200 protein-coding genes, 5 tRNA genes and 1 pseudogene are annotated in these 228024 nt (G+C 71.5%); 123 read left to right on the top strand and 83 right to left on the bottom strand.

Going from position 1 to position 228024, the window contains the following annotated elements:
• Window positions 1-150: 150 nt before the first annotated feature.
• Window positions 151-1365, top strand: a complete 1215-nt coding sequence (locus ACFY0P_RS14250) for a glycosyltransferase family 2 protein (protein ID WP_388911419.1) — start codon at window positions 151-153, stop codon at window positions 1363-1365.
• A 46-nt stretch (window positions 1366-1411) separates the two neighbouring features.
• Here ACFY0P_RS14250 and ACFY0P_RS14245 read toward each other — a convergent pair whose 3' ends face one another.
• Window positions 1412-2812: a polysaccharide pyruvyl transferase family protein gene (locus ACFY0P_RS14245; protein ID WP_388911416.1), complete on the bottom strand. Its 1401-nt coding sequence runs from the start codon at window positions 2810-2812 to the stop codon at window positions 1412-1414.
• Between the two features lie 247 nt (window positions 2813-3059).
• On the opposite strand from ACFY0P_RS14245, the gene proB reads away from it, so the two are divergent.
• The 5 genes from proB (at window position 3060) to ACFY0P_RS14220 (ending at window position 8024) form a co-directional block, all read left to right on the top strand.
• The gene (gene proB, locus ACFY0P_RS14240; protein ID WP_388911414.1) at window positions 3060-4187 is read left to right on the top strand and encodes a glutamate 5-kinase; all 1128 of its coding nucleotides are present in this window, start codon (window positions 3060-3062) and stop codon (window positions 4185-4187) included.
• A gap of 123 nt (window positions 4188-4310) precedes the next feature.
• The gene (locus ACFY0P_RS14235) at window positions 4311-4739 is read left to right on the top strand and encodes a hypothetical protein (protein ID WP_046733220.1); all 429 of its coding nucleotides are present in this window, start codon (window positions 4311-4313) and stop codon (window positions 4737-4739) included.
• 97 nt (window positions 4740-4836) lie between these two features.
• Window positions 4837-6123 carry a glutamate-5-semialdehyde dehydrogenase gene (locus ACFY0P_RS14230; protein WP_388911411.1) on the top strand — a complete coding sequence of 429 codons (1287 nt, stop codon included), beginning with the start codon at window positions 4837-4839 and terminating at the stop codon, window positions 6121-6123.
• A gap of 151 nt (window positions 6124-6274) precedes the next feature.
• Window positions 6275-6853, top strand: a complete 579-nt coding sequence (locus ACFY0P_RS14225; protein ID WP_388911408.1) for a hypothetical protein — start codon at window positions 6275-6277, stop codon at window positions 6851-6853.
• Window positions 6854-6953: 100 nt separating this feature from the next.
• On the top strand, window positions 6954-8024 hold the full coding sequence (locus ACFY0P_RS14220) for a hypothetical protein (protein ID WP_388911405.1): 1071 nt from the start codon (window positions 6954-6956) through the stop codon (window positions 8022-8024).
• A 34-nt stretch (window positions 8025-8058) separates the two neighbouring features.
• Here the strand turns inward: ACFY0P_RS14220 and ACFY0P_RS14215 are convergent, their stop codons facing one another.
• Window positions 8059-9159 carry a M48 family metallopeptidase gene (locus tag ACFY0P_RS14215; RefSeq protein ID WP_388911489.1) on the bottom strand — a complete coding sequence of 367 codons (1101 nt, stop codon included), beginning with the start codon at window positions 9157-9159 and terminating at the stop codon, window positions 8059-8061.
• Between the two features lie 98 nt (window positions 9160-9257).
• Here ACFY0P_RS14215 and ACFY0P_RS14210 point away from each other — a divergent pair, with 98 nt between their 5' ends.
• From ACFY0P_RS14210 to ACFY0P_RS14180, 7 genes are all read left to right on the top strand, one after another.
• Entirely contained in the window at window positions 9258-9419 is a 162-nt protein-coding gene (locus tag ACFY0P_RS14210) for a hypothetical protein (protein WP_217549548.1), read from the top strand.
• Window positions 9420-9529: 110 nt separating this feature from the next.
• A complete protein-coding gene (locus ACFY0P_RS14205; RefSeq protein WP_177232770.1) occupies window positions 9530-9697 on the top strand; it encodes a hypothetical protein in 168 nt (55 codons plus the stop codon).
• A 69-nt stretch (window positions 9698-9766) separates the two neighbouring features.
• A complete protein-coding gene (gene nadD / locus ACFY0P_RS14200; RefSeq protein ID WP_388911402.1) occupies window positions 9767-10450 on the top strand; it encodes a nicotinate-nucleotide adenylyltransferase in 684 nt (227 codons plus the stop codon).
• A gap of 16 nt (window positions 10451-10466) precedes the next feature.
• Window positions 10467-12161: an LCP family protein gene (locus ACFY0P_RS14195; protein ID WP_388911399.1), complete on the top strand. Its 1695-nt coding sequence runs from the start codon at window positions 10467-10469 to the stop codon at window positions 12159-12161.
• A gap of 103 nt (window positions 12162-12264) precedes the next feature.
• On the top strand, window positions 12265-12708 hold the full coding sequence (gene rsfS / locus ACFY0P_RS14190) for a ribosome silencing factor (protein WP_388911397.1): 444 nt from the start codon (window positions 12265-12267) through the stop codon (window positions 12706-12708).
• A complete protein-coding gene (locus ACFY0P_RS14185) occupies window positions 12708-13376 on the top strand; it encodes a histidine phosphatase family protein (protein WP_388911394.1) in 669 nt (222 codons plus the stop codon). The genes rsfS and ACFY0P_RS14185 overlap by 1 nt, the downstream gene beginning before the upstream one ends.
• A gap of 111 nt (window positions 13377-13487) precedes the next feature.
• A tRNA-Ala gene (locus ACFY0P_RS14180) sits at window positions 13488-13560 on the top strand.
• A gap of 61 nt (window positions 13561-13621) precedes the next feature.
• Here ACFY0P_RS14180 and ACFY0P_RS14175 read toward each other — a convergent pair.
• On the bottom strand, window positions 13622-14533 hold the full coding sequence (locus ACFY0P_RS14175) for a helix-turn-helix transcriptional regulator (RefSeq protein WP_388911486.1): 912 nt from the start codon (window positions 14531-14533) through the stop codon (window positions 13622-13624).
• 123 nt (window positions 14534-14656) lie between these two features.
• On the opposite strand from ACFY0P_RS14175, the gene ACFY0P_RS14170 reads away from it, so the two are divergent.
• From ACFY0P_RS14170 to ACFY0P_RS14160, 3 genes are all read left to right on the top strand, one after another.
• On the top strand, window positions 14657-16126 hold the full coding sequence (locus ACFY0P_RS14170) for an MFS transporter (protein WP_388911391.1): 1470 nt from the start codon (window positions 14657-14659) through the stop codon (window positions 16124-16126).
• 68 nt (window positions 16127-16194) lie between these two features.
• A complete protein-coding gene (locus tag ACFY0P_RS14165; RefSeq protein ID WP_107483215.1) occupies window positions 16195-16368 on the top strand; it encodes a hypothetical protein in 174 nt (57 codons plus the stop codon).
• A 3-nt stretch (window positions 16369-16371) separates the two neighbouring features.
• Window positions 16372-16605 carry a hypothetical protein gene (locus tag ACFY0P_RS14160; RefSeq protein ID WP_006136074.1) on the top strand — a complete coding sequence of 78 codons (234 nt, stop codon included), beginning with the start codon at window positions 16372-16374 and terminating at the stop codon, window positions 16603-16605.
• Here the strand turns inward: ACFY0P_RS14160 and ACFY0P_RS14155 are convergent.
• The gene (locus tag ACFY0P_RS14155) at window positions 16584-17795 is read right to left on the bottom strand and encodes a glycosyltransferase 87 family protein (RefSeq protein ID WP_388911388.1); all 1212 of its coding nucleotides are present in this window, start codon (window positions 17793-17795) and stop codon (window positions 16584-16586) included. The genes ACFY0P_RS14160 and ACFY0P_RS14155 overlap by 22 nt on opposite strands.
• Before the next feature lie 113 nt (window positions 17796-17908).
• Here ACFY0P_RS14155 and ACFY0P_RS14150 point away from each other — a divergent pair.
• A tRNA-Ala gene (locus ACFY0P_RS14150) sits at window positions 17909-17981 on the top strand.
• Window positions 17982-18152: 171 nt separating this feature from the next.
• Here ACFY0P_RS14150 and ACFY0P_RS14145 read toward each other — a convergent pair.
• Both ACFY0P_RS14145 and ACFY0P_RS14140 read right to left on the bottom strand, forming a co-directional pair.
• Window positions 18153-19766, bottom strand: coding sequence for an NADH-quinone oxidoreductase subunit NuoF family protein (locus ACFY0P_RS14145; protein ID WP_181801638.1), 1614 nt, complete (start codon window positions 19764-19766; stop codon window positions 18153-18155).
• Complete coding sequence (locus ACFY0P_RS14140; protein WP_388911386.1) at window positions 19763-21031, bottom strand: cytochrome b/b6 domain-containing protein; 1269 nt, start codon at window positions 21029-21031, stop codon at window positions 19763-19765. Before ACFY0P_RS14140 ends, ACFY0P_RS14145 begins: the two co-directional genes overlap by 4 nt.
• Before the next feature lie 427 nt (window positions 21032-21458).
• Here ACFY0P_RS14140 and leuS point away from each other — a divergent pair, with 427 nt between their 5' ends.
• The 9 genes from leuS to holA all read left to right on the top strand — a co-directional run bounded on the left by leuS (window position 21459) and on the right by holA (window position 33325).
• Complete coding sequence (gene leuS / locus ACFY0P_RS14135) at window positions 21459-24338, top strand: leucine--tRNA ligase (RefSeq protein WP_388911383.1); 2880 nt, start codon at window positions 21459-21461, stop codon at window positions 24336-24338.
• Between the two features lie 151 nt (window positions 24339-24489).
• Window positions 24490-25218 (top strand): hypothetical protein, encoded by a 729-nt coding sequence (locus ACFY0P_RS14130; RefSeq protein ID WP_388911380.1) that lies wholly within the window; start codon window positions 24490-24492, stop codon window positions 25216-25218.
• 72 nt (window positions 25219-25290) lie between these two features.
• Window positions 25291-26136 carry a DegV family protein gene (locus ACFY0P_RS14125; protein ID WP_388911377.1) on the top strand — a complete coding sequence of 282 codons (846 nt, stop codon included), beginning with the start codon at window positions 25291-25293 and terminating at the stop codon, window positions 26134-26136.
• Between the two features lie 131 nt (window positions 26137-26267).
• Window positions 26268-27443 carry a helix-hairpin-helix domain-containing protein gene (locus ACFY0P_RS14120; protein WP_388911374.1) on the top strand — a complete coding sequence of 392 codons (1176 nt, stop codon included), beginning with the start codon at window positions 26268-26270 and terminating at the stop codon, window positions 27441-27443.
• Window positions 27440-30028, top strand: a complete 2589-nt coding sequence (locus tag ACFY0P_RS14115; RefSeq protein WP_388911371.1) for a ComEC/Rec2 family competence protein — start codon at window positions 27440-27442, stop codon at window positions 30026-30028. Before ACFY0P_RS14120 ends, ACFY0P_RS14115 begins: the two co-directional genes overlap by 4 nt.
• A gap of 13 nt (window positions 30029-30041) precedes the next feature.
• The gene (locus ACFY0P_RS14110; protein WP_388911483.1) at window positions 30042-30899 is read left to right on the top strand and encodes an arylamine N-acetyltransferase; all 858 of its coding nucleotides are present in this window, start codon (window positions 30042-30044) and stop codon (window positions 30897-30899) included.
• A gap of 174 nt (window positions 30900-31073) precedes the next feature.
• Complete coding sequence (locus tag ACFY0P_RS14105; protein ID WP_388911368.1) at window positions 31074-31955, top strand: YceI family protein; 882 nt, start codon at window positions 31074-31076, stop codon at window positions 31953-31955.
• Between the two features lie 61 nt (window positions 31956-32016).
• A complete protein-coding gene (locus ACFY0P_RS14100; protein WP_388911365.1) occupies window positions 32017-32262 on the top strand; it encodes a hypothetical protein in 246 nt (81 codons plus the stop codon).
• Between the two features lie 70 nt (window positions 32263-32332).
• Window positions 32333-33325 (top strand): DNA polymerase III subunit delta, encoded by a 993-nt coding sequence (gene holA, locus ACFY0P_RS14095; protein ID WP_388911363.1) that lies wholly within the window; start codon window positions 32333-32335, stop codon window positions 33323-33325.
• A gap of 228 nt (window positions 33326-33553) precedes the next feature.
• Here the strand turns inward: holA and rpsT are convergent, their stop codons facing one another.
• Window positions 33554-33820 carry a 30S ribosomal protein S20 gene (gene rpsT / locus ACFY0P_RS14090; RefSeq protein WP_089106790.1) on the bottom strand — a complete coding sequence of 89 codons (267 nt, stop codon included), beginning with the start codon at window positions 33818-33820 and terminating at the stop codon, window positions 33554-33556.
• 221 nt (window positions 33821-34041) lie between these two features.
• On the opposite strand from rpsT, the gene lepA reads away from it, so the two are divergent.
• Both lepA and ACFY0P_RS14080 read left to right on the top strand, forming a co-directional pair.
• Window positions 34042-35916 (top strand): translation elongation factor 4, encoded by a 1875-nt coding sequence (gene lepA, locus ACFY0P_RS14085; RefSeq protein ID WP_388911360.1) that lies wholly within the window; start codon window positions 34042-34044, stop codon window positions 35914-35916.
• A 273-nt stretch (window positions 35917-36189) separates the two neighbouring features.
• Window positions 36190-38064, top strand: a complete 1875-nt coding sequence (locus tag ACFY0P_RS14080) for an AMP-dependent synthetase/ligase (RefSeq protein ID WP_388911357.1) — start codon at window positions 36190-36192, stop codon at window positions 38062-38064.
• Between the two features lie 69 nt (window positions 38065-38133).
• Here ACFY0P_RS14080 and ACFY0P_RS14075 read toward each other — a convergent pair whose 3' ends face one another.
• Together ACFY0P_RS14075 and ACFY0P_RS14070 are read right to left on the bottom strand one after the other, a co-directional pair.
• The gene (locus tag ACFY0P_RS14075) at window positions 38134-38697 is read right to left on the bottom strand and encodes a two-component system response regulator (RefSeq protein ID WP_388911354.1); all 564 of its coding nucleotides are present in this window, start codon (window positions 38695-38697) and stop codon (window positions 38134-38136) included.
• Complete coding sequence (locus ACFY0P_RS14070; protein WP_388911351.1) at window positions 38694-42815, bottom strand: HAMP domain-containing protein; 4122 nt, start codon at window positions 42813-42815, stop codon at window positions 38694-38696. Before ACFY0P_RS14070 ends, ACFY0P_RS14075 begins: the two co-directional genes overlap by 4 nt.
• A 102-nt stretch (window positions 42816-42917) precedes the next feature.
• Here ACFY0P_RS14070 and ACFY0P_RS14065 point away from each other — a divergent pair, with 102 nt between their 5' ends.
• The 3 genes from ACFY0P_RS14065 (at window position 42918) to ACFY0P_RS14055 (ending at window position 46872) form a co-directional block, all read left to right on the top strand.
• A complete protein-coding gene (locus tag ACFY0P_RS14065) occupies window positions 42918-44897 on the top strand; it encodes a SpoIIE family protein phosphatase (RefSeq protein WP_388911348.1) in 1980 nt (659 codons plus the stop codon).
• A gap of 64 nt (window positions 44898-44961) precedes the next feature.
• Entirely contained in the window at window positions 44962-46194 is a 1233-nt protein-coding gene (gene hemW, locus ACFY0P_RS14060; RefSeq protein WP_388911345.1) for a radical SAM family heme chaperone HemW, read from the top strand.
• 99 nt (window positions 46195-46293) lie between these two features.
• A complete protein-coding gene (locus ACFY0P_RS14055) occupies window positions 46294-46872 on the top strand; it encodes a Uma2 family endonuclease (RefSeq protein ID WP_388911342.1) in 579 nt (192 codons plus the stop codon).
• Here ACFY0P_RS14055 and ACFY0P_RS14050 read toward each other — a convergent pair.
• Window positions 46850-47665, bottom strand: coding sequence for a DUF3097 domain-containing protein (locus ACFY0P_RS14050; protein WP_388911339.1), 816 nt, complete (start codon window positions 47663-47665; stop codon window positions 46850-46852). The two genes, ACFY0P_RS14055 and ACFY0P_RS14050, sit on opposite strands and share 23 nt — an antisense overlap.
• Window positions 47666-47699: 34 nt before the next feature.
• Window positions 47700-48422 carry an MBL fold metallo-hydrolase gene (locus tag ACFY0P_RS14045; RefSeq protein ID WP_388911336.1) on the bottom strand — a complete coding sequence of 241 codons (723 nt, stop codon included), beginning with the start codon at window positions 48420-48422 and terminating at the stop codon, window positions 47700-47702.
• Window positions 48423-48593: 171 nt separating this feature from the next.
• Between ACFY0P_RS14045 and hrcA the strand changes: the two genes are divergently transcribed.
• From hrcA to ACFY0P_RS13995, 10 genes are all read left to right on the top strand, one after another.
• Window positions 48594-49610 (top strand): heat-inducible transcriptional repressor HrcA, encoded by a 1017-nt coding sequence (hrcA, locus tag ACFY0P_RS14040; protein WP_388911333.1) that lies wholly within the window; start codon window positions 48594-48596, stop codon window positions 49608-49610.
• Window positions 49611-50747, top strand: coding sequence for a molecular chaperone DnaJ (dnaJ, locus tag ACFY0P_RS14035; protein ID WP_093503154.1), 1137 nt, complete (start codon window positions 49611-49613; stop codon window positions 50745-50747).
• Between the two features lie 397 nt (window positions 50748-51144).
• The gene (locus tag ACFY0P_RS14030; RefSeq protein WP_388911330.1) at window positions 51145-52227 is read left to right on the top strand and encodes a nitronate monooxygenase; all 1083 of its coding nucleotides are present in this window, start codon (window positions 51145-51147) and stop codon (window positions 52225-52227) included.
• Window positions 52224-52982, top strand: coding sequence for a 16S rRNA (uracil(1498)-N(3))-methyltransferase (locus ACFY0P_RS14025; RefSeq protein WP_388911327.1), 759 nt, complete (start codon window positions 52224-52226; stop codon window positions 52980-52982). Before ACFY0P_RS14030 ends, ACFY0P_RS14025 begins: the two co-directional genes overlap by 4 nt.
• A 31-nt stretch (window positions 52983-53013) precedes the next feature.
• On the top strand, window positions 53014-53406 hold the full coding sequence (locus ACFY0P_RS14020) for a VOC family protein (protein WP_388911326.1): 393 nt from the start codon (window positions 53014-53016) through the stop codon (window positions 53404-53406).
• 103 nt (window positions 53407-53509) lie between these two features.
• Window positions 53510-54073, top strand: coding sequence for a hypothetical protein (locus ACFY0P_RS14015; RefSeq protein ID WP_388911323.1), 564 nt, complete (start codon window positions 53510-53512; stop codon window positions 54071-54073).
• A gap of 46 nt (window positions 54074-54119) precedes the next feature.
• Entirely contained in the window at window positions 54120-57368 is a 3249-nt protein-coding gene (locus tag ACFY0P_RS14010) for a S41 family peptidase (RefSeq protein WP_388911320.1), read from the top strand.
• A gap of 116 nt (window positions 57369-57484) precedes the next feature.
• Window positions 57485-57838, top strand: coding sequence for a histidine triad nucleotide-binding protein (locus tag ACFY0P_RS14005; RefSeq protein ID WP_388911318.1), 354 nt, complete (start codon window positions 57485-57487; stop codon window positions 57836-57838).
• Window positions 57839-57844: 6 nt separating this feature from the next.
• Window positions 57845-58750: a ribonuclease Z gene (locus tag ACFY0P_RS14000; RefSeq protein WP_388911316.1), complete on the top strand. Its 906-nt coding sequence runs from the start codon at window positions 57845-57847 to the stop codon at window positions 58748-58750.
• Between the two features lie 20 nt (window positions 58751-58770).
• Window positions 58771-59775 (top strand): adenosine deaminase, encoded by a 1005-nt coding sequence (locus ACFY0P_RS13995; RefSeq protein WP_388911314.1) that lies wholly within the window; start codon window positions 58771-58773, stop codon window positions 59773-59775.
• Here ACFY0P_RS13995 and ACFY0P_RS13990 read toward each other — a convergent pair.
• Together ACFY0P_RS13990 and ACFY0P_RS13985 are read right to left on the bottom strand one after the other, a co-directional pair.
• Window positions 59772-60995: an MFS transporter gene (locus ACFY0P_RS13990; protein WP_388911311.1), complete on the bottom strand. Its 1224-nt coding sequence runs from the start codon at window positions 60993-60995 to the stop codon at window positions 59772-59774. The two genes, ACFY0P_RS13995 and ACFY0P_RS13990, sit on opposite strands and share 4 nt — an antisense overlap.
• A 271-nt stretch (window positions 60996-61266) precedes the next feature.
• Window positions 61267-62043, bottom strand: coding sequence for an IclR family transcriptional regulator (locus ACFY0P_RS13985; RefSeq protein ID WP_388911308.1), 777 nt, complete (start codon window positions 62041-62043; stop codon window positions 61267-61269).
• A 110-nt stretch (window positions 62044-62153) separates the two neighbouring features.
• Here ACFY0P_RS13985 and ACFY0P_RS13980 point away from each other — a divergent pair, with 110 nt between their 5' ends.
• A complete protein-coding gene (locus ACFY0P_RS13980) occupies window positions 62154-63095 on the top strand; it encodes a 5-dehydro-4-deoxyglucarate dehydratase (protein WP_388911305.1) in 942 nt (313 codons plus the stop codon).
• A 296-nt stretch (window positions 63096-63391) separates the two neighbouring features.
• Window positions 63392-64567: a carbohydrate kinase family protein gene (locus ACFY0P_RS13975; protein WP_388911303.1), complete on the top strand. Its 1176-nt coding sequence runs from the start codon at window positions 63392-63394 to the stop codon at window positions 64565-64567.
• 277 nt (window positions 64568-64844) lie between these two features.
• On the opposite strand, the gene ACFY0P_RS13970 is transcribed toward ACFY0P_RS13975, so the two are convergent.
• Window positions 64845-65534: an FAD binding domain-containing protein gene (locus tag ACFY0P_RS13970; RefSeq protein WP_388911300.1), complete on the bottom strand. Its 690-nt coding sequence runs from the start codon at window positions 65532-65534 to the stop codon at window positions 64845-64847.
• 255 nt (window positions 65535-65789) lie between these two features.
• On the opposite strand from ACFY0P_RS13970, the gene ACFY0P_RS13965 reads away from it, so the two are divergent.
• The 8 genes from ACFY0P_RS13965 to ACFY0P_RS13930 all read left to right on the top strand — a co-directional run bounded on the left by ACFY0P_RS13965 (window position 65790) and on the right by ACFY0P_RS13930 (window position 73250).
• Window positions 65790-66857 (top strand): PhoH family protein, encoded by a 1068-nt coding sequence (locus ACFY0P_RS13965; protein ID WP_388911297.1) that lies wholly within the window; start codon window positions 65790-65792, stop codon window positions 66855-66857.
• Between the two features lie 14 nt (window positions 66858-66871).
• Window positions 66872-67369 carry an rRNA maturation RNase YbeY gene (gene ybeY / locus ACFY0P_RS13960; RefSeq protein WP_234539372.1) on the top strand — a complete coding sequence of 166 codons (498 nt, stop codon included), beginning with the start codon at window positions 66872-66874 and terminating at the stop codon, window positions 67367-67369.
• A gap of 15 nt (window positions 67370-67384) precedes the next feature.
• Complete coding sequence (locus tag ACFY0P_RS13955; RefSeq protein ID WP_388911294.1) at window positions 67385-68686, top strand: hemolysin family protein; 1302 nt, start codon at window positions 67385-67387, stop codon at window positions 68684-68686.
• Complete coding sequence (locus ACFY0P_RS13950) at window positions 68683-69042, top strand: MmcQ/YjbR family DNA-binding protein (protein WP_388911291.1); 360 nt, start codon at window positions 68683-68685, stop codon at window positions 69040-69042. Before ACFY0P_RS13955 ends, ACFY0P_RS13950 begins: the two co-directional genes overlap by 4 nt.
• Window positions 69043-69160: 118 nt before the next feature.
• Complete coding sequence (locus ACFY0P_RS13945; protein ID WP_388911288.1) at window positions 69161-69511, top strand: cytidine deaminase; 351 nt, start codon at window positions 69161-69163, stop codon at window positions 69509-69511.
• Between the two features lie 632 nt (window positions 69512-70143).
• Window positions 70144-70611, top strand: coding sequence for a hypothetical protein (locus ACFY0P_RS13940; RefSeq protein WP_388911285.1), 468 nt, complete (start codon window positions 70144-70146; stop codon window positions 70609-70611).
• Window positions 70612-70765: 154 nt separating this feature from the next.
• Window positions 70766-72100, top strand: coding sequence for a beta-xylosidase (locus tag ACFY0P_RS13935; protein ID WP_388911282.1), 1335 nt, complete (start codon window positions 70766-70768; stop codon window positions 72098-72100).
• 85 nt (window positions 72101-72185) lie between these two features.
• Complete coding sequence (locus ACFY0P_RS13930; protein ID WP_388911279.1) at window positions 72186-73250, top strand: WxL protein peptidoglycan domain-containing protein; 1065 nt, start codon at window positions 72186-72188, stop codon at window positions 73248-73250.
• On the opposite strand, the gene ACFY0P_RS13925 is transcribed toward ACFY0P_RS13930, so the two are convergent.
• Window positions 73144-73482, bottom strand: coding sequence for a P-II family nitrogen regulator (locus ACFY0P_RS13925; protein WP_351490554.1), 339 nt, complete (start codon window positions 73480-73482; stop codon window positions 73144-73146). The two genes, ACFY0P_RS13930 and ACFY0P_RS13925, sit on opposite strands and share 107 nt — an antisense overlap.
• Window positions 73479-74789: an ammonium transporter gene (locus ACFY0P_RS13920; RefSeq protein WP_388911276.1), complete on the bottom strand. Its 1311-nt coding sequence runs from the start codon at window positions 74787-74789 to the stop codon at window positions 73479-73481. The genes ACFY0P_RS13925 and ACFY0P_RS13920 overlap by 4 nt, the downstream gene beginning before the upstream one ends.
• Window positions 74790-74932: 143 nt before the next feature.
• On the opposite strand from ACFY0P_RS13920, the gene era reads away from it, so the two are divergent.
• The gene (era, locus tag ACFY0P_RS13915; RefSeq protein WP_388911273.1) at window positions 74933-75901 is read left to right on the top strand and encodes a GTPase Era; all 969 of its coding nucleotides are present in this window, start codon (window positions 74933-74935) and stop codon (window positions 75899-75901) included.
• 29 nt (window positions 75902-75930) lie between these two features.
• Here the strand turns inward: era and ACFY0P_RS13910 are convergent, their stop codons facing one another.
• Window positions 75931-76779 (bottom strand): helix-turn-helix transcriptional regulator, encoded by an 849-nt coding sequence (locus ACFY0P_RS13910; RefSeq protein ID WP_388911270.1) that lies wholly within the window; start codon window positions 76777-76779, stop codon window positions 75931-75933.
• A gap of 123 nt (window positions 76780-76902) precedes the next feature.
• Between ACFY0P_RS13910 and ACFY0P_RS13905 the strand changes: the two genes are divergently transcribed.
• The gene (locus tag ACFY0P_RS13905) at window positions 76903-77760 is read left to right on the top strand and encodes an NAD-dependent epimerase/dehydratase family protein (protein WP_388911267.1); all 858 of its coding nucleotides are present in this window, start codon (window positions 76903-76905) and stop codon (window positions 77758-77760) included.
• 184 nt (window positions 77761-77944) lie between these two features.
• Here the strand turns inward: ACFY0P_RS13905 and ACFY0P_RS13900 are convergent, their stop codons facing one another.
• The 4 genes from ACFY0P_RS13900 to ACFY0P_RS13885 all read right to left on the bottom strand — a co-directional run bounded on the left by ACFY0P_RS13900 (window position 77945) and on the right by ACFY0P_RS13885 (window position 82008).
• Entirely contained in the window at window positions 77945-79201 is a 1257-nt protein-coding gene (locus ACFY0P_RS13900; protein WP_388911264.1) for an MFS transporter, read from the bottom strand.
• Window positions 79198-80532, bottom strand: a complete 1335-nt coding sequence (locus ACFY0P_RS13895) for a GH1 family beta-glucosidase (RefSeq protein ID WP_388911261.1) — start codon at window positions 80530-80532, stop codon at window positions 79198-79200. Before ACFY0P_RS13895 ends, ACFY0P_RS13900 begins: the two co-directional genes overlap by 4 nt.
• 71 nt (window positions 80533-80603) lie before the next feature.
• On the bottom strand, window positions 80604-80870 hold the full coding sequence (locus ACFY0P_RS13890; RefSeq protein ID WP_388911259.1) for a protealysin inhibitor emfourin: 267 nt from the start codon (window positions 80868-80870) through the stop codon (window positions 80604-80606).
• Between the two features lie 52 nt (window positions 80871-80922).
• Window positions 80923-82008 (bottom strand): M4 family metallopeptidase, encoded by a 1086-nt coding sequence (locus ACFY0P_RS13885; protein WP_388911256.1) that lies wholly within the window; start codon window positions 82006-82008, stop codon window positions 80923-80925.
• A gap of 320 nt (window positions 82009-82328) precedes the next feature.
• On the opposite strand from ACFY0P_RS13885, the gene leuA reads away from it, so the two are divergent.
• The 5 genes from leuA to ACFY0P_RS13860 all read left to right on the top strand — a co-directional run bounded on the left by leuA (window position 82329) and on the right by ACFY0P_RS13860 (window position 87963).
• Entirely contained in the window at window positions 82329-84050 is a 1722-nt protein-coding gene (leuA, locus tag ACFY0P_RS13880; RefSeq protein ID WP_388911253.1) for a 2-isopropylmalate synthase, read from the top strand.
• 185 nt (window positions 84051-84235) lie between these two features.
• Window positions 84236-84931, top strand: a complete 696-nt coding sequence (locus ACFY0P_RS13875) for a TerB family tellurite resistance protein (RefSeq protein WP_388911249.1) — start codon at window positions 84236-84238, stop codon at window positions 84929-84931.
• Window positions 84932-85178: 247 nt separating this feature from the next.
• Entirely contained in the window at window positions 85179-86354 is a 1176-nt protein-coding gene (locus ACFY0P_RS13870; RefSeq protein WP_388911480.1) for an exo-alpha-sialidase, read from the top strand.
• Window positions 86355-86425: 71 nt separating this feature from the next.
• The gene (locus ACFY0P_RS13865) at window positions 86426-86959 is read left to right on the top strand and encodes a SigE family RNA polymerase sigma factor (RefSeq protein WP_388911246.1); all 534 of its coding nucleotides are present in this window, start codon (window positions 86426-86428) and stop codon (window positions 86957-86959) included.
• Window positions 86956-87963, top strand: coding sequence for a hypothetical protein (locus ACFY0P_RS13860; RefSeq protein WP_388911243.1), 1008 nt, complete (start codon window positions 86956-86958; stop codon window positions 87961-87963). The genes ACFY0P_RS13865 and ACFY0P_RS13860 overlap by 4 nt, the downstream gene beginning before the upstream one ends.
• Before the next feature lie 8 nt (window positions 87964-87971).
• Here ACFY0P_RS13860 and ACFY0P_RS13855 read toward each other — a convergent pair whose 3' ends face one another.
• The gene (locus ACFY0P_RS13855) at window positions 87972-88580 is read right to left on the bottom strand and encodes a TetR/AcrR family transcriptional regulator C-terminal ligand-binding domain-containing protein (protein ID WP_388911241.1); all 609 of its coding nucleotides are present in this window, start codon (window positions 88578-88580) and stop codon (window positions 87972-87974) included.
• A gap of 659 nt (window positions 88581-89239) precedes the next feature.
• On the opposite strand from ACFY0P_RS13855, the gene ACFY0P_RS13850 reads away from it, so the two are divergent.
• The 9 genes from ACFY0P_RS13850 to ACFY0P_RS13810 all read left to right on the top strand — a co-directional run bounded on the left by ACFY0P_RS13850 (window position 89240) and on the right by ACFY0P_RS13810 (window position 98636).
• On the top strand, window positions 89240-90844 hold the full coding sequence (locus tag ACFY0P_RS13850; RefSeq protein WP_388911238.1) for an ABC transporter substrate-binding protein: 1605 nt from the start codon (window positions 89240-89242) through the stop codon (window positions 90842-90844).
• A 4-nt stretch (window positions 90845-90848) separates the two neighbouring features.
• Window positions 90849-91808 carry an ABC transporter permease gene (locus ACFY0P_RS13845; protein WP_388911235.1) on the top strand — a complete coding sequence of 320 codons (960 nt, stop codon included), beginning with the start codon at window positions 90849-90851 and terminating at the stop codon, window positions 91806-91808.
• Window positions 91805-93823, top strand: coding sequence for a dipeptide/oligopeptide/nickel ABC transporter permease/ATP-binding protein (locus ACFY0P_RS13840; protein WP_388911232.1), 2019 nt, complete (start codon window positions 91805-91807; stop codon window positions 93821-93823). Before ACFY0P_RS13845 ends, ACFY0P_RS13840 begins: the two co-directional genes overlap by 4 nt.
• Complete coding sequence (locus tag ACFY0P_RS13835) at window positions 93820-94827, top strand: oligopeptide/dipeptide ABC transporter ATP-binding protein (RefSeq protein WP_388911229.1); 1008 nt, start codon at window positions 93820-93822, stop codon at window positions 94825-94827. The genes ACFY0P_RS13840 and ACFY0P_RS13835 overlap by 4 nt, the downstream gene beginning before the upstream one ends.
• Complete coding sequence (locus ACFY0P_RS13830; protein ID WP_388911226.1) at window positions 94827-95753, top strand: dihydrodipicolinate synthase family protein; 927 nt, start codon at window positions 94827-94829, stop codon at window positions 95751-95753. The genes ACFY0P_RS13835 and ACFY0P_RS13830 overlap by 1 nt, the downstream gene beginning before the upstream one ends.
• Before the next feature lie 139 nt (window positions 95754-95892).
• A complete protein-coding gene (locus tag ACFY0P_RS13825; RefSeq protein ID WP_351700527.1) occupies window positions 95893-96108 on the top strand; it encodes a hypothetical protein in 216 nt (71 codons plus the stop codon).
• Window positions 96109-96157: 49 nt separating this feature from the next.
• Window positions 96158-96907 carry a DNA repair protein RecO gene (recO, locus tag ACFY0P_RS13820; RefSeq protein WP_388911223.1) on the top strand — a complete coding sequence of 250 codons (750 nt, stop codon included), beginning with the start codon at window positions 96158-96160 and terminating at the stop codon, window positions 96905-96907.
• Window positions 96908-96937: 30 nt separating this feature from the next.
• Entirely contained in the window at window positions 96938-97777 is an 840-nt protein-coding gene (locus ACFY0P_RS13815) for an isoprenyl transferase (protein WP_388911220.1), read from the top strand.
• 322 nt (window positions 97778-98099) lie between these two features.
• Window positions 98100-98636 carry a YcxB family protein gene (locus ACFY0P_RS13810; RefSeq protein WP_388911217.1) on the top strand — a complete coding sequence of 179 codons (537 nt, stop codon included), beginning with the start codon at window positions 98100-98102 and terminating at the stop codon, window positions 98634-98636.
• Between the two features lies 1 nt (window position 98637).
• On the opposite strand, the gene ACFY0P_RS13805 is transcribed toward ACFY0P_RS13810, so the two are convergent.
• The 4 genes from ACFY0P_RS13805 to ACFY0P_RS13790 form a co-directional block, all read right to left on the bottom strand.
• A complete protein-coding gene (locus ACFY0P_RS13805; protein ID WP_388911214.1) occupies window positions 98638-99063 on the bottom strand; it encodes a Fur family transcriptional regulator in 426 nt (141 codons plus the stop codon).
• Window positions 99064-99124: 61 nt separating this feature from the next.
• The gene (locus ACFY0P_RS13800; RefSeq protein WP_388911211.1) at window positions 99125-100027 is read right to left on the bottom strand and encodes a metal ABC transporter permease; all 903 of its coding nucleotides are present in this window, start codon (window positions 100025-100027) and stop codon (window positions 99125-99127) included.
• A complete protein-coding gene (locus ACFY0P_RS13795) occupies window positions 100027-100791 on the bottom strand; it encodes a metal ABC transporter ATP-binding protein (RefSeq protein WP_388911208.1) in 765 nt (254 codons plus the stop codon). The genes ACFY0P_RS13800 and ACFY0P_RS13795 overlap by 1 nt, the downstream gene beginning before the upstream one ends.
• Before the next feature lie 26 nt (window positions 100792-100817).
• A complete protein-coding gene (locus tag ACFY0P_RS13790; protein ID WP_388911205.1) occupies window positions 100818-101774 on the bottom strand; it encodes a metal ABC transporter substrate-binding protein in 957 nt (318 codons plus the stop codon).
• 151 nt (window positions 101775-101925) lie between these two features.
• Between ACFY0P_RS13790 and ACFY0P_RS13785 the strand changes: the two genes are divergently transcribed.
• Window positions 101926-103308 (top strand): glycine--tRNA ligase, encoded by a 1383-nt coding sequence (locus tag ACFY0P_RS13785; protein WP_388911202.1) that lies wholly within the window; start codon window positions 101926-101928, stop codon window positions 103306-103308.
• Window positions 103309-103890: 582 nt separating this feature from the next.
• Here the strand turns inward: ACFY0P_RS13785 and ACFY0P_RS13780 are convergent.
• On the bottom strand, window positions 103891-105018 hold the full coding sequence (locus tag ACFY0P_RS13780; protein ID WP_388911200.1) for an endonuclease/exonuclease/phosphatase family protein: 1128 nt from the start codon (window positions 105016-105018) through the stop codon (window positions 103891-103893).
• Between the two features lie 171 nt (window positions 105019-105189).
• A complete protein-coding gene (locus tag ACFY0P_RS13775; protein WP_388911197.1) occupies window positions 105190-106242 on the bottom strand; it encodes a chitinase in 1053 nt (350 codons plus the stop codon).
• 155 nt (window positions 106243-106397) lie between these two features.
• On the opposite strand from ACFY0P_RS13775, the gene ACFY0P_RS13770 reads away from it, so the two are divergent.
• Together ACFY0P_RS13770 and ACFY0P_RS13765 are read left to right on the top strand one after the other, a co-directional pair.
• Window positions 106398-107408 carry an aldo/keto reductase gene (locus ACFY0P_RS13770; protein ID WP_388911194.1) on the top strand — a complete coding sequence of 337 codons (1011 nt, stop codon included), beginning with the start codon at window positions 106398-106400 and terminating at the stop codon, window positions 107406-107408.
• A 26-nt stretch (window positions 107409-107434) separates the two neighbouring features.
• Window positions 107435-108037, top strand: coding sequence for a TetR family transcriptional regulator (locus tag ACFY0P_RS13765; protein WP_388911191.1), 603 nt, complete (start codon window positions 107435-107437; stop codon window positions 108035-108037).
• On the opposite strand, the gene ACFY0P_RS13760 is transcribed toward ACFY0P_RS13765, so the two are convergent.
• From ACFY0P_RS13760 to ACFY0P_RS13750, 3 genes are all read right to left on the bottom strand, one after another.
• Window positions 108024-108434, bottom strand: coding sequence for a hypothetical protein (locus tag ACFY0P_RS13760; RefSeq protein ID WP_388911189.1), 411 nt, complete (start codon window positions 108432-108434; stop codon window positions 108024-108026). The two genes, ACFY0P_RS13765 and ACFY0P_RS13760, sit on opposite strands and share 14 nt — an antisense overlap.
• 187 nt (window positions 108435-108621) lie before the next feature.
• Window positions 108622-109770, bottom strand: a complete 1149-nt coding sequence (locus tag ACFY0P_RS13755; RefSeq protein ID WP_388911186.1) for a serine hydrolase domain-containing protein — start codon at window positions 109768-109770, stop codon at window positions 108622-108624.
• 55 nt (window positions 109771-109825) lie between these two features.
• Complete coding sequence (locus ACFY0P_RS13750) at window positions 109826-110044, bottom strand: hypothetical protein (protein WP_388911183.1); 219 nt, start codon at window positions 110042-110044, stop codon at window positions 109826-109828.
• A gap of 330 nt (window positions 110045-110374) precedes the next feature.
• Between ACFY0P_RS13750 and ACFY0P_RS13745 the strand changes: the two genes are divergently transcribed.
• Window positions 110375-112627: a SpoIIE family protein phosphatase gene (locus ACFY0P_RS13745; RefSeq protein WP_388911180.1), complete on the top strand. Its 2253-nt coding sequence runs from the start codon at window positions 110375-110377 to the stop codon at window positions 112625-112627.
• A gap of 108 nt (window positions 112628-112735) precedes the next feature.
• Here ACFY0P_RS13745 and ACFY0P_RS13740 read toward each other — a convergent pair whose 3' ends face one another.
• Window positions 112736-114163 (bottom strand): MFS transporter, encoded by a 1428-nt coding sequence (locus ACFY0P_RS13740; RefSeq protein ID WP_388911177.1) that lies wholly within the window; start codon window positions 114161-114163, stop codon window positions 112736-112738.
• Window positions 114164-114264: 101 nt separating this feature from the next.
• On the opposite strand from ACFY0P_RS13740, the gene ACFY0P_RS13735 reads away from it, so the two are divergent.
• Together ACFY0P_RS13735 and ACFY0P_RS13730 are read left to right on the top strand one after the other, a co-directional pair.
• Window positions 114265-115152, top strand: a complete 888-nt coding sequence (locus tag ACFY0P_RS13735; RefSeq protein ID WP_388911174.1) for a helix-turn-helix transcriptional regulator — start codon at window positions 114265-114267, stop codon at window positions 115150-115152.
• A gap of 125 nt (window positions 115153-115277) precedes the next feature.
• Window positions 115278-115619: an SCO4225 family membrane protein gene (locus tag ACFY0P_RS13730; protein ID WP_388911172.1), complete on the top strand. Its 342-nt coding sequence runs from the start codon at window positions 115278-115280 to the stop codon at window positions 115617-115619.
• A 9-nt stretch (window positions 115620-115628) separates the two neighbouring features.
• Here ACFY0P_RS13730 and ACFY0P_RS13725 read toward each other — a convergent pair whose 3' ends face one another.
• Window positions 115629-117080: an MFS transporter gene (locus ACFY0P_RS13725; protein ID WP_388911169.1), complete on the bottom strand. Its 1452-nt coding sequence runs from the start codon at window positions 117078-117080 to the stop codon at window positions 115629-115631.
• A gap of 143 nt (window positions 117081-117223) precedes the next feature.
• Here ACFY0P_RS13725 and dusB point away from each other — a divergent pair, with 143 nt between their 5' ends.
• Window positions 117224-118366, top strand: a complete 1143-nt coding sequence (gene dusB / locus ACFY0P_RS13720) for a tRNA dihydrouridine synthase DusB (protein WP_388911166.1) — start codon at window positions 117224-117226, stop codon at window positions 118364-118366.
• Window positions 118367-118398: 32 nt separating this feature from the next.
• Here the strand turns inward: dusB and ACFY0P_RS13715 are convergent, their stop codons facing one another.
• From ACFY0P_RS13715 to ACFY0P_RS13705, 3 genes are all read right to left on the bottom strand, one after another.
• Entirely contained in the window at window positions 118399-119970 is a 1572-nt protein-coding gene (locus ACFY0P_RS13715) for a sulfatase-like hydrolase/transferase (protein ID WP_388911477.1), read from the bottom strand.
• A gap of 882 nt (window positions 119971-120852) precedes the next feature.
• Window positions 120853-122790 (bottom strand): glycogen debranching N-terminal domain-containing protein, encoded by a 1938-nt coding sequence (locus ACFY0P_RS13710; RefSeq protein ID WP_388911164.1) that lies wholly within the window; start codon window positions 122788-122790, stop codon window positions 120853-120855.
• A gap of 64 nt (window positions 122791-122854) precedes the next feature.
• Complete coding sequence (locus ACFY0P_RS13705; protein ID WP_388911161.1) at window positions 122855-124318, bottom strand: hypothetical protein; 1464 nt, start codon at window positions 124316-124318, stop codon at window positions 122855-122857.
• A 120-nt stretch (window positions 124319-124438) separates the two neighbouring features.
• Here ACFY0P_RS13705 and ACFY0P_RS13700 point away from each other — a divergent pair, with 120 nt between their 5' ends.
• The 3 genes and pseudogenes from ACFY0P_RS13700 to ACFY0P_RS13690 form a co-directional block, all read left to right on the top strand.
• On the top strand, window positions 124439-125659 hold the full coding sequence (locus tag ACFY0P_RS13700; protein ID WP_388911158.1) for an ROK family protein: 1221 nt from the start codon (window positions 124439-124441) through the stop codon (window positions 125657-125659).
• 509 nt (window positions 125660-126168) lie between these two features.
• Window positions 126169-128889 (top strand): pyruvate, phosphate dikinase, encoded by a 2721-nt coding sequence (gene ppdK, locus ACFY0P_RS13695; protein ID WP_388911155.1) that lies wholly within the window; start codon window positions 126169-126171, stop codon window positions 128887-128889.
• Window positions 128890-129055: 166 nt separating this feature from the next.
• Window positions 129056-129211, top strand: a pseudogene (locus tag ACFY0P_RS13690) (GNAT family N-acetyltransferase); the annotation flags it as partial.
• Window positions 129212-129331: 120 nt separating this feature from the next.
• Here the strand turns inward: ACFY0P_RS13690 and ACFY0P_RS13685 are convergent.
• From ACFY0P_RS13685 to ACFY0P_RS13675, 3 genes are all read right to left on the bottom strand, one after another.
• Window positions 129332-129670: a hypothetical protein gene (locus ACFY0P_RS13685; protein ID WP_388911492.1), complete on the bottom strand. Its 339-nt coding sequence runs from the start codon at window positions 129668-129670 to the stop codon at window positions 129332-129334.
• Between the two features lie 28 nt (window positions 129671-129698).
• Complete coding sequence (locus tag ACFY0P_RS13680) at window positions 129699-130436, bottom strand: rhomboid family intramembrane serine protease (RefSeq protein WP_388911152.1); 738 nt, start codon at window positions 130434-130436, stop codon at window positions 129699-129701.
• 80 nt (window positions 130437-130516) lie between these two features.
• Window positions 130517-131620, bottom strand: coding sequence for an Lrp/AsnC family transcriptional regulator (locus ACFY0P_RS13675; RefSeq protein ID WP_388911149.1), 1104 nt, complete (start codon window positions 131618-131620; stop codon window positions 130517-130519).
• A 64-nt stretch (window positions 131621-131684) separates the two neighbouring features.
• On the opposite strand from ACFY0P_RS13675, the gene ACFY0P_RS13670 reads away from it, so the two are divergent.
• On the top strand, window positions 131685-132845 hold the full coding sequence (locus ACFY0P_RS13670; protein WP_388911146.1) for an alpha-hydroxy-acid oxidizing protein: 1161 nt from the start codon (window positions 131685-131687) through the stop codon (window positions 132843-132845).
• A 108-nt stretch (window positions 132846-132953) separates the two neighbouring features.
• Window positions 132954-133520, top strand: a complete 567-nt coding sequence (locus ACFY0P_RS13665) for a TetR/AcrR family transcriptional regulator (protein WP_388911144.1) — start codon at window positions 132954-132956, stop codon at window positions 133518-133520.
• Between the two features lie 52 nt (window positions 133521-133572).
• Here the strand turns inward: ACFY0P_RS13665 and ACFY0P_RS13660 are convergent, their stop codons facing one another.
• Entirely contained in the window at window positions 133573-134535 is a 963-nt protein-coding gene (locus ACFY0P_RS13660; protein ID WP_388911141.1) for an SDR family NAD(P)-dependent oxidoreductase, read from the bottom strand.
• Window positions 134536-134701: 166 nt separating this feature from the next.
• Between ACFY0P_RS13660 and ACFY0P_RS13655 the strand changes: the two genes are divergently transcribed.
• Both ACFY0P_RS13655 and ACFY0P_RS13650 read left to right on the top strand, forming a co-directional pair.
• Window positions 134702-135316, top strand: a complete 615-nt coding sequence (locus ACFY0P_RS13655) for a TetR/AcrR family transcriptional regulator (RefSeq protein ID WP_388911140.1) — start codon at window positions 134702-134704, stop codon at window positions 135314-135316.
• Window positions 135317-135350: 34 nt separating this feature from the next.
• Window positions 135351-135911 (top strand): YciI family protein, encoded by a 561-nt coding sequence (locus ACFY0P_RS13650; protein WP_388911138.1) that lies wholly within the window; start codon window positions 135351-135353, stop codon window positions 135909-135911.
• 8 nt (window positions 135912-135919) lie between these two features.
• On the opposite strand, the gene ACFY0P_RS13645 is transcribed toward ACFY0P_RS13650, so the two are convergent.
• The 9 genes from ACFY0P_RS13645 to ACFY0P_RS13605 form a co-directional block, all read right to left on the bottom strand.
• Complete coding sequence (locus ACFY0P_RS13645) at window positions 135920-136312, bottom strand: VOC family protein (RefSeq protein WP_388911136.1); 393 nt, start codon at window positions 136310-136312, stop codon at window positions 135920-135922.
• A 24-nt stretch (window positions 136313-136336) separates the two neighbouring features.
• On the bottom strand, window positions 136337-137269 hold the full coding sequence (locus ACFY0P_RS13640) for an aminoglycoside phosphotransferase family protein (RefSeq protein ID WP_388911134.1): 933 nt from the start codon (window positions 137267-137269) through the stop codon (window positions 136337-136339).
• Window positions 137270-137327: 58 nt separating this feature from the next.
• Entirely contained in the window at window positions 137328-137678 is a 351-nt protein-coding gene (nirD, locus tag ACFY0P_RS13635; RefSeq protein ID WP_388911132.1) for a nitrite reductase small subunit NirD, read from the bottom strand.
• Window positions 137675-140302 (bottom strand): nitrite reductase large subunit NirB, encoded by a 2628-nt coding sequence (gene nirB, locus ACFY0P_RS13630; protein WP_388911131.1) that lies wholly within the window; start codon window positions 140300-140302, stop codon window positions 137675-137677. The genes nirD and nirB overlap by 4 nt, the downstream gene beginning before the upstream one ends.
• Window positions 140302-140691, bottom strand: coding sequence for a hypothetical protein (locus ACFY0P_RS13625; protein ID WP_388911129.1), 390 nt, complete (start codon window positions 140689-140691; stop codon window positions 140302-140304). The genes nirB and ACFY0P_RS13625 overlap by 1 nt, the downstream gene beginning before the upstream one ends.
• A 306-nt stretch (window positions 140692-140997) precedes the next feature.
• Window positions 140998-141621 carry a class F sortase gene (locus tag ACFY0P_RS13620; RefSeq protein WP_388911126.1) on the bottom strand — a complete coding sequence of 208 codons (624 nt, stop codon included), beginning with the start codon at window positions 141619-141621 and terminating at the stop codon, window positions 140998-141000.
• Window positions 141622-141788: 167 nt separating this feature from the next.
• Window positions 141789-142310, bottom strand: coding sequence for a hypothetical protein (locus tag ACFY0P_RS13615; RefSeq protein ID WP_388911123.1), 522 nt, complete (start codon window positions 142308-142310; stop codon window positions 141789-141791).
• Between the two features lie 459 nt (window positions 142311-142769).
• Window positions 142770-143435, bottom strand: a complete 666-nt coding sequence (locus ACFY0P_RS13610) for a YceI family protein (RefSeq protein ID WP_388911120.1) — start codon at window positions 143433-143435, stop codon at window positions 142770-142772.
• 253 nt (window positions 143436-143688) lie between these two features.
• Window positions 143689-145332, bottom strand: coding sequence for a M4 family metallopeptidase (locus ACFY0P_RS13605; RefSeq protein WP_388911117.1), 1644 nt, complete (start codon window positions 145330-145332; stop codon window positions 143689-143691).
• Window positions 145333-145469: 137 nt separating this feature from the next.
• Here ACFY0P_RS13605 and ACFY0P_RS13600 point away from each other — a divergent pair, with 137 nt between their 5' ends.
• Together ACFY0P_RS13600 and ACFY0P_RS13595 are read left to right on the top strand one after the other, a co-directional pair.
• Window positions 145470-145904 (top strand): gamma-glutamylcyclotransferase family protein, encoded by a 435-nt coding sequence (locus tag ACFY0P_RS13600; RefSeq protein WP_388911114.1) that lies wholly within the window; start codon window positions 145470-145472, stop codon window positions 145902-145904.
• Between the two features lie 600 nt (window positions 145905-146504).
• Window positions 146505-147815, top strand: coding sequence for an AMP-binding protein (locus ACFY0P_RS13595; RefSeq protein ID WP_388911111.1), 1311 nt, complete (start codon window positions 146505-146507; stop codon window positions 147813-147815).
• Window positions 147816-147834: 19 nt separating this feature from the next.
• Here ACFY0P_RS13595 and ACFY0P_RS13590 read toward each other — a convergent pair whose 3' ends face one another.
• Window positions 147835-148515: a vancomycin high temperature exclusion protein gene (locus ACFY0P_RS13590; RefSeq protein WP_388911108.1), complete on the bottom strand. Its 681-nt coding sequence runs from the start codon at window positions 148513-148515 to the stop codon at window positions 147835-147837.
• A gap of 165 nt (window positions 148516-148680) precedes the next feature.
• On the opposite strand from ACFY0P_RS13590, the gene ACFY0P_RS13585 reads away from it, so the two are divergent.
• From ACFY0P_RS13585 to ACFY0P_RS13565, 5 genes are all read left to right on the top strand, one after another.
• Entirely contained in the window at window positions 148681-149415 is a 735-nt protein-coding gene (locus tag ACFY0P_RS13585) for a sirohydrochlorin chelatase (protein WP_388911105.1), read from the top strand.
• A gap of 239 nt (window positions 149416-149654) precedes the next feature.
• Window positions 149655-150935, top strand: a complete 1281-nt coding sequence (locus ACFY0P_RS13580) for a deoxyguanosinetriphosphate triphosphohydrolase (RefSeq protein WP_388911102.1) — start codon at window positions 149655-149657, stop codon at window positions 150933-150935.
• 158 nt (window positions 150936-151093) lie between these two features.
• Window positions 151094-152356 carry an NAD(P)/FAD-dependent oxidoreductase gene (locus tag ACFY0P_RS13575; protein ID WP_388911099.1) on the top strand — a complete coding sequence of 421 codons (1263 nt, stop codon included), beginning with the start codon at window positions 151094-151096 and terminating at the stop codon, window positions 152354-152356.
• Window positions 152357-152481: 125 nt separating this feature from the next.
• Window positions 152482-154401 carry a DNA primase gene (gene dnaG / locus ACFY0P_RS13570; protein WP_388911095.1) on the top strand — a complete coding sequence of 640 codons (1920 nt, stop codon included), beginning with the start codon at window positions 152482-152484 and terminating at the stop codon, window positions 154399-154401.
• Between the two features lie 104 nt (window positions 154402-154505).
• A complete protein-coding gene (locus ACFY0P_RS13565; RefSeq protein WP_388911092.1) occupies window positions 154506-155795 on the top strand; it encodes an RNA polymerase sigma factor in 1290 nt (429 codons plus the stop codon).
• Window positions 155796-156000: 205 nt separating this feature from the next.
• Here the strand turns inward: ACFY0P_RS13565 and ACFY0P_RS13560 are convergent, their stop codons facing one another.
• The 4 genes from ACFY0P_RS13560 to ACFY0P_RS13545 all read right to left on the bottom strand — a co-directional run bounded on the left by ACFY0P_RS13560 (window position 156001) and on the right by ACFY0P_RS13545 (window position 161753).
• Window positions 156001-157929, bottom strand: coding sequence for an ABC transporter ATP-binding protein (locus ACFY0P_RS13560; protein WP_388911089.1), 1929 nt, complete (start codon window positions 157927-157929; stop codon window positions 156001-156003).
• Window positions 157929-159662, bottom strand: a complete 1734-nt coding sequence (locus tag ACFY0P_RS13555) for an ABC transporter ATP-binding protein (RefSeq protein ID WP_388911086.1) — start codon at window positions 159660-159662, stop codon at window positions 157929-157931. Before ACFY0P_RS13555 ends, ACFY0P_RS13560 begins: the two co-directional genes overlap by 1 nt.
• 154 nt (window positions 159663-159816) lie before the next feature.
• Window positions 159817-161271 (bottom strand): FGGY family carbohydrate kinase, encoded by a 1455-nt coding sequence (locus ACFY0P_RS13550; RefSeq protein ID WP_388911082.1) that lies wholly within the window; start codon window positions 161269-161271, stop codon window positions 159817-159819.
• Window positions 161272-161447: 176 nt separating this feature from the next.
• On the bottom strand, window positions 161448-161753 hold the full coding sequence (locus ACFY0P_RS13545; RefSeq protein ID WP_388911078.1) for a YtxH domain-containing protein: 306 nt from the start codon (window positions 161751-161753) through the stop codon (window positions 161448-161450).
• A 132-nt stretch (window positions 161754-161885) separates the two neighbouring features.
• On the opposite strand from ACFY0P_RS13545, the gene ACFY0P_RS13540 reads away from it, so the two are divergent.
• The 3 genes from ACFY0P_RS13540 (at window position 161886) to ACFY0P_RS13530 (ending at window position 162302) form a co-directional block, all read left to right on the top strand.
• Window positions 161886-161958 (top strand) — tRNA-Asn (locus ACFY0P_RS13540).
• 5 nt (window positions 161959-161963) lie between these two features.
• Window positions 161964-162036 (top strand) — tRNA-Asn (locus tag ACFY0P_RS13535).
• A 189-nt stretch (window positions 162037-162225) separates the two neighbouring features.
• Window positions 162226-162302: transfer RNA gene (locus ACFY0P_RS13530), tRNA-Ile, on the top strand.
• A 354-nt stretch (window positions 162303-162656) separates the two neighbouring features.
• On the opposite strand, the gene ACFY0P_RS13525 is transcribed toward ACFY0P_RS13530, so the two are convergent.
• From ACFY0P_RS13525 to ACFY0P_RS13505, 5 genes are all read right to left on the bottom strand, one after another.
• On the bottom strand, window positions 162657-163541 hold the full coding sequence (locus ACFY0P_RS13525) for a helix-turn-helix domain-containing protein (protein WP_388911075.1): 885 nt from the start codon (window positions 163539-163541) through the stop codon (window positions 162657-162659).
• A 108-nt stretch (window positions 163542-163649) separates the two neighbouring features.
• Window positions 163650-164513, bottom strand: a complete 864-nt coding sequence (locus tag ACFY0P_RS13520; RefSeq protein WP_388911072.1) for a CocE/NonD family hydrolase — start codon at window positions 164511-164513, stop codon at window positions 163650-163652.
• A 46-nt stretch (window positions 164514-164559) separates the two neighbouring features.
• On the bottom strand, window positions 164560-165513 hold the full coding sequence (locus tag ACFY0P_RS13515) for an alpha/beta hydrolase (protein ID WP_388911069.1): 954 nt from the start codon (window positions 165511-165513) through the stop codon (window positions 164560-164562).
• Window positions 165514-165568: 55 nt separating this feature from the next.
• A complete protein-coding gene (locus ACFY0P_RS13510) occupies window positions 165569-166030 on the bottom strand; it encodes a cupin domain-containing protein (protein ID WP_388911474.1) in 462 nt (153 codons plus the stop codon).
• 2 nt (window positions 166031-166032) lie between these two features.
• Window positions 166033-166491 carry a nitroreductase family deazaflavin-dependent oxidoreductase gene (locus tag ACFY0P_RS13505; RefSeq protein WP_388911066.1) on the bottom strand — a complete coding sequence of 153 codons (459 nt, stop codon included), beginning with the start codon at window positions 166489-166491 and terminating at the stop codon, window positions 166033-166035.
• 1155 nt (window positions 166492-167646) lie between these two features.
• Here ACFY0P_RS13505 and ACFY0P_RS13500 point away from each other — a divergent pair.
• Entirely contained in the window at window positions 167647-167985 is a 339-nt protein-coding gene (locus ACFY0P_RS13500) for a hypothetical protein (RefSeq protein ID WP_388911063.1), read from the top strand.
• Between the two features lie 137 nt (window positions 167986-168122).
• On the opposite strand, the gene ACFY0P_RS13495 is transcribed toward ACFY0P_RS13500, so the two are convergent.
• Window positions 168123-168620: a MarR family winged helix-turn-helix transcriptional regulator gene (locus tag ACFY0P_RS13495; protein ID WP_388911061.1), complete on the bottom strand. Its 498-nt coding sequence runs from the start codon at window positions 168618-168620 to the stop codon at window positions 168123-168125.
• A gap of 98 nt (window positions 168621-168718) precedes the next feature.
• Between ACFY0P_RS13495 and ACFY0P_RS13490 the strand changes: the two genes are divergently transcribed.
• From ACFY0P_RS13490 to ACFY0P_RS13470, 5 genes are all read left to right on the top strand, one after another.
• Window positions 168719-169684: a zinc-binding alcohol dehydrogenase family protein gene (locus tag ACFY0P_RS13490; protein WP_388911058.1), complete on the top strand. Its 966-nt coding sequence runs from the start codon at window positions 168719-168721 to the stop codon at window positions 169682-169684.
• Between the two features lie 160 nt (window positions 169685-169844).
• Window positions 169845-171287, top strand: a complete 1443-nt coding sequence (locus ACFY0P_RS13485; protein WP_388911055.1) for an FAD-dependent monooxygenase — start codon at window positions 169845-169847, stop codon at window positions 171285-171287.
• Between the two features lie 46 nt (window positions 171288-171333).
• Window positions 171334-171495, top strand: coding sequence for a hypothetical protein (locus ACFY0P_RS13480; protein WP_388911052.1), 162 nt, complete (start codon window positions 171334-171336; stop codon window positions 171493-171495).
• Between the two features lie 188 nt (window positions 171496-171683).
• On the top strand, window positions 171684-171917 hold the full coding sequence (locus ACFY0P_RS13475) for a type II toxin-antitoxin system VapB family antitoxin (protein ID WP_020136336.1): 234 nt from the start codon (window positions 171684-171686) through the stop codon (window positions 171915-171917).
• On the top strand, window positions 171914-172321 hold the full coding sequence (locus ACFY0P_RS13470; protein ID WP_388911049.1) for a PIN domain nuclease: 408 nt from the start codon (window positions 171914-171916) through the stop codon (window positions 172319-172321). Before ACFY0P_RS13475 ends, ACFY0P_RS13470 begins: the two co-directional genes overlap by 4 nt.
• A gap of 468 nt (window positions 172322-172789) precedes the next feature.
• Here ACFY0P_RS13470 and ACFY0P_RS13465 read toward each other — a convergent pair whose 3' ends face one another.
• Together ACFY0P_RS13465 and ACFY0P_RS13460 are read right to left on the bottom strand one after the other, a co-directional pair.
• Window positions 172790-173143 (bottom strand): transposase, encoded by a 354-nt coding sequence (locus ACFY0P_RS13465; protein WP_388911472.1) that lies wholly within the window; start codon window positions 173141-173143, stop codon window positions 172790-172792.
• A 111-nt stretch (window positions 173144-173254) separates the two neighbouring features.
• Entirely contained in the window at window positions 173255-174166 is a 912-nt protein-coding gene (locus tag ACFY0P_RS13460; protein ID WP_388911047.1) for a LysR family transcriptional regulator, read from the bottom strand.
• A 217-nt stretch (window positions 174167-174383) separates the two neighbouring features.
• Here ACFY0P_RS13460 and ACFY0P_RS13455 point away from each other — a divergent pair, with 217 nt between their 5' ends.
• The 6 genes from ACFY0P_RS13455 to ACFY0P_RS13430 all read left to right on the top strand — a co-directional run bounded on the left by ACFY0P_RS13455 (window position 174384) and on the right by ACFY0P_RS13430 (window position 179740).
• Window positions 174384-175118, top strand: a complete 735-nt coding sequence (locus tag ACFY0P_RS13455) for an SDR family NAD(P)-dependent oxidoreductase (protein ID WP_388911044.1) — start codon at window positions 174384-174386, stop codon at window positions 175116-175118.
• Between the two features lie 225 nt (window positions 175119-175343).
• A complete protein-coding gene (locus ACFY0P_RS13450) occupies window positions 175344-175967 on the top strand; it encodes an NADPH-dependent F420 reductase (protein ID WP_388911042.1) in 624 nt (207 codons plus the stop codon).
• Between the two features lie 96 nt (window positions 175968-176063).
• Window positions 176064-176999 (top strand): SDR family oxidoreductase, encoded by a 936-nt coding sequence (locus ACFY0P_RS13445; RefSeq protein ID WP_388911039.1) that lies wholly within the window; start codon window positions 176064-176066, stop codon window positions 176997-176999.
• A gap of 81 nt (window positions 177000-177080) precedes the next feature.
• Window positions 177081-177740, top strand: a complete 660-nt coding sequence (locus ACFY0P_RS13440; protein ID WP_388911469.1) for an NADPH-dependent F420 reductase — start codon at window positions 177081-177083, stop codon at window positions 177738-177740.
• 1287 nt (window positions 177741-179027) lie between these two features.
• Window positions 179028-179405, top strand: coding sequence for a type II toxin-antitoxin system RelE/ParE family toxin (locus ACFY0P_RS13435; protein ID WP_388911036.1), 378 nt, complete (start codon window positions 179028-179030; stop codon window positions 179403-179405).
• On the top strand, window positions 179402-179740 hold the full coding sequence (locus tag ACFY0P_RS13430) for a helix-turn-helix domain-containing protein (RefSeq protein ID WP_388911033.1): 339 nt from the start codon (window positions 179402-179404) through the stop codon (window positions 179738-179740). Before ACFY0P_RS13435 ends, ACFY0P_RS13430 begins: the two co-directional genes overlap by 4 nt.
• Window positions 179741-180252: 512 nt before the next feature.
• Here the strand turns inward: ACFY0P_RS13430 and ACFY0P_RS13425 are convergent.
• The 7 genes from ACFY0P_RS13425 to ACFY0P_RS13395 form a co-directional block, all read right to left on the bottom strand.
• On the bottom strand, window positions 180253-180867 hold the full coding sequence (locus ACFY0P_RS13425; RefSeq protein WP_388911031.1) for a nucleoside deaminase: 615 nt from the start codon (window positions 180865-180867) through the stop codon (window positions 180253-180255).
• Window positions 180868-180899: 32 nt separating this feature from the next.
• The gene (locus ACFY0P_RS13420) at window positions 180900-181745 is read right to left on the bottom strand and encodes an ABC transporter permease (RefSeq protein WP_388911028.1); all 846 of its coding nucleotides are present in this window, start codon (window positions 181743-181745) and stop codon (window positions 180900-180902) included.
• Window positions 181742-182521: an ABC transporter permease gene (locus ACFY0P_RS13415; RefSeq protein ID WP_388911025.1), complete on the bottom strand. Its 780-nt coding sequence runs from the start codon at window positions 182519-182521 to the stop codon at window positions 181742-181744. The genes ACFY0P_RS13420 and ACFY0P_RS13415 overlap by 4 nt, the downstream gene beginning before the upstream one ends.
• Complete coding sequence (locus ACFY0P_RS13410; RefSeq protein ID WP_388911022.1) at window positions 182518-183390, bottom strand: ABC transporter ATP-binding protein; 873 nt, start codon at window positions 183388-183390, stop codon at window positions 182518-182520. Before ACFY0P_RS13410 ends, ACFY0P_RS13415 begins: the two co-directional genes overlap by 4 nt.
• A gap of 81 nt (window positions 183391-183471) precedes the next feature.
• Complete coding sequence (locus ACFY0P_RS13405; RefSeq protein ID WP_388911019.1) at window positions 183472-184578, bottom strand: ABC transporter substrate-binding protein; 1107 nt, start codon at window positions 184576-184578, stop codon at window positions 183472-183474.
• 132 nt (window positions 184579-184710) lie between these two features.
• Entirely contained in the window at window positions 184711-185712 is a 1002-nt protein-coding gene (locus ACFY0P_RS13400; protein WP_388911016.1) for a PDR/VanB family oxidoreductase, read from the bottom strand.
• 9 nt (window positions 185713-185721) lie between these two features.
• Window positions 185722-186762 carry a Rieske 2Fe-2S domain-containing protein gene (locus tag ACFY0P_RS13395; RefSeq protein ID WP_388911009.1) on the bottom strand — a complete coding sequence of 347 codons (1041 nt, stop codon included), beginning with the start codon at window positions 186760-186762 and terminating at the stop codon, window positions 185722-185724.
• Between the two features lie 830 nt (window positions 186763-187592).
• On the opposite strand from ACFY0P_RS13395, the gene ACFY0P_RS13390 reads away from it, so the two are divergent.
• Window positions 187593-188198, top strand: coding sequence for a TetR family transcriptional regulator (locus tag ACFY0P_RS13390; protein WP_388911006.1), 606 nt, complete (start codon window positions 187593-187595; stop codon window positions 188196-188198).
• 43 nt (window positions 188199-188241) lie between these two features.
• On the opposite strand, the gene ACFY0P_RS13385 is transcribed toward ACFY0P_RS13390, so the two are convergent.
• The 5 genes from ACFY0P_RS13385 to ACFY0P_RS13365 all read right to left on the bottom strand — a co-directional run bounded on the left by ACFY0P_RS13385 (window position 188242) and on the right by ACFY0P_RS13365 (window position 194648).
• Window positions 188242-189081 carry a TauD/TfdA family dioxygenase gene (locus ACFY0P_RS13385; protein ID WP_388911003.1) on the bottom strand — a complete coding sequence of 280 codons (840 nt, stop codon included), beginning with the start codon at window positions 189079-189081 and terminating at the stop codon, window positions 188242-188244.
• Window positions 189082-189263: 182 nt separating this feature from the next.
• Window positions 189264-190349: a 2Fe-2S iron-sulfur cluster-binding protein gene (locus ACFY0P_RS13380; RefSeq protein WP_388911000.1), complete on the bottom strand. Its 1086-nt coding sequence runs from the start codon at window positions 190347-190349 to the stop codon at window positions 189264-189266.
• Window positions 190346-191590 (bottom strand): SRPBCC family protein, encoded by a 1245-nt coding sequence (locus ACFY0P_RS13375; protein ID WP_388910997.1) that lies wholly within the window; start codon window positions 191588-191590, stop codon window positions 190346-190348. The genes ACFY0P_RS13380 and ACFY0P_RS13375 overlap by 4 nt, the downstream gene beginning before the upstream one ends.
• A 46-nt stretch (window positions 191591-191636) precedes the next feature.
• Window positions 191637-193685 (bottom strand): FAD-dependent oxidoreductase, encoded by a 2049-nt coding sequence (locus tag ACFY0P_RS13370; protein WP_388910994.1) that lies wholly within the window; start codon window positions 193683-193685, stop codon window positions 191637-191639.
• A 168-nt stretch (window positions 193686-193853) separates the two neighbouring features.
• Entirely contained in the window at window positions 193854-194648 is a 795-nt protein-coding gene (locus ACFY0P_RS13365) for an IclR family transcriptional regulator (RefSeq protein ID WP_388910991.1), read from the bottom strand.
• Between the two features lie 186 nt (window positions 194649-194834).
• Between ACFY0P_RS13365 and ACFY0P_RS13360 the strand changes: the two genes are divergently transcribed.
• The 7 genes from ACFY0P_RS13360 (at window position 194835) to ACFY0P_RS13330 (ending at window position 203330) form a co-directional block, all read left to right on the top strand.
• Entirely contained in the window at window positions 194835-196418 is a 1584-nt protein-coding gene (locus ACFY0P_RS13360; RefSeq protein ID WP_388910989.1) for an ABC transporter substrate-binding protein, read from the top strand.
• Window positions 196419-196420: 2 nt separating this feature from the next.
• Window positions 196421-197374, top strand: coding sequence for an ABC transporter permease (locus ACFY0P_RS13355; protein WP_388910986.1), 954 nt, complete (start codon window positions 196421-196423; stop codon window positions 197372-197374).
• A complete protein-coding gene (locus tag ACFY0P_RS13350; RefSeq protein WP_388910983.1) occupies window positions 197374-198264 on the top strand; it encodes an ABC transporter permease in 891 nt (296 codons plus the stop codon). Before ACFY0P_RS13355 ends, ACFY0P_RS13350 begins: the two co-directional genes overlap by 1 nt.
• Complete coding sequence (locus ACFY0P_RS13345) at window positions 198264-200006, top strand: dipeptide ABC transporter ATP-binding protein (RefSeq protein WP_388910980.1); 1743 nt, start codon at window positions 198264-198266, stop codon at window positions 200004-200006. The genes ACFY0P_RS13350 and ACFY0P_RS13345 overlap by 1 nt, the downstream gene beginning before the upstream one ends.
• Complete coding sequence (locus ACFY0P_RS13340) at window positions 200003-202021, top strand: CocE/NonD family hydrolase (protein ID WP_388910977.1); 2019 nt, start codon at window positions 200003-200005, stop codon at window positions 202019-202021. Before ACFY0P_RS13345 ends, ACFY0P_RS13340 begins: the two co-directional genes overlap by 4 nt.
• The gene (locus tag ACFY0P_RS13335) at window positions 202018-202665 is read left to right on the top strand and encodes a TetR/AcrR family transcriptional regulator (protein WP_388910974.1); all 648 of its coding nucleotides are present in this window, start codon (window positions 202018-202020) and stop codon (window positions 202663-202665) included. The genes ACFY0P_RS13340 and ACFY0P_RS13335 overlap by 4 nt, the downstream gene beginning before the upstream one ends.
• Window positions 202666-203087: 422 nt before the next feature.
• The gene (locus tag ACFY0P_RS13330) at window positions 203088-203330 is read left to right on the top strand and encodes a DUF5302 domain-containing protein (RefSeq protein ID WP_388910971.1); all 243 of its coding nucleotides are present in this window, start codon (window positions 203088-203090) and stop codon (window positions 203328-203330) included.
• A gap of 411 nt (window positions 203331-203741) precedes the next feature.
• Here the strand turns inward: ACFY0P_RS13330 and ACFY0P_RS13325 are convergent, their stop codons facing one another.
• The 3 genes from ACFY0P_RS13325 to ACFY0P_RS13315 all read right to left on the bottom strand — a co-directional run bounded on the left by ACFY0P_RS13325 (window position 203742) and on the right by ACFY0P_RS13315 (window position 207957).
• Entirely contained in the window at window positions 203742-204068 is a 327-nt protein-coding gene (locus tag ACFY0P_RS13325) for a hypothetical protein (RefSeq protein ID WP_388910968.1), read from the bottom strand.
• Between the two features lie 85 nt (window positions 204069-204153).
• On the bottom strand, window positions 204154-204987 hold the full coding sequence (locus ACFY0P_RS13320; RefSeq protein WP_388910965.1) for an alpha/beta hydrolase: 834 nt from the start codon (window positions 204985-204987) through the stop codon (window positions 204154-204156).
• 39 nt (window positions 204988-205026) lie between these two features.
• Window positions 205027-207957: an AAA family ATPase gene (locus ACFY0P_RS13315; protein WP_388910963.1), complete on the bottom strand. Its 2931-nt coding sequence runs from the start codon at window positions 207955-207957 to the stop codon at window positions 205027-205029.
• Between the two features lie 157 nt (window positions 207958-208114).
• On the opposite strand from ACFY0P_RS13315, the gene ACFY0P_RS13310 reads away from it, so the two are divergent.
• Window positions 208115-208543, top strand: a complete 429-nt coding sequence (locus ACFY0P_RS13310) for an ester cyclase (protein WP_388910960.1) — start codon at window positions 208115-208117, stop codon at window positions 208541-208543.
• A 73-nt stretch (window positions 208544-208616) separates the two neighbouring features.
• Here the strand turns inward: ACFY0P_RS13310 and ACFY0P_RS13305 are convergent, their stop codons facing one another.
• Complete coding sequence (locus ACFY0P_RS13305) at window positions 208617-211520, bottom strand: AAA family ATPase (RefSeq protein ID WP_388910957.1); 2904 nt, start codon at window positions 211518-211520, stop codon at window positions 208617-208619.
• A gap of 26 nt (window positions 211521-211546) precedes the next feature.
• Entirely contained in the window at window positions 211547-212521 is a 975-nt protein-coding gene (locus tag ACFY0P_RS13300; RefSeq protein ID WP_388910954.1) for a helix-turn-helix domain-containing protein, read from the bottom strand.
• A gap of 217 nt (window positions 212522-212738) precedes the next feature.
• Here ACFY0P_RS13300 and ACFY0P_RS13295 point away from each other — a divergent pair, with 217 nt between their 5' ends.
• The 7 genes from ACFY0P_RS13295 (at window position 212739) to ACFY0P_RS13265 (ending at window position 220116) form a co-directional block, all read left to right on the top strand.
• Window positions 212739-213698 carry a helix-turn-helix domain-containing protein gene (locus tag ACFY0P_RS13295; RefSeq protein WP_388910951.1) on the top strand — a complete coding sequence of 320 codons (960 nt, stop codon included), beginning with the start codon at window positions 212739-212741 and terminating at the stop codon, window positions 213696-213698.
• A gap of 328 nt (window positions 213699-214026) precedes the next feature.
• The gene (locus ACFY0P_RS13290; protein WP_388910949.1) at window positions 214027-214989 is read left to right on the top strand and encodes a catalase; all 963 of its coding nucleotides are present in this window, start codon (window positions 214027-214029) and stop codon (window positions 214987-214989) included.
• A 73-nt stretch (window positions 214990-215062) separates the two neighbouring features.
• Complete coding sequence (locus ACFY0P_RS13285; protein WP_388910946.1) at window positions 215063-215590, top strand: hypothetical protein; 528 nt, start codon at window positions 215063-215065, stop codon at window positions 215588-215590.
• Window positions 215577-216908 carry a Dyp-type peroxidase gene (locus ACFY0P_RS13280; protein WP_388910945.1) on the top strand — a complete coding sequence of 444 codons (1332 nt, stop codon included), beginning with the start codon at window positions 215577-215579 and terminating at the stop codon, window positions 216906-216908. Before ACFY0P_RS13285 ends, ACFY0P_RS13280 begins: the two co-directional genes overlap by 14 nt.
• A gap of 76 nt (window positions 216909-216984) precedes the next feature.
• Window positions 216985-217539 carry an HdeD family acid-resistance protein gene (locus tag ACFY0P_RS13275; RefSeq protein ID WP_388910942.1) on the top strand — a complete coding sequence of 185 codons (555 nt, stop codon included), beginning with the start codon at window positions 216985-216987 and terminating at the stop codon, window positions 217537-217539.
• Window positions 217530-218282 carry an SDR family NAD(P)-dependent oxidoreductase gene (locus ACFY0P_RS13270; RefSeq protein WP_388910940.1) on the top strand — a complete coding sequence of 251 codons (753 nt, stop codon included), beginning with the start codon at window positions 217530-217532 and terminating at the stop codon, window positions 218280-218282. The genes ACFY0P_RS13275 and ACFY0P_RS13270 overlap by 10 nt, the downstream gene beginning before the upstream one ends.
• 589 nt (window positions 218283-218871) lie before the next feature.
• Window positions 218872-220116 (top strand): sialidase family protein, encoded by a 1245-nt coding sequence (locus ACFY0P_RS13265; RefSeq protein WP_388910937.1) that lies wholly within the window; start codon window positions 218872-218874, stop codon window positions 220114-220116.
• A 176-nt stretch (window positions 220117-220292) separates the two neighbouring features.
• Here ACFY0P_RS13265 and ACFY0P_RS13260 read toward each other — a convergent pair whose 3' ends face one another.
• Together ACFY0P_RS13260 and ACFY0P_RS13255 are read right to left on the bottom strand one after the other, a co-directional pair.
• Entirely contained in the window at window positions 220293-220985 is a 693-nt protein-coding gene (locus ACFY0P_RS13260; protein WP_388910934.1) for a response regulator, read from the bottom strand.
• Window positions 220982-222253, bottom strand: a complete 1272-nt coding sequence (locus ACFY0P_RS13255; RefSeq protein WP_388910931.1) for a sensor histidine kinase — start codon at window positions 222251-222253, stop codon at window positions 220982-220984. Before ACFY0P_RS13255 ends, ACFY0P_RS13260 begins: the two co-directional genes overlap by 4 nt.
• A gap of 132 nt (window positions 222254-222385) precedes the next feature.
• Between ACFY0P_RS13255 and ACFY0P_RS13250 the strand changes: the two genes are divergently transcribed.
• From ACFY0P_RS13250 to ACFY0P_RS13240, 3 genes are all read left to right on the top strand, one after another.
• Window positions 222386-222952, top strand: a complete 567-nt coding sequence (locus ACFY0P_RS13250; RefSeq protein ID WP_388910928.1) for a class I SAM-dependent methyltransferase — start codon at window positions 222386-222388, stop codon at window positions 222950-222952.
• A 311-nt stretch (window positions 222953-223263) separates the two neighbouring features.
• Window positions 223264-224175 carry a M56 family metallopeptidase gene (locus tag ACFY0P_RS13245; RefSeq protein ID WP_388910925.1) on the top strand — a complete coding sequence of 304 codons (912 nt, stop codon included), beginning with the start codon at window positions 223264-223266 and terminating at the stop codon, window positions 224173-224175.
• A gap of 346 nt (window positions 224176-224521) precedes the next feature.
• Window positions 224522-225073 carry a hypothetical protein gene (locus tag ACFY0P_RS13240; protein ID WP_388910922.1) on the top strand — a complete coding sequence of 184 codons (552 nt, stop codon included), beginning with the start codon at window positions 224522-224524 and terminating at the stop codon, window positions 225071-225073.
• A 265-nt stretch (window positions 225074-225338) separates the two neighbouring features.
• Here ACFY0P_RS13240 and ACFY0P_RS13235 read toward each other — a convergent pair whose 3' ends face one another.
• Both ACFY0P_RS13235 and ACFY0P_RS13230 read right to left on the bottom strand, forming a co-directional pair.
• The gene (locus ACFY0P_RS13235) at window positions 225339-225710 is read right to left on the bottom strand and encodes a BlaI/MecI/CopY family transcriptional regulator (protein WP_388911466.1); all 372 of its coding nucleotides are present in this window, start codon (window positions 225708-225710) and stop codon (window positions 225339-225341) included.
• 374 nt (window positions 225711-226084) lie between these two features.
• Window positions 226085-226627, bottom strand: coding sequence for an NUDIX domain-containing protein (locus ACFY0P_RS13230; protein ID WP_388910919.1), 543 nt, complete (start codon window positions 226625-226627; stop codon window positions 226085-226087).
• A gap of 144 nt (window positions 226628-226771) precedes the next feature.
• Here ACFY0P_RS13230 and ACFY0P_RS13225 point away from each other — a divergent pair, with 144 nt between their 5' ends.
• Window positions 226772-227965: a BTAD domain-containing putative transcriptional regulator gene (locus ACFY0P_RS13225; RefSeq protein ID WP_388910917.1), complete on the top strand. Its 1194-nt coding sequence runs from the start codon at window positions 226772-226774 to the stop codon at window positions 227963-227965.
• The last annotated feature ends 59 nt before the right edge of the window (window positions 227966-228024 follow it).

The raw sequence follows: 228024 nt of genomic DNA, 5'->3' as shown, positions 1-228024 counted from the left end.
CCCGCTGGAACAGTTCCCACAACTCGTCCGGCACCATGCGCTCAACCATCACCACACAGTGCAGACTACCCAGCACGCCAAATGAGACGGCGTCTAAGACGTTGCGTACGGGGTGACGCAGGGGGAACGCATCATTGACTAGGGGGAAACGTGACGGTCGTTGCGCAGCCTGATGTGACCGTGATCATCGGGGCGTACGAAGCGATGCCGTACCTGGTCGAGTGCCTGGCCTCCGTCGAGCGCCAGACCCTCGACCCGGCCCGCATGGAGGTCATCGCCGTCGACGACGGATCGACCGACGGTACGGGGGAGTACCTCGAGGAGTTCGCGGCCCGCGCCGCCATGCCGGTGACCGTGATCCGCCAGGAGAACTCCGGCGGCCCCAGCGGCCCGCGCAACGTCGGCCTCGCCAAGGCCGCCGGCCGCTACGTGTTCTTCCTGGACGCCGACGACCGGCTCGGGGACGAGGCCCTGGAGCGCATGGTCGCCATGGCCGACAAGAACGGCACCGACGTCGTCCTCGGCAAGGTCGAGGGGATCAACCGCAAACCCCCACAGTCGATGTGGGGAAAGACGCTGGGCCGTACCGACGTCTTCTCCTCCAACATCAAGTTCACGCTCAGCGCCCAGAAACTCTTCCGTCGCGCGCTGCTGGAACGGCACGGCATGCGGTTCGACGAGTCCCTGTGGACCGGCGAGGACGCGCTGTTCACCATGGAGGCCTACCTGCGCGCCGACGGCGTCTCCGTCGTCGCCGACTACCCCTGCTACTACCTCGTCGGCCGTGAGGACGGCAAGCACGTCACCAAGAGCGGCAGTTACACCCTCCGCTTCGACTCCGCGCGCGCCCTGATGAACCTGATCGCCGAGATGGTCCCGGCAGGACCGCGACGCGACAGCCTCATGGTCCGGCCGTTCAAGGTGACGCTGCTCCCGCAGTTCGGCCCCCGGTTCCTCAAGGACAGCGAGGAGGTGCGGCAGCACAAACTGGAACTCGCCGAGCCGCTGATGGACGCCCACTGGAACCCCGAGGTGGCCCGCCGCCTCAAGGTCCACGAGCGGCTCCAGCTGCACCTGGTCGCCGTCCGCCGCACCGAGCTCCTCCCGGACGTCGTCGAGTTCGTACGGGCGAAGAAGCAGCCCACCCCGGTCCTGGAGAAGCGCGGCACCTGCGTCTACCTCGGCTACCCGCACTTCCGTTCCAAGGCGGCCGGCGTCCCCGACTGGATCTACCTCGCCGAACCCCGCGAGGCCCGCGCCGTCAACGGCTACCGCGAGGAGGCCGCCAACACCATCCTGCGGCGTGCGCTGCGCAAGCTGCGGCGGTCACTGCCCACCCGGGACGTGAAGGCCGCGGCCGCCTGACCCTGCCCTCGGGCGGCTGTCCGCCCGACCCTGGCCCCCTGGGCGACTACCCGCCCGACCCCAGGGCCCGCCGGATCGGCCTGCCCACGGCACGCCGCGCCCGCCGGTAGACCGAGGCCGGCTGCTGCGCGGCGGTCGCCTTGGCGGCGCGCGCCCCGGCACGTGCCAGTTCCCTCTCCAGCCGGGCGTTGTCCAGCGACAGTTCGTCGATGCGGCTGTGCAGCCAGCCGAACCGCGAGGTGAGCGAGGCCACGTCCGCGTCGTTCCAGGGGCGGATCCCCGCCGGGAACTCCAGTGTCCGCATCCGCTCCTCGAAGGCGGCCCCGCCGTCGCCGTGCGTGAAGGTGTTCTCCAGCCCGTTCTTGTCGAGGAACCCGGTGAACCGCTCGAAGCGCTCCCGGTGACCGCCGACCAGTCCGCCGAAGTCGGCCTCCGCGTACAGCTTCGCCGGGTCCGCCGACTCGGGATCCTTCGCCGCTCGGTCCAGCCGCCGGTGCGGAATCTCGAAGTAACGGCACAGTTCCAGTGTTCGCGAGTCACCGCACAGCACGGTGGCCGGCGTACCGGCCAGCAGCGCCGCGATGTTGCCGTGGATGCGCGAGCCGAAGGAGAAGTCGAAGGAGCGCAGGTCGTCGATCCAGGTGACCGGGTCGATGTAGACCCGCACCTTGTCCTCGCGGTACATCGGATGGTCCGGGTGGGTCGGCATCCCGGCCCCCGCGGCGTTGGGATCCGACAGGTCACGCCAGTGCAACTGCCGTGCGTCGCTGAGGTTCTGGCCGACGAAACGCAGGTTCGGATAGCGCTCGTGGGTGCGCGTGATGATCCGGTCCAGGCCCTGTGCGCGTACGGCACTGTGCGAGCCGTTGATCGCGATCCGCGACTGAGGCGTCAACTCCAGTGCCTTCTTGTGCACCGAAAGCCGCTCGCCGTACATGAACAGGGACGGACAGCCGATGACCTCGACGTCCTTGAACCCCATGCTCCGCAGGTACTGCTCGGTGAACTCGCCCCGCACGCCGATCGACGCGCTGCGCTCGAGCACCGCCGCGCAGAACTCCCGCACCGTCGGCTCCATCCGCTTGAGCCGATCCGGGTTGTAGCTCACTCCGGTCTGCGCACCGACGCCGAGCACGACCACCGGGATGCTCAGTTTCGAGATCAGCCGGGTCATCCGCTTCAACGCGCTCTCGAAGGACGGCCGGAAGGCGTTGGCGAGCGGGACGACGAAGGCGTCGTACTCCTCGTTGATGCGGGCGGCGGCGGAGACGTCGGAGGGCATGCCGTTCGAGACGACCTCGGTCCCCGGCGTCTCGAGGATCTTGTGGGCGGCGTCGCTGAAGATCAGGTTGCCCGAATTGGTGGCGATGACGTCCCGGTGCAGGGCCTCCTCGACGGTGACGACGTCGTAGGGACTCTTTCCCGACCTGAGGAGGATGCGCTTCACGCGGCGATCTTTAGATGACACAGACTTCAAATTAACTTTGAGTTCGTTTCGATTTCTATAGACAGTCAACACAACCTTTTTGCCGTGCGCGGCACGTGAGTGAGTCGTCACGGACCGTTCGGCTCATCCGCGGTGCGCCACCCGGTCCGTCCCTGGTCCGTCGCCTGTCCGGGGGCTGGACGGTCGGGTCTGGCGCCGGTCCACTTCGCGTAGATTGCTGCCACGCGCAAGGAAGTGGGGACAGGACGTGGCAAGGGCTAGGCAGGCCGTCGGCGAGGCCCGCAGGATCGTCGTCAAGGTGGGCTCCTCCTCGCTGACCACCGCCTCCGGCGGTCTGGACGCGGACCGGGTGGACGCGCTCGTCGACGTCCTCGCCAAGAGCCGCAGCGGCGGGGAGAAGGAGATCGTCCTGGTCTCCTCCGGCGCCATCGCCGCCGGACTCGCCCCGCTCGGCCTTCGCCGCCGCCCCCGGGACCTGGCCCGCCAGCAGGCCGCCGCCAGCGTCGGCCAGGGCCTGCTCGTCGCCCGCTACACCGCCTCCTTCGCCCGCTACGCCGTCCGCGTCGGGCAGGTCCTGCTCACCTCCGACGACATGAGCCGCCGCGCCCACCACCGCAACGCCTCCCGCACCCTCGACAAGCTGCTCGCGATGGGCGCGCTGCCGGTCGTCAACGAGAACGACACCGTCGCCACCGACGAGATCCGCTTCGGCGACAACGACCGCCTCGCCGCCCTCGTCGCCCACCTCGTCCACGCCGACCTGCTGGTCCTCCTCTCCGACGTCGACGGCGTCTACGACGGCGACCCCGGCAGGCCCGGCACCTCGCGGATAGCGGAGGTGAAGGGGCCCGAGGACCTCGCGGGCGTCGAGATCGGCAGCGCCGGGAAGGCGGGCGTCGGCACCGGCGGGATGGTCACCAAGGTCGAGGCCGCCCGGATCGCCGCCGCGGCGGGCATCCCGGTGGTCCTCACGAGCGCCGTGCACGCCGCCGACGCGCTCTCGGGCGGCGACACCGGCACCTACTTCCACCCCACCGGCAAACGGTCCGCAGACCGCCTCCTGTGGCTCCAGCACGCATCCACCCCGCAGGGCTCGCTGACCCTCGACGACGGCGCCGTCCGCGCGGTCGTCGACGGCCGCAAGTCGCTGCTGCCGGCCGGGATCGCCGCGGTGGAGGGCGAGTTCGCCGCCGGCGACCCGGTCGAACTGCGCGACACCGAAGGCCGTGCGGTGGCCCGCGGACTCGTCAGTTTCGACGCCAAGGAGATCCCGCAGCTGATCGGGCGTTCGACCAGGGAGCTGGCACGCGAGCTGGGCGCGGCGTACGAACGCGAGGTCGTACACAGGGACGACCTGGTGATCCTGCACCGGTAAAACGGGACGTAACGACGGACCCCGGTGGGGGACGTTCCGTAAAACCGCCACACGAACCCTTGCGGCCTGCTCAACTTTGTCTCAGGTCCACGTTCCGCACGAGCACAGCTGAAGGAGGCCGTCGTGAGACGAGTGCGCCCTGGGGCTGCGGCCTCCCGCGGTGCTCTGACGAGCGTCGCGGCCGGGGACACCTACGAGGAGCCGAAGGACCTGCCCCGCCTGTGGCACGTCACCCTCAGCGTCTGCGGTGCCGAGGTCCCCCTGCCGGAACTGCGCCGCGGACTCGAACAGCTGGCCCACGACCACCCCTTCCTCCTCACCAGCCGCTACGCCTGCGACCACGCCGAGATCCGCTACTGGGAAGAGGCCCGCGACCTCCACGACGCCGCCGCGGTCGCCCTGCGCCTGTGGGGCGAGCACCGGCAGACCGCCGGTCTGCCGGCCTGGGAGATCGTCGGTCTCGAGGTCATCGACCGCGCCACCTACCACCAGCGGATCGCCGAGGGCTACGGTCCGCCGCCCGCGACGCCGGTCGGCATCCACCCGTTCTGACCCCGTAGGTCCCCGGCGGGTATTGCCCCTGTTTGATCCCGTCTCGCGCTGTGGGATGACGCGTGGACGGCCCGCCGGGGCGCACTACCCTTCCCTCATGACCACGCTCTCGCCGTACGACGCCATGTCCCCGGTCACCCAGGCCGCCTACCGCGCCAAGGCCGCCGCCGCCGACCTCGCGCCGCTGCCGCGGGCCGTGAAGGACGACGCGCTGCTCGCCGTCGCGGACGCCCTGGAAGTCCGTACGAGCGAGATCGTCGAAGCCAACGCCAAGGACATCGCCAAGGCGCGCGAGAACGGCACCAGCGAGGCGATCGTCGACCGCCTGACCCTCACCCCGGAGCGGGTCCGGGCCATCGCCTCCGACGTCCGCGACGTGGCCAAGCTGCCCGACCCGGTCGGCGAGGTCGTCCGCGGATCCACCCTCCCGAACGGCATCGACCTGCGCCAGGTCCGTGTCCCGCTCGGCGTCGTCGGCATCATCTACGAGGCCCGCCCCAACGTCACCGTCGACGCCGCCGCCCTCTGCCTGAAGTCCGGCAACGCCGTCCTGCTGCGCGGTTCCGCCTCCGCCCACGCGTCCAACACCGCCCTCGTCCGCGTGCTGCGCGACGCCGTCGGCGGCGCCGGGCTGCCCGCCGACGCCGTCCAGCTGGTGCCCGGCGAGGGCCGCGAGTCCGTCCACGAGCTGATGCGCGCCCGCGGCCTCGTCGACGTCCTCATCCCGCGCGGCGGCGCCTCCCTCATCCAGACCGTCGTCATGGAGTCCAAGGTCCCCGTCATCGAGACCGGCACCGGCAACTGCCACGTCTACGTCGACGCCCACGCCGACATCGACATGGCCATCGACATCCTGGTCAACTCCAAGGCGCAGCGGGTCAGCGTCTGCAACGCCGCCGAGACCCTCCTCGTCCACCAGGACATCGCCCCCGAGTTCCTGCCGCGCGCCCTGGACGCCCTCGCCGAGGCCGGCGTCACCGTGCACGCCGACGAACGAGTCCTGGCCTACGCCAAGGGCTCCAAGGCGACCGTCGTCGAGGCCGTGCCGGAGGACTGGGAGACCGAGTACCTGTCGTACGACATCGCCGCCGCCGTCGTCGACTCCCTCGACAAGGCCGTCGAGCACATCCGGCTGTGGACCTCCGGGCACACCGAGGCCATCGTCACCACCTCGCAGCAGGCCGCCCGCCGCTTCACCCAGCTGGTCGACTCCACCACCGTCGCCGTGAACGCCTCCACCCGTTTCACCGACGGCGGCCAGTTCGGCTTCGGTGCCGAGATCGGCATCTCCACCCAGAAGCTGCACGCCCGCGGCCCGATGGGCCTGCCGGAGCTGACCAGCACCAAGTACATCGTCACAGGCGACGGCCACATCCGCCGCTGACCCCCGTACGGCCCAACCCGCGCTCTTCGTACGGCGTGCTGGCGCGCGGCAGGGCGTGCGCGACCCCGGGCCGGCGTGAGAGGCGTCTCACCGGGCCCATGAATTTCCATACCGTCTGCCCAAATTGACCCCCCAGGTCTACTCTGGATCCGTGCCGGAGGACGTGGGGGGCACGCCGTTCCCTGACGGCTGGGAGCCCGACGACGACCATGACCACGGAATGTCGGACGAAGAGTTCGACTCCGTGGTCTTCGACGAGGCCTTCGTGAAGGCGGCCGTGGTCCACGAGCCGACCGCCGTCGAACGCCTCCTTGCCGCCGCCCAGGCCAGAGCCGAGGCCTCCGAGGCCGAGGCCCGCCGCGCCCACGCCAGGGGCGAGCGCTACGACGACCGCTACAGCCCGGACGGCACCGACCTCGCCGGCGAGCTCGACGACCTGGACGACACCGACGTACTCGAGGACCGGTACGGCGCCGCCGGGACGTACGGCAAGCACATCCGCTGGCACCGTCCCGTCGCCTGGGTGCTCGCCCTCGTCATGGGCATCGGCATGGTCGCGCTCGCCTTCGCGGCGGTCTACCGCAGCGCCTCCTCGGGCAGCAGCCGCGACCAGGTGCCCAGGCCCCCCTCCACCGGCCAGGAACAGGGCACCGCGGCGGCGCCCTCCGTGTCCGCCGACTACTCGCAGTCCGCCAAGCCGGCGGCCTCCGCGATCCCGCACACCCCCTGAGCGGCCGCGGCCGCCCTGGTGGCAGTCCTGGTGAGAACCTGTCAGAACTTGTCGCGTAGCAGGGCGTTTACCTGAGGCTCCCGAGACCTACTCTGAAAGTATGGGCGGGCCAGGAGACCCACCTGAGGGGACACCCGAGGGCGGCCCCGTGGGTGGAGAGGACGAGTACCGATCCGTCGTCTTCGACGAATCGTTTGTCCGCGCTGCCCGCCTCCAGGAGTCCTCCGCGCGCGAACGCATGACCGACCACGCGCCCGCCGTACGCCGTCGCCCGCCCCTGCGCCGGGGCCTCACCCGGCAGGCCCTGATCCTCGTCGTGCTGATACTCGTGGCCTTCGGCACCGCGATCTACATGGGCGTCCGCCACCCCTACGGCACCGACGAGGCCCAGCAGCCCGTCGAGGCCCTGCGGATGACCGTCATCCCGCTCTCCCCGCAGGGCAAGGTGCCCGGCGCAGCCGACGCCGAGACGCTGTTCGCGCACAGCCCGGCCAAGCTGTACGAGGTCGGCGCCGAGGGAATACCGCTGCCGGCCGCCCGGAGCACCGCGCACTTCTCCGACAGCCAGGTCGTCACCGCCCTGACCACGGCCAAGGACTACCTCGTCCGCTCCTCGCTCTACCCCGAGGTCCTCGACAGCAGCGAGGTGCGGCCCGCGCGGGCGCTGCTCGACCCCGGTCAGCTCGACCAGTTCGACCAGAGCGTCGACCACCCCGCGGCGGACGGCCGGCACGCCCCCACCGGATGGCTGGTCCGCTTCGACCCCACCAGCGCCGAACTCGCCGACCCGAAGATCCGCGTCCAGGGCAACCTGACGGCCGCCGAGACCGACCCGGCCACCCTGGAGGTCACCGCCGACCACACCTTCGTCTACGCGCTGCGGCCCACCGGCGCCCCGGCCGGCGCCCAGGTGTCCCTGTTCACCGTGCGCCGTGAGCTGACCTTCCGCTTCGACCGCGACGACCTGCGCCTGCACCAGGCCCAGCTGGTCGTCTCCTACGTCCAGGCGGGCCCCCTGTCCTGCGCCGAGGACGCCGCCGACCATCTGCACCCCCTGCTGGCGGGCCAGACGGCCAAGGCGGGCGGCCCCGCGGGCACGAACCCGTACGCCACGGACAGCGCCACCGCCCTGTGCGGGACGCTGGCCACCGCGGCCGAACCGAAGGTCTGAGCGGCCGAACCCGCGATGCGGCGCAGCCGGCCCGCTACGCCTCGTCGCCCTCCGGGGGAGTGTCCCTGGGCGGTGCGTCCTTCGGCGGGGGCGCGCTCGTGAACCCGTCGAAGCCGCGCTTCACCCGGCCGCCCAGGCCCCCGGCCCCGCCCGCGATGTCCGTGACCAGCTTCATCAGCGGGTCCTTGGAGGCCTTCACGTCACTGGCGTAGCTGGCCGCCGACTCCTTGAACGAGTCGCTGACCGAGGTGTCCTTGTCCTCGGTGCGCCGCGGGTAGTGACCGTCCATGATCCGCTGGTAGTCGCGGGACTCGCCCCACTTCTTCAGCTCGGCCGCGCGGACCGTGGTGAAGGGGTGCGAGCGCGGCAGCACGTTCAGGATCTTCAGGACCGAGTCGCGCAGGTCGCCGCCCGCCTCGTACTCCTCGGCCTGCTGCAGGAACGCGTCCACGTTCATCTCGTGCAGGTGGTTGCCGCCCGCTATCTTCATCAGCCCGCGCATCGAGGCCCGCAGGTCCTGGCCCACCAGCAGCCCGGCCCGGTCGGCGGACAGCTCCGACTTGCGGAACCACTCCCGCAGGGCCGTCACGATCGCCAGGATCGCCAGGTTGCCCAGCGGGATCCAGGCGACCTTGAGCGCGAGGCTGGTCAGGAACAGCAGGATCGTCCGGTACACCGAGTGCCCGGACAGCGCGTGTCCCACCTCGTGGCCGACGACCGCCCGCATCTCCTCCTCGTCGAGGAGTTCCACCAGACCCGTGGTCACCACGATGATCGGCTCGTCCAGGCCGATGCACATGGCGTTCGGCTGCGGATCCTGCGTCACGTACATCGGCGGGACCTTCTCCAGGTCCAGGATGTAACAGGCGTCCCGCAGCATGTCGTTCAGGTGTGCGAACTGCTGGTCGGACACCCGGACCGAGTCGGAGAGGAACAGCAGCCTGAGACTCCGCTCCGGAAGCAGCCCGCTGAGCGCCTTGAAGACCGTGTCGAAGCCGCTGAGCTTGCGCAGGGCCACCAGCGCCGACCGGTCCGCCGGATGCTCGTACGCACGCGAGGAGATCCCCGGGAACCGCCTGCGCTGCCTGCTCGGCACGCGCTCGTGCCCGTTCTGCTCGTGGCCGTCGTCGGACATGTCATCCCCCATGTGCGTGAGTGTCTGCCGTGCCCCCGGGGCAGGGCCCAGCCTAGGCGGCGATACCGTGGACGGGCAGTACAGCCGAAGGAGTCCTCATGGAGCACCACCCCCCGGCCGCCTGGCTCACCCAGGCCGCGAGCGCCGCCCAGCACCAGGGCTCGGGCGATCTGCTCCGGGTCGTCATCGTCGTCATGTTCGTCGGCTGCGCACTGACCGCCTGGTTCCTGCTGCGCGGGTACAAACAGAAGGACGACTGAGCCGCCGGGAACGTTCCCCAACGGAGGAGTCGGCGTGATCGCCGCCGGGGCGCCCGCATACGATGAGCCGACATCTTTATCCCGTCCACACGCGATAGGTCCTGCCGCAGATGATGAATCTCCACAGCGCCGCTGCCCAGTTGGTCACCCTCGCCGCCGAGGGCGAGGAGCACGGCGGCAACCACAACAGCCTCAACCCGGCCGTCACCGGCGGCAGCGCCCTCGTCATCCTGCTGCTCCTGCTGTGGATCACCACCCGCTTCAACCGCGACCGCTGAGCCGGACGCCGAGCCCGGCTCCGGTCCTCCGGGCAGGGCCCACGGACCGGGCCGGTAGGGTCTGCACGCATGGGAGAGCAGGACATGCCTACCGGTCCGGCAGATGACGAGGCCGACGACATGGCGACACGGCCGCGGTACACGCCGGCGGGCCCCGCGCACACCGGCAAGCGCCGCCTCGGTGTCATGGGCGGAACGTTCGACCCGATCCACCACGGGCACCTCGTGGCGGCCAGCGAGGTCGCGGCCCAGTTCCACCTCGACGAGGTGGTCTTCGTGCCCACCGGACAGCCGTGGCAGAAGACCTCCCGCGCCGTCTCACCGGCCGAGGACCGCTATCTGATGACGGTCATCGCGACCGCGGAGAACCCGCAGTTCTCCGTCAGCCGTATCGACATCGACCGCGGCGGCCCCACCTACACCGTCGACACCCTGCGGGACCTGCGGGCCCTCAACCCCGACACCGACCTGTTCTTCATCACCGGCGCCGACGCGCTCGGCCAGATCCTCACCTGGCGGGACTCGGAGGAACTCTTCTCCCTGGCCCACTTCATCGGATGCACCCGGCCGGGCCACCATCTGACCGACCGCGGTCTCCCCGAGGGCGGCGTCTCGCTGGTGGAGGTTCCCGCGCTCGCCATCTCCTCCACAGACTGCCGTGCGAGAGTCGCCAAGGGCGACCCCATCTGGTACATGGTGCCGGACGGAGTCGTGCGCTACATCGACAAGCGCGAGCTGTACCGCGGCGAGTGAGCCGAGAGGGGCACCGGTGAACGACCGATACGACGCGGGCTACGGAAGCGACGGTTACGAACTCGTCGGCTACGACGAGTACGGCCGGCCGGTGTACCGCCAGATCCCGGCGCAACAGCAGCAGACGTACGACCCGTACGCCGGGCAGGGGCAGGGGCAGGGCTACGGCTACGACCCCTACGCCGGGGGCGGGCAGCAGGCCGCGCCGTCGTACGACACCGGGCAGCAGGCCCCCGTCCACGACACCGGCCGGCAGCCGGTCACGCCCGCGTACGACCCGTACGGCACCGGCGGCCACGCCGCCTACGACCCCTACGGGCAGGCGGCCACGAGCGGCCGGCAGCCCCGGGTCGCCGAGCAGACCGCGCACATCCCGCAGCAGGCCGGGCCGGCCGACCAGTCCGTCGGCCCCCGGCAGGCCGAGGGCGAACGGGACTACCACACCGGGCAGTTCGCGTTCGTCGAGCAGCCGGACGGCGACTCCGAGGACGTCATCGACTGGCTGAACTTCACCGAGAACCGCACCGAGCGCCGTGAGGAGGCCAAGCGCCGCGCCCGCAGCCGGATGATCGCCCTGGTCGTCGTCCTCGCCCTGGTCGCCGTCGGCGGCGTCGGCTACCTCTGGTACGCCGGAAAGATCCCCGGTCTGTCCTCCTCCGCCACCAAGGGCGGCACGACGACCCCGGTGGCCGCCCAGAAACGCGACGTGATCGTCGTCCACCTGCACAACACCGGTGGCGGCGGCACCTCGACCGTGCTGCTCGTCGACAACACCACCACCAAGCAGGGCAGCACCGTCCTGCTGCCCAACTCCCTCGCCCTCACCGACGACGACGGCACCACCACGACCCTCGCCAAGTCCGTCGACGACGACGGCTCCTCCGGCACCCGCGACCAGCTCGACACCGTCCTCGGCACCAACATCGAGGGCACCTGGCGGCTCGACACCCCCTACCTCCAGAACCTCGTCGATCTCGTCGGCAACATCGACATCGACACCAACGCCGACGTCCCCGACCCGGACGCCAAGAAGAAGGGCGAGGAACCCCTGGTCAACCAGGGCAAGGACCAGACCCTCGGGGGCAAGGCCGCCGTCGCCTACGCCACCTACCGCGCCTCGGGCGAGGCCCAGAACGCCCAGCTGGAACGGTTCGGGCAGGTCATGCAGGGTGTGCTGCGCAAGCTGTCCTCCGACGCCTCCGCGGCGACGACCACCGTGCAGACCCTCGCGCAGATCCTCGACCCGTCCCTCACCGACAAGGACCTCGGCACCTTCCTCGCCAAGCTCTCCAACCTCGCCAAGGACGGCGACTACAAGACCGCGCTGCTGCCCGTCCAGAGCGACGGCACGCTCAGCGCCGAGACCAGCTCGAGCGTCGTCAAGGACATCCTCGGCGGCACCGCCAAGAGCCCGTCGGCCGGATCCGCGGTGCGCGTCTCCGTCCAGAACGCCACCGGCGTCAAGGACGACACAGAAAAGGCCCGCGTGGTCCTCGTCAACGGCGGCTACACCTTCCTGGAAGGCGGCACCGCCTCCGGCACCCAGGCCACCTCCAAGGTGCTGTACTCCGACGCCGCCGACAAGGCGAACGCGACCGAGGTCGCCAAGACCCTCGGCCTCGGCACCGGCGCCGTCCAGAAGGGCACGGTCGGCTCGGGCGCCGACGTCTCGGTCGTCCTCGGCCAGGACTACAAGCCGTCCTCCTCCTGAGCGGCGGCCCACCGCACCCCACGTGACCCGGTAATCACGTGGGGTGCGCCCGGCGGTCCGTGAGACCCTTGTGGTCAAACGACCGCCTACGGAAAGCCACGCAGTGACCGCAACCGACCGTTCCCTCGAGCTCATCACCGCCGCCGCCCAGGCGGCCGCCGACAAGCTCGCCCACGACGTCATCGCCTACGACGTCAGCGACGTCCTGTCGATCACGGACGCCTTCCTGCTGGCCTCCGCACCCAACGACCGCCAGGTCAAGTCGATCGTCGACGAGATCGAGGAACGTCTCCAGAAAGAACTCGGCGCCAAGCCGGTGCGGCGCGAGGGCGACCGCGAGTCCCGCTGGATCCTGCTCGACTACGTCGACATCGTCGTCCACGTCCAGCACAGCGAGGAGCGCGTCTTCTACGCCCTGGAACGGCTGTGGAAGGACTGCCCCGAGATCGAGCTGCCCGCCGACGCCAAGGCCACCCGCGGCAAGGCGGCGGAGCACGCCAAGCTCCAGGCCGCCGAGGACGCCGGCGAGCCGGGCGGGGACTGGTGATGAGCGCCACGGGCGAGGTGACCGACCGCAGGGGCCGCGGCCGCCGCATCATCCTGTGGCGGCACGGCCAGACCGCCTGGAACGTGGAGCGCCGCTTCCAGGGCTCCACCGACGTCGAACTCACCGAGACCGGCATCGGCCAGGCCCGCCGTGCGGCCCGCCTGCTCGCCTCCCTCGGCCCGGACACGATCGTCTCCTCCGACCTGCGGCGGGCCGCCGGCACGGCCGCCCAGCTCGCCGCCCTCACCGGCCTCGACGTGATCCGCGACGAGGGACTGCGGGAGACCTACGCGGGCGTGTGGCAGGGCCTCACCCACGAGGAGATCATCGCCCGCCACGGCGACGAGTACGCCGCCTGGAAGCGCGGCGAGCCGGTCCGCCGCGGCGGCGGTGAACTGGAGACCGAGGTCGCCGACCGGGCCGCCCCCGTCGTGCTCCGGCATGCCGAGAAGCTCCCCGAGGACGGCACGCTCGTGGTCGTCAGCCACGGCGGCACCATCCGCACCACCATCGGCCGTCTCCTCGGCCTGGAGTCCCAGCACTGGGAGAGCCTCGGCGGTCTCACCAACTGCTGCTGGTCCGTGCTCGGCGAAGGCGCCCGGGGCTGGCGGCTCCTGGAACACAACGCCGGCACCCTCCCGGAGCCCGTCCTCGGCGACGACGACTGAGGATCCGGCGGCCACCCGGCCTCGCCGGGACCCGGATTTCACTTTCCGGCAGGTCGCAGGCTAAAGTTCTTCTTGTTCGCCCCGCCGAGCGGAAAGACGGGAAGAACGCAAGGGGCTATAGCTCAGTTGGTAGAGCGCCTGCATGGCATGCAGGAGGTCAGGAGTTCAATTCTCCTTAGCTCCACAGATCGACACTCCGCACACTGTCGAGTTGTCAAAGATCGGTGATGGGAATCCCGTCCTCCTCAGAGGGCGGGATTTCTTGTGTTCCACTCCCGGAGGAGCTCGGCGGCCTCCTCCTCCGTCACCGGCCACAGCCGCTGCCTGCGCTCCCGCAGCAACGCCACCCGCTCCCGCGTCCGTTCGCCCTCCGGGGTGTAGACCACGATCCGCGCCTCCGGCATCCCGTCGATCGACAGCGACTGCGACGTCATCCGCAACTCGCCCACCGCCTCATGACGGAACGTCTTCACCCGCGGCCCCGGCTGCGCCACCGCCCCGCTCGCCCACAACCGGGCGAAGTACCCACTGGCCTGGGACAGCGCCCGTATGAAGTCCTCCCAGGCCGGCTCACCCACGTGCCTGCCGTAGGACGAACGCAGGGTCGCCACCATCATCGGGAGTTCACGCTGCAGATGCACCACCGGGCTGGTCTCCTCGGGGACCGTGAACAGCGTCCACAGCACGTTCGGCACGCCGATCCGCACCGTCTCCGGCACCAGGAACAGGTCCCGGTAGGCGGCGTTGGTGGCCAGCACGTCGTAGCGCGAGGTGTACACCACCGCCATCAGCGGGTCCAGCGCGTCGATGATGCCCTGCACCTCCGCCCCGACCGTCCGGGACAGCCCCTCCGGCACCGGGGCGAACGGCACCTCCGCCAGCCGGTACAGATGCTCCCGCTCCGGCGGGTCCAGCATCAGGGTCCGCGCCACCGCGTCCAGCACCTGCGCCGACGCGTTGATCGGCCGGCCCTGCTCCAGCCACGTGTACCAGGTCACGCCCACGCCGGAGAGCTGGGCGACCTCCTCCCGGCGCAGCCCCGGCGTGCGCCGCCGCAGCCCCGGCGGCATCCCGACGTCCGCCGGCTGCACCCGGGCCCGCCTGCTGCGCAGGAACGCGGCCAGCTCCGGCCTGCGGCGGTGTGCTGTCGTCGCCATCGTCACGTCCCCCGTCGTCACGTCTCCATCCTGGGCGCAGCCCCCGCCCCCTGCCAGGTGCTGCCAGTACCAGCATCGGCGGGCTCTCGGCACCCGTACCGGCCCGCCGCCACGCTCGGTCGCATGACGACGACACCCCGGACGGGACCAGGTCCCGCACCCGCCGCGACCCCTGCGAAAAGTGAAGCACCCGGCACTGACAACCGGCCCCGGCTGCTCCTCGCGGTCGTCCTCGCGGCCCTGTTCATGGCAGTGCTGGACGTCTTCATCGTGAACGTCGCGGCCCCCACCATGGGTTCCGAACTCCACGCCTCGGGCGCCGACTTGCAGCTGGTCGTGGCCGGTTACGCCATCACCTACTCGGTGCTGCTGATCACCGGTGCCCGGCTCGGCGACCGGCTCGGCCACGGCCGGGTCCACCTCGCCGGCCTCGCCGTGTTCACCACCGCGTCGCTCGCCTGCGGCCTGGCCCAGGGCGCCACCGAGCTGATCGTGTTCCGGCTGGTGCAGGGCGCCGGATCGGCGGTGATGATCCCGCAGGTCCTCAGCATCATCCAGCGTGCCTTCACCGGCGAGGCCCGCATACGGGCGCTCGGAGCCTACTCCGCGGTCCTCGCGGTCGGCGCCGCCGCCGGTCAGATCATCGGCGGCGTCCTGGTCAGCGCCGACCTGTTCGGCACCGGCTGGCGGCCGGTGTTCCTCGTCAACGTGCCGGTCGGCGCCGTACTCCTCGTCCTCGGCCGGCGTGTCCTGCCGCCCGGCGCCGGATCCGGTCCCGAGCGGGCACGCGGCCTGGACCTGCCAGGCCTGGTCCTGCTGGGGGCCGCGGTGTCGCTGCTGACGGTTCCGCTGGTGCTCGGCCAGGAGGAGGACTGGCCGCTGTGGTCCTGGCTGTCCCTGGCCGCCGCCGTGCTCCTGTTCGCGCTGTTCTCCGGGTACGAGGCGAGGCTGGCCCGGCGCGGCGGCGCCCCGATCGTCGCTCCCCGGGTGCTGCGCCACCCCGGCATGGCCCTGGCCGTCCTGCGCATCCTCGCCGTGATGGCCGTCAACGCCGGATTCCTCTTCACCCTCACCCTGCACGTCCAGAGCGGCCTCGGCTACAGCGCGTTGCGCGCCGGTCTCACCTTCGCGCCGACCGCCGTCGTCTTCGGTGTGGTCGCCCTCACCTGGCGCAGGTGGCCGGCCGCCTGGCAGCGGGCGCTGACACCGGCCGGCTTCGTGCTCACCGCGCTGGGCGTGGCCGGCGTCGGATCGGCCTTCCGCGGGGGCGGCGACGGGGGCGCGCAGCTCTATGTGGCGTACGCCGGCGTGGGCGTGGGGCTCGCGCTCGCGTTCAGCCCCACGCTCACCGGCGCGCTCGCAACCGTGCGCCCCGAGGACGCCGCGGACGCCAGCGGACTCCTCGCGACCGTCACCCAGCTCGGCCAGCTCGTCGGCGTCGCCGCGTTCGGCACACTGTTCTTGAACCGGCTTGAGTCAGTTGGGGGCCCGCAGGCGTATACCTCTGCGGAGGCGCTGTCAGCCTGCGCATGGGCGCTCGCCGCGACGGCGGCCGCGGGTGCCGTGTCCGGACTGGTACTGAGGCGTCGCTGACCGTATTGGTCCGGCCGTGGCAGAATCAAACGGCCGGAAGGGGGCGCGGCCCGACGGGAGGAGTAGCGATGCCTGCGAGCATCCTTGAGGAGGGCGGCCACCTCCTCGGTGCGGCGTTGATACGGGACACGATCACCCGGCTGCTCTGCCCTTCCTGCGGTTCCGTGCATGTCGCCCAAGTACTCGGCGACAACGGCGGGATCTCCTACGTGTGCACGGCCTGCGGCCACAGCTGGAGCTGATCGATGGGTGCACACAGGCGGAAGTGCGACTGGTGCGGGAGTGGTACCCCCATCGTCCGCGACATGGAGCCGATCAACCCCGACTACCAGTACTGGTGCGAGGAATGCGCGCGGGCGCTGATCATAAAAGGCGACCCGATCGAGACCTACCGTGAGCTGGAGGGCGAGCCGATCTACGGCCGGCTCCTCGAAGAGCACTGCACGCTCAAGCGGTTCTACTCGTTCGTCACGGCTTGAGCGGGGCCCGGCCTCGGCAACGATGTCCGGGCGAGCGCGAGGAACAGCACCCCGGTGACCGTGTAGAGCGCCGACAGCGTCAAGGCGACGGCGTTCTGGTGCAGTTCGGGCCGCCCGTGCCCGTGTGGCACCCACCACAGGGCGTACGAGCAGAAGACCAGCAGCGCGCCCGCGGCCACCGTCCGGTGCCCGCGGGTCCACAGCAGCAGCACCACCGGCACGCACCACACCCAGTGGTGCGACCAGGACACCGGGCTGATCAGCAGCGCGGTCACCGCGCACACGGCCACCGCCCAGGCCCGTCGGCCGCGCAACTCCGCCGTCACCGCCACCGCGAGCCCCAGGACGGCCGTCAGGGCGGCTGCGGCGGCCCAGAGGGCTCCCGGGTCGGGAGTGTGCAGCAGACGCGCCAGAACGCCGCGCAGGGCCTGATTCGCGGTCTCCTCGGCCCGCCCCACCCGTCCGGTCCGGAACACCATCCCGGTCCAGAACCGCCACGAGTCGTACGGCAGGACGGCCGCCGCCAGCAGGGTCGCTCCCGTGAAGGCGGCGGCCGCCCCGCGCGCGTGCCGCAGCCACGGGCCGCCGTCCCGTCCCGCGAGGCGTGCGGCCAGGCCGGTGGCGAGCAGGAACACCGCGAACAGGGCGGGGGTCAGCTTGACCGCCGCCGCGAGCCCGACCCCCACCCCCGCCCAGCGGTCCGGACGTTCGGCGGGACGACGTGACAGATCCCACAGCACCAGTACGGCCAGCAGCAGATTGACCTGCCCGTAGCGCACCGTCGTCCACACCGGCTCGCACCACACCGCCGCTGCCGTGACCCACAGGACGTGCTCCACGCGCGCGTGCCCGACGAGCCGCATCGACAGCCCGACGAACACCAGGAGCAGGACCAGGTTCCCGGCCGTCGCCAGGGTGCGCATGCCCGTGACGTCCAGCAGCGTCAGCGGGACGAACAGCAGCGCCGCGAACGGAGGGTAGGTGGACGGCAGATGAGCCGCCGTCGTACGCAGCGCGTAGAGATCGCCGCCCGCGCGGACGGTCGCCCCCTCCGCCCGGTAGACCATCAGGTCGATCATCGACACGTGCGCGGCCCGCTGGGCCACCCAGAACGCCGTGAACGACAGGAGACACGCCCCGAGGGCCACCGGCATCCGGCGCCGGGTCTCGGAGAAGGCGATCACGGTCACGAAGTCCGACACTAGCCTCCGTATCCGTACAGAACGGAAACGATTTGGTGGTGCACCCCCGCGACCGTGTAATGTTGGCGTCGCCGCCGGGGAAACCGGGCGGACCAAAACACGGGGCTATAGCTCAGTTGGTAGAGCGCCTGCATGGCATGCAGGAGGTCAGGAGTTCAATTCTCCTTAGCTCCACAGAAGTCGAAGGCGGATCATCCGAACGGATGGTCCGCCTTTGGCGTTGTTCGGTACCGAAGACATTCGGGAGAGTTGTCCGCAGGAACTTCGCTCCGGGGTTCTTCTCAACCCGGTGGGGCGGGCCACCCGGCCAGGGTGGCCCGCCCCACACGTGCGTGAAAGGTGCGATCAGCGTCCCAGGGCCCGGCGGCCACGGCCCTGCGAGAGGACCGGCAGGTTCTTGGCCGGCGCCTGCGAGCGCGTGTCCTCCTCCAGGCGCAGGGCGAGCGCCGGGCAGCGGCGCACCGCGCGCAGCGCCTTGGCCTCCGCGAACCGGGGCACCTTCGCCTGCGCGACCGTCGGGAACCCGTCCGCGCCCAGCTCGAAGACCTCCGGGAGGATGTCCGCGCACAGGCCGTGGCCCCGGCACAGCGTCCAGTCGACGTAGATCTTCTGGCGGCTGCCGCCGCCGTTGTCCTCGGGCTCTCCGCCGCCGGGGATGCCCGTAGGCATCTTGCCGTCCTCGAAGAGCGGCAGAACGCCCTCCACGGGCCGTCCGCAGCCGTTTCCGAGAACGTGCGCGGCGAGGTCGTCGGTGAACGCCTTGATCGTCGACTCGAGGAACATCGCGGAGCCGTCCGGGTGCGAGCACGCCCCGCGCCGCTTCACGTTCTTCGCGACCTGCTTGAGTGCCTCCAGGGCGGCCGGTCCGCCGCCGTTGAGGATGTCCTCCATGCCGCGCGCGGCCGCCGGCAGACCCAGGTAGCAGGGACCGCACTGTCCCGCGCTCTCCTCCGCCAGCCACTGGGCCACCCGCAGCGACTCGCCCAGCGGGCAGGTCTCCTGCGTGATCGGCAGGATGGCACCGGCGCCCAGCGCACCGCCCACCGCGTCGAGCGAGTTGCGGGAGACGATCGCCTCGTTGACCGTGGCCGCGTCGATCCACTTGCCGTGGTAGCCGCCGGTCAGCACACCCTGCGGCACCGGCGGGGCGCCGGCCAGCTGCAGGACGTAGCGCAGCGGCACCCCCGTGGGGACCTCGATCACCATGGGGCGGGCGACCGCGCCGGAGACCGTCAGCATGACGGTGCCCGGCTCGTCGTACAGACCGGTGTTGCCGTAGCGCTCCGGGCCGATCCGGGCGGCGATCGCCAGCTGCGCGAACGTCTCCGCGTTCGACAGCAGCGTGGGCGCGCCGCCGACGCCGTTCTGCGAGGCACTGGTCTTGCGGCCGGGCGGGATCGCCGGGCCGCCGTCGATCGAGCGGATCAGCGACGCGGCCGCGCCGGTGACCATACGGACCGGGTTGCGCTGGACGAACGCCTTCAGCGCCGATCGCCGGCCGTTGCTCAGACCGCGCTCGGCGAGCGCCTGCTCCATCGAGCGCTGTGTGGACTCCCGGGTGACCCCCACCACGAGCGTGCGGGCACCCAGCGCCTCGGCGCACAGCAGGGCGCCGTCCAGGATCAGATGCGGGGCACGGTTGATCAGCACCGTGTCCTTGCGGCAGGCCGGCTCGTCCTCACTGCCGTTGACGACGACGACCGGCCGTACACCGCGCTTGATCGCGGCTTCGGCGACCGAGCGCAGCTTCTTGTGGAAGGGGAAGCCCGCGCCGCCGCGGCCTTTCAGGTTGATGCGTTCGGAGAGCTGCGCGAGCTGCTCTCCGCCCAGGGGTTCGAGCGGCCCGTGCACCTTGAGGTGCATGGGCAGATCGAGTCTTTCGACAAGGTCGAAGCCCGACGTGAGCTGCGGAAGGCCGACCACGCGGACTTCTGGGACGTCGGGCAGGGCCTCGTTCACCTATAGCCTCCGGAAGGCGTGTTCCAAGGTTCGCCCGAACCCGGGGCGTCGAAGGACGCACCGGGCGGTGGTTCGTTGGCGGGACCACTGTTGTACGTGTCATTCGAGTTGTACGTCCCGTACCGGGCATTCGTCTCACCCGTGTCGTACACATCACGTCCGCCCACGCCGCCGGCGCCCGGATTGCCATAGGCCGGGATGTTGTATCCGGTGTCCTGCATCGGGTCGTACGCCGACCGGGGCGCCTCGCCGACCGGCGGCGGCGACGGGATCGGCCAGCTGCCCGAGGTGCTGGACGGGCCGTCCATGCGCTCCATGCGCGCGGTCTGACCGGCCGCGAACGGCGACTGGGCCTGGCCGGGGGTCGACGTGGCCCGGTAGGCGGCGGCGAAGCCGGAGGCAGGGTCGGGACCGGGTGCGGCGGCCGCACCGGACGGGAACAGCGGGTTGGACTGCGAGGTCGCCGTGTCGGCGCGCGACGGCCTCGGCTCGCGCTCTCGCGTGACCTCGTAGCCCGGCAGCCCGGACTCGCCCACCCGGGCGCGGCTGGCGTCCAGATCGTCCAGCTCCGGCCGCTCCGGACTGCCCAGGACGGAGACGAGACGGTCGGCGAACCTTCGCTTGAACGGGCGCGGGGCGGCGCGCAGCGCCAGCGCCGCCATGACACCGACCAGGCACAGGTCGTACGAGATCATGAAGAACGGCTTCGCCGCGCGGCCCGCGTACAGGCCGTGGATCAGTGCGGCGCACCAGGCCGGGTAGGCCAGCATGTGCATGGCCCGCCAGCGGGCCGCGACGACGGCCGGGGCGGCGAAGTTGCTGCGCAGGGCGCCGGTGACGCCCACGAAGATCATCAGCAGTCCGGCCAGCGAACCGAGCCCGATCAGGCCGGCGCTTCCGGTGACGCCGAGCGAGAACGGGATGATCGCCGCGATCACCACGGTGTGATCCAGCGCGATCTTCGTGACGATGTGCACCAGCAGGAACGCGATCGAGGCGACCGCGGTCGTCCGGTGCACCGCCTGGCCGACGATCCGCTGGCGGGTGTTGAGAAAGATGCGGTCCTGTGCGATCAGACCCCAGATCACCGAGCAGCTCAGCGAGACGAGCGAGAGCACGCCCGCGCCGAAGTTCAGGAACGACTGGAACTGGCTGCCTCCGGTCAGCACGACCACGGGTATGAGCAGCAGAACGACAGCGGACGCCACCCCCCAGGCCGAACGGCCTGGCTTGGGAAGCGTGCTGTTACTACGACGAGGGTTCATGGGGGCAACTCCGAGCAGTTCGGGAAAGCGGTCCCGGTGCCGCAGCCTAAGTGGCGCCATACCGATCAGTACGAGGTTTGAGTTATTGCGTTGTTACCAAAGAGCGGTGCAGCCCTTGTGGTGTCCCTTAGCGGACGTTACGCGAAGTAATTTTTGAACCTGGTTCAACTCTCGTCCCGATGGTCGCCTCAGACACACGTGTCAACCATTGATACGCAAGCGCGTCGCAGCTTGCTCAAGCGCTGCGGTACCCTGACGCCATGCGTGCCGTACGCCTTCTGCTTAGCGGGCCGCGCTGATCAGTCCCGACCGCCGGACGAAACGGCTGGTCGGCATCGGCGCGGCGTCCCCTCCTGTGCGAGGGGATTTTTCGTTTCTAGAACGTTCGCAGCCGCTGGCAGAGACGACCGATGGAGCTTTGAGGATCATGAGCGAGACGAACCCCGCTGCCGCCGCCACGTCGGCGGAGGCCGCGCCGCACCGCTACACGGCTGCCCTGGCGGCCGAGATCGAGGCACGCTGGCAGGACTTCTGGGACGCCGACGGCACCTACGCGGCGCCGAACCCCACGGGCGACCTGGCCGGCGACTCCGAGGTGGTCGCCAGGCCCAAGAAATTCATCATGGACATGTTCCCGTACCCGTCCGGTGCGGGCCTGCACGTCGGCCACCCCCTGGGCTACATCGCCACCGACGTCTTCGCCCGCTTCCAGCGGATGAACGGCCACAACGTCCTGCACACCCTGGGCTTCGACGCCTTCGGCCTGCCCGCCGAGCAGTACGCGGTGCAGACCGGCACGCACCCGCGCGTGTCCACCGAGGCCAACATCGAGAACATGAAGGTCCAGCTGCGCCGGCTGGGCCTGGGCCACGACAAGCGCCGGTCGTTCGCCACGATCGACCCGGACTACTACAAGTGGACCCAGTGGATCTTCCTGCAGATCTTCAACTCCTGGTACGACGACGAGGCGGACAAGGCCCGCCCGATCTCCGAGCTGATCGCCCAGTTCGAGTCCGGTGAACGTGCCGTACCGGGCCACACGCGCGCGTGGAACGAGCTGACCGCTGCCGAGCGCGGCGACGTCCTGGGCGAGTTCCGCCTGGCCTACGCCTCCGACGCGCCGGTCAACTGGTGCCCCGGCCTGGGCACCGTGCTGGCCAACGAGGAGGTCACCGCCGACGGCCGCTCCGAGCGCGGCAACTTCCCCGTCTTCAAGGCCAAGCTGCGCCAGTGGAACATGCGCATCACCGCCTACGCCGACCGGCTGCTGGACGATCTGAACGAGCTGGACTGGCCGGAGGCCATCAAGCTGCAGCAGCGCAACTGGATCGGCCGCAGCGAGGGCGCCCGCGTCGACTTCCCGATCGACGGCGAGAAGATCACCGTCTTCACGACGCGCCCGGACACCCTGTTCGGCGCGACCTACATGGTGCTGGCTCCCGAGCATCCGCTGGTCGACCGGTTCGTCCCGGCCGCCTGGCCCGAGGGCACCCACGACGTGTGGACCGGCGGCCACGCCACCCCCGCCGACGCCGTCGCCGCGTACCGCGCGCAGGCCGGCGCCAAGTCCGACGTCGAGCGGCAGGCCGAGGCCAAGGACAAGACCGGTGTGTTCACCGGCGCGTACGCGACCAACCCGGTCAACGGCGACAAGATCCCGGTGTTCATCGCCGACTACGTGCTGATGGGCTACGGCACCGGCGCGATCATGGCCGTACCGGCGGGCGACCAGCGCGACTTCGAGTTCGCGCGCGCCTTCGAGCTGCCCATCGTCTGCATCGTCGAGCCGACCGACGACCGCGGCACCGACACGTCGACGTGGGAGGACGCCTTCGGCTCGTACGACGCGAAGATCATCAACTCCTCCAACGACGACATCAGGCTGGACGGCCTGCCGGTCGCCGAGGCCAAGGCCCGGATCACCGAGTGGCTGGCCCGCAAGGGCATCGGCGAGGGCACCGTCAACTTCCGGCTGCGTGACTGGCTGTTCAGCCGTCAGCGCTACTGGGGCGAGCCCTTCCCGATCGTCTACGACGAGGACGGCGTCGCCCACGCGCTGCCCGACTCGATGCTGCCGCTGGAACTGCCGGAGGTCGACGACTACTCGCCGCGCACCTTCGACCCGGAGGACGCCGACACCCAGCCCGAGACGCCGCTGTCGCGCAACGAGGACTGGGTCAACGTCACCCTGGACCTGGGCGACGGACCGAAGAAGTACCGCCGCGAGACCAACACCATGCCCAACTGGGCCGGTTCCTGCTGGTACGAACTGCGCTACCTGGACCCGCACAACAGCGAGCAGCTGGTCGACCCGCAGATCGAGCAGTACTGGATGGGCCCGCGCGAGGGCATGCCGCACGGCGGTGTCGACCTGTACGTCGGCGGTGCCGAGCATGCCGTGCTGCACCTGCTGTACGCCCGTTTCTGGTCGAAGGTCCTGTACGACCTGGGGCACGTCTCGTCCGCCGAGCCGTTCCACAAGCTGTTCAACCAGGGCATGATCCAGGCCTACGTCTACCGCGACGGCCGCGGCTTCCCGGTGCCCGCCGCCGAGGTCGAGGAGCGGGACGGCGCCTATTACTACGGGGGCGAAAAGGTCACCCGCCTGCTGGGCAAGATGGGCAAGTCCCTGAAGAACGCGGTGACTCCGGACGAGATCTGTGCCGAGTACGGTGCCGACACCCTGCGCCTGTACGAGATGGCGATGGGCCCGCTGGACGTGTCCCGGCCGTGGGACACGCGCGCGGTGGTCGGCCAGTTCCGGCTGCTGCAGCGGCTGTGGCGCAACATCGTCGACGAGGCCACCGGCGAGGTCACCGTGACCGACGCCGAGGCGGACGAGGAGACGCTGCGCGCCCTGCACAAGGCGATCGACGGCGTCCGCCAGGACCTGGAGGGGCTGCGCTTCAACACGGCCATCGCCAAGGTCACCGAGCTGAACAACCACCTGACGAAGGCGGGTGGCGCGGTGCCGCGTCCGGTCGCCGAGCCGCTGGTGCTGATGATCGCACCGCTGGCCCCGCACATCGCCGAGGAGCTGTGGCGCAAGCTGGGCCACACCGACTCGGTCGTGCACCGGGACTTCCCGGTCGCCGACCCGAACTACGTCGTCGACGAGACCGTGACCTGCGTCGTGCAGATCAAGGGCAAGGTCAAGGCCCGCCTGGAGGTGCCGCCGGCCATCTCCGAGGAGGAACTGGAGAAGGTGGCGCTGGCCGACGAGACGGTCGTGAAGGCGCTGGGCGGCGCCGGGATCCGCAAGGTGATCGTGCGCGCGCCGAAGCTGGTGAACATCGTCACGGCGTGACACCGCCGGCCGTCTCCGGGTGGTCCCCTACGGGCAGGTTCGGGGTTTTTCCGGAACTCCGGGCCTGCCCTTTGCGTTTACCGTTGAGGGGCACGGCCACCCACGCCGTGCCCGGAAACGGCCGGGATGGTGGGCAGCGAGGAGGAGCACCGTGGAAGCAGTGATCGCCGTATTCGCCGTGCTCTTCCTGCTCTTCGTCGCCGGTGGGGCGTACGTCACCTTCAAGGCGGTCGGCGCGGCAAAGCGTGGCGTGGACCGCACGATCACCCAGGCCCGGCGCACCGTCGAGGAGCACACGCTGCGCGCCAGGTCCATGGTCCAGATCGGCCCGGCGGGCGAGATCGCCCAGCTCCGGCTCGCCCTGCGCACCTCGATGCGGGCCACCCAGGACGCGTTGCACGCGGGCGTCGCCGAGGACGAGTCGCTGAAGGAGTCCCTCGGCCTCTTCCAGCGCCTCAGCGCGCACGGGCAGGAACTGGACGGCGAACTCAGGCGCCTGGAGGCCGAACCGGACCGGGCCACGCTCGCCACCCGCCTGCCCGAGCTGCGCCGCCGCACCGAGCGCATCACCGAGTCCGCGGACGCGCTGCGCTGGGCGGCCCGCGACCGGGCCCGCCGCTTCGCGGCCGACGATCTGGACACCTTGAGCACCCAGATCGGCGTCGAGGCGGACGCCCTGCGGCACTGGACCCGGCCGGAGCCGGGCGTACAGACCCCGCCGTGGCCCGAGGCCGCCGCCGGCCCCGACGACCGTCAGACCTGGCCCGGACAACCCCGGTCCGCCGCGGCGGACGAGCCGGTCCAGCCCGCGATCACCCCGCTCGGCCGGCCTCGCGCCTACCCGTGGCAGAAGAAGCCCCGGCCGGAGAGCACCACTTGACAGGGCCGGTCCCGGTCCGGGCCGCCGGGGGCGGGCTGCCGCGCCCGGGCTACGCCAGGTAACCTCCAGCTCATGTCCCGCCATGTCGCGATCGTCACCGATTCAACGGCCTACCTGCCGCCGCGGACGGTGGAGCGCCACGGCATCACCGCGGTGCCCCTGACCGTGGTCCTCGGCGACCGCGCGCTCGAAGAGGGCACCGAGATCTCGACCCGTTCACTGGCCCAGGCTTTGCAGAAGCGGCGCCCCGTCACCACCTCCCGGCCCAGCCCGGAGGTGTTCGCCGAGACCTACCGCAGGGTAGCCGGGTCCGGGGCCACCGGAATCGTCTCGCTCCACCTGTCCGCCGAACTGTCGGGCACCTACGACGCGGCGGTCGTCGCCGCCCGCGAGGCACCCGTCCCGGTGCGGGTGGTGGACACCGGGATGGTCGCGATGGCCCTCGGTTTCTGCGCGGTCGCGGCGGCCGAGGCGGCCGAGGCGGGCGGCACCGTCGACGAGGCCGTCACGGCGGCGGAGAAGCGGGCCGCCGGCACCTCCGCGTACTTCTACGTCGACACCCTCGACTATCTGCGCCGCGGCGGCCGCATCGGAGCCGCCCAGGCCCTGCTCGGCTCGGCGCTCGCCGTGAAGCCACTGCTCCAGCTGGACGGCGGCCGGATCGAGCTCCTGGAGAAGGTACGGACGGCGTCCCGGGCCATCGCCCGCCTCGAGGAGCTCACCGCCGAGCGCGCGGGCGGCGCCGAGGTGGACATCGCCGTCCACCATCTCGCCGCGCCCGACCGGGCCTCGGCCCTCGCCGACCGGCTGCGGGCGCGGGTGCCCGGGCTGGCCGACCTGCATGTGAGCGAGGTCGGCGCGGTCATCGGCGCGCACACCGGACCGGGGCTGCTCGGGGCTGTCGTCTCGCTGCGGTGACCCGGGGATCCGAGGGCTCGCGCCTCGGCACGATCACTCGTGCGGGTGGCGAAGTTGTCCACAACCCCGCGGCGGTCCACGGAAACTGAGCAAGATCATCGCGGATCGGCGGGAAGCCCGATCCTCGTCGCATGGCACTTCGATCACGCTCACACGAGACACCCGCGACCAGTGGCCCCGGCCGGGGCCCCACCTCCGACGGCCGCACCCGGCACCGGCGTTCCCCGGTCCGGGCCCGTGTCCGCCACCGCCCCGCCCCGGCGGACGAACTGCGCCGCCGGGCGGAACTCCTCTTCGGCGAACGGGCCGTCGCCAGGCCCGTGCCGGGACAAGGACCGCCCGGCGCGGAGACGGTGTCCGGCACCGGCGCGGCGACCGGACTGACTGCGGCCACGACCGCGGTGCGCACGGCCACGACCGCGGTGCGCACGGCCACGGCCGGGGTGCGCACCGCCGCGGCGGCGCTGTCCACGGCGGCGGCCGTGGTGTCGTCGGCCCGTGCGCTGGCCGGTGAGGCCACGGCGCGCCGCGAGCCGCCGCTGCCCGGGCTGCGGTCCCGGGTCGGGCTCGCGGTACGGGAGCGGATGCCGGTGTGGCTCCAGACGCGCTGCGGGCTGGAGCGCCGCGGTGCGGTCGCCCTCGGGATGGTCCTCGTCGTGGCCGCGGCGCTGGCCGTGCAGCACTTCTGGACCGGGCGGTCAGAGTCCGTGAGTGCACCGGAGGTGGTGCGCGCGCAGGCGCCGTACGAGAAGAACGCGGAGCAGGCCCCGGCCGCCGGAGCCGACGCCGGTACCGCCGCGACGACCGGTGCGATCGACGGGCCCGCCGGGTCCGGCGGGAGCGGTGGCTTCGGTGGAACCGGCAGGCCCGGTGGGGAGATTGTGGTGGATGTCACCGGGAAGGTTCGTGACCCGGGGGTCCACACGCTGCCTGCCGGTTCCCGGGTGACCGACGCGCTGCGGGCGGCGGGCGGGGTGCGGCCCGGTACGGACACCGACGGACTCAACCGCGCCCGCTTCCTGACGGACGGCGAACAGATCGTCGTCGGGGGCCCCGCCCCGCCGGCCGCCCCGGGGCAGGCCGTGGGCGGTGCCGCGACGGGAGCGGGCCCGGCCGCCCCGGTCTCCCTGAACACCGCGACCCTCGAGCAGCTCGACGCCCTGCCCGGAGTCGGCCCGGTGCTGGCCCAGCACATCCTCGACTTCCGCACCCAGCACGGCGGTTTCCGTTCGGTGGACGAACTCCGTCAGGTCAGGGGGATCGGCGACCGCCGCTATTCCGACCTGCGGGATCTGGTACGGGCATGAGGCGCGGGATCGACGACGCCGGCCCGGGATCGGCGGCCCCGGCCCCCGTGGCCGCACGCCGGGCCGTGCCCGAAGAGTCGGGGCAGCGGTCCGGCACCGCGCACACCCGGCAGGACGCGCAGGCCGACCTGCGGCTGGTGCCGCCCGCGCTGACCGTCTGGGCGACGGCGGCGTCGGCGCTCGACGCGCCACCGGGGTGGACGGCCGCGATCGCCGTCGCCTGTCTGGTCGCCGGGGTGATCCTGCTGCGGCTCGGCCGGACGCGTCCCCGGCCCGGGACGGCGGCCGGCGGCGTCGGGTCCGCCCGGCCGGCCTGGCGGCGGGCCTCGGCCGGTGCGCTGCTCCTGTGCGTCGCCGGGGCGGCCGCCTCCGCGGGGCTGCACGGGGCGGACGTACGCCGCGGACCGGTTCCCGGGCTGGCCCGCGACTACGCCACGGTGACCGCCGAGGTGGAGCTCACGGGTGACCCCTGGGCCGCCAGACCGCGCGTGCGGGGGGACCACGCCACTCCGGCCGCCGTGTTGGTGCGCGCCGAGGTGCGGCGGGTGGACAGGAGCGACGGGACCGCGGTGACGACGCGTTCACCGGTGCTGGTGGCCGTGGACACGGGGGTGCCGGCGCCCGGTGGCGGCGGCCGGGCCCGGTGGCTCGGGCTGCTGCCCTCCACTCGGCTGCGGGTGAGCGGGCGGCTGGCCCCGGCCACGGCCGGCGGGGACCGGGTCGCGGCGATGCTGCGGGTACGGGAGCGCCCCGAGCCGGTGGTGGTGGGGGAGCCGAGCGGGCCGCAGCGGCTGGCCGGACGGTTGCGGGCCGGGTTGCGGGAGGCGACCGACGGGCTGCCCGAGGACGCGCGGGCGCTGCTGCCCGGACTGGTCGTCGGGGACACCTCGCGGATCACCCCGGAGCTGGACGAGGCCTTCGAGGCGACGGACCTCGCGCACACGCTCGCGGTGTCGGGCAGCAACCTCACCATCCTGCTCGCCCTGCTCATCGGACCGCCGGGACTGGCCCAGCAGACCGAGCGGCGGGGGCTCGCCCCGCGCCTCGGGCTGTCGCTGCGGGCGACCGCGCTGTTCGCGTCGGCGCTCACGCTCGCCTTCGTCGTCGTGTGCCGGCCGGACCCCAGCGTGCTGCGGGCCGCGGCCTGCGGCGCGGTCGCCCTGCTCGCCCTGGCCACCGGCCGCCGCAGGTCCCTGGTCCCGGCCCTGGCTACGGCGGTTCTGCTGCTGGTGCTGTACGACCCGTGGCTGGCCCGCAGTTACGGCTTCGTGCTGTCGGTGCTGGCCACCGGTTCGCTGCTGTTGCTGGCGCCCGGGTGGAGCGAGGCGCTGCGGCGGCGCGGGGTGCCGGAGCGGCTGGCCGAGGGGCTGGCGGCGGCCGCGGCCGCGCAGGCGGTGTGCGGGCCGGTGGTCGCGGTGCTGTCGGCGCGGGTGAGTCTGGTGGCGGTGCCCTGCAACCTGCTGGCGGAGATCGCGGTCGCACCGGCCACGATCCTGGGCTTCGGGGCGCTCGCGGCGGCTCCGGTCGCGATGCCGGTGGCCAAGGTGCTGGCGTGGTGCGCGGGTTGGCCGGCCGGGTGGATCGCGGGAATCGCCCGGACCGGGGCCGGGCTGCCGGGTGCGGGCGTGGACTGGCCCGGGAGCTGGGCGGGGGCGCTGCTGCTGGCCGCGGTGACGGTGGTCGTCGTACTGCTGGGGCGGCGGTTGCTGCGGCATCCGTGGTGGTGCGGGGTGCTGGGGGTGCTGCTCGTGCTGCTGGTGGTACGGCCGGCGCCGCTGACCCGGGTGGTCACGGGCTGGCCGCCGCCCGGCTGGCGGCTCGCGATGTGCGACGTCGGGCAGGGTGACGCGACCGTGCTCGCGGCGGGCGCCGGCACGGGAGTGGTCGTGGACGCGGGGCCCGATCCGGGACTGGTCGACCACTGCCTGCGGGAACTCGGCATCACCCGGATCCCGCTCGTCGTCCTCACCCACTTCCACGCGGACCACGTCGCGGGACTGCCCGGGGTGCTGCGCGGCCGTGAGGTGGCGCAGATCGAGACGACCGGATTCGAGGAGCCCGCGGACCAGGCCGAGTTCGTCAGAAGGGAGGCCGCCGAGCACCGGGTCCCGGTCACGCGGGCGGTCGCCGGGGAGCGGCGCAGGACCGGGCCGCTGGACTGGCGGGTGCTGTGGCCGCCGCCGGACCCGGCACCGCAACCGGACGGACCGAACGACGCCAGTGTCGCGCTGCTGGTCCGCTCGGCCGGACTGCGGATGCTGCTGCTCGGGGACCTCGAACCCCCGGCCCAGCAGGAGCTGCTGAGATCACCGGCCGCCGCCGGGCTGGGCCACGTGGACGTGCTGAAGGTGGCTCACCACGGGTCCGCGTACCAGGATCCGCAGCTGCTGCGGTGGGTGGCGCCACGGGTCGCGCTCATCTCCTGCGGGGCGGACAACCCGTACGGGCATCCGGCACCGGGCACGGTGGCCGAGCTGCGGGCCGTGGGGGCGGTGGTGCTGCGGACGGACCGGGACGGGGCGCTGGCCGTGACCGGTGATGGCACAGGCGGGGAGGCGGGGGAGCTGCGCGTGGCGCGAGACTGAGGGCATGAACTCGGTGAACCCCGCCCAGATCGACGCCTACCTCGGCCGGCTCGGAGCCGCCCGCCCGGCCCGGCCCACCGCCGACGCCCTGCGCGAGCTGCACCTGCTGCACCTGCGGACCGTGCCCTTCGAGAACCTGTCGATCCACCTCGGCGAGGAGATCTCGCTGGCCGAGGAGCGGCTGCTGGAGAAGGTGGTGGGCGCGGGCAGGGGCGGGTTCTGCTACGAACTCAACGGCGCCTTCTCGGTGTTGCTGACGGCGCTCGGTTTCGAGGTGACACCGCTGGCGGGGCGGGTGTACGGGGCCGAGGGGCGGCTCGGGATCCCGTACGACCATCTCGCGCTGCGGGTGCGGACGGCGGACGGCGGCGAGTGGCTCGCCGACGTGGGATTCGGGGCGCACAGCCACTACCCGTTGGCGTTCGCGGAGCGGGGCGAGCAGGCCGATCCCGGCGGGACGTTCCGGATCGCGGAGGCCGGGCCGGACGCGGCGGGGGCGAGGGGCGGGGGCGGGGGCGGGGGCCGCGCGGTGGGTGGAGACCTGGACGTGCTGCGCGACGGGCAGCCGCAGTACCGGCTGGACGTCCGGCCGCGGGTGCTCGGGGACTTCACGGCCGGGGCGTGGTGGCACAGCACCTCGCCGTCGTCGCACTTCACCCGGTCGCTGGTCTGCTCCCGGCTCACTGGGGACGGCGGGTGGATCACGCTGAGCGGGCGGACGTTGACGGAGACGGCGGCTGACGGGGCGCGTGGGGTACGGGAGTTGGAGCGCGACGAGGAGGTGCTGGGGGTCTACCGGGAGCGGTTCGGGATCGAGCTGGACTGTGTGCCGGCTGTGCGAAATCCGGGGAAAGTCAACCGGAATGGCTAATTCGGGTGTCATGGGAGAACGTGTTTCTACTGGCGCGTAGCGTGCAACTCGTGGGTAGTTCCGGCGCATGCGCTTGATTCCCACGATGTGGGCCCGTGTTGCCTCGAAAGCCGCATCGGTGATCGAATGTCTCTTCGGCAACGGACGGTGGCGAGGCGTACAGGGGTGGCGAGGATGTTCGGCCGCTTGATGGGAAACCGAACGAACCGGGTGCAGCGGACGAGCCCCCTCGCGGCGGTGCAGACTCCGCCCGACGCCGGGGTCCTGAGCTGCCGCGTGCTCGACCCGGTCAACGAACCGGTGACGAACGCCGAGTTCGCGGTCAGCGACACCATGGGGCGCACGGTGGTCAGCGGGGGTACGGATCCCTACGGGTCGTTCGTGACGACCGTGCCGGCCGGGGAGTACCGGCTGGCCGTGTCCGCCGAGGGATTCGCGCCGTACCGGGCCACCGCACAGGTCGGCGAGAACTGCCTCGCCTCGCTCGGTGACGTGACCCTCCAGGTCGCCCAGCCGCCGGAGCTGCCGGCACCGGGGGACTGGGAGATCGAGCCCACGCATTCCTCGATCGGCTTCACCGCCCGGCACATCGGACTGGCCCGGATCCACGGACGGTTCAACTCGTTCGCGGGTGCGGTGCGGATCGACGAACAGATGGAGCGGTCCGCGATGCACGTCGTGATCGACGCCGCGACCATCGACACGGGTGTCCGGATGCGCGACGACCATCTGCGCTCGGCGGACTTCCTGGACGTGCAGCGGTTTCCGACGCTGGAGTTCTACAGCGACCGGTTCGTGCACAAGGGCGGCACCAGGTGGGGCATCACCGGGGCGCTGTCCCTGCACGGCGTGACGCGCACGGTCACCCTCGACACGGAGTACCTCGGGCTCGGCAACGGCATGGAGGGCGAGGTACGCGCCGCCTGCCGGGCCACCACCGAACTCCACCGCGACGACTTCACCGTGAGCTGGCAGACGATGCTGGCACGCGGGATCGCGGTGGTCGGGCCGAGCATCCGCGTCGACCTGGACGTGCAGATCGTCCCGAAGGGCTGAGCCGGCCGCTGCGGCCCGTTGTGGCTCGTCGCGGTGTCCGGCGGTGCCCGAGAATGGGGCCGTGAGCGACGTGAGACATGTGCTGGTGCTGCCGGACCGGGACGCGGCGGAGGAGGCTTCCCAGGCCCTCGCGGAGCGGTTCGGGGTCGACGAGGAGCCGCGGCTGGTCCGGGACGCGCTGGCGGGGGAGGACGACGCCGAGGACGCGCAGTGGCTGGTGCTGCTGAGGGACGAACAGGGTCGGCTGGACCCGGCGGAGCTGGACGAGTTCGCGGGGGAGTGGGAGGGCTGGCGGGAGGAGCCGTAGGAGCGGGTGGCCCGGGGCGGGGCGGGCGCGGCCGGGCCCGTTGTCAGTGGGCCGTGGGATGCTTGGCGCGATGGCCAAGAAGACTGCTGATGACGATCCGCTCGCCCCGCTGACGCTGGCCGTGGGGCAGGAGGAGCTGCTGCTCGACCGTGCCGTGCAGCAGGTGGTGGCCGCTGCCCGGGCCGCCGACGCCGACACGGACGTACGGGACCTGAACCCCGACCAGCTGCAGCCCGGCACGCTCGCCGAGCTGACCAGTCCGTCGCTCTTCGCGGAGCGCAAGGTCGTGGTCGTACGCAACGCGCAGGACCTGTCCGCCGACACGGTCAAGGACGTGAAGGCGTACCTCGGGGCGCCCGCCGAGGAGATCACCCTCGTGCTGCTGCACGCCGGCGGGGTCAAGGGCAAGGCACTGCTCGACGCGGCCCGCAAGGCGGGGGCGCGGGAGGTCGCCTGCCCGAAGATGACCAAGCCGGCGGACCGGCTCGCGTTCGTACGCAGCGAGTTCCGGGCGCTCGGGCGGTCCGCCACGCCCGAGGCCTGCCAGGCGCTCGTCGACGCCATCGGCAGCGATCTGCGGGAGCTGGCGTCGGCCGTGACCCAGCTCGCCGCGGACGTCGAGGGCACCATCGACGAGGCCGTCGTCGGGCGGTACTACACCGGGCGGGCCGAGGCGTCGAGCTTCACCGTGGCCGACCGGGCCGTGGAGGGGCGTACCGCGGAGGCGCTGGAGGCACTGCGCTGGTCGCTGGCGACCGGCGTCGCCCCGGTGATGATCACGAGCGCGCTCGCGCAGGGCGTCCGGGCCATCGGGAAGCTCGCGGGGGCTCGGGGCGGGCAGCGGCCCGCCGATCTCGCGCGGGAGCTCGGGATGCCCCCGTGGAAGATCGACCGGGTGCGGCAGCAGATGCGCGGGTGGACGCCGGACGGGGTCGCGGTGGCGCTGCGGGCCGTCGCCGAGGCGGACGCGGGCGTGAAAGGCGGCGGCGACGACCCCGAGTACGCCCTGGAGAAGGCCGTCGTGACGATCGCGCGGGCGGCGCGGTCACGAGGCCGGGGATAACGGGTAGGGCCGGGGCCGGCAGCCAGGAGAGTGGCGCAGGAGGCGCGCCCGGGTATGCCGAAAGCCCCGGCGTCCGCCCTGGGGAAGGGCGAGATGCCGGGGCCTTCGGTTCAGGCTGTTCGATCGACGCCCGCGTGGCGAACGCAGGCCGCGCGTCGATCCTCGGGTGCCGGTCGGGGGCGGATGAGAGAGGGCCCGCCCGGGTCCTTCCGGCGTCAAATCAAGAGGTCAGCCCTTGAGGGAAGCGACCTTGGAAGCAAGCGCCGACTTCTTGTTGGCGGCCTGGTTCTTGTGGATGACGCCCTTCGAGACGGCCTTGTCGAGCGCACGCGCGGCAGCGCGCTGCAGCTCGGTGGCCTTCTCCACGTCACCCGCGGCAGCGGCCTCACGGGCCTTGCGGACCGCGGTCTTCAGGGAGGACTTGACGGCCTTGTTGCGCAGCCGAGCCTTCTCGTTGGTCTTGATCCGCTTGATCTGGGACTTGATGTTCGCCACGAATGAGCCTTTTCAGGTTCTGGTACGGGGCCGCGAAGGTCGCGTACCGATGATTTCTTGAAGACGTGCCTCGCGCTGAGAGGGCATGAGACACAGCTGCCCACACTACCAGCGGGCAGGAGAATGGCCCAAACCGGTCCCCGGTCCCTCTCCATGGGACCATGGAGACTACGTATCGATCCGACCCGAGGCATAAGGCGCCTCAAGAGACAGGACCCTGCGTGCCCGCGACCCCTAACAATGTGCCCGAGCCGAGCCGTACCGACCCGGCTCTGATCCGCAATTTCTGCATCATCGCGCACATCGACCACGGCAAGTCCACGCTCGCCGACCGGATGCTCCAGCTGACCGGTGTGGTCGAGCAGCGGCAGATGCGTGCTCAGTACCTCGACCGGATGGACATCGAGCGCGAGCGCGGCATCACGATCAAGTCCCAGGCGGTGCGTCTGCCCTGGGCCCCGACCGAGGGCCCGGACCAGGGCAGTACGCACATCCTCAACATGATCGACACCCCGGGGCACGTCGACTTCACCTACGAGGTCTCGCGGTCGCTGGCGGCCTGCGAGGGGACCGTCCTCCTCGTCGACGCCGCCCAGGGCATCGAGGCGCAGACCCTCGCCAACCTCTACCTGGCGATGGAGAACGACCTCACGATCATCCCCGTGCTCAACAAGATCGACCTGCCGGCCGCGCAGCCGGAGAAGTTCGCCGAGGAACTGGCGAACCTGGTCGGCTGCGACCCGGACGACGTGCTGCGGGTCTCCGCCAAGACCGGCCTCGGCGTGGACGCCCTGCTGAACAAGGTCGTCCAGGAGATCCCGGCACCGGTCGGTGTCGCCGACGCGCCCGCCCGCGCCATGATCTTCGACTCGGTCTACGACTCCTACCGCGGTGTCGTGACCTACGTCCGTGTCATCGACGGCCAGCTCAACAAGCGTGAGCGGATCAAGATGATGTCGACGGGCGCCACCCACGAACTGCTGGAGATCGGCACCAACTCGCCGGAGATGCTGTCCGCCGACGGACTCGGCGTCGGCGAGGTGGGTTATCTGATCACGGGTGTGAAGGACGTCCGGCAGTCCAAGGTCGGTGACACCGTCACCAGCCAGACCAAGGGCGCCACCGAGGCCCTCGGCGGGTACAAGGACCCGAAGCCGATGGTCTTCTCCGGTCTGTATCCGCTGGACGGCTCCGACTACCCCGAGCTGCGCGAGGCCCTCGACAAGCTCCAGCTCAACGACGCCGCGCTCGTCTACGAGCCGGAGACCTCCGCCGCGCTCGGCTTCGGTTTCCGTGTCGGTTTCCTCGGCCTGCTGCACCTGGACGTGATCCGGGAGCGGCTGGAGCGCGAGTTCGGACTCGACCTGATCGCCACCGCGCCGAACGTGGTCTACCGCGTGGTCATGGAGGACGGGACCGAGTACACGGTCACCAACCCGAGCGAATTCCCCGAGGGGAAGATCAACGAGGTGTACGAGCCCGTCGTACGGGCCACGATCCTCGCGCCGACCGAGTTCATCGGCTCGATCATGGAGCTGTGCCAGACCCGGCGCGGCACCCTGCTCGGGATGGACTACCTGTCCGAGGACCGGGTCGAGATCCGGTACACGCTGCCCCTCGCGGAGATCGTCTTCGACTTCTTCGACCAGCTGAAGTCGAAGACCCGCGGTTACGCTTCGCTGGACTACGAGCCCACCGGCGAGCAGACCTCCAGCCTGGTCAAGGTCGACATCCTGCTGCACGGCGACAAGGTCGACGCGTTCTCGGCGATCACCCACAAGGACGCGGCCTACGCCTACGGTGTGCGGCTCGTCGCCAAGCTGCGCGAGCTCATTCCGCGGCAGGCCTTCGAGGTGCCCATCCAGGCCGCCATCGGCTCCCGGGTCATCGCCCGCGAGACCATCCGCGCCATCCGCAAGGACGTCCTCGCCAAGTGCTACGGCGGTGACATCTCCCGTAAGCGGAAGCTGCTGGAGAAGCAGAAGGAAGGCAAGAAGCGGATGAAGATGGTGGGTTCCGTGGAGGTTCCGCAGGAGGCCTTCATCGCGGTGCTCTCCAGCGATGACAGCGCGGGATCGGCCAAGAGCAAGAAGTAACCGCGGGTAACAATTGGTCGCGGCCGCAAATCGGGTACAACGGGGGTTCGCCGTACGAAAGTGCGGCGGACCCCTACGCGTGCGTAGCGTCGCTCTGCGTGGGCCATGCGGCGAAACAGACAGGCCGATGCCCCTTACGCACAGGCCGGTCGCGGCTTACTCTGATCCCTGCTTGATAGTTACTCGCGAGTTAAACAACCAGCGCGAACCCCACCGTGAGTCAACCCCAGCCGCACTGAGCCAGCCGCACCGTCGCGGGCCCCGGAGGATGTCGTGACCGACACACAGACACTGATCGAGAACCGACCGCCGTCCGTGGCGGCCCTCTTCCTGGATCGCGTGGCGGCCACACCGGACGCCGAGGCCTACCGCTACCCGGTGCCCGCGGCCTCCGGTCAGGGCCCGGACGACTGGAAGTCGCTCAGCTGGGCGCAGGCCGCCGAGCGGGTCCACGCGATCGCGGCCGGTCTCATCGAACTCGGCATCGAGCCCGAGCAGCGGGTCGCCCTCGCCGCCTCCACCCGTGTCGAGTGGATCCTCGCCGACCTCGGCATCCTGTGCGCCGGCGCGGCCACCACGACCGTCTACCCGCAGACCAACGCCGAGGAGTCGGCGTTCATCCTCTCCGACTCCGAGAGCCGGGTGCTGATCGCGGAGGACGCGGCACAGGTCGCCAAGGCCGTCGAGAAGCGCGCCGAACTGCCCGAGCTCACCCAGGTCGTCGTCATCGACCCGGCCGGCGTCGAGACCTCCGACTGGGTCATCACCCTCGCCGAGCTGGAGCAGCGCGGCGCCAAGTACCTGGAGAAGCACCCCGAGCTCATCAAGGAGCGGGTCGGCGCGATCACCAAGGACCAGCTCGCCACCCTCATCTACACCTCCGGCACCACCGGCCGCCCCAAGGGCGTGCGGCTGCCGCAGGACAACTGGTCGTACATGGCGAAGGCGATCGCCGCGACCGGGCTGATCAGCGGCGAGGACGTGCAGTACCTGTGGCTGCCGCTCGCCCACGTCTTCGGCAAGGTGCTGACCTCCGGCCAGATCGAGGTCGGTCACGTCACCGCCGTCGACGGCCGCGTCGACAAGATCATCGAGAACCTGCCGGTCGTGCAGCCGACGTACATGGCCGCCGTGCCGCGCATCTTCGAGAAGGTCTACAACGGCGTGGCCGCGAAGGCCCGCGCGGGCGGCGCCGCCAAGTACAAGATCTTCCAGTGGGCGGCCGACGTCGCCCGCGAGTACGCCAAGGTCACCCAGGACAACTTCCGCCGCACCGGAGCCGCGACCGTGCCCTTCGGGCTCGCCGCCAAGCACAAGGTCGCCGACGGCCTCGTCTACTCCAAGCTGCGCGAGGCCTTCGGCGGGCGGCTGCGGGCCTGCGTCTCCGGGTCGGCGGCGCTGGCGCCCGAGATCGGCTACTTCTTCGCCGGCGCCGGCGTGCACATCCTGGAGGGCTACGGCCTCACCGAGTCCTCCGCCGCGTCCTTCGTGAACCCCGGCGAGGCCTACCGCACCGGTACGGTCGGCAAGCCGCTGCCCGGCTGCGAGGTGCGGATCGCCGACGACGGGGAGATCCTGCTCCGCGGCCCCGGCATCATGCAGGGCTACCACGGGCTGCCCGAGAAGACGGCGGAGGTGCTGGAGGCCGACGGCTGGTTCCACACCGGTGACATCGGCGAGCTGTCTCCCGACGGCTATCTGCGGATCACCGACCGCAAGAAGGACCTCATCAAGACGTCCGGCGGCAAGTACATCGCCCCCGCCGAGGTCGAGGGACAGTTCAAGGCGGTCTGCCCCTACGTCTCCAACATCCTCGTGCACGGCGCCGACCGGAACTTCTGCACCGCCCTGATCGCCCTCGACGAGGCCGCGATCCTGGACTGGGCCAAGGAGAACGGCCTGGAGGGGAAGTCCTACGCCGAGGTGGTGGCCGCGCCGGCGACCGTCGAGATGGTCGACGGGTACGTCAAGCAGCTCAACGAGGGGCTGCAGCGGTGGCAGACCATCAAGAAGTTCCGGCTGCTGCCCCGGGACCTCGACGTGGAGCACGGGGAGATCACGCCGAGCCTGAAGCTGAAGAGGCCGGTCGTGGAGCGGGAGTACAAGCACCTCATCGACGAGATGTACGCGGGGACGCGCGAAGCGTAGGAGGTGGCGGGGGACTGCCGGCGGCTGCGGCTTCGTCGTGGCCGGTCGCGCAGTTCCCCCGCGCCCCTTTCAGCAGGACCGCTCAGCCCTGCTGATCAGTCGCCGTAGTTCCCTGGCTTCCTCCCTCAGCGTTGCCAGGTCGACGAGTTCTTCTGACAACAGGTCTTCCATGGCTGTCAGCCGCTTGCTCAACTCGCTGAAATCAGCCTGTTCCCGTGCCAGCAGCACCCGCAGTTGCTGGTTCTTCCGGTGCAGTTCCAGGAACACGTTGACCTTCGCCCGCAGCACCCACGGGTCGAACGGTTTCGTCAGGTAGTCCGCCGCGCCCGTGGCGTAGCCGCGGAACGTGTACCCCGCGTCCTCGTCCGCTCCTGTCAGGAAGATGATCGGGACGTCTTTCGTCTGGTCGAGGCGTTTGATGTTCGCGGCTGTCTCGAAGCCGTCCATGCCCGGCATGCGGATGTCGAGGAGGACGACGGCGAAGCGGCGGCGGAGCAGGGCCTTCATCGCCTCCTCGCCGGAGCGGGCCCGGACGATCGGCTCGTTCAGCGACCCCAGAACGGCTTCCAGCGCGATCAGGTTGTCCTCCATGTCGTCGACCAGGAGGATGCCGGCACGGTCGTCAGCGGTCATTGCTCCGTCCGTTCGTCGTCGGCGGTCTCGCCGTCCTGCGTGCTGTCGGGGTCCAGGAGTGCGCAGACGACGGTGAGCAGCCGGTCGACGTCCACCGGTTTGGGTACGTGGTCGTTGGCGCCGCGTGCGATGGACTTCTCCCGGTCGCCCGGCATCGCCTTCGCGGTGAGGGCGACGATCGGCAGGCCGGTCCAGCGGGGGGCGCGGCGGATGGCCGCGATGGTCTCGTGGCCGTCCATCTCCGGCATCATGATGTCCATCAGGACGAGTTCGACGTCGGGGTTGCGTTCGAGGGTCTCGATGCCCTCCCGGCCGTTCTCCGCGTACAGCACCGGCATGCCGACGCGGCCGAGGACGTGGGTGAGGGCGAAGACGTTGCGGATGTCGTCGTCGATGATCAGGACGCGGCGGCCGGGGAGTACGCGGCCCGCGCGGCCCGTCTGCCATGCCTCCAGCCGGGTCGGGGCCGGCCAGGAGTCGTCGGGGTCGGGGGCGGCGGCCGGTGCCGGGCCGAGGGCCGGTGCGGCGTGGTTCTGCGGGGCCGGCCCGGGTGCCGTGTGACCGGGGCTGACGACCGGGACGTACAGGGTGAACGTCGAGCCCGTGCCCGGTTCGCTCTCGGCGACGATCCGGCCGCCCAGCAGGCCGGCGATCTCCCGGCTGATGGAGAGGCCGAGTCCGGTGCCGCCGTACTTGCGGTTCGTGGTGCCGTCGGCCTGCTGGAACGCCTCGAAGATGACCGGGAGTTTCTCGGCGGCGATTCCGATGCCGGTGTCCGACACCTCGAAGGCGATCACCTCGTCGCCGTCGTGGACGTAGCGGTGCTCGGGGTCCTTCATCCGGCGCACCCGCAGCTCCACGCGGCCCTTGGCGGTGAACTTGATCGCGTTGGAGAGCAGGTTGCGCAGGATCTGCTGGAGGCGTTGTTCGTCGGAGTACATCTCGCGCGGCACGTCCTCGCCGACGGTCACCTCGAAGGCCAGGCCCCGGTCCAGGGTCAGCGGGCGGAAGGTCGCGTGGACGTAGTCGAGGAGTTTGATCAGGGGGAGGCGTTTGGGGCGTACGTCCATCCGGCCGGCCTCGATCTTCGACAGGTCCAGGATGTCGTTGATGAGCTGCAGCAGGTCCGAGCCGGAGCGGTGGATCGTCGTCGCGAACTGGACCTCCTGGTCGGAGAGACGGCCGTCCGGGTTGTCGGACAGCAGTCGGGCCAGAATCAGCAGAGAGTTCAGCGGAGTGCGCAGTTCGTGGGACATGTTCGCCAAGAACTCCGACTTGTACTGGGAAGAGGTCGCCAGGAGGGCGGCTTTCTCCTCCAGTTCCGCGTTCGAGCGCTGTAGTTCCGCCTGTTGTTTCTGAAGTTCGTCCGAGCGTTCCTGGAGCTGCATCGCCAGCCGTTGTGACTCGCCGAGCAGGGACTCCGTGCGGGAATTGGCGATGATCGTGTTGATGGCCACGCCGATGGTGTTGACGAACTGGTCGAAGAACGCGAGGTGGACGTCGGAGAAGCGGGAGAAGGAGGCCAGTTCGATGATGCCGAGGAGTTTGTCCTCGAAGAGGATCGGGATGATGACGATCGTGGTGGGCGCGGCTTCGCCGAGACCGCTGTTGATCTTGATGTAGTCGGGCGGGGTCTCCTCGACGAGGATCCGCTTCTTCTCGCGGGCCGCCTGGCGTACCAGGCCGTGCACCGGGAGGCCGCCGGTCTCGACCGTCGCGCCCTGGGCGGAGCCATAGCCGGCGATGAACGCGAGGCCCTTGGGCGGTACGGCCGTGCGCACGGCGGCGCCGTCCTCGTCGGGGTCGGCGAGGTAGAACGCGCCGTACTGGGCGTTCACGAGCGGGGTCAGCTCGCGCAGGATGAGGTCGGCGACCTCCATCAGGTCCCGGTGGCCCTGCATGAGGGCGGCGAGGCGGGCCAGGTTGGACTCCAGCCAGTCCTTCGCGCGGGTCGTCTCGCGCAGGTTGGCCACCATCAGGTTGATGTTGTCCTTGAGTTCGGCGACCTCGCCGCGGGTCTCGACCGTGATCGAGCGGGACATGTCGCCCTGGGCCACGGCCGAGGCGACCTCGGCGATCGCGCGGACCTGGGTGGTGAGGTTGAGCGCGAGTTCGTTCACGTTGGTCGTCAGGCGCTTCCAGGTGCCGTACACGCCCTCCACCCGGGCCTGGCCGCCCAGCCGGCCGTCGGAGCCCACCTCGCGGGCCACCCGTGTCACCTCGGAGGAGAACGAGGACAGGGTGTCGACCATCGTGTTGATGGTGGTCTTCAGTTCGAGGATCTCGCCGCGGGCGTCCACGTCGATCTTCCGCGACAGGTCGCCCTGGGCGACGGCGGTCGCCACCTGGGCGATGTTGCGGACCTGTGAGGTCAGGTTGTCGGCCATGTAGTTGACGTTGTCGGTGAGGTCCCGCCAGACCCCGGAGACGCCGAGCACCTGGGCGCGGCCGCCCAGCCGGCCGTCGGTGCCGACCTCGCGGGCGACACGGGTCACCTCGTCGGCGAAGGCCCGCAGTTGTTCCACCATCGTGTTGACGGTGTCCTTGAGTTCGAGGATCTCGCCGCGCGCGTCGACGGTGATCTTCTTGGAAAGGTCGCCGTTGGCGACGGCCGTCGTCACCTGGGCGATGTTGCGGACCTGGGAGGTCAGGTTGAGCGCCATGAAGTTGACGTTGTCCGTCAGCTCTTTCCACACCCCCGAGACGCCGCGAACCTGCGCCTGACCGCCGAGGTTTCCTTCGGTGCCGACTTCGCGGGCCACGCGTGTGACTTCGTCGGCGAACGCGGAGAGCTGGTCGACCATCGTGTTGATCGTCGATTTCAGTTCGAGGATCTCGCCTTTCGCCTCCACCGTGATCTTCTTGCCGAGGTCGCCCTGGGCGACGGCGGTGGAGACGAGCGCGATGTTGCGGACCTGGGACGTCAGGTTGTCGGCCATGAAGTTGACGTTGTCCGTCAGGTCCTTCCAGACCCCGGAGACGCCGCGAACCTGCGCCCGGCCGCCGAGGTTTCCTTCGGTGCCGACTTCGCGGGCCACGCGTGTGACTTCGTCGGCGAACGCGGAGAGCTGGTCGACCATCGTGTTGATCGTCGATTTCAGTTCGAGGATCTCGCCCTGCGCGTCGACCATGATCTTCTGCGAGAGGTCGCCGTTGGCGACGGCCGTCGTCACCTGGGCGATGTTGCGGACCTGGGAGGTCAGGTTCGACGCCATGAAGTTGACGTTGTCGGTGAGGTCTTTCCAGACGCCGGAGACCCCTCGCACCTGGGCGCGGCCGCCCAGCCGGCCCTCCGTGCCGACCTCGCGGGCCACGCGTGTGACCTCGTCGGCGAACGCGGACAGCTGGTCGACCATGGTGTTCACGGTGAGCTTCAGCTCCAGCAGCTCACCGGTCGCCTCGACGGTCACCGTGCGGGTCAGGTCGCCGCGCGCCACCGCCGTCGTCACCAGGGCGATGTCACGGACCTGCGCGGTCAGCCGGGACGCCATGGTGTTGACGGCCTCGGTGACGTCCCGCCAGCTGCCCGACAGCCCCTGCACCTTGGCCCGGCCGCCGAGCCGCCCCTCGGTGCCGACCTCGCGCGCGACCCGGGTCACCTCGCCGGTGAACAGGGACAGCTGGTCGACCATCGTGTTCACCGCGCGGGCCAGCCTGCGCAGATCGCCGCGGAGTTGCCGGCTGCCGTCGTGCAGATCGACCCGCTGGGTCAGGTCGCCGCCGGCCACCGCGTCGAGCACGCGCGTGGCGTTCGCCGCGGGCGCGACCAGGGCGTCGAGGACCTGGTTGACGTCGTTGACGCGTGACGTCCAGGCGCCCTGCCCGGGGCTCGCCGACAGCCGTTCGTCCAGGCGGCCGTGGCGCACCAGCTCGCGTTTCACGCGTCGTACGTCGGTGTTGAAGTGAATGCCGCGGTCCATGATCTGGTTGAAGACCGCGGTGAGTTCGGCGACGATCCCCTCCCCGCCGGCCCCGTCGATCCCGGTCTCCGGGACTTTCGTGAAGTCGCCGTCACGGGCGGCGGTCATCGCGGCGAGCAGAGGGCGCAGTGCGGATGCTCGGAGTTGTTCCGGTTTCTGTCCGTCTTCGAGCACACGCGTAGCACTGTTCTCACTCATGGCGGCCCACTTCGGTAACTCGGTGCTTATGGGCGCAGTCAGTCTGTCACTCTGTCCGCATCGATCGGGATGTATTCGTCCGAACTGCTCGGGGAGCTGGACATGGGGGCCATACCCACGCAACGGGAGACCGTCTCCCGGGTCCGTGAGGTGCCTGCGCACGACGCGGCGCCCGCGCACGACACCGCGGGCCCGCGTGCGCAGGGGAGCGCGAGTCTGCCCGGAAGCCCCCTCGCGCCCGGTTCCGCCCGCTCCCTGGTGCGCGCCTCCTTCGACGAGTGGACCGAGTGCGGGCTCCTCTGCCCCGAGCAGCGGCGGGTCGCCGAGGACGCCCTGGTCGTCGTCAGCGAACTCGTGACCAACGCCGTCGTCCACGCCGGCACGGACGTGGAGGTCGACTGGTGGCTGGAGGGGCGGGAGGAGACGGCGTTCGTCGTCGAGGTCACCGACCGCCATCCCTCCCGTGCGCCCCGCGACCACCCGGGCGAGACGCCGTACGAGACGCCGGAGTTCGGGCGCGGGCTGCGCCTGGTCGCCTCGCTCGCCGAGTCCTGGGGGGTGACGTACCGCACCGGCGCCAAGTCGGTGTGGGCGCGGCTGACCGGCCGCGGCGGCACGCTCCTCGACGAGCGGCAGCTGAAGGTCGCCGAGATCCTCGCTCCCGAGCCGCCCTCGCACGCGCCCTCGCACCCGAACGCGGCCGCGGCGGAGCGCGGCGGCTGCTCCCACCGCCCCGAGCGCGACCGGGACTGGCTCAACCGGGGTGCGTTGTCCTTCCTCGCCGAGGCCTCCGACCTGCTCGCCGGCCAGCTCGACGAGAACCTGGTGGCCGCGCTCACCGGCCAGCTGATCGTGCCCCGGCTCGCCGACTGGTGCGCGGTGTGGCTGGAGGACGAGGCGACCGTGCGCGGCGGCGGGTGGGGCGACAACGGCGGTGCGGGCGGTGCGGGTGGTGCGGGCGGCCCGCGGCTGGCCCGGGTCTGGCACGGCAGCGAGAACCGCATCGAGGAACTGCGCCAGGCCCTGGAGAAGGACCCGCCGTGCCCGAGGAGCGGCTTACGGTCCGGGCCCGAGCCGTATCCCTGGCCCGGCGGGGCGCTCGGCCCGCAGGGCACCCGAGGCTCGGCGCTCGCCTACCGGCTGATCGCGGGCGGCCGCCCGCTCGGCACGCTCGTCATCGGCCGCTCCGGACCGGACGGCATCCCCGACGAGATCACCGGCCTCGTGGAGGACTTCGGCCGCCGGGTCGCCCTCGCCATCGGCGCGGCCCGCCAGTACGCCCGCCAGGCCACCATCAGCGCCGTCCTGCAGCGCGGGCTGCTGCCCGGCGCGGTGGCCGAGATCCCGGGCGTGCGCAGCGCGCTCGTCTACGAGCCCTGCGACAAGGGCGGCCCCAGCGGCGACTTCTACGACCTCTTCCCGGCCGGCGACGGCCGCTGGTGCTTCGCCGTCGGAGACGTCCAGGGCAAGGGCCCCGAGGCCGCCGTCGTCATCGGCCTCGCCCGGCCCTGGCTGCGGCTCCTCGCCCGCGAGGGCTACCGGGTCGCCGACGTCCTCGACCGCCTCAACCAGCTCCTCCTCGACGACGCCACCGAGGCCGCCGACGCCGCCGCCCGCGCCCTGGTCGCCGCCGGCGGCCGTGCCCTGCCGCCCGGCGACGGCCCGCAGACCCGGTTCCTCTCCCTCCTGTACGGCGAACTCACCCCCCTCGACGACGGCGGCATCCGCTGCACCCTCGCCTCCGCCGGGCACCCGTTGCCGCTGCTCCTCGGCCCCGACGGCGAGGTCCGCACCGCCGCCCGCCCGCAGACGCTGCTCGGGGTCGTCGAGGACGAGACGTACACCAGCGAGACCATCGAGCTCGCGCCCGGCGACAGCCTGCTGTGCGTGACCGACGGGGTCACCGAGCGGCGCTCCGGCAGCCGCCAGTTCGACGACGGCGACGGGCTCGCGCGGGCGCTGTCCGGCTGCGCGGGGCTGAACGCCGACCTGATCGCCGAACGCATCAGACGGCTCGTCCACGAGTTCGGCGGCGGACAGCCGGAGGACGACCTGGCGCTGCTCGTCCTCCAGGCGGAGTGACCGAGGCCGTTCAAGAAAACGGTACGGAAATCGGTATGGAAACCGGTACGGGACAATGGGGGACATGCCTTCCGCACTCCCCGACGGCGAGCCCGTCCCCGACGACGGCGCGCTCCCCGCTGCCGCGCTCGACGGTGCCGCCGCCCGCCCCCTCGGGTTCTACCTGCACGTCCCCTACTGCGCGACCCGCTGCGGCTACTGCGACTTCAACACGTACACGGCGACCGAGCTGCGCGGCACCGGCGGTGTCCTCGCCTCCCGCGACAACTACGCGGACACCCTGACCGACGAAGTCAGGCTGGCCAGGAAGGTCCTGGGCGACGACCCGCGCGAGGTGCGGACCGTGTTCGTCGGGGGCGGTACGCCGACGCTGCTGGCCGCCGCCGATCTCGTACGGATGCTGCACGCGATCCGGGACGAGTTCGGGCTGGCCGCCGACGCGGAGGTCACGACCGAGGCGAACCCGGAGTCCGTCGACCCGGCCTACCTGGCCGCGCTGCGGGAGGGCGGCTTCAACCGGATCTCCTTCGGCATGCAGAGCGCACGGCAGCACGTGCTGCGGGTCCTCGACCGCACCCACACCCCCGGACGCCCCGAGGCGTGCGTCGCGGAGGCCCGCGCGGCCGGCTTCGAGCACGTCAACCTGGACCTGATCTACGGCACCCCGGGCGAGTCCGACGACGACTGGCGGGCCTCCCTGGACGCGGCGATCGGCGCCGGGCCCGACCATGTGTCGGCGTACGCGCTGATCGTCGAGGAGGGCACCCAGCTGGCCCGCCGGATCCGCCGCGGCGAGGTCCCGATGACGGACGACGACGTCCACGCCGACCGGTACCTGATCGCCGACTCGGTGCTGTCGGAGGCGGGCTTCGACTGGTACGAGGTGTCCAACTGGGCCACCTCGGAAGCGGGCCGCTGTCTGCACAACGAGCTGTACTGGCGGGGCGCCGACTGGTGGGGCGCGGGGCCGGGGGCGCACTCGCACGTGGGGGGCGTGCGGTGGTGGAACGTGAAGCACCCGGGGGCGTACGCGGCGGCGCTGGCGTCGGGGCGGTCGCCGGGGGCCGGGCGGGAGGTCCTGTCGGACGAGGACCGGCGGGTCGAGCGGATCCTGCTGGAGCTGCGGCTGCGGGAGGGGGTGCCGCTGGCACTGCTGAAGGAGGAGGGGCTGACGGCTTCGCGGCGGGCGCTGGCGGAGGGCTTGCTGGAGGCCGGTCCGTATGAGGAGGGTCGGGCCGTGCTGACGTTGCGGGGGCGGTTGCTGGCGGATGCGGTGGTCAGGGAATTGGTGGACTGATCACTCCGGCGGGTGAATCACTACGAAACGACGGTTCGATCCCTAACCTGGTTCGTAGGCTGCCGCCAAAAGGACGCGGCGGATGTGGAGGCCACGGAGATGACCGCTGTGGACGAGCGTGGGATTGCCAAGTTCTTCGAGGAGTTCGAGCCTCCCGAGGGCATCAAGGCGGAGCTCCTCCGGGGGGAAATCGTGATGATGGCCACTCCCGATCTGGTGCACAACCGGATCGTGGCGGACGTGGTGGACCAGATCCCACGCAAGGGCTGGGAACGGCTTCAGGTGACGGATGTGGACATCATCGACGAGACCAGTGAGCCCATTCCGGACTTGGTGGTTCTGGTACGCGGTGTGGCCCCGGAATCGGGCCGTCTGCTGCCGTCCCAGTTGGTGACAATGGTGGTCGAGGTGGTCTCCAAGACCAGCGTCCAGAGAGACTACGAAATCAAGCGGTCCATCTACGCCGCCGGCGAGGTGCCCGTCTATCTCATCGTGGACCCGATCATGGCGCAGTGCGTCCTACTGACGAGGCCCGTCGGGAAGGGGGAGAACGCCGACTACCAGAGGCAGCAGATCACCAAGTTCGGGGCGCCGCTGCCGCTGGAGGAACTGGGGCTGGAGCTGGACACCACCGAGTTCGGTACCTACGAGAAGGTCAGGCCCCACCGCTACCCGTGACGAAGTCGATCAGTTCCTCCACCCGGCCCAGCAGCTCCGGTTCCAGGTCCTTGTAGGAGCCCACGCGCGCGAGGATCGCCTGCCAGACCGCGCCCGTGTTGTCGGTGGGCCAGCCCAGCGCCCGGCACACCCCCGTCTTCCAGTCCTGGCCGTGCGGGACGCGGGGCCAGGAGTCGATGCCCAGCGACGACGGCTTCACCGCCTCCCAGATGTCGATGTACGGGTGACCGACGACCAGGGCGTGGTCGCTGGTGACCGCCTGGGCGATGCGCCACTCCTTGGTGCCGGGGAGCAGGTGGTCGACGAGGACGCCCAGGCGGGCGTCGGGGCCGGGGGCGAATTCGGCGACGATGGCGGGGAGGTCGTCGACGCCCTCCAGGTACTCCACCACCACGCCCTCGATGCGCAGGTCGTCGCCCCAGACCTTCTCGACCAGTTCCGCGTCGTGGCGGCCCTCCACGTAGATGCGGCCCGCGCGGGCGACACGCGCGCGTGCGCCGGGGACGGCGACCGAGCCGGAGGCGGTACGGGAGGGTCGTACGGGGGCCGCCGACGTGGGGCGTACGAGGGTGACGACCCGGCCCTCCAGGAGGAAGCCGCGCGGCTCCAGCGGGAAGACGCGGTGCTTGCCGAAGCGGTCCTCCAGGGTGACCGTGCCCGCCTCGCAGCGGATCACCGCGCCGCAGAAACCGGTACCCGGCTCCTCGACCACCAGACCGGGTTCGGCGGCCACCTCGGGCACCGGCCTCGGCTTCTTCCACGGCGGGGTCAGGTCGGCGGAGTACTGGCGCATTCGGATGACGATAGGAGAAGCCGAACCGGTGCGCCTACGACACGCCGAAACGGGCCGCCAGGGCGTCGCGCTGGGCCCGTACGAACGCAGCGTCCACCACCGCTCCGTGACCGGGTACGTACAGGGCGCGGTCGCCGCCGAGCGAGAGCAGGCGGTCCAGGGCCGCGGGCCAGCGGGACGGTACGGCGTCGGGGCCGGCCTGCGGATCGCCGGACTCCTCCACCAGGTCGCCGCAGAACACCACCTCGGGGTCGCCGGGGACCAGGACGGCGAGGTCGTGGGCGGTGTGGCCGGGGCCCACGTTGGCCAGCAGGGCCTGGCGGCCGTCGCCCAGATCGAGCGTCCACTCGCCGGACACCAGGCGGCGCGGGAGCGGGAGGGCGTCGGCCGCCTCCTCGGCCTCCGCGGCCGGCAGGCCGTTGCGGATCGCGTCCAGGCGGAGCTCCTCGCGTTCGTACGCGAAGACGGCCTCCGTGCCCACCGCCGCGTACAGGTCCGCGCCCGCGAAGGCGGCCGCGCCGAAGACATGGTCGAAGTGGGGATGGGTCAGCGCGAGATGGGTCACACGGCGGTCGGCCAGTGCCTGCGCCTCCGTACGCAACCGTGCGCCCTCCGCCAGGCTCGACCCGGCGTCCACCATCAGGGCCGTACCCGCGCCGAGGACCAGACCGGCCGTGCAGTCCCAGCCCGGCAGCCGGCACCGGCCGACCCCTTCGGCCACCCGCTCCCAGCCCAGCTCTTCCCAAGTCACCGTCATGCCGCGACGCTAGCCGTAGAACGCCATGGGTCCTGACCGACCTTGCCCAGTCAGTACCCCACGGCCGTACACTGGGCCGGGGATGCTGGCACTCGCGTTCGCAGAGTGCCAGACGAAAGGCCCGAAGTGACCGAAAGGCCGCGGGACGAGTTTCTGGAGGTGTGGCGCTGGATGCTGAGTGAACGCAGGCTTCAGGTATTGCGCGCCATCGTCCAGGACTACGTCGGCACCGAGGAACCGGTCGGGTCGAAGGCGCTGACCGAACGGCACAACCTCGGGGTCTCCCCGGCGACCGTGCGCAACGACATGGCCGCCCTGGAGGACGAGGGGTTCATCGCCCAGCCGCACACCAGCGCCGGGCGGATCCCCACCGACAAGGGCTACCGGCTGTTCGTCGACAAGCTGGCCGGCGTCAAACCGATGAGCGCGCCCGAGCGGCGGGCCATCCAGAACTTCCTCGACGGCGCCGTCGATCTCGACGACGTCGTGGCGCGGACCGTTCGGCTGCTGGCCCAGCTGACCCGGCAGGTGGCGGTCGTGCAGTACCCGTCGCTGACGCGGTCGACCGTGCGGCACGTGGAACTGCTGTCGATGGCTCCGGCCCGGCTGATGCTGGTGCTGATCACCGACACCGGGCGGGTCGAGCAGCGGATGGTCGACTGCCCGGCGCCCTTCGGGGAGACGTCTCTGGCGGACCTGCGGGCGCGGCTGAACAGCCGGGTCGCGGGGCGCCGGTTCTCGGACGTGCCCCGGCTGGTGGAGGATCTGCCGGAAGCCTTCGAGGTCGAGGACCGCGGCGCGGTCTCGGCGGTGCTCTCCACGCTGCTGGAGACGCTCGTCGAGGAGAACGAGGAGCGGCTGATGATCGGCGGCACCGCCAATCTCACCCGCTTCGGACATGACTTTCCCCTCATGATCCGGCCCGTCCTGGAGGCTCTGGAGGAGCACGTCGTGCTGCTCAAGCTCCTTGGCGAGGCCGGGGATTCGGGCATGACCGTACGCATCGGTCACGAGAACGCCTACGAGGGACTCAACTCCACGTCTGTGGTGTCGGTCGGCTACGGTTCGGGCGGCGAGGCAGTCGCCAAACTCGGCGTGGTCGGACCGACCCGCATGGATTACCCGGGAACGATGGGAGCGGTACGAGCGGTGGCACGGTACGTCGGACAGATCCTGGCGGAGTCGTAAGTGGCCACGGACTACTACGCCGTTCTCGGCGTGCGCCGCGACGCGTCGCAGGAAGAGATCAAGAAGGCCTTCCGTCGGCTCGCGCGCGAGCTGCACCCGGACGTCAACCCGGACCCGAAGACCCAGGAGCGGTTCAAGGAGATCAACGCCGCCTACGAGGTGCTCTCCGACCCGCAGAAGAAGCAGGTCTACGACCTCGGCGGCGATCCGCTCTCGCAGAGCGGCGGCGCGGGCGCGGGCGGCTTCGGGGCCGGTGGGTTCGGGAACTTCTCGGACATCATGGACGCGTTCTTCGGTACGGCGTCGCAGCGCGGGCCGCGGTCGCGTACGCGGCGCGGCCAGGACGCGATGATCCGGATCGAGGTCGAGCTCGACGAGGCGGCCTTCGGTACGACCAAGGACATCCAGGTCGACACGGCGATCGTCTGCAACACCTGCAACGGTGAGGGCGCGGCGCCGGGCACCTCCGCCCAGACGTGTGACATGTGCCGGGGCCGTGGTGAGGTCTCGCAGGTGACGCGGTCCTTCCTCGGCCAGGTCATGACCTCGCGGCCCTGCCCGCAGTGCCAGGGATTCGGGACCGTGGTGCCGACGCCGTGCCCCGAGTGCGCGGGTGACGGGCGGGTGCGGTCGCGGCGGACGCTGACCGTGAAGATCCCGGCCGGTGTCGACAACGGCACGCGGATCCAGCTCGCCGGTGAGGGTGAGGTCGGGCCCGGTGGCGGTCCCGCCGGTGACCTGTACGTCGAGATCCACGAGCTGCCGCACTCGACGTTCCAGCGGCGCGGGGACGACCTGCACTGCACGGTGACGATTCCGATGACGGCGGCGTCGCTCGGTACGAAGGTGCCGTTGGAGACGCTGGACGGTCTTGAGGAGGTCGACATCCGGCCGGGCACGCAGTCCGGGCAGTCGATTCCGCTGCACGGGCGTGGGGTCACGCATCTGCGGGGCGGCGGACGGGGTGACCTGATCGTGCACGTCGAGGTGACGACGCCTACGAAGTTGGACCCCGAGCAGGAGCGACTGCTGAGGGAGCTGGCGAAGCTGCGGGGGGAGGAGCGGCCGCAGGGGCAGTTCCAGCCCGGTCAGCAAGGGCTGTTCAGCCGGCTGAAGGACGCGTTCAACGGGCGTTGAGCCGGTGCCCCCGGCGGGGCGTGCCGTGAAGGGGCTCCGCCCCTTCGACCCCGCCAGGGGGCTCCGCCCCCTGGACCCCGGGGACCTGTGCCCACCCACCACCGACTCGGTCCGTGAGAAGGTGCGGCCGCCCCTCAGCCGGGGTCGGTCGAGAGGCGGGGGAGCGACTGTTCGACTCGGGACATGGGAAGGTGCGGCCGCCCCTCGGCCCGGGTCGGTCGAGAGGCCGGGGGGGGGCGCCTGTCGCCCCTCGAGTCGGTCGGTCGACAGGCGAGGTCGTCCCGTGGCTCCGGCGGTCGAGAAGCGAGGTCGGGGGCGGTGGGTGGGGAGATTTCTGGCATGTGCCAAAGGGGCGGCCCGATTCGGTCTTGTTCAAAGGACGTGACAACATGCCGTCATGTCCTCCGCACTGACCGATCTCTTCCCTCTTCCGATCGTGCAGGCCCCCATGGCGGGCGGGGTCTCCGTCCCGCAGCTCGCTGCCGCCGTGTCCGGGGCGGGCGGGCTGGGGTTCCTCGCCGCCGGGTACAAGACCGCCGACGGGATGTACCAGGAGATCAAGCAACTGCGGGGGCTGACCGGCCGTCCCTTCGGCGTGAATCTCTTCATGCCGCAGCCGGAGTACGCGGAGTCCGGCACCGTGGAGGTCTACGCGCATCAGCTGGCCGGTGAGGCCGCCTGGTACGAGACCGAGCTCGGCGACCCGGACAGCGGCCGGGACGACGGGTACGAGGCGAAGCTGGCCGTGCTGCTCGACAACCCCGTGGCCGCCGTCTCCTTCCACTTCGGTGTGCCGACGCGGGAGGCGCTGGAGTCGCTGCGGCGCGCCGGGACGTTCACGCTGGTCACCGCCACCACCGCCGAGGAGGCCCTCGCCGTCGAGCGGGCCGGGGCGGACGCGGTGATCGCCCAGGGCGTGGAGGCCGGGGGACACCAGGGCACCCACCGGGACGTGCCGGAGAACGACGGGTCCGGGATCGGGCTGCTGTCGCTGGTCGCCCAGATACGCGAGACCGTGCGGATCCCGGTCGTCGCCGCGGGCGGGATCATGCGCGGCAGCCAGATCGCGGCCGTACTGGCGGCGGGGGCGAGCGCCGCGCAACTGGGCACCGCCTTCCTCGCCACCCCGGAGTCCGGCGCCGTCGGCCTGCACAAGCAGGCGCTCACCGACCCGCTGTTCACGCGGACCGCGCTCACCCGGGCGTTCTCCGGACGGCCCGCCCGCGGCCTGGTCAACCGGTTCATGCGCGAGCACGGCCCGTACGCGCCCGCCGCCTACCCGGAGGTCCACCACCTCACCGCCCCGCTGCGCAAGGCCGCCGCCAGGGCCGGGGACGCGCAGGGCATGGCCCTGTGGGCCGGACAGGGCCACCGGATGGCCCGCGAGCTGCCCGCCGGACAGCTGGTGGAGACCCTCGCGGAGGAACTGGCCGCCGCGTCGACAGCGTTGTCGACCAAGGGGGAGGGGGAGAGGCGATGACCGCTCCCGTGTTCGTGCTCGATCCGCTGGTCGTGCCCGGTTTCTCGGGTGGCGAGGTCGTCCTGGACGGTCCCGAGGGACGGCACGCCGTCTCCGTGAAGCGGCTGCAGCCCGGTGAGGACGTCATCCTCACCGACGGGCACGGGCGCTGGACCGAGGGCGTGGTGCGGGCCGCCGAGGGCAAGGACCGGCTGGTGGTGACGGGGCTGGAGAGCGTCCGGGAGGAACCCCTGCCGCAGCCGCGGATCACCGTCGTCCAGGCCCTCCCCAAGGGGGACCGCGGCGAGGTCGCCGTGGAGACCATGACCGAGGTCGGCGTCGACGCGATCGTGCCCTGGCAGGCCGCCCGCTGCATCACGCAGTGGCGGGGCGAGCGGGGGCTGAAGGCGCTCGGCAAGTGGCGGGCCACCGCCCGCGAGGCCGGCAAGCAGTCCCGCCGGGTACGGTTCCCGGAGATCGGGGACGCGGTGAGCACCAGACAGGTTGCGGCGCTTCTGGCCAAGGCCGACCTCGCCGCCGTGCTCCACTCCGACTTCGGGCACGACAGCGCGCCGCTCGCCGAGGCCGAGTTGCCCGCCGCGGGCGAGATCGTGCTGGTCGTCGGGCCCGAAGGGGGCGTCGCCCGGGACGAGATCGCGCTGTTCGAGGAGGCGGGTGCGAAGGCGTACACCCTGGGGCCTACCGTGATGCGCACCTCGACCGCCGGAACCGCGGCCACGGCCCTGCTGCTGGGCCGCACCGGCCGGTGGTCCTGAACCGACCGCGCCACACCCTGGGGGACGCGCCGTGGAACTCGCCCAAGTCCGGCTCCTGGTCACCGACTTCGCCGCCTGCTACCGCTTCTACGCCGAGGTGCTCGGGCTGAAGCCGCAGTCGGGGGCGAGCGAGGGGCCGTACGAGAAGTTCAGCCCGCACGCCGGGTCGGCGGGGATCGCCCTGCAGGACCGGGCGATGATGGCCGCGATACTGAGCGAGCTGGGGGACGCGGCGACCGGGCACCGTTCGCTGGTGGTGCTGCGCGTCGACGACCTGGACGGCTACTGCGAGCAGATCACCGCGCGGGGCGCCGTCCTCGTGCACGGACCCGAGCCGATGACGGAACGCATGCGGGTCGCCCACCTCAAGGACCCCGAGGGCAACCTGGTGGAACTGCAGGAGTGGCTGCTGCTGCAGACCTGAGGAAGCCCGCGGCAGAGGCCACCGGCACGGGTGACCTCTCCGAACACGTGAGTGGCCGTATGTCCCCTACCGCCACCGGCGCGACGGTGGCAGGCTGCCCTCCATGGGGGTATTGAGGCGGATTTGGGGCCGACCGCGCGGGACCAGGGTGGCGGCCGTGGCAGGGCTTGCGGTGGTCGCCGTGGGTGGTGCGGTGGCCTGTCAGCCGAGCGACCTGAACACCGCGACGGTCGCCTACACCACCGACCGGACCGCCACCGCCGAGCTGAAACGCCAGCACGTCGACGTCGACTGGCTCACCTGCACCGGCAACTACGGGTCGTCGGCGGGGACCACGAAGAGCACGAGGACGCCGTCGGCCACCTCGACCACCGTCGTCTCCGTCGACTGCCAGGGCCGGACCGGTGACGGCCGGAGCATCACCGTCACCGGCCGCGTCACCAAGGCCGTCAGCGGCGCCTGCGTGCGCGGGAACCTCGTCGCCAAGGTCGGCGGCAAGGAGTGGTTCCGGGTGAACGGCCTCGGCGACTGCGACGCCACGCCGGGGCCGACGTACAGCACCTACCGGCCGCCCACGTACGGGCAGCAGCCCGGCCCCACCGTGACCGTCACGAAGACCATCTGGTGCCAGGGCGACCCCAAGTGCTGGCCGGTGCAGGGCAAGTGATCCAAATCGGCCACCGGGAACACGCCGCGATGCATAGGCTGAGCGAGTGACTCAGGGTGCAGCGACAGGACCGCGGTCCTACCTCCGATTTCCGCATGTCCACGGCGATCTGGTCGCCTTCACCGCCGAGGACGACGTGTGGCTCGCGCCCCTGGACGGCGGCCGGGCCTGGCGGGTCAGCGCCGACAACGTCCCCGTGACGCTGCCGCGCATCTCGCCCGACGGGACCACGGTCGCCTGGACCTCCACCCGCGACGGCGCCCCCGAGATCCACGTCGCCCCCGTCGACGGCGGCTCGTCCACCCGTCTGACGCACTGGGGGAGTTCCCGTACCCAGGTGCGCGGCTGGACCGCCGACGGGCAGGTCCTCGCGATCTCCACCTACGGCCAGGCCAGCCTCCGGCGCAGCTGGGCCCACACCGTCCCGCTCGACGGCGGCCCGTCCACCGTCCTGCCGTACGGCCCGGTCGGCCACGTCGCGTTCGGGCCGGCCACCGTGCTGCTGTCCGCGCCGATGGGGCGGGAGGCGGCCTGGTGGAAGCGGTACCGGGGCGGTACGGCGGGCAAGCTGTGGATCGACCGGGAGGGGGACGGCGAGTTCGTACGGCTGCACGCGGAGTTGGACGGGAACCTGGAGTACCCCGTGTGGGCCGGCGACCGGATCGCGTTCCTCTCCGACCACGAGGGCACCGGGGCGCTGTACTCCTCCCTCGCCGACGGCTCGGACCTGCGCCGGCACACCCCGCACGGGGGCACCTCCCGCTCGAGCGAAGCCGAGAGCGGGGGAGGCTTCTACGCCCGGCACGCGTGCGGCGACGGCACCCGCGTCGTCTACGCCTGTGCCGGTGAACTCTGGCTCCTCGACGACCTGGAGGGCGCCGAGCCGCGCCGCCTGGACATCCGGCTCGGCGGGTCCCGGGTGGACCGGCAGCCGTACCCGGTCAACGCGGCCCGCTGGTTCAGCTCCGCCTCGCCCGACCACACCGCGCGCGGCAGCGCCGTCCTGGTGCGCGGCGGCGTGCACTGGGTGACCCACCGGTCCGGCCCGGCGCGGGCCCTCGCGGCCCAGCCCGGCGTACGGGCCCGGCTGCCCGTCACCTTCCGCGCGGACACCGAGGAATGGGTGGTGTGGGTGACGGACGCCGAGGGCGACGACGCCCTGGAGTTCGCTCCCGCCACCGGTCTCGTGCCCGGCGCCACCCCGCGCCGGATCGCCGCCGGACAGCTCGGCCGGGTCCTGGACCTCGCCGTCGCCCCCGACGGCGGCCGGGTCGCCGTCGCCGCCCACGACGGCCGGCTGCTCCTCGTCGAACGCGAGACGGGCGAGGTCCGCGAGGTCGACCGGAGCGAGGACGGCGACGTCTCCGGGCTGGCCTTCTCCCCGGACTCCGGCTGGCTCGCCTGGTCCCACCCCGGCGCCGGCGGCCTCTGCCAGCTCCGCATCGCCCACACCACCGACCTGACCGTCACCGAGGCGACCCCGCTGCGGTTCCGGGACTACGACCCCGCCTTCACCCGCGACGGCAAACACCTCGCGTTCCTCTCCACCCGCTCCTTCGACCCGGTCTACGACGAGCACGTCTTCGACCTGGCCTTCGTGGTCGGCGACCGCCCGCACCTGATCACCCTGGCGGCCACCACGCCCTCCCCGTTCGGCCCGCAGCGGCACGGCCGCCCCTTCGAGACCCCGGACAAGGACGAGACCCCGGACGCCGAGGGCACCCCCGCCACCCGCGTCGACCTGGAGGGCCTCGCCGACCGGATCGTGCCCTTCCCCGTCGAGGCCGGCCGCTACTCCACGCTCCGCGCCGCCAAGGACGGCATACTCTGGCTGCGCCACCCGGTCCGCGGCGTGCTCGGCGCCTCCCGCGCCCACCCCGAGGACCCGGCGCCCAAGACCGAGCTGGAGCGCTACGACCTCGCCCAGCAGCGCATCGAGTACCTCGCCTCCGACGCCGACCACTTCGAGGTCAGCGGCGACGGCAAACGCGTCCTGCTCTGGGCCGACGGCAAGCTCAAGGTCGTACCCAGCGACCGCCGCGCCTCGAACGACGACGACAGCGACACCAACATCACCGTCGACCTGTCCCGGGTCCGGCAGACCGTCGACCCGGCCGCCGAGTGGCGGCAGATGTTCGACGAGACCGGCCGCATCATGCGCGACCAGTTCTGGCGGCCCGACCTCGGCGGCGTCGACTGGAACGGCGTCCTCGACCGCTACCGCCCGCTCGTCGACCGGGTCGCCACCCACGACGACCTCGTCGACCTGCTCTGGGAGGTCCAGGGCGAACTCGGCACCTCGCACGCCTACGTCACCCCCAACGGCGGCCACGGCCGCGGCGCCCGCCAGGGCCTGCTCGGCGCCGACATCTCCCGGCACGCGGACGGCAGCTGGCGCATCGACCGGATCCTGCCCGCCGAGACCTCCGACCCCGGCGCCCGCTCCCCGCTCGCCGCACCCGGCGCCGCGGTACGCCCCGGCGACGCCATCGTCGCCGTCGCCGGCCGTCCCGTCGACCCGGTGACCGGCCCCGGCCCGCTGCTCGTCGGCACGGCAGGCAAGGCCGTCGAACTGACCGTGTCCCCGGCGGGCGGCGGTGAGTTGCGGCACCCGGTCGTCGTCCCGGTCGCCGACGAGGAACCGCTGCGCTACCACGCGTGGGTGGCCGACCGCAGGGCCCACGTCCACGAGCTGTCCGGCGGCCGCCTCGGCTACCTCCACGTCCCCGACATGCAGGCGCCCGGCTGGGCCCAGATCCACCGCGACCTGAGCGTGGAGATGGCGCGCGAGGGCATCGTCGTGGACGTCCGGGAGAACCGCGGCGGGCACACCTCCCAGCTGGTCGTGGAGAAGCTGGCCCGGCGCATCGTCGGCTGGGACCTGCCGCGCGGCATGCGGCCGTTCAGCTACCCGAGGGACGCGCCCCGGGGACCCGTCGTGGTCGTCGCCAACGAGTTCTCCGGCTCGGACGGTGACATCGTCAACGCGGCGATCAAGGCGCTCGGCATCGGCCCGGTGGTCGGCACCCGCACCTGGGGCGGCGTGATCGGCATCGACAGCCGGTACCGCCTGGTCGACGACACGCTGGTCACCCAGCCGAAGTACGCGTTCTGGCTGGAGGGCTACGGCTGGGGCGTGGAGAACCACGGCGTCGACCCGGACGTGGAGGTGGTCCAGCGTCCGCAGGACTGGGGCGCGGGCCGCGATCCCCAGCTGGACGAGGCGGTGCGGATCGCGCTGGAGGCGTTGGAAGCGGCACCTGCGAAGACTCCGCCGACGCTGCCGACCTCTTAGGGGCGCGGGGCTGCATATGACATGCGGCTCCGCCGCGGGGCGCGACCAGCCCCCACCGACCCGCACCCGGCGACGATACGATGCTGCCGGAACTGATCACCGGTCGAGGAGAAAACGTGGCAGGGGAACCCCAGGACGACTGCCTGTTCTGCAAGATCGTCGCAGGCCACGTCCCCGCGACGATCGTCCGCGAGACGGACACCACCGTCGCCTTCCGGGACATCAACCCCCAGGCGCCCACCCACGTCCTGGTGATCCCCAGGGTCCACTACAGGAACGCGGCCGAGCTCGCCGCGGGCGAACCCGCCGTCGCCGCCGACATACTGCGTGAGGCGCAGGCCGTGGCCGACGAGGACAAGCTGGAGAGCTACCGCGTCGTCTTCAACACCGGCAGCGGCGCCGGCCAGACCGTCTGGCACGCGCACGCCCACGTCATCGGCGGCCGCGGCCTGCAGTGGCCGCCCGGATAACCAGCCGTGTCCGTACGTGAACTGGTGGTCCTCGGCACCGCCAGCCAGGTCCCCACCCGGCACCGCAACCACAACGGCTACCTGCTGCGCTGGGACGGCGAGGGCATCCTCTTCGACCCCGGCGAGGGCACCCAGCGGCAGATGCTGCGGGCCGGGGTCGCCGCGCACGACCTGAACCGGATCTGCGTCACCCACTTCCACGGCGACCACTCCCTCGGCCTCGCCGGAGTCATCCAGCGCATCAACCTCGACCAGGTCCCGCACCCGGTCACCGCGCACTACCCGCGCTCGGGCCGGCGCTTCTTCGACCGGCTCCGGTACGCCACCGCCTACCGCGAGACCGTCGGCATCACCGAGGCCCCGGTCGACGCGGACGGCGACCTCGCGGCCACCCGTGCCTACACGCTTCAGGCCCGCAAGCTCTCCCACCCCGTCGAGTCGTACGGCTACCGGCTCACCGAGCCCGACGGCCGCCGCATGCTGCCCGAACGGCTCGCCGCGCACGGCATCACCGGCCCCGACGTCGGCCGGCTCCAGCGCGAGGGAGCCCTCGGGGACGTCACGATCGACGACGTCAGCGAGGTGCGGCGCGGACAGCGGTTCGCGTTCGTGATGGACACCCGGCTCTGCGACGGCGTGTACGCGCTCGCCGAGGGCTGCGACCTGCTCGTCATCGAGTCGACCTTCCTCGACGAGGACGCCGGACTCGCCGCGGATCACGGTCACCTGACCGCGGGTCAGGCGGCGGCCGTCGCCCGGGACGCGGGGGTGCGGCACCTCGTGCTGACCCACTTCAGCCAGCGCTACTCGGACCCCGGCGACTTCGAACGGCAGGCGCGGGCCGCCGGCTACGAGGGCGAGCTGACCGTCGCCCACGACCTGCTCCGAGTGCCGGTCCCGAAGCGCAGGTGAAGCGGCCGTACCATGCTTTGATGCCCCTCCCCAAAGCAGAACTGCACCTCCACATCGAAGGCACCCTGGAGCCCGAGCTGGCGTTCCTGCTGGCCGCGCGCAACGACGTCGAGCTGCCCTACGCGGACACCGACGCGCTGCGCAAGGCGTACCAGTTCGAGGACCTGCAGTCGTTCCTGAACCTGTACTACGAGCTCATGGCCGTCCTGCGCACCGAGCAGGACTTCGACGACCTCGCCGACGCGTACCTCTCGCGGGCCGCCGCGCAGGGCGTGCGGCACGCCGAGATCTTCTTCGACCCGCAGGCGCACCTCGCGCGGGGCGTGGACATGGGCACGGTCGTCGAGGGCCTGTGGCGGGCGCTCGGCCGCAGCGTCGACAGCCACGGGATCTCCACCCGCCTCATCATGTGCTTCCTGCGGGACGAGTCCGCCGAGTCGGCGATGGCGGCACTGGAGGCGGCGAAGCCGTACCTCGACCGGATCACCGGCATCGGGCTCGACTCCGCCGAGGTCGGGCACCCGCCGGCCAAGTTCCGCGAGGTGTACGAGGCGGCGGCCGAGCTGGGGCTGCGGCGGGTGGCCCACGCGGGTGAGGAGGGGCCGCCGGAGTACATCACCGAGGCGCTGGACGTGCTCGGCGTCGAGCGCGTCGACCACGGGCTGCGCTGCATGGAGGACCCGCGGCTGGTGGAGCGTCTGGTGCGGGAGCGGATCCCGCTGACGCTGTGCCCGCTGTCGAACGTCCGGCTCCGCGCGGTCGACGTGCTCACCGAGCATCCGCTTCCCGCCATGATCGAGGCGGGGCTGCTGTGCACGGTCAACTCCGACGACCCGGCCTACTTCGGTGGTTACGTCGCCGACAACTACCACGCCGTGCGCGACGCCCTGGGCCTGTCCAGGGAGCAGATGCGGGAACTGGCCCGCAACTCCTTCCTCGCGTCCTTCCTCGACGACGAGGAGGAGCTGAGGGCGCGCTACCTGGCCGAGGTCGACGCCTACGAGTTCGGCCGGGCCCACGGCTAGGCGGCGACGTCCAGCCGTACCGCCGTCCCGTCGGTGAGCGCCGGGCCGGTCGTGACGGTGGTGGTCCTGCGCCGCAGCGCCACCGCCGTCAGCGGTACCGCGACCGCCAGCAGGCCCACCGCGAGGACCGTCCCCATCGCCGGGAAACCGGCCCGCGCGGCCAGCAGGCTGCCGGTCATCGGGCCGACGGCCGTCCCCAGCGACGACGCCGACCCGACCAGCACCGCCCAGCGGCCCCGCGGGTCGAGGGCGGCGGCCAGCCCGATGACGTACGACAGGACGACCGGGTAGAGCAGGTTCCAGGCGATCTCGCCGGTCGCGAAGGTCGTCAGGTCGGTGGCGGACGCGCTGAGCGCGATACAGCCCGCGATCAGCACGGTGCCGAGACCGATGGGCAGGGCCCGGCCGAGTCGCGGGCCGAGGGCGCCCGCGCCGACCACGCCGAGCAGGCCGGTGCCGAGCGCCACCGCGAACACCGCGCCGACGGTCGCCTCGCCGAGATGCGCCTGCGTCAGGCCGATCCGGCCGCTGACCCCCCAGAGCGAGTTCTGCGCGGCCGACCAGCACGGCATCGCGGCCGCGAGCAGCAGGCCCGAACGGAGGTGGGGCAGCCGGGAGTCGGTCGCGGTGCGGGGGAGGGGCGGGGCGGTGCGGGGGGACAGGCGGGCGGTGAGCGGCCAGACCGCGAGCGCCGTGAGCGCGATCGCGGCGAGGGGCTGCGCGTGGCCGGGGCCGAGGTGTGGGACCGTCAGATAGACGGCCCCCGCGAGGGCGGAGACGCCGAGCAGGCCGAGGGTGGTGGTGCGGTGGGGATCACTCCCCCACGCTCGAACCCCCTCGCGCGGGGGGACCCCCGTTGCGGCGATGCCGGTCGCGGCCACCGCGGTGACCGTGCCGGAGCCGAATCCGCCGACGACTGCGCCGGCGATGACCGCGGGGACGGTGGTGGTCAGGGCCGCCCCGCCGTAACCGAGGACCGCGAGCAGGAGGCCGAGGCGGGCGAGTGTGCGGGGGCCGATGCGGTCGACCCGGGACGCGAGGAGGAAGCCGGCCGTCGCCGAACTCAGCAGCAGGGCACTGCCGATGGCGCCTGCCTGGGTGGCGGAGAGGGGGAGCCCCGATTCGAGCCTGCCGACGGTGGTCGGGAGGAGGTACGGGGCCAGGTACCCGGCCGTGAAGAGGGCGACGAGGGGCCAGGGGGTGGTGCGGGGGGCGAACACGGGCGTTCCCAGGGCATGCGAAAGGAGCGGCTCGAGAAGGGGGTTGGGCGCAGGCCGTCGAGGGACAGGAACGCGCGGAGAATTTGTATCAAGTGGGGAGAGGGAGCAGAAGGGTGGGGGGTGTGATGTGGGGCACGGTGGGGTTTCGAGGGTGGGGAAGGGGGTAGGAGCGCCGCGCGCCGTGGGGGGTTCGGTGGTGGTGCGGGTGCAGGTGCGATGTGGTTGGTCGTGACCGGCCCGCACCCGGCAACGAACCGGTCCTCCCCGCCCCTCAGCGCCAGTTGACCGTGCCGCCCGTTGTCGCTGACTCGATGCGGGTGCGGGTTTCCTGCATCACCGTCACGATCTCTGCCTCGTGCTCCGGGGTCAGGCGGGCCAGCGGTACCGAGCAGCTGATCGCGTCCTGGGCCGGGGTGTCGTAGCGCAGGGCGAAGCCGAAGCCGGTGATGCCGAGGACGCTCTCCTCGCGGTCGATCGCGTAGCCGCGGGCGCGGACCCCGGCCAGGTCGGCGGAGAGCGCGTCCGGGGTCGTGCGGGTGTTGGGGGTCAGGGGCCGGTACGGGCCCTCGGGGAGGTCGCCGGCCGGGCGCTCCGCCAGCAGCGCCTTGCCGAGCGCGCCCGCGTGGGCCGGGAGGCGGCGGCCCACCCTGCTGATCGTGCGCAGGTACTCGTGGGACTCCCGGGTCGCCAGGTACGCCACGTCCGGGCCGTCCAGGCGGGCCAGGTGGATCGTCTCGCCGAGTTCCTCGGACGCCTCGTCGAGGTAGGGGCGTACGAGGCGGACGCGCGGGTCGGAGTCCAGGTAGCTCGTGCCGGTCAGCAGGGTGCGGATGCCGATGCCGTAGAGGGAGCCGGTCGTGTCGGTGCGCACCCAGCCCCTGGCGATCAGCGTCTGGAGGAGGGCGTACATCGAGCTGCGCGGCACGCCGAGGTCGTCCGCCAGTTCCTGGAGGCGGGCCGGGCGGTCGCCGCGGGCGGCGAGGAGCTCCAGCAGCTCCACGGTGCGCGCCGCGGACTTCACCTCGCGGACCCCTGCTGTCTCGGACATGAGCAGATCGTATGGGGGCGGTGGTGGTGGGCGCCGTTGACGGGGGTGCGTTCGCATATCTAGAGTCTGTCTTCATACGTGGATGACGTCTACATGGGGAGATGGATGCGGTGACCGGACAGCCGGAGCATGTGGTGCGGAGGCTGCGGGACGGGATGGCGGGCGGGGTGCTGTCGTTCCCGCTCACCTCGTTCCACCCCGACGGATCCCTCGACGTGGACGGATTCCGGGCCTACGTCGCCGGGCAGTTGGCCGCCGGGCCCGGCGCGCTCTTCCCGGCCTGCGGCACCGGGGAGTTCTTCTCGCTGGACGAGGAGGAGTACCGGCAGGTCGTGAGCGTGGCGGTCGAGGAGGCGGGCGGGCGGGTGCCCGTGGTCGCCGGGGTGGGGTACGGCTGGGCGCAGGCCGTCCGGTTCGCGCGCATCGCGGAGGAGGCCGGGGCCGACGCCCTGCTCGTGCTGCCGCATTACCTCGTCGCCGCCCCGCAGGAGGGGTTGGTCGCGCAGGTCGAGGCGATCGCGGGCCGGACCGGGCTGCCGCTCGTCGTCTACCAGCGCGGCCAGGTCACGTACACCGCCGAGTCGTTGGCGCGGATCGCCGGCATCCCCGGCGTCATCGGGCTCAAGGACGGGCACAGCGACCTCGACCGGCTCCAGCGGCTCACCCTCGCCGCCCCGGACGGCTTCCTCTTCTTCAACGGCGCCGCGACCGCCGAGATCCAGGCCCGCGCCTACGCCACCGTCGGCGTCCCCGCCTACTCCTCCGCCGTGCACGCCTTCGCCCCCGAGATCGCCGACGCCTTCTTCGCCGCCCTGCAGGGCGGCGACCAGGGCACCGTCGACAAGCTGCTGCGCGACTTCTACGTGCCGTTCGTCGAACTGCGCGACCGGGCGCCCGGATACGCGGTGTCGCTGGTGAAGGCGGCGGCCCGGCTGCGCGGCCGGCCGGTGGGTCCCGTGCGCGCCCCGCTCACCGACCCGTCCGCCGTCGACCTCGCCGACCTCGAGGGCCTGCTCGGCGCCGGTCTCGACCTCGTGGGAGCGTCCTGGTGAACCTGACGACCACCGACGTCCGCGGCACGCCGGTCCTCGTCGCCGACCGCCGCTGCACACGCGGGGCGTCCACCGGCCGTACCCGCACCGGCTGATCGTCGAGGCGGAGACCGCGGCGGGACGCTCCGCGACCGCGACGGCGGGGCGGCGATGCGGGCGGCCGAGCCGGGCCGTACGAAACCGGCCGGGCTCCGCCGGTGGCGCCGCCCGTTCGGGCGGTCGTACGGCGAGAGCGGACGCCGCTCCCGTGACATGGTGCACACTGGCCGGATCCGCACCACGTCAGGGAGCGCACCGTGACCGCGTCCAACGCGTTCGCCGGAGAGGAACCGGAGTACCTCGACGACGACAGGGGAGCAACAGCACCGCACTGCGCCGCACAGGTCGACCCGCTGGCCGCCCTGCGCACGCCGGACGATCCGCCCTGGGACGTCTACCTCACCGGCACCGTCTTCCTCGACATCGTCTTCACCGGCCTCGACTCCGCGCCGGTGCGCGGCACCGAGTCGTGGGCCCGGGGCATGGGTTCCAGCCCCGGCGGCGTCGCCAACATGGCCACCGCCCTCGCCCGCCTCGGCCTGAAGACCTCCCTCGCGGCCGCCTTCGGCGACGACCACTACGGCGAGTACTGCTGGGACGCGCTCGCCCAGGGCGAGGGCATCGACCTCTCCCCGTCCCGGACCGTGCGCGGCTGGCACTCGCCGGTCACCGTCTCCATGGCGTACGAGGGGGAGCGGACCATGGTCTCGCACGGGCACGAGCCGCCCGCCGACACCCTGTTCCGCCAGCAGAACGCACCCGGTCACCCCGCCCGTGCGCGTGCCGCCGTCGCCTCCCTCACGCCCGGCAAACGCAACCCCTGGATCGCCAGGGCGGCCGCCGAGGGGACCCGCATCTTCGCCGACGTCGGCTGGGACGACACGGGTGCGTGGGACCTCGCGGGCCTCGCCGATCTGGAGCACTGCGAGGCGTTCCTGCCCAACGCGGAGGAGGCGCGGCGGTACACCGGCGCGGACTGCCCGCGGGCCGCCGCGCACGCCCTCACCGAGTACGTGCCGCTCGCCGTGGTCACCCTCGGGTCGGAGGGCGCCTACGCCGTCGACGGGCGTACCGGCGAGTCCGCGGAGGTGCCGGCGATCGCCGTGGAGGCCCTCGACCCGACCGGCGCGGGCGACGTCTTCGTCGCCGGCTTCGTCACCGGCACCCTCGCGGACTGGCCGCTCGCCGACCGCCTCGCCTTCGCGGGGCTGACCGCGGCGCTCTCCGTCCAGGAGTTCGGCGGCTCCCTGTCCGCTCCCGGGTGGTCGGAGATCGGGGCGTGGTGGCGGAAGGTGCAGTCGGTGGCGGGGCAGGATCCGGCGGCGCTGCGACGGTACGCGTTCCTGGAGGGCCTGGTGCCGCAGGAGGACCAGGTCAGGCCGTGGCCGCTGCGGAGGGCGGTGCCGACGATCGGGTTCGGGCGGACGGGGTGACGATCGCGGGTGCGGGTGTGTGGGGGCCGGGGCGGGGGGTTTCGCTCACCGGCGCTTGCAGGGTGCCTCCCCCACGCTCGGCTTCGCTCGCGCGGGGGCCCCACCGCCCACCCGTGCCGCCCCAGCGGCACGACTGCCCGCAGCTATGTGGCTGACGCGACTGCAGCGCCCCGCAAGGGGCGCTGGGGGTACCCCCGGCCGAAGGCTGGGGGAGGAACTGCGCGACCAGCCCCCCACCGGCCCGCACCCGACGGCGAAACCGGTACAACCCCTCGGCCTACTCTCCCCGCACCTTGGCAACCTGCTCCCGCACCAGCGTCCGACCCGCCTCCGACACCCCGGACAACGCCCCGGCGAACAGCTCCTCCACCCCGCCCCCGTCGGCCCCCACACCCCCGCTGCTCACCGCATACCCCTCCCGCACCGCGACCCTCAGCACGCCCTCCGTGTCCACCGCCGCGGCGGCGATCATCGGCACCTCACCGCCCGCCGGGTCGGCCACCTTGGTGTACGCCGCCTTCACCGGCTCCCGCCAGCGCAGCGCCAGCAGCACCGGCGCCTTGGCCTGGACCTCGGCGAGGTCCACCTCGTACACCCCGTCCGCCGTGAGCACGTCGGCCCGCGCGTCCAGCGCGATCGCCGCAGGCAGCAGGTCCCGCAGGCTCGACCCGGCGATGTTCCCGCCGACCGTCGCCGTCCGGCGCACCGCCCCCGTGCCGACCCCCTTCGCCGCCTGCCGCAGCACCTCCGGAACCCGGTCGTCCACCTGGTGCAGAAGGACCGCGCCCCCGAGCACCCCGTTTCCTATCGCCGTCGCCTCCGGTACCTTCCGCAGGGACACCGCCTGTTCCGGGAAGCCGTCCCGCTGCCACGCGGCCCATATCAGGGTCGCCCCGCCGACGGGTATCGCCCCCTCGGCCAGGCAGTCCCGGGCCTCGGACACCGACGTGGGCAGACGCAGTCGCACGGCTACCTGCTTTCTGTACGGACAGGTGGCCCGGAGCGGGCGAACGCGGCCCCCCGACCACGTGTGGCAGTGACGGCACGGATTCTGCCCCGGCGTGCAGGAGCGCATGCAGGGCTCACGGCCGCAGCGGGGGCGCCTTCCGCTGTGAAAAGGCCTACGGCGTTGTCACTCCCGCGTCGTACGCTTGATAACGCGAGGCCGCCCTCAGCTACGCGGCCGTGACGAGGAGGAACCGCAGGCCTTAAGCGCCGGCCCATGACTCAGACACCCACAGCTCACACCTCCGCGCAGCAGCAGGCCCGAGCTCAGTTCGAGGTTCCCGCCCAGCACCCCATGGTCACCGTGCTGGGATCCGGCGACTCCCTGCTCCGCGTGATCGAGAAGGCCTTCCCGGCGGCCGACATCCACGTCCGGGGCAATGAGATCAGCGCGGTCGGCGATTCCCGTGAAGTCGCCCTCATACAGCGCCTGTTCGACGAGATGATGCTGGTGCTCCGCACCGGGCAGCCGATGACGGAGGACGCAGTGGAACGCTCGATCGCCATGCTGCGGGCGAGCGAGAACGGGGAGGGCCCGGAGGAGACCCCGGCCCAGGTTCTGACGCAGAACATCCTGTCCTCGCGCGGTCGCACCATCCGCCCCAAGACCCTCAACCAGAAGCGGTACGTCGACGCGATCGACAAGCACACGATCGTCTTCGGCATCGGGCCCGCGGGCACCGGCAAGACCTACCTGGCCATGGCCAAGGCGGTGCAGGCCCTGCAGTCCAAGCAGGTCAACCGCATCATCCTGACCCGGCCGGCGGTCGAGGCCGGCGAGCGGCTCGGCTTCCTGCCGGGCACGCTCTACGAGAAGATCGACCCGTACCTGCGCCCGCTGTACGACGCGCTGCACGACATGCTCGACCCCGACTCGATCCCGCGCCTGATGGCGGCCGGGACGATCGAGGTCGCGCCGCTCGCCTACATGCGCGGCCGCACCCTCAACGACGCCTTCATCATCCTCGACGAGGCCCAGAACACCTCGCCCGAGCAGATGAAGATGTTCCTCACCCGGCTCGGCTTCGAGTCGAAGATCGTGATCACCGGTGACGTGACGCAGGTCGACCTCCCCAACGGCACCAAGTCCGGTCTGCGCCAGGTGCAGGACATCCTGGAGGGCCTGGACGACGTGCACTTCTCCCGGCTGACGTCCCACGATGTCGTACGGCACAAGCTGGTGGGCCGTATCGTCGACGCGTACGAGAAGTACGACAGCTCGCACGGCACGGAGAACGGCACGCACAAGGGCGGCCGCTCGAAGTCCGCGCACAAGGGGAAGTAGACAAGCACAGCGCCATGTCGATCGACGTCAACAACGAGTCCGGAACCGAGGTCGACGAGCAGGCGATCCTCGACATCGCCCGCTACGCGCTCGCACGGATGCGCATCCACCCGCTCTCCGAGCTCTCGGTGATCGTCGTGGACGCCGACGCCATGGAGCAGCTGCACATCCAGTGGATGGACCTGCCGGGTCCGACGGATGTCATGTCCTTCCCGATGGACGAGCTGCGGCCGCCGTCCAAGGACGAGGACGAGCCGCCGCAGGGGCTGCTCGGCGACATCGTGCTCTGCCCGGAGGTCGCCGCCAAGCAGGGGGCCGAGGCCGAGACCCAGCACTCCATGGACGAGGAGCTCCAGCTGCTCACCGTCCATGGCGTGCTGCACCTGCTCGGCTACGACCACGAGGAGCCCGACGAGAAGGCCGAGATGTTCGGTCTGCAGGCGGCCATCGTGGACGGCTGGCGGGCGGAGCAGGGCCTGACCGGGCCCTCGCCGGCGCCGACGGTCTCGTAACCGGGTCGCCGCCGTATGAGTCCGCAGATCGTCCTCGGCGCGGTCGCGCTGGTCGTCGTCGCCTGGCTGGCCGCCTGCGCCGAGGCCGGTATCGCCCGCGTCTCCAGCTTCCGGGCCGAGGAGGCGGTGAAGTCCGGGCGGCGCGGCAGCGCCAGGCTCGCCGAACTCGCCGCCGATCCCACCCGCTACCTCAACGTGGCGCTGCTGGTCCGGGTCGCCTGTGAGATGGCGGCCGCGGCCCTGGTCACCTACGAGTGCCTCCAGGAGATCCCCACCACCTGGCAGGCGCTGCTCACCGCGATCGGCGTGATGGTGCTCGTGTCGTACGTCGCCGTCGGCGTCTCCCCGCGCACCATCGGGCGCCAGCACCCGCTGAACACGGCGACGGCCGCCGCGTACGTGCTGCTGCCGCTCGCTCGCATCATGGGCCCGATCCCGTATCTCCTCATCCTCATCGGCAACGCGCTCACGCCCGGCAAGGGCTTCAGGCGCGGCCCGTTCGCCTCCGAGGCCGAACTGCGCGCGCTGGTCGACCTCGCCGAGAAGGAGTCGCTGATCGAGGACGACGAGCGCCGGATGGTGCACTCGGTCTTCGAACTCGGCGACACGCTGGTGCGGGAGGTCATGGTCCCGCGCACCGACCTCGTCGTCATCGAGCGGTACAAGACCATCCGCCAGGCCCTCACCCTCGCCCTCAGGTCCGGCTTCTCGCGGATACCCGTCACCGGGGAGAGCGAGGACGACATCGTCGGGATCGTGTACCTGAAGGACCTGGTCCGCAAGACGCACATCAGCCGTGACGCCGAGTCCGACCTGGTCTCCACCGCGATGCGGCCCGCGTTCTTCGTACCCGACACCAAGAACGCCGGTGACCTGCTGCGCGAGATGCAGAAGGAGCGCAACCACGTCGCCGTCGTCATCGACGAGTACGGCGGCACGGCCGGGATCGTCACCATCGAGGACATCCTGGAGGAGATCGTCGGCGAGATCACCGACGAGTACGACCGTGAACTCCCACCGGTCACCGACCTCGGCGACGACCGCTACCGGGTCACCGCCCGCCTCGACATCACGGACCTCGGCGAGCTGTACGGTCTCGACGAGTACGACGACGAGGACGTGGAGACCGTGGGCGGCCTGCTCGCGAAAGCCCTCGGCAGGGTGCCCATCGCCGGTGCCTCCGCCCAGGTCGAACTCCCCGACGGCCGGAAGCTGGCCCTCACCGCCGAGTCGGCCGCCGGCCGCCGCAACAAGATCGTGACGGTACTGGTGGAGCCGGTGCCGGTGCCCGACGCCTCGGAGGACGAACCCGAGTGACCCCGGACCAGCTGCGCGCCTTCTGCCTCTCCTTCAACGCGGCCGAGGAGGACTTTCCCTTCAACCCGGACATCTCGGTCTTCAAGGTGCTCGGCAAGATGTTCGCGCTGAGCTGGATCGACGCGAAGCCCCTCAAGGTCAACCTCAAGTGCAGCCCCGAGGACGCGGTGCGGCTGCGGGGCGAGCACGAGGGGCTGATCGCGCCGGGCTATCACATGAACAAGCGGCACTGGAACACCGTGACCGTGGACGGCGGGCTTCCCGAGCGGCTCGTGAAGGAGCTGATCGAGGACTCGTACGACCTTGTCGTCGCGGGGCTGCCGAAGGCGGAGCGGCTGCGGCTGGACCGGCCGTAGACACGGTTGCCCTGTTCCAGGGGCGGTACGGAGTCAGATCGTCCGGAACCTCGGCTGACTCCGTCCGGCGGCGGGGGAGGAGAAGGGGCCGGGCCGGGTTGTTCGTATGCTCGGGGGCATGACCGACAGCAACGCGCTTGATCCCGAGGACCGCAAGATCGTCACCCTGGCCCGCTCGGCCCGGGCCCGCAACGGGGTGCCCGAGGGGGCGGCCGTGCGGGACTCGACGGGCCGCACGTATGTGGCGGGGACCGTGGAGCTGGCCTCGCTGAAGCTGAGCGCGTTGCGGACGGCGGTGGCGATGGCGGTGGCGTCGGGGGCGGAGTCGCTGGAGGCGGCGGCGGTGGTGACGGGGGCCGAGGGGGTTTCGGCGGAGGACCTGGCCGCGGTGCGGGATCTTGGGGGGCCGGGGACGCCGGTGCTGCTGGCGGGGGCGGACGGGGAGGTTCGGCTCACTGTCCCTGCCTAGTCCTTTTCCCACCCGCCCACCCGACTCGCTCCGCTGAGAAGCGAGGCGTTCTCTGACTCCGTCGGGGGAGGGGGCGGGTGGGTTGACCGGGGTGGGATGCGGTGTGTGGGCGGGTGCGGCGCCGTCGTGGTCGCTCGCGCAGTTCCCCGCGCCCCTTTGGGGCGGCTGTGCTGGTCCCACCTGAAGGGGCGCGGGGAACTGCGCGACCAGCCCCCACGTACCCGCAGCCACACCGCTGCCCCAGCCCCCCCTTGCCGAAGCCGCATCATCGTCCGCCGCCGTCCCTTCGCCGTGTGGCGGGACGGGTCCGCGGCCGCCCCCTCGCCGTGTCGCGGCACGCGTCCGCCGGCCCCTTCGCCGTGTGGCGGGACGGGGCCGCTGCTGCCCCTTCGCCGTCTGGTGGCACGGATCCGCCGCCCGCCCCCTCGCCGTGTCGCGGCACGCGTCCGCCGGTCCCCTCCCTGCAGTCGGCCAAATTTCAACCTTGTCGGTCTGTGTCTCTCGCGTGTCAATGGGACCGTAAGTTCCGACGGACCGTCAGATTCGGCCCCGCGGTGTGTCCGCACCCACCCGGACCGGGGTCGCCATCCCCACATGGCATTCCCACGTAACGGGAAGGGAGCCCGATCCCCATGAAACGAATAGCCACCGGTGCGGCACTCGCGGCGGGGGGCCTCGCCGTCACGGCGCTGGCCTTCGCGCCCTCGGCCGCCGCCGTCACCCCGACCACCGCCACCGTCACCGCCAGCTGCGGCATCTTCGGCGGCGGCACGGCCACCCTCACCGCGACCCAGAGCGGTACCTCGGCCACCCTCACGCTCACCTCCAGCGCGATCACCACCCCGCTCGCGCTGTCGGCGAACTCCATCGCCTCCACGCTGACCATGGCCAACTCGACCGGCGCCAACCGGGTCTTCAGCGGCACCGTGAACCCGGCCATGGCCGCCGGCTCTCCGGTCACCGTCGGCCCCCTCCCGGGCACCGTGGCCTCCGGTGACAGCCTCGACTTCTACAAGGGTTCGCTGAAGATGGTCATCTTCGGTGTCACCGTCACCTGTACGTCCAGCGCCGCCCAGTCCCCGGGCCCGTTCGTCTTCTGAGTCCGCTGACGGGCTCGTTCCGGATGCCGCAGAAGCTGATGAACCGTCAGGTTTCTGCGGCATCTCCATTGACTTCTCACGCGGCCTCCACATCAATGGCCCCCTGTCGGCGCAGAGGAGCCGCTGCGCCCGCAACCCTCAGGAGGGGGCTTCCATGGGTTCACCCCCAAGATCACGAAGATCCCGACGGTGGCGCTGGATCTCACTGTTCGGGGCGACCGCGCTCGCGGTCACGGCGGGGGGCGCGCTGGCCTGCCCGGCCGGTGCCGCCGGGACGAACGTCGACTTCGCCACGCACTGCATCCCGCCCGCCGTCGCGGGCCTCCCGCCGATCGACGGCACCACCACCGCCAACATCTCGGTGGACAACACCAGCCCCAAGGTCGGCGACACGGTCACCGTGACCTACACCGTGGTCACGCCCGCCGCCAACAACCCCACCGCCCTCGCCCTGCCGGCCGACATCATGACGCCGACGGGGAAGGTCACCCTGGGTGGGGCCCAGACGGGTGATGTGACGGTGACCGGGCCGAAGAAGAACGATCCGGTGCCGGGTTACGGGACCTTCCCGTCGTTCTCCATGACGGGGACGTTCACCGTCACCTCGCCGGGCGCCATCAAGCTCTCGCCCGGCGACTACAACATCCACACCAGCTACATCCTGGAGCTGGACACCCCGTGCACGGTCACCAACCCGCCCGCCCCGGTGTCGGAGACCGTCACGGCGACCTCGACCACCCCGGTCAACACCCGCGCCATCAGCCTCGACAAGGCCTCCGGCAACCCCGGTGACAGCGTGACCGTCAGCGGGAAGAACTTCACGCCGGGTGCCACCGTGACCCTGGCGGGGCGGTCCGGGGGCAGCCAGACCGCCGACACGGCCACGGCGACCGCGGGCTCCGACGGTTCCTTCAGCGCGCCTGTCGTCGTCAACGACAAGACGACGACCGGGATCGTGGCGTACGAGGGGAGCGCGTGGAGCGACGACCTGGGGGCCGGACCGGCCGCCTACACCGTCAACGACACCACACCCGTGCCGCCCGGCAGCCAGAAGCTGACCACCACCGTCAAGGCGGGGACCCTGTCCATGTCCCAGGCCGGGGACTCCGTCGCGCTGTCGGCGGTCGACTTCGGGCAGGGCGGGGCGTCCACGGGCAACCTGCAGACCGTCACCGTCAAGGACTTCCGTGGCGGGCCGGCCGGCTGGTCGCTCACCGGCAAGGTCACCGACTTCACCGGTCCCGGCGCCAGGATCGACGCCGGGAAGCTGAGCTGGACGCCGGCCTGTGCGACCAAGCCGGGCAGCCCCAGCACCTGTGCGGCCGGTTCGGCGGGCACCGTCGGCAGCTCCGGAGCGACCCTCGCGTCGACCCCGGACGCCACGCTCACCGGCGGTGAGTTCACGGTCGACGCCGGACTCTCCCTGGACGTACCGGCGTTCACGCCTCCGGGGTCGTACTCCGGAGTCCTGACCCTGACGCTCACCTGAGCCGACTTTCCTGTGGCGACCGGGCTTTCGAGTGCGGAAAGACCCGGTCGTCACCCGACCCGCTTCCGACCGGGGGTCCGCACCCATGCGTCGCGTCAAGCCGTATGTCCTCCTCCTGAGCCTGATCCTCGGTGTCCTCTGCACGGCCGGTCCCGCGCGTGCCGCCGACAACGGCAGCTGGTCCGTGTACCCGGTCGCCTCGAAGATCGCGGCGCGGCCCTACTTCTACCTCTCCCTCGACCCCGGGCAGACGATCACCGACAAGGTGGCCGTCGCCAACAAGACCGGCAAGCCGCTGACCTTCCGGCTGTACGCGGCCGACGCCTACAACACCGCCCGGGACGGCGGCTTCGCCGTCCGGACGGTGAAGGAGAAGATGCGGGGGGTGGGGGCCTGGGCGAAGATCGGGAAGGCGCGGGTCACCGTGCCGCCGCACAAGACGGTCACCGTTCCGTTCACCCTGCATGTGCCGAAGGGCGCCGAGCCCGGTGACCATCCCGGGGCGATCGTCGCGCTGGACGAGAAGGTCGACCCGGGGTCCGGGTCCCTGGCGCTCGGCGTGCAGCGGGCCGTCGGCGCCCGGGTCTACCTGCGGGTGAGCGGGCCGACGCTTCCGGCCCTCGCCGTCGAGAACGTGCACATCGGCCACCACCAGCCGCTCGTGCCCGGCCTCGGCGCCAGCACGGCGACCATCTCCTACACCCTGCACAACACCGGGAACGTGACGCTGAACCCGAAGGTGCGGCTGCGCGCCGAGGGCCTGTTCGGCCGTACGCTGCTCAGCCGCGACCTCACCCAGGTCCCCTCCGAGCTGCTGCCGGGGGAGCGCGTCCGCCTCACCGCGCGCTGGCGGGACGCGCCCCAGCTCGACTGGGGGAACGTGACGTTGACGGCCAGCGCGAGCGGCACCAGGGAGTCGGCGAGCGCGTCGTTCCTCGCGCTGCCGTGGCTCGTGCTGGTGGTGGTGTTCGTCGCCGGAGCGGCGGGCGGCGCGTTGTTCGCCCGCACGCGCCGGGGCCGGGGGAAGCCGTTCCCCTGGTCTCTCAGAGGGCGTCGGGGCCGCGCTCGCCCGTCCGCACCCGTACGACCGTCTCCACCGGCAGGGCCCACACCTTCCCGTCCCCGATCTTCCCCGTCTGCGCGGCCTTGACGATCGCCTCGATCGCCGGCTCGGCGTCGGCGTCCTCGACGACGACCTCGATCCGGGCCTTGGGGACCAGGTCGACGCGGTACTCCGCGCCCCGGTACACCTCGGTGTGGCCGTGCTGCCTGCCGTAGCCGCTGGCCTCGGTCACGGTCAGGCCGTGCACGCCGAGCTCCTGGAGCGCGGTCTTCACCGCGTCGAGGCGGTAGGGCTTGACGATCGCGGTGATGAGCTTCATGCCTGGGAGTTGACCTTCTGGGCGGTGGGGACGACGGAGTGGGAGACCGGGGCGCCATGGCCCAGGACCCCGTGATCGTAAGCGGTCTCGGCGTGCACCGTAAGGTCCAAACCGGTGTGCTCCTGGTCCTCGGCAGCCCGGAAGCCCATCGCCTTGTCGAGCAGCTTGCCGATGCCGTACGTCACGGCGAACGCGTAGGCCGCGACGGCCACGACCGCCACCGCCTGCCTGCCGAGCTGGGCGAGCCCGCCGCCGTAGAAGAGGCCCGCCGCGCCGCCGGTCATGGCCTTCTCGGCGAACAGGCCGATCAGCAGGGTACCGATGATCCCGCCGACCAGGTGGACGCCGACGACGTCCAGCGAGTCGTCGTAGTCCAGCTTGAACTTCCAGCCCACGGCGTACGAGCAGACCACGCCCGCGGCGAGGCCGACGACCAGCGCGCCGAGCAGGGAGACCGAGCCGCAGGAGGGGGTGATGGCGACCAGGCCGGCGACCGCGCCGGAGGCCGCGCCCAGGGTGGTGGGGTGGCCGTCCCGCTTCTGCTCGACGAAGAGCCAGCCGAGCAGGCCGGTGCAGCCGGCGGCGAGGGTGTTCAGGAAGACGGCGGCGGCCAGGCCGTTGGCGCCGAGCGCGCTGCCCGCGTTGAAGCCGAACCAGCCGAACCAGAGCAGACCGGCGCCGAGGACCACCATCGGCAGGTTGTGCGGCCGCATGGCGTCCTTCTTGAAGCCGAGCCGCGGGCCGAGGACCAGGCAGAGGGCGAGGCCGGAGGCGCCGGAGGTGATCTCGACGGGCAGGCCGCCGGCGAAGTCGAGGGCGCCGAGGTGGTGCGCGATCCAGCCACCCGGGCCCCACACCCAGTGCGCGACGGGAACGTATACGAGCAGCGCCCAGACGGGGACGAACACCAGCCAGGCCCCGAATTTCGCCCGGTCCGCGATCGCACCGCTGATCAGCGCGGCCGTGATGATCGCGAAGGTGAGCTGGAAGGTGGCGAACAGGAGGGTGGGGACGGTGCCCTGGACGCTGTCCGGGCCGAGGCCGCTCATGCCCGCGTGGGCGAGGTCGCCGAGGAGCCCGGCCCCGAGGTCGTCCCCGAAGGCGAGCGAGTAGCCGCCCGCCAGCCACACCACCGTGACCAGGGCGATCGACACGAAGCTCATCATCAGCATGTTGAGGACGCTCTTCGTGCGGACCATGCCGCCGTAGAACAGGGCCAGGCCCGGGGTCATCAGCAGGACCAGGGCGGTCGCGGCGAGCAGCCAGGCGGTGTCACCGGTGTCGGCGTGCGCGGCGGAGAGGAACACGGGCGTCTCCAACGTCGGTCGGGGCTCGTCAGAGGGTCACCGGTCTCCGTTTCCGGTTGCGTACGGCTGTGTTTCCGTGACGTTTCGTTGCGTCTGGGTTACCGAAATCTCACGGTGCGGCGGGGCCCCGTGGATCAGGGAGAATGGGGGCCATGAGCGTTCGCAGCCAGTCAACCGAGCCGTCGGAATCGTCGGAGGCCGCCCACCGGGCGGGCTTCGCCTGTTTCGTCGGGCGCCCCAACGCGGGCAAGTCCACCCTCACGAACGCTCTGGTCGGGCAGAAGGTGGCGATCACCGCGAACCAGCCGCAGACGACGCGGCACACGGTGCGCGGCATCGTGCACCGGGAGGACGCCCAGCTGATCCTGGTCGACACCCCGGGTCTCCACAAGCCGCGCACCCTCCTCGGCGAGCGCCTCAACGACGTGGTCCGTACCACCTGGGCCGAGGTGGACGTGATCGGCTTCTGTCTCCCGGCGAACGAGAAGATCGGTCCGGGTGACCGTTTCATCGCCAAGGAGCTCGCCGGGATCCGCAAGACCCCGAAGGTCGCGATCGTCACCAAGACCGACCTGGTCGACTCCAAGACCCTCGCCGAGCAGCTGATCGCCATCGACCAGCTCGGCAAGGAGCTGGGCTTCGAGTGGGCCGAGATCGTGCCGGTCTCGGCGGTCGGCGACAAGCAGGTCGACCTGCTGGCCGACCTCCTCGTCCCGCTCCTCCCCGAGGGCCCGGCGCTCTACCCCGAGGGCGACCTCACCGACGAGCCCGAGCAGGTCATGATCGCCGAGCTGATCCGCGAGGCGGCCCTGGAGGGCGTCCGCGACGAACTGCCGCACTCCATCGCCGTCGTCGTCGAGGAGATGCTCCCGCGTGAGGACCGCCCCGCCGACAAGCCCCTCCTGGACATCCACGCCAACCTGTTCATCGAGCGCCCCAGCCAGAAGGGCATCATCATCGGCCCCAAGGGCAAGCGCCTGAAGGAGGTCGGCATCAAGAGCCGCAAGCAGATCGAGGCCCTCCTCGGGACACCGGTCTTCCTGGACCTGCACGTGAAGGTGGCGAAGGACTGGCAGCGGGATCCCAAGCAGCTGCGGCGGCTGGGGTTCTAGGACCGCCGCGGCGCGGGTGCCCCGAGCGGTCAGGTGCGGCTCGGGGTCATGTCCTGCAGGCCCACCACCCGTAGCAGTTGCAGGCGTTCGTACGACTCCGTGCCCGGGCGGGCCGTGTGGATGACGAGTTGCTGGTGGGTGCCGGAGTTGAGGAGGACCTCGCAGTCCAGTTCCAGCAGGCCGACCGCGGGGTGCAGGAAGCGCTTGGTGGCCGCGCGGCGTACCGCCACCTCGTGTTCGGCCCAGAGCCGGGCGAACTCGTCGCTGTGGGTGACGAGTTCGGCGACGAGGGCGGCGGGGACCGGGTCGGCGGGGCGGGCCGCGGCCACCGCGCGGAGGTTCGCCACGTGTTCGCGGGCCCGCAGCGGGCGGTCCTCCGGCGGGCAGAGCAGGCGGGCCGCAGGGTCCAGGAAGAAGCGGCGGACCAGGTTGCGGTCCCGTGCCGGCCGGGCCAGTACGTCGCCGCTCAGCGCCCGCGACAGGGCGTTCTGGGCCAGGACCTCACCGCAGTCGGTCGTCACCAGTGCCGGGGTGTCGTGCAGCCGGTCCAGGACCAGCAGCAGCCCCGGGCCGACGTGGGTGCTGGTCGCCTCCCGGCGCGGGGGTTCCTCGCCGGCCAGGTGGAACAGGTGGTCCCGTTCGTCCTCGGTGAGGCGCAGCGCGCGGGCCAGTGCCGTCAGCATCTGGCGGGACGGGTGCGGGCCCCGGGACTGTTCGAGGCGCGTGTAGTAGTCGGCGGACATGCCGGTCAGCGACGCCACCTCCTCGCGCCGCAGCCCCGGTGTGCGCCGCCGGGCGCCGGGGGGCAGGCCCACGTCGGAGGGGTCCAGGCGGGTGCGGGCGTGGCGCAGGAAGTCGGCGAGTCCGGGGCGGTCCATGTCTCCAGGGTCGCCGGGGGCGTCCGGGTTATCCAGGGGACTGCCGGTCCCCCGATCGGGAGGTCTCTCCCGGTCGCCGAGGGCCGGGGCGAGGGTGGGGGGACCAGAGCGAAGGAGAAGGTCATGATCACTCTCGTCACCGGTACGACCGGGCAGGTCGGGCGACGGTTCGTGCCGCGGCTGCTTCAGCAGGCCGAGGCCGGCGAGCGGGTACGGGTCCTTGTGCGGGACGCGGCCCGTGCGGAGCCGTTCGCCGCGCTGGGCGCCGAGGTCGTCGTCGGCGACCTGCGGGACGAGGAGGCGCTCGGCAAGGCCGCCGCCGGGGCGGACGCCGTCGTGAACATCGCCGCCGCCTTCCGCGGGGTGCCGGACGAGGAGGCCTGGGCCGTCAACCGGGACGCGGCCGTCGCGCTCGGGCGAGCCGCCGCGGCCGCCGGGGTCCGGCGGTTCGTGCAGGTCAGCACCAACAACGTGTACGGCACCGGACGCGGTCGCCCGCTCACCGAGGACGACGAGAGCCGGCCCGGCGGCCACATGTGGGGCGCCTACCCCGAGTCCAAGATCGCCGCCGAGCGGGAGCTGCTCGCACTCGGCGGAGACATGGAGGTGCGCATCGGGCGGCTGCCCTTCGTCTACGGCGAAGGTGACCCGCACCTCGTCAACGTCATGGCCTGGGCCGCGAACTGGGCACCCGCCCAGCGGCTCCAGATGGCCCACCACGCGGACGTCGCCCAGGGCCTGCTGCGCCTCCTGTACGCCCCGGCGGTGAACGGCCCGGTCTACAACATCGCCGACGACGCCCCCGTCACGACCGTCGAGCTGTACCGGCTCAACGGTGTCGAGGTGCCCGAGGAGATGTCCGCCCGCACCGACCGCGACCCGTGGCACGGGATCGTCTCCAACCAGAAGATCCGCCGTGACCTCGGCTTCCGGCCCATCTACCCCAGCGTCTGGACCGCACGGGACGCCGGCGCCCTGTAGGAGAGGGCTAGGGCCTGTTGCGAAAGTCCCGCTTGCCCCGCGACGCCCGGCACGCGCTCTCGCCGCACCGCGCACAGACCCAAGTACGTCCAGTACGAGGGCCTGCACCCGGCACGCCGAGAGCACGCACCGGACGCCGCGAGGCCCGCCCTCCGGGCGGACACCGGGACTTTCGCAACAGGCCCTAGTCGACCCCTCTGATCCGCCCCACCAGCCACGCCCCCGCCAGCCCGATCACCGCCGCCACCAGGTACAGCACGCGGTAGCCGCCGAGGTAGGTGACGATCGGGGCGGCGAGGGCGGGCGCCGCCACCTGCGGCAGCGCGTTGGCGACGTTGATGACGCCGAGGTCCTTGCCGCGGTCGAGGGCCTTCGGCAGGACGTCGGTCATCAGCGCGAAGTCCACGGAGGTGAACACCCCGAAGCCGACGCCCAGCACTGCCGCGGCCACGAGCGCCCCGGGCCAGGTCTGCCACACCGACAGCAGCGCCGTCGCCACCGCCATCAGCATCCCCGACCAGATCACGAACGGCTTGCGCCGGCCCACCCGGTCCGACCAGACCCCGCCGACCACGACCGTCGCCATCAGCGTCAGCCCGTTGACGGCGGTCAGGATCAGCACGCCCTGGTCGGGGTCGGAGTAGTGGAGGCGGTCGCGGAGGTAGTAGAGCAGGTAGAGGAGGACCAGCGCGTTGCTGAGGTTGATCAGGAAGCGGGTCAGCCAGGCCCAGCCCAGGTCGGGGTAGCGGCGCGGGCTCAGCCAGAAGCCGGCCAGGAAGCCCCGCCAGGACCAGGGCGGCCGGTCCTCGGGCGCCAGCCGCAGGTCCGGGTGGCGCAGCACGTACGGCAGGACGCCGAGCGCGGTGAAGACCGCGCACGCCACATAGCCCGCCCCGATGCCCCCGGCGGCCGTCGCGAGCCCGGTGCCGCCGACCACGCCGAGGATCTGCGCGGCCCCCAGCCAGCCGCCCACCGAACCCCGCTGGAGCCGCGGCACCCGGTCCGGGACCGCCGCCGTGACCGCCGCGAAGGCCGCGTTCAGGGTGAGCTGGACCAGGCCCCAGCCCACCATCATCGTCCAGATGCCGCCGGCGCCCGCGAGCAGCAGCAGGGACAGCGCCCCGCCCGCAGTCCCGGCGACGATCCACGGCGTACGGCGGCCCCAGCGGGATGTCGTACGGTCCGACAGCGCGCCGAAGACCGGGTTCGCGGCCAGCGACACCACCGCGCCGACGCCGGTCACCCACGCCAGCATGGTCTCCTTCGACATCCCGGAGCCGGGTGCGAAGTCCTTGGCCTGGGAGGCGAGCAGGATCTGCAGCGGGCCGTACCAGCCCACCCAGATCGCCCCGTTGGCCAGCGAGAGGGCCGACGTCCAGCCGCGGCCGACCCGCTCGACCGGCTCCGCCAGCGCGGCGGCGGGTTCCCGGAGCGTCGTCATCTCTGCGCCCGCAGGAGGTCCCGGTACCAGGCGTACGACGACTTCGGCGTCCGCTGCTGCGTCGCGTAGTCGACGTGCACCAGGCCGAAGCGGCGCGCGTACCCCTCGGCCCACTCGAAGTTGTCGAGGAGCGACCAGACGAAGTAGCCGCGCACGTCGACGCCGGCCTCGACCGCCTTGTGCAGCGCCCGGACGTGGCCGTCCAGGTAGGCGATGCGGTCCTGGTCGTCGAGGCCCTCGTAGGAGCAGCCGTTCTCGGTGATGACGACGGGCGGGAGGCGGTCGCCGTAGCGGTCGCGGAAGCCGGTGAGGAGTTCGGTGAGGCCCTCCGGGACGACCGGCCAGCCGAAGTCCGTCACCGGGACGTCCTCGATGTCCTGGACCGAGAAGGGGAGTTCGGCGGGGAGGGTGAGCCCGCCGAACTCGGTCTCGGTGCCCTGCGGGGCGCCCACCCTGGTCGGGGCGTAGTAGTTGACGCCGTACCAGTCGAGCGGTTCGGCGATCACCTTCAGGTCGGCGGCGACGTCGCCGGGCATCAGGTCGCCCATGCCGTCCGGGTACTCGCCGAGCAGGAGCGGCTCGGCGAACAGGCGGTTGAGGAGGAGGTCGTAGAAGGCGGCCGCCTCCAGGTCCGGCTGCTCCTGCGAGGCCGGCCAGGTCGGGCCGTGCGAGTTGGCGATGCCGATGTCGGCCGCACCGGCCGCGCGCAGCGCCCGTACGGCCAGACCGTGCGCGAGGAGCTGGTGGTGGGCGACCGGCAGCGCGTCGAACATCAGCTGCCGACCGGGGGCGTGGGCGCCCAGGGCGTACCCGAACAGGGTCTGCTCGGCGGGCTCGTTGAGGGTGATCCACTTCTTGACCCGGTCGCCGAGCCGGTCGGCGACGGTGGAGACGTAGTCGGCGAAGTGCGCCGCCGTGTCGCGGTCCAGCCAGCCGTCCTTCTCCTGAAGAGCTGCCGGCAGGTCCCAGTGGAAGAGGGTCGGGACCGGGCGTATGCCGGCCGCGCACAGCTCGTCCACCAGGCGGTCGTAGAAGTCCAGGCCGCCGGCCGAGCGCACCCGCGGCCAGGAGATCGAGAAGCGGTACGCGTCCACGCCGAGGCCGGCCAGGAGCGCCACGTCCTCGCGGTGGCGGTGGTAGTGGTCGCAGGCCACCGCCGCCGTGGAGCCGTCCTTGATCCGGCCCGGCTCCGCCTCGAAGACGTCCCACACGGACGGCTCGCGCAGGTCGGCCGCGCCCTCGATCTGATGCGCCGAGGTCGAGACGCCCCAGAGGAAGCCGTCGGGGAACCGGGGGAGGGGGTGCAGCGGATGGACCGAGTCTGTCGCCATGGCCGGGATCATCCTTACCCCCGGTAACGTAAGTCAACGCCCGGGCGTGAACTACCCGTTACGGGACCTGGTCACGCCCCTTCCTTCAATACCCGTGAGATCAGCTCGCGTTGGTCATCGGACAGCCGTGGGTCGGCCGCGTACACCGTCCGTCCGTCCACCGTGATCTCGTACGCGAACCCGTCCGGCACCCCGGGCGGCGGGGCGCCCCGGCCGGCCGCGAGCGCGCGCTCGGCCAGGGCCTGCCACTCGGGGGCGTCGGGCCGGTCCGAGGTCTCCACCTCGGCCCGGCGCTCGATGCCCGCGAACCCGCCCGTGCGCCTCACCTGAATACGCATGGGTCCCTGTGTAGTACGGAATCGGGCGGCGTGCATCCCCGCCCCCGACCGGTCAGGCGGCCTGCACCCCCACCTGGGCCCAGGCCTTGAGGGCCGCCTCGCTCTCCTCGCCCGCCCGGTAGCGGGCCTTGGCCGCGTCGACCGTGAGCTTCGCGAAGTCCACGAACGTGGCGTCCGACTGCAGTTCGCCGCCGGTGAGGACGTCGTACCAGATCTGCCCGGCCCGCTCCCAGGCGTTGCCGCCGAGGGCGGTGGCGAGCAGGTAGAAGGCGTGGTTGGGGATGCCGGAGTTGATGTGCACACCGCCGTTGTCCCGGCTGGTCTTCACGTAGTGCTGCATGGTCGCCGGCTGCGGGTCCTTGCCGAGGCGGGTGTCGTCGTACGCCGTGCCCGGGGCCTTCATCGAGCGCAGCGCCACGCCGTGCACGCCCGGGGCGAGCAGGCCCTCGCCGATCAGCCAGTCGGCCTGGTCGGCGCTCTGGCCGAGGGAGTACTGCTTGATGAGCGAACCGAAGACGTCGGAGACCGATTCGTTCAGGGCGCCGGACTGGCCGTAGTACTCCAGGTTCGCGGTGTACTGGGTGACGCCGTGCGTGAGCTCGTGGCCGATGACGTCGACGGAACTCGTGAAGTCGACGAAGATCTCGCCGTCGCCGTCCCCGAACACCATCTGGTCGCCGTTCCAGAAGGCGTTGTCGTAGTTGACGTCGTAGTGCACGCTCGCGTTCAGCGGCAGCCCGTTGCCGTCGATGGAGTTCCGCTCGTACGCCTTCAGGTACAGCTCGAAGGTGGCGCCGAGGCCGGCGTAGGCGCGGTTGACGGTGGCGTCCTGACCGGGCTCGGAGCCCTCCGCGCGGACCTCGGTGCCGGGGAGGTCGGTGCGGTGCCCGGCGTCGTAGATCGTGCGGTGCGGAGCGGTGTCGGGCGCCGCCGGGGCGGCGACGGCGGCGAGGGTGCGGACCGCGGTGACACGGCGGCGGACGCGGGCCGCGGAGTCGTGCTGCAGGGTGCGCAGCGCCGTGTCGGAGAGTGCCTGGTCCTCGTGCTGGGCGAGGTGGTCGAGGATGTGCGGCGGCACGATCCCGCAGAAGACGGGCGTGCGGCGGATGACGGGCTCAGAGCCCCCGTTGGTCGTCATGCACCGCACCTTCGCACTGAGTCACTCGGCTGTCACTACCTGCAACCATGATTGGTGAAATACCGTGACAATTGGCCACTCTCCGTGAGGGCGAGTGGTATGGCGCACGTTTTGTCCTGTTTCTACCCGCGGTCCCGCATACTGATACGGCGCCCCGCGTCCGAAGGGGCTCGGCTAGCATGCGGAGCATCATGCGTTTCGGGCTGCTTCTTCTTAGCTGCCGCGGCGAGGGCCTGTAGTCCAGGTCGACTCCCTCCCCGCGGAGCTTCGCGTTGCGTCGTCGGCCGTCCTTCCGGACACCCACTAGGAGCCCCGCAATCATGGCGAACCGCCAGCAGCCCAGCACCATGCCGATCCACAAGTACGGTCGCTACGAGCAGGTGGACATCCCCGACCGCACCTGGCCCGGGAAGCGGATCACCGAAGCCCCCCGCTGGCTCTCCACCGACCTGCGCGACGGCAACCAGGCCCTGATCGACCCGATGTCGCCCGAGCGCAAGCGCCGGATGTTCGACCAGCTGGTCAAGATGGGCTACAAGGAGATCGAGGTCGGCTTCCCCGCCTCCGGCCAGACCGACTTCGACTTCGTGCGCTCGATCATCGAGGAAGAGGGCGCGATCCCGGACGACGTGACGATCTCCGTACTGACCCAGGCCCGCGAGGACCTGATCGAGCGGACCGTCGAGTCGCTGAAGGGCGCCAAGCGGGCCACCGTCCACCTGTACAACGCCACCGCCCCCGTCTTCCGGCGCGTGGTCTTCCGCGGCTCCAAGGACGACATCAAGCAGATCGCCGTCGACGGCACGCGTCTGGTGATGGAGTACGCGGAGAAGCTGCTGGGCCCGGAGACCGAGTTCGGCTACCAGTACTCGCCGGAGATCTTCACCGACACCGAGCTGGACTTCGCGCTGGAGGTCTGCGAGGCGGTGATGGACGTCTACCAGCCGGGTCCGGGCCGCGAGATCATCCTCAACCTGCCGGCCACCGTGGAGCGTTCGACGCCGTCCACGCACGCGGACCGCTTCGAGTGGATGCACCGCAACCTGTCCCGCCGCGAGCACGTCGTGCTCTCCGTCCACCCGCACAACGACCGCGGTACCGCCGTCGCCGCCGCCGAGCTGGCGCTGATGGCCGGCGCCGACCGCGTCGAGGGCTGCCTGTTCGGGCAGGGCGAGCGCACCGGCAACGTCGACCTGGTCACCCTGGGCATGAACCTGTTCTCGCAGGGCGTCGACCCGCAGATCGACTTCTCCGACATCGACGAGATCCGTCGCGTGTGGGAGTACTGCAACCAGATGGAGGTCCACCCGCGCCACCCGTACGTGGGCGACCTGGTCTACACGTCCTTCTCCGGCTCCCACCAGGACGCCATCAAGAAGGGCTTCGACGCCATGGAGGCCGACGCGGCCGCGCAGGGCGTCACCGTCGACGACATCGAGTGGGCGGTGCCCTATCTGCCGATCGACCCGAAGGACGTCGGCCGCTCCTACGAGGCGGTCATCCGGGTCAACTCGCAGTCCGGCAAGGGCGGTATCGCCTACGTCCTGAAGAACGACCACAAGCTGGACCTGCCGCGCCGGATGCAGATCGAGTTCTCCAAGCTCATCCAGGCCAAGACGGACGCCGAGGGCGGCGAGGTCACCGGGGCCGACATCTGGGCGGTCTTCCAGGACGAGTACCTGCCGAACCCGGAGAACCCCTGGGGCCGCATCCAGGTGCGGACGGGCCAGTCGACCACCGACACCGACGGGGTGGACACCCTCACCGTCGAGGCCACCGTCGACGGCGAGGACACCGTCCTGACCGGCTCCGGCAACGGCCCGATCTCCGCGTTCTTCGACGCGCTGCAGGGCCTGGGCATCGACGTACGTCTCCTGGACTACCAGGAGCACACGATGAGCGAGGGCGCCTCCGCGCAGGCCGCCTCGTACATCGAATGCGCGATCGACGGCAAGATCCTGTGGGGCATCGGCATCGACGCGAACACGACGCGTGCGTCGCTGAAGGCGGTCGTCTCCGCCGTCAACCGCGCCACGCGATAACCCCTCTGACCGGCGGTTTCGAGGCCCTGATCAGCTCTCGTGGCGATCAGGGCCCCGTCGTTTCCCGGCCATCCCGTCGTGCAGGTCACGGACTGGTCTCGTACGGGGTACTGACTCAGGCTCCTCCATGTGGCTAACATCACGCCAGCGGTGGCGATGTTGCCACGGCGTTACGGAGGTGCGACGTGCTGCCAGTACGGGGACGAGACTGCCGAACCGCCAGGCCTGCCCGCATTCTGGGCACCCGCACCGCCTGGACACCCGTCGGCGACGGGGAGTTCTTCTGCCCCGGCTGCGGCGGTGACCGCAACTACCAACGGCTCACCGGCCGGCGCCGCTTCACCCTGCTCGGCGTGCCCGTGCTGCCGCGCGGCACCACCGGGCCGGTCGTGGAGTGCGCCGCCTGCCGCCACCACTACGGCACCGACGTCCTCGACCACCCCACCACCTCCCGCTTCTCGGCGATGCTCCGCGACGCCGTGCACACCGTCGCCCTGGCCGTCCTGGCCGCCGGCGGCACCTGTGCCCGTACGTCCCTGGAGGCGGCCGTGGGCGCGGTCCGCGCGGCCGGCTTCGAGGAGGCCACGGAGGACCAGCTGGGCGCGCTGGTCGAGGCGCTCGTCGCCGACACCGGCCGGGTCTTCGAGCAGCCGTACCGCGCGAGCCTGGCGATAGAGCTGCACGAGGCCCTCGACCCGCTGGCCCCGCACCTCGCCCCCGCCGGACGGGAGGCCCTGCTCCTGCAGGGCGCCCGGATCGCGCTCGCCGACGGCCCCTACACCAACGCCGAACGCGAGGTCCTCGGCACGGTCGGCGCGGCCCTGACCATCTGCGCCGACGACGTGAGCCGGCTGCTGGCGGCGGCGCGCATGCCGTCCTGAGCGGGCGGTCGTTCACCCGCGTGGCCGCAGGCGTCCTGGCGGATCGTCATCGGCCCTGCTTCCGCCTGCCGTTGGCGCCCCGGTGCCGGAGCCACCGCGACGCACGATGTCAGCCCGGTGCGCAGGAGCTCGGCACGGCCCGTTCCCCGGCCTGACGGCACGCCAAACCATCTGACCCGTTTGGCCGTTGCGGGGGTGCGGTGAAGGCGGCCGGGAGCACCATGGAGGAGTGAGTCATGTGTCTCCTGTGACCCGTGCGAGCCGGTTCTCCCTCGCCGCCGCCCTGCTGTTCGGGGCGTTCACGGTCGAGCCCAGGGCCTGGGCGGCCGGCTGCGAGTCCTCCGTGCCGTACGTCTCCGGTGAGGGCGGTTACGCCCAGTTCCGCATCCCGGCCGTCGTCCGCTCCGCCCGCGGCACCCTGCTCGCCTTCGCCGAGGGCCGGCACACCACCACCGGGGACAGCGGTGACATCGACGTCGTGCTCAGACGCTCCGCCGACGGCGGTTGCACCTGGGACCCGCTCCGGGTGGTCGCCGACGGCAACGGGCACACCCGCGGCAACCCGGCACCGGTGGTGGACCCGAAGAGCGGCCAGGTCGTCCTGGTGACCTCGTACAACGACGGCTCGGTGAGCGAGGCACAGATCATGCGCGGCCAGGTCACCAAGGCGCAGAGCCGCCGGGTGTACGTGCAGCGCAGCGGTGACGACGGCCGCCGGTTCACCCGCCCGCACGAGATCACCGCCCAGGTGAAACTTTCCGGCTGGCGCTGGTACGCCACCGGCCCCGGGCACGCCGTCGCGCTCACCCGGGGACCGCACCGCGGCCGCCTGGTCGTCGCCGCAGACCATTCCGCCGCCCCGCGCGCCGGCTCCGCCGACACCGGCCAGGAGGCCAAGTACTACGGCGGTCACGCGATCTACAGCGACGACCACGGCCTCAGCTGGCACCTCGGCTTCGTCGACGACTCCTACACCGGTCACGACAACGCCAACGAGACCACCGCCGCCCAACTCCCCGACGGCCGCCTCTACTTCAACGCCCGCGACCAGAACGGCTCCAGTCCCGGCAACCGCCTGGAGGCCTGGTCGAGCGACGGCGGCGAGACCCTGGACGCCGCCTACACCGTCCAGCCGACCCTGGCCAGGGTCCCGGTGGTCGAGGGCTCGGTGCTCCAACTCCCCGGCGGTGAGGGCCCGCTGCTCTTCTCCGCCCCCTCGGTCCCGACGGCCCGCAAGTCCATGGCGCTGTGGACCAGCACGGACCAGGGCGTCACCTTCGGCAGGTTCCGCACCCTGTCCGACCGGAAGGCCGCCTACTCTGACCTGGTCCAGGTGGACAGGTCCACGGTGGGGGTGCTGTACGAGACGGGCACGAAGACGGCGTACGACACGATCGAGTTCCGCCGCGTCACGGCCCCCTGAATCGGCCCGCTTCTTTCCGCCGGGCAACCGAATCCACGGATCCGGTGGTCTGGAGGGCGAGGGGGTGGCTGATGCAGGCCGAACTAGAGGCCCAGTTCCAGGAGTTCGTCAGAGCACGGTGGTCGCACCTGGTGCGGACCGCCTATCTGCTCACCGGTGACCCGCACCACGCGGAGGACCTGACGCAGACCGCGCTGGCGAAGGCCTACCGGTCCTGGCGGCGCGTCTCGCGGACCGACCATCCGGAGGCGTACGTCCGCCGCATGCTGGTCAGCTGCAACAGCGACCGGTTCCGCAAGCGGCGGGTGACCGAGTCACTGACCGACGCACCGCCGGAGCGCGCGGGGTACGACGACGCCGTGTCCCGGGCCGACGAGCGCGGCACGCTGCTCGCGGCCCTGGCCGGGCTGCCGCCCAGGCAGCGCGCGGTGGTGGTGCTGCGGTACTGGGAGGACCTGTCCGAGGGGGAGGTCGCCGAGGTGCTCGGCTGCTCCCCGGGCACGGTCAAGAGCCAGGCGTCCAAGGGCCTGGCGAAGTTGCGTACGGTTCCGGGGCTCGCGCAGGCCATGAGCCACGCGGCGCCCGTGCAGGGAGGCAGCAGGTGAGCGGTCAGAAGCAGGGCGGGGCGGCCGAGCCGGAGTTCGAGGCCCGGGTGCGGGCGCTGCTCGCGGGGGACGCGTCCCTGGTCCGGCCGTCACCGGTGCCCTACCCGGAGATCCGGCGACGGGGCGTGCTGGAGCGGCGGCGGCGCCTGGCCGTGGGCGGGGCGGCGCTGGCGGCGCTGGCGGCGGTCCCGGTCGGCGCGTACGCGCTGGGCGGCGGCAGCACCACGACGAGCCCGGCCGGGCCGAGCCCCACCGTGCTGACCAGCGCGAGCCCGGCTCCGACCCGGTCGGCCGCCTCGACGGCCCCGGCACCGTCCGGGACCCCGACGGCCCCCACGGCCTCTTCGGCCTCGACCCCGTCGGCCACCCCGACGGCCCCGGCGCGCCCGGCGTCCGCGGCCCACCAGCTGCTGGACGGGATCACCTTCGACCAGGCCGCCGCCGGACTCGGCAAGTGCCTCGACTACAACGAGGCGCAGCACCTGCCCAAGGACCCGACCTACATCGACCTGGGCAGGCCGGCCGACTACCGGATCATCCTGGCGATGCGGAGCACCGGGGACTCCAACGCCCCCGGCGACGGCTACTTCGTGGTCGCGGTGCGGGAGAAGCCGGTGCCGGTCCGGCTCATCTGCACCGTCAAGGGCGGCCGGGCCGAGGGTCTCAACACCAGCAGCGGCGACCCCTTCGGCGACGCGGGGACGCCGGTGGTCCCGGACATGAACAGCGGCAAGCTGTACCAGCAGTCGGTCATCGACAAGGGCGACTGGAAGCTGCCGTTCCGCTGGGGGATCATCGGCGGCTACCGCGCCTCGGTGGCCACGATGACGGTGTCCTACGGCGACAGCGCGGGCGAGGTGGTCCTCGACCACGGCTGGTTCGTCGCCACCGGCACCCTGCATAAGCAGGTCACCGCGGCTCCGCACCTGAAGGGCTACGACGCGACGGGCAAGCTGGTCTACGACTCCGACCACGACGGCTCGTACGAGAAGACCCTGCCGTAGCCGGCGGCTCAGCCGGTGCCGACCCCGTGCAGCAGGTTGGCGACCAGCCGCTCCGCGAACTCCTCGGTGAGGGGTTCGTCGGGCAGCAGCAGGCGGTGGTAGCAGGCTCCCCAGAGCTGGTCCACCAGGATCTGGAGGTCGGCGTCGGCGTGCAGTTGGCCGCGCTCCTGGGCGCGCCGCATCGCCGCCACGGCCAGTTCACGGCGCGGCCCCGAGTAGCGCCGGCCGAAGGCGGCGGCCAGGTCGGGGTCGGTCTGTGCCTGGCCGATGAGCCCGGCGATGACCCGCCCGGCCGGCGTCCCGGTGAGCAGCCGGACGAAGGCGCGGAGCTGGGCCGTCAGGTCGGCTCCGATGTCGCCGGTGTCGGGGAAGGCGAGGGTGGCCTCGACGGCGTGGAAGTACCCGTCGAGCGCGAGGGTGCCGCGCGAGGGCCACCACTTGTGGAGGGTCGTCTTGCTGACCCCGGCCTCCTGGGCGACCCGCTCGAAGGTGAAGGCCGCCATGCCGTCGCGCAGGAGCAGCGCCCCGGCGGCGGCGAGCACGTCGGCCCGCACCTCCTCCGCGGGCCGCCGCCCGCGCCCCCGCCGCACCGGCGTCCCTTCCGTCCGCTGCTCCACGTACTGCCTCCTGACCATGTCCGTCGACCACTCACTGTGACATATGGACGCCGCGTCCACCATTTGCCTCCGCACGCCGGGCAAGGCGGGAAGGCCAAGGAGAAGCTGACCCGGTACGACCGGATGACGGCCCGTCGCAAGCCGAAAAAGGGACACGCCGCATCGAAGGGGTACCGCGAAGCGCAGCGGCTGCGAGCCAAGCTGCACAAGAAGGTCGCGCGTCGGCGCCAGGACACCGGCCGCAAGGGGGCCAAGTCAGTCGTGGCCGACCATGACGTCCGAGCCCACGGGACAAGAACTCCGCGCTCGTGATGCTCGTCCGGGCTGGTCTCAACCCGGCTGGTGTCGATGGCGTAAGACCGTCTGGGGCGCTGTCCCGAACGGCCGCCCGAGCCAGGAATCCCCTCCCCCGAGCAGCTGGGAGGATTCAACTTCCGGATCCTGCACCGGGGCCCGTCCGACGGCTCCCATGCACCATCCCCGGCGCTGCTCGCCACGGTGGCGACCGCCGCCGATCCTGGCATCCAGCGACGCCATTGGTCCCACCTCTGACGGTTTACGCCATTCGCGCGCCTTGCCTTGACCGCCCCCGAACCCCCTCTTATGGTCGCGCTAACACCGGACGTCCGACGTCTCCTTTCCCCCACGCTGGAGGCACCGTGCGCGACGAGGCGACCCACGGCCGCAGGACGTTCCTGGCCCACACCGGCGCGCTGGGCGCGGCGGCCGCCCTCTCCTCGCTGACGGCGTGCGGCCCCAAGTCCACGATCGACCTCGGCGGCGACGGCTCCGACCGCACCCTCACCGCGGTGATCGGCTACGGCAACGACGGCAGCTGGGACCCCACCCAGACCGCGTCCGCGTTCGCGATGGCCGCCAACAACCACATCTACGAGGGCCTGGCCGACACCGACCCGATCACCCGCGCCCCCTACCCCGCGCTGGCCACCCGGCTGCCCGCCGACGCGAACGCCACCACCTGGCGGTTCACCCTGCGCTCCGGGGCCACCTTCCACGACGGGAGACCGGTCACCGCCGACGACGTGGTCTTCGTCTTCGACCGGATCCTCGACCCGGGCACCCAGACCCTCGCCCAGGGCTTCTTCGCGAGCTGGCTGAAGGAGGCCCGGAAGATCGACACCCGGACCGTCGACCTGGTGCTGAGGTTCCCCTTCCCGGACGGCGTCGCCCGCCTCACCCTCGCCAAGATCATGCCGAGGCACGTGTTCTCCCGGCCCGGCGCCTGGGACGACGCGATCAAGGGACTGGCGGTCGGCTCGGGACCGTACCGGCAGACCGGGCACCACCCCAAGTCGAACACCACCTTCGCCGCGTACGAGCGCTACAACGGCCCCCGCAAGCCGGCCTTCCAGAAGATGAACTGGCTGACGATCGTCGACGCCGCCTCCCGCGTGGCGCGGATCTCCGGGTCCGACGCCGGCGCCCAGATCTCCGACAACATCCCCTACGCCAACATCCCCCGCCTCGAACAGGGCGGCCTTTCGGTCGGCGGCGGCGCCGGGATGAACAACGCGTTCCTGATGTTCAACACGCGGCACCCACCCTTCGACGACGTCCGGGTCCGCCAGGCCCTGCACTACGCCGTCGACAAGGCGAAGATCGTCGAGGTCGCCCTCAAGGGCCACGGAAAACCCGCGAGTTCGTTCCTGAACGAGACCAACCCCGCCTACCGCCGGGCGAAGACGGTCTACGACCACGACCCCGACAAGGCGAAGGCGCTCCTGCAGGCCGCCGGAGTCAGCGGCCTGCACGTGAACATCCTCGCCTCCAACGTGAGCTGGCTCGTCGACTGCCTGCCCACCATCAAGTCGTCCTGGGACGCGATCGGCGTCACCACGACCCTGTCCCCGCAGGAGACCACGGCCGTGTTCACCAAGATGGACCAGAAGCAGGACTACCAGGTCGTCGCCGCCGTCTCGAACCCCAACCAGTTCGGCCTCGACGCCGACCTGATCATGCACTACAACTACGGCCCCCGGAACCTGTGGATGGGCTACGCCCGCTGGGCCGACAACGCGGTCGCGAAGCAGCTCTTCAAGGACATGGACGCGGCCACCCGCGAACCGGACCCGGACAAGAAGAAGACGATGATCCAGGACTACATCGACGTCGTCGCCGAACAGGCCGTCCTCTACCCGGTCGTCCACAACGAGCTGATCACCGCCTGGGACCCGCGCAGACTCACCGGCATAAGGGCCCAGCCCTACCCGGGCATCAACGTCCTCACCGCCAAGTGGGCCTGACGGCATGACCGCCGTCCTGCGCATCCTGCTGCGCCGCACCGCCCTGCTGGTGCCGCTCCTGCTCGGCATCGCCCTGTTCGTGTTCCTGGTGATGCGGTTCTCCGACGTCGACCCGGCGTCCGCGTTCTTCCAGGGCGCCAACCCCACCCCGCGGCAACTCCACGACTTCCGCGCACGCAACGGTCTCCTCGACCCCCTCCCGCTGCGCTACGTCCACTTCGTCGGCGGCCTGCTCCACGGCGACCTCGGCACCAGCGCCCTCACCCGCACCCCGGTCCTCGACCAGGTCCTCACCGCCCTGCCGCTCACCCTCCAGCTGACCTTCCTGGGCCTCGGCATCGCCGTCGTCCTGGCGCTGGCCGCAGGCGTGACCGCGGCCATCCACCGGGACCGCTGGCCGGACCAGGTCATCCGCGTCCTCTCCCTCGTCGGCGTCGCCGCCCCCGCCTTCTGGCTGGCGCTGCTGATGATCCAGTACCTGGCCGTCGACCGCGGCTGGTTCCCGTCCGGCGGCTACATCAACCCCGAGGACTCCGTCTCCGGCTGGCTCAGGACCATGGCCCTGCCCGCCCTCGCGCTCTCCCTCCCGGTGGCCGCCCAGCTCACCCGGATCGTCCGCACCTCGGTGGTCGAGGAACTCGACAAGGACTACGTCCGCACCGCGATCGGCAGCGGCCTGCCGCCCCACGTCGTAATCGGCCGCAACGTCCTGCGCAACGCCCTGGTCAACCCCCTGACCGTGCTGGGCCTGCGGGTCGGCTACCTGCTCGGCGGGGCGGTCGTCATCGAGACCGTCTTCGCCCTGCCCGGCATGGGCAAGCTGATGATCGACGCCGTCCAGAACGGCGACCCGGCCGTCGTCCAGGGCGTCGTCCTCACCACCGCGACCGGCTTCGTCGTCGTCAACCTGGTCATCGACGTCCTCTACCTCCTGGTCAACCCGCGTCTGAGGGAGGCCACATGACGACGTTCACCCGCGCGGCCCTCACCACCGCGCTCGCCCGCCCCGGCGTACGACTGCGCAGGCTGTCACCGCTGTCGAAGACGGCCCTCGCGTTCCTTGCCGTGGTCGTCCTGGTGGCGGCGTTCGCCCCCCTCCTCGCCCCCGACGACCCCCTTGCGCAGCAGGCCCCCGCCGACGGCACCGGCCACCCCTCCGCCGGCCACTGGTTGGGCCAGGACAGCCTCGGCCGGGACATCCTCAGCCGGCTGATGTACGGCGCCCGCTGGTCCCTCGCCATCGGCCTCGGCGCCACCGGCCTCGCCCTGGTCGCCGGCGCCCTGCTCGGGGTCCTCGCGGCCACCTCCCGCAAGGCCGTCGACGAGACCCTGATGCGCTGCCTGGACGTGGTGATGGCGTTCCCCGGCATCGCCCTGGCCGCCGTCCTGGTCGCCGTCTTCGGCGGCGGCAGCACGGTCCTGATCTGCGCGATCGCCTTCCTCTTCACCCCGCCGGTGGCCCGGGTCGTCCGCGCGAACGTCCTCGACCAGTACGGCGAGGACTACGTCACCGCGGAACGCGTCATCGGCGCCCGCACCTCGCACATCGTCGTCCGCCACGTGGCGGTCAACTGCCTCGCCCCCGTCCTCGTCTTCTGCACGGTCCAGGTCGCCGAGGCCATCGTCTTCGAGGCGTCCCTGTCCTTCATCGGCGCGGGCGTACGGCCCCCCGACCCGTCCTGGGGCAGTGTCATCGCCGACGGCAAGAACATGGTCCTGACCGGCGGCTGGTGGGCCACCCTCTTCCCCGGCCTGCTCATCCTCCTCACGGTCCTCTCCCTCAACATGCTCTCCGAGGGCGTCTCGGACGCGTGGGCGTCACCGGCGGCGAGGGAGACGGAGCCGGCCCCGGACCCCGTAGCGGCCCCCGAGCCGGGGGAGGCCCCGGAGCTGCCGTCCCTGACCGAGGCGGCCGACCGGCTACGGGCCCGTGCTCGCCCGCTCCCCTCCCACGAGGGACCACCGGTGCTGTCCGTGGAGAATCTCGCGATCGGCTTCCCGGACCGCCACCGGGGGGTGAACATCGTCAACGGCATCAGCTTCGAGGTGTATCCCGGCGAAGTCCTGGGTCTGGTAGGGGAGTCGGGCTGCGGAAAGTCCCTGACGGCCCTGACGATCATGGGCCTGCAGCCGAAGACGGCACGGGTAGCGGGCCGAATCGATTTCCACGCCGGTGAGGGAACGCGCCCCAAAGGGGCGCGGGGAACTGCGCGACCAGCCCCCACCGGCCCGCAGCCGCCCGTGGACCTCACCACCCCCCACCGCCGCCTCCTCGGCCACGAGATCGCGATGGTCTACCAGGACGCCCTGTCTTCCCTGAACCCTTCCATGACGGTCAACGCCCAGCTCAAACAGCTGGTGAGACGCGGCGGCCACCGCACCCCCGCCGAACTCCTCACCCTCGTCGGCCTCGACCCCACCCGAACCCTGCGGAGCTACCCCCACGAACTCTCCGGCGGCCAGCGTCAACGCGTCCTCATCGCGATGGCCCTCTCCCGCGACCCCCGCCTGATCATCGCCGACGAACCCACCACCGCCCTCGACGTCACCGTCCAGGCCCAGGTGATGGAACTCCTCCTGCGCCTGCGCGAGGAACTCGGCTTCGCGCTGATCCTGGTCTCGCACGACCTCGCCCTGGTCGCGGACGTCACCGACCGGGTGGTGGTGATGTACGGCGGGCAGATCGTCGAGACCGGCGTCACCGCGGAACTGGTCGGCGCGCCCACCCACCACTACACGCGCGGCCTGCTCGGCAGCGTGCTGTCGCTGGAGTCCGGGGCCGAGCGGCTCACCCAGATCAGGGGCGTGGTGCCGTCCCCCGCCGACTTCCCCGCAGGGTGCCGCTTCAGCGACCGCTGCCCGGCGGCGAGCGAGATCTGCCGTACGACACCACCCGGCCTCACCGGCACCCCCACCCACACCGCGGCCTGCCACCACCCGGCCGTCGACCTGGCGGCGAGCACGGAGGCGGTCACATGAGCGCGGTGGAGCTGACCGGCGTCCACGTGGTCCACCGGGCCCGCGGCGGGGGCGTGTTCGGCCGGGACCGGGTGTACGCGCTGACCGGCGCCGACCTCACCGTGGCGCCCGGCGAGACGGTGGGCGTGGTCGGCGAGTCCGGGTGCGGGAAGTCGACGCTGGCGAAGGTGCTGGTCGGCATCCAGCGGCCGACGGCCGGCACGGTCACCTTCCACGGCCGGGACCTGTGGGCGATGCCGCAGGGCGAACGCCGGACGACCGTCGGCGCGAGCACCGGCATGGTCTTCCAGGACCCGTCGACGGCCCTCAACCGCCGCCTGCCCGTACGCCGCATCCTGCGCGACCCGCTGGACGTCCACGACCGCGGCACCAAGGCCGAACGGGAGGACAGGGTACGGGAGTTGATGAGCCTCGTCGGCCTGCCCCGGGCGCTCGCCGAGGCGCTGCCCGGCCAGCTCTCCGGCGGGCAGCGCCAGCGCGTCGCGATCGCCCGCGCCCTCGCCCTGGACCCCGACCTGGTGGTGGCGGACGAACCGACCAGCGCGCTGGACGTCTCGGTCCGCGCCCAGATCCTCAACCTCCTCCTGGAGCTGCGCGAACGCCTCGGCCTCGCCCTGGTCTTCGTCTCCCACGACATCCAGACGGTACGGCGGATGAGCGACCGGGTGATCACCATGTACCTGGGCCGGATCGTCGAGGACACCCCGGCCGCCGACGTCACCGACCACGCCCGGCATCCCTACACCCGGGCCCTGTTCTCGGCCACCCCGGGCCTGCTGAACCCGATCGACCCCATCCCGCTCACCGGCCCGGTGCCCTCGGCGACCCGGCCGCCGTCCGGGTGCCCGTTCCGCACCCGCTGCTGGCGGGCGGACGACGAGTGTGCCGTCCGCATGCCTGACTTCTCGGCCGCGTCACGGCCCGGTCACCGCTACCGCTGCCACCACCCCGTGGATCCTGTGGAGGAGGACCAGCCGAGCCACAGCCTGCCCAGGGAGACCTGATGACGCTGCCCACCCCGCTCACCGGTGTCGTACCGCCCGTCTGCACGCCCCTGACACCGGACCGCGAGGTGGACGTCGCCTCCCTGCGCAGGCTCGTCGACCATCTGACGGCGGCCGGGGTGGACGGGCTGTTCGTGCTGGGCTCGACGTCGGAGGTGGCGTACCTGACGGACCGGCAGCGCAGGCTGGTCACCGAGACGGTGGTCGCCCACGCGGCCGGCCGGCTCCCGGTCCTGGCGGGCGTCATCGACATGACGACCCCCCGGGTCCTGGACCACGTCGCGTCCGTCACCGCGGCCGGCGCGGACGCGGTCGTCGTCACCGCCCCCTTCTACACCCGCACCCACCCGGCCGAGATCGCCCGCCACTTCCGTCTGGTCGCCGACCGGTCGCCGGTCCCGGTCATCGCGTACGACATCCCGGTCGCCGTCCACACCAGGCTCCCCGCCGCCCTGGTGCTCGAGCTGGCCGCCGACGGGGTGCTGGCCGGGCTGAAGGACTCCAGCGGCGACCTGGCGGGCTTCCGCGAGGTCGTCACGGGCAGCAGGGGCCTGTCCGGCTTCAGCGCGCTGACGGGGTCCGAGCTGACCGTCGACTCGGCCCTCGCGCTGGGCGCCGACGGGGCGGTCCCGGGGCTCGCCAACGTCGACCCGGACGGGTACGTCCGCCTGGACCGGCTCTGCCGGGCGGGGGACTGGGACCGGGCGCGGGCCGAGCAGGAGCGGCTGTGCGGTCTCTTCCGGATGACCGGTGTCGGGGACCCGGCCCGGATGGGCGGCAGCTCGGCGGGGCTGGGGGCGTTCAAGGCGGCGCTGCACCTGCGCGGGGTGATCGACTGCCCGGCCACCGCCGAGCCCCAGGTGCCGCTGTCGCAGGAGGAGACCGAGTGCGTGGCGAAGTACCTGGCGGGCGCGGGTCTGATGTAGCGAGCTCCGATGCGGCGAGCCGCCCCGGTCCTCGGCGGGTCCCCGGACAGACTCCGGCCGAGTCTAGGCACGCAGCGCCACACCGGTGATGCGAAGCGTGAAATTCCCAGGGGCGGGGGAGCCAGGTGAGGTGAACGCGATGAACCTCCCCATCGGCTCCTGTGCCGTCGACACCCGTACCGGACGGCTGGGCATCGTCATGGGCCACGAGGGCCCCTACGTGCAGTTGCGGCCGTACGGGGGAGGACGGGAGTGGGACGCGCACCCGGACGCCGTACGCGTCGCCACCCAGGCCGAACGGCTCAGCGCGGCCACCGCCCACGCCAACGCCCGCAGCCGCGGCGAGGCCTCCTGAAGGCCGCCTCGCCCCACGCCCCCTTCCGGCGACAGGGCAGAATGGGCCCATGAGCCTGTTCCGCGACGACGGCATCGTGCTGCGCACCCAGAAGCTGGGTGAGGCGGACCGCATCATCACGATGCTCACCCGTGGGCACGGCCGGGTGCGGGCGGTGGCCCGTGGGGTGCGGCGGACCAAGTCGAAGTTCGGGGCCCGCCTGGAGCCCTTCTCCCATGTCGACGTGCAGTTCTTCGCCCGCGGGAGCGAGCTGGTCGGGCGCGGGCTGCCGCTGTGCACGCAGAGCGAGACCATCGCGCCCTACGGCGGCGGGATCGTCACCGACTACGCGCGGTACACCGCCGGGACGGCCATGCTGGAGACCGCCGAGCGGTTCACCGACCACGAGGGCGAGCCGGCCGTGCAGCAGTACCTGCTGCTCGTGGGGGGCCTGCGGACCCTCGCCCGCGGGGAGCACGCCCCGCATCTCGTCCTCGACGCCTTCCTGCTGCGCTCCCTCGCGGTCAACGGCTACGCGCCCAGCTTCGAGGCCTGCGCCAAGTGCGGCATGCCCGGCCCTAACCGCTTCTTCTCGGTCGGCTCCGGCGGCAGCGTCTGCGTCGACTGCCGGGTGCCCGGCAGCGTCGTACCCTCGCCGCAGACCCTGGTTCTGCTCGGGGCGCTGCTTACGGGAGACTGGGAGACCGCGGACGCGGCCGAGGCCCGGCACGTCAGGGAGGGCAGTGGGCTGGTGTCCGCCTATCTGCACTGGCATCTGGAGCGCGGGCTGCGCTCGCTCAGGTACGTAGAGAAAAGCTAGCGAGAAAAGCCAGAGGGAGACGAGAAGCACATGGTCGTACGCGGGATCCTGGGGCGTCAGCGCCGCGAGTACAAGGCGCCCGAGCCGCACCCGTCCGGCGCCCGCCCGCCCAAGCTCCCGGGCGAGCTGGTCCCGAACCATGTGGCGATCGTCATGGACGGGAACGGCCGCTGGGCGAAGGAGCGCGGGCTGCCGCGCACCGAGGGCCACAAGGTCGGCGCCGAGCAGGTCCTCGACGTGCTCCAGGGCGCGATCGAGATGGGCGTGCGCAACATCTCCCTGTACGCCTTCTCCACCGAGAACTGGAAGCGCTCGCCCGAAGAGGTCCGCTTCCTGATGAACTTCAACCGCGACTTCATCCGCAAGTCCCGCGACCAGCTCGACTCGCTCGGTGTCCGGGTGCGCTGGGCGGGCCGGATGCCCCGGCTGTGGAAGTCGGTCGCCAGGGAGCTCCAGGTCGCCCAGGAGCAGACCAAGGACAACGACCTGCTCACCCTGTACTTCTGCATGAACTACGGCGGCCGGGCCGAGATCACCGACGCGGTGCAGGCGATCGCCGAGGAGGTGAAGGCGGGCCGGCTCGACCCGTCGAAGATCACCGAGAAGACCATCCAGAAGCACATGTACTACGCCGACATGCCCGACGTGGACATGTTCCTGCGGCCCAGCGGCGAGCAGCGCACCTCCAACTACCTGATCTGGCAGAGCGCTTACGCCGAGATGGTCTTCCAGGACGTGCTGTGGCCCGACTTCGACCGCCGCGACCTGTGGCGGGCGTGCGTCGAATTCGCCTCCCGCGACCGGCGGTTCGGCGGGGCCATCCCCAACGAGGAACTGCTGGCGATGGAGGGCAGCCAGGAGAGCGACTGACGGCCATCCGCCGTTCGTGAGGGCCGAAGCGTGTCACCCCCGCTCTCGCCCTCGGCGCCCTGTTCCTCACGCGCTGCCAGCGCACGCCAGGACAGAGGGATCCGTGCCGTTGACCCGTACCCGCGAGGGCAGTCGAGCCACACGGGGCGCTGCTGGTTCTCGATGGACTGGCGTACGGCGGTCAGCGGCGCTTCGTCGCAGCTTCCGGCGAAGCAGGAGCCGGACCAGAAGTGGCCGCCTGAACCTCCTGCACGACTGGTGGACGACGCTGCCGAAGGAGTGCTTCGACCGGAACTGACCTGCGCCTGTACGATCCCGCCTCATGGTCATGGACATGGGGCGGGACGCCGGGCAGGGCGTGGTGGAGCTGGCCTACCAGCCGGTCGTGGGAGATTTCTTGGGGGCGCTGCGGGAGCGCGAGCGGTTGAGGCGACGGGGGTGGATGCGGCGCTGGGCTGTCGGTCTCATCGCGTTCGCCTTCGTGCTTAACGCCTTGCTCTCGGTGACGGGGAGTGAGAAGCCCGACTGGTTCCTGCTCACCGTGATGCCCTTGGGCGTGGCCATGGTGTGCCTCACACCCCGGCTCCAGGCCCGCGCATTCCTCAAGCTCGCTGCCCGCAACGGCACGTTTCGCGCGACCGTGGCGGACGCCGGGCTGACGATGACCACCGACAACAGCATGACGTCCGTCAACTGGTCGGCGCAGCCCCGCTATCGGGAGACCAAGGACGCTTTCATCACCTACAGCGACGACAAGAACGCCTCGTGCTTCACCGTGCTGCCCAAGCGCGGCCTCCCGGACCCCGCCGACGCCGACCGGCTGCGCGCGATCCTCGACCGGCACCTCAGCCGCGCGTAGCTCAGCAGCTCTCCGCCGCGGTCCCGGCGCAGTCCGCGCACGTCCCGAAGATCTCGACGGTGTGGGCGACGTTGACGTACCCGTGCTCGGCGGCGATGGCCTCGGCCCACTTCTCGACGGCCGGGCCCTCCACCTCCACCGCCTTGCCGCAGACGCGGCAGACCAGGTGGTGGTGGTGCTCCCCGGTGGAGCAGCGGCGGTAGACCGACTCGCCGTCGGACGTGCGCAGGACGTCCACCTCGCCGGCGTCGGCGAGGTTCTGGAGCGTGCGGTAGACCGTGGTCAGGCCGACCGAGTCGCCCTTGTGCTTGAGCATGTCGTGCAGTTCCTGCGCGCTGCGGAACTCCTCGACCTCGTCCAGGCACGCCGCCACGGCTGCCCGCTGACGGGTCGAGCGGCCCTTCACGGGCGGTCCAGCGGTCGTCACCGGTTGCCTCCTCACATCACTGCTTCTGCCGGGCCATTGTGCCAGCCCGGGCTGAGGGCGGTCAGACGCCGACCTCGTCGGCGGCCCCCCTGGTGGCCGGAATCGCGCACTCCGCCGGGTCCCCGGCGGGCCGTCGCGCGGCGGCCGCGCGGGCGCGTCGGCGGGCCAGTGGGGTGGCCAGCACGCTCAGCACGACGAACGCGGCGATGGTCAGCAGCACGATCGTCGCGCCCGGCGGGACGTACTGGTAGTACGACGTGATCGTGCCCCCGATCGTCACCGTCACACCGATCGCGACGGCGATCGCGAACGTGGCCGCGAAGCTGCGGCTCAGCTGCTGCGCGGCGGCCACCGGGACGACCATGAGCGCGGAGACCAGCAGCAGGCCCACCACGCGCATCGCCACCGTCACGGTCACCGCCGCCGTGATCGCGGTGAGCAGGTTGAGCGCCCGTACCGGCAGGCCGGTCACCCGCGCGAACTCCTCGTCCTGGCTCACCGCGAACAGCTGCCGGCGCAGGCCGAGGGTGACCAGGAGGACGAAGGCCGCCAGCAGGCAGATCGCGGTGACGTCCGACTCGGACACCGTCGACAGCGAGCCGAAGAGATACGACATCAGGTTGGCGTTGGAGCCGCCCGGCGCGAGGTTGATCAGCATCACCCCGCCGGCCATCCCGCCGTAGAAGAGCATCGCGAGGGCGATGTCGCCGCGGGTGCGGCCGTACCAGCGGATCAGCTCCATCACGATCGCGCCGAGCACCGACACCGCCGTCGCCATCCAGACGGGGGAGGTCGAGAGCAGGAAGCCGAGGCCGACGCCGGTCATCGCGACGTGGCCGATGCCGTCGCCCATCAGGGCCTGGCGGCGCTGGACCAGGTAGATGCCGACGGCGGGGGCGGTGATGCCGACCAGGACGGCGGCGAGCAGGGCCCGCTGCATGAAGGCGTAGTTCAGGAAGTCCATCAGCTCAGCAGTCCCGTGCGCAGTGGCGTGTGCTCGTCGTGGGGGTGGACGTGGTCGTGGCCGGGCAGGGCGTGCTGGCCGACCGCCCGCGGGGGCGGGCCGTCGTGCAGGACGCAGCCGTCGCGCAGGACGACCGCGCGGTCGATCAGCGGCTCCAGCGGGCCCAGTTCGTGCAGGACGAGGAGGACCGTGGTGCCCTGCTCGACCTGCTCGCGCAGCGTTCGCGCGAGGATCTCCTGGCTGGCCAGGTCGACGCCCGCCATCGGCTCGTCCATGATCAGCAGTTCGGGCTCGGCGACCAGCGCGCGGGCGATCAGCACCCGCTGGTGCTGGCCGCCGGAGAGCGCCTCCACGTTGTCCTTGGCGCGGTCCGCCATGCCGACCAGGCCCAGGGCGTGCCGCACGGCCGCGTGGTCGGCCTTGTGGAAGAGACCGAAGCGGGTGCGGGAGAGACGGCCGGCCGAGACGACCTCGGTGACCGTCGCCGGGACCCCGCCCGCCGCGGTGGTGCGCTGCGGGACGTAGCCGACCCGCGACCAGTCCCGGAAGGAACGGCGTGCAGTGCCGAACAGGGATATCTCGCCGCCGCTCACCGGCACCTGGCCGATGATCGTGCGGATCGCGGTCGACTTGCCCGAGCCGTTCGCGCCGAGCAGCGCGACCACCTCACCGCGGTGCACGGTGAGGTCGATGCCGCGCAGGACGGGGCGCGAGCCCAGCTCCGCGGTGACGCCGCGCAGGGATATGACGGGCTCGCCGTTCATCTCGTCGTCTCCTGTCAGGTGGCGTGTCACTGGGCGCCCAGTGCCTGCTGCAGTGCCTTGAGGTTGGCTTCCTGGACCGCGAAGTAGTCCCGGCCGCGGGACTTGGCGGTGATGCCCTCGATCGGGTCGAGGACGTCCGTCTTCAGACCGGCGTCGGCGGCGATGGTCTTGGCGGTCTTGTCGCTGACGAGCGTCTCGTAGAACACGGTGGTGACGCCGTCGGCCCTGGCCATGGTCTCGAGGTCCTTCACGCGGGCCGCGCTCGGCTCCGACTCGGGGTCGAGGCCGTTGATGGCCTCCTCGGTCAGGCCGTAGCGCTCGGCGAGGTAGCCGAAGGCCGCGTGCGTGGTGATGAAGACCTTGGACCTCGTGTCCGCGAGGCCGTCCTTGAACTGCGTGTTCAGGTCGTCCAGCTTCTTGACCAGGGCCGCGGTGTTCTTCTTGTAGTCGGCGGCGTGGTCCGGGTCGGCCTTCTCGAAGGCCTTGCCGACGCCCTCGGCGACCTGGGCGTAGCGCACCGGGTCGAGCCAGATGTGCGGGTCGAGGCCGGACAGCTCCTCGTTTTTCGAGGTGTCGTGCGAGGCCGCGTGCCCGCCGACCTCGTTGCCGTGCTTCTCCAGCGTGGTCAGGGAAGCGGCGTCGATCTTCGTCTTCACCGACGACTGGGCGACCGCGTCGTCGACGGAGGGCTGGAGGTTCTTCAGGTAGAGGACCGCGTCGGACTTCTCGATCCCGATGATCTGCTTGGGGCTGATCTCCAGGTCGTGCGGCTCCTGGCCGGGCTGGGTGAGACTGGTGACGTGGACGTGGCTGCCGCCGATCTGATCGGCGAGGTAGGCCATCGGGTAGAACGACGCGACGACGTCGAACTTGCCGGTCTGGGCCGCCGTGGCGTCGCCGCCGCAGGCAGTGAGGGTCGCTATGCCGAGTGCGGTGACGGTGGTCGCGGCGGCCACGGGTATGAGGCCTCGTCGTACGTTCATGAGAGTCATTTTCAACAAACATGGAAACCGTTGTCAACAAGCCTGCTGAGGGGAACCGATTTGGTTGAGGGGGAGCCCCCGCCGGTACCCTGAAGCATTCGCTCTGAAGCGTCTTTGCTTCGTCGCCCGTCGTCGTAATGAAGAGAGCACCGTGGCCGCCGACAAGATCGACACCATCGTCAGCCTGAGCAAGCGCCGTGGCTTCGTATTCCCGTGCAGTGAGATCTACGGCGGCCAGCGTGCCGCCTGGGACTACGGGCCGCTGGGTGTCGAGCTCAAGGAGAACCTGAAGCGCCAGTGGTGGCGCTACATGGTGACGTCGCGCGAGGACGTGGTCGGTCTCGACTCGTCCGTCATCCTGGCCCCCGAGGTCTGGGTGGCCTCCGGTCACGTCGCCACCTTCACGGACCCGCTGACCGAGTGCACCGCCTGTCACAAGCGGTTCCGCGCGGACCACCTGGAGGAGGCGTACGAGGCCAAGCACGGCCGTCTCCCGGAGAACGGCCTCGCGGACGTCAACTGCCCCAACTGCGGCAACAAGGGCCAGTTCACCGAGCCCAAGCAGTTCTCGGGCCTGCTCTCCACCCACCTCGGGCCGACCCAGGACAGCGGCTCCGTCGCCTACCTGCGCCCGGAGACCGCGCAGGGCATCTTCACCAACTTCGCCCAGGTGCAGACCACCTCGCGCCGCAAGCCGCCGTTCGGCATCGCGCAGATGGGCAAGTCCTTCCGCAACGAGATCACGCCCGGCAACTTCATCTTCCGCACCCGCGAGTTCGAGCAGATGGAGATGGAGTTCTTCGTCAAGCCGGGCGAGGACGAGAAGTGGCAGGAGTACTGGATGGAGCAGCGCTGGAACTGGTACACCGGCCTGGGCCTGCGCGAGGAGAACATGCGGTGGTACGAGCACCCGAAGGAGAAGCTCTCCCACTACTCCAAGCGCACCGCTGACATCGAGTACCGCTTCCAGTTCGGCGGCAACGAGTGGGGCGAGCTGGAGGGTGTCGCCAACCGCACCGACTACGACCTGAACGCCCACTCCAAGGCCTCCGGCCAGGACCTCTCCTACTTCGACCAGGAGGCCCAGGAGCGCTGGACGCCGTACGTCATCGAGCCGGCGGCCGGTGTCGGGCGGGCGATGCTCGCCTTCCTGCTGGACGCGTACATCGAGGACGAGGCGCCGAACGCCAAGGGCAAGCTGGAGAAGCGGACGGTGCTGCGCCTGGACCACCGCCTGGCCCCGGTCAAGGTCGCGGTCCTGCCGCTGTCCCGCAACCCCGAGCTGTCCCCGAAGGCCAAGGGCCTCGCCCAGGCGCTGCGCGGGCACTGGAACATCGAGTTCGACGACGCCGGTGCGATCGGGCGCCGCTACCGCCGCCAGGACGAGATCGGTACGCCGTACTGCGTGACCGTCGACTTCGACACGCTCGAGGACAACGCCGTCACGGTGCGTGAGCGTGACTCGATGAAGCAGGAGCGGGTGTCTCTCGACCAGATCGAGGGCTACCTCGCGGGTCGCCTGCTGGGCTGCTAGGCCCCGGCCCTTCCGCCTTCTCGCCCACCCTCCCACCCGACTCGGTCGGCTGGAGGGTGGGCGTTTCGGCGTTTTGGGTGCCGGGGAGGGCGGCCGACCCAAGGGGCGCGGGAAGGGTGCCCGACCCAAGGGGCGCGGGAAGGGCGCCCGACCCAAGCGGCGCGGGGAACTGCGCGATCGGCCCCGCCGGCCCGCGGGGAACTGCGCGATCGGCCCCGCTGGCCGGCGGGGAACTGCGGGATGGTCCCACCGGCCCGCGGGGACTGCGGGATCGGCTCCCGTCGGCCCGCGGGGACTGCGGGATTGGTCTCACCGGCCCGTGAGGACTGCGGGATCGGCCCCCGTCGGCCCGCGGGGACTGCGGGATTGGTCTCACCGGCCCGTGAGGACTGCGGGATCGGCCCCCGCCGGCCCGTGGGGAGCTGCGGGATCGGCCCCACCGCCCCACCGGCCCGCGGGGAAACCGCGCGATCGGCCCCCGCCGGCCCCTGGCGAACCACCGGCCGGTGCCCGGCGCCGCCGGGATCCGTCGCTGGGGCTGGTCGCCGTTGGGGCGGGAGGGGGAGGGTGCTCCGGAGTTCCCTACAGGTCCAGGTCCACATAGAGCGCCGCGTGGTCCGACGCCTCCGTGAGTTTCGACGTCACGGTGTCGAAGGACTTGATGCCGTCCGCGAAGATGCCGCGGGTCTCCAGGCCCACGTGCTGGACCTCGTGCCACAGCGGCGGCGGGAGCAGCAGGTAGTCGATCTTGTCCTGGAGCCGGGTGCACGGCTCGTGCGTGCCGGGCTCGCCGTGGTAGGACGGGTGGCTCATGACATCGCGCAGACCGGTGTCCAGCAGCTGCGCCACCGCTTCGCTCTCCGGGTCGTCGTTGAGGTCCCCGGCGACCACGACGTGCGGGGTGCGTTCCGCCGCCGCCCGGTAGATCTCCGCGACCCGCTTCGCCTGGGCCAGTCGCAGCTCCGGGTCGTCGCGGAACTTGCTCTTGAGGTGGTTGCCCAGGATCACCAGCGGCGTTCCGTCGAGCTGGATCTCGAACTCGGGGCAGTCACGGCTGAACAGCCGGTCGGCCGGGTGGTCCGGGTCGGTGTCGAAGAGGTGGGAGCGGACGGACGTGATCGGGTGCCGGCTGAGGATCCCGATGTCGATGCCCCGGGGGTCGTTGCCGTCGATCAGCAGGTTGTACGGGTACGGCCGTCGGCCCAGCGCGTCCGCCAGGACCTGGGTGTTGAAGCGCTCCAGGGTGAGCCGGTCCTCGACCTCCACGGTCAGCAGGATGTCGGCGTCGACCTCCGCGACCACCCGGCCGGTGTTCCGCACCATGCTCATGTCGAGGTCGTCGTGCGAGAGTTCGGCCCATCCGGTCCACGACCCCCGGCCGGTGGCGATGATGTCGTGGGGGGTCTTCGGCGGCCTGGTCGTGTCGAAGAGCCCGGTGTGCTTGCCCGGGCGGGACTGGTTGATGACGATCGGCGGCGGGCCCTTCGGGTCCGGGTGTTTCGGGTCGTCGATGTCGTACGCCCGGTACGTCGTGACGATCCGGACGATCTCCGCCTTGTCGGCGTCCGAGTACGTCGGCAGGTCGAGGACGGCGACCAACTTGGCGAAGTCGGCGAGGACTTGCTCCCGCTCGGCCGGATTCTCCAGCCGGAAGGCCGTGGGCCGGCGGAAGAGGTTCTCCATGTTGAACGTGGCGATCCGAATGCTCATGGCGGGCCTCCTCGGCGGCGCGAGAGCACCGGGGGAACGGCCGGTGGCAGGCGCCGCCGGTGACTGCTCGCCGGCAGTTCCATTCTCGGAGTCCGGGCGGCGTCTGTCGAACGGAGGGCGGGGCGGGCCCGCGCCGCCCGGACCCGCCCTGCCGCCCGGGTCCGGGCGGGCTCAACGCCCCTGGAGGGACTTCACGTTGTCACCGAACGTCCAGTTCTTCGAGCCGTCCCAGTTGATCGACCAGGTCATCAGGCCCTTGAGGGACGTGCCGTAGTGCCTCCAGGCCTGGGAGACCAGCGACGGGGACATGTAGCCGCCGCCCGCCCCGGACTGCGCGGGCAGGCCCGGGACCTGCTTGTCGTACGGCACCTTGACGGTCGTGCCCTGCACGACCAGCCCCTTGTTGAGGCAGTCGGTCTGTGCGGTGAAGCCGGCGACCGTGCCGGCCGGGTAGGAGTCGCCGGAGCAGCCGTACATGCTGCCGTTGTAGTACTGCATGTTGAGCCACCACAGGCGGCCGTTGTCGGCGTACCTCTTGATGATCGGCAGGTAGGCGCCCCAGATCGAGCCGTAGGTGATGCTGCCGCCGGTGACGTACGCCGTCTCCGGGGCCATCGTGAGGCCGAAGTTGGACGGCATCCGGGCGAGGACGCCGTCGATGATGCGGACCAGGTTGGCCTGGGAGGTGGAGAGTTGGGTGATCGACCCGCTGCCCACCAGGCCGGTCTCGATGTCGATGTCGATGCCGTCGAAGTTGTACTTCTTCAGGATCGGGACGATCGTCGAGACGAACTTGTCGGCCACGGTGGACGAGCTGAGGTCGATGCCCGCGGCCGCCCCGCCGATCGACAGCAGGACGGTCTGCCCCGACGCCTTCGCCGCGCACATCTCCGCGGGCGTGGCCACCTTCACGCCCGTGTCCATGCCGTCCTCCCAGAGCGCGGTGCCGTCGGAACGGATCACGGGGAAGGCCGCGTTGATCACGTTGTAGCCGTGGGCGGCGATCCGGGAGTCGGTGATCGGGGTCCAGCCGAAGGGCGGGTGGACCCCGTTGGCGGAGCCGTCCCAGTTCTCCCAGTACCCCTGCAGCACCTTGCCCGCGGGACGGGACTTGACCGCGCAGGTGTCGGCGGCCGAGGCGGTGGGCGCGGTGGCGATCGCGAGCGGGGCGAGCACGGCCGTGGTGAGGCCGGCGGCGAGCAGGCGCAGCGTGCGGCGGAGCATGCGGTCCTCCCGGTGGGGGTGCGGTGAGGTGTCGTAGGCATGACAGTGCTCGTGGTCCAGACCTCCCGTCAATAGGTCTGGACCATTCCGGGTGCCGGGACGGCTATGGAATGACAGATATTGAAATCTGTCATCTGTCATGCCATGGTGGAGCCATGACGATGCACACCCGTTCCCTCGGATCCACCGGCCCCCACGTCTCCGCCCTCGGTCTCGGCTGCATGGGCATGTCCGCGCTGTACGGCGAGGCCGACCGCGCCGAGTCGATCGCCACGATCCACGCCGCCCTCGACGCGGGCGTGACCCTGCTCGACACCGGCGACTTCTACGCCATGGGGCACAACGAGATGCTGATCGGCGAGGCCCTGCGCACCGCCCCCGCGGCCCTCCGTGAAAAGGCGCTGACCAGCGTCAAGTTCGGCGCCCTGCGCGACCCGGACGGCGGCTGGAACGCCTACGACGGCCGCCCGGCCGCCGTGAAGAACTTCGCCGCCTACTCCCTGCAGCGCCTCGGCGTCGACCACATCGACGTCTACCGGATCGCCCGCGTCGACCCGGACGTGCCGATCGAGGAGACGGTCGGCGCCATCGCCGAACTGGTCGAGAAGGGGCATGTCCGGCACATCGGCCTCAGCGAGGCGAGCGTGGCGAACATCCGGCGGGCCGCCGCCACCGCGCCCATCTCCGACCTGCAGATCGAGTACGCGATCATCACCCGCGACATCGAGCGGGAGGTCCTGCCGGCCACCCGTGAGCTGGGCATCTCCATCACCGCGTACGGCGTGCTCTCCCGGGGCCTGATCTCCGGCCACTTCACCCGCGACCGGCAGCTCGGCGCGGGCGACTTCCGGGCCTTCTCGCCCCGCTTCCAGGGCGACAACCTCCAGCACAACCTCGACCTCGTCGAGGCGCTGCGCAAGATCGCCGACGAGAAGGGCGTGACCGTCGCGCAGATCGCCATCGCCTGGGTGCTCTCCCGCGGCGAGGACATCGTGCCGCTCGTCGGCGCCCGCACCCGCGAGCGGCTCGCCGAGTCGCTGGGCGCGCTGGACGTCACCCTGGACGCGGCCGACCTGGCGGCGATCGAGGAGGCCGTGCCGGCGGACGCGGCGGCGGGCACCCGCTACCCGGCCGCGCAGATGAGCCATCTCGGCACCGAGCACTGACCGCGGCGCCAGGTACCGTCTAGGCCATGGCAGCGACGTCCCCGACCCCGACCCCGGCCCTGACCGCCGAGCGCATCCTCGAGGCGACCGAGGAGGTGCTGCGCCGGCACGGCCCGGCCAAGGCCACCGTGGTGGACGTGGCCCGCGCGCTCGGCGTCAGCCACGGCAGTGTCTACCGGCACTTCCGGACCAAGGCGGCGCTGCGCGAAGCGGTGACGAAGCGGTGGCTGGACCGCACCTCGGAGCAGCTGTCCGGCATCGCCGCCGGGGACCGGGATCCCGAGGCCCGGCTGCGCGACTGGCTGCGGGCCCTGTTCGACGCGAAGCGCCGCAAGGCGGGCGCCGACCCGGAGCTGTTCGCCACCTACATGGTGCTGGTCGACGAGAACGGCCCGGCGGTCACCGAGCACATCGCCGACCTGACCGGCCAGCTGACCGCGATCATCCGGGACGGGACCGGGACCGGTGTCTTCACCGTGCCCGACCCCGCCGCCGCGGCCCGGACCGTCTTCCAGGCCACCGGCCGCTTCCACGACCCGGGCTACGCGCGGGAGTGGGTGCGGCCGGAGGCCGAGGCGGACTTCGGGGCGCTGGTGGAGCTGCTGCTGAGGGGCCTCAGGTCACGTTGACCGTCACGGCGGGGGAGTAGACCTTCTTGCCGACCGCGGAGATCCGCAGGTGCTCGGTGCCCACGGTGTTGAGCTTGGCGGTCAGCGAGTAGGAGCTGCCGTTCTTGGTCTTCGTGGTCGCCTTGAGCGGGATCCACTTGCCGGCCTTCTGGTGCTGCAGTACCAGCGGCCAGCCGACCTTCAGGCCGGAGGTGCGGCCGGTGAAGGTCACCGAGCCACCGGCCTTGACCGAGGTGGCGCTCGCCTTGATGGAGATCGAGGCCATGGTGGTCGGGGACGGGCTCGGCTTCGGTTTGGCCTCGGTGGCGAGGGCCCCGGTGGTACCGGCCGACAGCAGGGCCACGGAGAGCGCACCGGCGGCGAGGGCGCGGGAGATCTGGCGCTGGGTGGTGTGCATGGACGTACTCCTGTCGAGTGACGGGGGGACTCGTCAAGGGTTGGCCGGGTCGCGCCCGGCGGCGACCCGAGCGGTCTCGGCAGCACGTGGCCGCCGCTCTCGGCCCGGTAAAGTCCGCAGGTGGCGACGGGCGCCCTGACCTCGCGGTTCTTCCCCGGAGGCTCACTCGAACGGCGTAACGCGCGGGCTAGGCGGCGACCCGCCAGAAGTCCCGCATCATCGCGGTCGGCGCCGGGCTCGTCATGGCCGCCTGGGTCATCAGGACCGTGACCGTACCGGTCGCCGGGACGAGGTGCGCGGTGGTGCCGGTGCCGCCGACCCAGCCGTAGCGGCCGGGCACCGACCAGGGGCCGGCCGGGGTGACGTCGACCGAGCCGCCGTACCCCCAGCCCTGGCCCTCCAGGAAGAGGGCGGCGCTCTCGCGCTGGGCCGCCGTCAGGTGGTTGGTGGTCATGCGGCTCACCGAGGTGGCGGTCAGCAGCCGGCGGCCGTCCGGGGCGGCGCCCGCGTTCAGCAGCAGCCGGCCGAACGCCAGCCAGTCGTCGGCCGTGGAGACGAGGCCGCCGCCGCCCGAGGGGAAGCCCGGCAGGCTGCTGTACGCGCCGTCCGGGGTGTCCGTCAGACGCAGGGTGCCGTCCGCGGCCGGGGCGTAGGACGAGGTGAAGCGGTGCCGTTTCGGCGCGGGCACCTCGAACGCCGTGTCCCGCATGCCCAGCGGCTCGAAGATCCGCTCCGCCAGGAAGTCGGGGAGGGTACGGCCCGACACCCGGGCCACCAGGATGCCCTGGAGGGCGGACGAGGTGCCGTACAGCCAGGCCTCGCCCGGCTGGTGCAGCATCGGCACCTGGGCCAGCAGGCCCAGCCAGGTGTCCGGGTCCGGCCAGTCCCCGAAGGGACGGCTGTGGTCCTGCACCGCGGACAGGGCCCGCACGGCGGGCAGGGCGAAGTCGGCGGCGAGGCCCCAGCCGGAGCGGAAGCTGAGCAGGTCCTCGACGGTGACCGGGCGGACCGCCGGCACCACGTCGTCCACGGGGCTCGCGGGCGTACGGACCACCATCGGCTTGGCCAGCTCCGGGAGCCAGTCGGCCACCGGGTCGCCGAGCCCGATCCGGCCCTCGTCCACCAGCATCAGCACCGCGGCGGCGGTGATCGGCTTGGTGACCGACGCTATGCGGAAGAGCGAGTCCCGGGCCATCGAGGCGGACCCCTCGACGTCGGTGTGCCCGACGGCCACCACCTCGACGTCGTCGCCGCGGGCCACGAGGCCCACGGCTCCGGGAACGGTGCCGGCCTCGACGTGGCGGCGCAGAGTGGCGTGCAGCGGGGAGACGGTCATCGGTCGTCCTTCCGGTGGGCGCGGTCTCAGCTACGACTTCCGGGCCCGCGGAAAGTCATCGCGAGGGCTGGGTGCCCGCCGGGTCCACGGTGGCCTGGTGGGCCTCGGCCAGATGCTCCTGCGCCTTCAGCCAGGGCAGGAACTGCGCGCCCTTGTGCCAGCCGCAGGTGTCGCATTTGATCGTGCGTTGCACACCCGTGCGCTGCACCCGGACCACGTGTTCCCGGCCGTGCTGGTCCCAGCGGCTGACCTTGCTCTCGTCGATCTGCGACATTGACGCCTCCGGAGTCTGTGCCCGGTCTGCTGTTCGGCACGTGTCGACGGCGGGTCGACGGCAAGGAGTGTGCAGCAAGACCAACATCAACGGGGAATTCTTCACCGGGTTTTGGCGAGGATGTCCCCGGAGTTCACACGGCGGACGAGGCCCGGCCGCGCGGGACGAGGGGGAGGTCAGGGCGGACCTGAGGGTGTGTTCGCGGACGTCCCGTCCCAACCTCCGGATCATGAGCCGGACTTGGTCTACCGGCGGAAACCCTGGACAGGGAATTGACCCTGGCTCAAGATGAAAGCGACCTTGTGAAGCGGCCACCGGCACGGAGAGGCGATGCTGCCGGATCCTCAACGTTTCCTGGCCGTTGCCGGCCGCCGGATCGCGCGCGCCGAAGACGCGGCCCAGGCCGTCCGTGAGCTGTACCGGGTGACGGTCCCGGACCTGGCGGACGGGATCTTCGTCTACCTCGGAGACCGCCCGCCGGACGGCTCGGAGCCCGAGCGCCTGGAGCTGGACGGGGTGCCCACCGAACTCGGCGGCGCCATGGGCGGAATGCCCCCGCAGTCGAGACCGGTGGCGCCCGACGGCGCGCTCGCCGCCCTGCTGCGGTGCGGCAGGGCGCGCGGCCGGGGGCCGGACGACATGGACAAGGCACTCGACGAACTCCTCGGGTCGGCGATCCGGCTCCCGCAGGGGAACCGGGTCCTGCTCGCCCCGCTGCGCGCCCCCGACGCCGTCGTGGGTGTGGCGGTGTTCCTGCGGCGCCCGGACCGGGAGGACTTCGTGGAGGACGACATCGCCCTGGCCGACGCGCTGTCGGCGCAGACCGCGCTCGGCGTGCGCGAGGACACCCACGCCGCCGCGCCGCCCGCCGCGCCGAAGGCCCCCGACGAGGACCGCCTGCGCTACGTCGGCGCCGCCACCCGGCGGATCGCCCGCGGCTTCGACACCGACGAGATCGTGCTCGGCCTGTGCCGGGCCGCCGTACCGACGTACTCCGACGCGGCCCTCGTCTACCTGCGCGACCCGCTGCCGGTCGGCGACGAACGTCCCAACGGCCCGGCCGTGCTGCGACTGCGCCGCACCGACCGGCTCAAGGGCCCCGGCGCCGAGCTGGTCTGGCCCGTGGAGACGGTGGACGACGAGCAGGACGACCTGGACGCCTCCGACTGGAGCGAGGTGGTGCCCGGCGGTGCCCTCGCCGAGGTGCTGCGCGGGGTCCGGCCGGTGTTCGCCGACACCCCGCCGACCCGCGCCGCACTGGGCGAACTCGTCGGCCCGGAGAGCGCGTTGAACGACTGGGTCGGCTCGCACGCGATCCTCGCCCCGCTGCGCGGCCGCCGCCGGGTCACCGGCGCGGTGGTCTTCCTGCGCCGCCCCGAGCGCCCGGCGTTCGAGCCCGCCGACCTGCTGGTCGCCGCCCAGCTCGCCACCCACACCGCGCTCGGCGTCGACAAGGCCGTCCTCTACAGCAGGGAGGCCTTCATCGCCGACCGGCTGCAGCGCGCCATGCTGCCGCAGACCCTGCCCCGGCCCACCGGCGTCCGGCTCGCCTCCCGCTACCTGCCCGCCGCCGAGACCGCGCGGGTCGGCGGCGACTGGTACGACGCGATCCCGCTGCCCGGCAGCAGGGTGGCGCTGGTCGTCGGCGACGTCATGGGCCACTCCATGACCTCGGCCGCCGTCATGGGCCAGCTGCGCACCACCGCGCTGACCCTGGCCGGCCTCGACCTGCCCCCGCAGGAGGTCCTGCACCACCTCGACGAACAGGCCCAGCGGCTCGGCACCGACCGCATGGCCACCTGCCTGTACATCGTCTACGACCCCGTCTCGCACCGCATCACCGTCGCCAACGCCGGTCATCCGCCGCCGATCCTGCTGCACCCGGGCGGCAAGGCGGAGGTCCTTACGGTGCCGCCGGGCGCCCCGATCGGCGTCGGCGGCATCGACTTCGAGGCGGTCGAGCTGGACGCCCCCACCGGGGCCACCCTGCTCCTCTACACCGACGGCCTGGTCGAGTCCCGGCTGCGCGACGTGTGGACCGGCATCGAGCAGCTGCGCGAGAAGCTCGCCGCCACCGCCCAGCTGACCGGGCCCGACCGGCCGCCGCCGCTCGAAGCCCTGTGCGACGAGGTGCTCGACATGCTCGGGCCGGGCGACCGCGACGACGACATCGCGCTGCTCGCCGCCCGCTTCGACGGCATCGCGCCGAGCGACGTGGCGTACTGGACCCTGGAGCCGGAGGTCGGCGCCCCCGGCCGGGCCCGCCGGCTGACCCGGCAGGCCCTGGCCGGCTGGGGTCTGGAGGACCTCACCGACACCGCCGAGCTGCTGGTCAGCGAGATCGTCACCAACGCCGTACGGCACGCCTCCCGCCCGATCAGCCTGCGGCTGCTGCGCACGGACGTGCTGCGCTGCGAGGTCGGCGACGACGTGCCGCAGCTGCCGAGGCTGCGGCAGGCCAAGGCCACCGACGAACACGGCCGCGGTCTCTATCTGGTGCACCGGCTGGCGCGGAGGTGGGGTACCACTCGGCTCGGCACCGGGAAGATCGTGTGGTTCGAACTGGGCGGTCCCGGCGGCTGAGTGCGCCGCCGGGGGTGCCCCGCTATGCCGTCCGGCGGGTGCGGCGCCGTCGTGGCTGGTCGCGCAGTTCCTCGCGCCCCTTCGGGGCGCTGCCGCACGGGGGGCCGGTCAGCCCACCGCGCGCGGCAGCCGCAGGCTGAGCAGGCCGGTCAGCACCACCAGGGCCAGCTGCACCAGCAAGGTGGTGACCAGGGCGTCCCGCATGCCCTGGTGCGGGACCAGGGAGAGGAACAGGGTGCCCAGGGTCGCCACGCCGAGGGCGAGCGCGGACTGCTGGGTGGTGACCATCACGCCGCTGCCCACCCCGGCCCGCGCCGACGGTATCTCGGACATCACCAGGCGCAGCACGTTGGGCAGTTGCAGGGCCTGACCGGCACCGGCGACCGCGACCCCGGGCAGCAGCCCGGCGAAGTCCAGGTGCGGCCAGTCCCGCCGGGCGGCGAGCACGATGAGGACCAGCCCGACCGCCTGGATCACGGACCCGGCGGTCACCACCCGGCTGCCGTACCGGGCGATCAGCCGCGGCCCGGCCAGCGAGACGAACAGGAAGACGACCGCCATCGGGGCGAGCGCCATCCCGGCCGGGACCGGACCCAGGTGCTCCCCGCTCTGCAGGGCCACGGCGATCACGAACATGAACCCGCTGAACCCGATCGAGAACGGCAGCATCAGCACCAGTCCCCGGCGCAGCGAGGCGAGTTCGAACAGGCTGGGCGGGACCAGCGGGGTACGGCCCGCGCGGTCGGCGTGGCGCTCCACGGCGTAGAAGGCGACGGCCACGCCCGGGAACGCGGCCAGCGACAGCCAGGTCCACAGCGGCCAGCCCGCCGCCCGGCCCTCGGTGAGCGGGGCGAGGAGGGCGAGCAGGGAGACGGCGAGCAGCACGGTGCCGGGTCCGTCGACCGGCTCCGGCTTCTGCGACCGGGTCTCCGGCACGAAACGGGCGCCGAGCACCAGCCCGACGACCACGACCGGCACGTTGACGAGGAACACGGAGCGCCAGCCGGTGCCCGCGATGTCGGCGGCGACCAGCACCCCGCCGAGTATCTGCCCGGCCACCATGGAGAGGCCGGCGGTGGCGCCGTACAGGCTCATGGCGCGGGCGCGGCGGCCGCCGGCGGTGGCGGCCTGGATGGTGGCGAGGACCTGCGGGAGCATCGCGGCGGACGCGGCGCCCTGGGCGACCCGGGCGGCCACCAGCGTCCAGGCACTGGGCGCGAGTCCGCAGGCCAGTGAGGTCAGCCCGAACGCGGCCATGCCGCCGAGGAAGAGCCGGCGGCGCCCGAACAGGTCGCCGAGCCGCCCGCCGAGCACCAGCAGCACGGCGTAGGCGACGCCGTACCCGGCGACGACGAGTTCCAGGACCGCCTCGCCCGCGTGCAGGTCGGCGCCGATGGTGGGCAGGGCGACGTTGACGATGAAGAAGTCGATGAGAGGGAGTGCGGCGGCCAGCAGCACGGTGAACAGCCCGGGGCCGCCGAGCGCCGGTGGCGCCGACGGGGACCGTACGGGCGCGGTGGTGACGGTTTCGGTCATGACCCCGAGCCTGCTCCGGTACTCAGACTGGTACCAGAGTCTCTTCATCCTGGTAGCAGAAGTACCTGGCAACAGGATCCGCGGGGCGGCACGCTGGAGGCATGACGACCACCGCGAGTGAGACGAAGGCTTCGCCGGTACGGAGCGCGTGCATCCGGCGGCAGGAGCTGGCCGCGTTCCTGCGCAGCCGTCGGGAGCGGATCACCCCGGAGGAGGTGGGCCTGCCACGCGGCACCCGCCGCCGCACCCCCGGCCTGCGCCGCGAGGAGGTCGCCCAGCTCTCCGCGGTCGGCGTCACCTGGTACACCTGGCTCGAACAGGCCAGGGACATCCAGGTCTCCGTCCAGGTCCTGGACGCCCTCGCCCGTACGCTCCTGCTCGACGCCAGCGAGCGCGCCCACCTCTTCCAGCTGGCCGAAGCCGTGGACCCGACCCCGGCCGCGAGCTGTACCGGCGTCACCCCGGCGATGCACGAGATGCTCCGCGCCCTGGAGCCCCTCCCGGCCTGCGTCCAGAACAGCCGCTACGACATCCTCGCCTACAACCGCACCTACGCCCGCCTGCTGTGCGACCTCGACGCGGTCCCGCCCGAGGACCGCAACTGCATGATCCTCGTCTACACCCACCCCGAGTGGCAGCGCTCCATCGTGCACCTGGAGGAGACCCGCCGCCTGATGGCCGCGAAACTCCGCGCCTCCATGGCCGGTCACCTCGGCGAGCCCGCCTGGAAGATGCTGGTCAAGCGTCTGACGGCGGAGTCCCCGGAGTTCCGCGCGAACTGGGAGCGGTACGAGGTGGTGGGCACCCGCACGAGGACCAAGCAGTTCCTCAACCAGTACGTGGGCTTCCTCTCCGTGGACCACACGGACCTGTGGCTGAAGCCCGAGACCGGGGCGCGGATGGTCACGTACGTACCGACGGACGAGGAGTCACGGGAACGCCTGGCACAGCTGTACGACCTGGTGCGGGCGGCGTCGCCGAACTCCTGACCTGGTTACGGGAATTCGTTCGCACAACTGAGTACGCGTACTCAGGACCGGGGCGCCGCCTTCCCCCGACGATGCAGGGGGGAGAGGGATCGACGAATCGACGACCGGCCACGGGGGAGAAGACGATGGAATCCGGCCCGGCCCGCACCGTTGTCCGGCTGATGCTCACCAACCGCCTGTCTCTGGCCTACCTGGTCCTGGTCGCCGTCGTCATCGCCAAGGCGGCCGTCGACTCCGGCGACGCGGACGGGCACGGCTCCGACTACGCCTGGCTCTGGCCGCCCCTGGTCACGTTCCCGGTGTTCCCGCTGCTCTCGGCGCTCGGCAGGACGGCCTGGCGCACGGACACCCCGAACTGGTTCTTCGTCGGCACCGTCGTCGTCTCGGCGCTGCTCCAGTCCCTGGCCCTGGGCGCCCTGCGCCAGGCCGTCCTGGCCCGCCACCAGCGCTCGATCCGCTCCTGCTGACCGCAGGCCCTAGACCCGCTCCGCCGCCCCCACGGCCTCCCGGACCTCCGGGGACTCCAGCCGTGCCGCCGTGCGGTCGGCGGTCGCGCGGGCCCAGCCGCCGTTCGTCACCGCGCCCAGGACCAGCACTGCGAGGCCGCAGCCGGCCAGGATCCACCAGCCGGGGCGGGCGGCGCCCACGAACCTGCCGGCGTACGACGAGGAGCCGATCCCGGACGCCAGCACCGCGCCGATCACCGCGACGCCCAGGGTCTGGCCGAGCTGGCGGCTGGTGGAGGCGACCGCGGCCGCGACGCCCGCCTGGGACCTCGGCATGCCGGAGACCGCCGTGTTGGTGATCGGGGCGTTCACGAAACCGAAGCCGATGCCGAACAGGACGTAGCCGAGGAAGAGGGTGGTGTCCGAGGTCTCCGCCTCGAACGCGGCGAACAGGACCGCGCTCGCGGTCATCGCGACCCCGGCGATCACCAGCGGCAGGCGCGGGCCCCGGCTGCCGACCAGACGGCCTGCCAGCGGGGCGCACAGGAACATCGGGACCGCCATCGGCAGCATCCACAGGCCCGCGTGCAGGGCGTCCAGGCCGCGCACGTTCTGCAGGTAGAGCGTGGACAGGAACAGGAAGCCGCCGAGCGAGGCGAACGCGCTGATCGCGATCACGGTGGCGCCGCTGAACGGCGCCGAGCCGAAGAAACGCAGGTCGATCAGGGGCTCGTCGCGGCGGGGCTCGTACCAGAGCAGGCCCAGCAGCGCGGCGAGGGCCACCGCGGCGAAGGGCAGGACCGTGCCGGCGCCCGCCGTCGGCGCCTCGATGATCGCGTACGTCAGCGAGCCGAACAGGGCGATGACCAGCACCTGGCCGACCGGGTCGGGGCGGCGGGCCTTCGGCGCCCGGGACTCCGGCACGAAGCGCAGCGTCAGCAGGACGGCCGCCAGGCCCACCGGGATGTTGACCCAGAAGATCGCGCGCCAGCCGACCGACTCCACGAGCAGGCCGCCGACCAGCGGTCCGGCGGCCATGGATATACCGACCACCGCACCCCACACGCCGATCGCCCGGGCCCGCTCGCGCGGGTCGGTGAAGGTGTTGGTGATGATCGACATGGCGACCGGGTTGAGCATCGAGCCACCCACCGCCTGGACCATGCGGAACGCGATCAGCGAGTCCAGGTTCGGCGCGAGGGAGCAGAGCAGCGAGCCGATCGAGAAGACGACCAGGCCGGTCATGAAGACCTTCTTGCGGCCGACCCGGTCGCCCGTGGAACCGGCGAGCATCAGCAGCGAGGCCAGGACGAGGGTGTACGCGTCGATCGTCCACTGCAGGCCCGCCGTCGACGCGTGCAGCTCGCGCTGCATGGACGGCAGGCCGACATTGAGTGCGGTGGTGTCGAGACTCACGATGAGCAGGCTCATGCAGCAGATCGCGAGGACGAGCATGCGGCGGCGGGGGCTGAGCTCGGGCATGCGCCCCATCGTACGCCCGTTTCGATAGTGCGTCTAACTAATGAGTGATACATGATCGTGACGGCGGGGCGCGCGAGAGGCGGTTGTCCACAGGCCGGACGAGTACCGGACGAGCACCGTGCGGCGTACGGGACAATGGGGGAATGCCCGAGCCCACGTCCCCCCTCCAGGTCGGCCCGCACACCGTCCGGCCGCCGGTCGTCCTCGCCCCCATGGCGGGGATCACCAACGCGCCCTTCCGTACCCTGTGCAGGGAGTTCAGTGGGGGCAAGGGGCTGTTCGTCAGCGAGATGATCACGACCCGGGCGCTGGTCGAGCGCAACGAGAAGACCATGCAGCTGATCCGCTTCGACGAGAGCGAGAAGCCCCGGTCCATCCAGCTGTACGGCGTCGACCCGGCCACCGTGGGCAAGGCCGTCCGCATGATCGCGGAGGAGGGCCTGGCCGACCACATCGACCTGAACTTCGGCTGCCCGGTCCCGAAGGTGACGCGGAAGGGCGGCGGGTCCGCCCTGCCGTACAAGCGGAACCTGCTGCGCGCCATCCTCCGGGAAGCGGTGAGCGGCGCGGGCGACCTCCCGGTCACCATGAAGATGCGCAAGGGCATCGACGACGACCACATCACCTACCTCGACGCGGGCCGGATCGCCGTCGAGGAGGGCGTCACCTCGATCGCGCTGCACGGCCGCACCGCCGCCCAGCACTACGGCGGCACCGCCGACTGGGAGGCCATCGCCCGCCTGAAGGAGCACGTCCCGGAGATCCCCGTGCTCGGCAACGGCGACATCTGGTCGGCCGAGGACGCGCTGCGGATGGTCCGCGAGACGGGCTGCGACGGCGTCGTGGTCGGCCGCGGCTGCCTGGGCCGGCCGTGGCTCTTCGCCGACCTGGTCGCCGCCTTCGAGGGCCGCCCGGAGGACGTCCTGAAGCCGTCCCTCCGCGAGGTCGCCGAGGTCATGGTCCGGCACGCGACCCTGCTCGGCGAGTGGCTCGGCGACGAGTCCAAGGGCGTGGTCGACTTCCGCAAGCACGTCGCCTGGTACCTGAAGGGCTTCGCGGTCGGCAGCGAGATGCGCAAGAAGCTCGCCATCACGTCCTCGCTGGCCGACCTCCGCGCCGGCCTGGACGAACTCGACCTCGACCAGCCCTGGCCCGCCGGCGCCGACGGGCCCCGCGGCCGCACGTCCGGCAACAACCGGGTGGTGCTGCCGGACGGCTGGCTGAAGGACCCGTACGACTGCGCGGGCATCGGCGAGGACGCGGAACTGGACACTTCAGGGGGCTGAGCACCGCGCCCCCGAAGGGGCGCGGGGAACGCTCAGTTCGTCTTCGGGTGCGGCGTGGAGCCGTACGCCGCCAGGAACTTGTCGCGGAACGCGCTCATCTTCCACACCGGGGCGCCGTGCGCCGGGCGCAGGCCGTCGGTCCAGTTCCAGGAGTCGATCGCGTCAAGCACCTTCGGGTCCTTGGCGACGATCGAGATCGGCACGTCACGGCTGGCGTGGTTGCCGCTGACCCGGGCGATCGGCTGGTGGTCGCCGAGGAACACGAGCACCGTGTTGTCGTTGCCGTAGCGCTCCAGCCACTCGGTGAGCGCGGTCACCGAGTACTGGATCGACTTGCCGTACTCCTGGCGGGACTTGGTGGTGTCGGCGATGACGTCGGACGCCTTGTTGCCGGCCTTCTGGATGGCGTTGAAGATCGAGCCGTCGCCCAGCTGGTCCCACGGCACCATCTTCGGGATCGGCGCCCACGGCTGGTGGCTGGAGGTCAGGATCAGGAACGACATCCGGGACTTGCCGTCGGCCGGCTTCTTGCTGTGCACCCGGTCCTGGAACTGCTGCAGCGCGTACTGGTCGGGCATCGTCGACCAGCTGAACTTCGGTCCCTCGTAGCCGAGCTGGAAGGCGTTGTAGACCTTGTCGAGGCCGTAGTAGCTCTGCTCCGGCCAGCCCTTCTGGATACCCGGCATCACACCGACCGTGTCGAAGTCACCGGTCTTCTGGAACGCCTTGGTGATGCTCAGGTGGTTGCTCGCCATCACGGTCCGGTAGCGCTGCTGGTTGCTCACCCATAGCCCGGACATGGTCGTGGAGTGCCCGAGCCAGCTGCTGCCGCCGTAGGTCGCGGACGTCAGCCAGCCGCTCTTCGCGTGGAAGCCGGCCTTCGCAAGTGCCTGGGTGCGGACGGCGAGGGTGTTGTCGACGCCGGGTGCCTCGATCGGGTCCTCGATGGCGCTGCGGCCGTAGCTCTCGATGAACGTGAAGACCACGTCCTTGCCGCGCAGGCTGGTCAGCAGCTGGTCCGGCGGGGTGTTCCCGAAGGCGTCCACCTTGGCGACCTTCTGGAACTCCGCCTCGTCGTGCAGGGTGTCCTTCACCTGGCGGGCCTTGATCTCCAGCGTGGTCGCGGTGCTGTCGGCCGCGAGCGGCACGCCGCCGGCGAGCTGGACGCCGAAGGAGGAGCAGGTGATCCAGACGACACCGGCGATCAGGGTGCCGCGGGTGGCCCGCCCGGGATGCCGGGCGAGCAGATTGCTCAGCCGGATCGTCGCCAGCGCGAGCAGCACGAACAGCAGCAGCACGAGGACGACGGCACCGACGCTGACCGCGAGGGTGGCCGTCCGGCCCAGCGTGTCCTCCAGGTACGACTCCGCGTCGCCGAGCAGGCTCCAGTCCAGGATGGGGTTGAAGCTCCGGCCCAGGTACTGCTTGAAGCCCATGTCGAGGGCGTTGGCCAGGGTCAGCGCGCCGAGCACGACGCCGAACACCGCGGCCAGCACGGTCCGGGGCCGCCGGGGCAGCGCCAGCGCGACGGCGGCCGCGATGATCCCCTCGGACGGCAGCCGCACGAACTTCGCGGGCCCCAGGTCGACGACGGTGTTCGGCATCACCAGCGCCGCGATCACGAGCACCGCGCAGAGCACGGTGACGCCGGTCGACAGCACGGAGGCGGCGGTGGGATGCGCGTCCCGCCACGCCTCCCGCCGCTCCCGAACCCGCCCACTCCAGGCGGCCCAGCCGCGCCGCCGGGGGCGGGGGGCGTCCGGGGCGGGGAGGACGGGCTCGGGGGCGTCTTCGGGGGCGGTCGCGGGTGCGTCGGCGGCTTCGGGTTCGACGTCGGCGGCTTCGGGGTCGAGGCCGGCGGCCGTCTCGGGCTCGGGTCCGGATTCGGATTCCGGCCCGGCTTCGACGGTGGCCTCGGCTTCGGCCTCGGTGCCGGCTTCGACGGCTGCTTCGGCCTCGGTGCCCGGTGAGGCCTCGGATCCGGGGGTGGTCCCGGCGGCTATGGACTCGGGTTCGGCCCCAGTAGTGGCTTCGGCCTCGGGCCCGGCTTCGGACGCGGCGTCGCTCGACTCGTCGACGGACGCGGCCTCGGCATCGGGCTCAGGGATCCCGGGCGCCTCGGAAGCCGCTTCCCGTTCGGACTTCAGGACCTCGGACGCCTCCGGCGGGACCTCGCGTTCGGACGGCCCGGACGGCGCGTCCGATGGCTGGCGAATGCTCGTTTGCTGAGACAACCCGGAGGTCCTTCCGTGCGAGACCCGTGGACGGAAGGCGGGCCGACGCTCGGAGGCCGAACCCGCCACAATTCCGTACGGCTCTCTCCAGGCCCGGGTTCAGGCCTTTCGGCAAACACCGGGCAAACACAACGCCCGGTCAGAGACGCGGCTTCTTGGGCACCGGGCTGCGGGCAGCGCCCCTTCAGGGGCGCTGGGGGAGGAACTGCGCGACCAGCCCCCCCACACCCGCACCCGACCCACGCCCCCCTCCTACGCCCCGCCCACCGCAGTGAGCAGCGCCAACGGAGCCGCCGCCGACCGGGATTCCCGTACGCACGCATGCGGATACGGCACCGGCTCCGGATGCGAGTCCCTCCCGTACCCGGCCAGCACCTCCGGCAACCGGTGCCCGCCGGCCGTCGCCGCGTCCACCAGCCCGTGCGCCACGGCCCGCGCCTCGTCGTGCAGCCCGTACCGGGCCAGCCCCAGCGCGATCAGCGCGTTGTCGTGCGGCCACACCGATCCCCGGTGGTACGACAGCGGGTGGTACGCCGCCTGCCCCGCGGCCAGCGTCCGTACCCCCCACCCCGAGAAGAAGTCCGGCTCCAGCAACCGCCGCCCGACCACCTCCCCGTACTCCTTGTCCAGCAGGCCGGACCACAGCAGATGCCCGGCGTCCGAGGCGAGCGCGTCGACCTGCCGGCCCTCCCCGTCGAGCGCCAGCGCCGGGAAGGACGCCTCCCGCATCCAGAAGTCCCGCTGGAACCGGTCCCGCAGATCACCGGCGGCCTGTTCGAGGAGCGCCGCGTACGTCTCGTCGGCCCACGCCGTCCGCGCCAGCCACGCCGTCCGGCGCAGCGCGTCGTACGCGTACCCCTGCGCCCCCGCCGCCATCACGGTCCCCATCGGCCGGCTGCCGTCGGCGGAGCAGATCGCGCCGGGGGAGTCCTTCCAGTTCTGGTTGGCGAGGCCGCCCTTGTCCGCGCGGTAGACCAGGTAGCCGCGCGAGGTCAGCCCGCCGTGGTCGAGCATCCAGCCGACGGCCGCGCGGGCGTTGCGTTCGAGCCGCCGGGCCGTCTCCGCGTCCCCGGTCTGTTCGACGTACGCGCCGAGCAGGATCAGGAACAGGGGTGTCGCGTCGACCGATCCGTAGTAACGCCCGTACGGCACCTGCCCGAAGTGGGCCAGCTCGCCATGGCGTACCTCGTGGACGATCTTCCCCGGCTGGGCCACGGAGTGCGCGCCGGTCTCGGTGGCCTGGGTGGCGGCCAGGGCCGGGAGGGTGGCGGCGGCCAGGGCGGGGCGGTAGGGGAGGGCGAAGAGGGAGGTGAGGAGGGCGTCGCGGCCGAGCAGGGTGAGGAACCAGGGGGCCCCGGCCGCCGGGACCCTGAGCTCCTCGCCGTCCGGGCCGGTGGCCGGCACCTGGAGGGCGGCGAGGTCGCAGAGACCGCGGGCGCAGGCCGCCGCCAGCTCCGGCCAGCCCGTCGGGAAGGCCACGCCCTCCACGAACTCGCCCTCCAGCGCGAGGAGCTGTTCGTTCAGTGCGGCCGGGTCGCGGGGCACCCGCAACGCCCGCCGGTCGCCGTGCGGGCGTGCCATCACCCGCACCAGCAGCTCGGTGGTGCCGTGCGGTTCCAGCTCCAGCGTCCACACCATCCGCCGGGCGCCGGTCCCGGTCTCCTCCACGCCGTCCGGGGCGGGCTCGGCGGTGATCGTCGTACAGGACCGCCACTCGCCCCGGCGGTAGCCGAACTCCAGACCGTCCTCGAGGACCTGGCGGGAGCGGACGGCGCCGGCCTTGGTGTAGGTGCGGTGGTCGGCGCGGAGCTCGAACTGGTCGGTGAAGTCGGCGTCGGCGGTGATCGCAAGCCGGATCGTGGTCGGTACCGGACGGTTGCTGGTGACCCGCAGGGACTCGACGAACGAGCCGTCACCGACGGCCTGTTCGCGGAAGAGCGTGTGCGCGGGCGGTTCCTGGCGGCCGCCGCGCGGGACCAGGACACAGCGCGTGCCGTCCCCGTCGGCCACCGGGGTGAGCACCTCCGGCAGCGCCCCGTCCACCGTCAGCTGCCAGCGGCTGAGGTGCCGGGCGTCCCGTACGAATAACCCGTCCGGGGAACCGCCGCCCCGCACACCGCTGATGTCGCCGCGGTCGTCCACAGCCGCGAACGTCGTGCCGCGCACGAGCAGATGATGCCGGTCCGTCATCCCCGGTCCCCTCCTTCGTCCCTCTGGTCGAACGTGCGGTGTCCGCCGAAGACACCCCGTTTTGTCAGCTCTTGTCCAGGTTTTGACGTTCGTTGTGTGGTTCTTCGTGCGACGTGAGGTGCGGTGCCGGGTGCCGCTGGTGGTGCAGATCCAGCGCGAGCGCCGCCGTCCAGCTGAACCCGGTCGCCCCGCACGCCTCGCCGGTGTACGGGTCGACGTACTCGGCGAACCCGCTCGCGTCGGCCGTCCGTACGACCGCCTCGGCGAGCGCGTCCGCCCGCTCCCGCTCGCCCTGTTCGCGCAGCCCCCGCTCCAGCAGCCAGCCGGTGTTGAACCAGGCGGGCCCACGCCAGTAGCGGTGCGGGTCGAAGGCCTCGCCGAGCAGGTCGTAACTGGGGACCAGGCGGGAGCCGGTGCCGAAGTGCGGGCCGTCCAGCGTGCGGACGAGCGCGGCGGCGATCTCCCGGGGCAGGCCGGGCAGGAGCAGCGGGACCAGCCCGGAGACCCCGCGCTCGGGGATCAGCCGGCCGCCCTCGCCGTCCTCGCCGTCCCGCAGGTCCCGGCACAGGAACATCTCCTTCTCCGGGTCCCACAGCCGGTCCACCAGCGCCGCCGTCAGCCGCTCCGCCCGCGCGTGCCGGGCCGTGCCGGGCGCCCCCAGCTCCCGTGCGATGCGGGCGAGGGCGTGCTCGGAGGCGATGAGCAGCGCGTTGAAGGCGGGGTCCTCGACGGCGAAGTCCCTGGCCCGGTCGGCGTATCCGGCGTCCCGGTAGTCGGCCGCCAGGCGCACGTACCGCCCGTAGTCCAGGTCCGTCGGCCGGTCCTCGGCGGCGCCGTGGTCCAGGTCGGCGCGCCGGAAGGAGCGCGCCGGGGCCGGGGTGACCCGGGCGAGGGGGGCGTCCCAGCAGGGGCTGTTGTCCATGCCCTGTTCCCAGGGGTGCATGACGGAGGCCAGCCCGCCGCCGCCCAGGTCGCGCCGGTGCAGCAGGTAGCGGTGCCAGGCGGCGAGGCGTGGGTAGACGCCGGCCAGGAAGCCGCGCGCCCGCGACAGACCCGGGTCGGCCAGGTGCACCAGCCAGGCCGCCAGCGCGTGCACCGGTGGCTGCACGATCCCGGAGGTCTGTACGGTGCGCGGGGCGCCCGCAGCGCGCCCCGCGGTCGAGGAGCGCCAGAAGTCGGGGCTCGGGAAGTACGCGTCGAGGGGCACGGAGGGGTTGAACACGATGTGCGGGATCCGCCCGTCGCCCCACTGGGCGGCCAGCAGCGTCTCCAGCTCCGTCTGTGCGCGCAGCGGCGAGAGGTGCCGCAGGCCGATCGCGATGAACGCCGAGTCCCACGACCACTGGTGCGGATACAGGTTCCGGGAGGGCACGGTCGAGCTGCCGGTCCAGTTGTCGTCGAGCACCCGTGCGGCTCTGACGTGCAGGGACCGTCGTGCGCCGGCGCTCGTGGCGGCGCGGACGGGCGGTGGATCGTATGCAATACCGCGATCGAGCGCATGGGTGGTGAGCTGGGCAGTGCGATCCACTCGGGACTCCCCGAAGACGTCCGGCCGGCCGGGTTTGGCTGTGGCTACCGTAGGGTTACGTCTATTTAACACGCAAAACTCAATATGTAATGCAAGCTTGAGAAACACAAGGGGGTGCGCATGACCGGACGTCCCGGCAGGACCGGCAAGGGCGGCGGACAGGCGAGCGCCGGAGATCTGCTCGAACTGGTCCGCAACGGCCGGGCCGTGACGCGCGGTGCGCTCCAGCAGGCCACCGGGCTCTCCCGCGCGACCGTCGGCCACCGCCTGGACCGCCTGTTCCGGGCGGGCTGGCTGCGCGAGGGCGCCGGCGGCCCGGTCGACTCCCCGCTGGGCGGACGCCCCTCCATAACCCTCGAGTTCGACGACTCCCACGCGATCGTCCTCGCCGCCGACCTGGAGACCCGGCACGCCCGCGCCGCCGTGGTCTCGCTCACCGGCGAGCTCCTCGCCGAGCACTCCGGCACGCTGGTCATCCAGGACGGTCCGGACGCCGTGCTCGGCGAACTCGGGCGCTGGTTCGCCGAGTTGCTGGAGAAGGCCGGCCACCGTGCGACGGAGGTGTGCGGGATCGGCCTCGCGGTGCCGGGGCCGGTCGACACGGACACCGGCCGGGTGGTGCAGCCGCCGATCATGCCGGGCTGGGACGGCTACGACATAAGGGGCCGGCTGGTCAGGGCGTTCACGGAGCACACGGGCGGGCCGGCCGTCCCGGTCCTGGTGGACAACGACGCGAACCTGATGGCGTACGGGGAGCAGTGCACGGGATACCCGGACTGCTCGGCGTTCGTCCTGGTGAAGGTCTCGACGGGGATCGGCGCCGGGGTCGTGGTCGACGGCTCGATCTACCGGGGCGTCGACGGCGGCGCCGGGGACATCGGCCACATCCGGGTGGGTGCCGAGGCGCAGTGCCGCTGCGGTTCGTACGGCTGCCTCGCCGCGGTCGCGAGCGGCGGCGCGGTGGCCCGGCGGCTGGCGGAGGCCGGGGTGCCGGCGGCGTCGGGCTCGGATGTGCGCGACCTGCTCGCCTCCGGCCATCCGGAGGCGGCGGCGCTGGCCCGGGAGGCGGGCCGCCTGGTCGGGGACGTCCTGGCGACGGTCGTGACCCTGCTCAACCCGGGCGTCCTGATGATCGCGGGCGACCTCGCGGGCACCCCGTTCCTGACCGGCGTACGCGAACTGCTCTACCAGCGGGCCCTGCCCCGCTCCACCGCTCATCTGGACGTCGTGACGTCGCGGCTGGGGGAGCGGGCCGGGCTGGTCGGGGCCGGGGCGCTGGTCGTGGAGTACCTGTACGCGCCGGAGCGGGTCGAGGAACGGCTGCTGGCGCTGGGCGTGTGACCGGCACGTTTCCAGTGGGTTCTGGTGTCCGCTCCCGCGTCCGCACGCCGGAGCGGGTCGAGGAACGACTGCTGGCGCTGGGCGTGTGACCGGCACGTTTCCAGTGGGTTCTGGTGTCCGCTCCCGCGTCCGCATGGTGAACTCGGGCGGTCTGTGGGAGCGTGATTCTCGCCACCCTTGATAAGGGTTGCGCTCAGATGAGCGGATCATGAGCGACTGCACTTCTCCAAAGGGTGGCACTGGGTGCCACCCTTTGATCGTTCATCGATCGAAATCAGGTGTGCAGTCTGGCCGCTCACCTGAGCGGAAAGGTGTGGTGCTGAGCGGTCTTGTGTTCAAGAAGTGAAAACACGAACCGGTCTCCGCTTGCCAAGCTTTGACTTTCGATCCCGTGGCGGACGACTGGTTACGAGCGCATGACACACAAGTAGACGTACCCAGGCGCCTTCGATCTGGGTATGTTCCTGGCCGTCAGGGCAGCCACCGAGTCTTCCAGGGAGTCGAGACCCGTGTCGGAAAACAAAGAACCCCACGGAGTGAAGTTCGTTTACGACTTCACCGAGGGAAACAAGGACCTCAAGGACCTCCTGGGTGGCAAGGGCGCGAACCTCGCCGAGATGACCAACCTGGGGCTCCCCGTTCCCCCCGGCTTCACCATCACGACGGAAGCCTGCAAGGTCTACCTCGACAGCGGCGAGGAGCCGACGGCACTGCGTGACGAGGTGAGTGCGCACCTCGGAGCCCTCGAAGAGCGGATGGGCAAGAAGCTCGGCCAGGCCGACAACCCGCTCCTGGTCTCGGTCCGCTCCGGCGCCAAGTTCTCCATGCCCGGCATGATGGACACGGTCCTGAACATCGGCCTCTCCGACAAGTCCGTCCAGGGCCTCGCCAAGCAGGCCGGCGACGACCGCTTCGCGTGGGACTCCTACCGCCGCCTCATCCAGATGTTCGGCAAGACGGTCCTCGGCGTGGACGGCGAGCTCTTCGAGGAGGCCCTGGACGCGGCGAAGGACGCCAAGAACGTCACCGTCGACACGGACCTGGAGGCGGCCGACCTCAAGAAGCTCGTCACCAGGTTCAAGAAGATCGTCAAGACCGAGGCCGGCCGGGACTTCCCGCAGGACCCGCGCGAGCAGATGGATCTCGCGATCCGCGCGGTCTTCGACTCCTGGAACACCGACCGCGCCAAGCTCTACCGCCGCCAGGAGCGCATCCCCGGCGACCTCGGCACGGCCGTCAACGTCTGCTCCATGGTCTTCGGCAACCTCGGCCCGGACTCCGGCACGGGGGTCGCCTTCACCCGCGACCCCGCCTCCGGCCACCAGGGCGTCTACGGCGACTACCTCCAGAACGCCCAGGGCGAGGACGTGGTCGCGGGCATCCGCAACACGGTCCCGCTGGCCGAGCTGGAGAACATCGACAAGAAGTCGTACGACCAGCTGATGCAGATCATGGAGACGCTGGAGAACCACTACAAGGACCTCTGCGACATCGAGTTCACGATCGAGCGCGGTCAGCTGTGGATGCTCCAGACCCGGGTCGGCAAGCGCACGGCGGGCGCGGCCTTCCGGATCGCGACCCAGCTGGTGGACCAGGGCCTGATCGACGAGACGGAGGCCCTCCAGCGCGTGACGGGCGCCCAGCTCGCCCAGCTGATGTTCCCCCGCTTCGACGAGCAGGCGAAGGCCCAGCAGGTCGGCCGCGGCATCGCGGCGTCGCCGGGCGCGGCGGTGGGCAAGGCGGTGTTTGACTCCTACACCGCCGTCAAGTGGTCCCGCTCGGGCGAGAAGGTCATCCTGGTCCGCCGCGAGACCAACCCCGACGACCTCGACGGCATGATCGCCGCCGAGGGCATCCTGACCTCCCGGGGCGGCAAGACCTCGCACGCGGCCGTGGTCGCCCGCGGCATGGGCAAAACGTGTGTGTGCGGCGCCGAGGATCTTGAGGTCGACACCAAGCGCCGCCGCATGACGGTCCCCGGCGGCCACGTGGTCGAGGAGGGCGACGTCATCTCCATCGACGGCTCGTCCGGCAAGGTCTACCTGGGCGAGGTCCCGGTGGTCCCCTCCCCGGTCGTCGAGTACTTCGAGGGCCGGATGCACGCGGGCGCCCAGGACGCCGACGAACTGGTCGAGGCGGTCCACCGCATCATGGCCTTCGCGGACCGCAAGCGCCGGCTGCGCGTGCGCGCCAACGCGGACAACGCCGAGGACGCCCTGCGCGCCCGCCGCTTCGGCGCCCAGGGCATCGGCCTGTGCCGCACCGAGCACATGTTCCTCGGCGACCGCCGCGAACTGGTGGAACGCCTGATCCTGGCGGACACGCAGGAGGACCGCGAGGAGGCACTGAACGCCCTTCTCCCGCTCCAGAAGAAGGACTTCGTCGAGCTCTTCTCGGCGATGGACGGCCTCCCGGTCACGGTCCGCCTCCTCGACCCGCCGCTGCACGAGTTCCTCCCGGACATCACGGAGCTCTCGGTCCGGGTGGCCCTCGCGGAGTCCCGCCAGGAACCCCACGAGAACGAACTCCGCCTCCTCCAGGCGGTCCACCGCCTGCACGAGCAGAACCCGATGCTGGGCCTGCGCGGCGTACGCCTCGGCCTGGTCATCCCCGGCCTGTTCACGATGCAGGTCCGGGCCATCGCCGAGGCCGCCGCGGAACGCAAGAACGCCAAGGGCGACCCGCGGGCCGAGATCATGATCCCCCTGGTCGGCACGGTCCAGGAGCTGGAGATCGTCCGCGAGGAGGCCGACCAGGTCATCGCGGAGGTGGAGGCGGCGACGGGCACCAGCCTCAAACTCTCGATCGGCACGATGATCGAACTCCCGCGAGCGGCCCTGACGGCGGCCCAGATCGCGGAAGCGGCGGAGTTCTTCTCCTTCGGCACCAACGACCTGACCCAGACGGTCTGGGGCTTCAGCCGCGACGACGTGGAGGCCTCCTTCTTCACGGCCTACCTGGAGAAGGGCATCTTCGGCGTCTCCCCCTTCGAGACGATCGACCGGGACGGCGTCGGCTCCCTGGTGGCGGCCGCGGCGAAGGCCGGCCGCGCCACCCGCCCGGAACTGAAACTCGGCGTCTGCGGCGAACACGGCGGCGACCCGGAGTCCGTCCACTTCTTCCACGAGGTGGGCCTGGACTACGTCTCCTGCAGCCCGTTCCGCATCCCGGTGGCCCGCCTGGAAGCGGGCCGGGCGGCGACCCAGTCGGCGGGCAGCGACCACCGCTGAGGCCCTCGCAGGCCTCCCGCGAACCCCGGGTCCGCCGTCCGTCCCCGACCCTCAAGACCGATGGACGGCGGCCCCGGCACGCAAGAAGAGGGGCGGCACCCTGTGCGGGGGTGCCGCCCCTCCGTGCGAGTGGCCAGGGGGTTTGACCGTCTGTTGGCGTGCGCGGATGGAAGATCTGGGCCCCGTGGCGTGGCCGCCCGAGCCGATCGTCACCGAGCGGCTCGTGCTCCGTGAGTCCGAGACCCGGGACCGTGCGGCGTTCGTCGAGCTGCTCGCCTCGCCGCAGGTGCACGCCTACCTCGGCGGTCCCCGGCCGCGTGAGGGCGGCGAAGCAGGGGTTCACCGAGGTGGAGCGAGCAGGATCTGGCCGATCATCGCCCCGTCGAGTTCGGCGAGTTCGAGGCCTGGGGCGCCGAGCAGTGGCTCGGGATGCGGTCCCCGGTCACGTCAGGAGGCGTCCTTCCGCAATGACGTGATGAGGAGGTCGAGGTCCCCGCGTGCCGTGTACGTACGGATCGGATGCCACGATCACCTCGGGATCGGCGGTCTCGTGGACGACGACGTCGACGCCCCGTCGCTTCGGCGGGGACTCCCGGCCCTCCGGCGGCACCGCGAAGTGCTCCTGGAGCTCACGCCGGCTCGGCAACGGCCCGGACTCCGGCGTCGCCATCGGATGCCGGACGTCGGTGACCTCGGCGTACTGGTCGGGCAACTCCTCGACGTTCCGGTCGGCGACTCCGTGGACAAGCCGGAGAAAGACGTCGCGCGGACTCGGTGTCACAAGACCTCCGTGAGGAATGCGCGGGCGGTCAGAGCAGCCCGAGGTCGCCGAGTTCCTTGTACAGGTCGGAGCGGGGCTGTGGGGTGTTGCCGCCGTTCGGTGTCCGGGGGGTGATGTCGCCGGTGGTGGGGCGCGGTGCGCGGCGGTCGCGGAAGAGCCAGGCGCCGACCAGGCCGCCGAGCAGTCCGCCGAGGTGGCCGAGCCAGCTCACGCCCGGGGTGCCGGGGACGGCCACGGTGAGGAGGTAGGCGAAGGACGCGCCCATGACGATCCCGATCAGCGTGTCGATCAGGTGCCGGTCGAAGAGACCCCGCACGACGACGTAGCCGAAGTATCCGAAGATCAGGCCGCTGGCGCCGACCGTCGCCACGTTGCCGTGCTCGAAGAACCAGACGACCAGGCCGCTGCTCAGCGCGATCAGCAGGGTGAGGCCGAGGAACCGGGCCACTCCCCGGTAGGCGGCGAGGAAGCCGAAGACGAACAGGGGGCCGGAGTTGCTCTCGATGTGTGCCCAGCTCCAGTGCAGCAACGGCGCGACCAGGATGTCGGGCAGGGTGCCGACGTCGCCGGAGACCACCGCGTGGTCCCGGGAGAGGGCGTAGTGGTCGGAGAAGTTGGCCAGCTGCACCAGCCACACGACCGCGAGCAGGCCGAACATCACGAAGAACGCCTTCCGCGCCTCCGCGATCATCTGCTCGGGACTCGTCGGTACCGACCCGGTACGGTCCGGTCCGACCCGGTCCCTCTTCGGCACACGCGCACCCATGGCAGGCCCCCCTCGAACGACTGCCGCGTCCCCACCACGGCGCACTCTACGGCAGCCCGGTGACAACGGCCGGGGTCCGGTCACAGGGCCGGTTCCGCCCACAGGTCCGCCGGTACGACGCCGACGGAACGGCCGTGCGCGTCCAGGAGACGGCCGAGGAGCTTGTCCTGGCGCAGGGTGACGACCCGGTCCGCGATGTCGAGGGTCGGGTGGCTCGTCGCCAGGTGGGTCTCCAGGCGGAGGATGTCGCTGACCGAGTGCAGGCTGGCCTGCAGGATGAGGTTCTGCGGGCCGCTGATGGCGGCGCAGTTGCGGGTCTCGGGGAGGCGGATGAGGGACTGGCCGATCTCCGGGAGGTCGGCGGGCGGCACCCTGGCCCAGAACGTGACGGCGACCGGCCAGCCGCCGAGCGGGCGGGCGAAGTCGCAGCGGAAGCGGGCCAGGCCGCGGCGGGTGAGGGCCTCGACGCGGCGCTTGGCGGTGGAGAGGCTGACGCCGAGGTCCCGCGCCAGGGCCTGGTAGGGCGCGCGGCCGTCGTGGGCGAGGCGGGTGGCGAGGGCGCGGTCGAAGGGGGTGAGCTGCCGATCGGCGGTCCGTTGTGCGGAGGGGGCGGGGGCGGGCGCCCGGGCCGTCAGCCGGGCGCGCTGGGCCGGGGCCAGGGCGGCGATCCGCCAGCGGCCGCCCTCGGTGAACATGTGGGTGACGATCCGGGACCGTACGGTGGTGATGCCCGGCAGGTGGGGGAGCAGGTCGAGGGTGTAGCGGGACAGGGCCGGCAGGTCGCGGGTGGCGACCGTGGCGAGGATGTCGTGGCCGGAGGCGGTCCGCTCGATCGTCACCATGTGGGGGTGGGCGCTCAGGGCCTCGGCGACCCGGGCCGTGGTTCCGGGAGCGCAGTCGATCACGACGTACGCCACGCAGATCTGCTCCAGCAGGCGCGGGCCGGGGGAGAGGCCGACCCAGGCCGTGCCGTGCACGCGGAGGCGGTGGAAGCGGCGGGCCACCGTGACCGGGTCGACGCCCAGGGCGCGTCCGAGTTCGGTCCAGGAGGCCCGCGGGCTCAGCTGCAGCGCGTTGATCAGCGCCAGCTCGTCCTCGCTCAGCAGAGCCGGAGGCGCGGCAGCATCCTGCGCCTGCTCGCCAGATGAGCCGGAATCCTGCGTCTCGGTGCCGTTGTGCGCCACTCTCCCATTGTGGACTTCCAGGGGCCCGCACCCCGCGGGCGCAGTCGTGAAGAAGGGCCGGAACATGGCGTTCGCCGACTACCAGAACGAGATCTACCTCGACGGGCTGCGCGGAGTGGTGCCGCGGTTCCCGATGTCGTACGACGATCTGGAGCCGCTGGCCCTGGCCGCGCTGCCCCCTGCGGTGCGCTCGTACGTCGCGGGCGGTGCCGGTGACGAGCGGACGCAGCGGGCCAATGTCAGCGCGTTCGAGCGCTGGGGGCTGGTGCCGCGCATGCTGGTGGGGGCCACGGAGCGGGACCTGTCCGTCGACCTGTTCGGGCTGCGGCTGCCCTCGCCGCTGTTCATGGCCCCGGTCGGGGTGATCGGGCTGTGCGCGCAGGACGGTCACGGTGACCTCGCCGTCGCCCGCGCGGCCGCCCGTACCGGCGTACCGATGGTCGCCTCCACGCTGACCGTCGACCCGCTGGAGCAGGTGGCCGCCGAGTTCGGCTCCACTCCGGGGTTCTTCCAGCTCTACACCCCCACCGACCGGGAGCTGGCCGAGAGCCTGGTGCACCGGGCCGGGAAGGCCGGGTTCAAGGGGATCGTGGTCACCCTCGACACCTGGATCACCGGCTGGCGGCCCCGCGACCTGAGCACCGGCAACTTCCCGCAACTGCGCGGGAACTGCCTGGCCAACTACACCAGCGACCCCGTCTTCCGCGCCCGCCTCGGCAAGAACCCGGAGGACGACCCGCAGGCCGCCGTCGCGCTCTGGGCGGGGATCTTCGGCAACCCGCTCACCTGGGACGACCTGCCCTGGCTGCGGTCGATCACCGACCTGCCGCTGATCCTCAAGGGCCTGTGCCACCCCGAGGACGTCCGCCGCGCCAAGGACGCCGGCGTGGACGGCGTCTACTGCTCCAACCACGGCGGCCGCCAGGCCAACGGCGGCCTGCCCGCCCTCGACGTGCTGCCGGAGGTGGTCGAGGCCGCCGACGGCCTGCCCGTCCTGTTCGACTCCGGGGTGCGCAGCGGCGCCGACATCGCCAAGGCGGTCGCGCTGGGCGCCACCGCCGTGGGGGTGGGCCGTCCTTACGCGTACGGTCTCGCCAACGGCGGTGAGGAGGGCCTCGTCCACATCCTGCGGGCGCTGCTCGCCGAGGTCGACCTGATCATGGCCGTGGACGGCTACCCGACGCTCGCCGACCTCACGCCGGAGGCCCTGCGCCGCGTCGTCTGACCGCTCACGGTGCTCTCTCTCGTGCTCGCGTGTGCTCTGCCCGTGTGCGCCTCACCCCCCACTGAGCAGAATCTACAAAACATGTATAGCGGTCTATATGGTGTGCATGTGACCGCGACCCGAGGGGACACCCGGCGCCGCGAGCAGGTGCTCGCGGCGGCGCTGACCGTTTTCGCCACGTTCGGCTACCCCAGGACGTCGATGGACGCGGTGGCCCGGGCCGCCGGCATCTCCCGCCCCGGTCTGTACTTCCTCTTCTCCGGCAAGGAGGAGCTGTTCCGCGAGACCATGCGGCAGGAGCTGGACCGGGCGCTGGCGGACGTCCGTACGGCACTGGCCGCACCCGGCGCGGACCTCGACGCCCGCCTGGTGGCCGCGCTCGACGCGAACCTCGGCCGGTACGTCGGCACCCACCTCAACGAGGGCGTCGACGAACTGCTGGAGCACGGCACCGCGCAGCTCCACGACCTGTACGGCGACTACCGGAACGCCTTCCTCGACACGCTCGCGGAGGCGATCACCGACTCCGGCCGGCCGGTGACCGGCAGCGCCACGCCCCACCAGCTCGCCGAGGTCCTGCAGGCGGCCGGCGAGGGCTGGAAGCACCGCGTCGCCGACCGCGCGGAGTTCGTGCGCAGGCTGCGCGTGGCGGTCGCGGTGGCGTTGCGGCCGTAGGGCCGCGCCGCAGGACTCGTCACGGTGACCGACGGCTGAAAGCGGGCGGGCCTCAGGCGGGGACCGTCCCCGTCGTCGCCAGCAGGTCGGTGGAGAGCCGCCACAGGCGGGCCGCGCGGCCGGGGTCCAGGGCGTGCGCGGCCACTCCTCGGCGGATGCCGGGCCGGTGGGGGCCGGCCTCGCCGCAGTCCTCGAAGTACCGCCCGGTCACGCCCTCGACCAGCGGGGAGGCAGCGAGCAGCGCCGAGGTGGCGGCGCCCTGCTCGATGTTCTTCCAGGACACGTCGGTGCTGGTGGCGCCGAACGAAGCGGGGCTGTTGGAGATGTCCCCGATGTGCCGGCCGAGCCGGGTGCTGGTGATGCGACCGGGGTTGAGGGCGTTGACGGTGACCTGGTCGGGGGCCCAGCGGCGGGCCGCCTCGACGGTGAACAGGACGTTGGCGGTCTTGGACTGGCTGTAGGCCGCCCACGGGTCGTAGGGGTGCCGCTCGAAGTTGACGTCGTCGAAGAGGACGTCGCCGTTGACGTGGCCGACCGAGCTGACCGCGACGACGCGGGCGCCGTGCGCCGAGGCGAGGGCGCCGTGCAGGCCGGTGGCGAGGGCGAAGTGGCCGAGGTGGTTGGTGGCGAACTGCATCTCCCAGCCCTCCCGCGTCCGCTGGAGCGGCGTGGCCATGACGCCGGCGTTGAGGACGAGGATGTGCAGCGGGCTCTGCCAGGCATCGGTGAAGGCGCGCACGGAGCGCTGGTCGGCGAGGTCGAGGAGGGCGGCGCGTACGCTGCCCGGTCCACTCGCCGGGGCGATCTCCTCGGCGGCCCGCACGCCTGCCGCCAGGTCGCGGACGCCGATGGTGACCTCGGCGCCGGCGGCACCGAGGGCGCGCGCGGTCTCGCGTCCGATGCCGGAGGCTCCGCCGGTGACGACGGCGCGCCTGCCGCTGAGGCCGACTCCGGTGAGCACCTCGGCGGCGGTGCTCAGGGCTCCGAAGGGGGTGGTGATGAGGGGGCGGGACATGGGGCTCTCCAGGAAGGTGGTGGAACACGGGGAGCGGCCGTGGGCGCGGCCGGTGGCGTCGGGGCAGGGGCCGTCGTACGCTCATATCCGGAACTGGTTCCGGTTCGCTTCTCGACACTAAGCGGAACCGGTTCCGGTTGCAAGTGGTGACGAGGAGGGGGCTGGGTTGACCGGCATCGACGAGGGCGCGGCGACGTCCCGCAGGCCGTTGCGCGCGGATGCGCAGCGCAACGAGGACCGGCTGCTGGAGGCCGCGGCGGCGGCGTTCGCCCGCGAGGGGGCGGGTGCCTCGGTCAAGGACATCGCCCGCCGGGCGGGCGTCGGTGTCGGCACCCTCTACCGCAGGTTCCCGTCCAAGGAGTTGCTCATCGAGGCCGTCTACCGGCACGAGGTGCAGCGCCTGTGCGAAGCGGCGGATGAGCTGGCGGCCGCGCTGCCGGCGGCGGAGGCGCTGCGGGCGTGGATGGAGCGGTTCATCGACTTCATGGCGGCGAAGCAGGGGATGGCCGACGCGTTGCGGATGATCCTGACCGACGAGAGCGAGAAGCTGCACACCCGGACACTGCTGGTCGACGCGATCGCCCACCTGCTGGGCGCGGGGGAGGGGGCGAAGGCGGTGCGGCCGGGGGTGGACGCGCGCGATGTGCTGATGGCGCTCGGGGGGATCAGCCTGATGGCGGCGAACGAGGGACAGCGTGAACTGGCCGGCCGGCTCATCGACTTGCTGCTGCGCGGGGTGGTGGGGGACCAGGGAGGGGCGGAGCCAGGGAAACCGGGTTGAGAGGCCGGGCGGTCCTGCGGAAGGCTCCGCAGCCATGGAGTTCTTCTGTCACCACCGTGACCGGGCCGGCTCCCTCGCCCTGCGCCAGGAGCTGGTGGAGGAGCACTGGGCCTACATGGACCGGTACGCGGACGTGCTGATCGCCCGCGGGCCCACCTTCGCCGCCGACGGCGAGACGCCCACCGGGAGCGTGCACGTCGTCGATCTGCCCGATCCGGCCGCCGCCCGTGCGTTCGCCTTCGACGAGCCCAACTACCAGGCCGGCGTGTACCGGGACGTGCTGCTGCGGCGGTGGCGCAGCATGCTGGGGCGCACCATGTGGGAGTTCCCGGGCGGACGGGCCGGCGGTGACCGGTATCTCGTGCTCGGTCTCGGGCCGGTGCAGGCCGCCGTCGACGATCTCCGGCTGCCCACCGGCATCGACCACGACGAGCTGATCGCCTTCGGGCCGCTGCTGTCCGATGACGCCACCACCTGGGTGGGGACCGCCGCGCTGGTCCGGGCCCCGGATCCGGACGCGGCACGGGCCGTTCTGGCTCCGGCCCGGTACGCGGACGTGGAGGTGCACGACTGGGAGTTCGGCGGGCGACGGTGACCGGACGGCTATGAGGTGAGGGGGAACAGGCAGAACTCGTTGCCCTCGGGATCCGCCAGCACCGTGTGATCGTCATGGCGGGCGATCACCGACGCGCCGAGCTCCGTCAGCCGTACGGTCTCCGTTCCCACGTCGGCTGCCCGGAGGTCCAGGTGCACGCGGTTCTTGAGCCGTTTCTGTTCCGGGACGAGTTGGAACCACAGGCGGGGACCCCGGCCCGACGCCGGTTCGACCAGGACCGTCGGGTCGTCCTCGGGGCCGGTGAAGCCCAGGTCGCGCAGGCGGGTCAGCTCGGTCTCGTCGTACGGGGCCACCGCGTGGCCGTCCAGCGTGGCCGCCCAGAAGCGGGCCGCCGACGCCGGGTGGGCGGAGTCGAAGACGATGTCGTGGAGGTGAGCCATGCGCGCATTGTGCACAGCATGCCCCTACCCGACCAGCAACTCCGCCAGTTCGTCGGCGAATTCCGTGATGCGGTCCAGCTGCGGGCCGCCGCGTGCGATGCGGAAACCGTGCCGGCGGCCCCAGAACGCCGCCTGCACGGCGTGGAACTGGGCCCAGCGCCGGACGCGTTCGCGGTCCAGTTCCGCTGCTTCGGCGAAGACGTCCAGGAGGCGGTGGACGGTCTTCGGCAGGTCGGCGGACTGTATGAGGCTCAGCGCGCGGGACTTGAGGAGGGTCCCGCCGTCGTACGCCGGGTCACCCGCGTAGCCCTTCGGGTCGACCGCCAGCCACGGCTCCCGGTCCGCCCGCAGGATGTTGCGTGCGTGCAGGTCGCCGTGGATGAGGGTGTCCGGCTGGGTCCGGCCCAGTTCCCGGGCCGTGGCGACAGCCGCGTCCAGCGTACGGGGCGGCAGTGCGTGGGACAGCTCGGCGGCGTTCTCGCGCAGCTCCGCCGCCCATGTGTCGGCGCGGTCCCGGAGCCGGGGCAGGCCCGGTGGGGCCGGGACGGCCAGGCGGCGGCTCAGGCGGCCCGCGATCGTCATCACCGTCTCGTCGTCGGACTCCAGCGCCGCCAGCGTCGATACGTGCGCCCGCTCCAGGAGGAGGGCGAAGCGGGCGTCGTCGCGCCCATGGAGGCGGACCGCGCCACGGCCCGCCCACGCCTCGAACGCGTCCGGTTCGTGGACGTTGCCGGGGTGGGGAAAAGACACCTTGACGACGCAGCGGCGGCCGGAGGACCGCAGCCGGACCGGGACGATCAACCCCACACCGCCGTGCGTCACCTCGCCGTCGGGTACGCAGTCCCAGCGCCGCAGCAAGTCCTCGACCGTCGCCGGGAGCCCGGTGATCCAGGCCGCTCCGCGGTCACCCTCGCGGTCGATCGTGCCCCGCACCAGTGCCTCTGGAATGCCGATCATCCTGGCACCCTACGCTGCGCAGGGTGCGGCGTACGGCCGCGTCCGGCTGGCTCGGGGCCTACGCGGCCCGCACCTGGTACGCCGTCACCCGTACCGCCTCGTCGTCCAGGCACGCGCCGGTCTCCAGGTCGAAGCGCTGCTTGAGGAGCGGGGAGGCGACGAACGGGCGGCCCTGGTGGGTGCCGGTCAGGCCGCGGGAGAGGACCGCCGCGCCGCCGAACGGGTCGCGGTTGTCGATGGCGTAGAGACGGTCGGTGCGGTCGCGGAAGACGGCGGCCTGGCGGCCGTCCGGGAGGAGTACGGCCACGCCCCGGCCGGGGGTGAGCAGGCTCAGGTCGCAGACCGTGAACCAGCTGTCCGCCAGCTGGAGTTGGACCTTCAGGTCGGTGGTCTCGGGGGCCAGGGTCATCGCTGGGAGCTTCCTTCCAGAACGGTCGCCGTGCCGTCCGCGCGGCGCAGGCCGATGGACAGCAGCGGCAGGTCGGGCTTCATCTGGTCCCGCTCGGGCACGAAGCCGACGACCGGGTCGGGGGTGTCGGGGGCGTTGACGAAGGACACGAACCGGGCGAGCTTCTCCGGGTTGTTGATGGTGGTCGCCCACTCGTCCGCGTAGGCGGACACGTGCGCCGCCATCAGGGACTCCAGCTCCTCGCAGATGCCCAGGGAGTCCTCGACCACCACGTCACGGACGTGGTCCAGGCCGCCCGGGATCCGCTCCAGCCAGGTCGACGTGCGCTCCAGGCGGTCGGCCGTACGGATGTAGAACATCAGGAAACGGTCGATCAGCCGGACCAGTTCGGCGTCGGTGAGGTCCTGGGCGAGCAGGTCCGCGTGGCGCGGGGTGGCGCCGCCGTTGCCGCCGACGTACAGGTTCCAGCCGTTGGAGGTGGCGATGACGCCGAAGTCCTTCGACTGGGCCTCCGCGCACTCGCGGGCGCAGCCGGATACGGCGGACTTGAGCTTGTGCGGCGACCTGAGCCCCCGGTAGCGCAGCTCCAGGTCGATCGCCATCCGCACCGAGTCCTGGACGCCGTAGCGGCACCAGGTGGACCCCACGCAGGACTTGACGGTCCGCAGGGCCTTTCCGTACGCGTGGCCCGACTCGAAACCGGCGTCCACCAACCGCATCCAGATCAGCGGGAGCTGTTCGACGCGGGCGCCGAACATGTCGATCCGCTGGCCGCCGGTGATCTTCGTGTAGAGACCGAAGTCGCGGGCGATCTCGCCGATCGTGATCAGGCCCTCCGGGGTGATCTCGCCGCCGGGGATGCGCGGGACGACCGAATACGAGCCGTTCTTCTGGAGGTTGGCGAGGAAGTGGTCGTTGCTGTCCTGCAGCGCCGCCTGTTCGCCGTCCAGGACGTAGCCGCTCGCGCCGATCGTCGGGGCGAGGGAGGCGATGATCGAGGCCACCGCCGGCTTGCAGACCTCGCAGCCGTCGCCGCCCTTGGCGCCGTCGCGGCCGTACCGGTCGAGCAGGTCCCGGTACGTGTTGACGCGGAGCGCGAGGACGATCTCGTACAGCTCCTCGCGGGTCTGCGCGAAGCAGCCGCACAGGCCCTTGTCGACCTCGACACCGGACGCCTCCAGCTCGGCGGTGACCAGCTGGCCGAGCACCTTGACGCAACTACCGCATGTCGTACCGGCCTTGGTGCACTTCTTCACCTCGGGCACGGTGGTGCAGCGGTGCTCGGTGACGGCGCCGCGGATCGTGCCCTTGCGGACGTTGTTGCAGGAGCAGATGATCGCGTCGTCCGGTAGCGCGGTCGGGCCCAGCTGGACCGGCTCCCCGGCGCCGGCGGGCAGCACCAGCGACTCGGGCGCGACCGGCGGGACCGAACCGGTGAACGCCTTCAGCGTGCCGTAGGCCTCCGCGTCACCGACCAGGATGCCGCCGAGCAGGGTGCCGTCCCGGCCGATGACCAGCTTCTTGTACAGGCCCGAACGCGAGTCGGAGTAGACGACGTCCAGGCAGTCCTCGGTCGTGCCGTGCGCGTCGCCGAAGGAGGCCACGTCCACGCCGAGCAGCTTCAGCTTGGTGGACAGGTCGGCACCGGTGAACGTCAGCTGCTCGGCCTCGTCGGCGGCGATGGTCGCCGCGGCCGTCTCGGCCTGCTCGTAGCCCGGCGCCACCAGCCCGTACACCCGGCCGTCCGCCGCCAGCGCGCACTCGCCGATCGCGAACACGTGCGGGTCGGACACCGTACGGCACCGCTCGTCGACGGTGATGCCGCCGCGTTCGCCGACCGTCAGACCGCAGTCCCGGGCGAGTTGGTCCCGCGGCCGGACCCCGGCGCTGAACACCACCAGGTCGGTGGCGAGTTCGGAACCGTCGGACAGCTTCATCCCCGTCACGGCACCCTCGGAGTCGACCACGATCTCCTGCGTGCCGACGCCGGTGTGGACCGTCAGGCCCATCTCCTCGATGGTGCGCAGCAGGGCCGCGCCACCGCCCTCGTCCACCTGCACCGGCATCAGCCGGGGTGCGAACTCCACGATGTGGGAGGTGAGGCCGAGCCCCTTCAGCGCACCGGCCGCCTCCAGCCCCAGCAGCCCGCCGCCGACCACCGCGCCCACGGCCGCCCTCGACTTCGCGTACTCCTCGATCGCGAGCAGGTCCTCGATCGTGCGGTAGACGAAGCAGCCGGTCGCGTCCTTGTTGGGGACCGGGGGCACGAACGGGTAGGAGCCGGTGGCGAGTACGAGCGTGTCGTAGGCGATGACCTTGCCGGACCTGGCCGTCACCGTCCTCGCCGCACGGTCGACCGTCTCCGCCGGGTCGCCGACGTACAGCTCGATGCCGTGGGTGTCGATGAACTCCATGTCGGTCATGGAGAGTTCGTCGGGGGTGCGGCCCGAGAAGTAGGAGGTGAGGGCGACGCGGTCGTACGCGGGGCGCGGCTCCTCGCACAGCACGACCACGCGGTGCGTGGCGGTCAGGCCACGCTCGGCGAGCGCCTCGAGGAAGCGCTGACCGACCATGCCGTGGCCGACGAGCACGATCGTGGGGGTGGCCCCGGGGGTGGTGGTCATCAGGAGCCTCCATCGTTGGTGAGCAGGCGGAGCAGGGGGCGACCGCGCTCGGAGCGCACGCCCGTCCGCAGCACGCCTTCCGGCTGTACGTGGTCCGGCTGTACGTGGTCAGGTAGTACGTGCTCCGGCTGTACGTGCTCCGGCTGTACGTGGTCCGGCGTGTCGTATGCGATCGCGGGGCTGTCGGCGCGGCCGGCGGTCCGGGCGGCGCGGACGGGGCCGGGCACCTGGGCCCCGGCGGGGCCGCCGCAGGTGGGGCGGGCGGTCACCTCGGAAGCGTGGCGGGGCGACTCGGGCGTCACGGGGGCGCCGAGTTCGCCGGGCCGCCGGGCGGGACGGGCGCCCGCGCGGCCGGCGCCGATCACCACCACACGCGTATTCGAGGTCATACCCAGGAGCGTGCGGCGCCGAGGTTACCCGGCCGCATCACCGCTGTTTCCCGTGAGGAACGCTGCCCTCTTCGGGGACGGGAGGAGGGTGTGAGGGGTCCGGGGGAGGGACGGCGGGGACTGTGAGGTGGCGGAAACGCGGGGCGGCGGTCGGCCTGCGCCGCAGGTGGGCGGTGGTGTTGGCGGCGGCGGTGCGATGGTGGGGCGGTGGGGCCGGTTACGCGGGGCAGCGGTTGTGTACGTCGTCCCCGGACCGCGGTCGGTGACCGACTGCGGGTGGGCGGCCGCCGGTCAGTCGGTTGCCCGTCACCGGCTGCCCGTCAGGTGGGCGAAGACGACGACGTTCCCCTGGTAGCCGGTCGTGCGCGAGTAGCCGCCGCCGCAGGTGATGACGCGGAGCTCGGGGCGTTTCGCGGCGCCGTACACCTTCTCGTCGGGGAAGTCGCGGGCCTGGTAGACCTCCACCGCGTCGACGCTGAACACGGCGACGCTTCTGTCCTGCCGGTCCACCTCGATGGTCGCGCCGCGCTTGAGGGCGCCGAGGTCGTAGAAGACGGCGGGGCCCGCGGTGTTGTCGACGTGGCCGGCGACGATCGCGGTGCCCGTCTCGCCGGGGGTGGTGCCGGCCTCGTACCAGCCGGCGAGGTTCTTCTGCCCGGCGGGCGGGACGTCGAGGCTGCCCGACGGGGTGAGGGCGAGGCCCATGAGGGGGGCGTCCACGCGGATGGCGGGGATACGGATGCGGGTGGGCGGGGACGGGGGCAGCGCGGGGGCTTCGAGGCGTTCCTCGCCGGGATCGGGGCGGCCCTCGGCGGCGGACGGCTGGGGCGGCGCGGTGTGCGGTCCGCTGCCGGGGCCGAGCAGCCACACGCCGGAGCCCAGGGCCATGACGGTCACGGCGGCTATCGCGGTGTCCCCGATCCTGCGCATGCGAACCCCTCTCCCTGAGGTCGGAGGCTGTAACGAGGGGGCGGGACGGCAGAGGCGGTGAGAGCCTCTGGCGATCGTGACCCCCTCCCCCTCCGGGCCGCGAGGGGCGTCGGACCCGGAGGGGGTGGGATGTGCGGTACCGGCGGACGGACAGCGGAGGGTGTCCGTCAGATCACATCGCCTCTCGCCCGGCGATGCAGGAGCCAGGTACCGCCCGCGGCGGCGACGGCCAGAGCCGCCACGCCCGCCGCGGTCTGCACGGGGTCGGAGCCAAGAGCACCACCGACCCCCGTCTTCACACTGCCGTGGGGCTGCACCTGCCCCGCGGCCGGCGTCAGTGCCACCACCAGGTCCCCGGTCACCTGCCGGTTCCCCTCGGCGCACTTCGCGACGATCTCGTACGTCCCCGGTTGCGCACTCGACGGCACCTGGAACTGCCCGATCGCCTCGCCCTCGTGCGTACTGGGCGCAAGGGTGAACTGGCCGGCGCCCACCGAACTGGCGTCCCCGACCGCCGTTCCCTTCTCGCCGCACGCCGCCGTGTTCACGGTGACCTGGCCGCCCGCCGCCGCGGTCGACGGGTACACGTCGAGGCTGCCGGTGCCGCCGCCGTACGCCGGCGCGACGGCGAGTCCGGCCGTGGCCACGGCCAGCGCGGTCCCGGTCACCAGACGGGCGGTGCGTCGCATGGTGCTCCCTCGGTCGAGGTCGTCCACTCCCTTGCTCTACCGAGGTAAAAGCCAACCGCCCGGGCCCGCTCCCTGAGACCCCGTCAGTTTTGGGATGAACGGGTGTCACGGCGGGGGGTCGGGAAGCCGGTTGAGGACGGATTCGGGCAGGTCAAGGGGGCTGCGCGAGCACTGGTATGAAGAACACACGAACGGCGGGGGGCGGGGGGAGTGAACGGGTGACCCCTCTCTGGGGCGGGCGGCCACGGCGAGTGGCCGGGACGGCCGGCCGCGGCGCGCGGCCGGGGCGCGCGGCCGCGGCGGGGGGCGACGACGTCGATACGGTCGCGGAGGCGGAGGCGAGGCCTCGACCCGCGCGGTGGGCGGCCACGCGTGAAACGCCATGTGTGCGGGAGGGGGGTCACCGTTCGGGTGTCGCATGCGTGACCGAAGGCGGACGGCCGGGTCGCATCTGCGGCGCTACGGCATCCCCTGCCCGCCCTCCGGCACCGTCCGGATCGCCGCGATGTCGAACTGCAGCCGCACCGTCTCGCTCACCATCGCCCCGCCCTCCGCCAGCCGGGAGTTGTAGGCCAGCCCCCAGTCCATGCGGTTGATGGTGGTGGTGCCGTCGAAGCCGACGCGCTGGTAGCCGAAGGGGTCCGTGACGTTGCCGATGTAGGTGAGTTCCAGGTCCACCGGGCGCGTCGTCTCCTTGATGGCGAGGTCGCCGGTCATGACGTAGACGTCCGGCGCTTTCAGGCGTACCGCCGTGCTCTGGAAACGCATCCGGGGATAGGTCGCCGAGTCGAGGAAGTCGCGCCCCACCAGATGGGCGTCCCGCTGCTCCACGCCCGTGTCGACGCTGCCCGTGGACAGGATGATCTCCGCTTGGGAACGGGACGGGTCGCGGCCGTCGAAGTAGAGGCGGCTCTTGTACTCGGTGAAGGCCCCGCGGACCGTCGTCACCATGGCGTGCCGGACCGAGAAACCGATTCTGCTGTGTGCCGGGTCGATGATCCATTCGCCGGTGAGGGCGGCGAGGGCGGGGTCGAGGAGCACGGGGGCCGAGGTGGGGGCGGCTGCCGGGCGCGGGGGGAGCGTGGGAGTGCGCCGGGACGTGTGGGGGCGGCTGAACAAGTTCATGATTTATCTAGTTAGTCCACGCGGGGAATTGCCGCAAGTGGCCCTCAGGCCAATGGAGTTCGGGAATTCGGCGGGCCGTCACCGAAACTGCACATCATCGCCATCGGATCCACTCGGGAAGCGCGGTGACAGGGCTCGGTATTCCCGAATTCCGCGATTCCTTGAATTGCGCTATTCCCCGTTGTCTGGGGTGTATGTGACGGCCGCCCCGGTTCGTTCGCGGGGCGGACGCCTCACCTCTGTGCGCCGTGCCTCAGTTCACGTTCACCGCGCTCCACGCCGCCGCCACCGCGTTGTACTCCGTGCTGCCGTTGCCGTACAGGTCCTTCGCCGCGTTCAGCGTCGCCGTCCGCGCGCCCGCGTAGTTCGTCGAGGACGTCATGTAGACGGTCAGCGCGCGGTACCAGATCGCGCCCAGCTTGTCGCGGCCGATACCGGTGACCGTCGAGCCGTTGTACGTCGGGGAGTTGTAGCTCACGCCGTTGATGGTCTTCGCGCCGCTGCCTTCCGCGAGCAGGTACGCGAAGTGGTTGGCGACGCCCGACGAGTAGTGCACGTCCAGGTTCCCCACCGACGAACTCCAGTAGTCCGCCGAACTCCCGTCCTTCGACGGCTGGTCCATGTACCGCAGTGCCGTCTTGCCGAAGCCGGAGCGGACGATCTTCTCGCCGATCAGGTAGTCGCCCGGGTCGCTGGAGTTGTTGGCGTACCACTCCACCAGCGTGCCGAGGATGTCGGAGGTCGCCTCGTTCAGGCCGCCGGACTCGCCCGAGTACGTCAGCGCGGCCGTCTTGGAGGTGACCCCGTGCGTCATCTCGTGGCCGGCCACGTCGAGGGCCACCAGCGGGCCGAAGGTCGTCCCGTCACCGTCGCCGTACGTCATGCAGAAGCAACTGTCGTCCCAGAAGGCGTTGTTGTAGCTGTTGCCGTAGTGGACGCGGTTGTACGAGCCCTTGCCGTCGCCCGCGATGCCGTTGCGGCCGTGGACGTTCTTGTAGTAGTCCCAGGTCTCGTTGGTGCCGTACTGGGCGTCGACCGCGGCCGACGAGCGGTCGGAGGTGGCGCCCGTGCCCCAGTGGTTGTCGGCGTCCGTGAACACCGTCGACGGCGCCCGGCTGATGCAGATGCCGAAGATGCACAGGTCCGTCTTGTTCGCCGCGTCCCCGGTGTAGGTGTTGCCGCGGGTGGGGTCGGTGAGGTTGTACGTCGAACCGGACTGCGTCGTCTCCAGCGGGACCGTGCCGCTGTACAGCGACTTGCCGTCGCCGGTCGCCGTCTCGATGCTGTCCCAGGCGTCGATCTGGGCGCCGGTGCGGGCGTCCGTCAGCACCGTGCGGGCGACCGGGTTGCCGAGTGAGTCCTTGCCGACGGCGTTGGTGCGCCAGGCCAGCTTCGGGGTGCCGTGCAGGGCGTCGACGACCAGCTCCGGCTTGGCCCGCACCTGCTTCAGCGCGTCGCCGAGGTTGGCCGCCCGCAGCGCGTTCACCGCGAGGTCGGCGGCCTTCGGGGCGGAGACGTCCGGGACGATCGACGCCAGGGATATCCGGCTCCGGGTCGCCCGGTCGGCGCTGCGGTACGCGCCGTCCGACTTGAGGTGGACGACGAAGTCGCCGCCCAGGACGGGGAGGTCGCGGTACGTGCGGTCGTAACGGACGTGCTGGGTGCCGCTCTTGTCCACGATCACGTCACGGACCGCGGTGCCCTCGGTGGACGTGAGGCCCAGGGCGGTGGCGTGCTGGACGAGCGCCTGCGCCGCGTTCGCGATCGCGGTGGCCCGGGTCGGTCTGGCGTCGGCGTGGGCGGCGGGGGAGAGCGCGGCTGCCAGCAGGGTCGCGGTGGTGAGGGCGACGCCGGCCGTGGCGAGACGGGATGCTCGGGTGTTCCGTGTCCGGCTCATCGGTCTCCTTGGAGGTGCGCCTCGAAGGCGTGGGGTGGCGCTGATGACCACTGAGATTTAAGAGGCCATGACATGTCATGTCCATAGCGCCTCCATGGAGATGTGTGTGGAGGTGGAGGGGGTGGAGAATCCTTTCTGTGACCACCCGGAACCCCCGCCACCTCCCGTTCTTCGTCTACGGCACGCTCCGCCCCGGCGAGGTCAACCACGACGCGTACCTGCGGGGGCGGACGGAGACCGAGGAACCCGGCCGTCTCGACGGCGCGGTGCTCTACGACGGGCCCGGCTACCCCTACGCCGTCGAGGAGCCCGGGCCGGCGGCGGTGCGCGGCGAACTCGTCACCGCGCGCCCCGAGTCGTACGACCGACTCCTCCTGGAACTCGACGCGTTGGAGGAGTGCGTGCCTCAGGACCCGGCGAGCCTGTACGTGCGCGTCGCGCGGGACGTCGTACGGCTGCGGGACGGGGCCGCGGTCCGGGCCTGGGTGTACGTCGCCGGGCCAGTCGTGGCCGGGAAGCTGCGCACCGACGGGCGGCGCATCGACGGCGGCGACTGGCTGGGCCACGGCTGACCGGCAGGGGCAGGGGCGGGGGCAGGGGCAGGGGCGGGGCAGGGGCAGCAGCGGGGACACGGGCGGAGGCCTCGACGCCCCCCGATGGGCAGGGGCGCCCCCCGATGGGCAGGGGCGACAGGACCATCCCGCTCTGCGGGGCGCAGTGCGGGTGCGGGTGGCGTCGAGTCGGTCTCCACGTCGCTCAGCGTGCTTCCGGTGTGTCACGTCCCGTGCCGGACCCGTGTGGCACGGCCGAAGCGGTCAACTCCCCGCCGTATCCCAGCCATCGTGAGAACCGATACCGGGCCGGCGGCTGCCGGTCCCGGGCCCGGCTCGGGGCTGATGGGCGCGTGGTCAGCCGCTGCCCCCTTCTCGCAGGGCCCCCGTGCGTGGCTCATTCCCCACCCCGTTGGCCGGTCCCACCCCGTTGAGTCTTCAAAAGACGCGACTACAGTCGTCGTCGGCCCCGCTCGCCCCGCGGATCCGGTAAGCCCCGCACCCCCTTCAGATCCCCGTAAGACCCCGCACGGCGCTCGACACACCGCCCTGACCGGGCCCCGCCGCTCCCGGACTCGGCCTCCCCCCACTCGAAAGAGCCAGCCAGGAGGTCTCCGAGCCATGCCTCTGCGTCACCTCACCCCCCGCGACCAGCACCTCTTCTGGCAGTACGGCCGCGGCGCCGACGTACCCGTCCACGAACCGCTCGTCCACCGCGCCATCGAACGGCATGCCATCGCCCACCCCCACGCCGTCGCCGCCGAACACCACGGCGCGACCCTCACCTACGGCGAACTCGACCGCTACGCCGGTGCCCTCGCCGCCCGGCTGGTTCGCGAGGGCGTCCGTCCCGGTGACCACGTCGGCCTGTTCGCGCGCCGCTCCATCCCGACGCTGGTCGGCCTGTTGGCCGTCCTCAAGGCGGGCGCCGCCTACGTCCCGCAGGACATCGGCCGCACACCCCCGGACCGGCTCGCCCACGTCATCCGCACCGCTCGTACCCGGGTGATCCTCACCCAGAAGGAACACGTCCCGCGCGTCCCCCTCCCGGCCGGCCACCGGCTGATCGCCCTCGACGACCCGGCGCCGTACGATCCCGGCCCCGTGCCGCTGCTGCCGCCGCACCCCGACGGCGGCTGCTGCGTCCTCTTCGTCCCCGGGACCGCCGGCCGGCACACCCACGGCGTGCGGCTCACCCACCGCAACATCGCCAACCTGCTGCTCACCGAACCCGGCGGGCTCGGCATCCGCCCCGGCGACCGCGTCGCCCAGCTCCTCGGCATCGCCTCCGGCCCGGCCGCCTGGGAGATCCTCGGCTGCCTGACCCACGGCGCCACCCTGGCCATCCGCGGCAAGGAGGCCGAGCCAACGGCCCGCGCCGCGACCGTCCTGATCGCCACCCCGGCCGTGCTGTCAGGCATCGACCCCGCCGACTGCCCGCGCGTCCGCACGGTCGCCGTCGCCGGGGAACCCTGCCCGCGCCCGCTCGCCGACCGCTGGTCGCGCCGGGCCGCCCTCTTCCACTGCCGCGGGCCGGTCGAGGCGACCCTCGTGACCACCATGGGCCGCCACACCCCGGTCGCCGGCCGCCCGGCCACCGGCCGCCCCACCCCCAACAACACCGTGTACGTCCTCGGCCCCGACCGTCGGCCGCTGCCCATCGGCGAGGCCGGCGAGGTGTGGGCGGGCGGCGACTCGGTCTCGGCCGGCTATCTCGGCGACGACGCCCTGAACGCCGAGCGGTACGCCCCCGACCCGTTCCTCGGCGCGGGCCGCGCCATGTTCCGCACCCGCGGCCTCGGCCGCTGGACCCCCGACGGCGACCTCGAACACCTCGGCCGGCCCGCCGAACGGGTCGGGCCGCCCGGCAAACGGCCACTGCTCCGGCTCGCCGGGGAGCGCACGGCAGGCACGGTGACGGTCACCCGATGAGGACCACGGCGGCGCGACCCTAGTGCCGCGCCGCGGCCAGGGCCTCGGCAACCCCTGGTTCCTTCTTCCCCAGGAACCGGGGGTTCGGGTCGAAGAGCACGTCGAGGGCGGCCTTGCCCGCCGCGAAGACCTCCCGCGTCCCCCCGTAGTACCAGGTCGCGTCGTGCTTGGCGTCGACCCCGACCCCGTACGACGTCACCCCCGCGGCCTCGCACAGCGCCACCGCACGCCGGATGTGGAACCCCTGGCTGATCAGCACGGCCCGGTCCACACCGAAGATCTTCTTCGCGCGGACGCAGGAGTCCCAGGTGTCGAAGCCGGCGTAGTCGCTGACGATGCGCTTGCCGGGGACGCCGTGCGCGGTCAGGTAGGTGCGCATGGCGTCCGGCTCGTCGTAGTCCTTCCGGCTGTTGTCCCCGGTGACGAGGACGACCTTGACACGGCCCTCCTTGTACAGCGTCGCCGCCGCGTTCAGGCGGTTCGCGAGGTACGGCGAGGGCTCGCCGTCCCACAGGCCCGCGCCGAAGACGACCGCGACGTCGGCGCGCGGCACGTCCGCCACCGTGTGCAGCCGGCCCGCCGTGGAGACGTAGAGCCAGGTGGCCGGCAGCAGCGCCAGCACGCATGCGGCCATCACGCCCTGCACCAGACGCCGCCGGCCGGTGCGGGTCCGCGGCAGCCGTGGTCGGCGGATCTTCATACGCCTGTTCCCCCCTTCGCTCCCCCTCCGGGCTCCGACCATGGAGGACGCAGCGCGGGACGTTCCGGTTCGCTCACAGCGTGCGGGTGCGTACCGTGAAGCGCCGGAAAACACTCGTGACGGTCAGGCAACGGGTGCGCAACCTCGCCCGGCGAGGATCTTCGCATGACGGTGACCGACCTCTCCCCGCGCCCCGGCCCGCCCGCCCTGGTCCTGGTGGCCCACGGCAGCCGCGACCCGCGCGCGCTCAGCACCGTGCGGGCGCTCATGGACCGGGTGCGCGCCCTGCGCCCCGGCCTGCCCGTGCACCTCGGTCACATCGAGCTGAACGAGCCGCTGCTCCCGGACACCCTCGCCGCCCTGGGGGGCGCCGAGGCCGTCCTCGTACCGCTCCTCCTCGGCCGCGGCTACCACGTCAAGCGGGACATCCCGGAGATGGCGGCCGCCGCCACCGCCCGGACGCGCGTCGCCGCCCCGCTGGGACCGCACCCCCTCCTGGCCGACACCCTGCACGCCCGCCTGCGGGAGGCGGGCTGGCGCCCGAGGCCCGCGAGCGCCGTGGTCCTGGCGGCGGCGGGTTCCCGCGACCCCGACGCCAGGATCGACACCCACCGCATGGCCGACCTCCTCGCCGCCCGCCTGGGCGTCCCGGTCCTCCCGGCCTACGCCTCCGCGGCGGCCCCGACGGTCCCGGAAGCGGTCGCCGCTCTGCGGGCAAGGGGCCGCCACCGCATCGCCCTCGCCTCCTACTTCACGGCCCCCGGCCGCTTCGCCACCGAGTGCGCGGCACAGGCCCCGGGGATCGCCTCGGCGCCCCTGGGCGCCCACGACGCGATGGCCGAGCTGGTCATCCACCGGTACGAACGGGCACTGGGAACGCCGGTGACTGTGGCCGCCTAGGGGGGCGTGGATCGCTGCGGGTGCGTGGGGGCTTGTCGCGCAGTTCCTCCCCCAGCCTTCGGCCGGGGGTACCCCCAGCGCCCCTTTCGGGTCGGCCCAGTGGACCCACCTTCTCGGGGGCGCGGGGAACTGCGCGACCAACCACAACGCACCCGCAGCCGCAGACGTACCCCGACCCGGCAGACGAGTAGGCGCCCCACAACCCCCGTTTTGTCACCATCAACCCGTAGTGTCGAACCATGGCAGCCCCCGCACCCGCGCCTATTTCGGCCTACGACCCGGCGTCAGCCGACCGCTGGGCCCCCGAACCCGACAAACGCCCCGGCCGCACCGCCTTCCAGCGCGACCGCGCCCGCATCCTCCACTCCGCCGCCCTCAGAAGGCTCGCCGGCAAGACCCAGGTCGTCACCCCCGGCACCTCCGCCCAGGCGTGGGACGCCAGCCCCCGCACCCGCCTCACCCACTCCCTCGAATGCGCCCAGGTCGGCCGGGAACTGGGCGCGGCCCTCGGCTGCGACCCCGACCTCGTGGAGGCCGCCTGCCTCTCCCACGACCTCGGCCACCCGCCCTTCGGCCACAACGGCGAACACGCGCTGAACGAGTTCGCGGACGACTGCGGCGGCTTCGAGGGCAACGCCCAGTCCCTGCGGCTCCTCACCCGCATCGAACCCAAGCGGTTCACCCCCGAGGGCTCCGTCGGCCTCAACCTCACCCGCGCCGCCCTGGACGCGGCCACCAAGTACCCGTGGCCGCGCGGCGCGCACCCCACCGCCCCGGCGTCCCCCAAGTTCGGTGTGTACGAGGACGACCGGCCGGTCTTCGACTGGGTCCGCAAGGAGGCCCCCGGCACCCGCACCTGTTTCGAGGCCCAGGTGATGGACTGGTCGGACGACGTCGCCTACTCCGTGCACGACGTCGAGGACGGCCTGCACGCCGGTCACATCGACCCCGACTGCCTGCACGCGGAGCCGGAACGGCAGGAGGTGTTCGCCGTCGCCGTCGGCCTGTACGTGCCCGCCGGCACCGACCCCGCCGAACTCGCCGCCGCGCTCGACCGGCTCCAGGACGAGGAGTGGTGGCCGCACGGCTACGACGGCAGCGCGGTCGCCCAGGCCCGCCTCAAGGACGCCACCAGCCAGCTCATCGGCCGGTTCTGCCTGGCCGCGGAGGGCGCCACCCGCGAGGCGTACGGCGGCGGCCGGCTCACCAGGTACGGCGCCGAACTCGTCGTACCGCGCGAGGCCAGGATGGAGTGCGCGGTGCTCAAGGCCATCGCCCACCGGTACGTCATGCAGCGCGCCGAGCAGGAGCGGCTCCGCGCCGACCAGCGGGTCGTCGTCGCCGAACTCGCCGAGGCGCTCACCGACCGCGCGCCCGACGGACTCGACCCGCAGTTCCGGGCGCTGTTCGACGCGGCAGGCGACGACCACGCCCGCAAGCGCGTGATCGTCGATCAGATCGCGTCGCTCACCGACGCCTCCGCGCGGTCGCTGCACGCGCGACTGACGGGAGGTATGTGAACACTTTGTGACTCTCCGCGACTCCCTCTGGCCTGATCGGGGCAAGATCGCGTAAGCGGGGGTCACTCCCTCTTCCCGCATCACGCTGCGTGCGGGAGGCTCACAGTGCGGCGCATGTGGGCGGCATATGTGGCGGCACCCTTACGAGGAGGCATCAAGTGGTCGACGCGGACCAGACTTTCGTCATCGTAGGAGGCGGACTCGCCGGCGCGAAGGCGGCCGAGACGCTCCGAGCCGAGGGCTTCAGCGGCCGGGTGATACTGATCTGCGACGAGCGCGACCACCCCTACGAGCGGCCGCCGCTGTCCAAGGGCTACCTGCTCGGCAAGGCCGAACGCGACAGCGTCTTCGTGCACGAGCCCGCCTGGTACGCGCAGCACGACATCGAACTGCACCTCGGCCAGACCGTGGACCGCATCGACCGCGCCGCGAAGACCGTCCGGTTCGGCGACGACGGCACGCTGGTCCGCTACGACAAGCTGCTGCTCGCCACCGGAGCGGAGCCGCGCCGCCTCGACATCCCCGGCACCGACCTGGCCGGCGTCCACCACCTGCGCCGCCTCGCGCACGCCGAACGCCTCAAGGGCGTCCTCGCCGCGCTCGGCCGGGACAACGGCCACCTCGTCATCGCGGGCGCCGGCTGGATCGGCCTGGAGGTCGCGGCGGCGGCCCGGACGTACGGCGCCGAGGTCACCGTCATCGAACACGGGCCGACCCCGCTGCACAGCGTGCTCGGGCCCGAACTGGGCAACGTCTTCGCCCAGCTGCACGAGGAGCACGGGGTCCGCTTCCACTTCGGGGTGCGGCTCACCGAGATCATCGGCCAGGACGGCATGGTGCTCGCCGCGCGCACCGACGACGGCGAGGAGCACCCGGCGCACGACGTCCTCGCCGCGATCGGCGCGGCCCCGCGGGTCGGGCTGGCCGAGGCGGCCGGGCTCGAGCTGGCCGACCGGGCGTCCGGCGGCGGCATCGTGGTCGACGAACGGCTGCGGACGTCCGACCCGGACATCTACGCGGCCGGCGACGTGGCCGCCTTCCCGCACGCGCTGTTCGACACGAGGCTCCGCGTGGAGCACTGGGCCAACGCGCTGAACGGCGGCCCGGCGGCGGCCCGCTCGATGCTGGGACAGGACGTCACGTACGACCGGGTGCCCTACTTCTTCACCGACCAGTACGACCTCGGCATGGAGTACAGCGGGTGGGCGCCGCCCGGGTCGTACGACCAGGTGGTGATCCGGGGGGACGCGGGGAAGCGGGAGTTCATCGCGTTCTGGGTGAAGGAGGGGCGGGTGCTGGCCGGGATGAACGTGAACGTGTGGGATGTCACAGAGCCGATCCAGCGGCTGATCACTTCGGGGGCTGTCGTGGACACCGATGCCTTGGCGGATCCTCACGTGCCGTTGGAATCGCTCGCCTAAGGGGCTGCGGGGTTCTGTCGTCTCGCGGGTGCGGGTGGTGGGTGGCTGCTCGCGCAGTTTTCCGCGCCCCTGAAGGGGCGCTCCAGCGCGCCGGAGTTGTCACGGCACCCCCGTAGAATTCACCCGTGGCTGGACGGATCAATGACGAGGATGTGAAGGCGGTACGGGACGCGGTCCCGATCGACGCCGTCGTGTCCGAGTACCTCCAGCTGCGCAACGCGGGCGGCGGGAACCTCAAGGGCCTGTGCCCGTTCCACGACGAGAAGTCGCCGTCCTTCCAGGTCAGCCCGAGCAAGGGACTCTTCCACTGCTTCGGCTGCCAGGAGGGCGGCGACACCCTCACCTTCGTGATGAAGGTCGACCACCTCTCCTTCTCGGAGGCGGTCGAGCGGCTGGCAGCCCGGGCCGGCATCACCCTGCGCTACGAGGAGGGCGGGTACAACCCGTCCCACCAGCGCGGTGAGCGCATCCGCCTGATCGAGGCGCACAAGATCGCCGCCGTCTGGTACGCCGAGCAGCTCGCGACCAGCCCCGAGGCCGAGACCGGCCGGGTCTTCCTCGCCGAGCGCGGCTTCGACCAGGCCGCCGCCGTCCACTTCGGCGTCGGCTACAGCCCGCAGGGCTGGGACCACCTCACCCGCTACCTGCGCGGCCAGGGCTTCACCGACAAGGAGCTGCTGCTGTCCGGCCTGTCGCAGGAAGGGCGGCGCGGGCCCATCGACCGCTTCCGGGGCCGCCTGATGTGGCCCATCCGGGACATCGGCGGCGAGGTCGTCGGCTTCGGCGCCCGCAAGCTCTACGAGGCGGACAACGGGCCCAAGTACCTCAACACGCCCGACACCGCGATCTACAAGAAGTCCCAGGTCCTGTACGGCATCGACCTCGCCAAGCAGCACATCGCGAAGGCCAGCCGCGCGGTCGTGGTCGAGGGCTACACGGACGTCATGGCCTGCCACCTGGCCGGGGTGACGACCGCGATCGCCACCTGCGGTACGGCCTTCGGCGGCGAGCACATCAAGATCCTGCGGCGCCTGCTGATGGACAACGGCTCGGCCCGCGTGATCTTCACCTTCGACGGCGACGCGGCCGGGCAGAAGGCGGCCCTGCGCGCCTTCGAGGACGACCAGAAGTTCGCCGCCGAGACGTACATCGCCATCGCCCCCGACGGCATGGACCCCTGCGAGCTGCGCCTCGCCAAGGGCGACGAGGCGGTCGCCGACCTGACCGAACCCCGCACCCCGCTCTTCGAGTTCGCACTCCGCCAGATCGTCGCCCGCTACGACCTGGACACCCCCGCGGGCCGCGCGGCCGCCCTCGACGAGGCGGCGCCGGTCGTCGCCCGGATCAAGAACAGCGGCGCCCAGCACGAGGTCGCCGTCCAGCTCGCCGGCATGCTCGGCATCCTCGACACCCAGTTCGTGGTGAAGCGGGTGGCCCAGCTGGCCCGTTGGGCCCGCGAGAAGGGCGGCGGCGGTGGCCGGGGTACCGGCGGCCCGGCGCGCGCCCCGCAGCAGCCGTCGTACGGCAACGGTGCGGCCCGCCCCGCCGTCTCCGGACCCGCCCTCAACCTCCGCAACGCCGTCTACGCCACCGAGCGCGAGCTGCTGAAACTCGCCCTCCAGCGCCCCGAGCTGGTCTCCCCGGCCTTCGACGCGTACGGCATCGACGAGTTCACCGCCGAGCCCTACGCGGCCGTGCGCCGGACCATCATGGAGGCGGGCGGCGCCGCGTACGGGGTGCAGGACCCGCAGGAGTACCTGGTCCGCGTCCGCGAGGCGGCCGCCGACGACGCGGTCCGCGCGATGGTCACGGAGCTCGCCGTCGAGGCGATCATGCGCCGCACGGTCGACGAGAACTACGCGGGCGAGCAACTCGTGACCGTCCGCCGCCGCGCCGTCGACCGCCGTATCCACGAGATCCAGATCACCCTCACCCGCCTCGGCAACGGTGGCGACCCGGCCGAACTCGCCTCCGTGCAGAACGAGTTGTGGGTGCTCCAGCAGTACGGGCAGGCACTGCGCGAGCAGGGTCCGGCGGCCCTCTGAGCCCCGGCCGGCCGGCAGGATAACCGGGCGGTCACGGACCGGACGCAAAAAGTCACCGCACGCCCCTCGTGGCGGCGATGTGTCTTACCCCACACTGGGGTGCGGTGCCTGAGTCCTCGGAGCGCGGCCGGCCCGTCCCGGACGGGTCCCACACCCCCGCCGTTCCACTCATCGCGTACGGGACGGACAGCGGCGAGGCCGTCGTCTCCGCCCCCGAAGTACCGCTGCCGTACCCCCTGGCAGCGATCATCCTGGAGGTCGCCCCCGTGCAGACCCAGACCCTGACCCAGACAGACAGCAGCACGCTCACCGACGAGCCGGACGCCGATACCGGCGGCCCTGCCGGCGTACCGCCGCAGAGCCGGGCCGCGCTGCACCCCGAGACCGAACCGGAGGGCCCGCCCCCGGAGGAACTCGCGGCCGACGCGGAGCCCGAGCCCGAGCCCGCCGAGCCGCGGGCCGCCGCCCGCGCCGACACCGGTGGCCCCTCCTCGGACCTGTTCCGCCAGTACCTGCGCGAGATCGGCCGCATCCCGCTGCTCACCGCCGCCGAGGAGGTCGAACTCGCCCGCCGCGTCGAGGCCGGCCTGTTCGCCGAGGAGAAACTGGGCAGCACCCCCGACCTCGACAGCGAGCTGGCGCTGGACCTGGACCGGCTGGTCGTCATGGGCCGCATGGCCAAGCGCCGCCTCATCGAGGCGAACCTGCGGCTGGTGGTGTCGGTCGCGAAACGGTACGTCGGCCGCGGCCTGACCATGCTCGACCTGGTACAGGAGGGCAACCTCGGCCTGATCCGCGCCGTGGAGAAGTTCGACTACGCCCGCGGCTACAAGTTCTCGACGTACGCGACCTGGTGGATCCGCCAGGCCATGTCCCGCGCCCTCGCCGACCAGGCACGCACCATCCGCGTCCCCGTGCACGTGGTGGAGCTGATCAACCGGGTCGTCCGCGTCCAGCGCCGGATGCTCCAGGAACGGGGCTACGAGCCGACGCCCGACGAGGTCGCCGCGCACCTGGATCTGGCGCCGGAGCGGGTGGGCGAGGTGCTGCGGCTGGCGCAGGAGCCGGTGTCCCTGCACGCGCCGGTGGGCGAGGAGGACGACGTCGCCCTCGGTGACCTCATCGAGGACGGCGACGCGGCGAGCCCGGTCGAGTCGGCGGCGTTCCTGCTGCTGCGGGAGCACCTGGAGGCGGTGCTGTCGACGCTCGGGGAGCGGGAGCGGAAGGTGGTCCAGCTGCGGTACGGCTTGGCCGACGGCCGTCCTCGGACGCTGGAGGAGATAGGCCGGATCTTCGGCGTGACGCGGGAGCGGATCCGGCAGATCGAGTCGAAGACCTTGAACAAGCTGCGGGACCACGCCTTTGCGGATCAGCTGAGGGGTTACCTGGACTGACGCCGGGTGCGGGTGCGTGGGGGCTGGTCGCGCAGTTCCCCGCGCCCCTAAAAGACAAAGACCTAGCTGCGGGCAGTCGTGCCTCCCCCAGTGCCTTAAGGGCCTGGGAGGTGCCCCCAGGGCGGCACGGGTGGGCGCAGCGGCACCCGGCAAGCGCCGGTGAGCGTCCCCACCCGTGCCCAGCCCCCAGCGGCCGGTGCCGGACTCAGTCGACCTCGGCCACCGCCTGCGCGAACTGCGCCTTGTACAGCCGGGCGTACGCCCCGTCCGCGGCCAGCAGCTCGGCATGCGCGCCCTGTTCCACGATCGAGCCGTTCTCCATCACCAGGATGGTGTCCGCGTCCCGGATCGTCGACAGCCGGTGGGCGATGACGAACGACGTCCGGCCGTCCGCCAGTTTGGCCATCGCCTTCTGGATCAGGACCTCCGTGCGCGTGTCGACCGACGACGTCGCCTCGTCGAGGACGAGGATCGTCGGGTCGGACAGGAAGGCGCGCGCGATGGTGATGAGCTGCTTCTCACCGGCGCTGACGCCCGTGCCCTCGTCGTCGATGACCGTGTCGTAGCCGTCGGGGAGCGTACGGACGAACCGGTCCGCGTGGGCCGCCCGCGCCGCCTCCTCGATCTCGCCGCGGGTGACCTCGCGCGCGGCGCCGTACGCGATGTTCTCCGCGATGGAGCCCCCGAACAGCCAGGTGTCCTGGAGCACCATGCCGATGCCGGCGCGGAGTTCGTCCCGGGACATGTGGGTGATGTCGACGCCGTCGAGGGTGATCCGGCCGCCGGAGACGTCGTAGAACCGCATGAGGAGGTTGACCAGCGTGGTCTTGCCGGCGCCGGTCGGACCGACGATCGCGACCGTGTGGCCCGGTTCCACCGTCAGGGAGAGGTCCTCGATCAGCGGCTTCTCCGGGTCGTACCGGAAGGAGACGTGCTCCAGGGCGACCCGGCCGCGCAGTTCGGCGGGGCGCTCGCCGGGGACCGGGTCGGCCTCCTGCTCCTCCGCGTCGAGGAGTTCGAAGATCCGCTCGGCGGAGGCGACACCGGACTGCACCAGGTTGGCCATGGAGGCGACCTGGGTCAGCGGCATCGAGAACTGCCGGGAGTACTGGATGAAGGCCTGGACGTCGCCGATGGAGAGCGCGCCCGACGCGACCCGCAGGCCGCCGACGACCGCCACCAGCACGTAGTTCAGGTTCGACACGAACATCATCAGCGGCTGCATCACACCGCTGTTGAACTGCGCCTTGAACCCGGCCTCGTACAGCGCCTCGTTCTGCTCGGCGAACTGCTGCGCCGACTCCTCCTGCCGGCCGAACACCTTCACCAGGGTGTGCCCGGTGTACATCTCCTCGACGTGGGCGTTCAGCTTGCCGGTGGAGCGCCACTGCTGCACGAAGTGCGGCTGCGAGCGCTTGCCGATGCGGGTCGCGACCAGGAAGGACAGCGGCACGGTGACCAGGGCCACCAGCGCCAGGATCCAGGACACCCAGAACATCACCGCGAGGACGCCGATGATGGTGAGCAGCGAGTTGATGAGCTGGCCCATCGACTGCTGGAGCGTCTGGCCGATGTTGTCGATGTCGTTGGTGGCGCGGGAGAGGACCTCGCCGCGCTGCCGCTTGTCGAAGTAGGAGAGCGGCAGGCGGGACAGCTTCGCCTGGACGTCCTCGCGCAGCCGGTACATCGTCCGGTTGACGGACCGGTTGACCAGCCGGGTCGCCACCGCCATCAGCAGGCCGGCGACGACGTAGGTACAGAGCGCGAACAGCAGGACGTTGCCGACCTGGTCGAAGTCGATGCCCTTGCCCGGGGTGAAGTCGGTGCTCTTGAGCATGTCGGCGACCGTGTCCTGGCCGCGGTCGTGCATGCCCTGGAGGACTTGCTCCTTGGTGGTCCCGGCGGGCATCTGCTTGCCGATGACACCGGCGAAGACCAGGTCGGTGGCCCTGCCGAGGATCTTGGGGCCGATCACGTTGAGGGCGACGCTCGCGACGACGCAGAACAGCAGCAGGTAGATGGTGAGCTGTTCGGGTTTGAACCGGGCGAGGAGCCGTTTGCCCGAGTTCTTGAAGTCCATCGAGCGCTGGTCGGGGCCGCCCCCGGCCATCATGCGTCCCATGGGCCCGGCCATCAGGCAGCCTCCGCTTCCGTGAGCTGGGAGAGCACGATCTCCCGGTAGGTCTCGTTGCCGGCCATGAGTTCGTGGTGGCGGCCGGTGCCGACGACGCGTCCCTCGTCGAGGACGACGATCCGGTCGGCGTCTCTGATGGTCGCCACCCGCTGGGCGACGATGACGACGGTCGCCTCGGCCGTCTCCTGGGCGAGCGCGGCGCGCAGGGCGGCGTCGGTCGCGTAGTCGAGGGCGGAGAAGGAGTCGTCGAAGAGGTAGATCTCCGGGCGCTGCACGAGCGTCCGGGCGATGGCGAGGCGCTGACGCTGGCCGCCGGAGACGTTCGTACCGCCCTGGGCGATGGGCGCGTTCAGCCCGCCCTCCAGCTTGGAGACGAAGCCCTTGGCCTGCGCCACCTCCAGCGCCTGCCACAGCTCCTCGTCGGTGGCGTCCGGGTTGCCGTAGCGCAGGTTGGTCGCCACGGTGCCGGCGAACAGGTACGGCTTCTGCGGGACCATGCCGACCGTCTGCGCGAGCAGCTTCGGGTCGAGGCCCGAGACGTCCTCGCCGTCCACGAGGACCTGACCGTCCGTGGCGTCGAAGAGGCGTGCGACCAGCCCGAGCAGGGTGGACTTTCCGCTGCCGGTGGAGCCGATGACCGCGGTCACCTCGCCGGGCCGGGCGACCAGGTCGACGGCCTTGAGCACCGGTTCCTCGGCACCCGGGTAGCGGAATCCGGCGCCCCTGATCTCCAGGTGGCCGTGCCGGCGCAGCTCGGTGACCGGCGCGAGCGGCGGGACGACGCTGGACTCGGTGTCCAGGACCTCCTCGATGCGCTCGGCGCAGACCTCCGCGCGCGGCACCATCATGAACATGAAGGTGGCCATCATCACGGACATCACGATCTGCATGAGGTAGGCGAGGAAGGCCGTCAGGTCACCGATGGCCATCCCGCCGCTGTCGATGCGATGAGCACCGAACCAGACCACGGCGATGGAAGAGACGTTCACCGTCGTCATGACGATCGGGAACATCAGCGCGAGCATGTTGCCGGTGGCCAGCTGCATCTCGGTCAGGTCCTTGTTGGCCTTGCCGAACCGGCCCTGCTCGTACTCGTCGCGGACGAACGCGCGGATCACCCGGTTGCCGGTGATCTGCTCGCGCAGCACCCGGTTCACCGTGTCGAGCCGTACCTGCATCGCCCGGAACAGCGGGCGCAGCCGCCGCACGATCAGGGTCACCGAGATGCCGAGCACGGGTACGACGGCGACCAGCACCCCGGACAGCGGAACGTCCAGGCCGAGGGCGAGCACGATGCCGCCGACACACATGATGGGCGCCGACGCCATCAGGGTGAACGCCATCAGGACCAGCATCTGGACCTGCTGTACGTCGTTGGTCGTACGGGTGATGAGCGAGGGCGCCCCGAAGTGACCCACCTCACGTGCGGAGAAGGACTGCACCCGGTCGAAGACGGCGGCACGCACGTCCCGGCCGAGGGCGGACGCGGTCCTGGCGCCGTAGTAGACGGCACCGACGTTGCACACCACCTGAGCGAGCGAGATGCCGATCATCAGGGCGCCGAAGGACAGGATGTAATCCGTGTCACCCTTCACGACGCCGTTGTCGATGATGTGCGCGTTGAGCGTGGGCAGGTAGAGAGTGGCGCAGGTCTGCAGGAACTGCAGCAGCACCAGGATGGAGATGGGTTTCCGGTAGGGCCTGAGATAGGTCCGCAGAAGTCGTATGAGCACGCTACGTCTCTCGGAGTCGGCGGTGGGGTGGGCGGGGTCGCCTGCCCGAAGGGCGGGGTGTTTGCCCTAGGCCCCTATCGTCCGACACTCCACCCGTGTTACCTCAACCGATTAACCCGACGGCGGACATACGCCGCCGTACGTTTCGCGACGTTTACGACCGGAACGCCCCCGGATGGGCCTGCTCCCGCACCGAGATGAACTGCTGCCGCACCGCCTGCCCGACGGCCAGCTCGTCACCCGGCTCCAGCACCTGCGCCGCCGCGCCCTGCCACACCGGCGGGGTGCGCGGGTCCAGCGTCCCCTGCGAGACCCCGAGCGCCCAGGCCGCCTGCCGCGCGGCCCCGATCGCCGCGTAGTCGGCCGGCTGCGGTACGACGACCTGCGCGCCGAACAGCATCGGCGCCGCCGCCTGTACGGCCGGCAGCTCGGCGGCCTGTCCCAGCAGGAAGATCCGCCGCACCTCCGCACCCCGGCCGCGCAGCACGTCCAGCGCGTCGGCGAGACCGCAGAGCATGCCCTCGAAGGCGGCCCGTGCGAGATGCTCGGCCTTCATCGACTCCCGGCGCAGCCCGGCCAGCGTCCCGGCGGTGTGCGGCAGGTTCGGCGTCCGCTCACCCTCCAGGTAGGGCAGCATGACCAGCCCGTGCGACCCGGGCGTGGACTTCATCGCCAGGTCGGAGAGGGCCTCCAGATCGGCAAGACCGAGCAGTTCGGCGGTGCCGCGCAGGGCCCGTACGGCGTTGAGCGTGGTGACGACCGGCAGGTGCATGCCGGTGGCGTCGGCGAGCGAGGTGATCATCCCGGAGGTGTCGGCGAGCGCCTCGGTGTGCACGGCCATCACCGACCCCGAGGCGCCGAGCGACACCACGGCGTCCCCGAACCCGAGCCCCAGCCCGAAGGCGGCGGCCATGGTCTCGCCGGTCCCCGCGGAGATCAGCAGCCCCTCCGGGGTGGTACCGGCCGCGTCGGACGGGCCGATCACCTCGGGCAGCATCGCCTGGTGCCCCAGGGCGAGTTCGACGAGGTCGGGCCGGTAGCCGCCGGTGGCGGCCGACCAGTACCCGGTGCCGGAGGCCCCGCCGCGATCGGTGGTCCTCCTGACCGGCCGACCGAGCAGCTGCCACACCAGCCAGTCGTGGGCCTGCAACAGTACGGCGGTCCGGCGGGCGTTCTCCGGTTCGGTCTTGGCCAGCCAGCGCAGCTTGGTGACGGGTTGCGCGGCCTGCGGCACGCACCCCACCGCCTGCGCCCAGGCCTCCCGGCCGCCCAGCGCGTCGATGAGATCGGCGGCCGCGACCTGGGCGCGCTTGTCGCCGCCGACCATCGCGGGCCGGACGGTGTTGCCCTGGGCGTCCAGCGGGACCAGCGCGTTCTGCTGGGCGGAGACGCCGATGGCCTGCACGCCCTCCAGGAGCCCGCCCCCGGCGGCCTCGCCGAGGGAGAGCAGCCAGGCCTGCGGGTCGACGTCACTGGGGCGCGCCGCGCCGTCCGGCGTGTCGACCGGGTGCGGTGCGTATCCCTGGCGGAGCACCGCACCCGTGTCCGTGTCGCAGACCACGATGCGAGTGAAATCCGGTGAGCTGTCCAACCCGGCGACTATCCCCATGACCGAAATTCTGCCGCACGCTCCGCCGTGGTTCGGCCGTGGGCGCCGCAGGGGTTCGCGTGGATCCGCGGGTGCGGGCGCGTTGGGGCTGGTCGCGCCCACCCGGCGGAGCGCATATTCGGACATGGTCCCGCGCCCCTTGGGCGGGGAAGCCAGGCCGGCGCCGGACAGTGCTGTCAGGTGTTGCTGGTGCCCCAGTCGTCCCCGGCTGCGCCGTTCGTGTTGCGTTCGCGCAGGGAGCGGACCCGGGCGGCGACCGAGTCGGGCATGCGGTCGCCGACCTTCTCGCTCACCGTGTGGAAGGCCCGGCCGGCGTAGACGCGGCCCTGCTGGGCGGCGGTCTCGGCGGTGTTGCGGACGGCCGGGTTCTGGGCGACCTGGCGGGCCGACTTCTTCAGCTGTTCGTAGCGCTCGCGTCCGGCCCGCGTGCCGAGCACGTAACCCAGAGCGAGCCCGACGACGAACGTGAGCTTGTAACGCATGGCGGCCACCCTTCCGACGTGGGGGAGTACCGATTGGCGGAGCACCCCCCTGCTTGCGCTAATGTATGTGTCGCAGCGAGCGGGCGCCCCCTGGCGAATACCCAGGGAGGTACGTTCGATGCAACGAGGCATTCCTCCGTAGCTCAATTGGCAGAGCAGCCGGCTGTTAACCGGCAGGTTACTGGTTCGAGTCCAGTCGGGGGAGCTCGGTCCTCCGTAGCTCAATTGGCAGAGCAGCCGGCTGTTAACCGGCAGGTTACTGGTTCGAGTCCAGTCGGGGGAGCATGCTGAACGAGGACCCCTGCGGGGGTCCTTTTTCATGTGCGTTGCGCGTCCGCGGGAACCGCTGGGCCTGCACCGATGTCCTCAAGGTCGTGAACGTCGCAGTTCGCCGACCAGCCGAAGCAGGAGATCGTATGAGCGGCTATGCTGCGGCAGACGGCGCGCACACTTGTACGCGACACGCCGCTATGGGGCGGTAGCTCAGCCGGTTAGAGCAGCGGACTCATAATCCGTCGGCCGTGGGTTCGAGTCCCACCCGCCCCACCAGTGCAGGCCTCTGACCTGCGAAAACGTTCAATATGTCCTGTCGGATCGTCAACTTTGCCTGAACGGACTGAATCCGCTGCGCGCGGTTTCGGAGTCCGAGAGCACTCGGGAGAGCTTCAACCTTCCTGACCTGCGGCAGAGGAGGTGATCGCGGTTGTCGTTCGCCGTCCGGGCGGCTACCCCGAGGGCCGACGCCGGCCGGAGTCAGTCCGGGCGGCCGTCTGCGTGGCCGGACCACCAGGGCCGCGGTCATCGGGGTCGCGAGGGACTCCGCGCCGAACTCGCCGAGCCGGGGCTGACCGCCGGTTGTGCCCTCCCCGGGCCAGGGCCGAAAGGAGGACGGTGTGCCGTCCGTCAGGCCCGCTCGGGCTTCCCGGTGAGAGTTGCAGCGGGGCACAGACCGCGCAGGCTGTCCAGCTTCTCGGCGTCGTCGGTTCCGTTGTCGGCCGAGTAGGTGACGATACGGAGGTCGGAGCCGGGGACCATGAGGACGTCGAGGTCGAGGGCCAGGTCACCGACCAGGCGGTGCTCGATGGTCTTGCGGTCGCCGCCGTGGAGGCCTGCGGTCCCGTTGGACCACAGGCGGGCGAAGCGGGAGCTGGTGTGCAGCAGCCGGTCGACGAGTGCGGTGAGACGGGCGTCGTGGGGGTAGACCGCTGCCGTGACTCGCAGGTCGGCGACGAGGGACTCCTCCTCGGCCTCGTCGCCCGCCCAGGACCGTATCGGCCAGGCGGCGATGGAATCGACCCGGTGACCGCCGCTGGAACGGAACATCCCGGCGACGAGATTGCCCTGGTCCCAGCCGTAGGTACGGGGGTCGCCGACGGTGGTGGTCCACATCCGGTTCCAGCTGACCAGCGTCCAGTCGGCGGCGTAGACCGCGACCGGCGCATCGCTCAGCTGCCGGACGAGCCGATGCACCCTCGGCGGCACGTGCAGCGGTACACCGCCGCCGGCGGGCGGCGCGAGACTGGCGCAGCGGAACAGGTGGTCGCGCTCGGATGTGTCCAGCCGCAGGGCCCTGGCCAGGGCGGTGACGACCTGGGCGGAGGGATTGCGGGCGCGGCCCTGTTCGAGCCGCACCACGTAGTCGACCGACAGACCGGCCAGCCGGGCCAGTTCCTCGCGACGCAGACCGGGAATGCGCCGGGCGGCGTCGGTCTCCAGTCCGCTCGCCAGGGGCGAAAGGCGCTCCCGCCAGCCTCGCAGGGCGACGCCGAAGTGGTTCGTCGATGCCATGCGGTCATCATCGTTCGAATTCCCTGCCCGGACAGGACCTTCTTCTCACTTCTGGGTAAAGCCGGGGAGGGCCGGGGAGGCCTGGCGGTGCCCCCCCCCGGTACGGCCCTACCGGGGGCGCGGGCGTTCGTGCAGGTACAGCGCCGAGGGGTGCGACCGGTCGTGGTGGTAGGTGTCGGTCCCGGCTTTCTGGCCGTAGAAGTGGGTCATGGGGGCGTCGGTGATCAGTGAGTCCTGGTTGGTGATCTCCAGCCGGATGCGGTCGCCCGCACGGGCGAGGAACGACAGCGGCAGCATCTCGATGTGGAGTTCGTAGACCTTCCCGGACGGTGAGCGGCGACGCTGCCACTCGTCGTCCAGGGGCTGGGAGAGGACGTCGTAGACGAAGTCCTGCTTGTCGCCGATGTGGACGTCGATGCCGGCGATCTGGTGCTGGACCAGCACCGAGCCGAAGAGCCAGGTGCTCAGGAAACCCTGGACCGGTATGCCGCCTTGGTACATCCAGTCGCGGTACGTGTCGGTGGCGCCGTCGTACGCAACGATCGTCCGCAGGTGCGGCGGGCGGGTGCGGGCGGCGTTCCACTGGCTCCAGCAGTAGTGGGACATGCCGATCATGCCGATCGCGCCGGTGGACCATGCCTCGGCCGCGACGTGCTCGATCATGTCGTGGATGGCCTCGCCCTCACCGCGCGACACCGGGTCCCAGGTGCCCTCGGAGCGGCCGGTGCCGGGCACGTCCATGGCGACGTAGGCGTAGCCGTGGTCGAGGTAGAGCTGGATGGGGCCGTACTCGATGAACGGGAACACGGGGTGCGGCGGCAGGTGCCGCAGCGCCTTCTGGTAGGGGGAGGCGCCGAGGACGACCGGGAACGGCCCCTCGCTGTCGGCGGGAAGGTAGACGTCGGCGCGGACGAGATCTCCGGCGCGGGTGCGGACCTCGGTCTCGAAGGGCTCCACGTTCACATCGACCATGACGGTTGTGCTCCAGACTCTCCCGAAGTGTGCGGGGCGATCGCGGTCACGGCTGGAGCGCGGGGTCCGGCGTGGCGTCGGGTGCGGTGCCTTCGGCGGCGTTCGCGGCACGGGCCCAGTGGGTCCGGGCGAAGGCGGCGGCGGAGTCCAGTGCCTCGTCGGCTTCGTCGAGCAGGGCGGCGAACGCCTGGAAGACGTGGGGGACTTGGGGCCAGACTTGGAGTGCGACGGGTACGTCGTGGTCGGCGGCGCGTCCGGCCAGTCGTACGGCGTCGTCCAGCAGGATCTCGTGCGAGCCCACTTGGATGAGCAGGGGAGGCAGGCCCGCGAGGTCGGCGAAGACGGGGCTGGCCAGCGGTTCGGTGCCGGGCGTCCCAGCGAGGTAGTCGCGGGCGCGGGTACGCAGGGCCTGCGGGGTCAGCGCGGGGTCCAGACGGGCCTTGCCCGTCGCACTGGCGCCGGACACTGTGAGGTCGGCCCACGGCGAGAACACCGTGGCCGACGCAGGCTGGGGCAGGCTCGCCTCCCTGGCCGCGACCAGCGTTGCGACGGTCAGGCCGCCGCCCGCGGACTCGCCGACGAAGGCGATCCGGTCGGCGGGGATCGCCTGGTCGAGCAGCGCGCGGTACGCGGCCACCGCGTCCTCGACGGCCGCGGGGAACTGGTGCTCGGGGGCCAGCCGGTAGTCGACGCAGACAGCACGGCCACCGCAGCGCCGGGACACGTCCGCGGCCAGGCCCGCCGCGTCGGCCGCGGAACCGATGGCGTACGCACCGCCGTGGAAGTACAGCAGCACGCGGGACGGATCGCTGCCGAGTGTGTCGACGGTGACGACGGGCACGCCGCCGAGGTGCCCGGGGGCGGTCGTGACATCCGGTGGCAGCGGTATCGAGGTCATCATCTCGTGGAAGACGGCGCGCGCTTCGGCCACGTCGCCTCCGACGTCGAGCGGTGCGTGGCGGAGCATCTCGTCGAGGGCGCGGCGTTGTTGCCCGGACATGGCGGTGCCTTTCGTGCGGGGTGGATGCGCGGGTGGAGCGTGGGGGTGCCGGCGCTCAGCGCGGCGGGCCGAGGACGATCTGTCCGTACAGGTCGGCGGCCTCGGCCATCCGGTCCTTGGAGATCTCGAATCCTTCGGGCCGGGGGGCAGACAGGTCGCGTCCGGCGTGCCGGAACATGCCCTCGATACCGCCCGGAGTGCAGATCATCAACAGGTCCGCGGTGTCCGAGGTGATCCGGTAGCCGTGCGGGACGTTTCTGGGCAGGTAGACGATGCCGCCCTCCGACAGTTCCATCTCCTGGTCGTTCGACCACAGCAGCGCGGTGCCCTTGATGAGCATGAAGATCTCGTCCTCGCGGGTGTGCATGTGGTACGGCGGCGCCTCGCCCTTGGCGACGCTGAACCGCCCGACGGTCAGCTGGCCCTCGGTGGCCGCGCTGTCCAGGAGTACGGCGAACTGGCCTCCGTCGAGCCATTCGAGTTTCTGCTGCTGATCGGGCTGAGCGAGATAGGGCATGCTCACGACGACGTCCGTTCTGTGCGATCGGCGGGCGCTGTGCCCTTGCCGGTGGGAATGAGCGCGACGACGGGGATCACTCGTCGGGTCTTGCGCTGGTAAGCGGCGAAGCCCGGGTAACGGCGGGCCTGCTCCGCGAACGCGGTGTCGCGCTCGGCGCCGCGCAACTCCTCTGCCTCTACGGCGATTTCGTCGTCACCCACCTCGATCCGGACCTCGGGATGCGCGACGAGGTTGTGGTACCAGTCCGGATTACGGTCGGAGCCCGCCTTGGAGGCGAAGACCAGATAACGGCCCTGATCGGCCAGGTACATCATCGGATTCACCCGGGCCGCGCCTGAGCGCGCCCCTATGGTGTGCAACAACAGCACCGGGGCCCCGGCGAACCCCCCACCCAACTGTCCGTGGTTCGCGCGGAACTCCTCGATATTGCGTTCGTTGAATCCGGCTGCGTCAGCCATTGTCTCTCCGGCGGGGGAGGGGGTGGACGATCTGCGAGCCGGGCAGCGCGCGGTATGACGTGCCCGTGCCCGTGCCCGTGCCCTGCCCAGGTCGGGGCTCCGGGCTCGGATCTTCATGGTCCTCTGCGGGAACCCGACGCCACCAGACGCGAGGCTGAGACCAGCAGTACCACCTGACAGTTTCCGAGCCTCGGGGCCGACGGGCCGACGGGCCGACGGGCCGACGGGCCGACCAGGACGGTCCTGGGCTCGGGACTGCACGGCCCGACACCGTGCCGCGGGAGGCCGCCGAATACTTCGGTGAGACCGGACTCGGGCGGAGAGGAACCGACGGGACAGGGAATACCCGCGGTACGGCGCGCCGGACGGCCTCCCGTCGAGTGGTGCAGCCGGGCAGGGCTGTGGAACGCGCGGGTGCCTCCCCGGGGCGTCCACCCGCCGGCCGTTATCGCTCCCTGAGCGAGGGCAGACCATCGCGCAAGTCCCCCTGGTGAACGGGCAGTTCGACCGGATGAGGGCGCGACGGCCTGGTCCCGGTCCGACCTGCTGCGGCTCCTGGAGTCGACACGTACGGCAGACGGGTGGGCCGCACCTGCCAGCTGGGGGCACGGCTTTCGCCCCCCAGCGGTGCCGCGGGCGGTCTCGCGGGCGCCGCCTACGGCGCGGAAGTAGGTGCGTCCATCGGCTCGGCCATACCCGGTGCGGGTACCGTCGTCGGCGGTGTCGTCGGGAGTGCCGTCGGAGGCATCATCGGCAGCGGTGTGGCATCCGATGTGGCCGACAAGGTTATGAACTGGTTCTGATCCTGGATGGAGGCATCCCCCGCGTGACTGGCACCGAGCCTGTCGGACTACTGAAAGTCCTGATCGTGTACGAGCGGCCCTCGGCGAACAGGGTGTCCTGTCACGCCCGCTGCATCAGTCTGGGGCGGAGCGTCTTCTCCGGCGATTCAGTGCTTCCGGAGAACGGCCCACCGGATGCCGGGGTCTCCCCGGCCCGGGTGCTCCGGATACACCGACGGCCGTACGGGGAGTTCACCGAACTGACCCCTGGCTGGAGCGCCGCGATCGAGCTCGAGGCTCCCGAGGGCACGGACCTGTCCTGGGTGCAGCCCATGGCGAACCTCCGAGTGGCCCAGATGGAGGCATTCACAGCATGACTGGTACCGAGCCTGAGGGGCTACTGCGGGTGCTGATCGTGTACGAGCGGCCCTCGGTGAACAAGGTGACCTGTCACGCCCGCTGCATCAGTCTGGAGCGGAGCATCTTCCCCGGCGACTCGGTGCTCCCGGTGGACAGCTCACCGGGAGCCGGGGTTTCCCCGGCCAGGGTGCTCCGCATGTACAGACCGCCCATTGGGGAGTTCTCCGAACTGCCCGCCGTCTGGAGTGCCGCCATGGATCTCGAGGCCCCCGAGGGCGCAGACCTGTCCTGGGTGCAGCCCGACGCGAACCTCAAAGTGGTCCCGCCGACGACCGGCACGGAGCAGGGGTAGGCGGGCTGAGCACCGCTTCGGCGGTGGCCGACCGGAGCTCGTGCCGCGCCGCGAGCACTGGACGAGCTTGGCGGCCGCGGCAGAGCATGGCAAGCACGTGGTGACGGTGCCGCGTGGGTCCGTTTGACGGAGTCCGGTCAGTGCGGGGTGTGGTGCAGGTCGATGCCGCGGGCCTGGGCGTCCGCGGTCACGATCCGGGTCGCCAGCTGTGACAGCTGCTTTCTGTCGGTTTCGGGCAGTGGCTCGACACACCTCTCGATCTGTCCGGCGAACTGCGTGGCGACCTGTTCGACGAGCTGACGGCCGGCGTCGGTGATCGACACCTGGTACGAGCGCCGGTCGACGGCGCTGACGGTGCGGGTGACCAGGCCCCGGCGCTGCGCACGGTCGACCAGGCCCGTGATGGAGGACTTGTCGAGGCCGAGGTGGCGGCCGAGCTGGTTCATCGTCGGCTCCCGGTCCCGAAGTATCCCGAGCAGCCGCGTCTGGGTGATCGACAGGTCGTACTGTCCCGCGATCTCGGCCAGGCCGTTCTGTACCAGGAACGACAGTTGGGCCAGGGCGTCGACCAGTCCGAAGTCCTCGTCCGCGGATGACGGCCCGGGCGGGGGCGGCATGTCGGAGGATGAGCTCATGTCCCGATCCTACTTGCAAAGGTACGCGGCACCTACTAATTTAATTTGCGTCACGTACTAAAACCTTTGTGTCGCGTATCAAATCTGAGGAGGTTCCCGTGAACATCCATGCCGCCGTCGTCAGTTCGTTCGACAGCCCGCCCCGCTACGTGCCCTTCGGCCTGCCCGCCCCGACCGGCGAGGACCAGGTGCTCGTCGACGTCCTCGCGGTGGGCCTGCACCCCCGCGTACGTACCGGTGCGTCGGGCAGCCACTACACCAGCACCGGGAAGCTGCCGATGGTGCCCGGTGTCGACGGGGTCGGCCGGCGCGAGGACGGCCGGTTGGTGTACTTCGTCGCCGATGACGACCTCATCGGCCCGATGGCCACCCGGACCGTCATCGACAGCCGCCACAGCATCCCGCTGCCCGACGGCGCCGACGTGGTGAAGATCGCCGCGGCGATGAACCCGGCCATGTCGGCGTGGGTGGCGCTGCGCCGCCGCGTCCCGATCGAGGCCGGGCAGTCGGTGCTGATCCTCGGCGCCACCGGCAACGCCGGCCAGATGGCTGTACAGGTCGCCAAGCGCCTCGGCGCCGGCCGGGTCGTCGGCGCCGGCCGTGACCAGGCCCGCCTGGCGACCCTGCCCGGGCTCGGCGCCGATGCGACCGTCGCGCTCACCGGCGACGCCGACGCCACCGCCGCGGCCCTGGCCGGGGAGGCCGCCGAGGTCGACCTGGTCATCGACTACCTGTGGGGCAAGCCTGCCGGCGACGCGATCATGGCACTGCTGCGGGCTCGCGCCGACCGCGGCCGTGCCCTGAACTGGATCCAGATCGGCGCCATGGCCGGCCCCACCATCGAACTCCCGTCAGTGGCACTGCGCTCGGCGAACTTCCGCCTCCAGGGCAACGGCCAGGGTGCCGTGTCGACCAGGACCTACCTGGAGGAACTGCCCTCCCTCGTCGACGAGATCGAGGCCGGAGGCCTCACGGTCACCGCCAAGGCCGTACCCCTCGCCGACATCCGAACCGCGTGGAGCGCACCCGAGGTCCCGGGCACGCGCACCGTCCTGGTGCCCTGAACCCGACGGGACCGTCGTGCAGCCCGTACTGGACTTACCGAAAGAGCACAAGTGCTATGGCACACACCACCGACACCGATGTGATCATCTGCGGGACGGGTGCCGCTCCCGCGGCAAGGGCATCCAACCCCGCAGTCAGGAGGTCTTCGAGGACCTTGGCGTGATCGACCGGATCGTCGCCTCCGGCGGCGAATACCCCGTCCAGCGCATCTACACCGCCGACGGACCCATTGACCAGGTGGGCGTGGAGATGTCGGAGCCGACGCCGGAGGAGCCGTACCAGATACCACTGCTCGTCCCGCAGTTCCTCACCGAACGCCGGCTGCGTGAACGCCTCGCCGAACTCGGTCATGCCCCGCACTACAGCCACGAACTCGTCGGCTTCGACCAGGACGCCGAGGGCGTGACCGCGGTGATCGCCACTCCGGACGGCGAACAGACCGTCCGGGCCGCTTACCTGATCGGTGCCGACGGCGGCTCCAGCTTCGTCCGCAAGACCCTCGGCATCGGCTTCCCCGGCAAGACCCACGGCGTACGCGCCGTCGTCGCCGACGTCTACGTCGACGGCGTCTCGTCGGACGCCTGGCACCGCTGGGGCGAGGGCACCGCCGGGCAGGTGTCGATGTGCCCGCTGTACGGCACCGACATGTTCCAGCTCCAGGCCCCCATCCCCTTCGACGTCGACCTGGACCTCTCCGCCGACGGACTCACCGCGTTCTTCCGTGAACGCGCCGGTCGCCACGACGTCGTGATCCGCTCCGTGTCCTGGGCGTCCGCGTTCAGCATGAACGCCAGGCTCGCCGACACCTACCGGCGCGGACGCGTCTTCCTGACCGGGGACGCGGCGCACTGCCATCCGCCGACCGGCGGGCAGGGCCTCAACACCAGTGTCCAGGACGCCTACAACCTCGGCTGGAAGCTCGCCGCCGTACTCGACGGCGCCCCGGAATCCCTGCTGGAGACGTACGAGCAGGAACGCCGGCCGATCGCCCAAGCCGTTCTCGGGCTGTCCGAGAAGCTGCTCGAAGCGGCCAAGAACCGTGACATCCACCGGGGGCGCGAGGTCAGCCAGCTCGACCTCGGCTACCTGGACTCACCCCTGTCGCTGCACACCCCCGAACGCGACACCGGTGTACTCGCCGGCGACCGTGCGCCCGACGCGCCCGTGACCGGCGCCGGCGGCCTTCCCACCCGGCTGTTCAGCCTGTTCCAAGGACCTCACTGGACCCTGCTCGGCCACGACGTCGACGACACATCGGCTCCGGCACCACGCCGCGGCCTGCGCATCCACACCATCGGCACCCGGGGCGACATCCTCGACACCAGCGACCGCGTCCAGAGCGCCTACGGGCTGTCCTGCGAACAGTGGGTGCTCATCCGCCCGGACGGATACGTCGCCGCCGTGGTCGACACCGCCGACCTCAGCGGCCTCGAAACCTATCTCGACACCGTCGGCGTCCGCCCCCTCACGGCGACGCGACCCACCACCACGGAATCGAGGACCGACATGCCCACAGAGACTTCTTCCGACAGCACCCGCACACCAGAAGGTCGTCGTGATCGAGCCGGCTCTCTCGTGGCTTCATGGCCTGCGTCGTACTGAACGCGACACCTGAGTCAGGTCAGCCAAGCTGTCAGGGGCCGCGGAAGTGCGGTTGCTGTTCGTGTTCGACCCGGACCGACAGGCCGCGATCCTGGTCGGCGGTGACAAGGCGGGCAACTGGTCCGGCTGGTACCGCGTCGCTGTGCCCCAGGCGGAGCAGCTGAAGATCGTCGCTGACTTCGGTGATGAGACCTACGTCGTCGGCTGATCGCCTGTTGAAATCGACGTTGGTGCTCCACCTCTGTATCCGGGGTGGAGCACCAACGCGTCGGTAAGGGACTCCGCCGCGCCGAAGTTCCATGCACTTCCCTCGCGTGGCCTGTTCGGGATCGATGGCTGCGCCCGATGTTGGTGATGTATCTTAGGTACATACATCGTGGATGTTGGAGGTGTCCGATGTCCGTCACGCAGATTGATCTCGACGACGAGGCGCTGGCCGAGGCCATGCGGCTCATGGGCGCCACGACGAAGAAGGAGACCGTCAACGCGGCCCTTCGGGACTATGTGGCGCGGATCAAGCGGCTTGAGGCTGCGGAGAAGCTGGCCGCGCGGGGTGCGCGTGGAGAGTTCGAGCAGGCCGCGGCGGCGCATGACGCGGAGAAGCGTGCGCGACGCGAGGCCTTCGAGTGATCACGTATCTGGTGGACACCTCGGCTCTGTGGCACCTGTTTCGCACCCCCGGTGCGTTGCGTCCCTGGGAGGGACACATTGCCGCCGGGGTGTTCCATCTCTGCGAGCCGACACGTGCCGAATTTCTCTACTCGGCAACCAGCCCGTCCCATCGGGATGAGCTCGCAGAGGAACTGGACGCGCTCTGCTTGCTCTCTCCGGTTCCGAAGAACGCCTGGCGTTGGGTCGACACCGCCCAGTACAAACTGACCCAGCAGGGCCAGCATCGGGCGGCTGGGGCGATCGATCTGTTGGTGTGCGCGACGGCTGTGCACCATGGGCACACCGTCCTCCACGTGGACAACGACTTCGCCACAGTGGCCGAAGTACTCAAGGAAGTTCAGCAGCGAGACGTGCGCGCCTGATCTCAGAGGGAGAGCGCACCCGGCTCGCCCGCAGGTCTGTCACTCGTCGTCGGTCGGCCCCGGTTGCCGCGCGTCACCAGGTCCGCTGCTCGTGAGTGTGGAGTTGGGTGGTGGTCGGAGAGCTGCGACCCTTCTGATCTGCGGTGGAGTCGATGGTCGAAGCTGTCGCTCGGGGGCCGGGTGGCTGCCGTGAGGTCGATGACGAAACCCAGGGGCCGTACAGGGGCCGGGGCGGCGCAGCCGGGTCCCGGCCGATGGTGTCTCTGGGGTGATTCGCTGTCCGCATTCACCTGGCGGGATGCCACCGATCAGGTCTGGAGCAGGGAGAGGACGAAGCGACGCGGCTTGCCGGCCTCGTGCAGCTCTTCGGACGTAGGTCTGCTGTCGTCGGGCAGGCCGACCATCTTCGCGCAGGTTGGGGATCCGGGCGCTTTGCGAGAACGCGGTGGCCAGGACGGCGTCGGGGTCTCAGTCGAAGTACCCGACGGACGGACGGCCGGCCGTCCGCCCGGACGAACGCGACCGGAGGGCGCTTGTTGCGGGTGCTGTCGCGCGCACCCGCGGGTTCATGCCGGGGTAGGACACGAGCTTGTCCGCGTTGGTGAAGCGGCGGAAGTCTCGGACCGCAGCCGGCACGGTGACTGCGGTATCGCGTCCACTTTGGGGATGGTCATCAAGCGCCGCACGACTGGGTGGTCTGACGCCTCGGCGGCTGGCCGCCGTTCCACCTCGGCGATTTCGGCACTGTAGAAGGCGAGCTGACGCAAAAGGGCACCCACGGTTTGCCGCTCGTCGACCGGCAGAGTCTGATGCTCCAGCCAGGCCCGGCCGCGTATCAGGTGCGCCAGGTGCGCCGACAGGGGCCGCAGCATCCTGATCCGCTCGTCCGGCGGCCAGGTATCCGCCAGGTGCTCTTGTTGTCAGTTGGACCGCTCAACCGTGCTTTGAAACGGCATCGCTGCCAAGCTGCCACATTTCGTAGTTCCCACATTCTGCCGTGATCTCGGCCGTCTCCTGAGCGGCGGTGATGAAGTCATCGACCACTGGTGAGGTATGCGATGCCGCCACCGCGAGGCACACCTGGTCGGGCGCGAGATCCGGGATGGGCACATAGACGACGTTCGGATGTGAGTAGAACACGGACGCCGAACGGGCCAGGAACGAGATGCCCCGGCCGGCCGCGACATGTTCGAGCGTCTCGTCCACCCCGCGCACCAGGTACCCGGCGTTGGGGTGCGGGCGGCTGGTGGGCTGCGTGCTCGGGTCGGCATGCCAGAGCAGCGGTTCGCCGGCCAGGTCGGCCTCGGTGACCTCCGCCTTGCCGGCCAACCGGTGGCCGGTGGGCAGCACAGCCACCCGCGGCTCGGTGTACAGCGGGGTGACGCGCAGGCCGACCTCGTCGATGGGCAGCCGCACATAGCCGACGTCGATGCGGCCGTCGAGCAGCATCGGGGCCTGGTCGTCCCCTTCTATCCGCTGCAGGTCCACGACCACGTCCGGGTGCTGGGCCCCGAACGCTCGCGCCGCCGGGCTGACCGGGATGCCGGCCCGGAAACCGACCGTCAGCCGCCGACTGCCGCGGGCGGCCACGGACACCCGGCGGCGAACCGCGCGCGCGGAGGCGAGCAGCGGACCGGCGTCGGCCAACAGTTGTCGGCCCGCGTCGGTCAGCGCCACGCCGTGACGGTCTCTGGTGAACAGTGAGGCGCCGAGATCCTGCTCGAGCGCGCGGATCTGCCGGCTGAGCACCGGCTGCGCGACATGCAGCTCATCGGCGGCCCGGCCGAAGTGCAACTGGTCGGCCACGGCGGCGAAGTAACGCAATTTCCGTAGGTCCAGATCCATGAAGTCTCCCGGTCCGGTGATGCCTTCAGGGTATCACCACCGCTAAAAGAGGTCTTGGACACCCGCTCAGGCCGATGGGAACCTGAATAGGCACCCATTAGGGCCGAAGGGAATTCGGGGCAAGAATTCGACATCTGGGCTTGATGGCAGAGCCCGGGCCCGGAATGTGCGCGGTGTTTCAGAAATCCATTAGTTCAGCTAATTCAGCGGAGTGATCGTGGGAAAGCTCGATGGCAAGGTAGCGGTGATCACCGGCGGATCCACCGGTATGGCACTGGCCGGAGCCAAACTGTTTGTCGAGGAAGGAGCGCACGTCTTCATCCAGGCCCGGCGGCAGGAAGCACTGGATGACGCCGTCAAGTTGATCGGCCGCAACGTCACCGCCGTCCAGGGTGATGCGGCCGAACTGGACGACCTGGACCGCCTGTACGACACCGTCAAGCGGGAAAAGGGCTCGATCGACGTGTTGTGGGCCAGTGCCGGGACGGGCGAACACGCCGTCCTCGGCGAGATCACCGAGGAACAGTTCCACCGCGCCTTCTGGCTCAACGCGCGCGGGACCCTGTTCACCGTGCAGAAGGCACTGCCGCTGATCAACGACAACGGCTCAATTCTTATGACCGGATCCAACGCCTCACTCGGCGCCTTCCCCGGCTGGAGCCTCTACGGGGGAAGCAAAGCCGTCCAGCAGGCCTGGGCCCGCGTCTGGCTCAACGAACTGCGTGACCGCAGGATCCGGGTCAACGTCCTGACCCCCGGTCAGGTCGCCACCGCCAAACAGGAAGAACTGTTCGACAAGGCGACTAAGGCCGCATTCGAGTCCCTCATTCCGCGCGGAAAGATGGGCCGCCCCGATGAAATCGCGACCATCGCCCTGTTCCTCGCCTCCGACGACTCCAGCTACGTCAACGGCCTGGAACTGGTCGCCGACGGCGGTACCACCGCCATCTGATCCACACACCGGAAATACCGCGGGCAGACCCCGCAACAACCCGGTCGCCACAACGAACTGATCTCGAACGCGGACATCCGCCACGCGCCGAATTCGCGCCGGCGAGCCGGAGGTGCCGGAAAAGGCACGGCAGTCGGCCCGTAAACCTCGCGACCGATGCCCTGCGCCTGACCCTGCACGAGCGAGACAGAACGACACCTTGAGAACAGGAAGAGAGCGCACCTCATGAGCAGCATCACCCTCATCGGTACGGGGAACATGGCCCGCACCATCGGCACGCTCGCCGTGGCGGGCGACAACACCGTCGAGGTAATGGGACGCGATCGGTCCAAGGCCGATGACCTGGCCAAGGCTCTGGGCGGCGGCGCTACGACGGGCCAGTGGGGCGCCGTCCCGACCGGGGACATCGTCATCACGGCCCTGTTGTACGACGGTGTCGTTCCGGTCGTCGCCGAGTACGCAGACGCCCTCGCCGGCAAGGTCATCGTCGACATCAGCAACCCGTTCAACGCCACGTTCGACGGACTGGCCCACAACGAGGAGACCTCGATCGCGCAGGAAGTCGCCAAGGTCGCCCCGGCCGACGCCACCGTGGTGAAGGCGTTCAACACCATCTTCCGCAGTGTCCTGGAGAAGGGCCGGCCCAATGTCTTCATCGCCGGCGACAATGCGCAGGCCAAGGCGGGCGTGGCGGCATTCATCAAGAGCCTCGGTCTGCGCCCGCTGGACGTGGGCGGTCTGAAAATGGCGCACTGGCTGGAAGGAATGGGCTTGGTCACGGTGGGCCTCGCCGGTAACGGGGTCGGCCACGGGGACTTCGCCCTCGGCGTCGACGAATTCACCGGCTGAGCGCACGCACCACCACTTCCCACGCCGCACCACGCCAGTGGATCTGCGGCACGCGGAGAAGCAGCCCCTCCACCCACTCTCACCAGGAACAGTCACATGCGCGTTTTCGTCACTGGCGGGACCGGCCATTCCGGTTCGTACATCATCCCCGAGCTCATCGCCGCCGGACATGAGGTCACCGGCCTGGCCCGGTCGGACACGGCCGCGGCGGCTGTGTCCGCGCTCGGCGCGAAGGTGCGTCGCGGCGACCTCGAGGACCTCGACGGGCTCAAGGAGGCGGCCGCGGACTCCGACGGCGTCATCCACGTCGCGCACCGGCAGGACCTGCTTCCGTCCGGCGGGATCGACGCCGTGGCCGCCGCGGAGCTCCCGATCATGCTCGCGTACGGCGAGGCACTGGCGGGAACCGGAAAGCCGCTGATCGCGGCGGGGAGCATAGGCTCGCCAGGGAATCTGGGCCGGCCCGCCACCGAGGAGGACCCGGCCCTTCCCGGCGGCGATGAGTACAAGGGCACCCTGCGGGTCCGTAACGTCGTCGAGACCGCCGTCATCGGCCTCGCCGAGCGGGGAGTGCGGTCTTCGGTCGTGCGGATCGCCAACATCGCGCACAGCACGACCGATCGTGCCGGCTTCCTCCCCACACTGATCGCGCTCGCGAAGGAGAAGGGTTTCGTCGGCTACCCCGGAGACGGCGCGAACCTGTGGAACGCCGTGCACGTCCGCGATGTCGCCTCCTTGTTCCGCTTGGCGCTGGAGAAGGGGCCGGCCGGCAATTACTGGCACGCAGTTGGGGACGGAGGCATTCCGTTCCGCGAGATCGCCGAGGCCATTGGCAGCCGGCTGGGCCTGCCCACCGTAAGCGTTCCCGCGGACGTACTGATGGTGCCGGGATACTTCGGGTTCCTCGCGAACATAGTCACGCAGAGCTACCCGGCGTCCAACCTCGTCACCCGCCGGACCCTCGGCTGGGAACCCGCTCAGCCGGGCCTGCTCGCCGATTTGGACAACGGCCATTACTTCTCCGCCGGCTGACGGCAGGGACCCGAATCGCAACGGGCCCGGCAAATGACAAGGGTTCGGCTCTTCTGGAAGGACGCCGAGAATATGACGACTGTGGGATTCATCGGAAGCGGACATATCGGCGGTACCCTCGCGCGGCTCGCCGTCGAGGCGGGGCACCAGGTCGTGCTCAGCAATTCGCGCGGTCCCGAAACGCTTGCGGACACGGTCGCGGAACTGGGGCCGCGGGCGTCCGCGGCGACGAGCGGGGAGGCCGCGGCGGCCGGTGACATCGTCGTGGTCACGGTGCCGGTCAAGGCGTTCCCCAACCTGCCCGCCGAGCCACTGGCCTGGAAGCCGGTCATCGACACGTGCAACTACGGCCCTGAGCGTGACGGGCACATCGCTGAGTTGGACAAAGAGTCGCTCACCTCGAGCGAACTGTTGCTGCGGCACAGCCCGGACGCCATGGTCGTGAAGGCGTTCAACAACATCTTCTTCAAGCACCTGCTGTCACTCGCCCGCCCGGCCGGGGCGGCCGACCGCTCGTACCTGCCGATCGCCGGGGACTCCGCGCCGGCGAAGGTGGCGGTGACCGAATTCATCGAATGCATCGGGTACGGCGTGGTGGATGCGGGACCGCTGGCCGACAGCTGGCGGCAGGCGACGGGCACGCCGGTGTGGGGGACCCCGTACGGGCCGTACTCGAACGAGAAGGGCCAGCCGGCCGGCGAGGACGCCATCCGCGCGGCACTGGCCACCGCAACGCGGTAACCGCAGGTTGGCGAGGGCCGCGGTGGTCCGGCCGTGTCGCAACGGATTGGCTTACCGAGAGATGATGCTCCACCCCTCGCCCCGGGGTGGAGCATCATCCCCTGACTCCAAGAAGCGAGTCGCAGAACGGACCGCGGGCAGACGTGGGTCGCGGCGTTTCGACGCTTCCGGGCGGGGGTGACGGTCTCCGTACTCAGCCGGACTCGTCCTTCCAGGACGAGTTCTGGACGCAGGTTGGACACAAGGATCGGAAAAGACCGGCAAGGGCCGAGAAAGACTGAGGCGTCAAAATGCGTCTGACCTGGGAAAACGGCCAAGATGAGCATGGATCGACAAGGGTCTCCAAGATCCTCGAAGGACTCATAATCCGTCGGCCGTGGGTTCGAGTCCCACCCGCCCCACTTGTGCAGGTCGCTGACCTGCGGATACGTTCATTTTTGGGTGTCGGATCGTCAACTTCGCCTGAAAGGACTGAATCCGCTGCTCGTGAGTTCAACCTGGTTGCCAGTGTCGGTGGTGTGAGTGGCTCTGACCTGCGCCGATGTCCTAGTTCCCAGCGGCTGAGCCTGCGATACATGGCCCCTGTGGCTGGTTGGGTACCGAATTCTGGACGCCGGCTGGACGCCGCGAGGAAACCGGAATGGAGTGTTCCGGAGTTGAGTCGGCCACGCTGCCCCGGAGGAGCGGAGTCGGTGCGGCGTGGTGGCAAGGGGCTCATGCAGGTGCCGACGAGGCCGGTCGGCGCGAGGGAGAAACGGCCCGTACTGAAAACGGCCCAGATGGCAACCTGAGCGGCGTCAAGCCGCCGACGCGGTGATCGTCAACCGCCAGCCGGTCGCCGATGGTCTTCACCGACATGCTGAGCGGCCCACTGGACAGGGGGTGGTCCTCGGGGAAGGAAGCGCGGTCGAGGAGCGGGGAGGTACACGGCCGCGCGCAACTTCTGTACGAGCGCATCCGTCGGCTGCTGGGCCCCCGTCGCAGGGCAGGAACGCGGGACCCGCCACAGGTAGTTCTGAAAACGGCGCCCCGAGATGTGAGCGGGCCACCAGTGGCTGGCTCGTGGTGCAGGCCAAGGGGACCCATCGGGTGTGGCGCGTCGCCTGGTCTGCTGTAACCATTCCGGCTTTCCCCGGCCCCGTCGACGGCGGTCGCATCCGCGCCGCCTCCCGGTACAGGACCCGAGGGGTCGGCCAAACCGCCTGGGCCAGCCCGGTCCCACATCTGCCGTTATGACGTCAGTGGTGTATGCTGCCAGTGTAATAAATCGTGGAGGGGGACGCGTCCATGGCTTGGAAGATTGTCGTGGTCGAGCCGGCGCTGTCGTGGCTTCACGGCCTGCGCCGCACTGACCGCGACACTCTGCTACAGGTCAGCCAGGCTGTCACTGCCCTTCAGGAAGAGGGTCCCGCGTTGGGTAGGCCTCTGGTGGACACGATCAAGGGCTCGGTGCTGCCGAACCTCAAGGAGCTTCGCCCCGGCTCGGCAGGGGCCACGGAAGTACGGTTGCTGTTCGTGTTCGACCCGGACCGGCAGGCCGTGATCCTGGTCGGCGGTGACAAGGCGGGCAACTGGTCCGGCTGGTACCGCGTCGCGGTGCCGCAGGCGGAGCAGGCATACGCGGAGCATCTGAAGCGCATCGATGGAGAGGACGGGGCACGATGACTGATCACCTCAAGGACCCGCAGGCCGTCTCCTGGGGAGACCTGGCCGAGGAATTCGCCTTCAGCGATGCCGAAAAGGATCAGATCGAGAAGGGAGCGCAGGCGATGGTCCTGGCCTCCCGTGTGCACCGCCTTGCCGAGCTGCGGAAGCGGCAGCACACCACGCAGGTTCAGGTCGCCGAAGCCATGGGTGTCACACAGGCGCGCGTCTCACGCATCGAGAAGGGGCAGCTTGAGCGCAGCGAGGTCGACACCCTCGCGGCCTACGTCAGGGCGCTCGGCGGTAAGTTGAAGATCGTCGCTGACTTCGGTGACGAGAGCTACGTCCTCGGTTGATCGCCTGTCGAAAGTCGATGTTGATGCTCCACCCCGGTACCCGGGGTGGAGCATCAACGCATCGGTGAGGGAATCCACTGTGCGAGGGTTCTGTCCCCTGGGCTCAACTGTGCGGACTGGGCTGCTTCTGTGGTGAGTGTCCAACTCATCTACTCCCAGGGGCCATTGAAGGGCCACAAGGGCAGGAACACATCGGCAGGCATCATGCAGGGATCAGCGCCTCTGACCTGCGGAAACGACATAGATGAGCGTTGATCGGCAAGGACCGCCAAGATCCCCAACGGCCTCATAATCCGTCGGCCGTGGGTTCGAGTCTCACCTGCCCCACCAGTGCAGGTCGCTGACCTGCGGATACGTTCATTTTTGGGTGTCGGATCCTCAACTTTGACTGAGGAACCAGGTGGAGCGGCTGGACGGCACCGGCCCGAGTACACGGTGTGCCGGGACTGCTGTGGTCGGTGTCGGCGTCGCCGCCGTGATCGGTCTGCCGGCCGGGGACGCGACCCGGCCGGCTACGAGGTGACGGTCGCGGCCCCGCGTGCGTTGTAGACGACGGCGTCCTCGCGTTCGCCGTAGGCCCGGAAGACCGCGACCGCCTCGTCACGCAGCACGCCGGACACGACCTGGATGCCGCGCCGCTCGAACTGCTCGGCCCAGTCCTCGCGCATGGGGCCTTCGTCGAAACCGGTGAGCTGTTCCAGCTCGGGTCCTTCTCCGGGGATGACCAGACGGCGGACTCCGGACCACATCGCGGCGCCGTAGCACATGGCGCAGGGGCGCCAGTTGACGACCAGTTCGAGATCGGGACCGCCCGGCGCGCCGAGGTCCCACGCGCCCAGACGGGTCTGCGCGAGGGAGAGGGCGACGACTTCGGCGTGGGTGGAGGAGAGCCCTGAGGCCAGGACGAGGTTGACCCCGGCCGACACGAGTCGTCCGGTCCCCGTCTCCACGACGAGGGCGGCGAACGGCCCGCCGGTGTCCTCGCGGTGGTTGCGTTCAGCGAGACGGTTGGTGAGACGGACACGGTCTTCGTCGGTGGGCAGGGTCTCGGGCGCCTCGGCCAGTTCGGTCAGCACCCATGGGGGGAGTTGGGCGCCGAACGTGGTGGCGAAGGCGGAGGCATCCATTGCGCAGGTCTCCAGTTGCAGACGGGACGGGATCAGCTGCCCGGACGGATGTTGGGCGCGAAGCGGGCCAGGGCGACGGTCTCGATGGCCGCGATGATGTTGTACGCCAGTGCGGACACCGCGGTGAGGACCGCGACCGAGGCCCAGAGGTGGTCGTAGTCGAAGGTGGAGGAGTCCTTGAGCATGGCGTAGCCGAGGCCCTGTCCGGTGGAGAGCCATTCGGCGAGCAGCGCGCCGATCAGGGCTCCGGGGACGCCGACGCGGGCGCTGGCGAAGAACGCGGGGACCGCGCTGGGCAGCATGACCTTGCGGGCGACGGTCCAGTCTCCGGCGCCGTACGCGCGGCACAGATCGGCCGCCTGACGGGAGGCGGAGCGCAGGCCGAAGGTCATGGTGACCAGGGCGGGGAAGAAGACGACCAGGCCGCTGATGACGGTGGTGGCCGTCAGGCCCCGTCCGAAGACGAGGGTGATGAGCGGGGTCATCGCCACCAGGGGCACCGACCGCAGGACGACCGCCATCGGCAGCAGCGCCTGCTCGACGCTCCGGGACAGTACGAAGACGACCGCCACCCCGACCGCCGCCGCCAGCCCGGCCACGAAGCCGGACCCGGCGTCGAGCAGCGTGCGGCCCAGACCGGAGGAGACCAGGGAGCGGTGGGCGCCCGCGTCCGGGCCGGTGAACAAGTAGTGGAAGATGTCGACCGGTGACTTGGCCACCAGCGGGTCCAGGTCGTAGACCTGCAGGAAGACGATCCACAGGACGACGACGGCCGCCATCGTCACGACCACGTTCAGCAGCGGGCGCAGCACGCCCGCCACGAAGCGCACCACGGGGGCCGCGTCCGTCCTGGTCCCCGTCTCCGTCGCGGTGCTCATGCGCCTCCGCCTTCCACTGTCGTCGTGCGCGACCACGGCAGGGCGTAGCGGGCGACCAGCCCGACCACGCCGTACGCGACGCCTGCCACCGCGCCCGAGACCAGGGCGATGCCCCAGGTGCGGGGCACGTCGAGCTGCTGCTGGGCGATGGTCATGGCGATACCGAGGCCGCTGTCGACGCGGCCGAGGTATTCGCCGATGATCGCGCCGAGCAGCGCCGCCGGACCCGCGATCTTGAGTGCGGCCAGGGTGCTGGGCAGCGCGGCGATCAGGCGGACCCGCAGCATCTGCTGCCAGCGGCCGCCGCCGTAGGCGCGTACCAGGTCGAGCGCGGCCGGGTCGGCCGAGCGCAGCCCGAGCAGTGCGCCGATGAGGGTGGTGAAGAAGACCGACAGCCCGGCCATCGCCGACATCGGCTTGTCCCCGTCGAGGACGAGGGACAGGATCGGGCCGATCGCCACGATGGGCAGGCAGTACGAGGCCACCGCGATCTGCGTGATCACCCGCTCCAGCACGGGCACCAGCAGCACCAGTACCGCCAGGCCCAGCGCCAGCCCGTTGCCGACCAGATAACCGGTCAGGGCCTCGCCGACGGTCTGCTCGACATGCGGGCTGTAGAAGGTCCAGCCGTCGTCGAACACGCTCGCCACGACCGCCCAGGGGGTGGGCACGCCGTCCCCGGTGCCGACGACCGTGGTGGACAGCAGCGACCACGCCCCGATCAGAGCCGCGATGCCGACGGCCCCGCCGGCCCAGGCGGAACGCCGCGCACTCATGACGCCTCCACAGCGGGATCGGGAGCGTCGGCGGCGCTGTCGGCGGGAGTGTCGGTGCGGCCGAACAGGAGTTCCGACAACCGGTCGGCGTACGCGTGGAACTCGGGCGAGCGCATCATCTCCGGTGTGCGGGGACGGGGCAGGTCGATGGTGACCTTCTCCACGATCCGGCCCGGACGGGGCGACATGACCGCGACGGTGTCGCTCAGCAGCACGGCCTCGTTGATGGAGTGCGTGACGAGCAGGGTGGTCACCGCGCGGGCCTGCCAGATGCGCTGGAGTTCGAGGTTGAGCCGCTGGCGGGTCATGTCGTCCAGCGCGCCGAACGGTTCGTCCAGCAGCAGCACCTTGGGGTCGACGACCAGCGAGCGGGCGATGGCGACGCGTTGCCGCATGCCGCCGGAGAGCTGGGCGGGGCGGGCCTTCTCGAAGCCTTCGAGGCCGACCAGCTTGATGAGGTCGGAGATCGCCGCCGGGTCGGCCTTGATGCCGCTGATCTCCAGCGGGAGCCGGATGTTGGCGGCGACCGAGCGCCACGGCAGCAGCGCGGCGTCCTGGAAGGCTATGCCCAGGTGATGCCGTTTGCGGGCCGCCTCCGGGTCCTCGCCGTGTACGAGGGCCGTACCGGAGGTGGGGCTGTCGAGCCCGGCGAGGATCCGCAGAACGGTCGACTTGCCGCAGCCCGACGGCCCCAGCAGCGCGAGGAACTGACCCTCAGCCGTGTCCAGGTCGACGCCGGCCAGTGCGGGTACGCGCTGTCGGCCGAGCTTGAACTCCTTGCTCAGCCCGCGCAGGGACAGCCCGGTGCCGGTGTCGGCTGACCCTCCGGAGTCGTCGGATGCTTCGGGAACGGCTGCTGCGGTACTCATCAGGTGACCTCTGTGTGCGGTGCGGGTAGGGGAAGCCGGTACCGGCGGGCCGACGGGGCCGCGCCGGTACCGCCGGGGGCCTTAGATGAGGCTGGGGTCTTCCTTGTAGACCTCTTCGAGGATCGAGAGGTCGAAGAGCTTGTCGGCGGTGATGTCGAGGCCGCCGTACTTCAGCGTCTTGATGTTCTCGTCTATCAGCGCCTGCGTGACCGTGAACAGGCCGTTCTTCTTGGTGTCGGCGCTCACCATCAGCTCGCTCTCGTCCTTGGACTCGAGGGTCTGCTCCTTGGTCGTCAGCCCGAGCCCCTTGCCGTACGTCTCGGCCGCGAGCTTCGCGCCGAGCGCCGGGTCGGCGATGTTCGCCTTCCAGCCCTTGATCTCCGCGCGCAGGAACGCCTTGAGCAGGTTGCGCTGCTTGTCGATGGTGTCCTGGCGGACGCAGTACGTCTCCGAGACCAGCGGATAGCCGGTGTCGGCGAGCAGCATCGTGGCGACCTTGAAGCCCTTCAGGCGCAGCGTGTTCGGCTCGTTCGTCACGAAGGAGAACCAGCCGTCCACGGTGCCCTGGGTCAGGGGCAGCGGGTCGAACTGCACCGGCACCTTCGTGATCTTCGAATCGTCCAGTCCGGTCGCCTTGATGTACGCGGCCCACACGGACTCGTTGCCCGCCTGGACTCCGATCTTCTTGCCGTACATGTCCTCCGGCTTGGCGATCGGGGCCTTGGCCATCGACATGATGCAGAACGGGTTCTTCTGGTACTGCGCACCGATGATCTTCAGGGGCGCGCCCTTGGCGACGGCCGCGCCTGTGATGTCGGGGGCGCTGATCGCCACGAGCGCCTTCTTGGTGACGACGTCCGTCTCCATCGGCGTCGCGGACGGGCCGCCGCCGATCAGCGTGGCCTTCGAGAAGCCCTCGTCCGTGTAGTAGCCCTTGCTGTCCGCGATGTAGCTGCCCGCGAACTCGACGTTCTTGATCCACGACAGCCGGAGCGTCAGCTCACCGAAACTCTTGGAACCGGAGGACGTGGGGGAGGAGGCCGAGGACGACGAGTCGGAACCGCCGCACGCGGCGAGCAGCGGACCACCGAGCAGCACGGCACCGCCCAGCTGCAGTCCCCGCCTGAGGAAGAGACGGCGGTCGGTGGCGGCGAACGCTCTGTCGTCACTGTTCGTGCTTGTGGTCATGGCGCGCTTTCCTTTCACTGGCCGGGTCGGCACCGGCTCCTGGCGGATATGAGGAACGTGGGTGGGGCGAGGCCCGGACGGTGCCGGGCCGGTCTCCGGTCGGGCGGCTGACCTGGGATCAGAGACCACAGGTCAGAGGCCGAGGAGGAGTTCAGGGCTGCGGGCGCGGGAGCAGCAGATGGTGATCCGGTCGCCCGCCGCGCGCTCGTCCGGGGTCTGGACCTCGTCGCGGTGGTCGGGCTCGCCGGCCAGGACGGGGGTGAGGCAGGCGCCGCAGATGCCCTGCTCGCAGGAGAGCTCGACCTCGACGCCGTGAGCGGTGAGGATCTGGGCGATGGTGCGGTCGGCGGGGACGCGATAGCCGGTGCCGGTGCTCGCGATCCGTACGGTGAATTCGGTGGCGACTCCGGCTTTCGCGCCGTCTCCGGCTTTCGCTCCGGCTCCGGCTTCGACGGACGGCGGAGCCGATGGGGCGAAGCGTTCGGTGTGAAGCTGCCCGGGGTGCCAGCCCGCGGCGGTCGCCTCGGCCACGACGTGGGTCATGAAACCGTCGGGCCCGCAGACATAGACGGCCGTGTCCGGTTCCGGGACCTGTAGTTCGGCGGGCAGCCCCGCGCGGACGGTGTCCCCCTGGTCGCTGTGGTGGACCACGGCCCGCTCGCCGAGAGCGGAGCTCTGGAGCCGCTCCAGCAGGGGGGCCTCCGCCGCGCTGGAGGTGTAGTGGTGCAGGACGAACGACGCTCCCCGCGCGGCCAGGGCTTCGGCCATCGACAGCAGGGGTGTGATGCCGATTCCGCCCGCGACGAGCACGTGACGCCCGGCCGCCACGAGCGGGAAGTGGTTGCGCGGGGGCGAGATCCGTAGCCGTCGGCCCACGGTGAGGTCACGGTGCAGGGTGCGGGAGCCGCCCCGGCCGCTGTCGTCGCGCCGTACGCAGATCAGGTAACGGCCCTTTTCCTGGGGGGAGTTGCACAGGGAGTACTGACGGACGAGGGAGGGCCCGAGATGGACGTCGATGTGGGCGCCGGCCTCGAAGGACGGCAGGGCCCCGCCGTCCGCCGCCCGGAGTTCGTAAGTGCGGCTGGTGACGGAGGCGAGGGAGATCGTGTGGACGATGACGTCGAGTGTCTGCACGGTGGGCCCCTACGCGGTGAAGAAGTGGCTGAGGCCCAGGTCGCGCAGTCCGCGGCGGTAGGCGATGGAACTGCGGTCGGCGGGGATGTGCACTTCGAGTCTCGGGTCGAGGGGGAGGTTCTCGGGTTTCTGGACCTCGACGATGGCGCGGTCCTCCTCGAAGACCGTGCGGTTGAAGTCGTATACGGCCTGGACGGGCTGGTCGGTGTCGAAGTTGCGGGCGATGGGCGCGAACATGCGGGTCTGGCGGGCGGAGACGGGGGAGGCGGCGTTCATGATGCTGAGCAGCCCGCCGTCGGGGAAGTGCACGACGAGCGTGGCCGTGAACGGCAGGTGCACGTCGAAGCGGCGCAGCCACCGGAAGCCGGGCGGGGCCTGCTTGGTGCCGTGCGGGTAGTTGCTGACGGTGCTCCAGTAGTCGACCGAGTGGCCGTACTGGTGGCGTACCGGGGTGTAGTCGGGGACCTCCACGTTGTCGGGGTCGCCGAAGGAGTCGAGGTGGACGAAGCCGAAGTGGGCGACGTCGAGGAAGCCCTCGACCTGGCGGCCGGCGAACGCGGCGATGTCGATCCAGGGGCAGTTGATCTGCTGGAAGCCCGCCTCGTCCCAGTGGGCCATGGCCGGGATCACCGGGGCCGTGTCGGGCTCGGGGCGCAGGCAGGTCCACACCAGCCCGTACCGCTCGACGACGGGGTAGGTCCGCAGGTTCAGCCGGGACGGGATCTTCGACTCCGGATGGGCCGGCACCTGCACGCACCGCCCGCCCTCGCCGAACCGCAGCCCGTGATACGCGCAGGTGATGCCGTTCCCGTCGCCGCCGCCGAGGCTCAGCGGCACCCCGCGGTGCGGGCAGATGTCGTGGGCCACGACCACGCTGCCGCCCACCCGATAGGCCACCAGGGTCTCGTCGAGCAGGCGCACGGCGGCCGGGGCGTCGCCGATCTCGCTCGACAGGGCGACCGGGTACCAGTGCTGGGCGAGGATCGCCCAGTCGTCGGCATCGAACGTGCAGTCGCGGGGCAGGGCAGGCCGGGGTGGAGCAGTGGTCATGCGAAAATCCTTCTGCGTAGCGCGGCTGGGAACGGCCACATGGACACCTGCGAGGCGCGCACGCCAGGACGACGGCGTGGGACAAGCGCGCGGCGGAAGAGTGCGGCGGGAGGCCGATCCCGGGGCAGAGGCACCGTGGAACCGCAGACAGGGCAGGGCACCGGCCGCGGTCATCGGTACGAGGTCAGGTGTGAGAGCCCTCGGACTCCGGATGTGAACCGTGTGCCACGCGTCCGCGCGTCCAGGCCGACTGGTGGGCACGGCACCGGAGGTCCGTGCTGCACGCGCTGACGAAGCTCATCGCGCATCCCTCCGTGCTCAGTGCCGACTGTCTGTCGCCCGACGACCAAGCCGAGACTGACGCACGGAGATTGCCCTGCCATTCCGTGTTTGTTACTTACGGATTCCATGCCCGGGTTTGGCCCGGGGCGCCGAAGCGAGCGCCCGCGGAACCGCTGCAGGCAATGGAGTCTCAGTGTCACGGAATCACGGGGATGGGCTCGACGACCCAGCACAGCAACACTCGCGTCGTACTCGGCCAGGACGGCTACAGCCAAGGACCGTCGCCTTCCTGTTCCGGGTGGGAGTGAGGCTGTCCCGTCCACGGGTCACCGAGGTCGTGGTAGTCGCGTTCGTCCCGGAAGCCGCGAGTGTCCTCGGCGAGGTACTCGATTCCGCGCAGTCGCTTGGGGAGCCGGGGGCGGTGAAGCCGGTGAGGCGGAGGCCGGCGGAGTAGCGGAACTCCGCCCGGGCCACGGCACGTGTGATGCGTCCCATCGGGCCCCGAGCCGCTCGGTTACGCCCATTGAGCTGCGGGTAATGTGCTGGCCATGCCCGATACCCCGGCCCTGTCCGAACGTGGTCGCCTGCTGACGCTGACCGCGGACTACGTCCTGGAGCACGGCGTCGCGGACTTGACCCTGCGCAAGCTCGGCAGCGCGATCGGCACCAACAATCGCATGCTGCTGTACTACTTCGGCTCCAAGGAGGAGCTGATCACGGCCGCGCTGGCCGAGGCGAGCGGGCGCTTCCCGATTCTCAGCGAGGCGTTCGTCATCATGGACGACCAGCTGCGCCCGCTGCGCGAGCGGATCACCGCGGCCTGGGACGCGGTGGCGGCAGCCGAGAACCTGCCGTTCCACCGGACGTTCTTCGAGGTACTGGGCCTGGCCGCGCATCGACGCGGCCGGTTCGACGGCTTCCTGGGGTCGGTAGGCAGCGAGTGGCGCGAACAACTTGCGGCATCACTGGGCGGCGGCGGCGTGCCGAAGGCCGCCGCGGACGATCTGGCCCGGGAACTGGTCGCGTTGTGGCGCGGCCTGCAACTGGACCTGATCACCTCGGGCGACCGGGCCGGGACCGATCGGGTGATCGCGTCCGCCGCCGAGTCGATCGCACGACGGGCGGCGACGGCCGCCGCCGCTCCCAGGTCCTGATTATCCTGATATCCCGTCACATCTCCCTAGAATGACGGAGTTTTCAAGATGCCATCGGGATCCGGGGGACGACGATGTCCAGCGGACCGTCCGGAACCGCGACCGCGTCCTGGCTCCAGCCCCAGATCGAACAGACCCTGCGCAGCGGGTCGCTGTACCCGTCCCTGCCGTGCAGCACCCGGTAGTTGTCAATGCAGATCATCTCACCCGGGCCCACCCGGAACATCGGCCCGCTGTCACGGGCCGCGACGACCGCGTCCTGCCAGGCGCGCACATACGTCCAGTGCTCCGGCTCCAACGGGCCCTCGACCGGCGCGAGATAGGGATGGTGACGGCCCTGGAAGCGGCCCGACGGGGTCTGCCGGACGATCGGCGAAAAGCTGCCCTGCGAGTAGTTGGGCTCGGAGTGGTCGATGTCGACAGTGCGGCAGAAATCGGCGAGCGCGGCGCTGCCGGGATCGGCGGCCAGCAGGTCCAGCAGCCGGGAGGTGTCGATCAGGAAGGAGTCGCCGCCGCTGGCCGCGGGCCGCTCGCACCACAGGAACAGATGGTCGGGGGCGTAGTCACCGAAAGCGAAGCCGTCATTGTGGGCGACCATCCGCTCCTCGGTCGAGCCGCCGGCGTCGCGTTTGCGGCCGCGCCTGTCGGCGGGCTGCGCCTTCATCTTCATCGCCTCTACCCGGGCGCTCTCCTTCGTCGCCTCGAACTGGGTACCGCAACGCACAGCCCGGTCCCCCATGATCGCGCGGCCCATCGCGACCGCCTTCTCCTCGTCCGCCAGCCCGGTCACGATGGCCGCGCCCTCGGCGGCGAGCACCTCTGCCGCCTCCTGTGGGCCGGTTACTTTGCGCGGGATGAAACTTGCGGAGCTGACGTCCGGCACAGCGCCTCCTGAAGTCCGCGGAACCGAGCCTGATTGAACCAACCGGTTCAATCAGAGTAGGAGCCCCATGTTTCACCGAAGTGACGCACCCGCGTGCTTTGAGTTGCCCACGCGGACCGAGCTGTACCGAGATTTGTGGAGTGCGTGGACTGTCCGAGTTGGGTGGAGTCGATTCGGCGTCGTCAGGCGTCGACCACGAGATCCTCCCGCGGCTTGGCGCAGCACAGCAGGATCTTGTTCTGGGCGATCTCACGAGGCCGGATGCCCCCGCTGTGCCGCATGTCGACGGACCCGGACAGCAGGGTCGTCTTGCAGGTACCGCACATTCCCTGGGCGCAGGACGCCGGGAGGCTCAGGCCCGCCCGGGAGGCCGCCGCGAGGAGGGAGGTGTCCGCGTCGCAGGTGAGGGTGCGCCGGCTGCGGGTGAACTCCACGGTGTACGACGGGTGTTCGGCGGTGTCCGTCGGGTCGGCCGGGGGTTCGTCGGCCTGGGGCGGTTCGAAGGTGAAGCTCTCCTCGTGATGGCGGGTCATCGGGAACCCGGCCGTCGCGAGCAGCTCGCGCACCGCCGCCATGTAGCCGGCCGGGCCGCAGGTGAAGATCTCCCGCCGGCGGAAGTCGGGGGCGATCTGCCGGAGCATGTCGAGGGTCAGCCGGCCACGGTGGCCGCCCCAGGGTTCGGTGGGGCCGTCCTCCTCGCAGACGTGCGCCACCCGGATGGTGGGCGCGGTGGCGGCGATCAGGTCGAGTTCACGGCGGAAGAGGATGTCGTCGGGGGTGCGGGCGCTGTGCACGAACACCACGTCGGCCGGGTGCGCGAGGTCGTACAGGGTCCTGGTCATGGCCATCATCGGCGTCGCGCCGCTGCCGCCGGACAGGAAGAGGTACTTCGGCGCGGGGTGCCGGGTGAAGGAGAAGTCCCCGAGCGGGCCCCGCGCCCGTACCGTGCCCCCAGGACGCAGATGGTCGTGGAGCCAGTTGGAGACCAGCCCGCCCGGCACCCGCTTCACGGTGACCGTGACCGAGTGGGGGCGGGTCGGCGGCGAGGAGACGGTGTAGCAGCGCTCGACCGAGCGGCCGTCGATGTCGACGCCGAGGGTGAGGAACTGCCCGGGGTCGTGGCGGAAGAGCCGGGGCTGCAGAGGCTGGAGGACGAAGGTCCTGACGTCGGGGGTGAGGACGTGGACCTGCTTGCAGACCAGGAGCCCGTCGGTGGCCTCGTCGTTCCAGGGGAGGGCGTCGGTCCAGGTCAGGAGGGTGTCGGTCATCGTGCGAGGTGCGCCTTCAGCCGGGTCACGTACCAGTTGACGAACGCCTCGACCTGGTACTCGGTGGGGTTGTACGGCCCCGGGAGATAGGCGGGGCTGGAGATGCCCTGCTGGGCGCGGGCGACCAGGAGCGCGTCCTGGTCGTTGGTGGCCGTCCACACCCGGGTCAGGGAGTCGAGGTCGTAGTCGACGCCCTCGACTGCGTCGGCGTGCACCAGCCAGGTGGTGCGGACCAGGGTGCGGTCCGGGGCGAGCGGGATCACGGAGAAGGTGATGGCGTGGTCGGAGAGGAAGTGGAACCAGGCATTGGGCTGCATGTGCAGGGACAGGCGGCCCAGGCGGGGCGTGGTGAAGTCGGCCAGAAGTTTCCTGCAGGCCGCCGTGCCGTCCTCGGTGAAGGACTCGCCCGCGCCGTCCAGCGGTTCGCGCTGGATGCGGAAACCCGTGGCGCGGGTGTCCAGTTCCTCGATCGCGGCATACGGCAGGCCCAGCGACTCGTACGTCGTCCGGGACTCGGCGTCGGCCTGGAGGTAGCGCTCGTACGCCGGGCGCAGTACCGGCGGCACGTCCTCCTCCGCGTAGCCGTAGACGGGGAAGAGGGAGCACTGGAGTTCCGGGTGGCCGCCGCAGTGGTAGCACTCCCGGTTGTTCTCCATGGTGAGCTTCCAGTTCCCGTTCTCCACCAGGTCGATCTGCGTGGCCACCTTGGCCCGGCCCAGGCCGTGCGGCGCGATGTACGGCTCGATGCGGGCGGCCACCTCGTCGAAGTCGGCGGGCGGTCGATCGGCGAGGCAGATGAACACCAGGCCGGCGACGGTACGGGCGTGCACGGCGCGCAGCCCGAAGCAGGACCGGTCGAAGTCGGGCGGCAGCGACTCCGCGTGCAGCAGACGGCCGTCCACGCCGTACGTCCAACGGTGGTAACCGCAGACGATGTTGCCCACCGAGCCGCGCTGCTCGTCGAGGATGCGGGCGCCGCGGTGACGGCAGACGTTGTGGAAGGCCCGTACCTCTTCGTCGTCGTCGCGGAGCAGGATCACCGAGTACGGGCCGAGGGCCACGGTCACGTAGTCGCCGGGCTCGGGGAGTTCGGCCTCGGCGGCGACGAACAGCCAACTCCGGGCGAAGACCGCCTCGATGTCGAGGTCGAAGAACTCCTGGCCGGTGTAGAAGGGGGCTTCGAGGCTCAGGCCGGGGGCGCGGCGCGCCACCAGGGCGGCCGTGTCCGACACAGAGGTCACGGGGGCGAATGTCGTCAACGTCGGCTCTCCAGACGGTTGGTGACGGTCAGACCGGCAGGCACAGGCGCAGCGCGTCGTAGACGGCGGCGTGGATGTTGCGGCTGGCGACCGCGTCGCCGATGCGGAACAGCTGGTAGCGGCCGGTGTCGTCGCGGACCACCGTCTGCGGCCGGTGGGCGAGCAGGGCGCGGTGGTCCACCTCGCCCAGGTTGCTCGATCCGGCCAGGAGTTCGCGGTACAGCTCGTCCGCCGGGAGGGTTCCGTGTTCCACGATCACGTGGTCGACGGTGAGTTCGGTGCCGGCGTCGGTGTAGTCGCTTGTCAGGGTCGCGGTCAGGCGGCCGTCAGGGGTGCGGCGCACGGCGCGCAGGCGGCGGGCGAGGGTGGTCGTGACGTCGTGTTCCGCGAAGACCCGGAGGTAGGCAGGGGAGTTCATGCTGCCGACGTCGGGGGCGAGGGTGCGTTCCGGTGTCACGTAGCGCAGGCGGGCGCCGGCGGCGGCGAGCACCTCGACGGCGTCGAGGGCGGGATAGCCGCCGTGGTCGTCGTACACCAGCACCTCGCCCTTCGGGCGCAGTGCGCCGGTCAGTACGTCCCAGGTGTCGGCGACCAGGTCCTCGCCCACGTCCAGGAAGGTGCTGTTGGGCATGCCGCCGGTGGCGAGGACGACCAGGTCGGGGTGCTCGGCGAGTACGTCGGCCGCCTCGGCGTACGTGCCGAGACGCAGGTCGACGCCGTGGTGCTTGCACTCGGCGACCCGCCAGTCGACGATGCCGAGCAGGTCGCGGCGGCGGGGGTTGGCGGCCGCGAGCCGGATCTGGCCGCCCGGCAGGTCCCCTGCCTCGAACAGCACCACGTCATGGCCGCGTTCGCCCAGGACGCGGGCGGCCTCCAGCCCTGCCGGACCGGCGCCGACGACAACTGCCTTCCTGCGGGGTCCCGTTGTGGCCGGGATGGTGTGGGGCAGGTGGAGCTCCCGCCCGGTCGACGGGTTGTGGACGCATTTCGTGTCGCCCGAGTCGTAGATCGCGTCGAGGCAGTAACTCGCGCCCACGCAAGGGCGGATACGGTCCTCCTGGCCCGCGGCGACCTTGGCGACCAGATGCGGGTCGGCGATCTGGGCGCGGGTCATGCCGACCAGGTCGAGCAGTCCCTCGCGCAGGGCGTACCGCGCGGTGGCGGGATCCGCGATGCGGGCCGCGTGCATCACCGGCACCCGCAGCCGGCGCCGGACCTCGCCGGTGAACTCCAGGAACGGGCCCAGCGGAGTGCCGATCGGCGGGATGGCACGTACCAGGGATGCGTCGCTCTCGATGGAGCCGCGGATGGTGCTGACGAAGTCGATGCCGTCCTCGGTGAAACGCTCCGCGGCCGCCAGTGCGTCGTCGAAGGTCAGCCCGCCGGGCCGGACCTCGTCCAGCATCAGCCGGATCCCGACCGCGAAGTCCGGGCCGACCGCCTCCCGCACCGCCCGGACCACCCGGCGCGGGAACGCCATGCGGTGCTCCAGGCTGCCGCCGAACTCGTCGTCGCGCTGGTTGGTGGTGGGGGAGAGGAAGCTGTCGAGGAAGTGGCCGTACGCCTCCAACTCGATGCCGTCCAGGCCGCCTTCGCGGCAGCGCAGCGCGGCCGAGACGTAGTCGGCGGTGATCCGGTCGAGGTCCCACGGCTCGGCGGCCTTGGGGAACGCCCGGTGCGCGGGCTCCCGCAGCGGTGACGCGGAGAGCACCGGCAGCCAGTCGCCGGTGTAGTTGCTGGTACGGCGGCCGAGATGGGTGACCTGGCACATCACCGCGGCCCCGGCCTCGTGCACCTCGTCGGTGAGCCGGCGCAGCCACGGCACGATGTCGTCCCGGTACAGCAGCAGGTTGCCGAAGGCGGGCGGGCTGTCCGGCGCGACCACGGCGGAGCCGCCGATCATGGTCAGGCCGACACCGCCACGCGCCTTCTCGACGTGGTAGGCGCGGTAACGGTCCTTGGGCAGACCGTCCTCGCCGAAGGCGGGTTCGTGGGAGGTGCTGACCACCCTGTTGCGCAGGGTGACGTGTTTGAGGCGAAAGGGCTGGAGCAGGGGATCGAGGCTCTGGAAAGGCACAACCACTCCTCGGGAAGTGGGAGGCCGGCCGCTGCGTGGGGGCGTCGATGGCGCCACGCAACGAGCGCCGGTTGTATCGCATTGCGAAACAAAATCGCGATGCGAGACAAATGGTGGAGGCGGTCGGCCGCAGCCGTCAAGAGGTGGCAGGGACGGGGAAGAGCCTCGTCAGGCCTGCGGGCGATGTCCCCGGCGTACGGAAATCCGCTCGCCCGCCTGCCTGACCTGCTCCGCGACAGCCGGCCCGGTCTCGTCGTCGCCGCCGAGGTCAAGGCGGAAGGTCGGCCCGGAAACGGTGACGGCGGCGACGATCCGGCCGTCCAGGTCGCGGATCGGCGCGGCGATGGCGGCCAGCCCGATCTCGTGCTCCTGCGAGGTGGTGGCGTACCCGCGTTCGCGTACCGTCCGTAGCTCGGCCTTCAGCAGCGCCGGTTCGGTGATCGTGTGCGGGGTGTACCGCACGAGCCCGCGCCCCAGCACCTCGTCGGCCTGCTCCTCCGGCATGTGCGCGAGGAAGAGCTTGCCGGCGGCGGTGGCGTGCAGGGGGCTGCGCTTGCCGACCCAGTCGACGCTGGAGATGGTCGCGCCGCCCATCTCCTGGTCGATGGTGATCACTTCGAGCCCGTCGTGGATCGCGAGGTTCACCGTCTCGCCCACCTCGGCGGCCAGCTCCCGGCAGACCGGGCGGCTCAGCAGAGACAGATCGCTCTGCCGTCCGGCACCGGCGGCCAGCTCTACCATGCCGAAGCCGAGGCGGTAGCGCCCGCGCTCGGCGTCCTGCTCGACCAGACCGCGTGACTCCAGGGTGGCCAGGAGGCGGAAGACCGTCGCCTTGTGCAGACCCAGCGCCTCGGCGAGTTCGGTCACTCCGGACGGCCCGCGCCGGGACAGCGACTGAAGGATCGAGACGGCCCGGTCCACGGACTGCACCGAGGTGTCACGGGGCCTTCCGGTGCTGGTCATGGCGGAAAGGATAGCCAGCCGGGCGGCCACCCCGCGGTCCCCATGGCCCCGCCCCGCCGGTTACGGGTCCGTTTCCGCGGTTAATTCTCCGCGCCCGAGGGTTGGCGGGAAAGCGCCCGCTGGCTATCGTTCCCGCACTCCACTCAATCGTTCCGTTGAACGAATAACGAGAAGGACGGTCGGCCCATGCCCGACACCCACCACCCAGGACGGCGGTCGTTCCTCACCGCCGGCGCGGCGGGCGCCGCCTGCCTCGGCGCGTCCTGGCTGCTGTCCGGATGCTCGGGCGCGGACGCCGGCACGGTGCTGCCGGCCGCGGCGCCGGGGGGCACCCCGGACCGCGGCGGCACCCTCCGCATCGCCCGGCCGCCCGCCTCCGACGCCGAGACCCTCGACCCGGCCAGCTCCCTGTCGGCGTACGAATACCTGGGCGCCCTCTACAACCGCCTCGTCCGGGTCGGCAGCGACGGCGCCCTCGCCCCCGACCTCGCCGAGTCCTGGGAGACCGACGCCAAGGCCACCACCTGGACCTTCCGGCTCCGCAAGGGCGTCACCTTCCACGACGGCCGGGCCTTCACCTCGGCCGACGCCGCCTACACGCTGCGCCACATCATCGACAAGGCGACCGCCTCCCCGCAGGCCGCCGTCCTCGCCCCGCTCATCGACGCGAAGACCCTGCGCACCCCCGACGCGCACACCCTCGTCGTCCCGCTGAAGTCCCCGAACGCCGAGTTCCCGAGCCTGCTCACGCACTACAACTGCTACGTCGTCCCGGACGGCAGCGCGAAGTCCATCGGCCGCACCGGCATCGGCACCGGCCCCTTCAAGCTGGAGTCCTTCGCGCCCGCGGGCCCCGGCCGCATCACCGCCTATGCCGACCACTGGGCCGGACGCCCCGTCCTCGACGCGATCTCCTTCTACTCGGTCGCCGACATGTCCGCCCGCGCCAATGCCCTGCTGGCCGGACAGGTCGACCTGCTCTCGCAGACCAACCTCGACTTCGCGACGGCCCGCGTGGTCGCCGCTTCCGACCGCGCGACCGTCGCCCGCGTGAAGAACGCCCAGTGGTACGTCCTCCCGATGCTCACCACCGACAAGCCCTTCACCGACGTACGCGTACGCCAGGCGATGAAGCTCGCCTACGACCCCGAGCACGTGGTGAAGGTCGCCCTGCAGGGCGCCGGCACCGCGGGCTGGGACAACCCGGTCCCGCCGGACGACCCGCTGCACATCGCCGCGCACCCCGAGCACGACCCGGAGCAGGCGAAGTACCTGCTCAAGCAGGCAGGCCAGGAGGGGTTGGCGATCGACCTCTACACCTCCGCCTACGACCCCCTGCTCACGCCCATGGCGCTCGCCTACCAGGAGTCCGCGAAGCGGGCCGGCATCCGCGTCCGCGTCAAGACCGCCGCCGCGGACTCGTACTACACGCAGATCTGGATGAAGAAGCCGCTGATGGCGACCTACTGGTACACGGGCCGGCCCGTCGACCAGCTCTTCACGCAGATCTTCCGCAGCGGCTCCTCGTACAACGAGACCGCCTGGTCCGACAAGGCCTTCGACACGCTCCTGGACCGCGCCCGCGCCGAGACCGACGACGCGTTGCGCCGCGAACTCTACGGCCAGGCGCAGACGATGGTGATCGAGAAGGGCGGGGCGATGACCCCGATGTTCGCCGACCGGCTGGTGGGGATCTCCCGCGAGGTGCGCGGATACGCCGAGCACGGCTTCGAGTTCGACTACCTCGGCATCGGCCTGAAGGGAGCCTGAGCATGCTCGTGTTCGTCGCCCGCCGACTGGCAGCCGCCCTCGGCACGCTGCTCCTCTCCTCCGTCCTGGTCTTCCTCGCCCTGCAGGCCCTGCCCGGCGACGTCGCCACCCAGATCCTCGGCAAGGACGCCACCCCCGACGCGGTCGCCGCCCTGCGGGGGCAGCTCGGACTCGACCGGCCCGCCTGGGAGCGCTACTTCGACTGGATCAAGGGCGCCGTGCACGGCGACTTCGGTACGTCGCTGGTCTCCGGCAAGCCGGTGGGGAGCGAGGTCGCCCAGTACCTGGGCAACTCGGCCCTCATCGCCGTCGTCACCATCGTCTTCGCGGTGACCGGATCCCTGGTGCTGGGCATCGTCGCCGGTCTGTACCGCGACCGCTGGGCCGACCACGTGATCTCGACCGCCAGCCTGGTCGGCATGAGCGTCCCGGAGTTCGTGGTCGCCACCGTCCTGGTGCTGTGCTTCTCGGTCGCGCTGCCGTGGTTCCCGGCGGTCGTCCTGTACGGCCCCGACGCGAGCGTCGGCCAACTCCTGCCCGCCGTATGGCTTCCCGCGCTCGCACTCGCCATCGTGATGGCCGCCTACATCATCCGCATGGCCCGCACGTCGGTCATCGACGTCATGGCGAGCGAGTACGTCACCACGGCCCGGCTCAAGGGCCTCTCCACCTGGCGGGTCGTCACCCGGCACGCCCTGCCGAGCGCGCTGCTGCCCACCCTGCACGTCATCGCCCTGAACGTGGCCTGGCTGGTGGGCGGTGTCGCCGTCGTCGAGAACGTCTTCAACTACCCCGGCATCGGCAAGCTGATGCTCAGCTCCGTGCAGAACCGGGACCTGCCCGTCGTGCAGGCCGTCGCCCTGATCAGCGCGGTCGTGTACGTCGTCTGCAATCTCGCCGCCGACCTCGGCGCCATGGCCCTCAACCCCAAGCTCCGTACGCGCGGGAGGACCTGATGACCACCCTCGACACCCCGCCGGTGACCGCGGCGGCGACGCCGGGACGCGCGGCCCGCACCTGGCGCACCCTGCGCTCCTCCCGAACGGCCCTCGTCGGCCTCGCGATCGTCGGCCTCCACACGCTGATCGCCCTCCTCGCCCCCCTGCTCACCTCCTACGACCCCACCGCCAACGACCCCTCCCAGGCCCTCCTCGGATCGAGCTGGTCGCACTGGGCCGGCACCGACCAGTACGGCCGGGACGTCCTCACCCGCGTGCTGTACGGCGGCCGTTACGCGCTCGGCGTCTCCGTCGTCGCCACCGTCATCGCCCTCGCCCTCGGCACGGTGATCGGCTGTGCGGCGGCGCTGCGCGGCGGCTGGTTCGACGACGTGCTGGGCCGCTTCCTCGACGCGGTGCTGTCGGTGCCGGCCGTCCTCGCGCTGCTCGTCGTCGTGACCGCGCTGGGCACCGGCCCGGCGGTCATCGTGATCGCCGTGGCCGTCGTCTTCGTACCCCAGGTCGTACGGGTGGTGCGCGGCGCGGCGCTGGCCGTCGTACCCGCCGACTACGTGACCGCGGCCCGCGCCCGCGGCGAGCGCACCTGGTCGATCCTGTGGCGGGAGGTCCTGCCCAACATCGCCGACGTGGTGTGCGTGGAGTTCGCCATGCGGGCCTCCTGGGTCGTGCTGCTGATCTCCTCGCTGTCCTTCCTCGGCTTCGGCGCCGACCCGCCGACCCCCGACTGGGGGCTCATGGTCGCCGAGAACCGCACCGCCATCACCGTCGTCCCGATGGCGAGCCTCGCGCCGATCATCGCCCTGGCCACGCTCGTGGTCGGGCTCAACCTCGCGGCCGACGGCCTGTCCAAGGCGTGGGGCGTGGACCGGATCAGGGAGGGTTCGTGATGACCTCTACCGCTGTGGTTTGCGTCGACTCCCTCTACGTGTCCTACCGTTCGGGTGGGCGTGACGTCCCCGTCGTGCACGACGTGTCCTTCGAGGTCGCCGAGGGCCGCACGCTGGCCCTCGTCGGCGAGTCCGGCAGCGGCAAGTCGACCGTCGCGGCCACTCTGCTCGGCCATCTGCGACACGGCTCGCGCCTGGACGGCGGGAGCGTGCGGGTGGACGGCAAGGACGTGTTCGCCCTGCCCGAGAAGGAGTTGCGGCGGCTGCGCGGCGGGACGGTGTCGCTGGTCGCCCAGAACGCCGGGCACGCGCTCACCCCGTCCATGCGCGTCGGACGGCAGATCGCCGAGGCCGGCGGCGAGGTCCCGGTCCTCGACCTCCTCGAACAGGTACGGCTGCCCCGCCCCGCCGACCTCGCGCGCCGCTACCCGCACGAACTCTCCGGCGGCCAGCAGCAGCGCGTCGCCATCGCCATGGCGCTCGCCGCCCGCCCCAAGGTCCTCGTCCTCGACGAGCCCACGACGGGCCTCGACGTCGTCACCCAGCGCGGCATCCTCGACCTCGTCACCGCCCTGCGCGACGAACTGGGCCTGGCCGCCGTGCTGGTGAGCCACGACCTCGGGGTGGTCGCGCGGATGGCCGACGAGGTGAGCGTGCTGCGGTCGGGCCGGGTCGTGGAGGCGGCCCCCACCCGCACCCTCTTCGCCGGAGCCCGACACGCATACACCAAGCGCCTGTTGGCGAGCGTGCCGCGCCTGACCGACGACGGGCTCGCCCTCGTCGGGGAGAACGGTGAGCGGGAGGTGCGGGCGAAGGCGGTGGTGGACGCGGACGCCCCGGTCGCGGTCTCGGCGACGGACGTCACCATCGACTACGGCTCGTCGCGTGCCGTGCACGGCGTCTCCTTCGACGTCCGGCGCGGCGAGATCGTCGCCCTGGTCGGGGAGTCGGGCAGCGGCAAGTCCACGCTCGCCTGGTCCCTCGCCGGTCTGCGCGCCCCCTCGGGCGGCACGATGACGCACGGCTCCGGCGACCTGGCCAAGCCCGCCCGTGGACGCCCCACCGCGCTGCGGCGCCTGGTCCAGCTGGTGTTCCAGAACGCCGACACCTCCCTCAACCCGCGCCGCACGGTCGGCGACGCGATCCGCCGCCCGCTCCGCTTCTTCGGCACCGCCCCCGACCGGCAGCAGGCCGCCACCAGGGCCCTCGACCTCATCCGGGACGTACGCCTGGACCCGGCGTTCGCCGACCGGCTGCCCGCCCAGCTCTCCGGCGGCCAGCGCCAGCGCATCGGCATCGCGCGGGCGCTGGCGGGCGAGCCGGACGTGCTGATCGCCGACGAGATCACGACCGCGCTGGACGTCTCGGTCCAGGCCGAGGTGCTGCGCCTGCTCGACGACCTGCGCCGGGAACGGCAGTTGGCCTGCCTGTTCATCAGTCACGACCTGGCCGTCGTACGGGGCATCGCCGACCGCGTGCTGGTCCTGCGCCAGGGCGTGGTGGTCGAGGAGGGCCCGACCGAGGCCGTCTTCGCCGACCCGGCCCACCCCTACACCCGGGAGCTGATGGCGGCGGCCCTCGAACCCGACCCCGACGCCGAGCCGTTCGTCGAGGAGGCCCCGGAGTGGCTCGACGCGGCGGAGCCCGGCGACCTGTGGACCGACCTCGGCGACGGCCACCGGGCCCGCCGCTGGCGCCCGGCCAACGCCCCTCTCACCTCTGTCGGCGAAGGAGTTTCGTGAAGTACCGCGAGCGGTTCGAGCGCCAGGTCGTGCGCGAGGACGTCTGGATCCCCACCCGTGACGGCAGGGTCCACCTGCACGCCCGTATCTGGCGCCCGGCCGACGCGGAGGCCGACCCGGTGCCCGCGCTTGTCGAATACCTCCCGTACCGCAAGAGCGACTGGACCGCCCCGCGCGACGCCCAGCGCCACCCCTGGTACGCCGGCCACGGCTACGCCTCCGTCCGCGTCGACATCCGCGGCCACGGCGACAGTGAGGGCACGCCCGGCGACGAGTACGACGCGCGGGAGCTGGCGGACGGCGTCGACGTCGTCGACTGGCTCGCCCGGCAGCCCTGGTGCACCGGCAAGGTCGGCATGTTCGGCATCTCCTGGGGCGGCTTCAACTCCCTCCAGATCGCCGCTCTGGCCCCCGAACCCCTCAAGGCGATCGTCACCGTCTGTTCCACCGACGACCGCTACGACAACGACGTCCACTACATGGGCGGCGCGGTCCTCGGCATCGACATGCTCGCCTGGGCCGGCACCATGCTCGCCTTCGCCGCCCGCCCGCCGGACCCGGCGAACGTCGGCGCCGACCGCTGGCTGCCGATGTGGCGCGAACGGCTCGAAGCCCTCGACCCGTTCCTGCACACGTGGCTCGCCCACCAGCAGCGGGACGAGTACTGGCGGCACGGGAGCGTGTGCGAGGACTACGGCGCGGTGCAGGCCGCGGTGTTGGCGGTGGGCGGCTGGAACGACCCCTATCGCGACACGGTGTTGCGGCTGGTGGAGCACCTGCCGCACGACCGCGTCCGGGGGTTGATCGGGCCCTGGTCCCACCAGTACCCGGACCGCGGCCTGCCGCCGGGCCCGGCGATCGGCTTCCTCCAGGAGACGTTGCGCTGGTGGGACCACTGGCTGAAGGGCGAGGACACGGGGGCGATGAGCGAACCGCTGCTGCGCGCCTGGGTCAACGACCCGGTTCCGCCGGCGACGTCGTACGAGGTGATGCCGGGCCGGTGGGTCGGCGACACGCAGTGGCCGTCGTCGCGGGTCACCTGGCAGCAGCGCCCGCTGGGCATCGACGGCACCCCGCCCGTCCTCGTCCGCTCCCCTCACCACACCGGCATCGACGCGGGCCGCTTCTTCCCGTTCGGCAACGCGAGCGATCTGGCGCCCGACCAGCGGGAGGAGGACGGCCGCTCGGTCTGCCTGGACTCGGCGCCGCTGACCGAACGCGTCGAGATCCTGGGCCGCCCGCGCGTCCGGCTCCGCCTGGACAGCGCCACCCCCCGCGCCCATGTGATCGCCCGCGTGTGCGACGTGGCCCCGGACGGCTCGTCGACCCTCGTCACCCGGGGCGTACTCAACCTGCTGGCCCGGCACGGACGGGACAAGGCGGTGGAGTGGACGCCGGGCACGTACGAGGACGTCGAGTTCGAGCTGAACGCGACCGGGTACGCCTTCCCGCCCGGCCACCGCATCCGGGTCGCCGTATCGGACACGTACTGGCCGTGGGTGTGGCCGCACGGAGAACGGGGCGAGCTGACCCTGCTGCCGGCGGACAGCGCCCTTCTGCTGCCGGTCCGCGAGGCCGGCGACGAGCCGCCGATCCGCTTCGAGGAACCGGAACAGGCGCCCCCGCTCCCGGTGACGTACGACGTCGAGTCCGAGCCGCGCCCGGAACGCCTGGTCATCCATGACGTGGCGGCGGGGGAGTGGACCCTGGAGGTCGACCCGCGCTACGGCGGCTCCCGTACCTACCCCGACGGCCTGCGATACGCGGAGAACGCCCGGGAGACGTACCGTATCCGCAGCGACGACCCCCTCTCGGCCTCGGCCGTCTCCGAGTGGACGATCCGGCTGACCCGCGGCGAGGACGGGGCCGAATGGGACGCGGAGATCGTCGCACGGACGGAACTGCGGGCCACGGCCGCCGAGTTCGTCATGGACAGTCACCTCGAAGCACGGGCGAACGGAGAGACAGTGGCCAAGCGCGCATGGCACCGCACCACCCCGAGGACGTCGGGATGAAGGCCGAGAAGAGCCCGCGCCGCGCCGTCGCCGCAGCCGACCGCACCCGGCAGCCCACCGAGGTGCGTCGCAGGCTCATCGTCGAGGCGGCGGTCCCGCTGATCGCGGAGCGAGGCTACGCCTCGGTCGGGGTCCGGGACGTCGCCGCCGCGGCCGGGGTGTCCGTCGGCACGGTCACCTACCACTTCGGCAGCGTGCAGGAGATCCTCTCCGAGGCGATGGTGCTGCAGATCGAGCGGTACTACACGGGTCTGAGTGAGGCCGCGGACCGGGCCACCAGCGGGGCGGAGGGGCTGCGGCTGCTGGTCGACGCGCTGTTCACCGAGGACACCGACCGGCACTGGCGGATGTGGTTCGAGTACTGGAACGTCGGCGAGCACCACCCCGACCCGGCGTTCGCCCGCGGCCAGGACCGCCGCTACGAGAGCTGGCACCGGCAGATCCGAACCCTCGCCGAACGCGCCCTCGCCGAGGGCGACGTCACCTCCGCGGACCTGGACGGCTTCACCGTCCGCTTCGCCGCCCTGGCCGACGGTCTGGCCCTGCAACGCCTGCGCCAGACACCGCCGTTGACGGTGGAGGACGCGCGGCGGCATCTGCGTCACTTCATCGAGACGGAGTTGGGCCGGGGTCCGGGGTCCTGAGGCCGATCATGCGGACCGGCTGCCCCGTCGTACGGGCGACGGTCTCGACGTCGCGGTCGCAGCGCAGGAGCGTGAGCCCCGCCTCCTCGGCGGCTGCGGCCACGAGGAGCCGACCGGTCCCGCGCCGCCGTGCTCCCCCTTCGCGGTGAGCTGCTCCTGGACGGCACGGGAGCGACGGTGGACGCCGTCCGGCACGGGGCACCGGGCGTAGGGGGCGTCGGTGCCGCCTTCAGGCGCGTACGGTCCTCGACCGAATGGTCCGAGCGGAGGACCGCGAGTTCGGTATGAGGATCCGGAAGTGGTGCCCGGTGGCCCCGGGCGCCGGAAGACGATCCAGCCGAGCCGTGACGATGTCGCCGGAGCCCGGGCGTCGCCCGGCATGACAAGCTGTGCTTCCCACCGTCCGAACCCAGGAGGTCACCATGACCGCAGAGTCTGCATCCCAAGAAGGTTCGGAGCCGGCTGACCCGGAGACGTCCGCTCTGGTCCCCGACAGCGACGGCCAGTACGACCTGAAACGCAAGTTCCGGGAGGCCCTGGCGCGCAAGCGTGGTGCGCAGGCGGACTCCGCTGACCTCGCTCCGAACGGAGATACGCCGAAGGTCCGTAGGACGAACGGCCCGGCTGCGAGCCAGCGGTCCTTCCGACGCAAGAGCGGCGGCTGAGTCGATCAGTTCCGCGATCTGGCCGCCCTGCAACAGACACTCCGTGCGCCGCGGACTCGCGAGGGGAATTCCTCCGCGTGACGACGTCGGCGCTTTCGCGGAGCTGAGTGCGGGGCGGCCGTCGCGGGCGCCGAGCGGCTCCGAAGGATGCCCGGGCCGTTCATCTGTTCGCCGACGGTCGAGGGACGGCTGTACCTGGCGCCGGATCGATCTGTGAGGTCCCCGACGGATTGCAGGCCCGGCATCGGCGTGGTGAAGTCCCGTCGGCCGAGAACCGGGCGCCGACGGCGCCATGCGGTCCTGCTTCGTCAGCGACGGCGACTTCCGGCGCGCCGTCCCGACGAACGGCGATCTCCGGAGAAGGGCCGCTGTGATCGGCCGCACCTGGCGAGCGCATCGGACGTGTCTCATTCACTGCCGCGCCTCACCGGTTCCGACGGAAGCAGTCGAGTGAGTACGCCATTCCCGCGTCCATCGCGATGGTGAAGTACCGCAGCAGGCAGACACGAGCAGGGTCGCGGCGGTCCGGCCCATACCGCGGGCCTGGAGGCGGGACACAGCCGGCTCCATCACCATCGACAGGAAGAAGGACACCAGCAGCAGCACTCCGGGACCGACGAGCTGCCGGGCGGCCCAGACCGTCATCTCGAACACCGCCGTGAGGACGAGAGCGACGGCGATCGCTCTGGGCAGCCAGGCCGGCACAGGCGTCGGGGCCGGGTCGTTGGACTTGGACACGGCGGGGTGGCGTTCCTGTCTCCGGGGCCGTGGGACCGAGCCGCCGCGCACACCCTCCGGGGCGGTGGCGGCGGCCCGGATCTGTTCAGGCGAAGCGGCGGACGAACGTCAGGGCCGTTTCGGCGACTTCCTGCCAGCCGCTGTCGATGGTGAGGGCGTGGCCCCGGTTCGGTATCTCGGTGATCTCGGTGACGCCGGGGTTGTGCAGCTGCTGTTTGTAGGAGGCGTTGGCGATGGCCCACGGGACGGTGTGGTCCTTCTCGCCGGAGACGATCAGCAGCGGGCCGCGGTCGGGGTTCCCGGTGTCGACCTTCGCCTCCGTCCAGGGGTTGAGGTTGGCGGTGGCGGCCTGGAAGATCGGCGCGCCGGGTGCCGGGACGGCGAACGTCTCGAAGAGTTCCTTCGCCTCCTCCTCGCTGACCGCGTTGGCGAAGGCGTAGCGGAACTGTTCGAAGGTGAGCGGGACCGCGCGGTGCCGGTTGGCCGGGTTGCTCAGTACCGGCGCGGACGAGCGGAGCGCGGAGACGGGCAGGGGCAGGACGCCGCGGAAGGGGGCCGGGTCGATGGCGACCGACGCGACGGCGAGGCCGCGGCCGGCGAGGATCTGGGTGAGCAGGCCGCCGAAGGAGTGGCCGATGACGGCCGGCCTGCGGTCGAGGCGGCCGATCAGGTCCGCCAGATGGTCGGCGACCTGCCCGACGGTCTTGCCGGCGAACACCTCGGGGTGGCTGTTCGCCTCCGCCACGGTGTCCGGGTCGTCGGGCCAGGAGAGCGAGACGGCGGCGTAACCCGCCTGGTCGAAGTACTCCACCCAGCGGTCCCAGCTGCTGGGCAGCAGCCACAGCCCGTGGACGAAGACCACGGGTGTCCTGCCGGAGTCGTTGGCGGCCTGTATCTGGTGTTCATCGTGTGCGGACATGGCGGCAGGCTAGGAAGCGCGGGACGCGGGTCGCGACCGTCAGATGACGGGTCCGTCGACGTATTCGACGTGTCCGTCGCCGTGTGCCGCCCGTGCCTGGGCCCCGAGGGCGTCGCGCAGCGCCGCGCGGGAGCGGATGCCCAGTTTGGGGAAGATGTTGTACAGGTGGGTGCTGACCGTGCGCGGGGAGATGTACAGCCGGGCGCCTATCTCCTTGTTGCTGAGCCCGGTGGCCGCCAGGTCGGCGATCTGGAGTTCCTGGGGCGTCAGCAGGCCTTCCGCGTCGAGCGGTTCCGGCTCCGCCGGCGGCGCCAGGGCGACGAGCTCCGTACCGGCCGCGCCGGCCCAGGGCGCGGCGCCCAGCTCCTCCAGCGTGTGCAGTGCGGCCGTCAGGTGCTCCCGGGCGGCCTCCGGGTCGCGGCCGTGGGCGCGCAGCCAGCGGCCGAAGGCGAGCTGGACCCGGGCCCGGTCGAAGGGGGCGTGGACGTCGGCGACCGCCAGCGCCCGCCGGAATCCGGCCTCGGCCGTCTCCACCGGACCGGCGAGGGCCGCCGCCGCGTGCGTCAACAGCGCCAGCCGGGGCGAGAGTTCACCGAGACGGGCGCTCCGCGCCATCGCGACGTGGACGCGTGCCTCGGCGGTCCTGCCCGTGTACACGGCCGCCTCCACCAGGTCGTACACCGACCAGATCGCCCGTGGGTTGAGCGGGGGGAGGGTTCCGGGTGGGCTGACCAGCGCGCAGTCGCGGTACGCCGTCTCGTAGTCCCCCTGCCCCAGGGCGAGCAGCGCGCGGGCCTGCCGGGCGGACACCTGGAGCAGACCCAGACGGCGCGGTTCGCTCCAGGCGAGGATGGCGCGGGTGAGCGTGCCGACGGTCTCGGCGTCGCCCCGGACGGCCGCCACCAGGGCGAGCTGGGAGGCGAGCCGGAATCCCGCCAGGCGGTGCCCCAGCTCCTCGGCCATCGCCAGGCCCTCCCGGGCCAGCGCCTCGGCCTCGGTGAAACGGCCGGCGAAGAAGGCCTCGTGACCGAGGAGGATGGTGCCGTAGGACCACTGCACGAAGGTGCCGCCCTCCCGGGAGCGCCGGGCGACCCGCATCCAGTGCTCGCGGTACTCGGAGGCCTCGTCGAAGTAGACGCTGAGCATCGAGAGCTGGGTGACCGGCCGGGGGCCCGCGTCGGGCGGGAGGGCGGCGAACGCCCGCCGGATCCGCTGCCGGACCTCCGGGGCCCGCTCCTGCGGGGCGTCGAAGGCCAGGCAGTAGAGCCGCACCTGGTCGGGGGCGTCCTGGCAGCGTTCCAGCACCTCCGGCCACAGATCGGTCCGCTGGGCGTAGAACGCCACCAGCGTGAGCAGGAACTGCAGTTCGCCGACGACCTCGCGGACCGCGGCGGGCGACGGCTGCCGCCCGGCACCGCCCGTCCCGGTACCGCTCGTTCCGGTACCGCTCGTGTCGGTACCACCCGTCCCGGTACCGCCCGTCCCGGCGGCGAGCAGTCCGTCGATCACACCGGTCAGCAGCCGGTGGGCGGCCGTCGCGTCCCCGTCCGTCTCCAGCAGCGCGTACACCCTGGCCAGGGTGGCGCGCGCGGTGTCCTGGGGCGAGGCCCGCTCCCCGTACCCGTCGTCGACGAGGACCGCGGTGACGTCGAGGGCGCCGGCCTGGGCTGCGGCGTACGCCGCGTGCGCCAGCCGTCGGCTGCGCTCGGCCGGCTCCGGGCTGAGCTCCGCGGCCCGGCGCAGCGCGGTCACCGCGAGGGCGGCGCTGCCGCGTCCCAGGGCCGCGTGCCCCGCCTGCTCCAGATCTGCCGCGAGGTGCTCCTCGGGCCCCAGGGAGGCGGCGACCAGGTGCCCGATCCGGCGCTCCGGGTCCCGTTCCAGCGCTTCGGCCAGAGCGCGGTGCGCCGCCCGCCGTTGACCGGGCCGGCAGGTGCGTACGACGGCCGAGCGGACCAGCGGATGCCGGAAGACCAGTCGGCCGGCCCGAGCGTCCACCCGCACCAGGCCCGCCTCCTCGGCGGCCGGGAGCGCGGCGTCGGCCGCTTCCATCCCGCCCGGATACGCCGCCCAGACCGTGCCCAGCCCGCCGGTCCCCTCCAGCGCGGCAACCAGCAGCAACTCCAAGGTGGTCGCGGGCAGTTCACGGAGCCGGGGGGCGAACAGGGCCTCCAGCCGGTCGTCCACGGGCAGGGACAGGGGCAACGGGGCGGCACCGGCGAACTGCTCCCGGGTGAGCAGGGCGGGAAGCTCCAGCAGCGCCAAGGGATTGCCCGCGGCCTCCTGGAGCAGCCGTTCGGAGGCGTGCGGGGCCAGCCCGGGGTGGGCCGCCCGCAGCAGGGCGGCGGCGGACCGCTCGTCCAGTGTCTCGACCCGCCGGCGCAGCAGTCCGTGCCGATCGAGCGCGTGCGCATGGCCCGCCCTGGCCGCAACCAGCAGGTCCACCGGAAGCCCGGACAGTCGGCGCGCCACGAACTCCAGGACGTCGCCGCTCGCCCGGTCGAGCCACTGGACGTCGTCGATCACGACGAGGACCGGGCCGTCCTCCGCCGTGCGCCGCAGGGCTTCGAGTACGGCGACGGAGGCCGCGAAACGCTCCGGCGGCGCCTGGGCCACCGAGCTGCCGAGGACCCCCTCCAGTACCGAACGCTGCCCCGGCGGCAGCCGGTCGAAGCCGTCACGCATGCCGAAGAGCAGCTGGTGCAGGCCGGAGTAGGCCAGCGTGACCTCGGACTCCACGCCGGCGAAACGCAGTACCCGGAACCCCGAGGCCCGTGCGCCGCCCGCGGCGGCCTCCAGCAGTGCGGTCTTCCCCACGCCGGCCGGACCCTCCAGCAGGACGGCCGTCCCCGCGCCCCCGTCCGCCAGCCGCCGTCGCAGCTCCGCGAAGAACTCCAGGTCCGCCGATCGCCCCAGGAGCCCGACGGCATCCCCGCCGACGGGCCCGGGCCCGGACGACTGCTCGATGGACATGCGGACTCCTCACCATGATCAGTGGCCGCCGGGAAGGCGACGGCGGACAGACCGTCAGGTGACGTATGGCCCGACGCGGTCGCGGGGCCCTGGAATGGCTCCCGGTGCGCCGGTCCCGGTACACCGGAGCGGCTACGAAAGGCGGCAGGGCGCCGAGATGATCTCCAACCTGACCCGGATGCGGGCCATCGACGACGCGTGGAACGAACGCGACTGGGATGCGTACGAAGCGCTCCTCGCCCCGGACCTGACGGCCTGGGCGGCCGGTGACGAAGACCCGCACGGACGGGACGAACACGTCGTCCGGGCACGGGAGTTCTGCACTCTCTTCCCGGAGAACCACGTGGTCACCCAGCCCTACGTGGCCGCGTTCGGACACGGTGACCAGACCTGCACCGTCGCCCGGTTGCGCGGACGGGTGACGCGGCCGGTACGGCTCCCCGACGGGACCGAGGCGGCGGCGACCGGCCGCACCTTCGACGTCGCGTTCACCACGGTCTGCCGCTGGCAGGCGGGGGCGATCGTCGAGCAGTACGAGTTCGTCGACCAGGAGTCCCTGCGGCGGGCCCTGGGTGTCGGGTCGTGAACGGCGGGCCCGTACCGCCCATGGTGATCCCTTCGTCGGTGGAGCCGGAGCAAGCCGGAGGAGGCATGCGCCGTCACCGTAGGCCCCGGGCCGGGCCCGCCGAATCCTTGAGACCCGTAGTCCGCCCGTCCTGCGGCCCCCGGGCCCCGGACCCGGCCGCGTCGCCCGGATCACCCCCGGCACCCCCGGCATCCCCGGCACCCACATCCACAAGCACCGCCAGCGCGTCCCGCAGTTGCCCCCGGGCCGTCACGCCCAGCTTCCGGAAGGTCTTGCGCAGGTGGTACTCGACGGTGCTGGGGCTGAGGAACAACTGCGCCGCGATGTCCCGGTTCGGCGCGCCCGCGGCGGCCAGCCGGGCGATCCGCGTCTCCTGCGGAGTGAGATGGACGGCGGACTCCACCGGGCGGTGCCGCAACCGCGCGCCCGTGGCGGCCAGTTCGGTCCGGGCGCGCCGGATGTAGAACTCGGCGCCCATGGCCTCGAACAGGGCGAGAGCGGTCCGCAGACTGTCCCGCGCCTCCCGCCGCCTTCGCCGCCGGCGCAGCCACTCGCCGTAGACGAGGTGCGCGCGGGCCGTCTGCGGCCGGGCCGCGGACGCCTCCAGGTGCTCGATCGCCTCCAGGTACAGCTTCTCGGCCTCGTCGTCGTCCGCGACCAACGCCCGCGAGCGGGCCAGCAGGCCCAGGGCGACGGGGGTGCCGCTGGCGGTCGCGACGGTGTGCAGCCGGGTCAGGGCGGCCCGCGCGGTCTCCGGGTCCCCGGACCGCTGGGCCGCCTCGACCAGTTCCGGGAGGACGTTCGCACTGGTCGGCCCAGGGGTGTCGGCGGCGAACACCCGCCGGCCGTGGGTCAGCGCGGCCGGGTAGTCGCCCAGCGCCACCTCCAACTGGCACAGGGCCAGGTGCGGGACGAGGGCGCCGTAGTGTTCCCGGCCCGCAGCCGTCGCCTCCCGGATATGGGCCCCGGCCGCCTCCCGCGCGGCCTGCTCGGGGCCGGTCACGCAGTACAGCAACTCGACACCGCCGCCCGTACGACCCTGCTGCCGTGTCGTCAGATCGGACAGGTCGGCCGCGGCCCGGCCGAACTCCGCCGCCGCCGTGAAGTTGCCGCGCCACAGTTCGGGTATGGCCCGCAGCAGCAGCGCCAGCGACAGGGCGCCGTGCGCGCCCCGGGTCCTGGCCAGCTCGACCCAGCGCGAGGTGAGCGCCAGCAGGCCCTCCAGGTCCCACATCTCGCCGGCGAGCACACTGCCCAGGTTGAAACCGCGCAGATCCTCGCTGCCGAGCAGGCTCCGCACGCAACGCCGGTAGAGGGGGTAGGCGGCCTCGGGACCGTCGAGCAGCCGGGTGGTCAGCGCGGCGCTGATCAGGTCGGTCGGAGAGGCGGAGTCCGGGGCGGTGGGAGTCAGCGCGCGTACGGCCCGCGCCACCGCCGTCATGTCGGCCTTGCCGGTCCAGGTGGCCGCCTCCAGCGCCTGGAACAGCGTGTCCCGGGCGGCCCGTTCGTCGTCCGGCAGCAGCAGTTCCGCCGCCTCCAGCAGCAGCGGGACGGTCTCCCGTACCTGCCCCTGGGCGAACCGGATCGCGGCCAGCAGCCGCAGCCGTTCCGCCCGTCCGGACCCGGACCCGGACCCGGCCCCGGGCAGCGGAGCGACCCGCCGGAGCAGGGCCTCGGCGGCGACCGGGTTGCCGGTCTCCAGGGTCGCCCGCGCCGCCGCCAGCAGTCTGCCGGGCCGGCGCGCCTCGTCCGTGGTCAGCTCCACGGCCCGGCCCAGCAGCCGCGCCGAGGCGGCGTAGCCACCGCGGTCCACCGCCCGCCGCGCCGACCGTTCCAGATCACGGGCGAGGTCCTCGTCGGGGTGGACCGCGGCCAGCGCCCGGTGCCACACCCGGCGGTCCGGGTCGCCCTCCTCGGCGGCCAGCGCCGCGTGGGCCAGCCGGCGCTCCTCGGCCGACGCACCGTGGTACACCGCCGAGCGCAGCAGCGGATGCCGGAACCCGACCCGCTGCCCGAGCACCAGGAACCCCCGCTCCTCGGCCACCACGGCCGCCGCCCGACCGGCACCCAGCCGGCCCGCCGCCCGCCACACCAGGTGGGCGTTGTCGGAGGTCTCGGCGGCGGCCACCAGCAGCAGGGTCCGGGTGGCGGCCGGGACCGCTGCCACCCGGCGCCTGAAGACCTCTTCGAGACGGCGCCCCACCGGCAGCGGGTCCGGGAGCGCCGCCGCGCCCGTCAACTGCTCGGCCGACAGTTCCCGGGCCAGTTCCAGCAGGGCCAGCGGATTGCCGCGGGTGCCCGCGACCAGCCGCTCGGCGACCCGGTCGTCGATGTGCGCACCGCTGATCAGGTCTCTGGCGATGTCCGCCGGGAGCCCCTCAAGGCGGAGCTCCGGCAGCCCGGCGAAGACCGGGCCGCCGTCGCCGTCGGGGTCGCGGACGCCGAACAGCAGGGCGATACGGCCGGCTCCGGCGCGGCGGGCGACGAAGGCGAGGGCGTCCGCGGACTCCCGGTCCAGCCACTGGGCGTCGTCCACGACGCATACGACGGTCTGCCCGGCCGCCGCCTCCGTCAGCAGGCCCAGCGCGGCGAGGCCCACCAGGAAACGCTGCGGCGCGGGACCGGACTCCAGGCCGAACGCGGTGCTGATCGCCCGGCGCTGCGGCTCGGGCAGGGCGGCCAGACCGGCCATGAACGGCGAAAGGAGCAGGTGCAGTCCGGCGTACTGCAGGTCCGACTCGGACTCGATCGCCGCGATGTGGCTCACCCGGGCGGAGCCGGCCACGGCCACCGCGGTCCGCAACAGCGACGTCTTGCCGACGCCGGGCTCACCGCGTACCGCCAGCACCCCGCCGTCGCCGCCGTCCGCCCGCCCGACGACATCCCGCACAGCGGCCAGTTCGGCGGTACGGCCGAGGAACCGGCTGCCGGCCGGGGCAAGTTCGTGATGCACGTCATGAAACATGTCGGCAGACATGGGACTCCTTCCGCCTGCCCGGCCGTTCAGGCCCGGGTGCCGTCGGCCGGGCGGCTCCGCGCGCGCCATTCGCCCGGCGGGATGCCGTAGGTCTCCTTGAACAGCCGCCCGAAGTGACTGGCGTCGGTGAAGCCGTGACCGCGGGCCACGGCGGCGACCGTCTGCCGGAGCTTGTGCGGGTCGGCCAGGTCGGCGCGGCACGCCTCCAGCCGGCGGGCGCGGATCCATTCGCCCAGTTCGATGTCCGAGCGGGCGAGGACGGCGTACAGGCGCCGGACGGAGATGCCGAACTCCCCGGCGATCCGCGCCGCGCTCAGCGCGGGATCGTCGATCCGGCGCCGTACATGCTCCATGATCCGCAGCGCCAGCGTGTCCTCCAGCGGACCCCGGGCCAGGTCCGCCGCACCGAGCTGGGTGGCGATCACCGCCCGGACCAGTTCGACGGTCGACCGGTCCAGCTGCGGTGCGGCGGGACTTTCCGGCAGCGCGCACGAGTCGGCCAGCCGCGAGAGATGGGCCGCCGCCAGGGCGGCCACCGGGTTGGCCGGCCCGAGCCGGGTCGCCGTGATCCGCCCGAGCAACCGGTCCGGCAGGGCGAGACCGGCACGCGGCAGACAGAAGTAGTGGTGGTGGGTACCGCTCGCGTTGACCGCGGTGAAGGGCCGCGCGCTGTCCACCAGGACCATGTCGCCGGGGCGGACGACGGCCTCACGGCCGTTCTGTACGACCGTGGCGGTGCCCGACCGCTGCACGGCCACGATGAGCCGCGTCTCGGAGCCGTCCCGGGTCTGCCGCAGGGTGCGCCGGATGGTCAGGGGAGTGGTCCGGGCGGAGAACTGGGTGAGCCCTCCGACCCGGCGGATCAGACCCCGCGCCGCGATGGCGCCGGCGGCGTGGTGGTCGACGTCGACCCACAGGACCGAGGGGCCGACGGCGGCGCGGAGCGCCTCGGCCCGGTCCACCGGGGCCAGGTCCCCCACGTCGAAGGTCACGGCCGTCATGATCGGTTCCTCTGGGCTGCTCGAACGGTCGACGCCGGCCGCGGCAGGCGCGGCCCGTCCCGAGAATAGGCGCCCGGCACGGCACCGGAACCGGCGCTGCGTGCACGGCCGTCTGCGTACCGTGCACACCGGCTCCCCGGCCGCGCACACGGGCCTCCCCGGCCACGCACACGGCCTCCCCGCGGGCCATCTCGGTCGGTTACGCTCCCCGGAACGCATGAAGACGCAGTGGAGCACCTCGACGTACACCGTCGACGACCGGGCCGAGGCGATACGACAGACGATCCGGGACCGCGTCGTACCGGTGCACATCGCGCTGCCCGAGCGGCCCGAGGACGTGCACTGCGAGGTGTCGATCACCGGCGTCGGACGCGTCCAGCTCAGCACCGTCCGGGCCAGCCCGGCGACCGTCGAGCGGTCCCTGCGGCTGGCCGCGGCCGACTGGGAACCCTGCCTCTTTCTCAGCCTCCAGCGCGTCGGCACCAGCAGCGTCGTCCAGGACGGCAGGGCTGCCACCATCCGGCCCGGCACCCTCGGCCTCTACGACACCCGCCGTCCGTACACCCTGCTCTTCGACGGCGGGGTGGACACGCACTTCTTCCGGATACCGGTGGCTGAACTGGGCCTGCCGGACGCCGTGCTCGGCGACGTCACCGCGCGCGTGCTCGGCGACGGCGACTCGGTCGCGGCACTCGGCGCCGCCTACCTCTCCCGGCTGGCGGCCGCCCCCGACCTGCACACCGGTCCGGCGGCGGAGCACCTGGCCGCGACCACCCTGGAGATGGTCCGGGCCGTGATCGCCGACGCCTGTGACCTGGAGGTGGCGGCCCGCGCGGCCCGCGAGGAGACCCTCGGCCCGCGCATCCTGGAGTATCTGCGGCGCCATCTGACCGACCGTGACCTCACCCCGGGCGCGGTGGCGAAGGCCCACCACATCTCCCTGCGCCACCTCTACGCCGTACTCGCCCGGGAGGGCGTCAGCCCCGGCGAGTGGATCCGCCGGCAGCGCCTCGAAGGGGCCCGCCGGGAGCTGGCCGCGCCCAGGGCCCGTCGCGACACCATCGCCGCCGTGGCCCACCGGTGGGGTTTCACCGACGCCTCCCGGTTCGGCCGGTCCTTCAAGGAGGCGTACGGCATGACCCCACGCGAGTACCGGGACCGGCTGCACGCGGGCTGAAGGGGCGTCCGGCTGAAGAAGCGTCCGCCTCCGTTCGCGGTGCGAGTGCCGGACTTGCGGTACGTGCTCTGACGCGTCGCCGTCCCACCGCTCGCCGTGCGAGTGCCGGACCGGCCGCACCCGCCCTGACGCGTATCCGCCCCCGGGCCACCGCGCGAGGCGCTCTCCGACGCGTCCCATCCTCCCCGGTCCGCACCCCGCCCGCCTCGGTCATCCGACGATGCCGGGCCGCGGCGGAGCCGTCGCAGCTCATCGTCATTTGACGCATCCGGACGGCGGCCGTCGCGGCCCACGATGAGGGCGTTCCCAGCGACATCGGAAGGTACCCATGGCGCAACTCAGCCAGTACGACCACGCGGAAGCCCTGGTCGACGGAGCCCACGAAGTCTTCGGCTTCCATCCCGGATACCGTGCCCTGCACGCCGACGGCCGGATCTACCGCGGCGCCTTCCGCGCCCTGCCGGCCGCCCGTCAGTACACCCGCGCCGCCCACCTCCAGGGCGACCTGATCCCGGCCTCGGTGCGCTTCTCCAAGGGCGGCGGCCGCCCGGACGCGCCGTTCGGCGCCACCGTCGGCATGGCCACCCGCTTCTACCTGCCCAACGGCCGCACCACCAACCTGGTGATGCTCAGCCAGCTCCTCTTCCCGGCCCGCCGCCCCGAGGACCTCCTCGAAGCCATCGCGGTGGCGGCGCCTGCGGAGCCCGGTGGCCCGCTGGACAAGGCGGCCCTGCGGCCCTTCCTGGCGAAACACCCCGAGGTCGCGGACGTCCTGCGGATGCGCGCCGCCTCGCTGGCCCCGACCAGCTTCGCGCACAGCGAGTTCCACGCCGTGCACGTCTTCCGCTACCTCGACGAGGACGACGTCCTCACCAACGTCCGCTGCCACTGGATCCCGCGGGCCGGGGTCGAGGGCCGGCCCGTCGAGGAGCTGGCGGCGATGTCCCGCGAGGTCCTCCTGGACGAGTTCGACGAGCGCCTGGCGACCGGCCCGGTCGGCTTCGACCTGGTCCTGGAGATCGGCCAGGACGGCGACCCCCTCGACGACCCGACCGCCCTGTGGCCCGAGGACCGGGAGCGGGTCACCGTCGGCACCCTCCAGATCACCGCTCCCGTCACACCCGAAGAGCTCGGCGACCCCGTGATGAACCACGACCCGACCAAGGTCACCGACGGCATCGAGCTCAACGACGACCCCATCCTCCAGGCCCGTCGCGGGGTCTACGAGGTCTCCGCCGCCTACCGGACCGGCGGCTGGCACTCCTGCCCGTTCGCCAAGCACTACGAGTGACACGCCCATGAAAAAAGTGACCCGGACCACCCACCTGTCACGACTGAGAACAGCCTTCGAGGAGAAGCACGCCATGACCGACACCACCACCCCGGCCGTCGACGTCACCGACGAGCGTTACGCCCACGCCCAGCCCATCAGCGACCAGCCCGACGGCCCGGGCCGCCGCATCGGCAAGAAGGGCGAGCTCACCATCATCACGCCGCTGACCCCGAACGGGGGCAAGATCTTCCGCGAGCGGGTGGCGAGCATCCAGGCCCAGGCCGGCTACTGGGAGACCAAGGTCGGCACGGTCGACAACTTCCGCATCCTGCTCTTCGACAACGACACCCGGATGCTCATCACCCTGGTGTACGACGGCGACTTCAAGCCCTACCTCGCCGACATCGGCCGCGCCCAGCCCTGGCTGGACGAGATCTTCGGCGAGATCGTCGAGGGCTACAACGGTTACGACGACCCGGGCACCCCGGAGCTGGTGATCTCCCGCTCCTACTCGGCGGACCTGTACTTCCACGCCACCTCGGACAGCAGTGTCCACGACGTGAAGCGCATGAAGCGTCTGAACGACGCCCTCTCCGAGGTTCTCGATGCGGCCAACTGACGCCGTCGGTGCCCTGGATCTGGACCGGATCCAGGGCACCATCCTCCGCGAACGGCCGCTGCCCTACTTCGGTTCCTACCTGCTGTACGAGGTCGGCGACGCCGCCGAGGGCCGCGCCATGCTGCGCCGGCTGCTGCCCCACGTGACCACCGCCGCCGGCTGGGAGCACCCGGACGGGGACGCCTGGCTCAACGTCGTACTCACCCACCCGGGTCTGGCCCGTATCGGGCTGCCGCAGGAGATCCTCGACGGCTTCCCCCGCGAGCTGCGCGAACCGATGCGCACCCGCAAGGAGTTCCTGGGCGACATCGGTGAGAGCGACCCGGCGCACTGGGACCTGCCCGAGCACGGCTCCTTCGACATAGGGGTGCTGCTGATGGCCCCGGACGAGACCGCGTTCGCCGAGAAGCTGGCGATCGGCCACGGCGCCCAGGAGGACCTGCCCTCCGTGCGCCGGGTGAGCCGTCTCGACATCCGCACCCCGGACAACCTGCGCGAGCACTTCGGTTACGCCGACGGCATCAGCCGCCCGTACATCGAGGGCCAGGGCGGCACCCCGAGGCGCGGCCAGAGCCTCGCGAAACCGGGGGAGTTCGTCCTCGGCTACGTCAACGAACTGGGCCGGACCGCCACCGGCCCGGGCCCCGAGGCGCTGTGGCGCAACGGCACGTACCTGTCCATCCGCAAACTCCACCAGAAGGTCGCGGAGTTCCGCCGCTTCCTGACGGCACGGTCCGAGGACGAGTACGGCGCCGAACTGCTCGCCGCGAAGATGGCCGGCCGCTGGCGCAGCGGCTGCCCGCTGGCCCTGTCGCCGGAGAAGGACGTGACCGTGGAGCCCGAGCGGCTCAACGACTTCGCCTACCACGACGACGACCCGCGCGGTCTGCGGACCCCGATCGCCTCCCACATCCGCCGGGTCAACCCGCGGGACGCGCTCAAGGACACCATCGTCGACGTCCGCCTCCACCAGCTTCTGCGCCGGGGGGCCGCCTACGGGCCGATGCTCCCCGAGGGCGTCCTGGAGGACGACGGCGTCGACCGGGGCGTGGTCCTGGCCTTCGCCAACGCCGACCCGGCCCGGCAGTTCGAGTTCGTCCAGTCCCAGTGGGTCAACGACGGCGACTTCATCTCGGCCGGCGCCGACCAGGACCCGCTCGCGGGCAACCACGTCACCGACGCCGACTTCAGCTACGCGGCGAAGCCGGTGCGGCGCCGCCTGCGCGGCCTGCCCGCGTTCGTCGTGACCAAGGGCGGCGAACACGTCTTCCTGCCCGGCGTCAACGGCCTGCAGTACCTGGCCGACGGCCGCTGGTGAGATCCGTCGGTCCATCCGCGAGTCCGGTCATGAATCCAGTCATGAATCCAGTCATGAATCCACGAGGAGAAGAAACGTGTGGTCCTCCCCCTACGCCTGGAGAGGCGTCGTGGCCGTCGTCCTAGGCCTGACCGCGGTCGTCTGGCCGGGCATCACCGTCGGCGCCCTGGTGATCCTGTTCGCCGTGAACTGTTTCATGAGCGCCGGGAACGACGCCGCCGTGGCCTTCCGCGGTGATCGCGCCGGCCCCGTCGTCGGCCGTCTCCTGCTGGCGTTCATCTCGCTCGCCGCCGGAGTGACCGCGCTCGTGTGGCCGGGCATCACCGCCCTGGCGCTCGCCGTGTGGATCGCGATCTGGGCGGTCGCCGCCGGTCTGTTCGAGGTCGGGTTCGGCTTCCGGCGCGGCGCGCCCGCAGGCAACCGCGCGATGTGGATCCTGAGCGGCCTGGCCACCCTGGCCTTCGGTGTCGTCCTCGCCGTCCGTCCCGATGTCGGCGTTCTCACCCTCGCCACCCTCTTCGGCTTCTACGCGATCGTCTACGGCGTCTCCGCCCTGGTGACGGCCGCGCACACCGCACCCCGTACCCGGCCCGGCCGGAACCAGGACGAAGGAAGCCCGCAGTGGACGTGAACGGAAGGACCGTCGTCGTGACCGGCGGTGCCAGTGGCATCGGTCGGGGCCTCGCGACCCGGTTCGCGGCCGAGGGGGCGCGGGTGGTCGTCTCCGACCTCGCGGCGCAGACCCCGGCCGGGACCGCCGGACTCCGGTACGTCCAGGCCGACGTCAGCAAAGAAGCCGACATCGAACGGCTCGTCGCCGACGTCCTCGCCCACGAGGGCCGTATCGACCTGTTCTGCTCCAATGCCGGGATCGGCCACGAGATGGACCCGATGACCCCCCAGGGCGTCTGGGACAAGGTGTTCGCCGTCAACGTGATGAGCCACGTCTGGGCGGCCCGGCACGTCCTGCCGCACATGCTGGAGCGGGGCGAGGGCTATCTGCTCAACACGGCCTCGGCCTCCGGGCTGCTCACCGAACTCACCAGCCCCGGTTACGCGGCCGCCAAGCACGCGGCGGTGGGGTTCGCCGAATGGCTCGCGTTCACCTATGCCGACCGGGGCATCCGCACCTCGGTGATCTGCCCGGAGGCGGTCCGTACCCCGATCCTCGACGCGGCGCCGTATATGCTGAGCAACGCGATCACCGTCGAGGAGGTGGCGGAGACCGTGCTCCAGGCCGTCCGGGACGAGCGGTTCATGATCTATACCCATCCGACCACACCGGTCCGCTTCCAGCGGAAGGCCGCTGACTACGAGGCGTACATCGCCGAACTGCGCGTACGGCGGTCGGAGGCGACCCGGCTCGCGCACTGAGGGAGGCACGGCCTGCCGTGCGCGGGGAAGACGATGCCCGGCAGATGAACTCGTCAGGGACGATGCTCCACCCGGGGCAGGGGGAGCGTCATCTCGTCGGTAAGGGGCCGCAAGGACAGGAACGCATCGACAAGCACTGCGCGGGGCTGATACCGATCAGCACGTCTGACCTGCAAGAACGGCGCGCATCGGCAATGACCGGCAAGGGCCGTCAAGATCCCGGCCCCCTACCGCGGCCCGCGCACCGGTGCAGGGGCGACCGGTATCCAGTCCGCTGACCAGGGCCCTTGGCATGTCACTCGTTCCCGCGGATGACTCTTGGTGCGTTCCGTCAGACCACGGACGGCATACCAGGGGTCGATGACAAGGTGCGGTGAAGCGCGCACCATCAGCCATGACCTCGACGTGTGAGCCGGATGTCCGCGCCGAGGTGGCGATCGGCGGGCCGGAAGGGACCTTTGCCATGGGAGCATTCGGTCGAATGGTGTCGCGGCGGGCCCTCGCCGGTGTGCCGGTGTCGGTGTTGTCGTGGATGGCGGCCCGCAATCTGCCACGGACGACGACGCCGGCGAGGCGGGAAGAAGCCAAGGTGCCGGGCAACACACGGGTCACCGATGATGCTTTCGCCGCGTGCATCGAACCGGTCGTCGCGGTCAATCCACTCGATCCGCACAACCTGCTGGCCGTCTGCCGGGTGTTCGTCGGATCCGACATCGGCGTAGCCGCGTACACGTCGTTCGACGGCGGCGGCACCTGGCGCGCGCGGGGCCTGCTGCCCGGCCTGGTACCGGACTTCGACGGCAATCCGACCGTGGCCTTCGACAGATGTGGCCGCGCGTTCGTGTGCTGCGTCGTGGCCACCCAGGGACAGCCGCGCCACGGTGACGTCCTGATGTGGCGCAGCGACGACGGTGGGCGCGGTTTCCGGCCATCGGCCACGGCGATCGCCGGTGGCCGTGGGCTGGTGGACCATCCCAGCCTCACGATCGGCACGGGAAGCCACCGCGCATCCGCGCCGCTGTACCTCGCCGCGGGGGTGTACGGCACCGCCCACGACGGTGTGGTCGTCGCCCGCTCCACCGACGGCGGCCGGACCTTCCAGCCCCCGCGCGCACTTGATCCGGCCGCAGGTGCCCGGGCCATCGCCCCCGTCGCCGCGGCCGGACCGCACGGTTCGCTCACCGTCGCCTACGTCACGCCCTCCCCGAGCGGTGACGTGCTCCTGAGAGCCGTCACCTCCGGCGACCACGGCGAGACGTTCACGGAGCCGTTCACGGTGGCCGAGGTGCCGGCCATGGCGCCGGGTCTGGGAGACGTCACCGCGAAGAGCGGCCCGGCTCTCGCGGCTGCCGCCGACGGTGGTCTTGTCTGCGCGGCCGTCACCGGCTTCGACGACGCGACCGGCAGGTCGCGCCTGCTGCTGGCGACCTCGGCCGGCCCCACCGGCCCCGTACCGACGTGGAGTGGACCGACGACCGTGGCGGCCGGCGACGAGGTGGTCTACCTGCAACCCCAACTCGCCATCGCCGACGACAGACGCATCGCGATCTCCCTCTATGCACTGTCCCTGGCGACACTGCGCGTGGATGTCCTGCTCCACATCTCGGACCCGGTGCGAGCCGCATCCACCCAACCCGTCTTCGGGCCGCCCCTGCGCGTCACCACGCGGGCCTTCGATCCCCGGCAGGCCATCGACACCGGCAGCACGCACTGGCTCGGCAACTACCAGGGACTGGCCGCTGCTCCCGGCGCTGTCTTCCACCCGATCTGGACCGACACGCGCACCGGCCGCGCGCAGATCTTCACCGCCGCTGTTCGCCGTCCCCGCGCCTGACCCCCGGACAGAGGCGAGCTGGAGCACCCCTCTGCCCGCTCCTAGGCACGGTATGGGCGGCGGCTGCCGGCCCCAGGCGCGTAGCAGGGGCGCCGGACCGGGTGCGGCTGGTCCCGGATGTTCGCGAACCCCGGTCTCAGTCGCGGGCGGTCCGCGGGGCGCGTGCTCCGGGCCAGTCAGTCCCCGGCTCGTACCAGCCCGCTCTCGTAGGCGAAGATCACTGCGTGGATACGGTCGCGGAGGCCGAGCTTGGTCAGGATCCGGCCGAGGTGGGTCTTCACGGTCGTCTCCCCGACGAAGAGGCGGTCGGCGATCTCGCCGTTGGCCAGTCCCCGGGCGACCAGGGTGAGGACTTCTCGTTCCCGCTCGGTGAGTGCGGCCAGGCGGCCGCGCTGGGCGGGCGCGGACGTGGGGGATTGCAGGACGAAGCGTGCGACCAGACGCCGGGTCAGCGAGGGCGCCACCATGACCTCGCCCCGCAGTACCGCACGGACGGTCACCAGGATCTCCTCGGCGGGGGCGTCCTTGACGAGGAAGCCGTTCGCGCCGGCGCGCAGGGCCGCGTAGGCGTACTCGTCGAGGTCGAAGGTGGTGACGACGAGGATGCGGGGTCCATGGGGCTGGGCGCAGAGGTGTTCGGTCGCGGCGAGCCCGTCCAGGCCGGGCATGCGTACGTCCATCAGGACGAGGTCGGGCTTCAGGGCCGCAACGCCCGCGATCGCCGCGTCGCCGTCGGCGGCCTCGCCCACCACCGTGAGGTCGGGCTGGCTGTCGATGACCATGCGCAGTCCCATCCGGATCAGTTCCTGGTCGTCGCAGATCAGCACGCGGGACGAGGGCGCAGCAGGAGCCGGGGCCGGGCCGGTCACGGGGTCGCCGTGGTGGGTTCGGGCTCGCTGGGGCGCAGGGTGGCGGTGACCCGGTAGCCCCCGTCGGGTGTGGGTCCGGCGTCGACGCTCCCGCCGTGCAGGGCGGTGCGTTCGCGCATGCCGGTGAGTCCGTGACCGCGGGAGAGCGGTCGGGCGGGGTGGTCCGGGACGGCTCCGGCTCCGGCCGAGTTCTCCACCCGGACGCGGACCAGCCGCCCGGGCCCCTCGGTGGTACCGGTGTCGACCCGTACGTGGATCGTGGCGTTCGGCGGCGCGTGCTTGACGACGTTGGTGAGCGCCTCCTGCACGATGCGGTACGTCTGCACGGTGAGGTCCGCCGGAAGGCCGCCCGGCTCTCCGCGAAGGTCCAGCCGGGCGCGCGTGCCGTTCGTGTTGAGGCGCCCGACCAGCCGCCGCAGATCGGCCGAGAGGGACTCGCCGGCCCCACCGTCATCGGGGCCGGGGCCGGGGTCGCCGGCTGGGGCGTCCGCGTCGGGGGTGCGCAGCACATCCAGCAGTCGGCGCAGTTCGTCCAGGGCCTCGCGGCCGGTCGCGCTGATGACGCCGAGGGTGCGGTCGACGGCCGTGGGGTCGGCGTGCCGCATCAGCCTGCCGCCCTCGGCGTTCAGCACCATCACGCTCACGCTGTGTGCGAGGACGTCGTGGATCTCGCGGGCGATGCGAGCCCGTTCCTCGGCCACGGCGACCCGGGCCAGGGCGATGCGCTCCGACTCGGCGAGCGCGACCCGTCGCTCGAACTCGGCGATATGGGCGCGCCGGGCCCGGACGTACTCGCCGAACACCCAGGCCCCGGCCAGCAGGAGCCCCACGGCGAGCGGGGTGAGCCAGGCCCCGCGGGCCCCCGGGCCCCCGTAGTCCCGCTGCCAGCCGGGAATCCACAGCACGACGCAGCCGGCGGCACAGATCACCGTCGCCGCGGCGGCCCGGCGCAGGCCGCGCACCGTGAGGGTGGCCAGGACCGCGGCCAGGGCGACGGCGCCGCGTCCCGGTTCCTGTCCCCACACCTGCCCGAGAAACTGCGCCCAGAACCCGGCCGTCACCAGGGCCGCGACCAGCAGCGGCCGACTGCGGCGCCACAACAGAGGCAGCACCAGGGCGGCGTACACGCCCGTCTGTACCCAGACGGGCCGCCAGCCCGGCTGGGGGCGGATCACCGGGGGCACGGCAACCAGCACGACCAGCAGCAGGTCCGTCAGCCACGGATGTCCGCGCCGCAGGCGTGGCAGGGTCTCGATCAGCCGTTGCACCGCCTCACGCTACGGCCGGGGCCCGCTCCCCGGCATCGTCCTGGCGGGTGTCACGGGGTCCTCCCGCAGTCGTACGGACACCGGCCGGGGATACGACGTGCGGCCACCCGGGGCGTTTCCACCATGGCCGCCATGTCGATCACCACGGAGTTCCTCAGACGGCCCCTCATGACCGGTGCCGTGGCGGCCAGTTCACGACGGCTGGCGTACGCGATGACCGAGGGCATAGGCCTGGAGCAGGCCCGGACCGTTGCCGAACTCGGCCCGGGGACCGGGGTGTTCACCGACGCGATCCTCGCCCGGCTCGCCTGCGACGCCCGGCTCGTCGCCGTCGAGCTCAACCCGGTGCTCGCCGCCCGGCTGACGGCCACCCGGCGCGACACCCGGCTGACCGTGGTGCAGGGGTCGGCGGCCGAGCTGGCCGCCGCGGTCGGCGAACCGGTCGACGCGGTGGTCTCCGGGCTGCCGTGGACTGTCATGCCGCGGAACCGGCGCGGGTACATCCTGGATGCCGTGGCCGAAGTCCTCGCGCCCGGCGGGCGGTTCACCACCTTCGCCTACCTGCACGCGGCCTGGACCCCGCCCGCCCGTCAACTCACCGCCGAACTGACCAGCCGCTTCGACGGGTTGGAACGCTCGAAGACGGTGTGGGCGAACCTGCCGCCGGCTTTCGTGCACCGGGCCATCCGGAGGCCATGACCGCGAGCAGACCCACGAGAGCGAGGACCACGACCGGAATTGGCGAGGACCAGGCACGACGACGAGGAGGCGGATCGGCAGGAACACAGGTCTGACCCGCGGTTGTGCCGGTCCCCTCGCGAAGTCGGGTCGGGCCGGGCCGCAGGAGATCCTCTTGCCGGGCCCGACGGGCCGCCCGTGCGCTCGAAACGATGAGGCGCGGACACTCCGGACCCGGCGGGCGCTCCGGCCGGTTTCGTGGATCAGACGAGTACGGCGGAAGCGGACGCGCTACGCTCGGCGCTCCGAGCGGTGAAGAGGCGGAGCAGCGCATGATCACAGCCGCGGGGTTGGCCGCATACGCGGTCCTGGTGGGTGCCGTGGTGCCGCCCCTGCTGGCCAGGACCCTGTGGGCGCACCGGGCCCCGGCCGTCGCCGTCCTGGCGTGGCAGGGCCTCATGGTCACGTTCGTCGTCGCCACCGCCCTCTCGGTGTACCACGCGGTGACGGCCGAACAGCATGTGCACGACGGCGTGATCGGGCTGCTCACCGCATGCGGACTGCCCGCGGACGCCACGTCGGCGGGCGACGCGCCCCCCGCCCTCGACGACGCGCTGGCGATCGCGGCACCCGTCGCGGTCGTCCTGCTGCCGGTCGGATCGCTGGTCCGGTGCGCCTGGCGGGCGCGCCGTGCCGGCAACCGCCAGCTGGACATGCTCACCCTCGTCGGCGAACCCGCGCCCGAGTACGGCGCCACGATCGTCGACCACGGCATTCCCGCCGTGTACTGCCTGGCCGGACGCCGCGCCCGCGTGGTCGTCACCAGCGGCGCGCTGGACATCCTCACCGAGGAACAGCTGCGCGCCGTACTGGAACACGAGCGCGCCCACATCGCGGGCAGGCATCACCTGCTGAAGATCCTGGTGGACGCGTTCTCGCGCGCGTTCCGCGGTCTGCCGCTCGCCCGGCACGCCAAGGAGCAGACGAACCTGCTGCTGGAGATGATCGCGGACGACCGCGCCCTGCGGCATCACTCCAGGGACGCGCTGGCGACGGCGATGTGCGAGGTCGCGGCGGGACGAGCGCCGGCGGCGGCACTGGGTGCGGGCGGCTCGGGAGTCCTCATCCGGCTGCGGCGCGTCCTCGCACCGCAGCCCCGGCCGCACCGCGTGGCATGGCTGGGCATCGTCGTGGCCACGGTCCTGGCTCCGGCGCTGCCCCTGACGGTGGCGTGCGTTCCCTGACACCCGCAGGACCCGCACCGTCCCCGACGGGTCGGTCAGGGCGCCCTGTCAGCCGGTGACGCCGGATATCAGCGGCGCCCCTGACGGTCGCGCGCGCTCGGGCCGCCTGACCGCGTGCTCCGAACGACCTCGCCGGCTCCGAGGCCACTCACCGGGGCATCGCCTCACTCGCTGACCGGTGAACGCGGTATCCCCCCGTGGCGACCGCGCCGGCCGACTACGAGATCGCCGGGAGGCTCCGAGCAAAGATCTCGTCATGTGCGTCTCCTGCGACTGAACGGTCCGCCATCCACGAACGTACTAAGGGCATCAGTAGATAACCCGTGTAACAACAAGGGAGAACTCCGTGTCCCGGCACCGCATTGCCCTCGTCATGGCCTCGGGCGTCGCCTCGGCGTTGCTGCTCACCGCCTGTGGATCGTCCGGCGGCGACTCCACGAACACCGGCGCGGCCGCACCGGCGGCCTCCGCACCCGCCGAGACCACGGCACCCGCCGACGGCGGCACGTCCACCCCGAGCGGCGGCGCCGGCCATATGGTCAGTACGAACATGCTGATGGCCAAGACGATGTCCGGCATGGGGGCGGTGGTCACCGACGCCAAGGGCTTCACGCTCTACCGCTACGACAAGGACCAGGTGAACATGTCGATGTGCACCGGCGACTGTGCGCAGACCTGGATGCCCGTCATGGCCGACGGCACCCCTCAGGGGATGGGCGTGCAGGCCGAGGTCGGCGTCCTCACCCGCGACGACGGCATGAAGCAGATCACCCTCGCCGGCTGGCCGCTGTACCGCTACATGGGCGACACCAAGGCCGGCGAGATGAACGGCCAGGGCAAGAACGGCACATGGTTCGCCGTGACACCGGCGGGCAAGAAGACGGCCACCTCGGGGTGACGGGCGCTGCGTGCCCTGCGGCGGCCGGTCGTCGGCCGATGCCGGGTACGCAGCTCGCTTAGTAGATCCATATACCCCTGGCGGGTACGGTGGGTGGGTTGTGCCGGACGGAACAGGGCGCGGAAAGCGATCCTCATCCAGGACTTCGCGTCCGAATGGGCCGGCGTCCCGGAGAGGCCGTCCGCCCTTCGCCGTGCGGGGCGAACAGGAGTCGCGTCTCCCACGCGTGTCCGGCCCTCGCGACCCTGCCCGCCGGCGGCGCCGGTTACGTTTCGGCGCGTCTTCCCGCGTTGCGCAGGGCCTTGCGGAGCGCGGCGATCTCGGTGGAAGACATCTGGTCCACGAAGTGGGTCAGCGCCACCGGGCGGTCCTCGCTGGCGCTCAGGGCGTCCTCCATGAGGGCGGCCGAGTACTCCTCCCGAGTGCGGACCGGTTCGTACAGCCAGGCCCGGCCGTCTTTCTCCTCGCGTACCAGCCAGCCCTTGCTGTGGAGGATGTTGGCCACGGTCATCACGGTGGTGTAGGCGACGGGCCGGGTCCGGTTGATGTCGTCGACGATCTCGCGCACGGTCGCCGGGCGCCTCCACCTCCACAGACGGTCCATGATCTCCGCCTCCAGATCGCCCAGCCGTCGCATGCCCAGCGTCTCCTTCTGCACCGCGGTAATGGGAGTCATCGTAAAGGCTGCGGTACGGCCGGTGGGGTGGCCCGGGTGAGGACGAGCATTGATCGGCAAGGGCCGCCAGGATCCTCGGAGGACTCATGATCCGTCGGCCGTGGGTTCGAGTCCCACCCGCCCCACCACTCGCTACGCGGGAGAAACCTTCTGAACTGCGGCTTTTTCCTTCCTCGGGCAGCAATCGCGCTTGCTGCCAGGAAGCGCTGCAGCGTGGTGTGAACGCCGCGTGGTCGTACGCCCCCAGAAGCTGTCGCGTCCAACGGGGATTCACGAGGCCGCACTTCAACGTAGAGATCGGCGAAGACGGTGGTGGTGAACGCGCCCGGCGAGGCCTACCCGGCGTCGTCGAAGCCGGCGGTCGACAGCTGGGTGCCGCCGTTCAGATAGTGGCCGAGGGCGATGCCCGTCGTCGGCACGATGGCCTGCGGGATGGCGCCGGTGCCGGTCCAGCGGACCTGCGTGTGCTTGGCCGGTTCGGCGTTGACCGGCTCGCCGGTCCACTCGTGGGTGGCGAAGACGACGGTGAGGAAGCCGCCCGGCGCCTCGACGCCCCAGGCGCCGTGGACGAGGTGGGCGACGCGCAGCGACCTCGGATCGACGACCAGGCCGGTCTCCTCCCGTAGTTCACGCACGGCCGTTCCGGTGACGGGCTCGCCGGGGTCGCTCTTGCCGGCCGGCAGGTCCCACAGACCGTTCCCGTACTTGGCGCCCGGGCCGCGCTGCAGGAGGACGACCCGGTCGTTCTCCCTGTCGTGGACGATGACGGCGGCCGCCAGGAGAGTCATCGATTCCACCGCGGGCCGCAGGGCCGGTGGCCTGCCGCCGGTGCGCCGGTCCGCCACGGGTTTCCCTTCGTAGATGGGCTCGCTCGGCATGCTAGGGGAGGGTCGTCGGGCCGCGGTGCGGAATCGGCCCCGACGGCCTGCCGGCGCCGTCGGTCGCTACACCGAAATGCGGATTGACACACACAAACCACCGCCCTTGAGTGGACGCCAGGCAGAACCGCAGGGGGAGACGTCATGCCTGGTCACAGCAACTCATCCGCGCCGCAACCGCCGCTGCAACCACCACTGCCCGGAGTCCCGAACGACCGGCTCTGCCGTGAGTTACTGGGGGCGAGCGACGCCGCCGCCGACACCGGCGACCTGGCGACCGCCGCCGCCCATGCCCGTACCGCGGCGATGCTGGCCGCCTCCGCGGGCCTGGCGACTCACCTGCGGGCCGCCCAGCTGCGCCAGGGGCGCCTGGCCCTGCTGGCCGGGGACCGTGAGACCGCCGCCGACTGGTTCCGGCAGGCCGGATCGCCGGACCCCGACCGGCCCCCACCGCAGACATCGGGCGACGCGGCCCGCGCCGACCCCGCCCCCCGGTTGTGGGGGCGGCTGCGCAACACCTGGCGCGCCCCGGAACCGCACAGGTCTCCCGACCCGGCCGGGCCTGCCGCGCACCTCACGCCCCAACTGGCGATCGCCCTGCTCGGCTCGCTCAACGTCAGCGTCGACGGCGTCCCCGCCGAGGGCTGGAACGGCCACCGCACCCGCTCACTGCTCGCCTTCCTGGCCACCCACCGCGACCCCTGGCCGCACCGGGAGGCCCTGATGGACGCCTTCTGGCCGGACTCCGCCCCCGAGGCCGCCCGCAACAGCCTCGGTGTCGCACTGCACCAGCTGCGCCAGACCCTGCGCACCGCCACCGGTGACCCCGTGGTCGTCTTCAGCTGCGGCACCTACCGGCTCTGCCCGGGCCTCGGCCTGTGGCTGGACTGCGACGAGTTCGAGCTGCGGCTGCACACCGCCCGGGACGCGGAGGACCGCGGCGACAAGACCGTCGCGGTGACGGACTACGAACAGGCGCTCGCCCTCTACCGGGGCGAGTTCCTCGCCGAATCCCCGTACGAGGAGTGGAGCGCCCTCTACCGGGAGCGGCTGCGCCTGGCCCACCTCGACGCCCTCGCCCGGCTCAGCGAACTGCACTTCACCACCGGACGCTACGTCCCCTGCGCCGAGCTCTGCCGCCGGCTGGTCGAGCTGGACCCGTGCCGGGAGAGCGCCCACCGCCGCCTGATGCGCTGCCTGAGCCGGATCGGCCAACCCCACCTGGCCATCCTCCAGTTCCGCTCCTGCGCCAAGGCCCTGCGGGCCGAACTCGGCATACCGCCGCAGCGCGAGACGGCGGAACTGTACGACCGGCTCCGCGCCGACCTGCCGGTGTGAGCGCCGCTTAACGCGTGGCTTAACGCGCCGGGCCGCGCGATTAAGCGGCGCCCGGCGAG

Source organism: Streptomyces sp. NPDC001714 (assembly GCF_042892755.1).
Lineage (GTDB): Bacteria > Actinomycetota > Actinomycetes > Streptomycetales > Streptomycetaceae > Streptomyces.
The sequence above is the reverse complement of the archived record's forward strand: the minus strand, read 5'-3'. Positions and strand labels throughout refer to the sequence as shown.

Coding starts and splice junctions, on each gene's coding strand:
- ACFY0P_RS14230 (WP_388911411.1), top strand. CDS start 4,837: ATGACCACGCTCTCGCCGTACGACGCCATGTCCCCGGTCACCCAGGCC.
- ACFY0P_RS14220 (WP_388911405.1), top strand. CDS start 6,954: ATGGGCGGGCCAGGAGACCCACCTGAGGGGACACCCGAGGGCGGCCCC.
- ACFY0P_RS14215 (WP_388911489.1), bottom strand. CDS start 9,159: ATGTCCGACGACGGCCACGAGCAGAACGGGCACGAGCGCGTGCCGAGC.
- ACFY0P_RS14210 (WP_217549548.1), top strand. CDS start 9,258: ATGGAGCACCACCCCCCGGCCGCCTGGCTCACCCAGGCCGCGAGCGCC.
- ACFY0P_RS14205 (WP_177232770.1), top strand. CDS start 9,530: ATGATGAATCTCCACAGCGCCGCTGCCCAGTTGGTCACCCTCGCCGCC.
- nadD (WP_388911402.1), top strand. CDS start 9,767: ATGGGAGAGCAGGACATGCCTACCGGTCCGGCAGATGACGAGGCCGAC.
- ACFY0P_RS14185 (WP_388911394.1), top strand. CDS start 12,708: ATGAGCGCCACGGGCGAGGTGACCGACCGCAGGGGCCGCGGCCGCCGC.
- ACFY0P_RS14175 (WP_388911486.1), bottom strand. CDS start 14,533: ATGGCGACGACAGCACACCGCCGCAGGCCGGAGCTGGCCGCGTTCCTG.
- ACFY0P_RS14170 (WP_388911391.1), top strand. CDS start 14,657: ATGACGACGACACCCCGGACGGGACCAGGTCCCGCACCCGCCGCGACC.
- ACFY0P_RS14165 (WP_107483215.1), top strand. CDS start 16,195: ATGCCTGCGAGCATCCTTGAGGAGGGCGGCCACCTCCTCGGTGCGGCG.
- ACFY0P_RS14160 (WP_006136074.1), top strand. CDS start 16,372: ATGGGTGCACACAGGCGGAAGTGCGACTGGTGCGGGAGTGGTACCCCC.
- ACFY0P_RS14140 (WP_388911386.1), bottom strand. CDS start 21,031: ATGAACCCTCGTCGTAGTAACAGCACGCTTCCCAAGCCAGGCCGTTCG.
- leuS (WP_388911383.1), top strand. CDS start 21,459: ATGAGCGAGACGAACCCCGCTGCCGCCGCCACGTCGGCGGAGGCCGCG.
- ACFY0P_RS14125 (WP_388911377.1), top strand. CDS start 25,291: ATGTCCCGCCATGTCGCGATCGTCACCGATTCAACGGCCTACCTGCCG.
- ACFY0P_RS14120 (WP_388911374.1), top strand. CDS start 26,268: ATGGCACTTCGATCACGCTCACACGAGACACCCGCGACCAGTGGCCCC.
- ACFY0P_RS14115 (WP_388911371.1), top strand. CDS start 27,440: ATGAGGCGCGGGATCGACGACGCCGGCCCGGGATCGGCGGCCCCGGCC.
- ACFY0P_RS14105 (WP_388911368.1), top strand. CDS start 31,074: ATGTTCGGCCGCTTGATGGGAAACCGAACGAACCGGGTGCAGCGGACG.
- holA (WP_388911363.1), top strand. CDS start 32,333: ATGGCCAAGAAGACTGCTGATGACGATCCGCTCGCCCCGCTGACGCTG.
- ACFY0P_RS14075 (WP_388911354.1), bottom strand. CDS start 38,697: ATGACCGCTGACGACCGTGCCGGCATCCTCCTGGTCGACGACATGGAG.
- ACFY0P_RS14070 (WP_388911351.1), bottom strand. CDS start 42,815: ATGAGTGAGAACAGTGCTACGCGTGTGCTCGAAGACGGACAGAAACCG.
- ACFY0P_RS14065 (WP_388911348.1), top strand. CDS start 42,918: ATGGGGGCCATACCCACGCAACGGGAGACCGTCTCCCGGGTCCGTGAG.
- hemW (WP_388911345.1), top strand. CDS start 44,962: ATGCCTTCCGCACTCCCCGACGGCGAGCCCGTCCCCGACGACGGCGCG.
- ACFY0P_RS14055 (WP_388911342.1), top strand. CDS start 46,294: ATGACCGCTGTGGACGAGCGTGGGATTGCCAAGTTCTTCGAGGAGTTC.
- ACFY0P_RS14050 (WP_388911339.1), bottom strand. CDS start 47,665: ATGCGCCAGTACTCCGCCGACCTGACCCCGCCGTGGAAGAAGCCGAGG.
- ACFY0P_RS14045 (WP_388911336.1), bottom strand. CDS start 48,422: ATGACGGTGACTTGGGAAGAGCTGGGCTGGGAGCGGGTGGCCGAAGGG.
- hrcA (WP_388911333.1), top strand. CDS start 48,594: ATGCTGAGTGAACGCAGGCTTCAGGTATTGCGCGCCATCGTCCAGGAC.
- ACFY0P_RS14030 (WP_388911330.1), top strand. CDS start 51,145: ATGTCCTCCGCACTGACCGATCTCTTCCCTCTTCCGATCGTGCAGGCC.
- ACFY0P_RS14025 (WP_388911327.1), top strand. CDS start 52,224: ATGACCGCTCCCGTGTTCGTGCTCGATCCGCTGGTCGTGCCCGGTTTC.
- ACFY0P_RS14015 (WP_388911323.1), top strand. CDS start 53,510: ATGGGGGTATTGAGGCGGATTTGGGGCCGACCGCGCGGGACCAGGGTG.
- ACFY0P_RS13995 (WP_388911314.1), top strand. CDS start 58,771: ATGCCCCTCCCCAAAGCAGAACTGCACCTCCACATCGAAGGCACCCTG.
- ACFY0P_RS13985 (WP_388911308.1), bottom strand. CDS start 62,043: ATGTCCGAGACAGCAGGGGTCCGCGAGGTGAAGTCCGCGGCGCGCACC.
- ACFY0P_RS13965 (WP_388911297.1), top strand. CDS start 65,790: ATGACTCAGACACCCACAGCTCACACCTCCGCGCAGCAGCAGGCCCGA.
- ybeY (WP_234539372.1), top strand. CDS start 66,872: ATGTCGATCGACGTCAACAACGAGTCCGGAACCGAGGTCGACGAGCAG.
- ACFY0P_RS13955 (WP_388911294.1), top strand. CDS start 67,385: ATGAGTCCGCAGATCGTCCTCGGCGCGGTCGCGCTGGTCGTCGTCGCC.
- ACFY0P_RS13945 (WP_388911288.1), top strand. CDS start 69,161: ATGACCGACAGCAACGCGCTTGATCCCGAGGACCGCAAGATCGTCACC.
- ACFY0P_RS13940 (WP_388911285.1), top strand. CDS start 70,144: ATGAAACGAATAGCCACCGGTGCGGCACTCGCGGCGGGGGGCCTCGCC.
- ACFY0P_RS13935 (WP_388911282.1), top strand. CDS start 70,766: ATGGGTTCACCCCCAAGATCACGAAGATCCCGACGGTGGCGCTGGATC.
- ACFY0P_RS13930 (WP_388911279.1), top strand. CDS start 72,186: ATGCGTCGCGTCAAGCCGTATGTCCTCCTCCTGAGCCTGATCCTCGGT.
- ACFY0P_RS13925 (WP_351490554.1), bottom strand. CDS start 73,482: ATGAAGCTCATCACCGCGATCGTCAAGCCCTACCGCCTCGACGCGGTG.
- era (WP_388911273.1), top strand. CDS start 74,933: ATGGGGGCCATGAGCGTTCGCAGCCAGTCAACCGAGCCGTCGGAATCG.
- ACFY0P_RS13910 (WP_388911270.1), bottom strand. CDS start 76,779: ATGGACCGCCCCGGACTCGCCGACTTCCTGCGCCACGCCCGCACCCGC.
- ACFY0P_RS13905 (WP_388911267.1), top strand. CDS start 76,903: ATGATCACTCTCGTCACCGGTACGACCGGGCAGGTCGGGCGACGGTTC.
- ACFY0P_RS13900 (WP_388911264.1), bottom strand. CDS start 79,201: ATGACGACGCTCCGGGAACCCGCCGCCGCGCTGGCGGAGCCGGTCGAG.
- ACFY0P_RS13895 (WP_388911261.1), bottom strand. CDS start 80,532: ATGGCGACAGACTCGGTCCATCCGCTGCACCCCCTCCCCCGGTTCCCC.
- ACFY0P_RS13890 (WP_388911259.1), bottom strand. CDS start 80,870: ATGCGTATTCAGGTGAGGCGCACGGGCGGGTTCGCGGGCATCGAGCGC.
- ACFY0P_RS13885 (WP_388911256.1), bottom strand. CDS start 82,008: ATGACGACCAACGGGGGCTCTGAGCCCGTCATCCGCCGCACGCCCGTC.
- leuA (WP_388911253.1), top strand. CDS start 82,329: ATGGCGAACCGCCAGCAGCCCAGCACCATGCCGATCCACAAGTACGGT.
- ACFY0P_RS13865 (WP_388911246.1), top strand. CDS start 86,426: ATGCAGGCCGAACTAGAGGCCCAGTTCCAGGAGTTCGTCAGAGCACGG.
- ACFY0P_RS13845 (WP_388911235.1), top strand. CDS start 90,849: ATGACCGCCGTCCTGCGCATCCTGCTGCGCCGCACCGCCCTGCTGGTG.
- ACFY0P_RS13840 (WP_388911232.1), top strand. CDS start 91,805: ATGACGACGTTCACCCGCGCGGCCCTCACCACCGCGCTCGCCCGCCCC.
- ACFY0P_RS13835 (WP_388911229.1), top strand. CDS start 93,820: ATGAGCGCGGTGGAGCTGACCGGCGTCCACGTGGTCCACCGGGCCCGC.
- ACFY0P_RS13830 (WP_388911226.1), top strand. CDS start 94,827: ATGACGCTGCCCACCCCGCTCACCGGTGTCGTACCGCCCGTCTGCACG.
- ACFY0P_RS13825 (WP_351700527.1), top strand. CDS start 95,893: ATGAACCTCCCCATCGGCTCCTGTGCCGTCGACACCCGTACCGGACGG.
- recO (WP_388911223.1), top strand. CDS start 96,158: ATGAGCCTGTTCCGCGACGACGGCATCGTGCTGCGCACCCAGAAGCTG.
- ACFY0P_RS13815 (WP_388911220.1), top strand. CDS start 96,938: ATGGTCGTACGCGGGATCCTGGGGCGTCAGCGCCGCGAGTACAAGGCG.
- ACFY0P_RS13810 (WP_388911217.1), top strand. CDS start 98,100: ATGGTCATGGACATGGGGCGGGACGCCGGGCAGGGCGTGGTGGAGCTG.
- ACFY0P_RS13800 (WP_388911211.1), bottom strand. CDS start 100,027: ATGGACTTCCTGAACTACGCCTTCATGCAGCGGGCCCTGCTCGCCGCC.
- ACFY0P_RS13795 (WP_388911208.1), bottom strand. CDS start 100,791: ATGAACGGCGAGCCCGTCATATCCCTGCGCGGCGTCACCGCGGAGCTG.
- ACFY0P_RS13790 (WP_388911205.1), bottom strand. CDS start 101,774: ATGAACGTACGACGAGGCCTCATACCCGTGGCCGCCGCGACCACCGTC.
- ACFY0P_RS13780 (WP_388911200.1), bottom strand. CDS start 105,018: ATGAGCATTCGGATCGCCACGTTCAACATGGAGAACCTCTTCCGCCGG.
- ACFY0P_RS13775 (WP_388911197.1), bottom strand. CDS start 106,242: ATGCTCCGCCGCACGCTGCGCCTGCTCGCCGCCGGCCTCACCACGGCC.
- ACFY0P_RS13770 (WP_388911194.1), top strand. CDS start 106,398: ATGACGATGCACACCCGTTCCCTCGGATCCACCGGCCCCCACGTCTCC.
- ACFY0P_RS13765 (WP_388911191.1), top strand. CDS start 107,435: ATGGCAGCGACGTCCCCGACCCCGACCCCGGCCCTGACCGCCGAGCGC.
- ACFY0P_RS13760 (WP_388911189.1), bottom strand. CDS start 108,434: ATGCACACCACCCAGCGCCAGATCTCCCGCGCCCTCGCCGCCGGTGCG.
- ACFY0P_RS13755 (WP_388911186.1), bottom strand. CDS start 109,770: ATGACCGTCTCCCCGCTGCACGCCACTCTGCGCCGCCACGTCGAGGCC.
- ACFY0P_RS13750 (WP_388911183.1), bottom strand. CDS start 110,044: ATGTCGCAGATCGACGAGAGCAAGGTCAGCCGCTGGGACCAGCACGGC.
- ACFY0P_RS13745 (WP_388911180.1), top strand. CDS start 110,375: ATGCTGCCGGATCCTCAACGTTTCCTGGCCGTTGCCGGCCGCCGGATC.
- ACFY0P_RS13740 (WP_388911177.1), bottom strand. CDS start 114,163: ATGACCGAAACCGTCACCACCGCGCCCGTACGGTCCCCGTCGGCGCCA.
- ACFY0P_RS13735 (WP_388911174.1), top strand. CDS start 114,265: ATGACGACCACCGCGAGTGAGACGAAGGCTTCGCCGGTACGGAGCGCG.
- ACFY0P_RS13730 (WP_388911172.1), top strand. CDS start 115,278: ATGGAATCCGGCCCGGCCCGCACCGTTGTCCGGCTGATGCTCACCAAC.
- ACFY0P_RS13725 (WP_388911169.1), bottom strand. CDS start 117,080: ATGCCCGAGCTCAGCCCCCGCCGCCGCATGCTCGTCCTCGCGATCTGC.
- dusB (WP_388911166.1), top strand. CDS start 117,224: ATGCCCGAGCCCACGTCCCCCCTCCAGGTCGGCCCGCACACCGTCCGG.
- ACFY0P_RS13715 (WP_388911477.1), bottom strand. CDS start 119,970: ATGCCGAACACCGTCGTCGACCTGGGGCCCGCGAAGTTCGTGCGGCTG.
- ACFY0P_RS13710 (WP_388911164.1), bottom strand. CDS start 122,790: ATGACGGACCGGCATCATCTGCTCGTGCGCGGCACGACGTTCGCGGCT.
- ACFY0P_RS13700 (WP_388911158.1), top strand. CDS start 124,439: ATGACCGGACGTCCCGGCAGGACCGGCAAGGGCGGCGGACAGGCGAGC.
- ACFY0P_RS13680 (WP_388911152.1), bottom strand. CDS start 130,436: ATGGGTGCGCGTGTGCCGAAGAGGGACCGGGTCGGACCGGACCGTACC.
- ACFY0P_RS13670 (WP_388911146.1), top strand. CDS start 131,685: ATGGCGTTCGCCGACTACCAGAACGAGATCTACCTCGACGGGCTGCGC.
- ACFY0P_RS13660 (WP_388911141.1), bottom strand. CDS start 134,535: ATGTCCCGCCCCCTCATCACCACCCCCTTCGGAGCCCTGAGCACCGCC.
- ACFY0P_RS13650 (WP_388911138.1), top strand. CDS start 135,351: ATGGAGTTCTTCTGTCACCACCGTGACCGGGCCGGCTCCCTCGCCCTG.
- ACFY0P_RS13645 (WP_388911136.1), bottom strand. CDS start 136,312: ATGGCTCACCTCCACGACATCGTCTTCGACTCCGCCCACCCGGCGTCG.
- ACFY0P_RS13640 (WP_388911134.1), bottom strand. CDS start 137,269: ATGATCGGCATTCCAGAGGCACTGGTGCGGGGCACGATCGACCGCGAG.
- nirD (WP_388911132.1), bottom strand. CDS start 137,678: ATGACCCTGGCCCCCGAGACCACCGACCTGAAGGTCCAACTCCAGCTG.
- nirB (WP_388911131.1), bottom strand. CDS start 140,302: ATGACCACCACCCCCGGGGCCACCCCCACGATCGTGCTCGTCGGCCAC.
- ACFY0P_RS13625 (WP_388911129.1), bottom strand. CDS start 140,691: ATGACCTCGAATACGCGTGTGGTGGTGATCGGCGCCGGCCGCGCGGGC.
- ACFY0P_RS13620 (WP_388911126.1), bottom strand. CDS start 141,621: ATGCGCAGGATCGGGGACACCGCGATAGCCGCCGTGACCGTCATGGCC.
- ACFY0P_RS13615 (WP_388911123.1), bottom strand. CDS start 142,310: ATGCGACGCACCGCCCGTCTGGTGACCGGGACCGCGCTGGCCGTGGCC.
- ACFY0P_RS13610 (WP_388911120.1), bottom strand. CDS start 143,435: ATGAACTTGTTCAGCCGCCCCCACACGTCCCGGCGCACTCCCACGCTC.
- ACFY0P_RS13605 (WP_388911117.1), bottom strand. CDS start 145,332: ATGAGCCGGACACGGAACACCCGAGCATCCCGTCTCGCCACGGCCGGC.
- ACFY0P_RS13595 (WP_388911111.1), top strand. CDS start 146,505: ATGCCTCTGCGTCACCTCACCCCCCGCGACCAGCACCTCTTCTGGCAG.
- ACFY0P_RS13590 (WP_388911108.1), bottom strand. CDS start 148,515: ATGAAGATCCGCCGACCACGGCTGCCGCGGACCCGCACCGGCCGGCGG.
- ACFY0P_RS13585 (WP_388911105.1), top strand. CDS start 148,681: ATGACGGTGACCGACCTCTCCCCGCGCCCCGGCCCGCCCGCCCTGGTC.
- ACFY0P_RS13580 (WP_388911102.1), top strand. CDS start 149,655: ATGGCAGCCCCCGCACCCGCGCCTATTTCGGCCTACGACCCGGCGTCA.
- ACFY0P_RS13560 (WP_388911089.1), bottom strand. CDS start 157,929: ATGGCCGGGCCCATGGGACGCATGATGGCCGGGGGCGGCCCCGACCAG.
- ACFY0P_RS13550 (WP_388911082.1), bottom strand. CDS start 161,271: ATGGGGATAGTCGCCGGGTTGGACAGCTCACCGGATTTCACTCGCATC.
- ACFY0P_RS13545 (WP_388911078.1), bottom strand. CDS start 161,753: ATGCGTTACAAGCTCACGTTCGTCGTCGGGCTCGCTCTGGGTTACGTG.
- ACFY0P_RS13525 (WP_388911075.1), bottom strand. CDS start 163,541: ATGGCATCGACGAACCACTTCGGCGTCGCCCTGCGAGGCTGGCGGGAG.
- ACFY0P_RS13520 (WP_388911072.1), bottom strand. CDS start 164,513: ATGGTCGATGTGAACGTGGAGCCCTTCGAGACCGAGGTCCGCACCCGC.
- ACFY0P_RS13515 (WP_388911069.1), bottom strand. CDS start 165,513: ATGTCCGGGCAACAACGCCGCGCCCTCGACGAGATGCTCCGCCACGCA.
- ACFY0P_RS13510 (WP_388911474.1), bottom strand. CDS start 166,030: ATGCCCTATCTCGCTCAGCCCGATCAGCAGCAGAAACTCGAATGGCTC.
- ACFY0P_RS13505 (WP_388911066.1), bottom strand. CDS start 166,491: ATGGCTGACGCAGCCGGATTCAACGAACGCAATATCGAGGAGTTCCGC.
- ACFY0P_RS13500 (WP_388911063.1), top strand. CDS start 167,647: ATGACTGGTACCGAGCCTGAGGGGCTACTGCGGGTGCTGATCGTGTAC.
- ACFY0P_RS13495 (WP_388911061.1), bottom strand. CDS start 168,620: ATGAGCTCATCCTCCGACATGCCGCCCCCGCCCGGGCCGTCATCCGCG.
- ACFY0P_RS13475 (WP_020136336.1), top strand. CDS start 171,684: ATGTCCGTCACGCAGATTGATCTCGACGACGAGGCGCTGGCCGAGGCC.
- ACFY0P_RS13460 (WP_388911047.1), bottom strand. CDS start 174,166: ATGGATCTGGACCTACGGAAATTGCGTTACTTCGCCGCCGTGGCCGAC.
- ACFY0P_RS13450 (WP_388911042.1), top strand. CDS start 175,344: ATGAGCAGCATCACCCTCATCGGTACGGGGAACATGGCCCGCACCATC.
- ACFY0P_RS13445 (WP_388911039.1), top strand. CDS start 176,064: ATGCGCGTTTTCGTCACTGGCGGGACCGGCCATTCCGGTTCGTACATC.
- ACFY0P_RS13435 (WP_388911036.1), top strand. CDS start 179,028: ATGGCTTGGAAGATTGTCGTGGTCGAGCCGGCGCTGTCGTGGCTTCAC.
- ACFY0P_RS13430 (WP_388911033.1), top strand. CDS start 179,402: ATGACTGATCACCTCAAGGACCCGCAGGCCGTCTCCTGGGGAGACCTG.
- ACFY0P_RS13425 (WP_388911031.1), bottom strand. CDS start 180,867: ATGGATGCCTCCGCCTTCGCCACCACGTTCGGCGCCCAACTCCCCCCA.
- ACFY0P_RS13420 (WP_388911028.1), bottom strand. CDS start 181,745: ATGAGCACCGCGACGGAGACGGGGACCAGGACGGACGCGGCCCCCGTG.
- ACFY0P_RS13415 (WP_388911025.1), bottom strand. CDS start 182,521: ATGAGTGCGCGGCGTTCCGCCTGGGCCGGCGGGGCCGTCGGCATCGCG.
- ACFY0P_RS13410 (WP_388911022.1), bottom strand. CDS start 183,390: ATGAGTACCGCAGCAGCCGTTCCCGAAGCATCCGACGACTCCGGAGGG.
- ACFY0P_RS13405 (WP_388911019.1), bottom strand. CDS start 184,578: ATGACCACAAGCACGAACAGTGACGACAGAGCGTTCGCCGCCACCGAC.
- ACFY0P_RS13395 (WP_388911009.1), bottom strand. CDS start 186,762: ATGACCACTGCTCCACCCCGGCCTGCCCTGCCCCGCGACTGCACGTTC.
- ACFY0P_RS13390 (WP_388911006.1), top strand. CDS start 187,593: ATGCCCGATACCCCGGCCCTGTCCGAACGTGGTCGCCTGCTGACGCTG.
- ACFY0P_RS13380 (WP_388911000.1), bottom strand. CDS start 190,349: ATGACCGACACCCTCCTGACCTGGACCGACGCCCTCCCCTGGAACGAC.
- ACFY0P_RS13365 (WP_388910991.1), bottom strand. CDS start 194,648: ATGACCAGCACCGGAAGGCCCCGTGACACCTCGGTGCAGTCCGTGGAC.
- ACFY0P_RS13360 (WP_388910989.1), top strand. CDS start 194,835: ATGCCCGACACCCACCACCCAGGACGGCGGTCGTTCCTCACCGCCGGC.
- ACFY0P_RS13355 (WP_388910986.1), top strand. CDS start 196,421: ATGCTCGTGTTCGTCGCCCGCCGACTGGCAGCCGCCCTCGGCACGCTG.
- ACFY0P_RS13350 (WP_388910983.1), top strand. CDS start 197,374: ATGACCACCCTCGACACCCCGCCGGTGACCGCGGCGGCGACGCCGGGA.
- ACFY0P_RS13345 (WP_388910980.1), top strand. CDS start 198,264: ATGACCTCTACCGCTGTGGTTTGCGTCGACTCCCTCTACGTGTCCTAC.
- ACFY0P_RS13335 (WP_388910974.1), top strand. CDS start 202,018: ATGAAGGCCGAGAAGAGCCCGCGCCGCGCCGTCGCCGCAGCCGACCGC.
- ACFY0P_RS13330 (WP_388910971.1), top strand. CDS start 203,088: ATGACCGCAGAGTCTGCATCCCAAGAAGGTTCGGAGCCGGCTGACCCG.
- ACFY0P_RS13320 (WP_388910965.1), bottom strand. CDS start 204,987: ATGTCCGCACACGATGAACACCAGATACAGGCCGCCAACGACTCCGGC.
- ACFY0P_RS13315 (WP_388910963.1), bottom strand. CDS start 207,957: ATGTCCATCGAGCAGTCGTCCGGGCCCGGGCCCGTCGGCGGGGATGCC.
- ACFY0P_RS13310 (WP_388910960.1), top strand. CDS start 208,115: ATGATCTCCAACCTGACCCGGATGCGGGCCATCGACGACGCGTGGAAC.
- ACFY0P_RS13305 (WP_388910957.1), bottom strand. CDS start 211,520: ATGTCTGCCGACATGTTTCATGACGTGCATCACGAACTTGCCCCGGCC.
- ACFY0P_RS13300 (WP_388910954.1), bottom strand. CDS start 212,521: ATGACGGCCGTGACCTTCGACGTGGGGGACCTGGCCCCGGTGGACCGG.
- ACFY0P_RS13295 (WP_388910951.1), top strand. CDS start 212,739: ATGAAGACGCAGTGGAGCACCTCGACGTACACCGTCGACGACCGGGCC.
- ACFY0P_RS13290 (WP_388910949.1), top strand. CDS start 214,027: ATGGCGCAACTCAGCCAGTACGACCACGCGGAAGCCCTGGTCGACGGA.
- ACFY0P_RS13285 (WP_388910946.1), top strand. CDS start 215,063: ATGACCGACACCACCACCCCGGCCGTCGACGTCACCGACGAGCGTTAC.
- ACFY0P_RS13280 (WP_388910945.1), top strand. CDS start 215,577: ATGCGGCCAACTGACGCCGTCGGTGCCCTGGATCTGGACCGGATCCAG.
- ACFY0P_RS13250 (WP_388910928.1), top strand. CDS start 222,386: ATGTCGATCACCACGGAGTTCCTCAGACGGCCCCTCATGACCGGTGCC.
- ACFY0P_RS13245 (WP_388910925.1), top strand. CDS start 223,264: ATGATCACAGCCGCGGGGTTGGCCGCATACGCGGTCCTGGTGGGTGCC.
- ACFY0P_RS13235 (WP_388911466.1), bottom strand. CDS start 225,710: ATGCGACGGCTGGGCGATCTGGAGGCGGAGATCATGGACCGTCTGTGG.
- ACFY0P_RS13230 (WP_388910919.1), bottom strand. CDS start 226,627: ATGCCGAGCGAGCCCATCTACGAAGGGAAACCCGTGGCGGACCGGCGC.
- ACFY0P_RS13225 (WP_388910917.1), top strand. CDS start 226,772: ATGCCTGGTCACAGCAACTCATCCGCGCCGCAACCGCCGCTGCAACCA.